Annotated in this window: 206 protein-coding genes and 3 tRNA genes (2 of these 209 cut by a window edge); 76 read left to right on the top strand and 133 right to left on the bottom strand. The window is 70.8% G+C overall.

Translation table 11 applies throughout. The features are described from left to right. The 3 genes in view from M3190_RS03455 to M3190_RS03445 are tightly spaced (each overlapping or abutting the next) and all read right to left on the bottom strand, a layout consistent with a single transcriptional unit that may run on beyond the window. Positions 1 to 2,804: the 5' portion of an ABC transporter permease gene (locus tag M3190_RS03455; protein WP_251578332.1), read on the bottom strand. Its footprint begins 46 nt before the window's first position; the window shows 2,804 of its 2,850 coding nt (coding positions 1-2,804); the start codon lies at positions 2,802 to 2,804; the stop codon falls past the left edge of the window. Continuing rightward, positions 2,801 to 3,520, bottom strand: a complete 720-nt coding sequence (locus M3190_RS03450; protein ID WP_251578331.1) for an ABC transporter ATP-binding protein — start codon at positions 3,518 to 3,520, stop codon at positions 2,801 to 2,803. The genes M3190_RS03455 and M3190_RS03450 overlap by 4 nt, the downstream gene beginning before the upstream one ends. Further along, entirely contained in the window at positions 3,517 to 4,134 is a 618-nt protein-coding gene (locus M3190_RS03445) for a PadR family transcriptional regulator (RefSeq protein ID WP_251578328.1), read from the bottom strand. Before M3190_RS03445 ends, M3190_RS03450 begins: the two co-directional genes overlap by 4 nt. A 111-nt stretch (positions 4,135 to 4,245) precedes the next feature. Between M3190_RS03445 and M3190_RS03440 the strand changes: the two genes are divergently transcribed. Continuing rightward, positions 4,246 to 4,809, top strand: a complete 564-nt coding sequence (locus tag M3190_RS03440) for a DUF1992 domain-containing protein (RefSeq protein ID WP_439958005.1) — start codon at positions 4,246 to 4,248, stop codon at positions 4,807 to 4,809. A 3-nt stretch (positions 4,810 to 4,812) separates the two neighbouring features. Here the strand turns inward: M3190_RS03440 and M3190_RS03435 are convergent, their stop codons facing one another. From M3190_RS03435 to M3190_RS03425, 3 genes are all read right to left on the bottom strand, one after another. Continuing rightward, complete coding sequence (locus tag M3190_RS03435; protein ID WP_251578325.1) at positions 4,813 to 5,796, bottom strand: Gfo/Idh/MocA family protein; 984 nt, start codon at positions 5,794 to 5,796, stop codon at positions 4,813 to 4,815. Positions 5,797 to 5,897: 101 nt separating this feature from the next. Continuing rightward, the gene (locus M3190_RS03430) at positions 5,898 to 7,055 is read right to left on the bottom strand and encodes a cystathionine gamma-synthase (RefSeq protein ID WP_251578323.1); all 1,158 of its coding nucleotides are present in this window, start codon (positions 7,053 to 7,055) and stop codon (positions 5,898 to 5,900) included. After that, a complete protein-coding gene (locus M3190_RS03425; RefSeq protein ID WP_251578322.1) occupies positions 7,052 to 8,041 on the bottom strand; it encodes a pyridoxal-phosphate dependent enzyme in 990 nt (329 codons plus the stop codon). Before M3190_RS03425 ends, M3190_RS03430 begins: the two co-directional genes overlap by 4 nt. Before the next feature lie 231 nt (positions 8,042 to 8,272). Here M3190_RS03425 and M3190_RS03420 point away from each other — a divergent pair, with 231 nt between their 5' ends. Then, the gene (locus tag M3190_RS03420) at positions 8,273 to 8,824 is read left to right on the top strand and encodes a flavin reductase family protein (protein WP_251578320.1); all 552 of its coding nucleotides are present in this window, start codon (positions 8,273 to 8,275) and stop codon (positions 8,822 to 8,824) included. 24 nt (positions 8,825 to 8,848) lie between these two features. Here M3190_RS03420 and M3190_RS03415 read toward each other — a convergent pair whose 3' ends face one another. Further along, a complete protein-coding gene (locus M3190_RS03415) occupies positions 8,849 to 9,355 on the bottom strand; it encodes a MarR family winged helix-turn-helix transcriptional regulator (RefSeq protein ID WP_251578318.1) in 507 nt (168 codons plus the stop codon). A gap of 33 nt (positions 9,356 to 9,388) precedes the next feature. Continuing rightward, the gene (locus M3190_RS03410) at positions 9,389 to 9,601 is read right to left on the bottom strand and encodes a hypothetical protein (RefSeq protein ID WP_251578316.1); all 213 of its coding nucleotides are present in this window, start codon (positions 9,599 to 9,601) and stop codon (positions 9,389 to 9,391) included. A gap of 122 nt (positions 9,602 to 9,723) precedes the next feature. Here M3190_RS03410 and M3190_RS03405 point away from each other — a divergent pair, with 122 nt between their 5' ends. Both M3190_RS03405 and M3190_RS03400 read left to right on the top strand, forming a co-directional pair. Next, entirely contained in the window at positions 9,724 to 9,879 is a 156-nt protein-coding gene (locus M3190_RS03405; RefSeq protein WP_251578314.1) for a hypothetical protein, read from the top strand. A 32-nt stretch (positions 9,880 to 9,911) separates the two neighbouring features. After that, positions 9,912 to 10,265, top strand: a complete 354-nt coding sequence (locus M3190_RS03400; RefSeq protein ID WP_251578312.1) for a DUF7882 family protein — start codon at positions 9,912 to 9,914, stop codon at positions 10,263 to 10,265. Between the two features lie 185 nt (positions 10,266 to 10,450). Here M3190_RS03400 and M3190_RS03395 read toward each other — a convergent pair whose 3' ends face one another. Together M3190_RS03395 and M3190_RS03390 are read right to left on the bottom strand one after the other, a co-directional pair. Next, positions 10,451 to 10,939 carry a CinA family protein gene (locus tag M3190_RS03395; protein WP_251578310.1) on the bottom strand — a complete coding sequence of 163 codons (489 nt, stop codon included), beginning with the start codon at positions 10,937 to 10,939 and terminating at the stop codon, positions 10,451 to 10,453. After that, a complete protein-coding gene (locus M3190_RS03390; RefSeq protein ID WP_251578308.1) occupies positions 10,917 to 11,240 on the bottom strand; it encodes a DUF7882 family protein in 324 nt (107 codons plus the stop codon). Before M3190_RS03390 ends, M3190_RS03395 begins: the two co-directional genes overlap by 23 nt. Before the next feature lie 60 nt (positions 11,241 to 11,300). Between M3190_RS03390 and M3190_RS03385 the strand changes: the two genes are divergently transcribed. After that, positions 11,301 to 11,630, top strand: coding sequence for a DUF7882 family protein (locus M3190_RS03385; protein ID WP_251578306.1), 330 nt, complete (start codon positions 11,301 to 11,303; stop codon positions 11,628 to 11,630). 33 nt (positions 11,631 to 11,663) lie between these two features. On the opposite strand, the gene M3190_RS03380 is transcribed toward M3190_RS03385, so the two are convergent. The 4 genes from M3190_RS03380 to M3190_RS03365 form a co-directional block, all read right to left on the bottom strand. Next, on the bottom strand, positions 11,664 to 12,221 hold the full coding sequence (locus M3190_RS03380; RefSeq protein ID WP_251578304.1) for a Dps family protein: 558 nt from the start codon (positions 12,219 to 12,221) through the stop codon (positions 11,664 to 11,666). Positions 12,222 to 12,326: 105 nt separating this feature from the next. After that, positions 12,327 to 12,557, bottom strand: a complete 231-nt coding sequence (locus M3190_RS03375) for a hypothetical protein (protein ID WP_251578302.1) — start codon at positions 12,555 to 12,557, stop codon at positions 12,327 to 12,329. Positions 12,558 to 12,625: 68 nt separating this feature from the next. Then, a complete protein-coding gene (locus M3190_RS03370) occupies positions 12,626 to 12,940 on the bottom strand; it encodes a hypothetical protein (RefSeq protein ID WP_251578300.1) in 315 nt (104 codons plus the stop codon). A 97-nt stretch (positions 12,941 to 13,037) separates the two neighbouring features. Further along, the gene (locus tag M3190_RS03365; protein ID WP_251578298.1) at positions 13,038 to 13,328 is read right to left on the bottom strand and encodes a hypothetical protein; all 291 of its coding nucleotides are present in this window, start codon (positions 13,326 to 13,328) and stop codon (positions 13,038 to 13,040) included. A gap of 387 nt (positions 13,329 to 13,715) precedes the next feature. Between M3190_RS03365 and M3190_RS03360 the strand changes: the two genes are divergently transcribed. Further along, the gene (locus tag M3190_RS03360; RefSeq protein ID WP_251578296.1) at positions 13,716 to 13,907 is read left to right on the top strand and encodes a hypothetical protein; all 192 of its coding nucleotides are present in this window, start codon (positions 13,716 to 13,718) and stop codon (positions 13,905 to 13,907) included. 37 nt (positions 13,908 to 13,944) lie between these two features. Here the strand turns inward: M3190_RS03360 and M3190_RS03355 are convergent, their stop codons facing one another. Further along, positions 13,945 to 14,751 (bottom strand): lytic transglycosylase domain-containing protein, encoded by an 807-nt coding sequence (locus tag M3190_RS03355; RefSeq protein ID WP_251578294.1) that lies wholly within the window; start codon positions 14,749 to 14,751, stop codon positions 13,945 to 13,947. 194 nt (positions 14,752 to 14,945) lie between these two features. Here M3190_RS03355 and M3190_RS03350 point away from each other — a divergent pair, with 194 nt between their 5' ends. Further along, a complete protein-coding gene (locus M3190_RS03350) occupies positions 14,946 to 15,821 on the top strand; it encodes a manganese catalase family protein (protein WP_251578292.1) in 876 nt (291 codons plus the stop codon). Between the two features lie 42 nt (positions 15,822 to 15,863). Here the strand turns inward: M3190_RS03350 and M3190_RS03345 are convergent, their stop codons facing one another. The 20 genes from M3190_RS03345 to M3190_RS03250 all read right to left on the bottom strand — a co-directional run bounded on the left by M3190_RS03345 (position 15,864) and on the right by M3190_RS03250 (position 34,907). After that, positions 15,864 to 16,193, bottom strand: coding sequence for a DUF7882 family protein (locus M3190_RS03345; RefSeq protein ID WP_251578290.1), 330 nt, complete (start codon positions 16,191 to 16,193; stop codon positions 15,864 to 15,866). A 190-nt stretch (positions 16,194 to 16,383) separates the two neighbouring features. After that, positions 16,384 to 16,959, bottom strand: a complete 576-nt coding sequence (locus tag M3190_RS03340) for a hypothetical protein (RefSeq protein ID WP_251578288.1) — start codon at positions 16,957 to 16,959, stop codon at positions 16,384 to 16,386. 20 nt (positions 16,960 to 16,979) lie between these two features. After that, positions 16,980 to 18,125: a zinc-dependent alcohol dehydrogenase gene (locus M3190_RS03335; RefSeq protein WP_251578286.1), complete on the bottom strand. Its 1,146-nt coding sequence runs from the start codon at positions 18,123 to 18,125 to the stop codon at positions 16,980 to 16,982. 79 nt (positions 18,126 to 18,204) lie between these two features. Further along, positions 18,205 to 18,906: a response regulator gene (locus tag M3190_RS03330; RefSeq protein WP_251578284.1), complete on the bottom strand. Its 702-nt coding sequence runs from the start codon at positions 18,904 to 18,906 to the stop codon at positions 18,205 to 18,207. Further along, entirely contained in the window at positions 18,903 to 21,386 is a 2,484-nt protein-coding gene (locus M3190_RS03325; protein WP_308222232.1) for a sensor histidine kinase, read from the bottom strand. The genes M3190_RS03330 and M3190_RS03325 overlap by 4 nt, the downstream gene beginning before the upstream one ends. 2 nt (positions 21,387 to 21,388) lie before the next feature. Continuing rightward, a complete protein-coding gene (kdpC, locus tag M3190_RS03320; RefSeq protein WP_251578282.1) occupies positions 21,389 to 22,021 on the bottom strand; it encodes a K(+)-transporting ATPase subunit C in 633 nt (210 codons plus the stop codon). Positions 22,022 to 22,039: 18 nt separating this feature from the next. Beyond that, positions 22,040 to 24,181: a potassium-transporting ATPase subunit KdpB gene (gene kdpB, locus M3190_RS03315; RefSeq protein WP_251578280.1), complete on the bottom strand. Its 2,142-nt coding sequence runs from the start codon at positions 24,179 to 24,181 to the stop codon at positions 22,040 to 22,042. Position 24,182: 1 nt separating this feature from the next. Further along, positions 24,183 to 25,856: a potassium-transporting ATPase subunit KdpA gene (gene kdpA, locus M3190_RS03310; RefSeq protein ID WP_251578277.1), complete on the bottom strand. Its 1,674-nt coding sequence runs from the start codon at positions 25,854 to 25,856 to the stop codon at positions 24,183 to 24,185. Beyond that, the gene (gene kdpF, locus M3190_RS03305; protein WP_251578275.1) at positions 25,856 to 25,945 is read right to left on the bottom strand and encodes a K(+)-transporting ATPase subunit F; all 90 of its coding nucleotides are present in this window, start codon (positions 25,943 to 25,945) and stop codon (positions 25,856 to 25,858) included. The genes kdpA and kdpF overlap by 1 nt, the downstream gene beginning before the upstream one ends. Beyond that, positions 25,942 to 26,088, bottom strand: a complete 147-nt coding sequence (locus tag M3190_RS03300; RefSeq protein ID WP_251578272.1) for a hypothetical protein — start codon at positions 26,086 to 26,088, stop codon at positions 25,942 to 25,944. Before M3190_RS03300 ends, kdpF begins: the two co-directional genes overlap by 4 nt. Before the next feature lie 109 nt (positions 26,089 to 26,197). Further along, positions 26,198 to 26,839 (bottom strand): ThuA domain-containing protein, encoded by a 642-nt coding sequence (locus M3190_RS03295; protein WP_251578270.1) that lies wholly within the window; start codon positions 26,837 to 26,839, stop codon positions 26,198 to 26,200. Between the two features lie 39 nt (positions 26,840 to 26,878). Continuing rightward, positions 26,879 to 27,802 carry an SDR family oxidoreductase gene (locus M3190_RS03290; protein ID WP_251578268.1) on the bottom strand — a complete coding sequence of 308 codons (924 nt, stop codon included), beginning with the start codon at positions 27,800 to 27,802 and terminating at the stop codon, positions 26,879 to 26,881. Positions 27,803 to 27,912: 110 nt separating this feature from the next. Then, positions 27,913 to 28,752 carry a helix-turn-helix transcriptional regulator gene (locus M3190_RS03285; protein WP_251578266.1) on the bottom strand — a complete coding sequence of 280 codons (840 nt, stop codon included), beginning with the start codon at positions 28,750 to 28,752 and terminating at the stop codon, positions 27,913 to 27,915. A 90-nt stretch (positions 28,753 to 28,842) separates the two neighbouring features. Continuing rightward, positions 28,843 to 29,442 carry a DUF1349 domain-containing protein gene (locus tag M3190_RS03280; protein WP_251578263.1) on the bottom strand — a complete coding sequence of 200 codons (600 nt, stop codon included), beginning with the start codon at positions 29,440 to 29,442 and terminating at the stop codon, positions 28,843 to 28,845. 21 nt (positions 29,443 to 29,463) lie between these two features. Further along, the gene (locus M3190_RS03275; protein ID WP_285875837.1) at positions 29,464 to 30,441 is read right to left on the bottom strand and encodes a Gfo/Idh/MocA family protein; all 978 of its coding nucleotides are present in this window, start codon (positions 30,439 to 30,441) and stop codon (positions 29,464 to 29,466) included. Continuing rightward, positions 30,438 to 30,824 (bottom strand): DUF1304 domain-containing protein, encoded by a 387-nt coding sequence (locus M3190_RS03270; protein WP_251578261.1) that lies wholly within the window; start codon positions 30,822 to 30,824, stop codon positions 30,438 to 30,440. Before M3190_RS03270 ends, M3190_RS03275 begins: the two co-directional genes overlap by 4 nt. Before the next feature lie 7 nt (positions 30,825 to 30,831). Then, the gene (locus M3190_RS03265) at positions 30,832 to 31,755 is read right to left on the bottom strand and encodes a glycoside hydrolase family 68 protein (RefSeq protein WP_251578259.1); all 924 of its coding nucleotides are present in this window, start codon (positions 31,753 to 31,755) and stop codon (positions 30,832 to 30,834) included. A 1-nt stretch (position 31,756) separates the two neighbouring features. After that, complete coding sequence (locus M3190_RS03260) at positions 31,757 to 32,581, bottom strand: carbohydrate ABC transporter permease (RefSeq protein ID WP_251578257.1); 825 nt, start codon at positions 32,579 to 32,581, stop codon at positions 31,757 to 31,759. After that, the gene (locus M3190_RS03255) at positions 32,578 to 33,540 is read right to left on the bottom strand and encodes a carbohydrate ABC transporter permease (RefSeq protein ID WP_251578254.1); all 963 of its coding nucleotides are present in this window, start codon (positions 33,538 to 33,540) and stop codon (positions 32,578 to 32,580) included. The genes M3190_RS03260 and M3190_RS03255 overlap by 4 nt, the downstream gene beginning before the upstream one ends. 2 nt (positions 33,541 to 33,542) lie before the next feature. Next, positions 33,543 to 34,907: an ABC transporter substrate-binding protein gene (locus M3190_RS03250; RefSeq protein WP_251578252.1), complete on the bottom strand. Its 1,365-nt coding sequence runs from the start codon at positions 34,905 to 34,907 to the stop codon at positions 33,543 to 33,545. A gap of 232 nt (positions 34,908 to 35,139) precedes the next feature. Between M3190_RS03250 and M3190_RS03245 the strand changes: the two genes are divergently transcribed. Further along, complete coding sequence (locus tag M3190_RS03245) at positions 35,140 to 36,171, top strand: LacI family DNA-binding transcriptional regulator (protein WP_439958004.1); 1,032 nt, start codon at positions 35,140 to 35,142, stop codon at positions 36,169 to 36,171. A gap of 69 nt (positions 36,172 to 36,240) precedes the next feature. Next, positions 36,241 to 37,227 (top strand): alpha/beta hydrolase, encoded by a 987-nt coding sequence (locus tag M3190_RS03240; RefSeq protein ID WP_251578248.1) that lies wholly within the window; start codon positions 36,241 to 36,243, stop codon positions 37,225 to 37,227. 28 nt (positions 37,228 to 37,255) lie between these two features. Here the strand turns inward: M3190_RS03240 and M3190_RS03235 are convergent, their stop codons facing one another. Together M3190_RS03235 and M3190_RS03230 are read right to left on the bottom strand one after the other, a co-directional pair. Then, a complete protein-coding gene (locus tag M3190_RS03235; RefSeq protein ID WP_251578246.1) occupies positions 37,256 to 37,852 on the bottom strand; it encodes a fasciclin domain-containing protein in 597 nt (198 codons plus the stop codon). Between the two features lie 107 nt (positions 37,853 to 37,959). Further along, positions 37,960 to 38,661: a TetR/AcrR family transcriptional regulator C-terminal domain-containing protein gene (locus tag M3190_RS03230; protein WP_251578245.1), complete on the bottom strand. Its 702-nt coding sequence runs from the start codon at positions 38,659 to 38,661 to the stop codon at positions 37,960 to 37,962. A gap of 69 nt (positions 38,662 to 38,730) precedes the next feature. On the opposite strand from M3190_RS03230, the gene M3190_RS03225 reads away from it, so the two are divergent. Then, positions 38,731 to 39,054, top strand: coding sequence for a DUF7882 family protein (locus M3190_RS03225; RefSeq protein ID WP_251578243.1), 324 nt, complete (start codon positions 38,731 to 38,733; stop codon positions 39,052 to 39,054). A gap of 10 nt (positions 39,055 to 39,064) precedes the next feature. Here M3190_RS03225 and M3190_RS03220 read toward each other — a convergent pair whose 3' ends face one another. The 7 genes from M3190_RS03220 to serS all read right to left on the bottom strand — a co-directional run bounded on the left by M3190_RS03220 (position 39,065) and on the right by serS (position 46,408). Then, positions 39,065 to 40,255 (bottom strand): MalY/PatB family protein, encoded by a 1,191-nt coding sequence (locus M3190_RS03220; protein ID WP_251578241.1) that lies wholly within the window; start codon positions 40,253 to 40,255, stop codon positions 39,065 to 39,067. Positions 40,256 to 40,304: 49 nt separating this feature from the next. Continuing rightward, positions 40,305 to 42,449 (bottom strand): glycoside hydrolase family 36 protein, encoded by a 2,145-nt coding sequence (locus M3190_RS03215; protein ID WP_251578239.1) that lies wholly within the window; start codon positions 42,447 to 42,449, stop codon positions 40,305 to 40,307. Positions 42,450 to 42,568: 119 nt separating this feature from the next. Next, positions 42,569 to 42,660 (bottom strand) — tRNA-Ser (locus M3190_RS03210). 74 nt (positions 42,661 to 42,734) lie between these two features. Continuing rightward, positions 42,735 to 44,036: an LCP family protein gene (locus M3190_RS03205; RefSeq protein ID WP_251578238.1), complete on the bottom strand. Its 1,302-nt coding sequence runs from the start codon at positions 44,034 to 44,036 to the stop codon at positions 42,735 to 42,737. A 20-nt stretch (positions 44,037 to 44,056) separates the two neighbouring features. Beyond that, positions 44,057 to 44,141: transfer RNA gene (locus M3190_RS03200), tRNA-Ser, on the bottom strand. A gap of 99 nt (positions 44,142 to 44,240) precedes the next feature. Then, positions 44,241 to 45,146, bottom strand: a complete 906-nt coding sequence (locus tag M3190_RS03195; RefSeq protein WP_251578236.1) for an HAD-IIB family hydrolase — start codon at positions 45,144 to 45,146, stop codon at positions 44,241 to 44,243. Further along, entirely contained in the window at positions 45,143 to 46,408 is a 1,266-nt protein-coding gene (gene serS, locus M3190_RS03190; protein ID WP_251578234.1) for a serine--tRNA ligase, read from the bottom strand. The genes M3190_RS03195 and serS overlap by 4 nt, the downstream gene beginning before the upstream one ends. A gap of 103 nt (positions 46,409 to 46,511) precedes the next feature. Between serS and M3190_RS03185 the strand changes: the two genes are divergently transcribed. Both M3190_RS03185 and M3190_RS03180 read left to right on the top strand, forming a co-directional pair. Further along, a complete protein-coding gene (locus tag M3190_RS03185; RefSeq protein WP_251578232.1) occupies positions 46,512 to 47,681 on the top strand; it encodes a diacylglycerol/lipid kinase family protein in 1,170 nt (389 codons plus the stop codon). Between the two features lie 61 nt (positions 47,682 to 47,742). Further along, on the top strand, positions 47,743 to 49,104 hold the full coding sequence (locus M3190_RS03180) for a cryptochrome/photolyase family protein (RefSeq protein ID WP_251578230.1): 1,362 nt from the start codon (positions 47,743 to 47,745) through the stop codon (positions 49,102 to 49,104). A gap of 120 nt (positions 49,105 to 49,224) precedes the next feature. Here M3190_RS03180 and M3190_RS03175 read toward each other — a convergent pair whose 3' ends face one another. The 4 genes from M3190_RS03175 to M3190_RS03160 form a co-directional block, all read right to left on the bottom strand. After that, a complete protein-coding gene (locus M3190_RS03175; RefSeq protein ID WP_251578228.1) occupies positions 49,225 to 50,565 on the bottom strand; it encodes an ABC transporter substrate-binding protein in 1,341 nt (446 codons plus the stop codon). A gap of 81 nt (positions 50,566 to 50,646) precedes the next feature. Continuing rightward, positions 50,647 to 51,546, bottom strand: a complete 900-nt coding sequence (locus tag M3190_RS03170; protein WP_251578226.1) for a carbohydrate ABC transporter permease — start codon at positions 51,544 to 51,546, stop codon at positions 50,647 to 50,649. Continuing rightward, complete coding sequence (locus M3190_RS03165; RefSeq protein WP_251578223.1) at positions 51,543 to 52,478, bottom strand: carbohydrate ABC transporter permease; 936 nt, start codon at positions 52,476 to 52,478, stop codon at positions 51,543 to 51,545. The genes M3190_RS03170 and M3190_RS03165 overlap by 4 nt, the downstream gene beginning before the upstream one ends. Continuing rightward, positions 52,475 to 54,490 carry a beta-galactosidase gene (locus M3190_RS03160; protein ID WP_251578221.1) on the bottom strand — a complete coding sequence of 672 codons (2,016 nt, stop codon included), beginning with the start codon at positions 54,488 to 54,490 and terminating at the stop codon, positions 52,475 to 52,477. Before M3190_RS03160 ends, M3190_RS03165 begins: the two co-directional genes overlap by 4 nt. A 157-nt stretch (positions 54,491 to 54,647) precedes the next feature. On the opposite strand from M3190_RS03160, the gene M3190_RS03155 reads away from it, so the two are divergent. Beyond that, positions 54,648 to 55,682 (top strand): LacI family DNA-binding transcriptional regulator, encoded by a 1,035-nt coding sequence (locus tag M3190_RS03155; RefSeq protein ID WP_251578219.1) that lies wholly within the window; start codon positions 54,648 to 54,650, stop codon positions 55,680 to 55,682. Between the two features lie 51 nt (positions 55,683 to 55,733). Beyond that, positions 55,734 to 56,777, top strand: a complete 1,044-nt coding sequence (locus M3190_RS03150; protein WP_251578217.1) for an LLM class flavin-dependent oxidoreductase — start codon at positions 55,734 to 55,736, stop codon at positions 56,775 to 56,777. Positions 56,778 to 56,890: 113 nt separating this feature from the next. On the opposite strand, the gene pheA is transcribed toward M3190_RS03150, so the two are convergent. Together pheA and M3190_RS03140 are read right to left on the bottom strand one after the other, a co-directional pair. Next, entirely contained in the window at positions 56,891 to 57,853 is a 963-nt protein-coding gene (pheA, locus tag M3190_RS03145) for a prephenate dehydratase (protein WP_251578215.1), read from the bottom strand. Continuing rightward, positions 57,850 to 58,770, bottom strand: a complete 921-nt coding sequence (locus M3190_RS03140; RefSeq protein ID WP_251578213.1) for an EamA family transporter — start codon at positions 58,768 to 58,770, stop codon at positions 57,850 to 57,852. The genes pheA and M3190_RS03140 overlap by 4 nt, the downstream gene beginning before the upstream one ends. 74 nt (positions 58,771 to 58,844) lie before the next feature. Between M3190_RS03140 and M3190_RS03135 the strand changes: the two genes are divergently transcribed. From M3190_RS03135 to galE, 3 genes are all read left to right on the top strand, one after another. Continuing rightward, on the top strand, positions 58,845 to 59,780 hold the full coding sequence (locus M3190_RS03135) for a LysR family transcriptional regulator (protein WP_251578211.1): 936 nt from the start codon (positions 58,845 to 58,847) through the stop codon (positions 59,778 to 59,780). A 62-nt stretch (positions 59,781 to 59,842) separates the two neighbouring features. Beyond that, complete coding sequence (gene pgm / locus M3190_RS03130; RefSeq protein WP_251578209.1) at positions 59,843 to 61,483, top strand: phosphoglucomutase (alpha-D-glucose-1,6-bisphosphate-dependent); 1,641 nt, start codon at positions 59,843 to 59,845, stop codon at positions 61,481 to 61,483. A 48-nt stretch (positions 61,484 to 61,531) separates the two neighbouring features. Beyond that, entirely contained in the window at positions 61,532 to 62,509 is a 978-nt protein-coding gene (galE, locus tag M3190_RS03125) for a UDP-glucose 4-epimerase GalE (protein WP_251578207.1), read from the top strand. Positions 62,510 to 62,524: 15 nt separating this feature from the next. Here galE and M3190_RS03120 read toward each other — a convergent pair whose 3' ends face one another. Continuing rightward, positions 62,525 to 63,463 carry a LacI family DNA-binding transcriptional regulator gene (locus tag M3190_RS03120; protein ID WP_251578993.1) on the bottom strand — a complete coding sequence of 313 codons (939 nt, stop codon included), beginning with the start codon at positions 63,461 to 63,463 and terminating at the stop codon, positions 62,525 to 62,527. Between the two features lie 103 nt (positions 63,464 to 63,566). Here M3190_RS03120 and galT point away from each other — a divergent pair, with 103 nt between their 5' ends. From galT to M3190_RS03105, 3 genes are all read left to right on the top strand, one after another. Then, positions 63,567 to 64,748, top strand: coding sequence for a galactose-1-phosphate uridylyltransferase (galT, locus tag M3190_RS03115; RefSeq protein ID WP_251578205.1), 1,182 nt, complete (start codon positions 63,567 to 63,569; stop codon positions 64,746 to 64,748). Next, positions 64,745 to 65,923, top strand: a complete 1,179-nt coding sequence (gene galK, locus M3190_RS03110; protein WP_251578203.1) for a galactokinase — start codon at positions 64,745 to 64,747, stop codon at positions 65,921 to 65,923. The genes galT and galK overlap by 4 nt, the downstream gene beginning before the upstream one ends. 71 nt (positions 65,924 to 65,994) lie before the next feature. Continuing rightward, a complete protein-coding gene (locus M3190_RS03105; protein WP_251578201.1) occupies positions 65,995 to 67,656 on the top strand; it encodes an ABC transporter ATP-binding protein in 1,662 nt (553 codons plus the stop codon). A 187-nt stretch (positions 67,657 to 67,843) separates the two neighbouring features. Here M3190_RS03105 and M3190_RS03100 read toward each other — a convergent pair whose 3' ends face one another. From M3190_RS03100 to M3190_RS03090, 3 genes are all read right to left on the bottom strand, one after another. Next, a complete protein-coding gene (locus tag M3190_RS03100; protein WP_251578200.1) occupies positions 67,844 to 68,803 on the bottom strand; it encodes an ABC transporter permease in 960 nt (319 codons plus the stop codon). Further along, a complete protein-coding gene (locus M3190_RS03095; protein WP_251578198.1) occupies positions 68,800 to 69,804 on the bottom strand; it encodes an ABC transporter permease in 1,005 nt (334 codons plus the stop codon). Before M3190_RS03095 ends, M3190_RS03100 begins: the two co-directional genes overlap by 4 nt. A gap of 85 nt (positions 69,805 to 69,889) precedes the next feature. After that, a complete protein-coding gene (locus M3190_RS03090; RefSeq protein ID WP_251578196.1) occupies positions 69,890 to 71,560 on the bottom strand; it encodes an ABC transporter substrate-binding protein in 1,671 nt (556 codons plus the stop codon). A gap of 149 nt (positions 71,561 to 71,709) precedes the next feature. Here M3190_RS03090 and M3190_RS03085 point away from each other — a divergent pair, with 149 nt between their 5' ends. The 3 genes from M3190_RS03085 (at position 71,710) to M3190_RS03075 (ending at position 73,721) form a co-directional block, all read left to right on the top strand. Then, positions 71,710 to 72,573 (top strand): spermidine synthase, encoded by an 864-nt coding sequence (locus tag M3190_RS03085; protein ID WP_251578194.1) that lies wholly within the window; start codon positions 71,710 to 71,712, stop codon positions 72,571 to 72,573. Between the two features lie 88 nt (positions 72,574 to 72,661). Then, a complete protein-coding gene (locus M3190_RS03080) occupies positions 72,662 to 73,189 on the top strand; it encodes a hypothetical protein (protein WP_251578192.1) in 528 nt (175 codons plus the stop codon). A gap of 43 nt (positions 73,190 to 73,232) precedes the next feature. Further along, a complete protein-coding gene (locus tag M3190_RS03075; protein ID WP_251578190.1) occupies positions 73,233 to 73,721 on the top strand; it encodes a SprT-like domain-containing protein in 489 nt (162 codons plus the stop codon). Here M3190_RS03075 and M3190_RS03070 read toward each other — a convergent pair. Both M3190_RS03070 and M3190_RS03065 read right to left on the bottom strand, forming a co-directional pair. Continuing rightward, a complete protein-coding gene (locus M3190_RS03070; RefSeq protein ID WP_251578188.1) occupies positions 73,708 to 74,367 on the bottom strand; it encodes a 2-phosphosulfolactate phosphatase in 660 nt (219 codons plus the stop codon). The two genes, M3190_RS03075 and M3190_RS03070, sit on opposite strands and share 14 nt — an antisense overlap. After that, positions 74,364 to 76,823 (bottom strand): beta-glucosidase, encoded by a 2,460-nt coding sequence (locus tag M3190_RS03065; RefSeq protein ID WP_251578186.1) that lies wholly within the window; start codon positions 76,821 to 76,823, stop codon positions 74,364 to 74,366. The genes M3190_RS03070 and M3190_RS03065 overlap by 4 nt, the downstream gene beginning before the upstream one ends. A gap of 89 nt (positions 76,824 to 76,912) precedes the next feature. On the opposite strand from M3190_RS03065, the gene M3190_RS03060 reads away from it, so the two are divergent. Then, positions 76,913 to 77,416 (top strand): hypothetical protein, encoded by a 504-nt coding sequence (locus M3190_RS03060; protein WP_251578184.1) that lies wholly within the window; start codon positions 76,913 to 76,915, stop codon positions 77,414 to 77,416. A gap of 57 nt (positions 77,417 to 77,473) precedes the next feature. Here M3190_RS03060 and M3190_RS03055 read toward each other — a convergent pair whose 3' ends face one another. From M3190_RS03055 to M3190_RS03030, 6 genes are all read right to left on the bottom strand, one after another. Beyond that, positions 77,474 to 78,943 (bottom strand): FtsX-like permease family protein, encoded by a 1,470-nt coding sequence (locus M3190_RS03055; RefSeq protein ID WP_439957998.1) that lies wholly within the window; start codon positions 78,941 to 78,943, stop codon positions 77,474 to 77,476. After that, complete coding sequence (locus tag M3190_RS03050; protein ID WP_251578182.1) at positions 78,940 to 79,701, bottom strand: ABC transporter ATP-binding protein; 762 nt, start codon at positions 79,699 to 79,701, stop codon at positions 78,940 to 78,942. The genes M3190_RS03055 and M3190_RS03050 overlap by 4 nt, the downstream gene beginning before the upstream one ends. 104 nt (positions 79,702 to 79,805) lie before the next feature. Continuing rightward, positions 79,806 to 80,447, bottom strand: coding sequence for a response regulator (locus M3190_RS03045; protein WP_251578180.1), 642 nt, complete (start codon positions 80,445 to 80,447; stop codon positions 79,806 to 79,808). Positions 80,448 to 80,466: 19 nt separating this feature from the next. Beyond that, positions 80,467 to 81,630: a sensor histidine kinase gene (locus M3190_RS03040; RefSeq protein ID WP_251578178.1), complete on the bottom strand. Its 1,164-nt coding sequence runs from the start codon at positions 81,628 to 81,630 to the stop codon at positions 80,467 to 80,469. Between the two features lie 59 nt (positions 81,631 to 81,689). After that, on the bottom strand, positions 81,690 to 82,637 hold the full coding sequence (locus tag M3190_RS03035; protein ID WP_251578176.1) for a diacylglycerol/lipid kinase family protein: 948 nt from the start codon (positions 82,635 to 82,637) through the stop codon (positions 81,690 to 81,692). Positions 82,638 to 82,704: 67 nt separating this feature from the next. Then, entirely contained in the window at positions 82,705 to 83,163 is a 459-nt protein-coding gene (locus M3190_RS03030; RefSeq protein ID WP_251578174.1) for an Lrp/AsnC family transcriptional regulator, read from the bottom strand. 117 nt (positions 83,164 to 83,280) lie between these two features. On the opposite strand from M3190_RS03030, the gene M3190_RS03025 reads away from it, so the two are divergent. Next, positions 83,281 to 84,690: a DUF6421 family protein gene (locus M3190_RS03025; RefSeq protein WP_251578172.1), complete on the top strand. Its 1,410-nt coding sequence runs from the start codon at positions 83,281 to 83,283 to the stop codon at positions 84,688 to 84,690. 42 nt (positions 84,691 to 84,732) lie between these two features. Here the strand turns inward: M3190_RS03025 and M3190_RS03020 are convergent, their stop codons facing one another. Both M3190_RS03020 and M3190_RS03015 read right to left on the bottom strand, forming a co-directional pair. Beyond that, on the bottom strand, positions 84,733 to 85,377 hold the full coding sequence (locus tag M3190_RS03020) for an Atu4866 domain-containing protein (RefSeq protein WP_251578170.1): 645 nt from the start codon (positions 85,375 to 85,377) through the stop codon (positions 84,733 to 84,735). A 75-nt stretch (positions 85,378 to 85,452) separates the two neighbouring features. Beyond that, entirely contained in the window at positions 85,453 to 86,868 is a 1,416-nt protein-coding gene (locus M3190_RS03015; protein WP_285875702.1) for an MFS transporter, read from the bottom strand. A 66-nt stretch (positions 86,869 to 86,934) separates the two neighbouring features. On the opposite strand from M3190_RS03015, the gene M3190_RS03010 reads away from it, so the two are divergent. Further along, entirely contained in the window at positions 86,935 to 88,002 is a 1,068-nt protein-coding gene (locus tag M3190_RS03010) for a threonine aldolase family protein (RefSeq protein ID WP_251578168.1), read from the top strand. 3 nt (positions 88,003 to 88,005) lie between these two features. Here the strand turns inward: M3190_RS03010 and M3190_RS03005 are convergent, their stop codons facing one another. Beyond that, positions 88,006 to 88,632, bottom strand: a complete 627-nt coding sequence (locus M3190_RS03005; protein WP_251578166.1) for an NUDIX hydrolase family protein — start codon at positions 88,630 to 88,632, stop codon at positions 88,006 to 88,008. 92 nt (positions 88,633 to 88,724) lie between these two features. On the opposite strand from M3190_RS03005, the gene M3190_RS03000 reads away from it, so the two are divergent. Continuing rightward, the gene (locus tag M3190_RS03000) at positions 88,725 to 89,381 is read left to right on the top strand and encodes an alpha/beta hydrolase (RefSeq protein ID WP_251578164.1); all 657 of its coding nucleotides are present in this window, start codon (positions 88,725 to 88,727) and stop codon (positions 89,379 to 89,381) included. A gap of 3 nt (positions 89,382 to 89,384) precedes the next feature. Here the strand turns inward: M3190_RS03000 and M3190_RS02995 are convergent, their stop codons facing one another. Further along, on the bottom strand, positions 89,385 to 90,470 hold the full coding sequence (locus M3190_RS02995) for a helix-turn-helix domain-containing protein (RefSeq protein WP_251578162.1): 1,086 nt from the start codon (positions 90,468 to 90,470) through the stop codon (positions 89,385 to 89,387). A 173-nt stretch (positions 90,471 to 90,643) separates the two neighbouring features. Here M3190_RS02995 and codB point away from each other — a divergent pair, with 173 nt between their 5' ends. The 5 genes from codB (at position 90,644) to M3190_RS02970 (ending at position 101,012) form a co-directional block, all read left to right on the top strand. Next, positions 90,644 to 91,975: a cytosine permease gene (gene codB / locus M3190_RS02990; protein ID WP_251578160.1), complete on the top strand. Its 1,332-nt coding sequence runs from the start codon at positions 90,644 to 90,646 to the stop codon at positions 91,973 to 91,975. Next, a complete protein-coding gene (locus tag M3190_RS02985; protein WP_251578158.1) occupies positions 91,972 to 93,507 on the top strand; it encodes an amidohydrolase family protein in 1,536 nt (511 codons plus the stop codon). The genes codB and M3190_RS02985 overlap by 4 nt, the downstream gene beginning before the upstream one ends. A gap of 326 nt (positions 93,508 to 93,833) precedes the next feature. Continuing rightward, positions 93,834 to 95,471, top strand: coding sequence for an ABC-F family ATP-binding cassette domain-containing protein (locus M3190_RS02980; RefSeq protein ID WP_251578156.1), 1,638 nt, complete (start codon positions 93,834 to 93,836; stop codon positions 95,469 to 95,471). A gap of 60 nt (positions 95,472 to 95,531) precedes the next feature. After that, positions 95,532 to 100,229: an ATP-dependent helicase gene (locus M3190_RS02975; protein ID WP_251578154.1), complete on the top strand. Its 4,698-nt coding sequence runs from the start codon at positions 95,532 to 95,534 to the stop codon at positions 100,227 to 100,229. Between the two features lie 9 nt (positions 100,230 to 100,238). After that, positions 100,239 to 101,012: a DNA-formamidopyrimidine glycosylase family protein gene (locus M3190_RS02970; RefSeq protein ID WP_251578153.1), complete on the top strand. Its 774-nt coding sequence runs from the start codon at positions 100,239 to 100,241 to the stop codon at positions 101,010 to 101,012. An 11-nt stretch (positions 101,013 to 101,023) separates the two neighbouring features. Here M3190_RS02970 and M3190_RS02965 read toward each other — a convergent pair whose 3' ends face one another. Together M3190_RS02965 and M3190_RS02960 are read right to left on the bottom strand one after the other, a co-directional pair. Further along, the gene (locus M3190_RS02965; RefSeq protein WP_251578152.1) at positions 101,024 to 101,323 is read right to left on the bottom strand and encodes a putative quinol monooxygenase; all 300 of its coding nucleotides are present in this window, start codon (positions 101,321 to 101,323) and stop codon (positions 101,024 to 101,026) included. Beyond that, complete coding sequence (locus M3190_RS02960) at positions 101,323 to 101,982, bottom strand: YitT family protein (protein WP_439958003.1); 660 nt, start codon at positions 101,980 to 101,982, stop codon at positions 101,323 to 101,325. Before M3190_RS02960 ends, M3190_RS02965 begins: the two co-directional genes overlap by 1 nt. Before the next feature lie 102 nt (positions 101,983 to 102,084). On the opposite strand from M3190_RS02960, the gene M3190_RS02955 reads away from it, so the two are divergent. The 4 genes from M3190_RS02955 (at position 102,085) to M3190_RS02940 (ending at position 104,560) form a co-directional block, all read left to right on the top strand. After that, complete coding sequence (locus M3190_RS02955; protein WP_251578148.1) at positions 102,085 to 102,492, top strand: transferase; 408 nt, start codon at positions 102,085 to 102,087, stop codon at positions 102,490 to 102,492. Between the two features lie 66 nt (positions 102,493 to 102,558). Then, the gene (locus tag M3190_RS02950) at positions 102,559 to 103,077 is read left to right on the top strand and encodes a thermonuclease family protein (protein ID WP_251578146.1); all 519 of its coding nucleotides are present in this window, start codon (positions 102,559 to 102,561) and stop codon (positions 103,075 to 103,077) included. 25 nt (positions 103,078 to 103,102) lie between these two features. Beyond that, positions 103,103 to 103,792, top strand: a complete 690-nt coding sequence (locus M3190_RS02945) for a LysR substrate-binding domain-containing protein (RefSeq protein WP_251578144.1) — start codon at positions 103,103 to 103,105, stop codon at positions 103,790 to 103,792. 42 nt (positions 103,793 to 103,834) lie between these two features. Continuing rightward, the gene (locus tag M3190_RS02940) at positions 103,835 to 104,560 is read left to right on the top strand and encodes a glutamine amidotransferase-related protein (RefSeq protein ID WP_251578142.1); all 726 of its coding nucleotides are present in this window, start codon (positions 103,835 to 103,837) and stop codon (positions 104,558 to 104,560) included. A gap of 90 nt (positions 104,561 to 104,650) precedes the next feature. On the opposite strand, the gene M3190_RS02935 is transcribed toward M3190_RS02940, so the two are convergent. From M3190_RS02935 to M3190_RS02905, 7 genes are all read right to left on the bottom strand, one after another. After that, positions 104,651 to 105,472 (bottom strand): tryptophan-rich sensory protein, encoded by an 822-nt coding sequence (locus M3190_RS02935; protein ID WP_251578140.1) that lies wholly within the window; start codon positions 105,470 to 105,472, stop codon positions 104,651 to 104,653. Positions 105,473 to 105,548: 76 nt separating this feature from the next. After that, on the bottom strand, positions 105,549 to 107,267 hold the full coding sequence (gene treZ, locus M3190_RS02930) for a malto-oligosyltrehalose trehalohydrolase (RefSeq protein WP_251578138.1): 1,719 nt from the start codon (positions 107,265 to 107,267) through the stop codon (positions 105,549 to 105,551). Further along, positions 107,264 to 109,612: a malto-oligosyltrehalose synthase gene (gene treY / locus M3190_RS02925; protein ID WP_251578136.1), complete on the bottom strand. Its 2,349-nt coding sequence runs from the start codon at positions 109,610 to 109,612 to the stop codon at positions 107,264 to 107,266. Before treY ends, treZ begins: the two co-directional genes overlap by 4 nt. After that, positions 109,612 to 111,822 (bottom strand): glycogen debranching protein GlgX, encoded by a 2,211-nt coding sequence (gene glgX / locus M3190_RS02920; protein ID WP_251578134.1) that lies wholly within the window; start codon positions 111,820 to 111,822, stop codon positions 109,612 to 109,614. Before glgX ends, treY begins: the two co-directional genes overlap by 1 nt. Before the next feature lie 69 nt (positions 111,823 to 111,891). Further along, positions 111,892 to 112,368 carry a glutaminase gene (locus M3190_RS02915; protein WP_251578132.1) on the bottom strand — a complete coding sequence of 159 codons (477 nt, stop codon included), beginning with the start codon at positions 112,366 to 112,368 and terminating at the stop codon, positions 111,892 to 111,894. A gap of 5 nt (positions 112,369 to 112,373) precedes the next feature. Then, entirely contained in the window at positions 112,374 to 113,057 is a 684-nt protein-coding gene (locus M3190_RS02910) for a GTP pyrophosphokinase (protein ID WP_251578130.1), read from the bottom strand. Positions 113,058 to 113,066: 9 nt separating this feature from the next. After that, positions 113,067 to 114,089 (bottom strand): LacI family DNA-binding transcriptional regulator, encoded by a 1,023-nt coding sequence (locus M3190_RS02905; RefSeq protein WP_251578129.1) that lies wholly within the window; start codon positions 114,087 to 114,089, stop codon positions 113,067 to 113,069. A gap of 151 nt (positions 114,090 to 114,240) precedes the next feature. Between M3190_RS02905 and M3190_RS02900 the strand changes: the two genes are divergently transcribed. From M3190_RS02900 to M3190_RS02885, 4 genes are read left to right on the top strand one after another with little or no spacing between them, the layout of a single operon-like run. Next, on the top strand, positions 114,241 to 115,530 hold the full coding sequence (locus tag M3190_RS02900) for an ABC transporter substrate-binding protein (protein WP_251578127.1): 1,290 nt from the start codon (positions 114,241 to 114,243) through the stop codon (positions 115,528 to 115,530). Between the two features lie 2 nt (positions 115,531 to 115,532). After that, on the top strand, positions 115,533 to 116,546 hold the full coding sequence (locus M3190_RS02895) for a carbohydrate ABC transporter permease (protein WP_251578125.1): 1,014 nt from the start codon (positions 115,533 to 115,535) through the stop codon (positions 116,544 to 116,546). An 8-nt stretch (positions 116,547 to 116,554) separates the two neighbouring features. Next, positions 116,555 to 117,430: a carbohydrate ABC transporter permease gene (locus M3190_RS02890; RefSeq protein WP_251578987.1), complete on the top strand. Its 876-nt coding sequence runs from the start codon at positions 116,555 to 116,557 to the stop codon at positions 117,428 to 117,430. Position 117,431: 1 nt separating this feature from the next. Further along, positions 117,432 to 119,723 (top strand): beta-glucosidase, encoded by a 2,292-nt coding sequence (locus M3190_RS02885; RefSeq protein WP_251578123.1) that lies wholly within the window; start codon positions 117,432 to 117,434, stop codon positions 119,721 to 119,723. A 55-nt stretch (positions 119,724 to 119,778) separates the two neighbouring features. On the opposite strand, the gene M3190_RS02880 is transcribed toward M3190_RS02885, so the two are convergent. The 10 genes from M3190_RS02880 to M3190_RS02835 form a co-directional block, all read right to left on the bottom strand. Then, a complete protein-coding gene (locus tag M3190_RS02880) occupies positions 119,779 to 122,523 on the bottom strand; it encodes an alpha/beta hydrolase-fold protein (RefSeq protein WP_251578121.1) in 2,745 nt (914 codons plus the stop codon). Positions 122,524 to 122,777: 254 nt separating this feature from the next. Then, on the bottom strand, positions 122,778 to 123,731 hold the full coding sequence (locus tag M3190_RS02875; protein ID WP_251578120.1) for a 3-hydroxyacyl-CoA dehydrogenase family protein: 954 nt from the start codon (positions 123,729 to 123,731) through the stop codon (positions 122,778 to 122,780). Beyond that, positions 123,728 to 124,198: a ribose-5-phosphate isomerase gene (locus M3190_RS02870; protein WP_251578118.1), complete on the bottom strand. Its 471-nt coding sequence runs from the start codon at positions 124,196 to 124,198 to the stop codon at positions 123,728 to 123,730. The genes M3190_RS02875 and M3190_RS02870 overlap by 4 nt, the downstream gene beginning before the upstream one ends. Next, positions 124,195 to 125,916, bottom strand: a complete 1,722-nt coding sequence (locus M3190_RS02865) for a dihydroxyacetone kinase family protein (protein ID WP_251578115.1) — start codon at positions 125,914 to 125,916, stop codon at positions 124,195 to 124,197. Before M3190_RS02865 ends, M3190_RS02870 begins: the two co-directional genes overlap by 4 nt. Then, positions 125,913 to 126,908: a sugar phosphate isomerase/epimerase family protein gene (locus tag M3190_RS02860; protein ID WP_251578113.1), complete on the bottom strand. Its 996-nt coding sequence runs from the start codon at positions 126,906 to 126,908 to the stop codon at positions 125,913 to 125,915. The genes M3190_RS02865 and M3190_RS02860 overlap by 4 nt, the downstream gene beginning before the upstream one ends. Beyond that, entirely contained in the window at positions 126,905 to 129,205 is a 2,301-nt protein-coding gene (locus tag M3190_RS02855) for a beta-glucosidase family protein (RefSeq protein WP_251578111.1), read from the bottom strand. Before M3190_RS02855 ends, M3190_RS02860 begins: the two co-directional genes overlap by 4 nt. Beyond that, on the bottom strand, positions 129,202 to 130,710 hold the full coding sequence (gene arfA, locus M3190_RS02850; protein ID WP_251578109.1) for an arabinosylfuranosidase ArfA: 1,509 nt from the start codon (positions 130,708 to 130,710) through the stop codon (positions 129,202 to 129,204). Before arfA ends, M3190_RS02855 begins: the two co-directional genes overlap by 4 nt. Before the next feature lie 46 nt (positions 130,711 to 130,756). Then, entirely contained in the window at positions 130,757 to 131,665 is a 909-nt protein-coding gene (locus M3190_RS02845) for a carbohydrate ABC transporter permease (protein WP_251578107.1), read from the bottom strand. Beyond that, on the bottom strand, positions 131,662 to 132,606 hold the full coding sequence (locus tag M3190_RS02840; RefSeq protein WP_251578105.1) for a carbohydrate ABC transporter permease: 945 nt from the start codon (positions 132,604 to 132,606) through the stop codon (positions 131,662 to 131,664). Before M3190_RS02840 ends, M3190_RS02845 begins: the two co-directional genes overlap by 4 nt. A gap of 73 nt (positions 132,607 to 132,679) precedes the next feature. Next, complete coding sequence (locus M3190_RS02835) at positions 132,680 to 134,041, bottom strand: ABC transporter substrate-binding protein (RefSeq protein WP_251578103.1); 1,362 nt, start codon at positions 134,039 to 134,041, stop codon at positions 132,680 to 132,682. A 184-nt stretch (positions 134,042 to 134,225) separates the two neighbouring features. Between M3190_RS02835 and M3190_RS02830 the strand changes: the two genes are divergently transcribed. Further along, positions 134,226 to 135,257: a LacI family DNA-binding transcriptional regulator gene (locus M3190_RS02830; protein ID WP_251578101.1), complete on the top strand. Its 1,032-nt coding sequence runs from the start codon at positions 134,226 to 134,228 to the stop codon at positions 135,255 to 135,257. Positions 135,258 to 135,272: 15 nt separating this feature from the next. On the opposite strand, the gene M3190_RS02825 is transcribed toward M3190_RS02830, so the two are convergent. Genes M3190_RS02825 through M3190_RS02815 form a run of 3 tightly spaced genes read right to left on the bottom strand, consistent with a single transcriptional unit; the run spans position 135,273 to position 142,050 of the window. After that, complete coding sequence (locus M3190_RS02825; protein ID WP_251578099.1) at positions 135,273 to 137,771, bottom strand: glycoside hydrolase family 3 C-terminal domain-containing protein; 2,499 nt, start codon at positions 137,769 to 137,771, stop codon at positions 135,273 to 135,275. Next, positions 137,768 to 140,044, bottom strand: a complete 2,277-nt coding sequence (gene yicI / locus M3190_RS02820; protein WP_251578097.1) for an alpha-xylosidase — start codon at positions 140,042 to 140,044, stop codon at positions 137,768 to 137,770. Before yicI ends, M3190_RS02825 begins: the two co-directional genes overlap by 4 nt. Continuing rightward, positions 140,041 to 142,050: a beta-galactosidase gene (locus tag M3190_RS02815; RefSeq protein ID WP_251578095.1), complete on the bottom strand. Its 2,010-nt coding sequence runs from the start codon at positions 142,048 to 142,050 to the stop codon at positions 140,041 to 140,043. Before M3190_RS02815 ends, yicI begins: the two co-directional genes overlap by 4 nt. A gap of 176 nt (positions 142,051 to 142,226) precedes the next feature. Here M3190_RS02815 and M3190_RS02810 point away from each other — a divergent pair, with 176 nt between their 5' ends. Further along, positions 142,227 to 143,204, top strand: a complete 978-nt coding sequence (locus M3190_RS02810; RefSeq protein ID WP_251578093.1) for a LacI family DNA-binding transcriptional regulator — start codon at positions 142,227 to 142,229, stop codon at positions 143,202 to 143,204. A 2-nt stretch (positions 143,205 to 143,206) separates the two neighbouring features. Next, positions 143,207 to 143,821, top strand: a complete 615-nt coding sequence (locus M3190_RS02805) for a YesL family protein (protein WP_251578092.1) — start codon at positions 143,207 to 143,209, stop codon at positions 143,819 to 143,821. 613 nt (positions 143,822 to 144,434) lie between these two features. On the opposite strand, the gene M3190_RS02800 is transcribed toward M3190_RS02805, so the two are convergent. The 7 genes from M3190_RS02800 to xylA all read right to left on the bottom strand — a co-directional run bounded on the left by M3190_RS02800 (position 144,435) and on the right by xylA (position 152,743). Beyond that, positions 144,435 to 146,186, bottom strand: a complete 1,752-nt coding sequence (locus tag M3190_RS02800) for an extracellular solute-binding protein (protein WP_251578090.1) — start codon at positions 146,184 to 146,186, stop codon at positions 144,435 to 144,437. A gap of 37 nt (positions 146,187 to 146,223) precedes the next feature. Next, a complete protein-coding gene (locus M3190_RS02795; RefSeq protein WP_251578088.1) occupies positions 146,224 to 147,156 on the bottom strand; it encodes a carbohydrate ABC transporter permease in 933 nt (310 codons plus the stop codon). A 17-nt stretch (positions 147,157 to 147,173) separates the two neighbouring features. After that, positions 147,174 to 148,157: an ABC transporter permease gene (locus tag M3190_RS02790; RefSeq protein ID WP_251578086.1), complete on the bottom strand. Its 984-nt coding sequence runs from the start codon at positions 148,155 to 148,157 to the stop codon at positions 147,174 to 147,176. Positions 148,158 to 148,373: 216 nt separating this feature from the next. After that, on the bottom strand, positions 148,374 to 149,477 hold the full coding sequence (locus M3190_RS02785) for a Gfo/Idh/MocA family protein (RefSeq protein WP_251578084.1): 1,104 nt from the start codon (positions 149,475 to 149,477) through the stop codon (positions 148,374 to 148,376). Next, complete coding sequence (locus M3190_RS02780; protein WP_251578082.1) at positions 149,456 to 150,157, bottom strand: ThuA domain-containing protein; 702 nt, start codon at positions 150,155 to 150,157, stop codon at positions 149,456 to 149,458. Before M3190_RS02780 ends, M3190_RS02785 begins: the two co-directional genes overlap by 22 nt. Further along, positions 150,154 to 151,554, bottom strand: a complete 1,401-nt coding sequence (xylB, locus tag M3190_RS02775; RefSeq protein WP_251578080.1) for a xylulokinase — start codon at positions 151,552 to 151,554, stop codon at positions 150,154 to 150,156. Before xylB ends, M3190_RS02780 begins: the two co-directional genes overlap by 4 nt. A 1-nt stretch (position 151,555) precedes the next feature. Continuing rightward, positions 151,556 to 152,743, bottom strand: coding sequence for a xylose isomerase (gene xylA / locus M3190_RS02770; protein ID WP_251578078.1), 1,188 nt, complete (start codon positions 152,741 to 152,743; stop codon positions 151,556 to 151,558). A 93-nt stretch (positions 152,744 to 152,836) separates the two neighbouring features. Here xylA and M3190_RS02765 point away from each other — a divergent pair, with 93 nt between their 5' ends. From M3190_RS02765 to M3190_RS02750, 4 genes are all read left to right on the top strand, one after another. After that, positions 152,837 to 154,009 (top strand): ROK family transcriptional regulator, encoded by a 1,173-nt coding sequence (locus M3190_RS02765; protein ID WP_251578076.1) that lies wholly within the window; start codon positions 152,837 to 152,839, stop codon positions 154,007 to 154,009. A 190-nt stretch (positions 154,010 to 154,199) separates the two neighbouring features. Next, the gene (locus tag M3190_RS02760; RefSeq protein WP_251578074.1) at positions 154,200 to 155,204 is read left to right on the top strand and encodes a tripartite tricarboxylate transporter substrate-binding protein; all 1,005 of its coding nucleotides are present in this window, start codon (positions 154,200 to 154,202) and stop codon (positions 155,202 to 155,204) included. 85 nt (positions 155,205 to 155,289) lie between these two features. After that, the gene (locus M3190_RS02755; RefSeq protein ID WP_251578072.1) at positions 155,290 to 155,865 is read left to right on the top strand and encodes a tripartite tricarboxylate transporter TctB family protein; all 576 of its coding nucleotides are present in this window, start codon (positions 155,290 to 155,292) and stop codon (positions 155,863 to 155,865) included. 1 nt (position 155,866) lies between these two features. Then, positions 155,867 to 157,375 (top strand): tripartite tricarboxylate transporter permease, encoded by a 1,509-nt coding sequence (locus M3190_RS02750; protein ID WP_251578070.1) that lies wholly within the window; start codon positions 155,867 to 155,869, stop codon positions 157,373 to 157,375. 51 nt (positions 157,376 to 157,426) lie between these two features. Here M3190_RS02750 and M3190_RS02745 read toward each other — a convergent pair whose 3' ends face one another. From M3190_RS02745 to M3190_RS02705, 9 genes are all read right to left on the bottom strand, one after another. Next, positions 157,427 to 158,116: a response regulator gene (locus tag M3190_RS02745; RefSeq protein ID WP_251578068.1), complete on the bottom strand. Its 690-nt coding sequence runs from the start codon at positions 158,114 to 158,116 to the stop codon at positions 157,427 to 157,429. Next, complete coding sequence (locus M3190_RS02740) at positions 158,113 to 159,693, bottom strand: sensor histidine kinase (RefSeq protein WP_251578985.1); 1,581 nt, start codon at positions 159,691 to 159,693, stop codon at positions 158,113 to 158,115. Before M3190_RS02740 ends, M3190_RS02745 begins: the two co-directional genes overlap by 4 nt. A gap of 198 nt (positions 159,694 to 159,891) precedes the next feature. Beyond that, entirely contained in the window at positions 159,892 to 160,587 is a 696-nt protein-coding gene (locus tag M3190_RS02735; protein ID WP_251578066.1) for an SDR family oxidoreductase, read from the bottom strand. Between the two features lie 27 nt (positions 160,588 to 160,614). Next, positions 160,615 to 161,190, bottom strand: coding sequence for a TetR/AcrR family transcriptional regulator (locus M3190_RS02730; RefSeq protein ID WP_251578064.1), 576 nt, complete (start codon positions 161,188 to 161,190; stop codon positions 160,615 to 160,617). Positions 161,191 to 161,194: 4 nt separating this feature from the next. Further along, positions 161,195 to 161,986 carry an HpcH/HpaI aldolase/citrate lyase family protein gene (locus M3190_RS02725; protein WP_251578062.1) on the bottom strand — a complete coding sequence of 264 codons (792 nt, stop codon included), beginning with the start codon at positions 161,984 to 161,986 and terminating at the stop codon, positions 161,195 to 161,197. Beyond that, complete coding sequence (locus tag M3190_RS02720; RefSeq protein WP_251578060.1) at positions 161,983 to 162,474, bottom strand: MaoC family dehydratase; 492 nt, start codon at positions 162,472 to 162,474, stop codon at positions 161,983 to 161,985. The genes M3190_RS02725 and M3190_RS02720 overlap by 4 nt, the downstream gene beginning before the upstream one ends. Further along, positions 162,471 to 164,435, bottom strand: a complete 1,965-nt coding sequence (locus M3190_RS02715) for an acetyl-CoA carboxylase biotin carboxylase subunit (RefSeq protein ID WP_251578059.1) — start codon at positions 164,433 to 164,435, stop codon at positions 162,471 to 162,473. The genes M3190_RS02720 and M3190_RS02715 overlap by 4 nt, the downstream gene beginning before the upstream one ends. Next, positions 164,435 to 165,997, bottom strand: coding sequence for a carboxyl transferase domain-containing protein (locus tag M3190_RS02710; protein ID WP_251578057.1), 1,563 nt, complete (start codon positions 165,995 to 165,997; stop codon positions 164,435 to 164,437). The genes M3190_RS02715 and M3190_RS02710 overlap by 1 nt, the downstream gene beginning before the upstream one ends. A gap of 87 nt (positions 165,998 to 166,084) precedes the next feature. Beyond that, on the bottom strand, positions 166,085 to 166,480 hold the full coding sequence (locus M3190_RS02705) for an SRPBCC family protein (protein WP_251578055.1): 396 nt from the start codon (positions 166,478 to 166,480) through the stop codon (positions 166,085 to 166,087). Between the two features lie 57 nt (positions 166,481 to 166,537). On the opposite strand from M3190_RS02705, the gene M3190_RS02700 reads away from it, so the two are divergent. After that, a complete protein-coding gene (locus tag M3190_RS02700) occupies positions 166,538 to 167,113 on the top strand; it encodes a nitroreductase family protein (protein ID WP_251578053.1) in 576 nt (191 codons plus the stop codon). Positions 167,114 to 167,116: 3 nt separating this feature from the next. On the opposite strand, the gene M3190_RS02695 is transcribed toward M3190_RS02700, so the two are convergent. The 4 genes from M3190_RS02695 to M3190_RS02680 form a co-directional block, all read right to left on the bottom strand. Then, positions 167,117 to 168,223 (bottom strand): fatty acid desaturase family protein, encoded by a 1,107-nt coding sequence (locus M3190_RS02695; RefSeq protein WP_439958002.1) that lies wholly within the window; start codon positions 168,221 to 168,223, stop codon positions 167,117 to 167,119. A gap of 157 nt (positions 168,224 to 168,380) precedes the next feature. Beyond that, entirely contained in the window at positions 168,381 to 169,361 is a 981-nt protein-coding gene (locus tag M3190_RS02690) for a cation transporter (protein WP_251578051.1), read from the bottom strand. Further along, on the bottom strand, positions 169,358 to 169,852 hold the full coding sequence (locus tag M3190_RS02685) for a transporter substrate-binding domain-containing protein (RefSeq protein WP_251578048.1): 495 nt from the start codon (positions 169,850 to 169,852) through the stop codon (positions 169,358 to 169,360). The genes M3190_RS02690 and M3190_RS02685 overlap by 4 nt, the downstream gene beginning before the upstream one ends. Before the next feature lie 76 nt (positions 169,853 to 169,928). Then, complete coding sequence (locus tag M3190_RS02680) at positions 169,929 to 170,468, bottom strand: YaeQ family protein (protein WP_251578046.1); 540 nt, start codon at positions 170,466 to 170,468, stop codon at positions 169,929 to 169,931. 88 nt (positions 170,469 to 170,556) lie between these two features. Between M3190_RS02680 and M3190_RS02675 the strand changes: the two genes are divergently transcribed. After that, a complete protein-coding gene (locus M3190_RS02675; protein ID WP_251578044.1) occupies positions 170,557 to 170,928 on the top strand; it encodes a hypothetical protein in 372 nt (123 codons plus the stop codon). Beyond that, on the top strand, positions 170,928 to 171,734 hold the full coding sequence (locus M3190_RS02670) for a hypothetical protein (RefSeq protein ID WP_251578042.1): 807 nt from the start codon (positions 170,928 to 170,930) through the stop codon (positions 171,732 to 171,734). Before M3190_RS02675 ends, M3190_RS02670 begins: the two co-directional genes overlap by 1 nt. A gap of 22 nt (positions 171,735 to 171,756) precedes the next feature. Here M3190_RS02670 and M3190_RS02665 read toward each other — a convergent pair whose 3' ends face one another. Continuing rightward, positions 171,757 to 172,059, bottom strand: a complete 303-nt coding sequence (locus M3190_RS02665; protein WP_064003688.1) for a DUF1540 domain-containing protein — start codon at positions 172,057 to 172,059, stop codon at positions 171,757 to 171,759. Positions 172,060 to 172,388: 329 nt separating this feature from the next. Here M3190_RS02665 and M3190_RS02660 point away from each other — a divergent pair, with 329 nt between their 5' ends. Next, positions 172,389 to 174,848 (top strand): helix-turn-helix transcriptional regulator, encoded by a 2,460-nt coding sequence (locus M3190_RS02660; RefSeq protein ID WP_251578040.1) that lies wholly within the window; start codon positions 172,389 to 172,391, stop codon positions 174,846 to 174,848. 235 nt (positions 174,849 to 175,083) lie between these two features. Here M3190_RS02660 and M3190_RS02655 read toward each other — a convergent pair whose 3' ends face one another. Both M3190_RS02655 and M3190_RS02650 read right to left on the bottom strand, forming a co-directional pair. After that, the gene (locus tag M3190_RS02655) at positions 175,084 to 176,832 is read right to left on the bottom strand and encodes a DUF4012 domain-containing protein (protein WP_251578038.1); all 1,749 of its coding nucleotides are present in this window, start codon (positions 176,830 to 176,832) and stop codon (positions 175,084 to 175,086) included. Further along, positions 176,829 to 177,482, bottom strand: coding sequence for an LPXTG cell wall anchor domain-containing protein (locus tag M3190_RS02650; protein ID WP_251578036.1), 654 nt, complete (start codon positions 177,480 to 177,482; stop codon positions 176,829 to 176,831). Before M3190_RS02650 ends, M3190_RS02655 begins: the two co-directional genes overlap by 4 nt. 719 nt (positions 177,483 to 178,201) lie before the next feature. Between M3190_RS02650 and M3190_RS02645 the strand changes: the two genes are divergently transcribed. Then, complete coding sequence (locus tag M3190_RS02645; RefSeq protein ID WP_251578034.1) at positions 178,202 to 178,768, top strand: WecB/TagA/CpsF family glycosyltransferase; 567 nt, start codon at positions 178,202 to 178,204, stop codon at positions 178,766 to 178,768. Between the two features lie 136 nt (positions 178,769 to 178,904). Here M3190_RS02645 and M3190_RS02640 read toward each other — a convergent pair whose 3' ends face one another. The 4 genes from M3190_RS02640 to M3190_RS02625 all read right to left on the bottom strand — a co-directional run bounded on the left by M3190_RS02640 (position 178,905) and on the right by M3190_RS02625 (position 183,883). After that, complete coding sequence (locus tag M3190_RS02640) at positions 178,905 to 180,029, bottom strand: DegT/DnrJ/EryC1/StrS family aminotransferase (RefSeq protein ID WP_285875814.1); 1,125 nt, start codon at positions 180,027 to 180,029, stop codon at positions 178,905 to 178,907. Positions 180,030 to 180,047: 18 nt separating this feature from the next. Then, on the bottom strand, positions 180,048 to 181,115 hold the full coding sequence (locus M3190_RS02635) for a Gfo/Idh/MocA family protein (RefSeq protein WP_251578030.1): 1,068 nt from the start codon (positions 181,113 to 181,115) through the stop codon (positions 180,048 to 180,050). Positions 181,116 to 181,592: 477 nt separating this feature from the next. Continuing rightward, positions 181,593 to 182,846 (bottom strand): glycosyltransferase, encoded by a 1,254-nt coding sequence (locus tag M3190_RS02630; RefSeq protein WP_251578028.1) that lies wholly within the window; start codon positions 182,844 to 182,846, stop codon positions 181,593 to 181,595. Then, the gene (locus M3190_RS02625; protein WP_251578027.1) at positions 182,846 to 183,883 is read right to left on the bottom strand and encodes a hypothetical protein; all 1,038 of its coding nucleotides are present in this window, start codon (positions 183,881 to 183,883) and stop codon (positions 182,846 to 182,848) included. Before M3190_RS02625 ends, M3190_RS02630 begins: the two co-directional genes overlap by 1 nt. A 127-nt stretch (positions 183,884 to 184,010) precedes the next feature. Here M3190_RS02625 and M3190_RS02620 point away from each other — a divergent pair, with 127 nt between their 5' ends. Genes M3190_RS02620 through M3190_RS02605 form a run of 4 tightly spaced genes read left to right on the top strand, consistent with a single transcriptional unit; the run spans position 184,011 to position 188,045 of the window. Then, entirely contained in the window at positions 184,011 to 185,132 is a 1,122-nt protein-coding gene (locus M3190_RS02620) for a glycosyltransferase (protein ID WP_251578025.1), read from the top strand. Beyond that, complete coding sequence (locus M3190_RS02615) at positions 185,129 to 186,235, top strand: glycosyltransferase (RefSeq protein ID WP_251578023.1); 1,107 nt, start codon at positions 185,129 to 185,131, stop codon at positions 186,233 to 186,235. The genes M3190_RS02620 and M3190_RS02615 overlap by 4 nt, the downstream gene beginning before the upstream one ends. Then, positions 186,232 to 187,227 (top strand): glycosyltransferase, encoded by a 996-nt coding sequence (locus M3190_RS02610; RefSeq protein ID WP_251578021.1) that lies wholly within the window; start codon positions 186,232 to 186,234, stop codon positions 187,225 to 187,227. The genes M3190_RS02615 and M3190_RS02610 overlap by 4 nt, the downstream gene beginning before the upstream one ends. Then, on the top strand, positions 187,224 to 188,045 hold the full coding sequence (locus tag M3190_RS02605) for a glycosyltransferase family 2 protein (RefSeq protein WP_251578019.1): 822 nt from the start codon (positions 187,224 to 187,226) through the stop codon (positions 188,043 to 188,045). The genes M3190_RS02610 and M3190_RS02605 overlap by 4 nt, the downstream gene beginning before the upstream one ends. Here M3190_RS02605 and M3190_RS02600 read toward each other — a convergent pair. The 5 genes from M3190_RS02600 to M3190_RS02580 form a co-directional block, all read right to left on the bottom strand. Continuing rightward, positions 188,038 to 188,271 carry a hypothetical protein gene (locus tag M3190_RS02600; protein ID WP_251578017.1) on the bottom strand — a complete coding sequence of 78 codons (234 nt, stop codon included), beginning with the start codon at positions 188,269 to 188,271 and terminating at the stop codon, positions 188,038 to 188,040. The genes M3190_RS02605 and M3190_RS02600 overlap by 8 nt on opposite strands. Before the next feature lie 56 nt (positions 188,272 to 188,327). After that, a complete protein-coding gene (locus M3190_RS02595; RefSeq protein WP_251578015.1) occupies positions 188,328 to 189,527 on the bottom strand; it encodes a glycosyltransferase family 4 protein in 1,200 nt (399 codons plus the stop codon). Beyond that, the gene (locus M3190_RS02590; protein ID WP_308222236.1) at positions 189,524 to 190,375 is read right to left on the bottom strand and encodes an ATP-grasp fold amidoligase family protein; all 852 of its coding nucleotides are present in this window, start codon (positions 190,373 to 190,375) and stop codon (positions 189,524 to 189,526) included. Before M3190_RS02590 ends, M3190_RS02595 begins: the two co-directional genes overlap by 4 nt. Positions 190,376 to 190,404: 29 nt before the next feature. Beyond that, positions 190,405 to 190,740, bottom strand: a complete 336-nt coding sequence (locus M3190_RS02585; RefSeq protein WP_251578012.1) for a hypothetical protein — start codon at positions 190,738 to 190,740, stop codon at positions 190,405 to 190,407. A 62-nt stretch (positions 190,741 to 190,802) separates the two neighbouring features. Continuing rightward, positions 190,803 to 191,261 (bottom strand): GNAT family N-acetyltransferase, encoded by a 459-nt coding sequence (locus M3190_RS02580; RefSeq protein WP_251578010.1) that lies wholly within the window; start codon positions 191,259 to 191,261, stop codon positions 190,803 to 190,805. Positions 191,262 to 191,350: 89 nt separating this feature from the next. On the opposite strand from M3190_RS02580, the gene M3190_RS02575 reads away from it, so the two are divergent. Continuing rightward, complete coding sequence (locus M3190_RS02575) at positions 191,351 to 191,554, top strand: hypothetical protein (RefSeq protein WP_251578008.1); 204 nt, start codon at positions 191,351 to 191,353, stop codon at positions 191,552 to 191,554. Positions 191,555 to 191,562: 8 nt separating this feature from the next. On the opposite strand, the gene M3190_RS02570 is transcribed toward M3190_RS02575, so the two are convergent. The 3 genes from M3190_RS02570 to M3190_RS02560 form a co-directional block, all read right to left on the bottom strand. Then, entirely contained in the window at positions 191,563 to 192,894 is a 1,332-nt protein-coding gene (locus tag M3190_RS02570; protein WP_251578006.1) for an APC family permease, read from the bottom strand. Continuing rightward, the gene (locus M3190_RS02565) at positions 192,891 to 193,955 is read right to left on the bottom strand and encodes a YihY/virulence factor BrkB family protein (RefSeq protein ID WP_251578004.1); all 1,065 of its coding nucleotides are present in this window, start codon (positions 193,953 to 193,955) and stop codon (positions 192,891 to 192,893) included. The genes M3190_RS02570 and M3190_RS02565 overlap by 4 nt, the downstream gene beginning before the upstream one ends. Positions 193,956 to 194,044: 89 nt before the next feature. Then, positions 194,045 to 195,427, bottom strand: coding sequence for a cytochrome P450 (locus M3190_RS02560; protein WP_251578002.1), 1,383 nt, complete (start codon positions 195,425 to 195,427; stop codon positions 194,045 to 194,047). 148 nt (positions 195,428 to 195,575) lie between these two features. Here M3190_RS02560 and M3190_RS02555 point away from each other — a divergent pair, with 148 nt between their 5' ends. The 8 genes from M3190_RS02555 to M3190_RS02520 all read left to right on the top strand — a co-directional run bounded on the left by M3190_RS02555 (position 195,576) and on the right by M3190_RS02520 (position 204,465). Beyond that, positions 195,576 to 196,529, top strand: coding sequence for a phosphodiester glycosidase family protein (locus M3190_RS02555; RefSeq protein WP_251578000.1), 954 nt, complete (start codon positions 195,576 to 195,578; stop codon positions 196,527 to 196,529). Positions 196,530 to 196,532: 3 nt separating this feature from the next. Then, positions 196,533 to 197,672 carry a GtrA family protein gene (locus M3190_RS15480; RefSeq protein WP_251577998.1) on the top strand — a complete coding sequence of 380 codons (1,140 nt, stop codon included), beginning with the start codon at positions 196,533 to 196,535 and terminating at the stop codon, positions 197,670 to 197,672. Beyond that, positions 197,669 to 198,292 (top strand): DUF4956 domain-containing protein, encoded by a 624-nt coding sequence (locus M3190_RS02545; RefSeq protein WP_251577996.1) that lies wholly within the window; start codon positions 197,669 to 197,671, stop codon positions 198,290 to 198,292. The genes M3190_RS15480 and M3190_RS02545 overlap by 4 nt, the downstream gene beginning before the upstream one ends. After that, on the top strand, positions 198,289 to 199,092 hold the full coding sequence (locus tag M3190_RS02540) for a polyphosphate polymerase domain-containing protein (protein ID WP_251577994.1): 804 nt from the start codon (positions 198,289 to 198,291) through the stop codon (positions 199,090 to 199,092). The genes M3190_RS02545 and M3190_RS02540 overlap by 4 nt, the downstream gene beginning before the upstream one ends. After that, positions 199,077 to 200,867 carry a carbohydrate-binding domain-containing protein gene (locus tag M3190_RS02535; RefSeq protein WP_251577993.1) on the top strand — a complete coding sequence of 597 codons (1,791 nt, stop codon included), beginning with the start codon at positions 199,077 to 199,079 and terminating at the stop codon, positions 200,865 to 200,867. The genes M3190_RS02540 and M3190_RS02535 overlap by 16 nt, the downstream gene beginning before the upstream one ends. Before the next feature lie 82 nt (positions 200,868 to 200,949). Then, positions 200,950 to 201,678: a response regulator transcription factor gene (locus M3190_RS02530; RefSeq protein WP_285875694.1), complete on the top strand. Its 729-nt coding sequence runs from the start codon at positions 200,950 to 200,952 to the stop codon at positions 201,676 to 201,678. Next, positions 201,675 to 203,141 (top strand): sensor histidine kinase, encoded by a 1,467-nt coding sequence (locus tag M3190_RS02525; RefSeq protein WP_251577991.1) that lies wholly within the window; start codon positions 201,675 to 201,677, stop codon positions 203,139 to 203,141. The genes M3190_RS02530 and M3190_RS02525 overlap by 4 nt, the downstream gene beginning before the upstream one ends. Before the next feature lie 82 nt (positions 203,142 to 203,223). Continuing rightward, a complete protein-coding gene (locus M3190_RS02520; protein ID WP_251577990.1) occupies positions 203,224 to 204,465 on the top strand; it encodes a maltokinase N-terminal cap-like domain-containing protein in 1,242 nt (413 codons plus the stop codon). A 25-nt stretch (positions 204,466 to 204,490) separates the two neighbouring features. Here the strand turns inward: M3190_RS02520 and M3190_RS02515 are convergent, their stop codons facing one another. The 5 genes from M3190_RS02515 to M3190_RS02495 all read right to left on the bottom strand — a co-directional run bounded on the left by M3190_RS02515 (position 204,491) and on the right by M3190_RS02495 (position 211,538). Then, positions 204,491 to 204,790: a DUF3072 domain-containing protein gene (locus M3190_RS02515; protein ID WP_251577988.1), complete on the bottom strand. Its 300-nt coding sequence runs from the start codon at positions 204,788 to 204,790 to the stop codon at positions 204,491 to 204,493. A 62-nt stretch (positions 204,791 to 204,852) separates the two neighbouring features. After that, positions 204,853 to 207,141 (bottom strand): maltose alpha-D-glucosyltransferase, encoded by a 2,289-nt coding sequence (gene treS, locus M3190_RS02510; protein ID WP_251577986.1) that lies wholly within the window; start codon positions 207,139 to 207,141, stop codon positions 204,853 to 204,855. 112 nt (positions 207,142 to 207,253) lie between these two features. Continuing rightward, positions 207,254 to 209,773 carry a polynucleotide kinase-phosphatase gene (locus M3190_RS02505; protein ID WP_251577984.1) on the bottom strand — a complete coding sequence of 840 codons (2,520 nt, stop codon included), beginning with the start codon at positions 209,771 to 209,773 and terminating at the stop codon, positions 207,254 to 207,256. Further along, positions 209,770 to 211,122 (bottom strand): 3' terminal RNA ribose 2'-O-methyltransferase Hen1, encoded by a 1,353-nt coding sequence (locus M3190_RS02500; protein ID WP_251577982.1) that lies wholly within the window; start codon positions 211,120 to 211,122, stop codon positions 209,770 to 209,772. Before M3190_RS02500 ends, M3190_RS02505 begins: the two co-directional genes overlap by 4 nt. Positions 211,123 to 211,181: 59 nt before the next feature. Next, positions 211,182 to 211,538, bottom strand: a complete 357-nt coding sequence (locus M3190_RS02495; protein ID WP_251577980.1) for an ArsR/SmtB family transcription factor — start codon at positions 211,536 to 211,538, stop codon at positions 211,182 to 211,184. 81 nt (positions 211,539 to 211,619) lie between these two features. Between M3190_RS02495 and M3190_RS02490 the strand changes: the two genes are divergently transcribed. From M3190_RS02490 to M3190_RS02475, 4 genes are all read left to right on the top strand, one after another. Continuing rightward, on the top strand, positions 211,620 to 212,921 hold the full coding sequence (locus M3190_RS02490; protein WP_251577978.1) for an FAD-dependent oxidoreductase: 1,302 nt from the start codon (positions 211,620 to 211,622) through the stop codon (positions 212,919 to 212,921). Continuing rightward, positions 212,921 to 213,439 (top strand): GNAT family N-acetyltransferase, encoded by a 519-nt coding sequence (locus M3190_RS02485; protein ID WP_251577976.1) that lies wholly within the window; start codon positions 212,921 to 212,923, stop codon positions 213,437 to 213,439. The genes M3190_RS02490 and M3190_RS02485 overlap by 1 nt, the downstream gene beginning before the upstream one ends. After that, positions 213,436 to 213,837: an arsenate reductase ArsC gene (locus tag M3190_RS02480; RefSeq protein WP_251577974.1), complete on the top strand. Its 402-nt coding sequence runs from the start codon at positions 213,436 to 213,438 to the stop codon at positions 213,835 to 213,837. The genes M3190_RS02485 and M3190_RS02480 overlap by 4 nt, the downstream gene beginning before the upstream one ends. Before the next feature lie 132 nt (positions 213,838 to 213,969). Further along, positions 213,970 to 215,058, top strand: coding sequence for a hypothetical protein (locus M3190_RS02475; RefSeq protein WP_251577972.1), 1,089 nt, complete (start codon positions 213,970 to 213,972; stop codon positions 215,056 to 215,058). An 81-nt stretch (positions 215,059 to 215,139) separates the two neighbouring features. Here the strand turns inward: M3190_RS02475 and M3190_RS02470 are convergent, their stop codons facing one another. Both M3190_RS02470 and M3190_RS02465 read right to left on the bottom strand, forming a co-directional pair. Continuing rightward, on the bottom strand, positions 215,140 to 217,014 hold the full coding sequence (locus tag M3190_RS02470) for an FAD-dependent monooxygenase (protein ID WP_251577970.1): 1,875 nt from the start codon (positions 217,012 to 217,014) through the stop codon (positions 215,140 to 215,142). Positions 217,015 to 217,052: 38 nt separating this feature from the next. Then, complete coding sequence (locus M3190_RS02465) at positions 217,053 to 218,435, bottom strand: MFS transporter (RefSeq protein ID WP_251577968.1); 1,383 nt, start codon at positions 218,433 to 218,435, stop codon at positions 217,053 to 217,055. A 112-nt stretch (positions 218,436 to 218,547) separates the two neighbouring features. Between M3190_RS02465 and M3190_RS02460 the strand changes: the two genes are divergently transcribed. Genes M3190_RS02460 through M3190_RS02435 form a run of 6 tightly spaced genes read left to right on the top strand, consistent with a single transcriptional unit; the run spans position 218,548 to position 225,017 of the window. Then, on the top strand, positions 218,548 to 220,047 hold the full coding sequence (locus M3190_RS02460) for a fumarylacetoacetate hydrolase family protein (RefSeq protein WP_251577966.1): 1,500 nt from the start codon (positions 218,548 to 218,550) through the stop codon (positions 220,045 to 220,047). Further along, positions 220,029 to 220,727, top strand: a complete 699-nt coding sequence (locus M3190_RS02455; RefSeq protein ID WP_251577964.1) for a GntR family transcriptional regulator — start codon at positions 220,029 to 220,031, stop codon at positions 220,725 to 220,727. The genes M3190_RS02460 and M3190_RS02455 overlap by 19 nt, the downstream gene beginning before the upstream one ends. 22 nt (positions 220,728 to 220,749) lie before the next feature. Then, complete coding sequence (gene hpaE / locus M3190_RS02450) at positions 220,750 to 222,261, top strand: 5-carboxymethyl-2-hydroxymuconate semialdehyde dehydrogenase (protein ID WP_251577962.1); 1,512 nt, start codon at positions 220,750 to 220,752, stop codon at positions 222,259 to 222,261. 24 nt (positions 222,262 to 222,285) lie between these two features. Continuing rightward, positions 222,286 to 223,434 carry a 3,4-dihydroxyphenylacetate 2,3-dioxygenase gene (gene hpaD / locus M3190_RS02445; RefSeq protein WP_251577960.1) on the top strand — a complete coding sequence of 383 codons (1,149 nt, stop codon included), beginning with the start codon at positions 222,286 to 222,288 and terminating at the stop codon, positions 223,432 to 223,434. 12 nt (positions 223,435 to 223,446) lie between these two features. Further along, entirely contained in the window at positions 223,447 to 224,232 is a 786-nt protein-coding gene (locus M3190_RS02440) for a 2-keto-4-pentenoate hydratase (protein WP_251577958.1), read from the top strand. After that, positions 224,217 to 225,017, top strand: a complete 801-nt coding sequence (locus M3190_RS02435; RefSeq protein ID WP_251577956.1) for an HpcH/HpaI aldolase family protein — start codon at positions 224,217 to 224,219, stop codon at positions 225,015 to 225,017. The genes M3190_RS02440 and M3190_RS02435 overlap by 16 nt, the downstream gene beginning before the upstream one ends. 4 nt (positions 225,018 to 225,021) lie before the next feature. Here the strand turns inward: M3190_RS02435 and M3190_RS02430 are convergent, their stop codons facing one another. From M3190_RS02430 to M3190_RS02420, 3 genes are all read right to left on the bottom strand, one after another. Then, on the bottom strand, positions 225,022 to 225,741 hold the full coding sequence (locus M3190_RS02430; RefSeq protein ID WP_251578979.1) for an ABC transporter ATP-binding protein: 720 nt from the start codon (positions 225,739 to 225,741) through the stop codon (positions 225,022 to 225,024). A 50-nt stretch (positions 225,742 to 225,791) separates the two neighbouring features. After that, complete coding sequence (locus tag M3190_RS02425) at positions 225,792 to 227,273, bottom strand: ABC transporter permease (RefSeq protein WP_251577954.1); 1,482 nt, start codon at positions 227,271 to 227,273, stop codon at positions 225,792 to 225,794. Positions 227,274 to 227,421: 148 nt separating this feature from the next. Then, positions 227,422 to 227,512 (bottom strand) — tRNA-Ser (locus tag M3190_RS02420). Between the two features lie 150 nt (positions 227,513 to 227,662). Here M3190_RS02420 and M3190_RS02415 point away from each other — a divergent pair. Further along, positions 227,663 to 228,307: the 5' portion of a DUF429 domain-containing protein gene (locus tag M3190_RS02415; protein WP_251577952.1), read on the top strand. It continues 126 nt past the right edge of the window; the window shows 645 of its 771 coding nt (coding positions 1-645); the start codon lies at positions 227,663 to 227,665; its stop codon lies beyond the right edge, outside the window.

Here is a 228,307-nt window from a genome sequence, read left to right as displayed (position 1 = left end):
ACGAGCCAGTTCACCGCGGCGATGCCCAGCGGCAGCGCGACGGCGAGCGCCCCCAACAACCACCATGGGATGTCTGCGAGGTTCATGGGCTCGTAGGCGGTCTGCGACTGCAGCCAGAACCCGATGGGAGGAAGGATGCCCGCGGCGGCGCCCGCGAATGTGCCGAAGCCGGCGATCACGAGACCCTGCCACAGTCCGATGCGGCGCCGCAGTCCCGGCGTGCCCCCGACGGCCGCGAGCGTCGCGTCGTCGGGTCGACGCTCGAAGCGCGCGAGGCCGAGAGCGACGGCGCTCGCGCCGAGGACGAGGACCGCGACGGCAGCGAGGAGGGGGACGAGCCAGGAGGACGGATCCGCGGGGCCGTTCTCCCGATAGATCCAGACGCCGTACGACTCGGTCGTCAGCGACTCCGACAGCGCGTTCAGCCGGTCGCCGGTCGCAACCTCCGCACCCTCCGGGAACACGGCGTACACGCCGCTGCCGACCACCTGGAGTCCCCACTCGGCCGCCGTCTCAGGAGTGATCGCGACGGCGATCCCCTGCTCTCGAGCATCGACCCCGATGGCCCGAGCCTGCCGCTCCCAGGACGGCTCCTCGACGTCCTGCCCGGGGGTAGGACGGTAATGGTTGTCGGGTGCGCGGCCGAACTGCCAGGCTCGCTCCGGCCAGGCGGCGATGTCGATCACGCCGTCGACGATCAGACGGTCGTCCGCGACGACGGCCGCACCGTTCTCGTACGCGGCGCGATCGGATGCCGAGAGGGTCGTGCCCATGATGGTCGCGAGGTCGCCTGGTTCGATCACGTGGATGTTGTTCGTCTGATCCCCGAAGTGACTCCAGCCACCCTGGGGGTCGTTCTGGTCGATGAGGAAGGAATCCGGCGTGAGGGCGACGGCACGCTCAGCCTCCGCGGGTATATCCGCCTCGTCCTCCGCCCACGTCGGCTGCTGCCGCTGCACGACCGCGGTCGACGTCGCGCCGGCGCTGTGGAGCGCATCGGCGACCTCTGCGGTCGCTGTAGAGGCGACCTGGGGCGAGAGCGGCTCCACGTCGTTCGAGTAGACCTCGGCGTACGCCGTCCCGAGCGGGGCGGCATAGGTGTACGTTCGCTCCGATTGACCCGCTGACATCATGCCGAGACCCACGGCGAAGATGCCGACGAACACGGTCGCACCGATGGCGGCGAAGGCGGGAACCGTGCGCGCTCCGTTGGCGACGGCATCACGCGCGGCGATACGAGCGGCGATGCCCAACCGGGACAACAGCCGCGACGCCAGCCACAGCAGCCACCGGCCGGAGATGAGTATGCCGATCTGTGCGAGGACGGGGCCGGCGATGATGCCGACGATCGGCAGCCATCGAAGCGGCGAATCCCAGGCGAGGTCGATGTCGGTCGCCACGGCAGCCGCGGCGAGACCGCACAGGACCGTCACGGTCGCTCCGACCCCGATGAGGAGCGATCCCCAGAGAGGGCGGGAAGCCCGCACCCGCTGGGGTCTACGCGCGCCGCGAAGAGCGCTGATCGTGTCGGAACGTCCGACCGAGCGGGCCGGGACGAAGGCCGACGCGGTCCCCACCACCGTCGCGAACAGGAGTATGGCGATCAGCAGAACCCATGGGACGTGGAAGCCCCAGAACTGGGTCGCCGAGCCGTTGTCGGTCAGGGCGATGACGAGTGCCGCGAGCCCGATTCCGGCGACGAGCCCCACGGTGCCTCCGACGAGGCCCAAGAAGGTGCCCTGAAGGAGGACCACCCGCTGGAGATCGGTTGGCTCGGCCCCGACGCTGGCGGCGATGGCGAGGGCCCGTTGCTGACGCCGCGCGCTCACGGCGAAAGCTGCCCCGGCAAGCATGACGACCATGTACGCCGCGGCGAGTCCGCCGGCTCCGAGCGCTGCGGTCAGTGAGAGGTACTGCTGCGCCTCGGCGGTCGCAGCGGTGTACGGCTCGGTCCCATCGGGGTAGGTGAACGACGGCGGGTCGAGCACGACCTCGCGCGAGTAGGCGGCGATGCCGACCTCGTTGAGCTCTTGGACCTGAGGCCACGACAGGGGCGTCTCCGGCAGGTACCACTTCGCCTCGTCGTACCGGTCGGGGTCCGCGAAGGCGAGGGCGCTGTCGACGTCGGGAAGCGTGTTGTCGTCGAACGTCCCCACGATGGTGACCGCATCGCCACCGTCCACGAGCGTGAGCGTGCCGCCGACCCGTGCGCCGACGCGGTCCAACGTCGCGGGGGTGACCATCACCTCTCCGGCACCGGTCGGCGCCCTCCCGGAGAGCATCTCGAAGCGCGGCGAGAACCGAGGATCGCCGACCGCGCCTCCCCAGGCCGACACGGCAGCGATGCCCGCCGTCGTCTCGATGCGCTCGCGACCGTTCGAGACCTCGAGGGTCTCGGTGCCCGCGGGCAGCACGGAAACGGGGTCGACGGCTGTGACCTCTTCGTTCCCGCTCCCCCATCCGTCGCCGTAGCCTGACGTGTAGGGGTCGGTCGGTACCTGCCAGAACCCGGCGTCCGCGGCTCCCAGGGGCGCGACCCACGCCTCCATCTGTCCGAGGTCGGCCGAGAGTCGCTCGTCGACCGTCGGCATCATGCTCGCGACGAACACCGCGACCCCCGCCATCCCGGCGATCGGCAGGGCGATGAGCGACATGATCAACAGCGACGACACCCACGTCCGGCGCACCTGACGACGTGCGATGCGCGCCGAGACACGCAGGCGGGCTGTGCGCGACGGCTTGGGTCGCTCCGCGCGACGGCGCGCCCCGGCATCCGCTCGGGGCCGGTCCTGCACGGCGGTCATCGCGCGTCCGAGAGCAGTGCGTCGGCGCCGCGGCGCTGCGACTCGTCGACGATGCGGCCGTCGCGCAGGAAGACGATGCGGTCCGCCCACGCCGCGTGCCGCGGTTCATGGGTGACGAGGATGCCGGCGGCCCCCTGGTCGACGCGGCTGCGGATCATCTTCATGACCGCCTCCCCCGTGACCGAGTCGAGCGCACCGGTCGGCTCGTCAGCGAGGATCAACCGGCGGCCGCCGACGACCGCACGGGCGATCGCGACGCGCTGCTGCTGCCCTCCCGACAGGTCGTCGGGATAGGAATCGAGCTTGTCCTCGAGACCGACCGAGGCAAGGGCATCCCGACCCGCACGGCGCGCCACCCGGGCCCGGAAGCCGTCGAGCTCCAGCGGCAGCGTCACGTTCTCGACCGCCGTGAGGGTCGGGATGAGATTGAAGTCCTGGAAGACGAACCCCAGGGAGCGCCGCCGGAGCTGCGCGAGATCGCGACGTGTCGCCGTCGAGAGGTACGTCCCCTCGACGACGACTTCGCCGCTGGTGGGCTTCTGCAACCCGCCTGCGATCGACAGAAGCGTGGATTTGCCCGAACCGGACGCTCCCATGATCGCGACGAGCTCCCCCTTGTCGACCGTCAGATCGACGCCCGACAATGCCGAGACGCTCGTCTCGCCCTCGCCGTACTGCTGCGTGACCCCCACCAGCTGCAGGACGGCGGCGCTCATCGAATGACCGCCTCGGCTGTGCCCGCCTCGGATTTGGCAGGCCTTCCCCGCTTGGGTGTCTCGGTGGACAGCTCCAGCCCCATCGTGCGGTGAGGATGCCGCGCGAGCCGTTGCTCGGTGTGGTCGAGCCATCGCACCTCGGCCTCGGCGGAGAAGATCATCGAATCGACGACGAGGGACCACGCGAGCTCCTCGGGTCCGTCGGGGTTCGCGCCGGCGTACTTGGCGCGATTCAGCTCCTGCAGCTGCAGGAGCGACGCAGACCGTTGACGCTGGATCACGGTGGAGAGATCGACGCCCGGCAGCGTCGCGGCGACGGCGAGCTTGATCGCCAGTTCGTCGCGCGTCCCCTGGGATCGCTCCACGGGAGCGTCGAGCCACTCCCGGACCTCGGCGGATCCGGCGTCCGTGATCTGCCAGTACACGTGGCCCTGCTCGTCGACGTCGCCCTTCTCGACCAGCCCGTCGCGCTCGAGGCGGTCGAGGGTGTTGTAGATCTGGCCGACATTGAGGGGCCAGGTCGACCCGGTGCGGCGATCGAACTCCGCACGCAGCTGGTAGCCGTAACAGGGACCCTGATCCAGGATCGCCAAGAGGCTCGAACGTACCGACATCGGAACTCCTCGCTGCATACCGGGTATGTGTTTTCTGAGTATATGCATACCCGGCAACGCCGATGCAAGAGCAGCGCGCCGTACCCTGGGTGAATGGCCGATGACCACGGCATGGATGAGGACCCCCGCCTTCGTGCGGCGCGATACCGGGTCGATCGGGCCGCGCGCGAGCACGGCGACGAGGTGCCCGCCGAACCGGAACGGCACGCGGGCACGCCCACGGGGACCGAACGTGCGATGTACGTCGAGACCGCCATCCAGCAGGCGATTCGCCGCGGCGACTTCGACGATCTGCCCGGCGCCGGCAAGCCGCTCGAGGGGCTCGGCGGGTCTCACGACCCCGACTGGTGGATCAAGCGCAAGATCCAGACCGAACAGCTGTCCGGCCTCGGCCCGCCCGCCCTCCGTCTGCGCATCGAGCACGCCGAGTTCGAGGATCGGGTCGACGCCTTCCACCGCGAGGAGGATGTCCGCGAGTACACCGAGGACTTCTCCCGACGCGTCGTCGAGGCGCGCCGGCAGTTGCTCGGCGGGCCGCCGGTCGTCACCCCGACGCGCGACCCCGACGCGGAGGTCGCCGCGTGGCGCGCCCGGCGCGAGGCTCGCGCCGCGGCATCCGCTCCCCCGGCGGGATCCGAGCGGCCCGCGCGCCGGTGGTGGCGGCGCGGGCGCTGAGGGTCACTCGATGCCGTCGCGCCACTGCGCGAGCAGGCGCGCGATCGCCTGGGTCTCGGCCCAGGGGATCTCGGGCGCCTCGACCCGCCCCTCGCGGAGGGCGCGGATCGTGGCATCCGCCTCGGCAGCCATCGGCTGCACGGTCGGCACCTCGATCTCCTCGCGGGTGCCGTCGGTCCGGATGAGGGTGGCCGCCGCGGTGCTGTCGGTCCGGCTTCCCCACACGTTGGGGATCTCCAGGCTCGCCTCTCGCCCGACGATGCGCGTCAGCCGCGGCAGGTCGTGCACGATCGCGGTGCGGATGTTCGCCGAGGCGCCGCCGAGGTCGACGGATGCCGCGGCGCTCTCGTCGACGCCGGTCTCGCCGATCGTGCCGGCCACCGCCTGCACGGCCAGTTCGTCCAGGTCGTGCCCCGCCCAGGCGGCCACGCCGACGACGAGCGATATCGGATAGCAGCCGACGTCGAGGATCGCGCCCCCCGCGGTCGCGGGATCGAACAGGCGCCCCGTCCGATCCCCGGCGGCGAAGCCGAGGGAGGACTCGATCTCGACCAGATCACCGAGGGCGCCCCCCGCGACGAGCTCGCGCAGCCGGTCGGCGAACGGACCGAAGCGGTACTTGAAGGCCTCGACGAGGGGCAGTCCGGCGCGGCGAGCTGCGGCGACGGCGGCATCCGTCTCGGCGGGATCGACCCCGAGCGGCTTCTCGCACAGCACCGCCTTGCCGGCGTCCAGCGCCCGCTGCACGAGCTCCGTGTGCGTGGTGTGCACTGTGCCGACGTACACCGCGTCGATGTCGTCGCGCTCGAGGATCTCGTCGTACGTCCCCACGACGGTCGCGCCGTGCGCGGCGGCGAACTCCTCCGCCCGCGAGACGTCTCGCGCGCCGACCGCGTACAGTCTGCCGAGATCGGAGTCGGGCAGGGCGTGGGCGAAGTCGCCGCTGATCGCGCCGGCACCGAGGATGGCCCATCGTGCGTGTGTCATCCGGCCACGCTATCGCCGAGCGAGAACCTCACCGCGGCTGAACAACGGAGATTCGTGCCGACACGCCGTCGCGCGGGCGGGTCGGACGCCGGCCGGCCGGGTCAGGCCTGCAGGGCCTGCTCGATGTCGGCGAGCAGGTCGGCGGAGTCCTCGATCCCCACCGACAGGCGCACGACCTCGACGGGGACAGCCGCCTCCGTGCCGCGAACGGAGGCGTGCGTCATCGCGTCGGGGTAGTTCACGAGCGACTCGACGCCTCCGAGCGACTCCGCGAGCGTGAACAGACGCAGCGACTCCGCGAATCGTCGTGCGGCCTCGCCCGACTCGAGCGCGAGCGAGACGATGCCGCCGAAGCCGGTCATCTGCCGCGACGCGAGCTCGTGCCCGGGGTGCGACGACAGGCCGGGGTAGTACACCCGCGCGACCCGATCGTGTCCGTCGAGGAAGGATGCCACGGCCATGCCGTTCTCGCTGTGCTGGCGCATGCGCACGGCGAGCGTCTTGATGCCGCGCGTCGTGAGCCACGCGTCCAGGGGTCCGGACACGGCGCCGACCGCGAACTGGAGGAAGCCGATCTTCTCAGCCAGCTCCTCGTCGTTCAGCACGAGCGCGCCCCCGACGACGTCGGAGTGGCCGCCGAGGTACTTGGTCGTGGAGTGCACGACGACGTCCGCGCCGAACGACAGCGGGCGCTGCAATGCGGGGGTGGCGAAGGTGTTGTCGACGACGACGAGCGCACCGACACCGTGCCCGATCTCGGCGAGGCCCGCGATGTCGGTGATGCGCAGCAGCGGGTTCGACGGCGTCTCGACCCAGAGGATGCGCGGCGCTCGCTCAGCGACCGCCGCCCGGACGGCCTCGGGGTCGCTCATGTCGACGACGCGCAGCTTCACGCCCCAGTCGCCGAGCACACGCGAGATCAGGCGGAACGTGCCGCCGTAGACGTCGTTGCCCAGCAGCACCTCGTCGCCGGGACGGAGGACGGCACGGAGAAGGGCGTCCTCGGCCGCGAGCCCCGAGGCGAACGACAGCGCGTGCGCGCCGCCCTCGATCGCGGCCAGCTGCGTCTGCAGCGCGGTGCGGGTCGGGTTGCCGCTGCGGCCGTACTCGTACCCGCCGCGCAGACCGCCGATGCCGTCCTGCGCGAAGGTGGTCGAGAAGTGAACCGGCGGGATGACCGCGCCGGTCGTCTGGTCAGGCTCCTGACCGGCGTGGACGGCGAGGCTCGCGAAGCCGCGAGCAGAGGACTGTGCACTCATGCGAGGCTCCCGGTGGTCTTGGGTTCGGTGGCGACGGAGAAGCCGTGATCGGTCATCCAGCCGTCGTCGTAGATCTTGCTGAGGTAGCCGCGACCGTGGTCGGGCAGAAGGACGACCATGACGGCATCCCCAGGCAGATCGCGCGCGACACGCAGCGCGGCGACGACCGCCATCCCCGACGAGCCGCCGACGAGCAGCCCCTCCTCACGGGCGAGGCGGCGGGTCATCGAGAAGGATTCGGCATCGCCCACCCGCTCGTAGCGGTCGACGACGGTCGGGTCGAAGGTCGCGGGCATGAAGTCCTCACCGACGCCCTCGACGAGGTATCCGTGGATGTCCCCGCCGGAGTAGATGGACCCTTCGGGGTCGGCGCCGACCACCGTGACCGCGCCGGAGCTCGCCTCCTTGAGGAAGCGGCCCGTACCGCTGATCGTCCCGCCCGTGCCGACACCGGCGACGAAGTGGGTCACACGCCCGTCCGTGTCGCGCCAGATTTCGGGGCCTGTGGTCTCGTAGTGACCGCGGGGCCCGTTGAGGTTCGCGAACTGGTTCGGCTTGAACGCCCCCGGGATATCCGCGGCGAGCCGGTCGGAGACGCTGTAGTAGGAGTCGGGATGTTCGGGCGGGACGCTCGTCGGCGTCATCACGATCTCGGCGCCGTACGCCTTGAGGACGGCGACCTTCTCGCCCGCGAACTTGTCGGGCACGACGAAGATCATGCGGTAGCCGCGCTGCAGGGCGACGAGGGCGAGCCCGACCCCGGTGTTGCCACTCGTGGGCTCGACGATCGTCCCCCCGGGCTTCAGGTGCCCGTCGCGTTCCGCGGCGTCGATGATGTTTCGCGCGATGCGATCCTTGGCCGAACTGCCCGGGTTGAAGTACTCCACCTTGGCGAGGACGGTCGCGGAGACGCCCTCGGTGACGGAGTTCAGCCGGACGAGGGGGGTGTTGCCGACGAGGTCGGCGATGGAGCTGGCGTAGCGCACGGGTTCTTCCTGACGGGATGCCGCGCTCGCAGAGGCGCGGAAGCTGATGGGGTCGCGGGAGTCGCCGGGTAACCGGCGGTCAGCGACGACAACAGCAAAGGGTCAGCACCCCATCAGCGTACCGGACACCCGGCATCCGCGCCCGGGTCGTCTCCTCGTCATCTGACGCAACAGGAGGAAAGGTTCGGACACACGACCCGCGTGCCCGCCGCGCGACCGTAGGTTCGATGTATGACCTCCCCCGCACATGCCACGCCGGGTGATCGCGAGCACGCCGCCTCCGGACTGGGTGAGTCGCTCTCGCCCGAGGAGTTCAAGGCCGTCTTCCGCGGGCATCCAGGCGGTGTCGCCGTCATCACCGCGGATGCCGGGGACGGCCCCGTCGCGCTCACCGCGACCTCTGTGTCGTCCGTCAGCGCCGACCCGCCACTCCTCATCTTCTCGGTGTCGGCGCAGTCCTCGGCGGCCCCGGTCCTCGCCAAGGCCGAGACGCTCGTCGTCCATCTCCTGGACGCGGACGACCTGCGCCTCGCCGAGATCGGAGCGACGAGTGGAATCGACCGCTTCGCGGAGGTCCCCTGGTCCCGCCTCGTGACGGGTGAGGCGGTGTACCACGGCGTTCGCGCATGGGTGCGATGCGCCGTGATCGATCGGATGGATGCCGGCGGATCGACAGTCATCGCCGCGCACGCGCTCCAGGCGAACATCGCGCGGGAATCGGCGTCACCGCTGGTGTACCACAACCGCACGTGGCACCGGCTGGGGCCGGATTCGGTGATCTGACGCCGGCGGTACCGCCGCGGCTGATCAGCCGCGGCGGGCGAGGTCGTCGAGCGCAGCGGCGATGCGGCGGATGGTCTCCGCCGTCACGCTGGCGGCGTTCTCATCGAGGTTGTCGATGACCGACACGACGGCACCGTGATGAGCGCCGTACACCTCGTCGACCAGGTTCGCTGCGGACTCGGTGGGAACGAGGTAGTGCGCACGCCGGTCGGAGGGGTGCTGCTCGCGGATGACGTAGCCCTTGCCGACGAGTCGTTCGATCACGTTCGTGACCGTGGCGCTCGAGGTCCCGAGCATGACGATGAGGTCCTTCGGGCTGACCTCGCGCTCCTCGCGCTGCGCCTGGACGAGGTAGCGGAGCGCGGCAAGATCGATGCCGCCCAATCCGGAGATGCGCTGCGACCGGTCCGCTTGGACCTGCTCGGCGTGGCGGAGCTCGAGGATGGCACTGCTGAGCTGCCGCCCCGCCTCTGTCCGGGGCTGAGCGGCGTAAAGGTGGGTGTGCTCGTGACGCACGATCGACTGAGGCATGTCAACTCCTCGGCTCGTGACGACTGACCGACATCATCCGATTGCCGCCCGAGCCTCAGCCGCATCCGGATACTTCCCTACGAACCCTCCGATGTGATCGCGTGCGATCCAACCGGTTGAGCTTCTCTCGACGGTCCCGAGGAACGCGCCGTGGGTGTTGCCGACCCAGAAGCCCGCCTCGACCTCATGCCACGTCGCGACCGTGTCGCGGACGTCCACAGAGTCGTACGAGTCGAGCACCTCCATCGACTTCACCACCTTACATGTCCGAATCTGTGACAGTTTCTGTCCTTCTCGGATTCAATGATAGACAAGAGATGTGAAATCTACTAGATGTATTGTTTAGCTAGTAATTCAGGAACGGAACGATGACTCCCACACCCTCACACCCCATCCCGGCGCCCTTCACCGCGCTCGGGGTCGCTCTCATCCCCGAGCAGCGCACGGGGTGGAGGGCGCTCATCCTCGATTCGCTCGCACGACAGCGGCCCCACCGGACCACGGCCCGGCCGGCCCACCACTGACCCCTCACCACGACCCACAACAGGAGAACGTCATGGGAAGCCTCTACTACGGGAACCTCGACTCCCCCATCGTCATGCCGGACCGCATCCTCGCCCACCTCGCTGCGGTTGCGACCACCAAGCTGCGTCGTAGCGAGAGTTTCGTCGTCTCCTGGAAGGGAACCGGCGAGGAGGGTGAGGGTCGCACGACCCTCTGGTTCCAGCCGGCCATCCCGCTCCGCTTCGTCTACGACCAGGCGGCGGCGATCGCCCTCAACCCCGGCACACTTCGGGAGATGGCGGACCAGGCCACGTCGAACGGCGGACTCGTCCTCGATGCCGACCTCGACATCCCGGAGATCTCGTCTGCGCGACCCGAGACACGTCGCCCGGTGGCCGCTGCATGAATCACTCCGACTTGACCGACGACGCGGACGCCTACGAGGACGCCCTCGCCGCCGACTTCACCGAACGCTTCGGGAGCCCGCCTCTTCTGGTGTGACCCCAGCCCACCCCCACAGTGCCGCCCCGCTCGCCGATCCCCCCACGGCGCGGGGCGGCATCTTCGTGTGCGAGGCGGAGGGCCGTGTCGTCAGCCGCCCGGGCGCGTGTCGTCGAGGGTGCTCAGCAGGAGGTTCAGTGCCGCCTCGACGGCCTGATCGATGACCTCGACAGGCTCACCGTCGAACCGCAGGAGCTGGTGACCGGCGGCATCCGCCGTCGCCCAGCCGAGATAGACGGTTCCCGGCGCATGCCCGTCTTGGGGGTCCGGCCCGCCGACTCCCGTCGTCGAGACCGCGACGTCTGCACGCAGGAGGGCCCGTACCCCGCGTGCGAGCTGCTCCGCGCACTCGGGTGAGCATGGGTCGGTCCCGGGCGCGAGGCCCAGGACGTCCTCTTTGACGCGCACCTGATAGGCGACGACGCCGCCGGCGAACCAGTCCTGCGCCGATGGACCCCGCCCCACCTGCGCTGCGAGCCGTCCGCTCGTCAGGGACTCGGCGACCGCGCAGACTGCGCCGACGCGGTCGGCCGCGTCGGCGATGCGCTCGACGAGGTCAGCCAGCGCTCTCGGCCTCACCGGAATCAGCGGGCTCGGGGACGAGGTGGAGGCCCGCCGGCGAGTTCGCCGCATACATGAGCGCCTCGGACCAGGCGCGGTTGATGCGCGACTGGCGACTGCCGTAGTACTTGAACACGAGCGACGCGTGCGGGTGCAGCCAGACCGAGGTGCGTCCCTCGCCGATGCTCTTGTCATCGCGCCACGTGAAGTGGAACGACTCGCCGCGACGCAGCTTGTTGCCGATGACCTGCTGCAGATGAGCCAGGGTACGGTCCTCGAAGTCCACCTTGATGGAATCCTCGTAGATGAACTTGCCCACTGCGCCCCCTCGTCGTGTCGTCGCGGAGTCGCGACGGCTACCTCCCATTATGGTGGCCCCATGGGTGTGATCTACTACGGCAGCTCGGCGACCCCGATCCGGATCGCAGATCGTGCTCTCGCTCACCTGAAGATCGTGATCGCGACCAAGCTCCGCCGCTCCGAGGCGTTCACCCTCTCGTGGCGGCACCCCGACGGCGACCCCCGCGGCCGGACCACGATCTGGCTACACCCCGCGATCCCCCTGCGTTTCGTCTTCGACGAGCCCGAGCCGCCGACGCTCAACCGGGAGTGGATCGAGGAGCTGGCAGCGTCGGCCAACTCTTCGGGCGGCATCCAGCTCCTGCCCGAGATGTTCGACGACGAGCACGAGGGCCGCATCACGGAGTGATGCGGCCCTCGGCGGACGTCGTGCTCGTCGGGATCAGCGGGGAGTGCGGTTCTCCGCGCTGATCATCCAGGCGAACTGCTCGAGGCTCTCGAGGATGCCGTGCAGGATGTCGGCACTCGTCGGGTCCTCGTCGTCGACCTCGTCGTGCACCTCGCGGCACGTCGAGATGGTCGCCTCGAGGCGCTCGGTGACGAGATCGATGACATCGGAGGTCAGGACCTCGCCGTGGGGGAACTCGGGGAGCGTCGTGGTCTCGGCCACCGTGTCGCTCCGGCCGTCCGGGACGGCGTGGAGCGCGCGCATGCGCTCGGCCACGGTGTCGCTGAACTCGCGGGCGGCATCGATGATCTCATCGAGCTGCAGGTGGGTGTCACGGAAGTTCTTGCCGACCACGTTCCAGTGGGCCTGCTTGCCCTGGATGGAGAGCTCGAGGAGGTCGACCAGGACCGCCTGCAGGTTGTCGCTGAGCTTCTGCGACGCGGTGAAACCGCGCTCCGCGTTCTGCTCCTCCGTCAGCTGAGCACCCGACTTCGCGGGGCGACGCTTGTTGCGGGTCGCCGAGGTCGCGGACTTCGTCTCTGTCGTCGTCATGACACATCCTTCTTTTTCGAACGGGGTCGGCACCACGCTACGTCGGCACCTGGCAGGGTGACATCGGGTTGCGCCATCGACGGCGCCGGTGATAGCCCGGATGCCTCAGACGCCGAGGCGCGCGAGCGCGGCGGTCATCTGCTCGTCGGAGAGCGTGATGCCGGCATCCTTCAGCCGACGCTCCAGGAGAAGGCGAGGGTCGAGGCCGTCCTGACCCGCCAGATCCGCCTGGCACTGCACGAGGATCCCCTCGAGTCTCTGCCCGTCGTCGGCGGGGTTCTGAGACATCGAAGGGCCGGACTGCACGCCGTCGCGGGCATGATTCGCGTCGCTCATGACCCGAGTCTGCGGCCATACCCCTGAGGGCGCCACCCCTTGACCGTCACCGGAAGCAGGGTTAAACCTCAGCGTCGCTGTCGGTCGGGGTGGATGCGGGGACCGCGCCAGGCGGGCGGCATCCCGTCGGTATCGGGATCGTCGAAGGCGGGAGCCTGGCTGTCGGCCGGAGGGTCCTGCGGTTCCGGAACGGGGATGACCGCGATCGGCACCCCGGGCGTGAGGAACAGATAGGCGGGGCGCGGGCTGCCCTCGCCGTCGTTGACGGCGAGCCAGTGCTGCCCGGCAGCCATGCCCTCCTGGATCTCCTGGTGCACCTCCTCCACCGAGCGATTCCCGATGCTGTACCACTGTCCGCCGTACGAGATGTCGATGCGGTTCATCGGTGCTCCTCGATCGTGGACGGACATCAAGCATCCAGGATGCGACTGATTTCCGGCCGAGTCACGATCTTGACAGCGGTCCGGGGGCGGATTACCGCTACAGGGCAGCGAGGGGCGGGCGGTGCGCAATCGGCTTCGGCTTTCCTCGGCGGGGCGCAGCCGCCGCGAGGTGTCGAAGCGCACCGCGCAGGAGCTCATCGACCGTCGGATACCACGCGGTACCGCGCGCGCAGTAGACCCACGTGACGTCGTACCCGCCGTCGTCGGCGGCCTCGACGTAAGCCAGCAGATGCGCGGCATCGGATGCCGCAGCCGACGAGTCGCAGAGCCGCCACGCCGAGGGGGACAGCGGCTCGAGAGTCAATCTTCCGATGGGATCGTCACTCACGGTCGCACCTCCGGATGTAGCGTGTTCGCAGATCTTCGTCGACCTGCAGCGAGCGGACCTCCCCGCGAGAGACACCATCTCTCTGTTCGCACCCCGGACCGAGGGGCTTGACACCGCCTGGGACGCGGGTTACCGAAGGGCCCAGCTAGCAGATGGCCGGGCACGGCGTCAATGCCCCCGAGACCTCGCATCCGCTCGCCTAGCGTTGTCGGTGCAAGGTACGTAGGCGGACGGTCGAGACGAGAGGTGTTCGGGTCACCGATTTTTTCTCCCGCGCTTACAACGGGCCCCGGCGATCGGGCTTATCGCCGGGGCCCCACCTGTGCAAGCCCCTCCGTCGCTCCCCCGGGGCCACGTAGCGTCGACACCCCGACGAGAGGAGCAGTCATGGACGATGCCGGACACCGAGCCGAGTCGGACGGATCCCTGCCGGGCGGTTCGCTGCCCGACGAGGACCCGATCGAGGCGGTCCGCGATGCGGTGCAGAAGGACGACGCGGTGCCGATCGAAGGAGTGGAGCCCGGGGTCGACCCCGACTCCGCCGACTCGAGCAGCTCGCTGAAACGCACCGACCGCTGATACCCGGAGGCCGCACCGGCGTGCGGCCTCCGTCACGTCACCCCACCGGTGCGCGCTGAGCGTATTCGTTCGCTCTCACGGCCACATCGTCGATGTACCGCGTCAAAGGGTTGTACGTGAACACGGCGTCTCTCCAGGCGCCCTCCGACGCCATCGACCCGGAGCGACAGAGGTAGCGAGCTGCCGCCAGGGCGGCGTCGTCGATGTTGCTCGGGTCGCGGGTGCCGTCGGCGTCGCCGTCGGCGCCCCAGCGCCGCCACGTCTCGGGGATGAACTGCAGGGGCCCGACCGCACGGTCCCACTGCTCGTCGCCGTCGAGGGCACCGCCGTCGGTGTCCGGGATCGCCGCCACCCCGTCGCCGTCCAGTCGGGGACCCCGTATGCGGGGAGTCACCAGGCCGCTCTCGTCGAGGCGAGAGCCTCCGTACGACCCGTGCCGCGACTCCACCCACCCGATCCCCGCGAGCGTGTTCCAGCCGATCTCGCAGGAGGGCTGCTCGTGGGCGACGGTGAGGTCGGCCGCGGCGTAGGCGACGACGGCACGACGAGGGATGCCCGTGGCCTCTGCGACACGCGCTGCCCAGTCGGCATCGACGAGCGTCACTGCGGGAGCCGAGGAGGGATCCGCTCCCGCCACGGCGAGCGCCGGCGGGGGCGTATCAGCCCACCGCGACGACACGGGTGGGAGGGGGTCCCCTTCCGGTTCGGCCCGCTGCAGGGCGGTCGGCAGACATGCAGCGAGCGCCATGACGACGACGGCGGGCGCAACACCCATCCCGACGGCGAGTGCGGCGCGCCGGCCGCGACCGCCGCGCGTCGACGACGGTCTCCGGCGTCCCGCCATGTGCCTCTCCCCCGATTTGCTGCCCGCACCACGCTAACCCGTCCGCGTGAGGATCCGCCGTGCACGCGTCGCACGCCGCCGTCAGCTCGTCAAGGCCCCTCTCCGCCTCGGAGATCGCGGCCTACGGTCCCCGGACGCGACGACGATGCATCCCGCATCCCTCCCCTCGCCGCCCCAACCGGACAGGAGACACGATGTTCTTCCATCGACAGGAACTGCAGTTCACCGCCACCCCCGACAAACCCGACGCGATCTTCGCGCGACGCATGCAGGAGGTCCTGGGCGGGCAGTACGGCGAGATCACCGTCGCCATGCAGTACGGGTTCCAGGCGTGGAACGCCCACATCCCAGGCAAGTACCGCGACCTGCTCTACGGCATCGGGGCTGAGGAGTTCGGGCACGTGGAGATGCTCGCGATCATGATCGCCCAGCTGCTCGAGAAGGCCCCGGTCGAGCAGAGCGAAGCGGCTGCGGCATCCGACCCGGTCCTCGGCGCCGTCATCGGCGGAATGGACGTTCAGGCGGCCATCGTGGCGGGTGCGGGTGTGCGTCCCGTGGACAGCAACGGCAACCCCTGGCAGGGCTCGTACGTGACGGCCAGCGGCAACATGCTCGCCGACTTCACCGCGAACGCGAACGCCGAGATGCAGGGACGCCTGCAGGTCGCCCGCATCTACAACATGACCGACGACCACGGTGTGCGCGAGATGCTCTCGTTCCTCCTGGCGCGCGACACGATGCACCAGAACCAGTGGATCCGTGCCGCCCAGGAGCTGCGAGAGGAGGGCGTCGAGGACCTTCCGGTGCCTCTCAACTTCCCCCTGTCGAACGAGGCACGCGACCACTCGTACAAGTACATCAACTTCTCCGACGGGCAAGCCGCTGCCGAAGGATCGTGGGCCAGCGGCCCCACCCCCGACGGCAAGGGCGAGTTCACGTACCTCGACGGTCCGGACACCTCGGTGCCGATGCCGCCCCCCACGCAGCCCGATCCGCGCTTCTACGGCACCGACCCGAAGCCGAACCTGATCGACAAGGCCGAGGGCGTCATCAAGGACAAGCTCTCCTGAGAACGGGCGGATGCCGGGCGACGGGCGCCCGGCATCCGGTCCTCAGATCGCCTCGATGGTTCCTGTGCCGGGCTCGTCGGGCGGCTCGGACATCACGAACAAGCCGCTCGTCGAGTTCGCCGCGTAGGCGAGCTTCTCGAGCCAGGTGCGGTTCATCGCCGGCGCGCGCGACCCGTAGTACTTGAAGTCGAGGTCGGCCGACGGATGAATCCACACCGACCGTCGTCCGTCCCCGACACTCACGTCGTCCCGCCACGTGAAGAAGAAGGATTCTCCGCGGCGCAGCTTGTTGCCCATCACGACCTGCAGGTGCGCGAGCGCCCTGTCCTCCACCTCGGTCTTGACCTGGCTGCTGTAACTGAATCGGCCCATGGGGCGGCCCTCCCGCCGAGAAGTGCGCTCGACTGCGGACACACCGCGAATCACGGTGCTGCGGATCCGCAGGGCGCAGATCTCCGTCGTCGTGCCACGTTCCTCTCGCCGGGGCCAGCGCGCAACCCCGGGCGCGCAGGACCTCCACCCCGGATGTCAGCCCGGGCGTGTCGCCGCGCGCCTCACGCCGTCAGCGACGGCCCCCGCGCGCGAACGCCACTCGGCCGATTCTCGTCACGGCGACCGCCGCGAGCACCCATGGTCCGACGACGAGAAGGGGATCCAGCCACATGTGCCGCACGTCGACGCGGCCCCGGCCGAACCGGGAGGCGATCGGGTGGCGGCTGCGCTCACCGAGCACCCCGGACTGCGTCACCGGGTCGTCGGGGCGACGCGAGAACAGCGAGCGCACATGCGCGCCCGTCGACTCGACCCGGTCGCCCAGGATCAGCAGCATCCAGTGGGGCGTCTGCCCCTCACTGAACCGTGCGTACGCGATCCGCCGGATGAGTCCGGAGACGCCGTGCAGGGGCTGGGCGGTGCCGAAGACCGGTGTGAGGCGGTTGTGCTCGATCGAGCGTTCGCGGCCGGCGCCGTGCGGCTGCTGCTCGGGTATGTCCCAGTGGGCGCCGGTGTGGATCCCCGGCTGCTCACGAGGGAAGGCGGGGCGGTCCGAGGGATCGAGATCGGCACCCCACCCGGGGATCCGACGACGGAGCTCGTCGGGGTCGGGGATGGCCCCCGGCTTGTCTGCGGTGTACGGCATGGTCCCTCCTTGTGTCGGGGTCAGCCGGCGACGGTGATGACGGGCTTGATGATGCCGTCGAGCTTCGACGAGAAGACGTGATAGCCCTCGGCGATGTCGTCGAGCTCGAAGCGATGGGTGATGAGCTCCCGCGGGGAGACGTGTCCGGCGCGGATGTGCTCGAACAGACGCGGCCACTGCCTCTTCACCGGGGCCTGATTCGTGCGGATGGTGAGGCCCTTGTTCATGGCGTCGCCGAACTTGACCGCGCTGAAGAGGGGTCCGTACGCGCCCATGACCGAGATCGTGCCGCCCTTGCGGACGGCGTCGATCGCCCAGTTGAGTGCGATGGGCGATCCGCCCTGGAGTTTCAGCTTGGCCGCGGTGACGTGCTGCAGGAAGTGGCCGTCCGCCTCGGCGCCGACGGCATCGATGACGGCATCCGCCCCGAGCGCGTCGGTCATCTTCTTGAGGGTCACCACGACGTCGTCGACCTCGCCGAAGTGGACCGTTTCGGCGAAGGCGAATTCGCGCGCCTTCTGCAGCCGATAGTCGAGGTGGTCGACGACGATCACCCGACCGGCTCCCATCAGCCAGCACGATCGCGCCGCCGCGAGCCCGACGGGTCCGGCGCCGAGGACCACCACGGTGTCTCCCGCTGCGATGTCCGCCAGCTGAGATCCGAAGTAGCCCGTGGAGAAGGCGTCGGTGAGGAGCAGAGCGTCCTCGGACTGGATGTCGTCGGGGATGACCTGCGGACCGACGTCGGCGAGGGGCACCCGCACCAGTTCCGCCTGGCCGCCGTCGTACCCGCCGGTGGTGTGCGAGTACCCGTAGATGCCACCCACCGCCGTCGCGTTCGCGTTGACGTTGTGGCAGTTGGAGAACAGACCCCGCGCGCAGAAGAAGCAGGAGCCGCAGTAGATGTTGAACGGCACCATCACCCGGTCACCGGGCGTGAGATTCTGCACCGACGAGCCGACCTCTTCCACGCGACCGATGAACTCGTGCCCGAACGTGTGACCGACGCGGGTGTCAGGCATCATGCCGTGATAGAGGTGCAGGTCGGATCCGCAGATGGCTGCCAGTTCCACCCGGACGATCGCGTCACCCGGATGCTCGATCACCGGGTCGCGCTTGCTGTCGACGCGGACCTTGTACGGCCCGCGGTACGTCATCGCCTTCATGAGTCCTCCTCGGTTTCCGCGCGAGCCTGATCGCCGGGCTCGTGGGCAGGGAGGGGGTTGCGCATCGGGGTGCGACGTGTCAGTCGGAGGACGACGCTCCGAGCTCGAAGCGATATCCCATGCCCGCCTCGGTGAGGATGTGCCGTGGTTGCGCCGGGTCGTCCTCGAGCTTGCGGCGAAGCTGCGAGACGTACAGCCGCAGGTAGCCGGTGTCCGTCACATGCTCGCTCCCCCAGATCGCGCTGAGGATCGTCTGTCGGGTGACGAGCTTGCCGGGGTTGCGCAAGAGGATCTCCAGCAGCTGCCACTCGGTCGGAGTGAGCCGCACCCGCTCGGTGTGGCCCGCCGTCGTCTTCGTGACGCTCCGCGCGGCCAGGTCCACCGAGATGGACCCGAACTCGGTCACCGGGTCGGGTTCCTGCTGCGGCGCCCGCCGCGTCAGGGCGCGGATGCGCGCGAGCAGCTCGTCGATCGAGAACGGTTTCGTCACGTAGTCGTCGGCGCCGGCGTCCAGGGCGTCGACCTTGTCGGCGGCTCCGGTGCGTCCCGACACGACGAGGATCGGGGCCGCTGACCAGCCGCGGATCGCGTGGATGACCTCGATCCCGTCGAGCTGGGGCATCCCGAGATCGAGCAGGAAGATGTCGGGGTGGTGATCGACCGCGGCGGCGATCGCCTGCGCTCCGTCGATCGCGGTGAACACCTCGTACCCACGTGCCGAGAGGGTGATCCGGAGTGCCCGCACGATCTGCGGGTCGTCGTCGGCGATGAGGATCCTCACACGCCCTCCTTCTCACGGGCCAGCGGCAGGGAGACGACCATCGTCAGCCCTCCGCCCGGGGTGTCCTCGGGGGTGAGCGTACCCCCCATCCCCTCGACGAAGCCCTTCGAGAGGGCGAGGCCGAGGCCGAGGCCGGTGCTGTTGTCCGTGTCGCCGAGACGCTGGAACGGCACGAAGACGTCGTCGCGACGCTCCGCGGGAATGCCGGGGCCGTGATCGATGATGCGGATCTCGGCGGAGGAACCGAAGCGGCTGGTCGCGATGCGGACCTTCTGCCCCTCCGGCGAGAAACGCAGCGCGTTGGCGAGCAGGTTCACGATCACGCGCTGCAACAGCACGGGGTCGGCCCGGACGACCGCATCCCCGTCGAGATCGATGTCGACGGATGCCGGTCCCGCACCCAGTTCCTCGAGGGCCGGGAGGACCGCATCGGCCGGGTCGACCGCCTGCAGGGAGACGGCGAGGGCGCCCGCCTGCAGGCGGCTCACGTCGAGGAGGTCGGTGACGAGGGTCGCGAGCATGCCGAGTGACTCGTCGGCCGTCTGCAGCAGCTCCAGGCGGTCGCGGTCACTGTAGGTCCCACTGCGGAGCCCGCCGACGGCCGCGGTCGCCGCCGCGAGCGGGCGACGCAGATCATGGCTGAGCGCCGACAGCAGGGCGCTCCGCACCCGGTCCGACGCCTCGAGGGGGGCCAGCCCGCTGGCGACCTCCGCCAGGTCGGCGCGCTGCAGCGCGGCGTCCAGCTGCGCGACGATCGCGGACAGCAGCCGGCGCTCCGACGCCTGCAGGTCATGCCCGTGCAGTTCGAGCACGGCGCGCTCACCCACGGGGAGGGCGGTGTGCCGCCCGTCGCGCAGCGGTTCACCGCTCGAGGCGAGGGTCACCTCTCCCGACACGAGCCGCACGCCGGCGAGTCGGAACGCCTCGCGGGTCCACTCGACGAGCGCCTCCACCGCCCCGCCGCCCCGGAGGACGCTGCCCGCCACCGTCTGAAGCAGTTCCGCCTCGGCAGCCGCGCGGCGGGCCACGCGGGTGGTGCGTGCGGCGCGGTCGACGACGACGCTGACGAGCACGGCGATGACGACGTAGAGCAGCAGGGCGAGGATCTCGCGCGGCGACTTGATCTGCAGGGTGTAGAGCGGATCGACGAAGAAGAAGTTGAGGGTCACCCCGCTCAGGACGGCCGCCCACAGCGCGGGCCAGATGCCACCGATGAGGGCGACCACGACGACGAGGAGCTGGTAGCTGAGGACGTCGCTCGTGATCGATTCCGCGGAGTGGAACGACACAAGGAGCCAGGTGAGCAGCGGCCCCCCGAGGAAGGCGAGGAAGAAGCCCGCGACGCGTCGGCGCATCGACAGCGCGCCGCCCCATCTCGGCAGCGCGAAGCGCCCGCCCGCGGCGGAGTGGGTGACTATGTGGACGTCGATGTCGCCGGACTCGCGGATGACGGTGGCACCGATCCCGGGACCGGTGACGAGCGCGGCCAGGCGGCTGCGGCGGCTGACGCCGAGAACGAGCTGCGTCGCATTGACGGAACGCGCGAATTCGACGAGAGCGGTCGGGATGTCCTCTCCCACGACCTGGTGGAAGGTCCCCCCGAGCTTCTCGACCAAGGCGCGCTGCTCGGCGAGGGCGCCGGGGTCGCCGCCGCGGAGCCCGTCGTTGCTCGTCACGTGCACCGCCAGCAGCTGCCCGCCCGCCGACCGCGCGGCGATCCGCGCGCCGCGGCGCAGCAGGGTCTCGCCCTCCGGCCCGCCGGTGAGGGTCACGACGACGCGCTCGCGCGCCTCCCACCGGCTGTCGATGCCGTGCTCCGCACGGTAGGAGGTGAGCGCCTGATCAACCTCGTCGGCCAGCCACAGCAGCGCGAGCTCGCGCAGCGCCGTGAGGTTGCCGAGACGGAAGTAGTTCGACAGGGCGGCATCCACCCGCTCGGCGGGGTAGACGAGCCCGCCGGCGAGCCGGTCGCGCAGCGCCTGAGGAGCGAGATCGACCACCTCGACCTGGTCGGCGGCGCGCAGCACCTGGTCGGGGACGGTCTCGCGCTGCGGTGCACCGGTGATCTGCTGGACGACGTCGTTGAGCGACTCGATGTGCTGGATGTTGACCGTCGAGATGACCGAGACCCCGGCATCCAGCAGCTGCTGGACGTCCTGCCAGCGCTTCTCGTTCGCCGAGCCGGGCGCGTTGGTGTGCGCGAGCTCGTCGACGAGGGCGACGTCCGGGCGTCGCGCGATCACACCGTCGAGGTCCATCTCGGTCAGCGTCACCCCGCGGTGGGTCACGTCGCGGCGAGGCACCTGCTCCAGCCCGTCCGTCATGCGCTGGGTCGCCGCGCGTCCGTGGGTCTCGACGACGGCGATGACGACGTCCTTGCCCTCCGCGGCGAGGCGACGCCCCTCTTCGAGCATCGTGTACGTCTTGCCGACGCCGGGGGCGGCGCCCAGCAGCACGCGCAGCCGTCCGCGTCCCCCCACTGTCAGCCTCCGAGCCCGTCTCGTCCGCTGAGTCCGTCGAGGGCGAGATTGAGTTCCACCACGTTCACGGTCGATCCACCGAGGTACCCGAGGTCGGGTCCCTGCGTGTGCTCGGCGACGAGTCGTCGGACCTCCGACACGGGCAGACCCCGGGCCTCGGCGACGCGGTCGACCTGGATCGAAGCGTACGCGGGGCTGATGTGCGGGTCGAGTCCGGATGCCGAGGCGGTGACCGCATCGGCGGGCACGGCCGCCTCGGGCACACCCTCGCGCTCGGCGATCGCGGCCTTCCGATCGCGGATCGCGGCGACGAGGTCGTCGTTCTCGGGCCCGAGGTTCGAGCCCGACGACGCCCCGCCGTCGTACCCGTCGCCCGCCGCCGAGGGGCGGGACTGGAAGTACTGCGGGAGCGCGGCACCGTCGGCATCCGTGAAGGACTGACCGAGCAGCGAGGAGCCCACCACCTCGCCGGCGTCGTTCCGGAGGAGGGAGCCGCCCGCCTGCGCCGGCAGGACGAGCTGACCGAACAGGGTGACGACGCCGGTGTAGCCGACGCCGAGCAGGAGCGTGAAGACGATCATCGCGCGGACGGCGACGGCGACGGTCCGGCCGGTGGTGCGGGACGTGGTGTTCATGAGGAGGTGTCCTTCGGGTCAGAAGCCGGGGAGGAGGCGGACGAGCAGGTCGATCAGCCAGATCCCGATGAATGGGGCGACGACTCCGCCCAGGCCGTAGACGGCGAGGTTGCGGCCGAGGATCGACGACGCTCCGCCGGGGCGGTACCGCACACCGCGCAGGGCCAACGGGATGAGAGCGATGATGACGAGCGCGTTGAAGATGATCGCCGAGAGCACCGCGGATGCCGGCGAGTGCAGCCCCATGATGTTCAGGGCGCCGAGCTGGGGGAACACCCCCATGAACATCGCCGGGATGATCGCGAAGTACTTGGCGATGTCGTTCGCGATCGAGAACGTCGTCAGCGCGCCGCGGGTGATGAGCAGCTGCTTGCCGATGCGGACGATGTCGATGAGCTTCGTCGGGTCGGAGTCCAGGTCGACCATGTTGCCGGCCTCCTTCGCCGCCGACGTGCCCGAGTTCATCGCGACACCCACGTCCGCCTGCGCCAGAGCCGGGGCGTCGTTGGTGCCGTCACCCGTCATCGCGACGAGGTTGCCACCCTCCTGTTCCTTGCGGATGTAGGCGAGCTTGTCCTCGGGGGCGGCCTCGGCGAGGAAGTCGTCGACGCCCGCCTCCTTCGCGATGGCCGCCGCGGTCAGCGGGTTGTCACCGGTGATCATGACGGTGCGGATGCCCATCGACCGCAGCTCGGCGAACCGCTCGCTGAGCCCGTCCTTGACGACGTCCTTGAGATGGACGACCCCGAGCACACGCCCCGCGCCGGCGGCATCCTTCGTCGCGACGACAAGCGGAGTACCGCCGGACTGCGAGATCTCCTCGGTGCGTGCGGAGAGGTCGGCGCGGACACCCTCGGACAGCGGCGTGCCACCCTGCTCGAGCCAGCCGACGATCGCGGAGCCGGCGCCCTTGCGGATCGCCGACCCGTCCGGCAGGTCGAGCCCGCTCATGCGGGTCTGCGCCGTGAACGGGACGATGACGCCACCCGCGTCGCCGGTCACGTCGACGCCGCGGCGGGTGGCGAGGTCGACGATCGAGCTCCCCTCCGGCGTGGGGTCGGCCAGCGACGACAGGGCCGCGGCACGCGTGAGCTCCTGCTGCGCCTGACCGGCGAGCGGGACGAACTCGGCCGCCTGCCGGTTGCCGTAGGTGATGGTGCCGGTCTTGTCGAGGAGGAGCGTCGTCACGTCGCCTGCGGCCTCGACGGCGCGCCCGGACATCGCGAGGACGTTGCGCTGCACGAGCCGGTCCATGCCGGCGATGCCGATCGCCGACAGGAGCGCGCCGATCGTGGTGGGGATGAGGCACACCAGCAGCGCGACGAGCACCGGGATGCTGACGGGCGCCGCAGCGTATGAGGCGACCGGGTTCAGGATCAGCGCGACCACGACGAAGATGATCGACAGACTCGCGAGCAGGATGTTCAGCGCGATCTCGTTCGGGGTCTTCTGCCGCGCGGCACCCTCGACGAGGGCGATCATCCGGTCGACGAACGTCTCCCCCGGCTTGGACGTGATGCGCACGACGATGCGGTCCGAGAGCACACGGGTGCCGCCCGTGACGGCGCTGCGGTCGCCGCCGGATTCCCGGATGACCGGAGCCGACTCCCCGGTGATGGCGGACTCGTCGACCGACGCGATCCCGTGGACGACGTCGCCGTCCCCGGGGACGAGGTCGCCCGCCGCGACCACGACGACGTCCCCCAGGGTGAGGTCGGCCGACGAGACGTCATCGATCGTGACGCGTTCGGCCGCGGCATCCGTCTGCTCGTCGTACCCGGTGACGCGGTGGGCCACCGTGCTCGTCCGGGTCTTGCGGAGTGTCTCGGCCTGCGCCTTGCCGCGGCCTTCGGCGACGGACTCGGCGACGTTCGCGAACACGACCGTCAGCCAGAGCCACACAGCGATGATCGCCGTGAAGGGGGCGGGCACCGGGGTGCCGCCGGATTCGCCCGGACCGCCCAGGAAGGGCTCCGCGACGGCGAGCACGGTCGTCAGCACCGCGCCGACCCAGACGATGAACATCACGGGGTTGCGCCACTGGGCCCGGGGGTCGAGCTTGCGCAGCGCGCCCGGCAGGGCAGCCACGATGGCGGCGCCGTCGATGCCCCGGCGCGAAGCGGGAGCGGGAGCGACCGGTTCGAGGGTGGTCGTGGACATGTCAGATCAGTCCTTCTGCGAGGGGACCCAGCGCGAGCACCGGGAAGTAGGTGAGGGCGGTGACGATGACGATGACGCCGACGAGGAGGCCCACGAACAGCGGGCGGTGCGTCGGCAGCGTGCCCGCGGTGGCGGGGACCTTGTCCTGCGCGGCGAACGAGCCGGCGAGGGCGAGGACCAGCACGATCGGCAGGAACCGGCCGAGCAGCATCGCGACACCGAGGGCGGTGTTGAGCCACGGAGTGTTCGCCGTGAGCCCCGCGAAAGCGGAGCCGTTGTTGTTCGCGGCCGAGGTGAAGGCGTAGAGCACTTCGCTGAAGCCGTGGATGCCGGGGTTCCAGATCGACGTCGTCGTGACGTCCTCGCGCACGGCGGGGATCGCGAAGCTGAGCGCCGTGCCGACGAGCACGAGGATCGGGGTCACGAGGATGTAGATGCTCGCGAGTTTGATCTCGCGCGGGCCGATCTTCTTGCCGAGGTACTCGGGGGTCCGCCCGACGAGAAGGCCGGCGATGAACACCGCCAGGACGGCCATCACGAGCATGCCGTAGAGCCCTGATCCCACGCCGCCGGGAGCGAGCTCGCCGAGCATCATGTTCAGCATCGGCATCATGCCGCCGAGCGCCGTGAACGAGTCGTGCATCGCGTCGACCGCGCCCGTCGAGGTGAGCGTGCTCGTCGAGCCGAAGATCGTCGACCCGACGATGCCGAAGCGCACCTCCTTGCCCTCGAGCGCGGCGCCGGCGAGCTCGGGAGCGGTACCGCGACCGGCGAGCTCGAAGGCCGTGAGCGCGAGCGTCGAGACGAGGAAGAGGACACCCATCGCGCCGAGGATCGCGTAGCCCTGCCGCTTGTCCCCGAGCATCGTGCCGAACGTGCGCGGCAGCGAGAACGGGATGACGAGCATGAGGACGATCTCGAAGAGGTTCGTCCAGCCCGTCGGGTTCTCGAACGGGTGCGCGGAGTTGGCATTGAAGAAGCCGCCGCCGTTCGTGCCGAGGAGCTTGATGGCCTCCTGCGAGGCGACCGGACCGCCGGGGATGCTCTGCGCCGCCCCGGCGACGGTGGTGACGTCGCTGAAGCCGGCGAGATTCTGCACGACGCCGCCCGCCAGCAGCACGATCGCCGCGACGAGGGACAGCGGCAGGAGCAGACGCACGGTACCGCGGGTGAGGTCGACCCAGAAGTTCCCGATCGTGCCGCTGCGGCGGTAGGCGAGGCCGCGCACCAGGGCGACGGCGACGGCCAGGCCGACCGCCGCCGACACGAAGTTCTGCACGGCGAGCGCGGCGAACTGCACGGTGTATCCGAGGGTCAGTTCAGGCGAGTACGACTGCCAATTCGTGTTGGTCACGAACGAGACGGCCGTGTTGAACGAGAGCGCCTCGCTCGGCGCGGTCAGTCCCAGCGACCACGGCAACCACTGCTGGACGCGCTGCAACAGGTAGACCACGAGCACGCCGATGACGGAGAACGCGAGCACGCTGCGGACGTAGGCCTGCCACGTCTGGGCGGATGCCGCGTCGACACCGATCAGTCGGTAGAGACCGCGCTCGGCGCGAGCGTCCTTCGGTGAGGTGTACACCCAGGCCATGTAGTCACCGAGAGGCCGGTAGGCGACCGCGAGGACGAGGGCGAGCGTGGCGAGGGTGAGGATTGCGGACAGCCACGCCATCAGAACTTCTCCGGCTTCACGAGCGCGACGAAGAGGTAGACCACCGCGGCGACGCCGAGCACCGCGGCGACGATGTCGAACACGTTCATACCCGATCCACCGCCTTGGCGAACAGGCCGATGATCACGAACAGGACGATGACGCCCAGCACGTAGACGATGTCGAGCACGAGAGACGCTCCGTTTCGAGGGACCGCGCGCCTCGGACAGGCGCGCACGCCGGTGTGGCGCATCCCCGATGGAACACCTCGCCGAGAGCCGCCCCCGCGGTCCTCACGGAATCCATACGGCCGTGGAGCCCGTCCTCACGGGATCCTCACGACCGCTCGCCGGCCCCCGCGATCAGCTCGTCGCCGCGGCCCAGGTCGCCAGTTCCGCCACGAGGGCGGCGTGCCCCGGCGCATCGTAGGACCGCGCGTCGTGACCGAGCACGTCGACCGCGACCCGGGAGCGGCCGACGGTGCGTCGCCAGGCGGTCGGCTCGCGGTGCCCGCCATCCCCCTCGTGCCAGGCGACGACCCGCCGGTCGCCGGTGGCCTGCAGCGCGCAGTAGCGTTCGTCCTCGACCGTGAACGGCACGGCGCCCTCGACATCGACCACGACCCGCCCGAACGGCGGGTGGAACGACAGCGTCGGCAACCAGACCGCGCCGGTCATGCCCGCCCAGCGCGGATAATCGCGCAGCGAGGCGACCGCGCAGTGCAGGGCGAGGACGCCGACACCGCGGTCCAGAGCCGCGTCGAACGCGGCGACAGCTGCGGCATCCACTCCGCGCTCCCCGCCCCGCCACGAGTCGCCCGCGTTGACGACGACGAGATCAGCGTCCGCCAGCGAGGCCATCGCGGCATCGACGTCCTCACGGACGGTCACGTCGTGACCGATCCCCCGCAGGATCGCCGCGACGCAGGCGGAGGTCTCGGCGAAGGGATGCCACGGGTCGGCGTACCGCTCGGTGCCCGACAGGATCACGGTGCGCACTGTCATGCCGGGAGGTTATCGCTCGGCGGGCTCGCAGGCGACGGGCTACACCGCGAAGCGGGTGCCGATGGCCTGCAGCGTCTCGTCCCAGATGCGCGCGGCCTCGGCGTCGTCGCTCAACGGCGGCCACAGCGGGATGCGTGCGGGCGGGCCGCCGATGAGCCGCTTCGGCCCGTAGAACTCCCCGCCGACGGCACTCGGATCGGTCGCCGCGAGCACCGCGGGCAGGGCTGCGCTGGCCACGGTGCCCGTCACGCCGACACGGGAGAGGAATCGGATGACGCGACGAGCGCCCGTCTCGCGCTCACGCCCCAACCCCGGTTGCGCGGCGAGCAGGTTGGTGGGCGAGACGCCGGGGTGTGCGAGCGTGCTCGTGAGTCCCCAGTCGGAGGCCCTGCTGCGGCGGTGGAGTTCGCGGCCGAAATGCGCGACGGCGATCTTCGACGAGCGATACGCCGCCATCGCGTCGTATCCCTCGAGGGTGGTCACGGCGGCGCGGTCGATGCCGCCCGATCGCGCGGCGATGCTCGTCTGGTGCACGACGCGCGCGCCTCCCTCCCGCAGCACGGGCAGCAGACCGAGCGTCAGCGCAGCGTGGCCCAGGTGATTGGTGCCCCACTGCAGTTCGAACCCGTCAGCGGTCTCCTGGCGCGTGGGCGGCGTCATGACGCCGGCGTTGTTGACGAGGACGTGCACCGGGCGGCCCTCCGCGCGAAGCGTCGCAGTGAGATCCGCCACGGAATCGAGCGACGACAGGTCGAGCGGGCGCGTCGCGACACGGGCGCCGGCGACCCGTTCCCGGATCGCGTTCGCGGCCGACTCGCCCTTCGCGGCGTTGCGGACGGGGAGGATCAGCTCGGCGCCGGCGCGGGCGAGCTGCGTCGCGATCTCGACACCGATGCCGTCGCTGGCGCCGGTGACGACGGCGACGCGGCCCGTCAGGTCGGGGGTGGGGAGGATGGTCGGCATGCGTGCTCCTGGCTGTCGATGCGGTCTGGCGATGTGCTCCGATCCTGCGGCCGATGCACGCTGTCTGCCAGGGCCGCCCCAGCCGTGGATCGGGGATCCACCCCTCCTCGTCAGGAGAGACGCTGCGTCCCGATCACACCGAGCAATCGCAGACGTTCGGCGCTGTCACTGCCCGGCACGGCGGTGTAGACGAGCAGACGGTGCGACTGCTCGGGGTCGAGGAGGGTCTGGCACGACAGCTCCAGCAGGCCGACCTCGGGGTGCAGGAAGCGCTTGAGCGCAGGGGGCGCGAGCCCCACCTCCTGTCGCTCCCACAGCGCGTCGAACTCGGCGCTGCGCCGACGCAGCTCCGCCGCCATCTCCGCCGCCGCGGACTCGGGACCGCGCAGCGCGACGATCTCGCGAAGCCCGCTCGCGTACACGCGCGACAGCCGCTCCTGCTCGTCGGCGGGGTAGGCCGCACGGGCATCGGGCTCGGTGAACCAGCGGAACCCGATGCTGCGGGCATGTCCCGTCCGTTCGGCGGCCGGCCCCAGAAGGGCGACGGCCGGCGGCGTCTGCCGCAGCGTCTCGCCCAGCTCGGTCACGATCTCGGCCGGGGTGTCCTCGAGCCGGTCGAGGATGCGGAGCATCCCCGGCCCCACGTGCGCGCTCGACGCTCCACGTGCCGGCGCCGTGTGACCGGCGAGCCGGAACAGATGGTCCCGTTCGCCGAGGCTGAGGTGCAGGCCCTGGGCGATCGCGGCGATCATCTGCTCGGACGGATGCGGACCGGTGCCGCGTTCGAGCCGGGCGTAGTAGTCGGTCGACATGTGGGCGAGGGCGGCGACCTCCTCACGTCGCAGTCCCCCCGTCCGCCGTCGAGGGCCACGCGCGAGCCCGACATCCTCGGGCTGAAGCGATTCGCGGCGATGGCGCAGGAACCTCGCGAGTCCGTCACGGTCGATCATCGGCATCCTCCCCCCGGGCGGCGGTCCTGTCGTTCCTATCGCGGACGGGTGCCGCGTGCCACGCCCCGTCGATCCACCCCTCGGATGCGATCAGTGCAGGGCGGCGTCCGCGGGACCCCGTTGCCATGAGGCGAACGGCACCGTCAACCCGGCGCGGGTCGGTGCGCAGACGAAGGGCCCGGCCGCGGCCTCGAGGCCGGCGGCGAAGGGGATCACTCGGACCAGGCGCAGGGGGTCGCCCGCCGCGCCCGCCCGCATCGTGAGCGCGTTGCCGGAGCGGCTGACACGGACCGTGATGCGACGCCCGAGCCACTCCGGGACGGGGGCGAGCGACCAGTCCGACATCCCGTCCGTGACGACGGCGCCCAGCTGGAGGTCGCCGTCGGAGAACTCGACGCCGGCTTTGACCCAGCGGGCGTCGTCCACCCGGACGAACAGGCCGGCCTGGTCGAACTGCGCCTCGAACGCCGCGTCGAACTCCACCTCCATCGCGGTGCCGTCAGGCATCGGTGCGAGCAGCGCGTGCTCACTGTCGTGCACGAAGCCGTAGGAGGTGAGCCGCCACGCGTCGCTGCCCTCCGCCGCGGTGACCAGCAGCCTGCCGTCGCGCTCGGCCGCGGCCGGCGGCGGCGTCGTCCACGTGCCCTCGGACCACGCGACGGGCTGGGGGGCGCGGGCGATGGTGCTCATCCGGCCAGGCTAGCGGGCCGCTCAGCCCAGGCGGATGCCGGCGGAGTCGAGCGCGCGCACGGCGACGTCGAGCACGGCCGCGCTGTGGTCGAGGCGGCGATCGCGCTCGACGAGGTCGCGGTCGGCGATCATCCGCACGAAGGCGCGGAACTCCGCGGTCATGCGGTGCGGGTCGTGGTCCAGCGCCACCCGCTCGATAGTCCCGTCGCGCAGCCGGAGCTCGACGGCGGAGATCTCGTTGGGCGGTCCGTCGACGAGCATGACGCCCTCGGTGCCCTGGATCTTCGTGCGCGAGGGACCGGGGGAATCCTTCGCGCCGATGCACACGGCGGTCAGGTCGGGGTAGCCGAGGACCGTGACCCCCGAGGTGTCGCTGCCTCGCTCGATCCGCGGCGTGTAGACGACGGTCTCGGGGGTGCCCATGAGACCGACGACGAGGTGGAGGGCGTAGATGCCGATGTCCATGAGCGCGCCGCCACCCGCCGCCGGGTCGAAGGCCGGCAGGACGGCGCCCTCCCGGAACGCGTCGTAGCGCGAGGAGTACTGCGAGTACTCGCACTGCACGAGCCGCAGGTCACCGAGCCGGCCGAGATTCTGCCGCATCCACTCGACGTTCGCGAGGTACTGGGTGCTGATGGCCTCGACGAGGATCAGCTCCCGCTCCTCGGCGAGCCCCCGGAGCTCGGCGAGGTCCTCGGCGCGCAGCACGAAGGGCTTCTCGCAGATGACGTGCATGCCCGCCCGCAGCGCGCGGCGGGCGACATCCGTGTGCAGCACGTTCGGCACCGCGACCCAGACGGTGTCCACGTCCGCTTCGGCGAGACACACGTCGACGTCGGTGTAGGCGTGCGGGATCCCGTGGGCTGCCGCCGTCTGCTCGAGCGCCGCCCGGCTGCGCTCGGTGCCGACGATCGCCTCGACGGTGAGTCCAGGGATCCGCTGGGCGTGGGGCAGGAACTCGGCGACGATCTTGCCGGCGCCGACGACGGCGAGTTTCAGAGCGCCACTCCGATCGCGAGCAGGACGATGCCGATGAGGGGCGCCGTCAGCTGGATCATCGCCGCGCGAGCCTTGGACCGGTCGGAGAGCAGCAGCACGAGGCCGGCAGCCACCATGGACCCGGCGCCCACGAAGACCAGGGTCGCTCCGATCGCCGTCGAGCCGGTCGCGACGAAGACGATGCCGAGGAAGACCGCGATCGCGAGGAAGAGATTGTAGAAGCCCTGGTTGAACGCGAACGACGTGGTGACGTGGACCGTGTCATCCGTCGTGCCGAAGGTGCGGCGCGCCGCGGCACCCGTCCAGGCGATCGACTCCAGATAGAAGATGTAGACGTGGATGGCGGCGCCCAGCGCCGCGAACACCAACCCGGCGATGACCATGCCGTCATCATCGCAGACGCGACGCCCGGCGCCAGAGCTCGTCGACCGCGATCGGATCGGCGACGCCGAGCGGGGCACCCGCGGCATCCCGAGCGAACGCCAGGAGGACGGGGGTGCCGCCCCGATCCCGCACCACCCTGCCCGCATACGCCGGGGCCGGCGCGATCAGCCGGGCGTCGTCGGGACGCGCCTGAACGGGGACAGGGCCGGTCGGCATCGCCCAGACACCGTCGACGCCATCCGCGCGGGTGGCGCAGAACAGCGTGAGATGCCCGTCCCCCACCTCGACGGTCTGCAGGACCTCGAGGTGCGGGAACCTCGCGGCCACCGACCCGAGAGGGGGCTGGGCCGTCCAGGTGTCGAGGTCGGGCGACCAGGCATGCCCGACGACGCCGCCCGAGGACCCGCCCGCCCCCTTCGCGCGCGCGGTGATGAGCATGTGCCAGCCGTTGCCCTGCGGGTCGCGGAAGACCCACGGGTCCCGCCACGCTTCGTCGGTCCAGTCGCTGTCGCCGAGCTTCTCGTACAGCTCCCCCGCAGCCGTCAGGACGAACCCGTCACGTTTGCTCCAGACGGCGAGATCCGGCGACGTCGCCATGAGGATCGACTCCACGTTGCGGTTCGATGCGGGCTCGAGGAACACGGTGCCGGTGTAGAACATCCGCCACAGACCGTCGTCGCCGCGGACGACGCATCCCGTCCAGGTCGCGCTCCCGTCCGCGCTGCCGGGCGCGCCCGGTCCGAGGACGACCCCGTGGTCGGTCCACTCTCGCAGGTCACGCGAGGTCGCGTGGCCTATCCGGGCGTGACGGTGACGCAGATCGGGATCGCCGAGACTCTTCGGCGCCCGGAGGTGGAACAGGTGGAAGGTCTTGCCGTCGTCGGCGATCCAGAAGTCCCACACCCACTCGGACTCCAGCTGGAACGCCATCTCAGCCCTTGAGCGAGCCCTGCAGCAGCGCCGAGACGAAGTGCCGCTGGAAGATCAGGAAGATGATCAGCGTCGGCGTGAGGATCAGGAGTGATCCCGCGCACAGGAGCGGGATGTCGGTGCCGTAGCGCCCTTGGAAGGCGCCGAGCGCACCGGCCATCGTCCGCTGTTCGGGGTCGTTGACGAGGACGATCGCGAGGAGGAACTGGTTCCACGTCCACAGGAACAGCAGGATCGCGAGCGAGGACAGCGCAGGAACCGACAGCGGGATGTGGATGCGCCAGAAGAGCTGCCAGGTGGTCGCGCCGTCCATGCGCGCCGCCTCGGAGAGGTCGGCCGGCATCGTCACGAAGTGCGCCCGCATCCACATGACGGCGAACGGCATGAACAGACCGATCAGCGGCAGGATGATCGCCCATCGGGTGTTCAGCAGCCCCAGCTCGCGCACCTGAAAGTACAGCGGCGTGATGATGCCCTCGAACGGCAGGGTGAGCCCGAGGATGAACGCGATGAACACGATGCGGCCGCCGCGCGGCTGCAGGTGGCCGAGCGCGAAGCCGGCGAGGGTCGCCAGGAGGACGGCGACCGGGACCACGGCGATCTCGATGAAGAAGCTGGACTGCAGGAGCGCCCACATGTTGGCCGACTCGAAGGCGGTGACGAAGTTGTCCCAGCGCGGGTTGTCGGGCCATTCCAGCCCGCGGGGGTACGTGCCCGGTTCGTGCAGCGCCGTGACGAACAGGCTGAGGAACGGCATCACCGTCACGAGCATGAGGACGACCAGCAGGATGCGGCCGATCCATTTCTCCTGGGGGCGGACGATCACGATTCTTTCCCTCGGAGGATCCGCTGCAGCGGGAGGACGATCAGGAGGACGAGGGCCATGAGGACGAGGGCGAACGCCGACGCGGTGCCGATCTCGCGCTCGTAGAAGGCCAGGTAGAAGATCTGGAGACCGGGGACGAGCGTGCTGTCCCCGGGTCCGCCCTGCGTGGCGATGTAGACGATGTCGAAGCTCGCGAGCGCCGCGATCACCGTCACGGTGACGCAGACCGCGACTTCCTGGCGGACGCCCGGCAGGGTCACGGAGAAGAACTCGCGGACGGGACCGGCGCCGTCCAAGCGTGCCGCCTCGTAGAGGGCGGGGTCGACCTTCGTCATCCCGGCGAGGATGAGCACGAGGCACAGCCCGACCTGGACCCACGCGCCGATGACGCCGACCGCCGGCAGCGCGGTGGAGAAGTCGCCGAGCCACGCCTTCGTCACACCGCCGAGACCGATGAGGCCGAGCAGCTGGTTCACGAGGCCGTTGGTCGACAGCTGCCAGCTCCACATGATGCCCGCCGCCACGAGCGGGATCACCTGCGGCAGGAACAGCACCGTCCGGGCGACGCCGGCGAGTCGACTGGCGGCGATGGCACGGATCATGTTCGCGGCCACGAGGGCGATCGCGACGGGAATGAGGCTGAAGTAGATGATCAGCTCGAACGCGTTGAGGATCGCGCCGATGAGCTTCGGGTTGCTGAAGACCTCGACGTAGTTGGCGAAGCCGACCCACGTGGCCGGACCGATCCCGTTCCACTCGTAGAACGAGTACTGGGCCGACAGGGTGATCGGACGCAGCACGAAGAAGATGTAGAAGGCCGCCGCCGGAAGCACCAGGAGGTAGGCGGCAACGCTCGCGCGGAAGCGCCGCCGACGGCGGCGCTTCCGGAGTCCGGTGTCGTCGAGCGCTGCTGCGCCGGTGGCGACCACCGGCGCAGCAGCGGCGGGAGCGGAGGTCATGCTCAGCCCTCGACCTGGCTCTCATAGTCGGCCTGGACCGAGCTCAGCAGACCCTCGGGCGTCTGCTCGCCGGCCACCAGACGCTGCAGGTTCGGCGTCCAGCTCTGGGCGTAGATCGCGCCGGTCGCGTTGGCGATGAAGTCCATCGCACCGTTCGCCTCGCTGAGCTGGGCGCCGGCGGCGAGAGTCGCCGCCGTCGTCGAGTCGGGGTCCACCTCGGGCATGAAGGCGTCGGCCGGACCCATCGGGTGCGAGCCGCCGACCTCGACGCTGATCGTGCGTGCCTGCTCGTTGGTCGCCGTCCAGTTGAGGAAGAACGCAGCGCAATCGGGGTGCTCGGCTGTCGCCGCGACGCCGAAGGTGAGCGGCGCCGACATGGCGCCGATCTGGCCGCCCTCCTCACGCGGAGGCATGAGGAAGAAGCCCGCCTCACCGGGCATCTGGGTGTCGAGGTTGCCCGACTCCCAGTCGCCGTCGAAGATGAACAGCGACTCGCCGCCGATGAAGCGGCTCATCATCTGCGCGTAGTCGAGCGAGTTCACGTCGTCGGCGAAGTAGCCCGACTCGATCCACCGCGCGAGGTGCTGGGCGGCTTCGAGGTTCTCCGGTGTGTCGATGGTCGCGTCCGGCTGCTGGAAGATCCAGTCGTTGATGGCGGCCGGGTCGCCGTACGAGGCCATCAGCGCCTGGAGCGGGAACGCGAGCCCACCGGTGGCACCACCGTTGAACTGGGCGATCGGGGTGATGCCGGCATCCTTCGCGGCCTGCAGCGCCGCGTCGAACTCGTCGAGCGTCTTCGGGGCTTCGGTCATCCCGATCTGCTCGGCGAGGGTCTTGTTGTAGAAGACCCCGGTCATCGAATAGTTGAGGCCGAGCGCGTACAGCGGACCGTTGCCGCGACGCCCCTCGTCGTCCACGCGCAGCTGCTGCAGCTGGGAGTCGGGCCACTCGGTCCACCCGAACGCCTCGGCGTACGGGTCGAGGTCCAGGAGCAGTCCATCGGTCGCGAGCTCGGACATCTGCGGCAGACGCATGAGGTCCGGCGGCGAGTCCTGCAGGACGCGCGGCGCGTTCTGGGTGATGACGGCGAACTGGTCCTCCCGGATGTCGAACGTCACGTTGGGGAACTGCTTGGTGAATTCCTCGGTGAGGGCCGTCGGCAGCGGGAAGCCCGTTTCGAAGTAGCCGCTGAGGACGACGTCCTCGTCGCCGCAGGTCGGTCCTTCGGCGCCGAAGTCGGACGTCGAGGAGGCCTGCGGAGCCGCGGTACCGCCGGGAGGGGCGCACGCCGTCACGCCGAGCGCGACGGTCGTGAACAGCCCGGCCAGGATCAGCGGGCGGAGGGGGTGCTGTGAGGATCGAGACATCGATGTCTCCTTTCGGGGAACCACATCGTTCGGGTGATCGCGGAGGGTGCGCCTGCGTGCTAAATCGCGTTAGCAAGGTCATCTTGCGCCAATCGGCCGATCGCTGTCAATGGGGCGCCGCCTCGCGTGATGCACCTGTGACCCGTCGCTCCAGCGATCCCCTCTCGACCGGGCCGCATCGGCCCACCCCGTTAGGATCACGGGACAGGAGGATGCCGTGAGCAAGAACCGCGTGACTCTGGCCGACGTCGCCCGCGCGGCCGGCATGTCGCGCACGACCGCATCCCTCGTCCTCTCCGGACGCGGCGACGAGATGCGCATCGCGGAGGCATCGCAGGAGCGGATCCGTCTGGTGGCGGCAGAGCTCGGATACCGCCCGAACATGATCTCGGCGGGCCTGCGCAGCGGCACGAGCCGGACCATCGGATTCATCTCCGACACCGTCGCGACCTCACAGCTCGCGGGCGACATGATCAAGGGAGCCCTCGAGGGTGCCCGCCGCCACGGGCACCTGCTGTTCATCGGAGAATACGAAGGCGACGAATCGGAGCGCGAGCGCCTCATCGACGCGATGCTCGATCGTCAGGTCGACGGCGTCATCATGGCGTCGATGTTCACCCGGGAGCGGCGCGTGCCTCGAGCGCTCGCAAGCCGGAACGTGGTGCTGCTCAACACCCTGCCCGACGGCGGCGGAACCGACGTGCGGGCGATCCTCCCCGACGAACTCGACGCGGGTCGGCGGGCGGCGAGACTCCTGCTCGATCAGGGGCATCGCCGCATCCATCTGATCGGGGCGGGACCGACCGCCTCAGACGTCCCGCGCGACACCGTCGCCGGTCGCGAGCGACTTGGGGGCATCCTCGGCGCACTGTCGGATGCCGGGCTCTCGCCGGCGTCCGGTCGCGAACTCAGCATCTGGCTCCCCGTCGACGGCTGGAAGGCCACGTCGGACCTGATCGCCTCGGGAGTGCGGTCGGGCGCGATCATCGCCTTCAACGACCGCATCGCGTTCGGCGCGTACCAGGCGATCGCCGAGGCGGGGCTGCGCGTGCCGCAGGACTTCTCGATCGTCTCGTTCGACGACCATCAGCTGGCCGGGTGGGTGCACCCCGGCCTGACGACCTTCGCGATCCCCCACTTCGACCTCGGACTGCAGGCGGTCGAGCTCCTGCTCGACCCCGACGCCGCGGGCGCGACCGGTGTGCACCGCATCCCCTTGCCCCTGCGCAATCGCGGATCGGTCACTGCGTCGCAGGACACCTGAGGCGCACCCGGATCCGATCCGCTATCCTCCGAGCTAACGCGATTTAGCATCGGAGAAGGGATGCCGGCGGTGCAACGGAGCCCCCACGGGACCAGGGTCGACGACGTTGTCGCGCGCCCGCCCTTCGATCCCGACGTTCTCATCGCGCTCGGGGCGGCGGATGACCTGGTGGTCTCGCTCAGCCCCGACGAGATTCCCCAGCTCCGCGCCCGCGCCGTGGTTCCCGCTCCGGCCGAGTACACCCTGGGGGGCCGGCTGCTCGTCCAGGAGCATGTCGCGCGGAGCGCCGACGGGACGCCCCTGCGGCTGGTGGCGCTGCGGCCGCGGGATCGGAGCGATCCGCTGCCGGTGATCTACCACGTCCACGGCGGCGGCATGGTGGTCGGAACGCCGTTCGACGTGCTCCCGATGCTCGCCGAGGTCGCCCTCGATCTGGGCGCGGCGATCGTGTCGGTCGACTACCGTCTCGCCCCGGAGCACGCCTACCCCGCCCCGCTCGACGACGTCTACGCGGGGCTCGTGTGGGTCTCGGAGCACGCGGAGGGCCTGCGGCTCGATCCCGACCGCATCATCCTGCAGGGGGTCAGCGCCGGCGGCGGCCTCGCCGCGGGCGCAGCTCTCGCGTCCCGCGACCGGGGAGGCCCGGCGCTCCTGGGACAGATGCTCGTCTACCCCATGCTCGACCACCGCAACGACTCGGCATCCGCTCATCAGATGGCGGGGGCGGGTACGTGGGACCGGACGGCGAACGCCACGGGCTGGGCGGCGTACCTCGGCGAGCTCCCCGGTGACGAGGTACCCGCATACGCCTCACCCGCCGTGGCCGACGATCTGAGCGGACTGCCTCCGACGTTCATCGAGGTGGGATCGGCGGAGACCTTCCGCGACGAGGACGTCGACTACGCCCGCCGGATCTGGGCCGCCGGCGGCGACGCCGAGCTCCATGTGTGGCCCGGTGGCGCGCACGCGTTCGACGCTCTGGCGCCGGACGCGCCCCTCTCCCACGACGCCCGCCTGGCGAGGATGCGCTGGCTGCACCGTCTGCTCTCGCGCTGACGGGCGTCGTCGGAGCGCCGGAGACCGATCAGGATGCGGGGACCAGCACCCGGTCGATCGTGTGGATGACGCCGTTCGAGGCCGGGATGTCGATGGCGCGGAGCACGAGCTTGGGGTTCTTCAGCTCCGGCGTCTCGTCGCGCAAAACGATGCCGCGCGGCTCGATCGTGCCGCCGTTCGCCATCTCGATCGAGCGCGAGAAGAGCACCTTCACGGGCGACAGCTTCTTACCCGCGACCACGTGGTACAGCAGGATGTCGGCGATCTGCTCGGCCGTGAAGGTCGACGTGATCGCCTCGAGCGCAGCGGCCTCGGATGCCGGCGCCTCACCCGTCAGGTCTGCCACCAGGCGGAGGAAGGCACGGTCGTTGGGCGCGAACACGGTGTACGTCGTGTCATCGTCGGAGAGGGTGTCGTCGAGTCCCGTCGCGACCAGCGCCTGCACCAGGATGTCGTAGTCCGACCCGTTCGCGTCGGGCGTGCCGCCGCCGGACGCCGCGACGGCGACGTCCACGACGGTGCCGGCGGGCTTCGTCGCCTGGTGGGCCGACGCGGGTGATGCGGTGAGTGCCAGCGCGCCCGCGACCACCGTGGCCAGGGCGATTCCGATCTTCTTGTTCATCATGTTGCTCCTTCGATGAGAAGAGTCGCGCCCGGCGGACGTCGGGCACCACTGTGTATTCCCGTCGAGGGGGTCCCGCGGATGCAGCGCGGCGCAGAAAGAACGAAGCGCTACTGCGACAGCTCGGTCTCGAGCCGATCGAGGAGGATCTCGAGGGCGGTCTCGAACTCCTCCTTGCTGTGGTCCTCGCTGAGCAGCGCACGCAGCCTGCGCACCTCCGGGGCGTCGTCGAGAGACTCATCACCCTCGCCGGAGAACGAGGGGTCGCCGTTGCCGGATGCCGGACCGGCGCCCCCGACGTCGGCACCGCGGACGGCGGCCTCGAGGAGCAGCTGACCCAGCAGGAAGCTGCTGAAGCCGCGGTAGGCGCGGACCGCCTGCTCGTCCGAGAACCCGTGGGCCAGCAGGACGCGCAGGAGGATGTCCACCGCCTCGATGCTGCGCAGCGGGGGGCGCAGCCACGGTGCGGCGGGATGCCGGGTGGCGATCAGCGGGAAGGCGAGGGGGTGCGAGATCGCGATGTCCCGCACGGCGTGCGCGACGTTCTGCAGGAACGTCTGCCAGTGTTCGTCGGCCTCCCGCTCCATGACAGCGGTGAGCTCGGAGGTCAGTGCGTCGACGACCCCCTCGAGGAGGTCTTCCTTGCCGTGCACATGCCGGTAGAGGGACATCGCTTCGACTCCCAGCTCACTGCCGAGGGCGCGCATCGACAGGCCCGCGGGACCTGAGCGATCGACGAGTGCGAGCGCCGCGTCGATGATCCCTTCGCGGCTCAGTCTCGGTGCCGCCGCCCGATCGGTCTGTCTGCTCATGAGGAGCCTCCACCCCGATCCTCCCCCTTTCCCACCGAAAGCGCATGCTTACAGCGTAAGCTTGCGCTGATGGGACGTTTGGCATTCGGCGCCGAGACGGTCACGCTCGATGACCGCCTGCTGGCGCACCTCGAAGTCGTGATGGTGACGAAGCTGCGGCGACGCGAGCCGTTCATCCTCACGTGGACGGTCGACCCGAGCCTCGGCAGCGGGCGCGTCTCGCGATGGGTCGGCGTGTCCACGAGTTGGGACGTGCGCTACCACAGCCGCTCGACGGGCCCTCTGAATCCGGCGTGGATCGAGAGCCTCATGGCGACGGCGAACTCCCCGAGTGGCCTCCGCATCGTGCCCGAGCCGGAGCCCGACGAGGACGAGCAGGTCGCCGGTCTCTGACGCGCGGTGATCACACCCGCGTGAGGCGACGGACGGCATCCCCCATCTCGCGGACCGCGTCCACGAGCACGGGCCGCGGGGTGGCGAACACGATGCGCGCGAAGTCCTCGTATCCCCGGCCCAGCAGAGCCCCGTCGGTGAGGACGACGCCGGCCTCTTCGCGGAAGAACATCGCCGGCGAGGCGGGCAGGTCGAGCGCGGACGCGTCGATCCACCCGATGTAGGTGGCCTCCGGTGCGGCGTACCGGGCGCCCGGAAGGTGCTCGGCGAGCAGGCCGGCGAGCTCGTGCCGCTCCGCATCCAGGTACGCGATCACATCGTCGAGCCAGGGTCGGCCGTCCCGGTAGGCGGCGATGGCCGCCACGACGCCGACGGTGGCGGCCCCGTGCTGCACCGCGAATCCGAAGCGGCGGTAGGCGGCCTGGTCGGCATCGTTCGAGGTGATCAGCTGGGCGGTCTTCACGCCTGCGAGGTTCCATGCCTTCGATGCACTCGTGCCGGTGATCGTGTGGGCGGCCGTCGCGTCGGACAGGGAGGCGTACGGCACGTGGGCCACGCCGTCGTACCGCAGCGGGGCGTGGATCTCATCAGCGAACACCCGACCCCCGTGCCGCTCGACGACCTCGGCGAGAGCGGTCAGCTCCGCCCGGGTCAGGACCGTGCCGGTGGGGTTGTGCGGATTGCACAGCACCAGCGTCCGCGCGCCCGCGGCGAAGGCTGCGTCGATGCCGTCCAGGTCGTGCTGCCAGCGCCCGTCCACGACGACCCCCGGCACCTCCACGACGGGGTGGCCGATCGTCGGGAGGTAGGTGAGGAACGGCATGTAGGCCGGGGTGGGGACGATGACGGCGGATCCCGGCGGCGCGTACTCGGTGACGGCGACTCCGAGCGCGGCCATGACGTCCGACACGGGATGGACCCGCTCAGGATCGATGACCCAGCCGTACTCCGCCCGCATCCAGTCCGCCGTCGCGTGCCCGAGGTCTGCAGCCAGCGGCGGGGACAGATAACCGAGGATGCCGTCCGTCACCGCCCGTTGGAGCGCGTCTGACACCGGGGGTGCGATCCCGAAGTCCATCTCCGCCACCCACGCGCCGACGGCGCCGGGGTGCAGACTCCATTTGCGGCTCTCGGGACGATCGAACCGCGCACGGTCGAGCCGGTCGAACGGGTGGGAACCGATCGGGGCGACAGGGCTCATCCCCCGACGATGCTGCCTGACCGACGGCCGTGCAAGTCGCGGCGTAACACTACTGCGGAGTCAGTCGCAGCACGCGAGCGGCGAGGCAGGGCTCCCCGGCGGTCACCTCGAGGACCCCGCCTTCAGGCGACCATGCGATCTCCCACGCCGGAGCGCTGGCCGGGAAGAGGACCTCGACGTCGACGTCGCGCCCCCGAAGGGACGGGAGGGGTACCCGCACGTCCGTCGCCGCACCGTCCTGATGCCAGAGGGTCAGGACAGTCTGCGTCTCATCGCGCAGGGCCAGTGCCTGCCACGGCTCGTCGCGCTGCTCGAGTCCGAGCGGCCACGAGGGGGTCGCGGTTCGGATGAAAGGGCGCAGATCCTTGTGCACGCGGACCGCCTCGGCCACGAGTTCCTTCTGGTCGGCGCTGAGCAGGTGCAGGAAGCCGGAGAGGTACAGACGACCCAGCACACCGTTGGCGAGGGTGAACGCCGTCTTCTCCGGCGACATGTCGGCGGCGGGGTACGCCCAGTTGGCCGCCTGCTCGGGGAGCATGGCGAACGGCGCGGCGGCGGCGATCGGGGCCGAGAACTCCGCCTCCTCCTGGTCGCTGGTCGATTGCAGCTGTGAGACCGAGAGCATCGCCCAGTCCGCCCGCATGGCACCGGAACCGCAGTTCTCGAGGGTGACATCGGGGTGGCGGTCGAGGATGCCGGCGAGCCAGTCGATGTGGGCGCGGTTGTATGCGAGCAGGCCCGCACCGGCGCTGTCGGCGTCGTGATCGGTGCCACGGGCGACGGTGACGTTGTAGTCGAACTTGAAGTAGCGGATGCCGAACTCCGCCACCAGACGGTCGATCACCGCGTCGAGATGGGCGCGCGCCGCGGGGTGGCGCAGATCGAGGTGCAGCCGCTCGCTCTCGACGACCGGGACCCCGCGGGAGAGGAAGAACGCCTCCCTGGGCAGTCGCTTCGCGGCCTCGGCGTCGACCCCGACGACCTCGGGCTCCAGCCAGATCCCCGGGCGCATGCCGCGCTCCCGGATGCGGTCGAAGACGAGCCCCATGCCGCCGGGGAAGCGGACGGTCGAGGGGATCCAGTCCCCGACGGTCGACCACCAGTCGTCGGTGTCGGAGTACCACCCGGCATCCATCACGAAGTAGTCGGCCCCGGCGTCGGCAGCGGCGTCGATCAGCGGCAGCAGCTTCTCGGTCGTCGGGTCGCCCATGAGGGTGTTCATGTAGTCGTTGTAGACGACCGGCAGCTCTTCGTTGTCGGGGTGCGCCCGACGGCTGAGCCGTCGGAGGCCCGTCATCGCGGCGGCGGCCGCATCGAGGTCGTCGCCGAAGGCGAGAGAGGCAGGCACGGTCGTGAAGCTCTGACCGGGGGCGAGGACGGCGAGCCAGCGGTGGTCGTCCTCGGTGGGCCCGCTGAGCGCGAGCGAGGTGCCCTCGGCGTTCTCGGCGATGTCGAAGCGCCAGCCACCGTTGTTCTCCACCTGCCAGACGACGGCCGCACCATCGGCCGTGTTCCACAGGGCACCGCACGGGAGGTGACCCCCGGTGGACCACGTGCCGCGCGAGGCGACGCTCACGTGTCCGCGACTTCCGACGGTGCGCTCGCCCAGGCCGAGCTCCTCGAGGCCCGAGGAGCGCAGCGGCGCCACGCGCCAGCGGGACTCGCCGATCCAGTCGTTGCGCGCCGTGGCGAGGGTGAGCGCGTCCGGGGCCGAATCGGCGTCGTGCCCGAGCGCGACGTGCAGTGCCGCGCTCGCGACGGAGGTCAGGGTGCGCGGTTCCGGGGCATCCGCGGCGTTGGTGACGGTGACCTCGGAGCGCAGGGCGCAGCCCGTCGGCGGTACGGTGACGCGCACGACGGCCTCGAGGCCGAGCCCTGTGACGGTCCCCAGCCGATGCGCCGGACCGGGCTGCGTCTCCCTCGTGGTGAGGGTGAGCTCGGTCCAACCGCCCGGCAGGTCCGTGACGGCATGGTCGACGTAGCGGAGTCGACTGCTCAGCTCGCCGTAGGTGATCCTCGACGACGACGGCGCGTGCCCGGAGTCACCCGTGACGATCTCGATGAGCGGCTGGCCGGCGGGCAGGTCCGCGGCCCAGGAAGGAGGGCCGCATCGGAGCAGTCGCGGCGGTGCACCGTCATCCGCGACCACGACGATCTCGAGGTCACGGTTGCCGACTTCGATGCGAACGGACATGCGTCACTTCCTGGAGAAGAGCGGGGGCACCAGCCTATGGGAAAGCGCCTTCCCAGTGTGACCGCGCGCCGACGGCTCGCTCCGAAACGCCGGAAGCCCCGGCGAACCGGGGCTTCTCATGGCGGAGACGGAGGGATTTGAACCCTCGGTCCCCTAAAGGGGACTCCACCTTAGCAGGGTGGTGCACTAGGCCTGACTATGCGACGTCTCCAGGCATCCGGCCGCGGACGGCGCGGATGCACCACGCAAGCATAACCGCTCGCGGGCGCCGCGCCGAACCGAGCGTCAGCGCTGCGCGACGGTGCAGGTGACCTCGTTGGCCGACTGGCCCGTGATCTCCCCGGGCAGGTCGACGGTGCCGTCCGCGGTCGCCGGCGGCGTCGCAGTGGAGTCGGGGTCTGCTGTCCCCGTCGGCGTGCCGGTCGGGTCGGGCGTGGCGTTCGGGTCGCCCGCCTCGCCGACGACCTCGACGCCGTTCCCGCCGCTCGCCGCACCCGTGACGCGGATCGGCTTGTTCTCGGACAGCGCCGTGAACAGCACGTCGGCAGCCGACGTCACCGGCAGCACACGAGCTCCGCCCGGTGCGTACACGGTGGGGTACTGCACGAAGACGATGTCCTTGTAGGGCACGTCCGCGACGGCCATCGCGATCTGGACCATCCGCTGCGGGTTGGTGAGCGACTCGCTGAGGATCAGCTGCTTCTCGTTGACCTGGCGCAGGGCGGTGTTCGCGAGGTTCAGAAGGGCCGGGTAATTCGAGAGCACCTCGCCCGACTGCAGCTTGCGCACGAGCGAGCTCATGAACTGCTGCTGGTTCGAGATGCGCCCGAGGTCGGATCCGTCGCCGATGCCGTGACGGATGCGGAGGAACTGCAGCGCCTCCGCACCGACGAGGGTGTGCTCACCGGCCGCGAGGTCGAGCCCGGTGTGGCTGTCCTTGATGTCACCGCTGAGGCATACGTCGACGCCGCCGATCGCGTCGGACATGTTGATCACGCCGGTCCACCGGATGGCACCGGCGAACTGGATGTCGACACCCGTCAGCTCCTCGACGGTCGCCACCGAGCAGCTGAGCCCGCCGTAGCTGTAGGAGGTGTTGATCATCTGCGCGCTCAACGCGGGGTACGAGCCGCCGTCGGGGTTCTCGCACGCCGGGATCGGCACGATCATGTCGCGCGGGAACGACACCACGGTCACACGGCGGGGCGCGTCGCTGATGTGCACGAGCATCGTGACGTCGTTACGCTCCCCGCCGTCATCGTGGGCGCAGCGCGGGAAGAGCTTGAGGTCCTGCCCCTCGCATGAGTCGGTTCCGACGATCAGCATGTTGACGCCGCCCTCGATCTCGCCGATGTGGGGCGGAAGCGGGGCGTCGTCGCCGATCGTCACGCCGTTCTCGTCCAGGCTGCGCGCGGCATCCCATACGTAGAATCCGCCGATCGCGACGGTGCTGACCAGGGCGACGGCGACGATCGCGGCGAGGATCGTGAAGACCTGTCGCAGCGGATGCGGCGACGTGAGCGCTCCGTGACGGGCGACGGGCTGACGGCGGAACTTCGTCGCCTTCGCGTCATGCCTTGCGCTCACGGATCACCTTTCGGACAGTGCGGAGGGTGTGGGATTCGAACCCACGGGACATTGCTGCCCACCGGTTTTCAAGACCGGATCCTTCGGCCGCTCGGACAACCCTCCCGACCGCGCAGATGGCCTCGGTCGAACAGGCCGAGTCTAGCCGACCCCAGAACCCGTCTATTCTCGCGGGCGCGCCTGGATGCGGCCTGAACGGGCCGGTCAGAGGGCCTTCAGCACCGCGGTGACGCCGCCCTCGGTGACGGATGCCGTGAGCTCCGACGCCTCCGAGGTCACCTCGTCAGGCCCCTGACCCATCGCGATCGCGCGTCCGCCGTGGGCCCGCGCCCACCGGAACATCCCGATGTCGTTGCGGCCGTCGCCGATGACGACGACGTTCGACGGCGCGACGCCGAGCCAACGGCGCACCATCTCGAGCCCCGTCGCCTTGTCGACGCCCTGCGGGGCGATGTCGAGCCACGCCGACCACCCGACGGCGTACGAGACCTCGTTCAGGCCGATCCGCGACACGAGGTCGAGGAAGTCCTGGTCGGTGCCCTTCTCGGACACCACGACGACGCGCGAGACGGGGTGCGCCGAGAGCTCCTCGAACGGGACCCGGTCGGCGCGCGAGACGTTCCACTCGTCCATCCGGTCGGTGTAGAGCCGACGACCGTCGGGCAGCTCGACCATGTAGCGGGCGGTCGGCAGATGGTCGCGCAGCAGGGTCAGGACCTCGGTCGCGTCGAACTCCTCGGTGTGGAACCGCTCGTAGGCCGTGCTCCCGGCGGGGCCGGTGCGTCGCAGGATGACGGCGCCGTTGGAGCACACGACGTACTCGGGCGTCAGCGCCAGCCCCTCCAGGACGTGACGGGTGCCCTCCCACGAGCGTCCCGTCGCGAGCATGACCTCGTGCCCGGCCCGCTGCGCATCGGCGACCGCGTCGATCACGCCCGGGCTGTAGGTCTCGTCCTCGAGCAGGATCGTCCCGTCCACGTCGAGCGCGATGAGCAGTCGCTCGCGCGGAGACTCGGCGGCATCCGTCGCGATCTCCTCGACGACGTCGGCGGCCTCGTCCGCAGAGACCGCGCGCAGCTCGCCGGTGGCAGGGGCGTCCTCGGGACTCACGCGATCGGCTCCGCCACCTCGAGGCCACCCAGGTAGGGGCGCAGGACCTCGGGGATGACGACCGAGCCGTCCTCGCGCTGGTGCGTCTCGAGCAGGGCGACGATCCACCGGGTCGTCGCGAGGGTGCCGTTGAGGGTCGCGACCGGCGCGGTGCGACCGCCCTCGGGGCGGTAGCGGATGTCGAGGCGACGGGCCTGGTACGTCGTGCAGTTCGACGTCGACGTGAGCTCGCGGTAGGCGCCCTGCGTCGGGACCCACGCCTCGACGTCGTACTTGCGGGCGGCGGAGGAGCCGAGGTCGCCGGCGGCGACGTCGATCACGCGGTAGGCGAGCCCGAGGTCCTGCAGCATCCGCTCCTGCATCTCGACGAGGCGCAGGTGCTCGGCCTCGGCGTCGTCGGGCGTCGTGTAGACGAACATCTCCAGCTTGTTGAACTGGTGCAGGCGAATGATGCCGCGCGTGTCCTTGCCGTACGAGCCCGCCTCGCGGCGGTAGCACGTCGACCAGCCCGCGTATCGCTTCGCGCCCGCCTCGAGGTCGAGGATCTCGTCCATGTGGTAGCCGGCGAGAGGGACCTCGCTCGTGCCGACGAGGTACAGGTCGTCGTCGTCGAGGTGGTAGACCTCGTCCGCGTGCTGACCGAGGAAGCCGGTGCCGCGCATGACCTCCGCTCGCACGAGCGTCGGGGGGATCATCGGGATGAAGCCGGCCTCGAGTGCGCGCTGCAGGCCGAGATTCATGAGGGCGAGCTCGAGTCGCGCCCCGATGCCGGTGAGGAAGGTGAATCGCGCCCCCGAGACCTTCGCGCCGCGCTCGGTGTCGATCGCGCCGAGCATCTCGCCGAGGGCGAGGTGGTCGCGCGGTTCGAAGTCGAATGCCGCCGGCTCCCCGTGGGTGCGCAGTGTGATGAAGTCGTCCTCGCCCCCGGCGGGCACGCCGTCGACGACGATGTTCTCGATGCGCGAGAGAGCGGCCGAGGCGGCCTCCTCGGCGGTGGTGACCGCCTGCTGCGCGGCCTTCACTCGCTCACTGAGGTCCTTCGCCTCGGCGACGAGCGCCGCCTTCTCGTCCTTCGGCGCCTTCGCGACGCGTTTGCCGTGCGCGTTCTGTTCGGCGCGGAGCTCCTCGAAGGCGGTGATCGCCGCGCGCCGCTCCCGGTCGGCGGCGAGGGCGGCGTCGACGGTGTCGGGCGACTCGCCGCGCGCTTCCTGCGAGCGCTTCACGAGGTCCGGGTCGTCACGGAGGAGAGCGAGATCGATCACCCGACGAGTCTAGTCGCGGGCCTCCCGGCGCCCTCCCCTGGTGCGGATCGCACGGGCGCGCAAGGGGCCCCGAGAGACGGATGCCGGGCCCTATCCTGTACGCATGACGACCGATCCCGGCACGACGCACGGCTCCGACGACGCGCACGACCCGGCTTCCGCGGCAGAACCGGACGGTGTCATCCGCGAACCCGACGACATCTCGGCGGACACGCACGACGGCGAGACCGGCGAGGCTCGTCGCGTCGACCGCAGCGGCTCCACCGAGCCGATGCCCGACGAGGAGGGCCGCCCGAGCCCCAAGGCCGCGCTCGTCTACAACCCGATCAAGGTCGACGGCGACGCCCTGCGCGAGCAGGTGGCGCAGTCAGCGAAGGATGCCGGCTGGTCCGAACCCCTCTTCTACGAGACCACGGTCGACGACCTCGGCGACGACGTCGCCCGCCAGGCGCTGAAGGAGGGCGTGAACGCGATCCTCGTCGCCGGTGGCGACGGCACGGTCCGCGCCGTGAGCGAGGCGATGACCGGATCCTCCGTGCCCCTCACGATTGTCCCCAGCGGGACCGGCAATCTCCTCGCCCGGAATCTCCGCCTCCCCCTCGACGAACCCGCCGCGATGATCGCCGCCACCTTCGACGGCGACACCCTCGCCATCGACGTCGGCCTCGCGCAGCTGCGCCGACCCGACGGCGAGACCACCGAGCACGCCTTCGTCGTCATGGGCGGCATGGGCCTCGACGCTGCGATGATCGCGAACACCAACAGCGACCTGAAGAAGAAGGTCGGCTGGGTCGCCTACGTCGACGGCGCCGCGCGGTCGATCGCGCAGGCCAAGCCCTTCCCCGTGGTCTACCAGGTGCCCGGCCACCGGATCCATCGCGCCGACGTACAGAGCGTGCTCTTCGCCAACTGCGGGTCGCTGCAGGCGGGGCTCGAACTCATCCCCGAGGCATCCATCACCGACGGTGAGCTCGACGTCGCGATCCTGCAGCCGCGCTCCGCGTTCGGCTGGCTGCTCGTGTGGCGTCGCCTCGCGTGGGACAACAGCGTGCTCCGCAAGTTCCGCACCGGCCGCAAGATCCTCTCCCTTCGCACCGCCGACAACTCGGTGCGGTACTCGCGAGGCAAGGGCATCGACCTGGCCGCCGAGGAAGCCCACCCGGTGCAGCTCGACGGCGACGAGTTCGGTGAGGCCACCCGGATCGCGGTGCGCGTGATCCCCGGCGGACTGACCCTCGCGATCCCGCGCGGGCACTCCGTCGAGGCCGTCTGAGGCATTCCGCGCCGGATTGCAAGGGGCGGCGCCGGCCGCAGGCGATGACCAGGATGAGGTCATGCCGTCCCCCTCGATCGTCTGGTTCCGCGACGACCTCCGCCTCGCCGACCATCCCGCCCTCCGCGCGGCACTCGACCGCGGCGAGCCCGTCATCGGCCTGTACGTCCTCGACGAGGAGTCCGACGGCATCCGTCCCCTCGGCGGGGCGGCCCGCTGGTGGCTGCACCACTCGCTCGCGTCGCTGGCGGAGCGTCTGGCCGAGCGCGGCTCCCGGCTGATCCTGCGTCGCGGGCCGGCCGATCGCGTCGTGAGCGAGCTCGTCGACGAGACGGGAGCGGGCGCCGTCTTCTGGAACCGCCGATACGGCGGACCCGAGCGCGAGGTCGATGCGGGGCTGAAATCCGCCCTGCGGGACGACGGCACCGAGGTCGCGTCGTTCGCGGCATCCGTCCTGTTCGAGCCCTGGACCATCCAGACCGGAGCGGGCCGCCACTTCTCGGTCTACAGCCCCTTCTGGCGGGCGTGCCTCGCGCAGCCCGCCCCGCGCGCCCCCCTGCCGGAGGCGCGCGAGGTGCCCGGCCCGTCCCGCCCTCCCGCCTCGGACGACCTCGACGACTGGCAGCTGCTGCCGACCGCGCCGGACTGGGCGCAGGGTTTGCGCGACACGTGGGAGCCGGGCGAACCGGCGGCACGACGCCGACTGCGGGAGTTCCTCGACGAGGACCTCGGCCACTACGGTGCCGCGCGGGACCGCCCCGCTGCGGGGGCGACGTCGATGCTGTCGCCCCGACTGCGCTGGGGGGAGCTCAGCCCTCACACCGTCTGGCACGAAGCCGTCGAGACAACGGGCTCGTCGCAATTCCTGTCCGAGATCGGATGGCGCGAGTTCGCCTGGCACACGCTGTACCACTTCCCCGACCTCGCGACGAAGAACCTCCGGCGGGAGTTCGACGCCTTCCCCTGGCCGCGCCTGAAGCCCTCCGCCTTGGAGGCCTGGCAGAAGGGCCGGACCGGCTACGCGATGGTGGATGCCGGCATGCGAGAGCTGTGGGAGACGGGCTACATGCACAACCGCGTGCGCATGGTCACGGCATCCTTCCTCATCAAGAACCTGATGATCGACTGGCGCCGCGGCGAGGAGTGGTTCTGGGACTGCCTGGTCGATGCCGACGGGGCGAGCAACCCGTTCAACTGGCAGTGGGTCGCGGGGTCGGGCGCCGACGCGGCACCCTACTTCCGTGTCTTCAACCCCGAGCTGCAGGCCGACAAGTTCGACAAGAAGCGCGAGTACATCGGGGAGTGGGCTCCGGAATACCGGGATGCCGACGGGCAGCCGCCGCAGCCGATCGTCGATCTGAAGGCGACACGTCAGAACGCGCTCGACGCCTACGAGAAGGTGAAGGAGGCCGCACGCGAGTGATCGCCCGAACGCGACCGCGCCGCGGATCGGAGCCCTGGGGCCCGACCCGCGGCGCGGATGCGTGGTGTCAGTGGATCCGTGTCAGTGGATCCGTGTCACTGAACCGGTGTCAGCGAGTGGTCACTCGGAGACGGGGATGGACTGCGCCTTGAGCGCGTCGACCGTCTTGGTCTGCGCAGCCTCGAGCGCCTCGAACAGCGTGCCCTGACCGGTGGCGGCCTTCTGGAAGCCGTCCGACACGTCGGCGTAGGTCTGCGTCATGGTCGGGCCCCACACGAAGTCGGGGTTGACCTGAGCCGCGGCCTCGGCGAAGACGTCGTAGATCTTCTGCCCGCCGTAGAACTCGACACCCTCCTGCAGCGACGGGAGGGTCAGCCCCTTCGTCGTGGCGGGATAGATGTTCGCCGACTCGTTGAGGGCGGTGAGGGCCTCGTCGGAGGTGTTCAGCCACAGCGCGAACTTCGCAGCCTCGTACGGGTGCTCGGTGCCCTTGAAGACGGCGATCGACGATCCGCCCCAGTTGCCGGCGGCCTTCTCGCCCGCCTCCCACTGCGGCGACGGGGCGACCGACCACTTGCCGGCGGTGTCGGGAGCGCCGGACGAGATGGAGTTGGCACCCCACACGGCCGAGTTCCAGGTCCAGACCTCGCCCGAGTTGTAGGCGTTGTTCCACTCCTCGGTCCAGGCCGGGTAGGTCGAGACGAGGTCCTCGTCGATGAGCTCCTGCCAGTAGTCGGCGACGGTCTTGGACTGGTCGCCGGCCAGGTTGACCTTCCACGAGCTGCCGTCGTTGGAGAACAAGTCACCACCGGTCTGCCAGACGAAGCCGGCGAACTGGTTGATGTCGGCGGTCGAGAAGTTGGTGATGTAGCCGCCGGCCTCCCGTACCTTCTTGGCGGCCTCCTTGTACTCGTCCCACGTGGTGGGGACCTCGATGCCGTTCTGCTCGAAGAGGTCGGAGCGGTAGAACAGCGCCATGGGGCCGGAGTCCTGGGGGATGCCGTAGACGCCGTCGGTGCCGAGGGTGACCTGGTTCCAGGTCCACGGGATGAACTCGTCCTCCGCCGCAGCGACGTCCTCGCACGCGGAGAGGTCCTCGAGGCCGTCCTGCACGCGGAAGCTCGAGAGCGCGTCGTACTCGATCTGACCGAGGTCGGGGGCGTTGCCGGCCTCGAGCTGGCTGAAGAAGCTCGAGTACGTGCCCGAGTTGCCGTTGGGGCCCGTCTGGACCTTGACCTGGATGTCGGGGTTCTCGTCGTTCCACATCTTCACGACGTCCTCGATGCCGGGGATCCACGAGGTGAAGTCGAGGGTGACCTCGCCGTCCGACGGGGCGCAGGCTGCGGGATCGGCTGCGCCGCCGCCGTTGCCTGCGCCACCGCTGCCGCCGGCGCAGCCGGCCAGGGTGAACGCCGTGAGCAGTGCGACGCCGGCGACGACTGCCTTCTTGGTGTGCTGCATGGGATTTCCAATCTGATCGTTGATCGGGTCTGACAGGACAGGTACTGCAGGGATGCCGCGGGTGCCGCCCGCGGCGGGGACTCACTTCACGGAACCGGTGCCCAGCCCGTTGCGCCAGAAGCGCTGAAGCAAGAGGAAGGCGATGATGAGCGGCACGATCGACAGGAACGCGCCGACCAGGACGTAGGTGCGCAGCTCGGGGATCTGGTTGAGCTGCGTGTTCCACGTGTAGAGGCCGTAGGTGACCGGGAACAGCTCCTGACTGCGCAGCATGATCAGCGGCAGGAAGAAGTTGTTCCAGATCGAGACGAACTGGAAGAGGAAGATCGTCACGAGCGCCGGCGCCATGAGGCGCGACGACACGGTGAAGAACGTCCGCACCTCGCCCGAGCCGTCCAGGCGCGCCGCCTCGATGAGTTCGTCGGGCACCGACGACGATGCGTAGATGCGAGCGAGGTAGACACCGAACGGGCTGACGATGCTGGGGAGCAGGACCGACCAGAAGGTGTTGGTCAGGTTCACCTGGCTGAACAGCAGGAACAGCGGCAGGGCGAGGGCGGTCGCGGGAACCAGGACGCCGCCGAGCACGATGTTGAAGAACGCCTCACGGCCGCGGAAGTTGTACTTGCCGAGGGCGTACCCGGCCATTCCGGCGAAGACGGTGGCGAGCAGCGCCCCGAGGCCGGCGTAGGCGAGGCTGTTGAGCAGCCAGCGGAAGTAGATGCCGTCGTTGTACGAGACGAGGTCGCCGATGTTGGCGAACAGGTTCCAGTCGGCGAACCACAGGGCGTTCGTGGTCAGCAGCTGACCGCGGTCCTTCGTCGAGGCGATGAACAGCCACCAGATCGGCACCAGGAAGTACAGCGTGAACACGCCCATGACCAGCAGGGCGGCGGTGCGCGACAGGACGCTCTCGCGCGGTCCCCGGCTCTTCGGCGGGTCGACGGCCAGGGCGCCGTCGGTACGGGTGAGGAGGCTCATTGCTCGGCCTTCCGCTGGGTGAGCTTCAAGAACGCGAACGACAGGACGCAGGTGGCCAGCGCCAGCACGACCGAGAAGGCCGCCGCGAGGTAGGGGTTCGGCACGGCGCTGGTCGCGTAGATCGTCATGTTCGGGGTGTACGTCGACGAGACCGCCGAGCTGAACGAGCGGAACACCTGGGGCTCGGCGAGCAGCTGCAGGGTGCCGATGATCGAGAACACCGCCGTGAGGATGATCGCGGGAGCGACCATCGGGATCTTGATCGACCAGGCGATGCGGATCTGGCCGGCACCGTCGAGACGCGCCGCCTCGTACACTTCGGCGGGGATCGCCAGCAGCGCCGAGTAGATGATCAGCATGTTGTAGCCGACGAAGACCCAGGTCACGACGTTCGCGATCGACCACAGGACCATCTCGGGAGAGAGGAAGTCGACGGCGCGGGTGACGTCGGTGAACGGCGACAGGTTCGGCGAGTAGAGGAAACCCCACATGATCGCGGCGATGACGCCGGGGACGGCGTAGGGGGCGAAGAAGGCGAGGCGGAAGAACCGCTTGCCCTTCAGGACCGGGGAATCGAGCAGCAGCGCGAACAGCAGCGCGAGGCCGAGCATGACCGGGACCTGCACGACGCCGAACAGCAGCACGCGGCCGACCGACTCCCAGAACGGCGCGTTCTGGAACACCTGGATGTACTGCGTCAGCCCGCCGAACACCTCGGTGGGCTCGCCGTAGAGTCCGTCGCGCTGGACGACCAGGAGCGACTGCCAGATCGCGTACCCGATCGGGATCAGGTAGAAGAGCAGGAAGAGGATGCCGAATGGTCCGGTGAAGACCGCGATCGCCCCCTTGTGCGGGGTCTTCGCCCGCGGGGTCCGCTTCGCGCGCGACGGCTTCGCCGACGAACGCGTCACGAGGAGTTCCGTGGCGGTCATGCGGCCGCCTCCTCTCTGATGATGCGCACCGCACCCGCAGGCACGGTGATGCCGCCGGCGACCTCTGCGCCGGTCACGAGGTCCAGGCCGTCGGAGTCGACCCGGACGTCGGTCTCGCCGTGGTTGATCACGAAGAGATAGGACGCGCCCTCCCCGCGGCGCCGGACGATCTCGAGATCGCCGGCGGCCGGCCGGATGGGAGCGGCGGGCGCCACGCCGGCTTCGGCGGAGAGACGCGCCACCAGGTCACGGTAATCGGCGTCGCTGAGAAGCGTCGCGAGGTAGTGCGCGGTCCCGTCACCCCAGATGTTGCGGGTGAGCGCCGGCATCCCTTCGGCAGGGCCGTCGGTGAAGGATGCCGCGACCTCGGCGGTCGTCGTGCGGGAGCGCTCCGACCAGAGCCGTGCGGTGGATCCGTCGGTCAGGGTGAGGGCGAGACCGGGCGCGACCGGGGCGAACTCCTCGATGTGCAGGCCCAGCGCCTCACGGAGCGGGCCTGCGTAGCCGCCGGTGTAGACGCGGTCGTTCTCGTCGACGATGGCGGTCGAGAACGTGATCAGGGCGGTACCTCCGGCGGCGATCCACGCGGTGAGGACCGCGGCATCCGCTTCGGTCATGAGGTGCAGGCCCGGGACGACGACCAAGCGGTACGCGGACAGGTCGGCGCCGGGGGCGACCACGTCGACGGTCAGCCCGTTCGCGTGGAGGGCGCGGTAGGAGGCGTGCACCTGGTCGAGGTAGCCGAGGGACTGGCTGGGGCGGGTCTCGCTCTGGCTCGCCCACCAGGACTCCCACGAGAAGAGCAGGGCGACGTCGCTCTCGACGCGCGAGCCCGCGATCTCGCCGATGCGGTCGACGATGCCGCCGAGCTCGACGACCTCGCGCCAGACGGCGGAGTCGGTGCCGGCGTGCGGCAGCATCGCGGAGTGGAACTTCTCGCTGCCCTGCACCGAGGCACGCCACTGGAAGAAGCAGACGCCGTCGGCGCCGCGTGCGACGTGGGTGAGGGAGTTGCGGATCATCTCGCCCGGGGCCTTGGGCGTGTTCAGCGGCTGCCAGTTGACGGCACCCGTCGAGTGCTCCATGAGGATCCACGGAGCGCCCTGACCGAGCCCGCGGGAGAGATCGGCGGCGAAGGCGAGCTCGGATCGGGGGTCGCCCAGGCGGTGGTCCAGGTAGTGGTCGTTCGCGACGATGTCCATGTCGCCTGCCCAGGACCAGTAGTCCAGGTTCTCGATGTGCGCCGTGACCATGAAGTTGGTCGTGATCGGGACCTCGCTGCGGGCGCGGATGACCTCGGCCTCGGCGCGGTAGTGCTCGAGCAGCGCGTCGCTGCTGAACCGGTGGAAGTCGAGGACGTGGCCGGGGTTTCGGCTTGAGAGGGTGGCCCGCGGGGTGAGGATCTCGTCCCACTCGTAGTACGTCTGACTCCAGAACGCGGTCCCCCACGCGCGGTTCACCTCGGCGACCGTGCCGTACCGCGCCCGCAGCCATTCGCGGAACGCGCCGGCGCTCTCGTCGCAGTGGCACAGCGCGTTGTGGCATCCGAGTTCGTTCGAGACGTGCCACAGCGCGATCGCCGGGTGCGAGCCGTAGCGCGCGGCGACAGCGTCGACGAGGGCGAGGGCGGCCTCGCGGTAGACCGGTGAGCTCGGGCACCATGCCTGACGGCCCCCGGGGTAGCGGCGGGTGCCGTCCTCGACGACCGGGAGGATCTCGGGGTGCGCGGTGGTCAGCCACGCAGGCGTCGACGCGGTGCCGGTACCGAGGTTGATGCGGATGCCGGCGGTGTGCAGCCGCTCGACGATGTCGTCCAGGCGGGAGAAGTCGTACTCCCCCGCGCGCGGCTCGATGTGCGCCCAGCCGAAGATGTTGATCGCGACGAGATCGACGCCGGCGTCGCGCATGAGCGCGATGTCCTCGTCCCAGACGTCCGGCGTCCACTGTTCGGGGTTGTAGTCGCAACCGAACGCGATGCCGTCGTGCTCGAAGGGGCGGGCGGGGACCGACATGTTCTCCTCTGGATCCTGTGAACGTGCACAGGTCCGAACGGTGTTTCTCCGCGTTGAGGCTCTGTGAACGTGTACAGGGTAGATCGGGTGAAGATGTGTGTCAAACACGGCGGCGCAGGCACCCGTGCGGTTGTGTGCGTGCACATACGATGAACGCGTGAGCATCGATCGCACAGAGACCGTGGGTCGACGCCGCCGCGCAACGGTCAAGGACGTGGCGATCGAGGCGGGCGTCTCGCGCGGAACGGTCAGCCGGGTCCTGAACGGGCAGCCCTACGTCTCGGACGAAGCACGCGAAGCCATCGAAGCGGCCATTGCGAAGGTCGGGTTCGTCCCGAATCGTGCCGCGCGGAGCCTCGTGATGCAGAGCTCGCAGGCCATCGGCCTCATCGTGCACGAGCCGCATTCGCTCTTCGTCGAGGACCCCAACATCGGCTCGATCCTGCTCGGCGCGAATGCCGCCCTCTCGGAGGCGGACTACCAGCTGTCGTTCATGATCGCCGACACCACCCGCGACATCGAGCGACTCGCGCGCTATCTGAGCGGCGGGCTGATCGACGGCGTCATCATCGTCTCGGCGCGCGTCGGCGACCCGATCACCCGCGCTATCGCCGACCTCGGCCTGCCGGCCGCCTTCGTCGGCCACCCGCGCGACATCGGCGACGCCGCCTACGTCGCGATCGACAACCGCGGCGCCGCGCGCGAGATCACGACACGCCTGGCAGCCACCGGCCGGAAGCGCATCGGCATGATCGCCTCCGCGCTCGACCGCGACTCGGGCTCGGATCGTCTCGCCGGCTTCGTCGACGCCCTCGGGTCCCGGTTCGAACCGAGCCTCGTCGAATCCGTGCCGCTCTACTCGTACTCCGACGGGCAGGCCGGGATGCGGGCGCTCCTCGAGCGCGCGCCTGACATCGACGGCGTCTTCGCCTCGAGCGACGCCGTCGCCGCCGGGGCGATGGACGTCCTCCAGGCCGCGGGTCGGCGCATCCCCGAGGACATCGGCATCGTCGGCTTCGACGACAGCTCGTGGGCGCTGCGCTGCGATCCGCCCCTGTCGACCGTGCACCAGCCCGCCGATGAGCTCGGCCGCGCCGCCGCCGAGTCGGTCCTCCGTCAACTCCGCGGCGAGGATCCCGATGCCGGCGGCACGGTCCTCCCCTGCCCCGTCGTCTGGCGCGACTCGGCCTGATCGGCCTCGGCACGGAATGCCGGGGGACCCGCGCCGGTTGCAGCCCAGGATATGAGCACTGCGACCCCGGCCCTCTCCGTCCTCGACCTCGTCCCCGTCCGCACCGGGCAGACCAGCAGCCAGGCCATCGCCGCCTCGCTCGCCCTCGCCCAGCGCGCGGACGACCTCGGCTATCGCCGCTACTGGTTCGCGGAGCATCACAACATGCCGGCCGTCGCCTCGACCACTCCGCCCGTGCTGATCGCTGCGGCCGCGACCCGCACCCGCCGCATCCGTGTCGGATCGGGCGGCGTCATGCTGCCGAACCACTCCCCGCTCGTGGTCGCCGAGCAGTTCGCCGCCCTCGAGGCGCTCGCCCCCGGCCGCATCGACCTCGGCATCGGGCGCGCGCCCGGGTCGGATCCCGTCATCACGCAGCTGCTGCGGCAGTCGGGCACGACGAGCGACGTCGAGCGGTTCCCGAACCACATCACCGACATCCGCTCGCTCGTCTCCGCCGAGGGAGCGACACTGCGGTTCACCTCCGGCGGCACCTACGACGTGCGCGCGACGCCGGCGTCGACGGGGTCCCCCGAAGTCTGGCTGCTGGGCTCGAGCGACTACTCGGCGCAGCTGGCGGCCGGGATGGGACTGCCCTACGTCTTCGCGAATCACTTCTCGGGTGAGGGCCTCGAGCGGGCGCTCGACCTGTACCGCGGGCAGTTCCAGCCCTCCGAGACCCTCGCGGAGCCGCGCACCTTCGTCACGGCGAACGCGGTCGTCGCCGACACCGACGAGCAGGCGCGCGCCGCGGCGCTGCCCCAGGCGCGGATGATGGCGCGGCTGCGCGGCGGGAAGCCCCTCACCGCGCTCGAGACCGTCGAGCACGCCGCCTCGGCCGAGGCCTCCGACGGCCTGGCCGCACCGGTATTCGACGCGATGATGTCGCGGTGGTTCGTGGGGACCGGTCCCGAGGTCCGCGCCCGGCTCGCGGAGTTCGCCGCCCGCCACGGCGTGGACGAGGTCATGGTCTCGCCGGTGGCCGCGGCGACCGAGGGCGAGCCGATGGATGCCGCGCCCTCCCGCATCCGCACGCTCGAGCTGCTGGCGGCCTGACTCACGCCCACGTCGGACGGCGGCCTCGGAGATTCCGCGCGCAGGCGCCGCGGTCACCGGTTCCGCAGCCCGCGTGGCGCCGGACCTCGAAGGTGTCGCCGGCGAGGCGCGGGTCAGGCCTCGGGCTCGCCCGACACCAGACCCCGAAGCCAGTCACGGGCCTCGACGAAGATCTCGTCGGAGTAGCGCTGCGGGTAGCGGACGATGGCCCGGTCGGCGCGCGGGTACGAGCCGAGGTAGAGGACGCGCGGCGAGAAGCGCCGCAGCCCCAGGAGGGCGTCGGCCATCCGCTCGTCCTCGATGTGCCCGTCGGCGTCGATGACGAAGCGGTAACGGCCCAGCTCGTCACCGATCGGGCGCGAAGCGAGCAGCGACAGGTTGATGCCGCGCGTGGCGAACTGCTCGAGCAGTTCGAGGAGGGCGCCAGGGTGGTCCTCGGGCAGCTCGACGATGAGCGAGGTCTTGTCGGCGCCGGTCGGGGCGGGCGGCGGAGCAGTCCGGCTGACGAGCACGAAGCGGGTCACGGCGTGCGGGTTGTCGCCGATCTTCTCGGCGAGCAGCTCGAGGTCGTGGAGCTTCAGGATGCCGGGCGGGGCGATCGCGGCATCCGCGGTGATCCCGCCGTCGACGAGGCCGACCGCGGCGGCGACGTTGCTCGAGGCCGGGATGTGCGAGTGCTCGGGCAGCGTCTGCGTGAGCCACGTCAGGCACTGTGCGTAGGCGACCGGGTGGGCGGCTATGAGTGAGACGTCCTCGAGCCGCACGCCCGGCTTGGCGACCAGCACGAACTCGACGGGGACGAGGTACTCCCCGACGATGCGCAAGCCGGGCACCGTCGCGAGCGCGTCCTGGGTGGTGGAGACGCCGCCGTCGACCGAGTTCTCGATCGCGATCATCGCGGCATCCGATCGCCCCTCGACGACATCGGCGAGCGCCTCACCGACGTTGCGGACGGGGCGCCAGTTCTGGTCGCGGGCTTCGGGAACCTGGGCGAGGGCGGCCTCGGTGAAGGTTCCGGCGGGGCCCAGGAAGCTGTACGTGCGACGGGAGGGGGCGGCCGGGGGCTCGGGGGTCACGCCGACAGCCTAATGGGCGCCTCCACAGCCTCTTCCGCCGGACGGACGGGACGACGACGGATGCCGGTGACCAGAACCCCCGCCACGAGCACCGCTCCGCCGACCACCTCGCCGACGCTCGGCGTCTCGCCCCGCAGCAGCGCGGCGGAGACCATCGCGACGACGGGGGCGAGCAGGATCCACGGCACGACGGCCGCCGAGGGGTTGCGTCCGAGCAGTCCGTTGAAGACGGCGTACGCGAACAGGGTGCACAGCCCCGCCGTGTAGGCCGTCGACACGATGGCGGCAGGACCGATGGCGGAGAGGCCCGCACCGATCGCGACCGGACCGTCGATCACCATCGAGAGCGCGACGGCGGGGACGGGCACGACGAGGGACGACCAGACGGTGAGCGAGAGCGTTCCCCCGCGTCCGACTCCGGTCACGACACCGGCACGTCGCGAGATGACGTTGCCGACCGCCCACGACAGCGCCGCCGCCAGCGCGAAACACACGGCGACGACGGGCGCGTCGCCACCGCGGAAGACCGCGACGATCGCGAGGCCGATGACCCCGAGGGTGACACCGATCGCCTGTGGCACGGTGGGCCGTTCCCGCAGCGCGGCGGCCGCCAGCACGATCGTGAACACCGCCTGCGCCTGCAGCAGGAGCGCGGCGAGTCCGGGGCTGAGTCCGAGGGCGAGCGCCGAGTAGAGCAGCGCGAACTGCCCGAGGCTCATGAACAGTCCGACGCCGACGATCACGCGCCACCCCGTCGTGGGGCGCGGCACCACGACGGCGGCGAGTCCCACGACGGCGAAGCGGATCGCGACGAAGAGCAGCGGTGGGATGCCGCTCATCCCCCAGTCGATGACGACGAAGTTCAGGCCCCAGAGCGAGGCGACGAGGGCGGCGAGGAGCATGTCACGTCGGGTCACGCTGATCAGTCCACCCCGGCAGCATCCGGAAGGACAAGCGATGATTTCGCACGGTGAATCGGTAGCATCGCTTCATGATCGATCTCGAGGCCGTCGTCTCTCTGCGCAGCATCGCGACGGAGGGCAGTGTCGCCGCCGCCGCGAACGCCCTCGGGTTCACTCCGTCGGCGGTGTCGCAGCAGATCAAGCGCCTCGAACGCGACACCGGTGTCGCTCTGCTCGAGCGGGTCGGACGCGGCGTCGTGCTGACCGAGGCGGCGACACGCCTGGTCGTCTCGGCGACGCCGATCCTCGCCGACCTGGAACGCGTGCGGGCCGATCTGCACGGCGGCGGAGAACCCGACCGGATCTCGGGTGAGATCCGCATCGCGGCGTTCTCGACCGTCGTGCGCGGGATGATGGTCCCGGTGCTCGCCGACCTCGGCCGCCGGCATCCGGATCTGCGACTGCCCCTGCGCGAGAGCGAACCGTGGGAGACGGTGGCCCTCGTCGCGTCGGGTCAGCGGGACGTCGGGCTCGCGCACCGCTGGGGCAATGTCGCGCTCGCGATCCCGGACCACCTCGTCGAGGAGCCGCTGTTCACCGACGTCGCCGACGTGATCCTGCACCGCGACCACCCGCTCGCGGATCGCTCGGAGCTCCGGCCGGAGGACATCGGCGGCGAGCCGTGGGTCGCGACGTTCGAGTCGACGATCTGCCGGCAGTGGCTGCGGCGGTTGTTCGACGGTGTCGGCGGTGCGCCCCGCATCGTGCACGAGTCGATGGAGTTCGAGAACCACCTCGAGATCGCTCGCGCGGGCATCGCCGTCGCCCTCGTGCCGCGTCTGGGCCGCCCGCCGCTCGGCCCCGACCTCGTCGCCGTCCCGACCGTCTCGCCCGAATCGACGCGCGCGGTGTCGGCGATCCACCGCCGCACCATGTCGGACTCGCCCGGCCTCCGTGCGGTGCTCGACGCGCTCGGCGAGCACGCGAGCCGCATGGCCGCGGGCGACGGACGACTGCCGGCCTGATCGATCGTGCAGATCGGCGACACGCAGGCGCCGACGCCCGCGTTCCCTGGCAGACTGGGCGGATGAGCCGCGCAGGACAGCCAGCCGAAGCCTCTGACCTCGTCGATGTGGACGCCCTCATCGGCGCGTACTACGACCTGAAGCCCGACCCCGCGGTCGCCGCGCAGCGGGTCGCCTTCGGGACGAGCGGCCATCGCGGCTCGTCCCTGTCGCGGAGCTTCAACGAAGACCACATCCTCGCCACGACGCAGGCGATCGTCGACTATCGCGCGGCGCAGGGCATCACCGGCCCGCTCTTCCTCGGCCGGGACACCCACGGACTGTCGCTGCCCGCGGAGCACACCGCGATCGAGGTCCTCGTCGCGAACGGCGTCGACGTGCGCGTCGACAGCCGCGACTCGTGGGTGCCGACCCCTGCCCTCAGCCACGCGATCCTCACCTACAACAAGGGGCGTGGCGAGGCGGATGCCGGTCGTGCCGACGGCATCGTCGTCACCCCGTCGCACAACCCGCCCCGCGACGGCGGCTTCAAGTACAACCCGCCGCACGGCGGCCCTGCCGACACCGACGCGACGGGCTGGATCGCCGACCGGGCGAACCAGCTGATCGAGGCCGGACTCGAGGGCGTCACGCGGGTCCGTCACGCCGACATCGACGACGCGACGCTCGGCCAGTACGACTTCCGTGAGGGATACGTCGCCGACCTCGCCTCGATCATCGACGTCGAGGCGATCGCGCGCTCGGGCGTGCGGATCGGAGCCGACCCGCTCGGCGGCGCCTCGGTGGAGTACTGGGCCCTGATCGGCGAGCGCTACGGGCTCGATCTCACGGTGGTGAATCCCGAGGTCGACCCGACCTGGAGGTTCATGACGCTCGACTGGGACGAGAAGATCCGCATGGACCCCTCCTCCCCCTCGGCCATGGCCGCCCTCGTCGCCCGGCGCGACGAGTTCGACATCCTCACCGGCAACGACGCCGACGCCGACCGCCACGGCATCGTGACCCCCGATGCGGGCCTCATGAACCCGAACCACTTCCTCGCCGTCGCGATCGACTACCTCTACCGCCACCGCGAGGGCTGGCCGCAGGATGCTGCGATCGGCAAGACCCTCGTGTCGTCGATGATCATCGACCGGGTCGCCGCCTCGCTCGGTCGCACGCTGCTCGAGGTCCCCGTGGGCTTCAAGTGGTTCGTGCCGGGTCTGCTCGACGGTTCCGTCGCCTTCGGCGGCGAAGAGTCCGCCGGCGCGTCGTTCCTCCGCAAGGACGGCACGGTCTGGACGACGGATAAGGACGGCATCCTCCTCTGCCTGCTGGCGGCGGAGATCCTGGCCGTCACCGGCAAGACCCCGTCGCAGCGCTACGCCGAGCTCGAGGCCGAGTTCGGCGCATCCGCCTATCAGCGCGTCGACGCCCCCGCCTCGCCCGAGCAGAAGGCCGCTCTCTCCAAGCTGTCGGGCGACGCCGTCTCGGCGAGCGAGCTGGCCGGCGACCCCGTGACGGCGAAGCTGTCGCACGCACCCGGCAACGGGGCGGCGATAGGCGGACTCAAGGTGCAGACCGAGTACGCCTGGTTCGCCGCACGCCCGTCCGGCACCGAGGACGTCTACAAGCTGTACGCCGAGAGCCTCAAGGGACCCGAGCACCTCGCACAGGTGCAGGAGGAGGCCCGGACGGTCGTCGCGGCGGCGCTGGGTTCCTAGGGCTGCGCGCGTCGGGAGCGTCCGTCCCGCGCCAGTAGGCTCGGCACCATGAGTTGGCTCGTCACCGGAGGCGCTGGGTACATCGGCGCGCACATCGTCCGCGCTCTCGCCGAGGCGGGTCTCGACCCAGTGGTCCTCGACGACCTGTCAAGCGGGCACGCGTCGTTCGTGCCCGAGGGGGTCCCCTTCGTCCAGGGCACGATCCTCGACCAGGCGCTCGTCGCGGACACCCTCCGGAACCACGGCGTCGAGGGCGTCATCCACGTCGCAGGTTTCAAATACGCGGGCGTCTCGGTGCAGCGCCCCCTGCACACCTACGAGCAGAACGTCGAGGGCACCCGTGTCGTCCTCGCGGCGATGGCGGATGCCGGGGTCACGAACATCGTGTTCTCGTCGAGCGCGGCCGTCTACGGCACGCCCGACGTCCCGCTCGTCACGGAGGACCTGCCGAAGCGTCCCGCCTCGCCGTACGGCGAATCGAAGCTCATCGGCGAGTGGCTCATCGCCGCGCAGGGCGTCGCGACCGCGGCATCCGATACACCCCTTCGCCACACCTCGCTGCGGTACTTCAACGTCGTCGGCTCGGGCGACCCGTCCGTCTACGACACGAGCCCCCACAACCTCTTCCCGATCGTCTTCGAGATGCTGCTGAAGGGTGAGACCCCGCGCATCAACGGCGACGACTACGACACCCCCGACGGCACGAACGTGCGCGACTACGTCCACGTCGCCGACATCGCGGCCGCACACGTCGTTGCCGCCCAGCGCCTGCGCGCGGGCGAACCGGTCGAGCCGGCCTACAACCTGGGTTCGCAGAACGGCCTGTCGGTGCGCGAGATCATGGATGCCGTCGCCCGCGTCACCGGCATCGCCTTCACCCCCGAGATCGCACCGCGCCGGGCCGGCGATCCCGACCGCATCGTCGCCACCGGCGAGCTCGCCGCCCGCGACCTCGACTGGAAGATGCGCTACACCGTCGACGAGATGGTGCGCACGGGCTGGGACGCGCGCCGCAACGCGGGCTGAGCGTCGCCGACCGCGTCAGCCCGACCCGCGGGCGATGAGCCTCGTCGGGACGACCGTGCGCGTCGGCGCCTCGCCGTCGAGCGTCGCGGCGAGAGCGGCGACGGCGGCCTCGCCGAGCGCGGCGAAGTCCTGGCGGACGGTCGTCAGGGGTGGGCGGTAGTCCGCGGCATCCGCCACATCGTCGAACCCGATGACGGCGACGTCGTCGCGTCCCGCTTCGGCGAGCGCGCGCAGGACACCGAGCGCCATCTGGTCGTTCGCGGCGAACACGGCGTCCACGCCGGGGTCCGCGGCGAGGACGACACCCGCCGCGTGTCCGGATGCCGCGCCCCAGTCCCCGCGCAGCGGCTCTCGCGGCGTCAGCCCCTCGAGCGCGCTTCGCCAGCCGCGCTCGCGCTCCGCGGCGGCGAACGAACCGGTCGGACCGGCGACGTGCGCGATCGTGCGGCGGCCGGCATTTTTCAACCGGCGTGTGGCCGCCTCGGCTCCGCCCGCGTGGTCGGACTGGACGGTCGCGAACCCACCGCCGGGCGAATCGACGGCGACGAGCGCGAGCCCCGTCGGCGGGCTGACGCCCTCGGCGATCGCGGTCGCCTCGTTGAGGACGATCGCGCCGTCCACCCCGAGGTCGTGCAGCCGGTCGAACGCGTCGGCGATCTCCGCGCGTTCGGCCAGGGAGACGAGCGTGACCGCCAGGTCGCGCCGGGCGGCGGCGGACGCTACGCCCTCGAGCATCCGGGAGTTCCCGACGGTCGCCAGGGTCGCGACGATCACGCCGATCGTGCCGGAGCGCCCGGTGCGCAGCGCCCGGGCGGCGCGATGCGGGCGGTAGCCGAGGTCGGCCATCGCCGCCTCGATACGGGCCCGGGTCTCGGGATCGACCCGCGGGCTGCCGTTGACGACCCGCGAGACGGTCTGTCCCGAGACGCCCGCAGCTGCGGCCACGTCGGCCATCGAGACGCGTCGCTGCACGGCATCCTCCCGGTGCGGCCCCGGCACCGACTCCGGAGATCCGCGTGATGTTGACGATAACACGACCCTCGGCTACCGTGTTGACGTGAACACGACGGAGTTCGAGCCCACCCCCGCCGAGACGACCGAGCTCGGCGCCGGCGTCGTCAAGCGCAGCACCCGACTCGCCGACGGCCGCGAGCTGATCTACTTCGACGACCCCGGCACGGCCCTCGGCCCCGAGCGCGCCGTCGACGCCCGCGACCTCGGCGCGCGGCCGGAGACCGCCACGATGCGCCAGGACGTCCTCACCGGGGACTGGGTGTCGGTGGCGGCCAACCGGCAGAACCGCGCGTTCCTGCCGCCCGCCGAGCTCGACCCTCTGGCACCGCAGTCGGACACGAACCCGTCCGAGATCCCGTCGGTGTACGACGTCGCCGTCTTCGAGAACAAGTCGCCGTCGTTCGGCCCCGCCCTCGCGGAAGCGACCGATGACGTGCCCGCGGCGACCGACCCACCGCGCGGGCTCGACGACCTGGCCCACCTCGGGCTCGGCCGCACCCGCACGAGCGTCGGCCGCACCGAGGTCGTCTGCTTCTCCCCCGCGCGCACCGGCTCGTTCGGTACGCAGACCGTCACCCGCGCCCGCACCGTGATCGAGGCCTGGGCCGACCGCACCGCCGCCCTGTCGGCCCTTCCCGGCATCGAGCAGGTCTTCCCCTTCGAGAACCGCGGCGAGGCGATCGGGGTGACGCTGCAGCATCCGCACGGTCAGATCTACGCCTACCCGTACGTCACCCCGCGCACGACCCGCCTGCTGGATTCGATCGACCGGACCGCTCCCGACCTCTTCCAGCGCATCCTCGAGTTCGAGCAGGCCGGTCCCCGCGTCCTGCTGCGCGGCGAGCACTGGACGGCTTTCGTGCCCTTCGCCGCGCGCTGGCCGCTGGAGATCCACATGCTCCCGCACCGTCACGTCGCCGACTTCGCGGCGCTCTCGGAGCCCGAGAAGGACGAGCTCGCGCCGCTGTACCTGCGCCTGCTGCGCGGCGTCGACGCGCTCTACGACTCCGAGACCCCCTACATCGCCGCCTGGCACCAGGCGCCGGTCCACGTCGGCCGCGACACCGTGCGACTGAGCCTGCAGCTCACGAGCCCCCGTCGCGCCGCCGACAAGCTCAAGTTCCTCGCCGGATCCGAGGCCGCCATGGGCGCCTGGATCGGCGACGTCCCCCCGGAGGACGCCGCCGCGCGCCTCCGCACCGCCATCGAAGGGATCACCCTGTGACCGCTGCCGGCGAGGCCCACGGCCTCTTCTCGACCCTCACCGGCAGCGAGCCGGTCGGCCTCTGGTCGGCGCCCGGGCGCGTCAACCTGATCGGCGAGCACACCGACTACAACGACGGGTTCGTCTTCCCGTTCGCGACGCCCCACCGCACGCACGTCGCGCTCGGCCGTCGCTCGGACGGCCGCATCCGCGTCGTCTCCACCTTCGACACCGAGCCCGTCGAGGTGGCCCTCGCCGACCTCGACGCGCTGTTCCCCGGCCGCCGCGACGAGGTCGTCGAGTGGGCCCGGTACCCGCTCGGTGTCGCGTGGGCGCTGCTGCAGGCGACCGGGACGGATGCCGCATCCGTCACCGGCGTCGACCTGGCCTTCGCGTCGGACGTCCCCGTCGGCGCCGGTCTGTCGTCGTCGGCGGCCATCGAGGGAGCGACCGGATCCGCCCTCAACGACGTGTGGGGGCTCGGCCTCGACCGCGTCGCTCTCGCGCAAGCCGGACGCCGCGCCGAGAACGAGGCGGTCGGCGCCCCGACCGGGATCATGGACCAGATGGCGTCGATGCTCGGTGAGACGGATGCCGGCACCTTCCTCGACTGCCGAAGCCTCGACGCCCAGGTGGTCGCCCTCGGCTTCGACGCCGCGGGGCTGGAGCTCATGGTCATCGACACGCGCGTCGCGCACGCGCACTCGACGGGCGGTTACCGCGAGCGGCGGGAGGCCTGCGAGCGCGGCGCGGCGGCGATGGGTGTTCCCGCACTGCGCGACGTGAGGGTCGATGAGCTGCCCCGGGTCGAAGAGCTCGTGGACGAGGTCACCTACCGCCGCGTGCGTCACGTCGTCACGGAGGACCAGCGTGTGCTCGACACCGTCCGCACCCTCCGTGAGCAGGGCCCCCGCGCGATCGGCGAGCTGCTGTATGCGTCGCACGCCTCGATGCGCGACGACTTCGAGATCTCGGTGCCCGAGCTCGACCTCGCCGTCGAGACGGCGCGCGAGAACGGCGCGATCGGCGCACGGATGACCGGCGGCGGCTTCGGCGGCTCCGCGATCGCACTCGTCGAGCGTGCCGCCGTCCCGGCTGTGCGCGACGCGGTGCTCGCTGCTTTCGCCGCGGCCGGGTACACCGAACCGCACGTATTCACCGTGCGACCGTCCGAAGGCGCCCGCCGCGACGGCTGACCGGCGTTACGGCTCGGTAAAGCCGGCGATCCACCCGTGCGCCGTCGGCGGGTGGAGGGCAGGATGGACCCATGCCCTTCGCCACCACCCCCGCCGCCGGCACGCCCCTCCTCCAGGTGCGCGACCTCGCGGTCGAGTTCCAGACCATCGACGGAGCGGTGCGCGCCGTGGAGGGTGTCGACCTCGACCTGGCCGCCGGTGAGACGGTCGCCATCGTCGGCGAGTCGGGCTCGGGCAAGTCGACGACCGCGATGGCGGTGATCGGCCTGCTGGCCGGCAACGGCAAGGTCGCGCAGGGCAGCATCCGCCTCGACGGGCAGGAGCTCGTCGGAGCGTCGGAGGCGACGATGCGCGGCATCCGCGGAGCCCAGATCGGACTCGTGCCGCAGGACCCGATGTCGAACCTCAACCCGACCTCGAAGATCGGCACGCAGGTCGCCGAGACCCTCCTCGCGCACGGGCTGGCGACGAAGAAAGACGTCGACCGGAAGGTCGTCGAGACCCTCGCGGCAGCAGGGCTCCCGAACGCCGAGGAGCGCGCGAAGCAGTACCCGCACGAGTTCTCGGGCGGCATGCGCCAGCGCGCGCTCATCGCCATCGGGCTCGCCTGCAACCCCCGTCTGCTCATCGCGGACGAGCCCACGAGCGCGCTCGACGTGACGGTGCAGAAGACGATCCTCGACCAGCTCGGTCGCATGACCACCGAGCTCGGCACCTCGGTCCTGCTCATCACGCACGACCTCGGGCTCGCCGCCGAGCGCGCCGCCCGTGTCGTCGTCATGCACCGCGGGCGCATCGTCGAGCAGGGCCCCGCCCGGCAGATCCTCGAAGAGCCGCAGCATCCGTATACCCAGTCCCTCGTGAAGGCGGCCCCATCCGTCGCGGTCGCGCGTCTGCGGCCCGAGGCATTCACCGCGCCGACCCCGGATGCCGCGCCGAAGCCGGTCGACAACATCGTCGAGGTCGAGGGGCTCACCAAGCTCTACAACGTTCGTGGCCAGAAGGAGGACTTCGCGGCCGTCAAGGACGTGTCCTTCTCGATCCCCCGCGGCGAGACCGTCGCGATCGTCGGCGAGTCCGGCTCGGGCAAGACGACGACGGCGCGGATGCTGCTGAAGGTCGTCGACCCGACGGAGGGGACGATCCGCTTCGACGGCACGGATGTGGCATCCTTCAGGGGACGTCAGCTGCGGGAGTTCCGCCAGAAGGTGCAGCCGATCTTCCAGGACCCGTATTCGTCGCTGAATCCGATGTTCACGATCGAGCGCATCGTCCAGGAGCCCCTCGACTTCTACAGCCGCGGCTCCGCGAAGGACCGTGCCGCTCGGGTGCGGAAGCTGCTCGACGATGTCGCGCTGCCCGAGTCGGCGCTGCGTCGCTACCCGTCGGAGCTCTCGGGCGGCCAGCGCCAGCGCGTCGCCATCGCGCGCGCCCTGGCTCTCTCCCCCGAGCTCATCGTCTGCGACGAGCCCGTGTCGGCGCTGGACGTGCTCGTGCAGGACCAGATCCTCTCGCTGCTGCGCGACCTGCAGACCGAGTACGGCCTGAGCTACCTGTTCATCTCGCACGACCTCGCCGTCGTGCGCCTCATCAGCGACTACGTGTGCGTCATGAAGGACGGCGCACTCGTCGAAGCCGCCTCGAGCGAAGAGATCTTCACCAACCCGCGCGATCCGTACACCCGCAACCTGCTCGCCTCGATCCCCGGCAACGAGCTCGACATCGCCGTCTGACCCGCGCGGACCGAACTCGGAACCGCCCCGGAGGGTGGCCGGCGAAGCGATCCCCCGCAGCGGCTACCCCTCGCTGATCAAGGAACCGCCGAGTTGCCCAGTCCGCCCGAGAGGTGGGCCGCGACGAGACCGGAGACCACGACGACGAGCAGCGCGATCACGACGATCAGCCGCCGTCGGCTCATGCTCAGCGCCCGCGGGTGCGGGGGTCCATGGCCTCGCGGAGCGCCTCGCCGAACAGGGTGAACCCGAGGGCGGTGATGGCGATGCAGATGCCGGGGAGGAACGCGAGCCACGGCGCGATGGCGAGCTCGGCTTGCGCGTAGGTGAGCATGCGCCCCCATTCCGCCGTTTCGGGGCGGCCGCCGCCGAGGCCGAGGAACGACAGAGCGGCGGCGTCGATGACGGCCGTCGCCAGCGAGAGCGTGCCCTGCACGATGACCGGGCCGACCGCGTTGGGCAGCACGTGCGTCATGGTGATGCGCCCGCGACCGAGGCCGAGGGTCTGCGCCGAGAGGACGTAGTCGGCCGAGCGCTGCTGCAGCATCGAGGCGCGCAGCAGGCGCGCGAAGATCGGGACCTGTGCGACACCGATGGCGATCATGACCGAGTTCTGGTTCTGCCCGAGGATCGCCGCGATCGAGACGGCGAGGAGCAGGCTCGGCACCGAGAGCAGGATGTCGACGAGTCGCATGATCAGGTTGTCGACCCAGCCGCCGAACGTACCGGCGATGAGCCCCAGCAGCATCCCGCCGATGAGGCCGTAGGCCGTGGAGACGACACCGATGACGAGGGACGCCCGGGCGCCCCAGATGAGCTTCGACAGGACGTCGCCGCCGAACCGGTCGAGGCCGAGCGGGAACGACGCGATCTCGCCGGGTCCGGGGATGAAGGTCGGGGTGATCTCGCGTGCGCCGGGCAGGGCCGTCTCGGGATACGGCGCGAGCAGCGGCGCGAGGAGGGCCACGAGGACGAACAGCAGCACGATGGCGAGACCCGCCCAGGCGGTGGGGCTGCGGCGCAGGCGCCGGAACACGTCGTGCCAGAAGCCGCCACGCGGCGCGCCGCCGCTGCCGGCCTTGAGGTCGACGGCGGTCGCGTCCTCAGCGGGGCTGCCGCCGGCTGCGGGGGGAAGGACGGTGCTCATGAGACCCTCACTCTCGGGTCGATCAGGCTGTACGAGACGTCGACGAGCAGGTTGATGAGCGCGTAGACGACCGCGATGAAGATGATGAAGCCCTGGAGGACCGGGAAGTCGCGGTTGAAGATCGCCCCCGCGAGGAACGACCCGATGCCGGGGAACGCGAAGACGGTCTCGGTGAGGATCGCCCCCGACAGGAGCAGACCCGCCTGCAGGCCGATCGTCGTGATCACCGGCAGCATCGCGTTGCGGAGGATGAACCGGTTGCGCAGCAGCGCCCCCGGCACGCCCTTCGCCTTGCCGGTGCGCACGTAATCGGCGTTCTGGACTTCGAGGACGGATGCCCGGGTGATGCGCACGATGATGGCGAGGGGGATCGTGCCGAGCGCCAGCGCGGGCAGGATCAGGTGCAGGACGGCATCCCAGGCCGCGTCGAACTCCCCGGTGATGAGACCGTCGAACACGTAGAAGTTCGTGTAGTGGGTCGCGTCGATGCGGGGGCTCTGACGCCCGTCGGAGGGCAGCCAGCCCAGCTGGACGGCGAAGACGTACTTGAGGATGAAGGCCAGGAAGAAGACCGGCACGACGATGCCGAGCAGGCTGAACACGACCGCGGCGCTGTCGGCCGCCTTGCCGTGGCGGCGGGCCGCCCAGTACCCGAGGGGCACACCGACGCCGACGGCGATGACCAGCGCGGCGATCGAGAGCTCGATCGTCGCGGGGAAGCGGCGGAGGAACTCCTCGAGCACCGGCCGACTGGTCTGCAGCGAGCTGCCGAAGTCGCCGGAGAGGAGCCTGCCGATCCACGTGAAGTACTGCTCGAGGAGCGGCCGGTCGAAGCCGTAGAGCTCGTTGATGCGGGCGACCGCTTCGGGGGTCGACTTCTCGCCGAGCAGGGCCTGGGCGGGCCCTCCGGGGAGGGTCCGCACCCACCAGAACAGGAGGATGCTCAGGCCGAGGAGGGTGGGGATCAGCAGCAGGAGTCTTTTGCCGATGGTTCGCAGCACGGGTGTCGCTTTCGTGGAGGGCGGTGCGGGGCGGGAGGATCTCCCGCCCCGCACCGGTCAGGCGGCCGAAGCCACCCCGATCGGCTTACTTCGTGAGGACGATCTCGCTGAACACCTCATCGTTCACCGGGCTCGCCGGGTAGCTCTCGACGCGCGGGTCGAAGGCCAGGGTGGGAGCCGGGTGGGCGAGCGGGACACCGGGGATGAACTCGGCGACCTGCTCGTTGATGTCTGAGTAGACCTGCGTCTGCTCGTCGAGGTCCGCGATCCCGCGGGCGTCGGTGAGAGCCTCGAACAGCTCGGGGTTGTCGAAGCCCCACTCCGCTGACTTCTGGCCGAAGAAGACGCCCAGGAAGTTGTCGGTGTCGTTGTAGTCGCCCGTCCAGCCGAGCAGGTGGATGCCGTGGTCCGTGCCGCCGGTGATGAGGTCGAGGTATTCGCCCCACTCGTTCGACTGCGGCGTGGTCTCGACGCCGACCTCGTTCAGCTGCGACGAGAGGACGGTGAAGATCTGCTCGGGGTCCGGCATGTACGGACGCGAGACGTTGACCGGGTAGTTGAAGGTCAGCGTGAGCGGATTGGACTCGTCGTAGCCGGCCTCGGCGAGCAGCTGCTTCGCCTTCTCGGGGTCGTAGTCGTACGTCGTGACGTCGGCGTTCCAGCCGTTCACGGTCGGCGGCATGAACTGCGTCGCCTTCTCGGTGCCCTCGGGGAGGACCTGCGAGATGAGCGCATCCTTGTCGACCGCGTAGGAGAGCGCCTCACGGACCTTCGGGTCCTGCAGCTCGGGGACCGCCTGGTTGAAGGCGAGGTACAGGATCGTGAACGGCGGACGCGACACCATGGTGTAGCCGTCCTCTTCGAGAGCGGCCGTGTCGGCGGGGCCGACGAGGTCGTAACCGTCGATCGAGCCGGACTCGAGCGCCTGGCGGCGTGCGGTCGGGTCGTCGATCACGCGGAAGATGATCTCGTCGATCTGGCCGGCGTCGCCCCAGTAGTCCTCGTAGGAGCTCAGCGTCAGCTGCTCGCCCGGCGACCATTCGTCGAACTTGTAGGGGCCGGTGCCCACGGGGTGGCCCATCGCGTACTCGCTGAGCGTCGGAGCCTCGGCGGTGCCGCCGACCTCATCCGCGCTGTACTCCTCGAGAGCGGTCGGCGACTGCATCCCGAAGGCGGGGAGCGAGAGCGCCGCGACGAAGCCGGCGAACGGCTTCTTCAGGGCGATGGTGACCGATGTGTCTCCATCCGGGGTGCAGGAGTCGTAGACGGCGGTGTCGGGGCTCGACGCGTAGCCCTTGAAGAGCTTGTTGTAGTAGTAGCCGAGCGCCTCGCTGGCGGCCAGGCCCTCCCAGTTGTACCAGCGGTCGAAGTTGAAGCAGACGGCCTCCGCGTTGAACGGGGTGCCGTCGTGGAAGGTGACGCCTTCCTTGAGCGCGAAGGTGTAGCTCAGCGAGTCGTCCGAGGTCTCCCACGACTCCGCGAGCAGCGGCGCCGGGTCGGCCGTGCCGGGCTCGGTGCCGACGAGGCCCTCGAAGATCTGACGCGAGACGCGGAAGGTCTCGCCGTCCTGGGCGAACGCGGGGTCGAGGCTGGCCGGGTCGGCCGACGCGCCGAAGACGAACGTGCCGTCGACGTCGGCCGCGCCTTCGCCCTCGCCGCTCTCGCCGCGCTGACTGGCGCACGCGCTGAGCGCGAGCGCACCGATGACGAGGGCCGCGGCGCCCACGACCACCCGCTTCCTGGAAATGGGGAGCATTGCTGTGCACCTTCCGATGAGGCTCGTCGGCAACGCGCCGGGTGGGCGGCGCTGCCGAAGGGATGCCGCTGACGCTACCTGCCGCACTGCGGGCAAGCGGTTACATCTGCATCTCGATCGTGTTTCTTCCTGCGGGCTACCGTAGACGAATGGCCCGCTCCCGCGACCCGATCGACCCGCCTGTCGCGAGACTGTCCGACGGGCGGCAGGCGCGCATCGTGCCCGGCCGCTTCGCCGGCGGCTGGGAACTCATCGTCGACACGACGCCGCAGTCGCACGTCGACCTCGACGATCCGTCGCACCTGCACTTCGAGTACGTCGCCCGCATGGGCGCCGTGATCGACCAGATCGGGATGCCGGGCGAACCCCTCACTGCCGTGCACCTCGGCGCCGGTGCCATGACCCTCCCCCGGTACGTCGAGCACACGCGTCCGGGGTCGCGTCAGCAGGTCATCGAGCTCGAGCAGGCGCTCATCGACCTGGTCCGCGAGCATCTGCCGCTCCCGCGCACGGGGCAGCTCCGGGTACGCATCGGCGACGCGCGCGACGTCGCGGCACGCCTGCCGGCGGGCGTCGTGGGCAACGCCGACCTCGTCGTCTCGGACGTCTTCGCCGGTGCGCAGACACCCGCGCACATCACGAGCGTGGAGTATTACCGCATCCTCGCGGGGCTCCTCGCCCCCACCGGCATCCTGCTGGTGAACATCGCCGACGGCAGCGGGCTGGCCTTCGCGCGGCGCCAGGTCGCGACGGTGCGGTCGGTGCTCGAGCACGTCGTGCTGCTGGCCGAGGTGCGCACCCTCAAGAGCGGCCGATTCGGCAACATCGTCATCGCCGCGTCGCCGGCGCCGCTGCCGATGGACTGGCTGCCCCGGCTCATGGCGGCGGGGCCGCACCCGGCGAAGGTCGCCCACGGCGCCGAGCTCGAGGCGTTCGCGCGCGGTGCGCGGATCATGACGGATGCCGACGCCACCGCGTCGCCGAAGCCCGCGGCATCCGTCTTCGACCGCTGAGGCCACGACGCGCGGCGCGCCCTCAGCCGATTCCGGGCACCGCCCGGCGACACTGGAGGCACACGTCGCTGGGTGGGAAGGAATGGCCGTGGGCTTCATCAAGGGATACGACCCGGAGACACTCCGAGAGATCGTCGACCTCGACGAATGCCAGGCTCGGCTCGTCGAGCTCGGCGAGCAGCGCAGCCTCGCGGCGATGCTCGAGAAGGTCTGGCTCCTCAAGGTCACCGGGCGTCTCGACGACGCTCTCGTCGTCTCGGAGGAGTCCGTCCGCCTCGCGCGGATGGCCGGCACGCGCAAGGACCTGCTGCGGGCCCGCATGCTGCGCGCCACCGTCCAGCAGTTCCGCGGCGCGTACGCGGCGGCGATCCACGAGCTCAACACGTGCGTCGAGGAGGCCGAGGGCCAGGGCTGGGCCGCGGTCGCCGCGTTCGGCTGCCAGCACCGCGGCAAGGTGCACTTCGACGCGGGAGACGACGCCTCAGCGCGGGCGGACTTCAAGAAGGCGCTCTTCCTGCGCCAGGAGGCCGGTGCCCCCGAGGAGCAGCTGGAGTCCACGCTCCTCGCGATCGACGCCGTGGACCGGCGCCGCAACCGTTCCACGGTCGCGAGCTGAGCCGTTACGGGCGAGTGTCGTACATCCGTTCTATCGTGCTGGCATGAGCGATCTCATCGACGTCCGCCGCGAGGCGGAGTCCCTGCTGGGGCAGCTGCTCGACGACTCGTGGAGCTTCGCCTTCGACAACGCGAAGCGACGCGCGGGCGCGTGCGACTACCTGCGCAAACGCATCACGCTCTCGCGCTACCTGGCCGTGCGGTACGACGCGGAGACCAACCGGCAGACGATCCTGCACGAGATCGCCCACGCGATCGCCGGCGCCGCTGCGGGCCACGGCGCGGATTGGAAGCGCGTCGCACGCTCACTCGGCTACACCGGCGGGGTGACGCACCGCGGTGAGACGGCGACGGAGCTCGCCCCCTGGGTCGGGGTGTGCCCCGCCGGTCACGTCGCGTACCGGCATCGCAAGGCGACGCGCGCGACCTCGTGCGCGCGCTGCGCACCGACCTTCGACCCGCGTCACCTCATCACGTGGCGACGCCGGGAGATCACCGCCGAGACCCGACGCGCGGCCCTCACTCCGCGCTGACCGCCTCGTACGCGCGCCACACGCCGTCCCGCAGGACCGGCACCGCGTCGTCGGCGTCGTGGACTGCGGCGGCGAGCACCTCGGCGCGCCGGTCGACCTCGAGGAGCTCCTGCCCCGATCCGCTCGCCGTCAGCAGGTGTCGGACGGCGGAGCGCAGGCCGCGGAACGACTCGGACGCCGCGGCCGCCTCCGGCGAGGAATGGTCGAGCCCGAGCGCCTCGAGGGCGGCGAAGACCGCGCCGGCCCCGAGCTGGTCCTCGACGGAGAATCGGAGCATCGCAGCATCCTTCGGTCCGGAGAGCTCCCCCGCGGCGATCACGTTGACGCTCGTCCGCGCAGCGCGGCGGTTCTGTTCGGCCAGCACCGCACGGGCGACCGCCGTCGCATTGCGAAGGCACCCCAGGAAGACGACCGCACCGGCGTCGGCAGCCGCGGAGGCGACGGCGGCACCGTTGCGGGAGACGGCGTGCGCGGTGTCGTCGTGCGGTACCGCCTCGCCGCCGGCGACCTGCGCCGACACGGTCGACGAGAAGCGCAGCACGTCGACGACCACGACGACGTCGGCGGGGGCGAGCCGGCGGAGGCCCTCCTGCCCCCAGTCGAAGCGCAGCTGGTAGCGGGACTGGTCGAACGGGCTCGCGGTCATCCCTCCAGCGTACGAGCGTCGACGACCGGCTTCAGCGCCACAGCGAGCCGCAGCACATTCCGCGCCGTGCGCTGCAGCTCACCGCGGGTGATCCCCTCCGCCCGGGCGAGGGAGTCGAGGATCGTCGTGTCCGCGTACGCCTGCGGCGCACCGTCCTTCTTCACGCCGCCCGGCATGAGGACGTCCACCTGCGCGCGGACCCGGTACGCGTTGTCCTCGAGGGCGGGGAAGTCGGGGTCGACGGACTCCTCGATCCACCAGTCGGTGATGACGGTGCCCTCATAGCCCCACTCCTCGCGGAGGACGACCGTCACGAGGTCGTGGTGATAGTGCGCCCACACGCCGTTGATCTGGTTGTAAGAGGTCATGATCAGGCGGGGCGCGGCCTCGCGGACGCAGATCTCGAAGCCGCGCAGGTAGATCTCCCGAAGGGCCCGCTCGGAGACCCGCGAATCGTTGCGGGTGCGATTGGTCTCCTGGTTGTTGGCGGCGAAGTGCTTCGGGCAGGCCGCGAGCCCGGCACTCTGCACACCTCGCACGACGGCCGCGGCGATGCGTCCCGAGACGACCGGGTCCTCGCTGAAGTACTCGAAGTTCCGGCCGCACAGCGGGTCCCGGTGGATGTTCATGCCGGGGCTCAGCAGGACGTCCGAGCCCTTGCGCAGCATCTCCTGCCCGTGCAGGGCGGCGAGCTCCTCGATGAGGGCGACGTTCCAGGTCGAGGCGAACGCCGTCCCCGACGGCAGCAGCGAGGCGTACGCGGACAGCCGGATGCCGCTCGGACCGTCGGTCGTGGTGATCGGCGGCACCCCCTTGGCGCGCAGCGACTCGGACACCCCGCCCAGCACTCCGGCGTTGCCGGCGGCTCCCAGCGGGCTGTCCATCGTGACGTCGCCGCGGGCGAGCAGTGAGAGCTCCTCGTCGCTGAGCTGCGCGACGAAGTCATCGAGGGACGCGCCGCCGCGCGCGACGTCGGAGAGATCGATACCCCGGTCCCCCGTCGGCGGGATCTCGGCGGGCAGAGCGGAGAGGATCCGCTCTGCCCGTGAGACCGTGCGCCGGGGCACGGTCTCACGGGCGATGACGGCGGAGCCGTCGGCGGCACGGGCGAGCGTGAGGCGCTCGAAGGCGTGGACGGGGGCGGCGACCTCGGCGGCGGTGCGCACCACCCGGGTCTCGGGCACCTCGAACCCGGCGACGCGCGAGGCCGAGCGCACGTCGGTCCCCACGAACACGGGGTACGCGCCCGCCTCGAGGACCCACGCGTTCCGGGTGCCGGTCGCACCGCTGTCGTCGTACGACGCGAGGTCGTCGAGACGCACTCCGAGGCGGATCGTCTCGCTCTGCCCCGGCGCGAGCAGCCCCGTCTTGGCGAACGCCGCCAGCTGACGGGCGGGCTTGCCGAGGGCTCCATCGGGGGCACCGGTGTAGACCTGCACGACCTCCTTGCCGGCGCGCTCCCCGGTGTTGGTGACGACGACATCGAGGGTCAGGGTGCCGGCGTCCGTGGTCGACGTCGCCGACAGGTCGAAGGTCGTGTACGACAGACCGTGTCCGAAGGGGAACAGCACGCGGTCGGGCGCGAACGTCTCGAAGTAGCGGTAACCGACGAAGACGTCCTCCGCGTAGACATTGACGTCGAGGCCGCCGAAGTTCGAGGAGCTCGGGTAGTCCTCGTAGCTGCGCGCGATGGTGTCGGTGAGCTTGCCGCTGGGCGTCGATTCGCCCGCCAGCACACCCGCGACCGCGCGGGCGCCCTCCATGCCGCCCTGCCAGGCGAACAGGACGGCGCTGATCCGGTCGCCGTAGTCGACGATCCACGAGAGGTCCATCACGTTCCCCGCGTCGATGACGACGACGACGCGGTCGAAGTGAGTGGTGACGGCGTCGAGGAGGGTGCGCTCCGCCGAGGTCAGGTAGTAGCTCCCGGCCTCGAGGATGCTGTCGCGCGCCTCGCCGGCCGCGCGACCGATGGCGACGACCGCGGTATCGGCGCGAGAGGCGGCGGCTGCGACGTCGACGTCGTCGATCGGCATCTCCGGGAAGTGGTGCGGCCACTGGCCCCAGTTGGCGGTGAACACCGGACGGTTCTCGGCGCACCAGGTCGAGTAGACGGTCGCGAGTCCGTCGTCGACGCGGACGCCCGCGTCGCGGAGCCCCGCGAGCAGGTTCCAGATGTAGGGCACCTTCACGTCGCCGCCCGAGCCGTACCCGACGGCGAACCAGTCGACCTGGACCCGGCCGAACACGGCGACGGCGCGCTCGCCCAGCGGCAGGGTGCCGTCGTTGGTCAGGAGTACGACCCCCTCGGCCGCGGCCGTGCGCGCGATCTCGGCGAGCGCCGGGTCGAGGGTCGGGTCGGTGTCGAGCAGCATCGACGAGATCTGCGCGACGGACTCGACGGGGGCGAGGGTGTGCGAGCGGTCGCCGGATTCGATGGCGGGTTCGAGAGGCATGGGGGTCTTTCGCGGAGTCGCCGGAGCGAGGAGGGCCTGAGAGCGCTCCCAACGTATCCGGTACCACGGAGGAATGCGAGAGTGGACGCATGCGGATCCTCCTCAAGCTCGAGCTCGACTGCACCGCCGACGCCGCCTGGCGCGCCCTGCACTCCCCGCGCGCGGTGACCGAGCTGTACGGGCCGCTGCTCGACATGGGTCCCATGGCCGCGGCGCTTCCGACCTCGTTCGAGCCTGGAGCCGACGTGCCGGTCGAGATCCGCGCACTCGGCCTCATCCCGGTCGGTCAGCAGCTCATCCACGCGAGCGACCGGTACACCGAGGACACGAACGGTCCGGTGCGGATCTTCCGCGACAGCGGCATCCCCCTCACCGGTCCCCTCGCAGCCCTCGACGTCTGGGACCACCAGATGGCGGTGAGCCCTCTGCCGGGCGATCCGTCGAAGACGCTGTGGCGCGACCGCCTCACGATCGGCGGCCCTGCGGCGCTGCCCCTCTGGCCGCTGCTGTGGGCGGCGTGGCAGTACCGCGGCATCCGCCTGCGTGCGCTCGCGCCCACGTGGTCCTACGACCCGCCCGCTGCCGAGGCCTGACGAACGGATGCCGCCCCTCCCCGTGACCCGGACAGATCACGCGGAGGGGCGACGGTCTCACTCCGACAACGCCTCGACGGGAGCGGTGCGCGTCGCGATCCGCGTGGGGGCGACCGCGGCCGCCAGGGTCAGCGCGGCCGTCGCCACGACGACGATCGCCACGGGAAGCCAGGGGACGGCCGGCGCGACGAACGTCGGCGACATCCACAGCGGCGGGACGGCGACCGACCCGAGGAGCGACTGCGCCGCGACCCAGCCGTAGAGGACACCCATGGTCAGGCCGAACAGCAGCGCCGTGACGGTGACGTGGGCAGCCTCGATGAGCACCATCCGACGGATCTGCGCCGACGTCAGCCCGAGCGCGCGCAGCAGACCGAGCTCGCGCTTGCGCTGGACGACACCGATCGTGAGGAGGTTCACGAGGCCGACGGCGGCGATGACCGCGCTGACGGCGACCAGGCACATCATGACCGTCGAGAACACGTCCATCATCTCGTTGAAGGACGGGTCCGGCTCGCCGCCGCCCGAGGCCGTGACGAGGGCCTTGGCGGATTCGGCGGCGACCGCGAACATCACGACGAGCGCGACACCCATGACGACGCCGATGGCCATGCGGCTCGAGCGCTCCGGGTAGCGGACGGCGTTCTCCGCCGCCAGCCGCGCGGTGACGGACCTCCCGAACAGGCGCCCGGTCGCTCGCAGGAGCGGAGGCATGATCGAGACCGCGCTGATCGCGACGGCCGTGAAGCTGAACAGACCGCCGAAGAAGGCGACGAGCACACCGACGGGGCTGAGGAGACCGAGCAGCAGCCCCCCGCCGAGGAGGAGGGCGCCCAGCGCACCCAGCACGATGGCCGTGGTCTTGCGACCCCGACCCTCGGCGATCTCCTCGCGGGAGCGCTCGACGGACCCGCCGAGGGCCTCCAGGGGCGTGACGGTGAGCACGCGTCGCGACCCGGACCAGGCAGCGACCCACGTCGTCAGGGCGACGGCGATCGTCGGGAGGAGGAGCACCGGCTGCACGGGCGACCAGTCCGACGTGACCCCGAGGGCCCGATCGAGGAAGGGAACCGCGGGAAGCATCGCGAGGGTCGTCGCACCGAGCCCGAGGAGGGCGCCGATCGCGCCGACGGTCAGTCCCTGCCGCGCGACCTCGCTCCGCTGCGACCGGGCGGTCGCGCCGATCAGCCGCAGGAGGGCGATGCGCCGGGTGCGGCCGGCGATGATGGTCGAGAACGTGTTGGCCGTCACGATGGCGGCGACGTAGACGGCCACGGCGAGCAGGATGCCGCTCAGCAGAGCCAGCACGACGATCATCGTGTCGGATGAGCCGTACATCGGGTTGGCCCTGAGCACCGCGGAGATGTACCCGGTCGCGGACAGCAGGACGACACCGAAGGCCGTCGAGATGGCCGAGACGAGGATCGTCGCGCCCATCCCCCGCTCCCGCAGCCATGCGAGACGGGACGAGCGGGCAGCGCCGGGCACGGTGGCGACGGCGGCGGCCGGAGCGGTGAGGGTGGTCACGCCGTCACCTCCGTGCTGAGCATGTGGGCCGAGATCTGCTCGGCGCTCTGACGCGGCTTGTCGGCGACGATGCGCCCGTCGCCGAGGAAGAGCACGCGGTCGGCGTACGACGCCGCGACCGGGTCATGGGTGACCATTGCGATGGACTGACCGTGCTCGGCGCTGGCCGCAGCCAGCAGCGAGAGGACCTCGCGTCCGCTGCGGGAGTCGAGGTTGCCGGTCGGCTCGTCGGCGAACACCAGGTCGGGAGCGGTCGCGAGGGCGCGGGCGATCGCGACGCGCTGCTGCTGACCGCCCGAGAGCTGGTGCGGGCGGTGTCGCAGGCGGGGCCCGAGGCCCAGGGTCTCGACGAGACCGTCGATGCGCGTGCGCTCCTGCGAGGTCGGCCGGCGGCCGTCGAGGTCGAAGGGCAGCAGGATGTTGCCGATCGCGTCGAGGGCCGGGACGAGGTTGAAGGACTGGAAGACGAAGCCCACCCGGCGCCGGCGCAGGATCGTCAGCTCGACGTCGGAGAGGCCCGTGATGTCGGTGTCGCCGATCCAGACGCGGCCGGACGCCGGGGCATCCAGTCCGGCCATGATGTGCATGAGGGTGGACTTGCCCGAGCCCGAGGGCCCCATGATCGCGGTGAACTCCCCGCGGCGGATGCCGACGGTCACGTCATCGAGCGCGCGGACGATCGACTCGCCCCCGCCGTAGGTCTTGGTCAGGTGCTGGACGCGGGCGGCGAGGCCCAGGTCGGTGGTCGTGATCTCCATGCCTCCGACGCTACGGAGCAGGCCATCCGCGCCGCGTCGGCCTGACGGCGCCTCCGCATACATCGCGAGGATGATCCGGCATCCGCCATCGGGGCGGCCGCGCGTCAGGCCAGACCGTGCTCGAACGCGAAGACGACGAGCTGCACGCGGTCGCGCAGGCTGAGCTTGGCGAGGATGCGACTGACATGGGTCTTCACGGTGGCCTCGGAGAGGAACTCCCGCGCCGCGATCTCGGCGTTGGACAGCCCCCGCGCCGCGAGCTGGAAGATCTCGCGCTCGCGGTCGGTGAGGGAGCCGAAGGACGGCGGGACCGGTCGGGTCTGCTCGCCGAGCGACGCGAACAGGTCGCGGGTCGCTGCGGCGGCGATGACGGACGACCCGGCGTGGACGGTGCGGATCGCCGCGAGCAGGAACTCGGGATCGGCGTCCTTCAGCAGGAACCCGCTCGCCCCGCGCTGGATGGCGCGTGCGGCCGCCTCGTCGAGGTCGAAGGTCGTCAGCATGACGACCTTGGGCGGATCCGGGTCGGCGAGCAGCGCCTCGGTCGCGGCGAGGCCGTCCATCACCGGCATCCGGATGTCCATCATGACGACGTCGGGGCGGGTCGCGCGGACGACCTCGATGGCCTGCGCGCCGTCGGAGGCCTCGCCGACGACCTCGAGGTCGGGCTGCGAGGCGACGACCATGCGGATGCCGGCGCGGAAGAGGGCCTGGTCGTCGACGAGGACGACGCGGATCGGGGTCATGCGGGGTCTCCAGAGGGGATCATGCGGCGGGCGCGCCGATCGGCAGCGACCCCGACACGAGGAAGGACGAGCCGGCCGGCGCGGCGTCCAGACGGCCGCCGATCAGCTGCGCCCGCTCGCGCATGCCGATGAGCCCGTGCCCGGGGGCGCGCTTCTCGCCCGCCGGCGCGGCGACGAGGTCGTTGCGCACCGAGAGATCGACGCGGTCGGGATGCCACGCGAGCGCGACGTCGACCCCGCCGTCGCCGCCGTGGCGGATCGCGTTGGTCAGGGCCTCCTGCAGGATCCGGTACACGGCGAGCTGCACCGACGCCGGAACCTCGGCCGTGGGAGCGGGGTCGACGTCGACGCGCAGCGGCGTGCCCGCCGCCCGCACCTGCGCATACAGCTGCTCGAGGTCGGCGAGCGTCGGCTGCGGCCCTTCGGCCTGCGAATGGCGCATCTGAGTGAGCAGCAGCCGCACGTCCGACAGCGCCGCGCGCGCCGTCGACGAGATGGTGCCGAGGGCGTCGGACTGCGCCGCCGGATCGGATGCCGCGGCGTACCGCGCACCATCGGACTGCGCGATGATGACGGCCAGTGAGTGCGCGACGATGTCGTGCATGTCGCGGGCGATGCGCGTGCGCTCCTGCTCGGCGGCCGTCTCGGCCTCGGCGCGCGACTGCGCCGCACGATTCGCCCGGGCGCGGAGCGCCGTGCGGGCGAGGGCGCCCGCGGTCCAGGAGAGACCGAGCGCGAAGAGGGCGGCCAGCAGGACGAAGATCAGGGTCGGGATGTCGGACAGCGAGCCCGTGCCGAGGAACGCCCACCGGAAGAGGTAGGCCGTGATCGTCCCGGCGCCGAGGACGACGGAGGAGAGCCCCAGCCAGAAGACGCGGCGGGATCCATAGGCCGCCGTCGCGTACAGGACGGCGAAGATAGCGATGTCGGCGAAGCTCGGACCGCGGCCGAACCCCATCTGCACCACGGCGCCGACCCAGGCGACGGCGAGGGCGAAACCGGGCGAGAACCGTCGCAGGCCGAGGGCGCCGGCCATGAGGAAGACGACCGGGATCGCCGACCACCCGCCGACGGGTGACGACATCGTCCCGGTGTTCAACTCGTACGGCAGCGCCACCAGCGCGAACAGCACCGCGACGGCCGCATCGACGGCGGCCTGATAGGGGCGGAGCTTGCGGAACACTCCCCCGACGCTACGCGGTCGGGCCCGTGGCGGCATCCGCCCCCGGATGTATCCCGTGGTCAGTCGCGCTCGGCGGGGAGGTAGACCCGCAGCCCGTCGGGCACCGCGCGCACCCGCATCCGGAACCCGTCGGCGCCCACCTTCTCGAGCTCGCCGTCGTGCACCCAGATGTCCGGGGCGCTTCCGGCGCCCACCTCGAGGATGAAGTCGTCGTCGAGGATGCGTTCCAGATCGGATGCCGGGGGCATCACCCGGAGTGCGCGGAGGACCTTGACGGTGTTCTTCCCGAAGGCGAGCGACGCGACGGCCCGCAGCCGTGAGCCGCGCGCGTGATGCACACGGACGTCGATGACGGCGTCGTGCAGCGTCGCCCGCTGCATCGTCGCGATCCGCTCGGGGTCGTTGCGGCCCACCCCGGCGAACACCGACCACACCCGGGCCCGCTTGCCGCCGCGCGCGACGTCGACAGGGTGCGCGCCGTGGACCTCGCGCCAGGCGGCCACGGCGCCGCCCCACCACTTGCCGAGACTCGTGCGGCGCTCGCGCTCGGCGAGGAACTCGGGGTAAGCGCCGAGCGAGACAGCGTTGAGGACCGTGATCGGCTCGCCGCCGTCGACCGACACCTCGGCGACCGCGACGGGACGCACGTGTCCCGCCGCATACGCGTCGAGGCCGGCGTCGACATCCTCGATGCCGGCCGATCGTGCGAAGTGGTTGAACGTGCCGTTCGGGAGGACGAGCAGGGTGAGGTCGTGGCGACGGGCGAGGTGCGCGGCGCGCGAGACCGATCCGTCGCCGCCGAGGATCGCGAGGACCTGGGGCGCGTGATCACCGGCCACGGCCGCTGCGACGACCTCGTCGAGAGTCTCGTCCTCATTCAGACGGTGCACGGTGGCACCCGGCATCCGCCGCTGCACATCGGGGACGCGGTCGGGCCGCCCCAGCGAGGCACCCGACCGAGCGTTGGCGACGACGAGGACCTCGGAACCGATGGGGGTGTCGCTCATCCCGCCACGCTAGGGGGCGCCCTGCGCCCCGCGCCTCCCCTTGACACCCCGGCGGGCGGCGACAGCGTCAGGCCGGGGACAGGGGGCGGTGCTCGAAGAAGGTCTGCAGGACGACGGTCGTGCGCGTGTTGACCGAGGCGGCGGAGCGGATGTCGCGGATCAGCCGCTCGAGGTCGCGCGGGGTGGCCACGCGCACGAACAGCATGTAGGCCGCGTCGCCGGCGATGGAGTGGCATGCCTCGATCTCGTCGAGGTGCGCGATGAGTTCGGGCGCGTTGTCGGGCTGGCCGGGATCGAGCGGGGTGATCTCGACGAACGCCGCGAGCGGCTTGCCCGCGACCTCGGGGTCGATGACCGCGCGGTAGCCCGCGATGAGGCCGCGCGCCTCGAGGCGGCGGACCCGCGCCTGCGTCGCGGAGACCGAGAGTCCGGCGACCGCGGAGAGGTCGGCGAGCGTCGCCCGGGCGTTGGCCGACAGGGCCGCGATGATGGCGGTGTCGGCGGTGTCGGTCTCGTCTGCGGCCACGCTCCGACGGTACCGCAGACGACATCGCATGGGATCCTTCCGGTCAAAGTCTCGAAGTGCAGGAAATATTCTCGTAGTATCGTCAGGAAACCGTGAGGAACCGATAGGAGGTCCGCCATGAGCACCGTCATCACGTCGACGATCATCGGAATGCCCGAGGTCGTCGAGGACGCCCGTCAGGCGGAGACCTCCGCGGCCTGGACGATGCTGCGGGATGCCGCGACCGCCCTCCAGGACCTGCAGATCGCCGACGGCTCGGTGCCCGAGGCCGTCGACCACGACGCCGCCCGCGGTCACGTCGAGGCGATCACCGCCGGCATCCGCTCGCTCGCCCCCGCCTTCCCGCATGATGCGGACTACCTCGAGGCGAGCGTCCGGGACTTCGAGCGCTGGGTGTCCGAGGGCTTCGGCGTGCCCGACTTCCTCGACTCGCTCGTCGCCTTCCAGCCGCAGGAGCACCGCATCGACGGGCTCCGCCACCTCGTCGTGTTCCCGATGTACACGCAGAACGGCACCCGCGACCGCAAGGTCGAGGCCGTGCTCGTCGAGACGATCTGGCCGGAGTTCATCGCCGAGCTCGAGCAGACCTACACGAACCGGCTGTTCGTCTCGTTCCGTCTGCTCGACTTCACCCCCGGGTACGACACCAACTCGGCGGTCCTCTTCCCCGAGACCGTCGCCATGCGCGAGATCCCGACGTTCACGTGGGGTGCGATCTTCCAGGACCGCGAGGCGGCGCGCTACCGCCGCGTCGTGCGGGCGGCATCCGAGATCACCCGCCTGGAGCTGCCCGAAGCCGCCGCCCGGCTGCTCGACGATCAGCGGCTGGCGGAGAAGACCTTCGTGATGTGGGACCTCATCCACGACCGCACCCACATGCGGGGCGACCTGCCGTTCGACCCGTTCATGATCAAGCAGCGGATGCCGTTCTTCCTGTACTCGCTGGAGGAGCTGCGGTGCGACCTGACCGCGTTCCGCGAGTGCGTCGCCATCGAGAAGGACCTGTCGGCGAAGGCGCAGCTGACGGATGCCGAAGCCGAGATGCTCGAGCACGCGGGCCTCGTGCAGTACGCCGTCCTCTTCGATCGCATCTTCCGCTTCGCGATCACCGGCACCCGCGTCCGCAACTACGACGGCCTCGGCGGTCAGCTGCTGTTCGCCTGGCTGCACCAGCGCGGCGTCCTGCACTGGACCGACACGTCGCTCGCGTTCGAGTGGGACCGCGTCGCCGACGCCGTGATCGCGCTGAGCGACGCGATCGACCGCCTCTACTGGGAGTCGATCGACCGCCCCAAGGTCGCCCACTGGCTCGCCGCCTACGACCTCGTCCGCCAGACGGTCACCCCCCACCCCGCCTCGCAGTGGGCGCGCGGCCTCTCTGACGAGATCCTCGCGGGATCCCCGAAGGGCTACACCGACGCCGTGATGGACGACGAGTTCCCGCTGTCGATGTTCTTCGAGGCCCTCGAGAAGAAGATGCGTCCCGTCATCGCCGGCGTCGCCGGCATCCGGGCCACCGACGCCTGATCCGCCGGCGGCCGGCTCCGGGGGGATGCCGGCCGCCGCGGATCAGTGCACCGGGCGGAGGACGAAGCCGGCGTGATGGAGGACGTCGCCGTGGAACTGGCCGAAAGCCCAGAATCCGGTGTCGTCGAGATAGGTGACCCGATCCCCGTCGATCCAGTAGCGGCCCGTGTAGGCGTCACGACGGCCGCCGCGCGTCTCCGTGTACCGTCCGTTCGACAGCAGGTGCTGCGTCATATCGCGGATGGTGTCGCGGTAGGCGCCCAGCCTCCCGTCCGCGGAGACACCCGAGCCCTCATCCTCAGGCCGCACCGGCACGCCGTCTCGGACCAAGACCGCACCGTCGACGACCACGGCACGAAGCTGCCGTGGGTGGACGACGAGCTGATGGCGGATGCTGCTCGCCGAGACGGAGCCGGCGACGAGGGCGAACGAGGCCGGGTTGCCCGGAACGAGGTCGAAGGCATCGGATGCCGGTGGTTCCGCCTCGTCGAACACCGTGTCGACCAGGAGCGGAACGACCGACGCCCCCGAGCCGTCGATGCGTATCGGGTCCGGTGCGGCCCGGGCGACGATCCGCCCGCCCTCGGTGGCCAGATCTCCCGTCCTGACGTGTTCAGGGCTGACATGGACGCGCGCATCCGTGATCACCAGGGCGGGGATCGCGGTGTCGGTCGCGGTGTTCGTCATACTCCCAGTCTCGCCGAAGGGCGCCTCCGCAGAAGGCCGCGTCACGGCCACCTATGACGCGCGCACTTCGCGGGCTCAGTCCGCGGCGACGCCGCCCGCGGCTTCGCGGGACGAGGACGGGATGCCGGGACCCCCGGCATCCGCTTCGGTCGTCTCGGGCGCCTCGCGGTACTCCGCGGACAGGGTCCGATACGAGCGGGTCAGGAACGCGGCGAGCGCCGCGGCCACCATGATCAGCCCGCCGACGAGGAAGATCAGCGCGATCCCGCGCATCTCCCCCTCGCCGAGCAGCCACGACCACGTGCGCCGCCCCTCGTCGGTGCGCAGGTAGGGGATGACCCAGAACTCGGCGATCGGTGCGATCGCGAACGACGTGATCGGCCCGGTCGACACCTCCAGGGCCGTCGCGGCGCCGAACACCCGGCCCTGCCGCTCGAACGGGACGACCTTCTGGATCACCGTCTGCTCAGCGGACTCGATCACGGGGATGAGGGTCATGTACGCCCAGATTCCCAGCGCGTACAGCCACCACCACTCGCGCAGCGTGAACACCGCACCGAGGAGCCCCATGACGGCGACCGCCAGCAGGAGCGTGCGGATCGGGTTCTTGCCGAGGCCCTTCGCCGCGATGATGCCGCCGCCGATGAGGAAGCCGGTCGCCGTCACGGCCAGCACGGCACCCCAGATCCTGACGTCGAACAGCTCGAGTCCGTAGGGGTCCATCAGCGCCATGTAGAGGCCGCCGATGAGGTTGTTGAACGTCGAGAAGAGGATGAGCGCGAACAGTCCCGGGACGGCACGGATGGCCGCGGCCGCTCCTCGGATGTCGAGGATCTTCGACCCCGGATCGGGCGTCGGTCGATCCTCGGGGATGCGGACGAACAGCAGGTGGACGAGCGGCACCGCCGTGAAGGCGATCGCGACGGCGAGCGTCCATCCCATGCCGACCAGGCCGATCGCGAGGCCCGACAGCGCGCTCGTCACGATGAAGGCGATGCCCTGCACGGTGCCGACGAGCCCGTTGGCGTTCGCATGGCGTTCGGTGGGCACGAGGAGGGTCACCGTGGTGGACAGGGCGATGTTGCGGAGGTTCTCCACCACCGCGCCGATGAGGATGATGCTCGAGAACAGCCAGAACCAGGGGCCGCCGAGGTCGAGGATCGCGGACTCGGGCTGCGCGAGGTAGATGGCCCCGGCGGCGAGGAAGGCGGCCAGCGTGAACACGCCGGAGAACACCATCACGGCGTGCTTGCGGAACCGGTCGACGAGCGTGCCGAACACCATGCCGAAGATCGCGAGCAGCAGCATGTACGCGCCGCCGATGATGCCCGTCGCGAGCACCGACTCCGTCTCGAGGTAGACCCAGAAGGTCAGCGCGAACCAGAGGAAGCTCGTGGTGACGTTCGCGACGGCCGTGTTCACGAGCACGTGCAGGAAGGTGCGCATACCGCCCGGCGGAACCGTGCGCGTCGGAGTCGTCGCGTCGCTCATGCGGTGAGGGTAGCGCCGGGCGCCGACACGGGGAAGACAGAGGCCGCGGCGACCTAGGCTGGAGGGGTGACGACGCTCCACGACCCGACGATCCGTTCCTTCGCCAGCGACAACTACTCGGGCGTGCACCCCGAGGTCCTCGCCGCCCTCGCCGCCGCCAACGACGGGCACCAGATCGCCTACGGCGAGGACGTCTACACGGAGCGTCTGCAGCAGGTCTTCGCGCGTCACTTCGGCGAGGAGGCGCAGGCGTTCCCGGTCTTCAACGGCACCGGAGCGAACGTCACCGGCCTTCAGTCGATGCTGCCGCGGTGGGGAGCCGTGGTCGCGGCATCCACCGCCCACATCAACGTCGACGAAGGCGGCGCTCCCGAGAAGGTCGCCGGCATCAAGATCCTCAACGTGCCCACCGACGACGGCAAGCTCACCCCCGAGCTCGTCGACCGCGAGGCGTGGGGCTGGGGCGACGAGCACCGCGCGCAGCCGCTCGTCGTGTCGATCACCCAGTCGACCGAACTGGGCACTCTCTACACCCCCGACGAGATCCGCGCCCTCGCCGACCACGCGCACGCGCGCGGCATGCGGCTGCACCTCGACGGCGCGCGCCTGTCGAACGCCGCCGCAGCCCTCGACCTGCCGATCCGGGCCTTCACGCGCGACGCGGGAGTCGACGTCGTGAGCGCCGGCGGAACGAAGAACGGCGCCCTCGCTGCGGAGGCGATCGTCGTGCTCGACTCCGCGGCATCCGCAGGTCTCCCCTTCCTGCGCAAGCTCAACATGCAGCTCTCATCGAAGATGCGCTTCGTGTCTGCACAGCTGATCGCGCTCTACGAGGACGACCTCTATCTGCGCAACGCACGTCACGCGAACGGGATGGCGGCACGCCTGCGCTCCGCGGTCGAGGCGGGTCTCGCGGACGGGTCGATCGCCGGGGTGCGCTTCAGCCAGCCGACGCAGGCCAATGGCGTCTTCGCGATCCTGCCCGACGGCGTGGCCGACCGGCTGCGCGAGTCGTTCCGCTTCTACGACTGGGACGCCTCGAAGAACGAGGTGCGCTGGATGTGCTCGTTCGACACGACCGAGTCCGACGTCGACGCGTTCGTCGCCGAGCTCTCCCGCCTGACGCGCGGCTGACGCCTACCGAAGCGCGCCGACCGAGGCGAGCGCCTGGCGCACGAGCGTCGAGCGACCGCCCTCCATCTCGGCGGCGAGGGCGTCGGATGCGGCTTCCTCGGGCGACATCCAGGTGACCTCGAGCGCGTCCTGGCGCGGTTCGCACGTTCCCGTCACCGGCACGACGAAGGCGAGCGACACCGCGTGCTGCCGGTCGTCGTGGAACGCGCTCACGCCGGGGATCGGGAAGTACTCGGCGACCGTGAACGGCGCCGGCTGCGGCGGCAGCAGCGGGAAGGCCATCGGGCCGAGGTCGTTCTCGAGGTGGCGGAACAGCGCGTCGCGCACGGTCTCGCCGTAGCGCACGCGGCCCGACACGATGGTGCGCGAGATCTCGCCCATGGGCGTCGCGCGCAGCAGGATGCCGACCTCGGTCACCGCTCCCATGCCGTCCAGCCGCACCGGCACGGCCTCGACGTAGAGCATCGGCAGACGACGGCGGGCCTCCGCGAGCTCGACGTCGCTCAGCCATGCGGGGTTGCCGGCGGAGCCCGGGCGGCCCATCGAGGAGCCGAGCCCCCGCAGCGGATCGCGCGCGGATCCCTCGTCGTCGCGCTCGTTCGGGTCGGGGTCGGGAGTGCGGACGGCCATGCCTCCATGTATACCCGAGCGGATGCCGCGCCGCCCCGCACGGGCCCCCGGCAGCCCGCCCGGGTGTCGGCAGCCTGGTGCAGGATGGACGCATGGTCGCCGCTCCGCTCGATCCCGACGCCGTCCTGTGGTCCGCGCCCGCCGAGGACCGGGGCGAGCGGCCGCTGCTCGTCCTGCTGCACGGGTACGGCTCGCACGAGGGCGACCTGTTCGGGCTCGTGCCGCATCTGCCCGCGGAGTTCGTGGCGGCGGCGGTGCGCGCGCCGCTCGCGCCGCGCTTCCCGATGCCCGGGTACTCCTGGTTCACGATCGACGGCGTGGAGAGCCGCGACCGCGACGAGGTCATCGCGTCGACCGAGACCGTCTGGGACTGGGTCGACGCCGTGCGGGGGGACGCGGCATCCGTCGGTCTCCTCGGCTTCTCGCAGGGCGGCGTCATCGCGCTGCAGATGCTGCGGATGCGGCCGCGCGATGCGGCGTTCGCGGTGAACCTGGCGGGTTACGCGTTCCCCGAGCCGTCGGCCGGCGACACGGAGCTGGCCCAGGTGCGCCCACCGGTCTTCTGGGGGCGCGGCGCCCGCGACGAGGTCATCCCGCCCCGGTTCGTCGACCACACCGCGCAGTGGCTGCCCGGGCACGTCGACCTCAGCGGGCGCGTCTACCCGGACCTCGCGCACAGCGTCTCGGCCGAGGAGCTCGCCGACGTGCGCGTGTTCCTCGAGAAGCAGGTCGCGAAGCGCGCGGGCTGAGCGTCACCCCGCCGCGGCGAGCGCGACCAGGAACGCGGCACGGCCCCGCGTCTCGAGCGGGCTGAGTCCGGTGAGCGCCTCGATGCGACCGACGCGCTTGCGAACGGTGTTGACGTGGACGAACAGCTCCTCGGCGGCCGCCTGCACCGAACCGTCGAGGCGGCAGAGGTGTTCCAGCGTCTCGACGAGCGCCGTGCGATGACGGGCGTCGTAGTCTGCGACCGGGGCGAGGAGCCGGTCGCGGAAGGGGGCGAGCTGCTCCGGAGTGAGGCGCTCGATCAACCCGTCCCACGTGGCGAGATCCCGCGGACCGCGCGACGCACCATGACGAGACGCGAGGGATGCCGCGGCCACCGCCTCCCGAAGCGCACCGGCGAGCGCGCCGGGGTCGGCGGGACCGCTCCAGCCGACGTCCGCACCGAGCAGATCATCCGGCGGCGGACCGGGCCGGGTCGCGGGCACGATCGCGATCGAGTGACCGCCGGTCGTGCCGACGAGCGAGCGACCTCCGGGCCGCAGGACTCGCCCCCGAGCGGCGAGCACCCAGACGCCGGGCACGGCGCCGAGGGCCGCGTCGAGCTGTTCGCGGAGAACGACGGGACTGGCGAGACCTCGGCGGACCATGTCGAGGATCGCCCCCACCGATTCGCGCGCGAGCTCCTCGGCGTCATGGCGCTGCTGCTCGTGGGCGATCCGTCGCGTGATCTCGAGGAACGGGACGTCGGGCGGGACCGACAGGACGGCGATCCCCGCCGCATTCGCCGCCGCGATGAGCGGTCGAGGAACGGCCGAATCCACGACGCCGAGGGCGTAGCCGATGGCAGCGGGACGGGTGCGGAGGACACTGGCGACGAAGGCGCGCTGCGATGGGGCATCCCGCATCGAGATCCCCGAGGTCAGCACGAGTTCACCGCCCCGCAGATAGGGGGAGGGATCGAGGAGGTCGGTCGGCAGCCCCCACCGCACCGTGCGATCGAGGCCGACGGGAGCCCCGACCAGATCGACCCGCGGCTGCCCCCAGTGGATGAGATCCGAGACGCGGAGGACATCGACATCCGCGTCGCCGAGGCTCGGAACGACGGAGGTCATGCCGCCCACGGTACGACCGGGCCGTTTCCCGTCGATGACGCGCCCGTTTCCGGCGGGTGGAGATCCGCACACCGCGCACACCGACGACCTGTCACCCGATCCACTCTTCGACCTCGCGCAACGGAGCCGAAACACAGCGCCGGTGTGATGTGACCACTCGGAAAGGAGTGCTCATGACCTCGACCACAGCCGCACCCGCCGCACCGGAGCGCGTCGACCGCGACTACCCGCTCGGTCGCGTCCCCCGCAGCGCCCGTCAGGGGTGGTTCGCCATCCTCGTCGTCGTCGCCGGCTTCATCTTCTTCACGCCCACCATGGTCACCGGGGGCCAGGTCGCGGGCGCGTTCGGCTTCGCCGCCTTCGTCGGCCTGGCCGCGATCGCCTCGGTCGTCCTCGCGCTCTACATCGCGACACTCGGCGCGACGAGCGCCGCGACCGGCCTGTCGACGGTCCTGCTCGCACGCCTCTCCCTCGGCCGCGTCGGCGGCAAGTGGGCCTCGATCGTCCTCGGCGGCACGCAGGTCGGCTGGTACGGCATCACCGTCGGCATCTTCGCCGACCTGCTCGCCTCCGCGATCGGCTGGGAGGTCTCGTGGCCGCTCGCGATCTTCGGCGGGCTGCTGATGGCGACGACCGCCTACTGGGGCTTCAAGGGCATCGAGATCCTGTCCTGGGTCTCGGTCCCCCTCATGTTCGCGCTCTGCATCTGGATCACCGTGGTCTCGGTCGACGAGGTCGGCGGCTGGGGTGCGATGTTCGCGACGACGGGAGACGGTTCGCTCTCGCCGGGTCTGGCCCTCACGATGATGATCGGCACGTTCATCTCCGGCGGAACGCAGGTCGGCAACTGGACGCGATTCGCGAAGAGTCCCCGCACGGCATTCCTCATCTGCCTCGGTGTCCTCCTCGTCATCGAGACCGCCATGCTCGTCTTCGGCGGCATCGGCGCGATCGCGTTCGGCGAGCCCGACTTCACCGCCCTGCTGTTCACGATGGGGCTCGCGCTCATGGGCGTCCTCCTGCTGACCTTCAACCTCTGGACCACGAACGACAACACGGCCTACGCCTTCGGCGTCGCCGGTGCCGAGCTCGCGAACCGCAACGACAAGCGCCCCTTCATCGTCATCGGCGTCATCGTCGGCATCGCCCTCGCGGTCACCGGTGTCGCGAACGCCCTGACCGGATTCCTCGTGACCCTCGGCACCGTCATCCCGCCGCTCGGCGGGGTCATCATCGGCACGTACCTCTTCGTGTGGCGGCGACGCGACCCGGGCACCGACGTCACCCGCGTGGGCGCGTTCGTCTGGCCGGGCATCATCGCGTACCTGCTGGGCACGGCGGCCGCCGCGTTCGGCGCCTTCACCGGCATCGGCAGCCCCGCCGTCCAGGGGATCATCGTGGCCATCCTCGCCGCACCGCTCTGCCACGCGGCGGCGCGCCGCATCACGGGCGCCCCGACGGCCGATGCGGGATCCGAGCCCGTCGAGACGGAGGCCCGCGCATGACCGGGACCTTCATCCGGGGCGCCCAGGTGATCACGATGGACGCCGCCACAGCGTCGTCACCCGTGCCGCGGGACCTCCGCATCGAGGACGGCGTCTTCGTCGAGATCGGCACGGAACTCACCCCGCATCCGGGTGACCAGGTCATCGAGGGGGCGGGCACGCTCATCACACCCGGCTTCGTCAACGCGCACACCCACTCGTGGGAGTACCTCTACAAGGGCCGCTACGACAACATGCCGCTCGAACTGTGGATGCTGTACTCCTATCCGATCCTGGGCGGCACCCCGACGCACCCCGACATCGTGCGGCTGCGGACGCTCATGTTCGCGATGGAGTCGATGAAGAACGGCGTCACGACCCTCGTCGACGACGTCCTCGAGACCCCCGGTCAGGACCTCGACCAGCTCGCGGCCGTCGCAGGTGCGTACGAGAGCATCGGCATCCGGGCGAACGTCTCGGGCCACGTCATCAACCGGCCCTTCGTCGACACATTGCCCTTCGTGACCGACTGGCTCCCCGACGAACTCGTCGAGCAGGTGCGGGCGCAGCCGGTGCTGACGGCCGACGAGTACCTCGATTACTCTCGCACCGCCTTCGAGCGCCACCACGGAACCGCCGGCGGGCGCCTCCGGTACATGCTCGCGCCGTCCGGGCCGCAGCGGTGCACCGACGATCTTCTCGTCGGCGCGACCGAGCTCGCGGCCGAGTACGACGCCGAGGTGCACATCCACGTGCTCGAGACGAAGACGCAGGCGGTCACCGGTGACGAGCTGTACGGCGGGCAGACCCTCGTCGAGCACCTCGACACCATCGGCGCGATGAGCCGTCGGACGACCTTCGCGCACGGCATCTGGGTCACCGACGAGGACATCGAGCGCATCGCTCGACGCGGGACGTCCGTATCGCACAACACGATCTCGAACCTGAAGCTCGGCTCCGGCGTGCTGCCATGGCGGCGCTACCACGATGCGGGCGTCAACCTGGGCCTCGGCACCGACGGCTGCTCGTCGAGCGACACCCCTCGTCTGATGGAGGTCATGAAGACGGCCGCGCTGCTGCACAAGGTGTCCGAGCCCGATCCGGCCCGGTGGTCCACGGTCGACGAGGTGCTGACCGCCGCGACCATCGGCGGTGCGCGGAGCGCGGTCCTCGACCGCACCGTCGGGTCGATCGAGGTGGGCAAGCGCGCCGACCTCGTCATGTTCGACACCGGGACGCTCGCCTTCCTCCCGACGAACAGACTCGAGAACCACCTGGTCTACAGCGAGAACGGCTCGTCCATCGTCCGTGTCATGGTCGACGGCGTGACGACCGTCGAGGACGGACGCCTCACTCTCATCGACGAGGACGCCGTCATCGCCGCCTTCCGCGCCGAGATGCCCGCCATCCGCGCGGAGCAGGATCGGCTGGACAGCGTGAACGACGCATTCGCGCCGGCGTTCTCGCGCATGTACGAGCTCGCGTCGGGCCGGCCGGCCGCGGTCAATCGTTGGACCGGCGACGAACGCGCCTGGGTGCACGAGCGGGTCTGATGCCGAGCGGATGCCGGGGCTCGCCGCCGTGGAGATCATGGCGGCCCCTGGCATCCGCTCGTCGTGGTGGCTACCATGGACGAGTCCCTGTCCCGAGTGTGAGGAAGAGCCGTTGAAGGCTGTCGACGCGATCGCGCTGTGATCCCGCGCTGACCCGTCGACCCTCCTCGAGGACGATTCCGACGGTCCGCCCGGTGATCGATTCACCGACCGGCGCGGACCGTCCTCCTTCGACCGCAGCACCCTCCCGCTGCACGGATGCATGAAGCGCTGCACCCGGATCGTCGACGCAGGCGTCCGCGCACCCCCATCGCAGGGAGGCGCTCATGCCCACCACTCTCACCTCCGCGGTCATCCTCGACCGCATCACCTACACCTGGCCCGACGGGACCGTCGCACTGAGCGATGTGTCCGGCGCCTTCGGCGATGGCCGGACCGGCCTCGTCGGTCGGAACGGCAGCGGCAAGTCGACGCTGCTCAGGCTCATCGCGGGAACCCTCACCCCGGCATCCGGGTCGATCTCGACCGCCGGCCGTGTCGACCTGCTGCCGCAGCAGCTCACGCTCGACACCGGCCGCCGCGTCGCCGAGCTGCTGGGCATCGCACCCGTGCTCGACGCCGTCCGGGCGATCGAACGCGGCGACGTCGACGAGCGGCACTTCGACACGGTCGGCGACGACTGGGACGTCGAGGCGCGCGCGACGGCCGCCCTCGCCGAGGTCGGCCTGCCGGACGGAGCGCTCGACCGCCGCGTGGGCGAACTGTCCGGCGGCGAGGCGGTGCTCGCCGCGCTCGTCGGCGTCCGTCTGCGCGGGGCGGAGATCGCCCTGCTCGACGAGCCGACGAACAACCTCGACCGGGATGCCCGGGCCCGCGTGCACGAGCTCGTGCGCGGATGGCGGGGCACTCTGATCGTGGTCAGCCACGACGTCACGCTGCTCGAGGAGCTCGACGACACCGCCGAGCTCTACGAGCACGAGCTGTCGGTGTTCGGCGGGCCCTACTCGGCCTGGCGCACCTGGCTCGACAGCGAGCAGGCGGCTGCCGTGCAGGCGGAGACAGCCGCGCGGCAGCTGCTCCGGCGCGAGAAGCGCGATCGACAGCAGGTCGAGTCGGCGATCGCCATGCGGAACGCGCACGGCAAGAAGCTCGCCGCGAAGAAGGCTGCGCCGAAGATCGTGCTGGGCGCGATGAAACGGTCGGCCGAGGTCACCGCCGGCAAACTGCGTGTCGAGGCGAACGAGAAGGTCGAGGCCGCCCGGACCGCCGTCGACACCGCCGGCAGGCGCGTGCGCGACGACGACACGGTGCACATCGACCTGCCCGACCCCGGCGTCGGCACCGGCCGCCGCATCGCGACGATCGGCGACGGCGAGCGGTCCTGGACCATCCAGGGACCCGAGCGCGTGGCGCTCGTCGGACCGAACGGCGCGGGGAAGACGACCCTGCTCGAGCGGCTCGTCGCCTCGGGGGCGCCCGATGCTGGCGGTGCACGGGCGCGGGCGGGGCAGGACGCGGAAGACCGGGGTCCGGGACGCGCCGAGGCGCACACCGACCGGCTCGGGTACCTGTCGCAGCGGGTCGACGGCCTCGACGAGGCAGCGTCGGTGCTGGCGAACGTCCGCGCCGGAGCGCCCGGGGTCGGGGACGTCGAACTGCGGAACCGGCTCGCCCGATTCCTCATCCGCGGCGACGCCGTGCTGCGGCCGGTGTCGGCGCTGTCGGGCGGCGAGCGGTTCCGCGTCGCGCTCGCCCGGCTGCTGCTCGCCGACCCGGCGCCGCACCTGCTGGTGCTGGACGAGCCGACGAACAACCTCGACCTCGACACGGTCGACCAGCTCGTCGACGCGATCTCGGCCTATCGCGGCGCCGTGCTCGTGGTCAGCCACGACGACGCGTTCTTGGAGCGGGTCGGTCCGGACCTGACGCTGGAGCTGCGGGACCGGCGGATGACGGAGCTCTGACGCATCGGGCCGGGGCGCAAGCCCCGGCCCGATGTCGGTGGTCCGCGTGATGATAGGAGGATGGCGGACGTCCTCGAACGGTTCAGCCCTGCGACGCAGGACTGGTTCCGAGGCGCCTTCCACGCCCCGACCGCTGCGCAGGCCGGCGCCTGGCAGGCGATCTCGGCGGGCAAGCACGCCCTCGTGGTCGCCCCCACCGGTTCAGGCAAGACACTGTCGGCCTTCCTCTGGGCGCTCGACCGGATCTTCCGCGACCGCGTCGCCGAGGCCCCGCCTGCCCGTGACGAGAAGCCGAAGAAGAAACGAGCGGATGCCGCATCCCCCCGCACCCGCGTCCTGTACGTCTCCCCCCTCAAGGCCCTCGGCGTCGACGTCGAGCGCAACCTCCGTTCACCGCTGGTGGGCATCGGCCAGTCGGCGCGCCGCCTGGGGATACCGGCACCGGACGTCACCGTCGGCGTCCGCTCGGGCGACACACCCTCCGCCGACCGTCGCCGCCTCCTCGCGGATCCGCCGGACATCCTCATCACGACACCCGAGTCGCTGTATCTGATGCTGACCTCCCAGGCGGCTGAGACGCTGCGCGGCATCCACACGGTCATCGTCGACGAGGTCCACGCCGTCGCCGCGACCAAGCGGGGCGCCCACCTCGCCGTCAGCCTCGAACGGCTCGACGCGCTGCTCGACACCCCCGCACAGCGGATCGGACTGTCGGCGACGGTGCGTCCGATCGACGAGGTGGCCCGCTTCCTCGGCGGTGCGGCCCCGGTCGACATCGTCGCCCCGAAGGCGAGCAAGGCCTTCGACCTGTCGGTCGTCGTGCCGATCGACGACCTCACGAACCCGCCTCCCCCGCCCGGTGCCCCTGAAGAGGAGGAGCCCGTCGCGGCCGACGACGATGACGGCGACGGCGACGGCGCCAACTGGTACACGCCGCCGCAGTCGTCGGAGATGACCGGGTCGGTGTGGCCGCACGTCGAGGAGGCGATCGTCGACCGCATCCTCGCGCACCGCTCGACGATCGTGTTCTCGAACTCCCGCCGGCTCGCGGAGCGGCTGACCGGCCGTTTGAACGAGATCTACGCGGAGCGCGTCGGCATCGACGTGCCCGAGCAGACCGTTCCCGCAGCGATGATGGCCCAGGCGGGCTCGTCGGCGGGTGTCGAGGCGATCCTCGCGAAGGCGCACCACGGTTCGGTGTCGAAGGAGCAGCGCGCGCAGGTCGAGGACGAGCTGAAGTCCGGCGCCCTCCGCTGCGTCGTGGCGACGAGCAGCCTCGAGCTCGGCATCGACATGGGCGCCGTCGACCTCGTGATCCAGGTCGAGGCGCCGCCCTCGGCGGCATCCGGTCTGCAGCGCGTCGGACGCGCGGGGCACCAGGTCGGCGAGGTGAGCCGCGCCGCGCTCTTCCCGAAGCACCGCGGCGACGTCCTGCACACGGCGGTCGTGACCGAGCGGATGCTGGCGGGACAGATCGAGGCGATCGCGGTCCCGCAGAACCCGCTCGACATCCTCGCGCAGCAGACGATCGCGGCCTCCGCCGTGGCCGTCCTCGACGTCGAGGGGTGGTTCGAGACCGTCAAGCGGTCGGCCCCTTTCCGCTCTCTGCCCCGTTCGGCGTACGAGGCGACGCTGGACCTGCTCGCGGGACGCTATCCCTCCGACGCGTTCGCAGAGCTGCGCCCGCGTGTCGTCTGGGATCGGGATGCCGGAACGATCACCGGCCGACCGGGAGCGCAGCGGATCGCGGTCACCAGCGGCGGCACGATCCCCGACCGCGGGCTGTTCGGGGTGTTCATCTCGGGCGAGAGCCGCAACGCGCGTGTCGGCGAGCTCGACGAGGAGATGGTCTACGAGTCCCGTGTCGGCGACGTCTTCACGCTGGGCACGACCAGTTGGCGGATCGTCGAGATCACCCACGACCGCGTCAACGTCCTGCCGGCCTACGGACAGCCCGGCAAGCTGCCGTTCTGGCACGGCGACGGCCTCGGCCGCCCCGCCGAGCTCGGCGAGGCACTCGGGAAGTTCTCCCGCGAGCTGTCGACGGCGAAGCCCGAGAGGGCGACGGAACGCCTGCGCGAGTCGGGCCTCGACGACAACGCGATCGGGAACCTGCTGGCCTACATCGGCGAGCAGCGCGAGGCGACCGGCAGCCTTCCGACCGACAGGACACTGACCGTCGAGCGCTCACGGGACGAGGTCGGCGACTGGCGCGTCATCCTCCATTCCCCGTACGGCATGCACGTGCACGCGCCGTGGGCGCTTGCGGTCAACGCGCGCATCCGGGAGCGACTGGGCGTGGAGGGGGCGGCGGTCGCGAGCGACGACGGCATCATCGCGCGCGTGCCCGACACCGATGCCGAGCCACCGGGCGCCGAGCTCTTCGTCTTCGACGCGGACGAGCTCGAACAGCTCGTGACCTCGGAGGTCGGCGGTTCCGCGCTGTTCGCCTCGCGCTTCCGCGAGTGCGCCGCGCGGGCGCTGCTCCTGCCGCGCCTGAACCCGAACAAGCGATCGCCGCTCTGGCAGCAGCGCCAGCGCTCCGCGCAGCTGCTCGAGGTCGCCAAGGAGCACCCGACCTTCCCGATCATCCTCGAGACCCTCCGCGAGGTGCTGCAGGACGTCTACGACCTGCCCGCGCTGCTGCGCATCGCACGGAGCATCGCGGACCGCCGCATCCGCCTCGTCGAGACGACGACGAGCTCACCGTCGCCGTATGCGCGCGATCTGCTCTTCGGATATGTCGGCGCGTTCATGTACGAGGGCGATTCCCCCCTCGCCGAGCGCCGGGCGGCCGCCCTGTCGGTCGATCCGGCGCTGCTGAGCGAGCTGCTCGGCAAGATCGAGATGCGCGAGCTGCTCGATCCCGGCGTCATCGAGCAGTACGAGCGCGAACTGCAGCGACTCGATCCGACGCGACGGGTCCGGGGCGTGGAGGGGGTCGCCGACCTGCTGCGCCTTCTCGGTCCGCTCTCCCCGCCCGAGGTGGCCGAGCGGCTCGAGGGCGCATCCACCGACCCCGATGCGCCCGCACCCGCAGCAGCCGAGGCGGATGCCGCGGCGCTGCTGGACGAGCTCGTCGAGGCACGCCGCGCCATCCGGGTCACCTTCGGCGGCGTGGCCCGTGTCGCCGGCATCGAGGACGCGGGGCGCCTGCGCGACGCTCTGGGCGCGGCGCTGCCCGTCGGCATCCCCACCGCTTTCCTCGAACCCGTCGCCGATCCGCTCGCCGACCTCGTGGCGCGATACGCCCGCACCCATGGACCGTTCCGCACGTCGGACGTCGCAGGACGACTCGGGGTCGGCGCCGCGGTCGCCCGGCAGACGCTGCAGCGGCTCGAAGCGCAGGGACGCCTCGCGAGCGGGTTCTTCCTGCCCGCGGACTCCGCCCACACCGACGACCTCGAATGGTGCGACAGCGAAGTCTTGCGTCGGATCCGGATGCGGTCGCTCGCCGCGATCCGCGGGAGCGTCGAGCCGGTCCCACCCGAGGCACTGGGCCGATTCCTGCCGGTCTGGCAGCACCTGACACGACCGCTCGAGGGTGTCGACGGCGTCCTCGCCGTCGTCGAGCAGCTCGCGGGTGTGCCGCTCCCGGCCAGCGCCTGGGAGTCGCTCATCCTGCCCTCGCGCGTCCGCGATTACTCCCCCGCGCTGCTCGATGAGCTCACGGCGACCGGGGAGGTCCTGTGGTCGGGTCACGGCTCGCTCCCCGGTCGGGACGGCTGGATCGCCCTGCACCCGGCGGACATGGCCTCCCTCACCCTCCCCGCCCCGGAGGACGAACCGACACCGTTCGAGCAGTCGATCCTCGACGCGCTCGGCGCCGGCGGCGCCTACTTCGCGTCGCAGCTCGCCGGGATGGTCGCGGCGCCGAACGAGCAGTCCGTCATCGACGCGCTGTGGAATCTCACCTGGTCGGGGCGAGTCACGAACGATACGTTCGCCCCGGTCCGCGGCCTGCTCGGAGGCGGGTCACAGGCTCACCGCGTGACCCGACGCACGCCGCGCACGCGCATGTTCCGCGGCACACCGATCGCGGCAGCTGCACGACCCGCACCGCAGCGGCCCGCGATGGTGGGGGGTCGGTGGTCGCTGCTGCCGGCGCCTGACACAGACGCGACGCTGCGGGCGACGGCGACGGCGGGCCTGCTGCTGGAACGCTACGGCGTCGTCACGCGCGGCTCGGTCCAATCCGAGGGTGTGCCCGGCGGGTTCGCGCAGGCGTACCGCATCCTCGCCGGCTTCGAGGATGCCGGGCACTGCCGCCGCGGCTACTTCGTCGAGAAGCTGGGCGCCGCGCAGTTCGCCACCTCCGCCACCGTCGACCGGCTGCGGGAGTTCGCCTCCGTCCCCGAGCCGGCCCCGCTCACCGCCCGCACCCTCGCGGCCACCGACCCGGCCAATCCGTACGGGGCCGCGCTGAACTGGCCGGCACTCGACGGGGTGAACCACCGTCCCGGCCGCAAGGCGGGCGGACTCGTCGTCCTCGTCGACGGGGCGCTCGTCCTCTACCTCGAGCGCGGCGGGCGCACAGCGCTCGCCTTCACCGACGACGAGGACGTGCTCGCCGCAGCCGCCCGCAGCCTCGTCGAGACGTCCCGGGCGCGCAAGCTCGACACCCTCACGATCGAGCAGGTGAGCGGCGCCTTCGTCTACACGACCGCCGCCGGCCGGGCGCTGCGCGACGCCGGCTTCGTCGAGTCCCCGAAGGGCCTCACGCTGCGGCGCGGCGCCCGCGAGCCGCAGCGGGCGTAGGGAGGCCGAATGCCCGAGGGCGACACCGTCTTCCGCGCCGCGCGAAAGCTCCACGAGGCACTCGCGGGTCACGAGGTGACCCGTTTCGAGGTGCGCGTCCCGCGCAGTGCCACCGTGGACCTGCGCGGCGAGACGGTGCGCGAGGTCGTCCCCCGCGGCAAGCACCTGCTCATGCGCATCGGCGGGCAGACCCTGCACTCGCATCTCAAGATGGAGGGCCGCTGGCACGTCTACCGCCCGGGACAGAAGTGGCGCGCGCCCGCCTTCCAGGCGCGCGCAATCGTCGGCACGAGGCCCGCGGATGCCGTCGGCTTCGAGCTCGCCATGGTCGAGGTCCTGCCGACCGCCGATGAAGGCCGCGTGGTCGGTCATCTCGGGCCGGACCCGCTCGCCGCGGACTGGGATGCCGCCGAGGCGGTCCGCCGGGTCTCGGCCGACGAGCGCGCCATCCACGTCGCGCTCCTCGACCAGCGGAACGTCGCCGGGTTCGGGAACGAGTACGCCAACGAGCTGCTGTTCGTGCGCGGGATCCGTCCCACCGCCCTCGCCCGCGACGTGGACGTGGCAGGAATCATCGACACCGGGGTGCGGATGATCCGCGCCAACCGCGACCGGCAGGGGCGGACCTTCACGGGTGACAACCGCCCCGGCAAGCAGACGTGGGTCTACGGGCGCGGCGGCAAGCCGTGCCGTCGGTGCGGCACCCTCATCCAGGGCTCCGAGCTCGGCGCCCGTGCGACCAGCGAGCGGGTCGTCTTCTGGTGTCCCGTCTGCCAGCCGTGACGCGGTGAGGCTCACTCCTCGGGCGGCAGCCCCTCGATGCGGTAGCGCCGTTCGATGCCCGCCGTCGCGCGACCCCACTCGCTCTCGACCGTGCGGCGTTGATGCTCCCGGAACGCCTGCGCGTCGGTGAAGAGCTCCTCGACCGACCAGGCGCGACCTCCGCCGAGCGGCGTGATCTCGAAGAGCAGGCACCCGGGTTCGGCCCGCGTGCGCTCGATGTGCGCGTCGAGGTGGCGACGCACGGCATCCGCCTCTTCCTGCGTGTGACAGATCATCCGGCCGGACAGGCGGACTCCTCCGATGTCGACCATCAGTGACCGATGTACCGGCCGGGCCGGTGGTTGAGGGCGAGCACGAGATTCAGCACGACGGCCCCCGCAGCGCTGAGCAGGACGTTCTGCCACGGGACGACGAGGAGGGCGAGCAGGATGACGAGGACATCGAAGACCATCATGGTCCACCCGACGCGGATGCCGGTCGCATCCTGGATGATCAGCGCCACGACGTTGACGCCGCCGAGGCTGGCGCCGTGGCGGAAGACGATGAGCAGCCCGATGCCGGCGAGCAGGTTCCCGGCGACGGTGCCGAAGATCGGGTCGATGCGCTCGACGACGAAGAAGTGCTCGATGAGCACCGAGAACCCCGAGACGGCGCCGATGCAGACCAGGGTGCGGAGCGCGAAGTCCCAGCCGCGCTTCCAGACGGCGAGGACGCCGAAGGGCAGGTTGACCACCGCGAACAAGGCCCAGAAGGGCCACGAGACCGCATAGTTCAGCAAGAGCGAGAGGCCCGCGGTTCCGCCGGTGACCGCGGTGCTGAGGTGCAGCAGGAACAGGCCGAGCGAGACGGTGAAAGTGCCCGTCGCCAACCCCACGACGTCGTCGAGCCATGAATGCGGGGCGGCCTTCTGCTCGAACACGAGCGACGGACCTGTCTCGGGGGCGTCGGAGTCGATCGGGTCTGCGGGCACGGTCACCGAATCAGGTTACCCAGCGGAGGTCAACCCCATGATTTCGGCGCTGTCGGGGGAATGAAATGCCTTGTGGGACGTTGTATCCGTCAAGGAGGACCCGTGGGCAAGAATTACATCGACATCGAGAACGACCGAGGCGAGACGCTGCGCTACCGCAAGCACGCCAACGGCCGTGGCTTGATCGCGAACGGAGCCAAGGTGCACCCGAGCGCGGTCGTCGAAACGGGCGCCTACGTCGAACCCGGAGCGCAGATCGCTGCGGGGGCGCGGATCGGACGCGGCGTCTGGATCGAACCCGACGCCATGATCGGCCCGAATGCCGAGATCGCCCCTCACGCGCACATCGGCCCGGGAGCCGCGATCGGCGCAGGCGCGAAGATCGGCGTGCGCTGCTTCGTCGGAGCCGGCGCTCGAGTGGCGAGCGAATCGCTGATCGGCGACGACGAGAGCATCGGCGACGGCGAACGAGTGGCCACCGACCGTCGCGGACTGCGTCTGGCAGCCTGACATGATCGCACGACCCGACCCTCACCGGTCGGGTCGTCTGTCGTCGGGTGCGGTTAGCCTCGGCGGGTGAGTGTTCGCCGTCCCCGTCGCCTTCTCCCCGCGGTGGTGGTCGTCGTTCTGCTGATCCTGGGGTTCTGGGTCGCGTCGTCCGCCCTCCCCGCCGAGGACCCTGCCGGCGTTCCCGAGGGTGCCGTCTCCTACACCGTCGAGCGGATCGTCGACGGCGACACGATCGTCGTGCGGGACGGCGGAGCCTCGGTCCGCGTCCGCCTGATCGGCATCGACACCCCCGAGGCCCGGCCCGAGCCGGAGTGCGGAGCGGATGCCGCGACCACCCGGCTGCGCGAGCTCGCTCCCGACGGGAGCCGGCTCTGGATGACCGCGGATCGTGAACCCGTCGATCGGTACGACCGGGAGCTGCGCTACCTGTGGACTGCCGACGGCGTCTTCGTGAACGAGGCGCTCGTCGCGGAGGGGCACGCCGAGACCCTGCGCATCCCCCCGAACACGCGGTACGCGACGGTGTTCGCCGACGCCGAGCGGACGGCGAAGGCGGAGCGGCTCGGCCGGTGGGGATCGTGCTGAGGCCCGCGCGGCTACGCTGACAGGCATGGCGACACGCGGAGGACCCCAGCGCAGGGGCGCCCGTCCCGCACCGTCGCGGCAGCGCCCGAAGCCCCAGCCCGCTCCTGCACCGCCGCCGCCCCCGGCGGGCCCGTTCCGGCTGGGAGCCGTCGCCGGCGCGACACCCGGCAAGTGGATCGACGTGTGGAAGACGCGGATGCCGCGCACGCCGCTCGAGCTCGTCCCCCTGCTCGGGGCGGAGCAGCGCGCCGCGTTCGTGCGCGGCGAGGTCGACGCCGCGATCGTGCGCCTGCCGATCGATCGGGACGGGCTGCATGTGATCCCGCTCTACGAGGAGACGACCGTCGTCGTGTGCGCGGTCGACTCCCACCTGACCGCGGCGGACGAGCTCACCTCCGAAGACCTCGCCGGCGAGGTGCGGATCGTCCCGCTCGACGATGTGCTGGCCTTCGACGTGCCGGGCACCGAGGCGCCGCGTTTCGCGCCGCCCGAGACGACGGGTCAGGCGATCGAGACCGTCGCCACCGGCGTCGGGATCGTGGTCGTGCCCATGTCGCTCGCGCGCCTGCATCACCGCAAGGACGTGACGTTCCGGCCGCTCGCCGGAGCCCCGGCATCCGCTGTCGCCCTCGCCTGGCCCGCCGACGCGACGACCGAGCTCGTCGACGTGTTCGTGGGCATCGTCCGGGGCCGCACCGCGAACTCCTCGCGCTGACACACGACGTTCCGCCTCCGACCGGGCATTTAGACTGGGGGGATGGCTCCGCTCGTCTACCTCTGCGTGCGCCCGCAGGTGGATGCCGCGGACGGCGAGTACGCGTCGTTCCAGCACGCGATGGGCGTCGACGACGCGGGCCTCGAGCGCTGGAACCTGGTCGAGGACGCTCTTCCCGACGACGCCTTCGATCGCTGGCGCGGCTTCGTCGTCGGCGGGAGCCCGTTCAACACGACGGACGCCGACGACACCAAACCCGTCGAGCAGCGGCGGATCGAGACGGGACTCGGCGCCGTCGCTCGGGCGGCTGCGTCCGGCCGGACGACCGCGCTCTTCACCTGTTTCGGGATCGGCGTCGCGTCGCGCGCGCTGGGCGGCGAGGTGACGCGGGACTACCCGGAGAGGACGGGGCCCACCGGCATCCGCCTCACCGAGGAGGGGCGACGCGATCCGCTGTTCGGCGACCTGGCCGCGGAGTTCAGCGCGCTGACGGCGCACAAGGAGGGCATCTCGCGGTTGCCCGAGGGAGCCGTGCTGCTGGCGACGAACCACGACTGCCCCGTGCAGGCATACCGGCTCGGTCATCGGCTCTACGCGACGCAGTTCCACCCGGAGCCGACCGGCGTCGCCTTCACCGAGCGCATGACGATCTACCGCAACCACGGCTACTTCGACGCGAACGACTTCGACGCCGTCGCCGCACGCGTTCTCGCCGCAGACCTCGACGAGCCGCAGCGCCTGCTCCGCCGCTTCGCCGCGTCGTTCTGACCGGGTCGCGCGACGTCCGCACGACGGCTGGTGCCGGTGCGCACCCGCGAGCCGCGTGAGACGACACCGGCCCCGCCGGTCGTGCGGACGTCAGGCGCGGGCGAGGGCGAGTTCGCCGCGTCGTCCGCGGATCCAGAGTGCGATCGGGACGAGCACGACGACGGCGGCCGCGACGAAGGCCGCGATGGCGATCGGGGTGGACTGCGGCTCGCTCGCGGTGCGGGCGACGCCGATCCAGAGCAGCCCCCACGCCGAGGCGAGAGCCGGTGCGAGGCGGCCGCCGGTGCCGATCGCGCTGGCCGCGGCGACGAGGGCGACGACGATCAGGACGGCGACCCCCCACGCATTCGCGGCCTGACCCCACGACTCGGGGGCGACCTCTGCCGCCAGCCAGGCCGTCATGTTGGCGACCGTCGCGACCGTGACCCACCCGAGGTGGAGCCCGACGGTGACGTCGGTGAAGAACGTCTCGGCCACCGTCCGCGGCGGGCTCAGGACGAGCAGACGCATGGTCCAGCCGAGCGCGGCGAGAAGCGCGGCGATCGTGACGACGGTGAGCAGGAGCGTGGTGTACTGCGCCGCGAGCAGCCACAGACCGTTGAGGACGGCGGTCAGCGCGATCGGGTAGCCGACGCGACGCTGGCGCTCGCTGCCGCGCTGCGAGGGCAGCGCCTGCCACACCGTGTACGCGATCATGAAGGTGTAGATGACGCTCCAGATCGAGAACGCCGAGCTCGCCGGCGCGAGCACGGTCGAGGTCGCGGAGAGCGCACCGCCCTGCAGATCCTGCACCGGGGTGCCGCCGAAGACGCCCGAGCCGAACAGCGCGGCGATGATCATGAAGGTCACCGCCGAGATGACGACGACCTGGCGCGTGAGGTCGGAGGAGCGGGTTGCGGTGGAGCTCGTCATGGCGTCACGGTACGTCGCGACGACGCGGCGCAGCGAGCTCTTGACAGTCGGATGCCGGGGCGCAGGCGCCGCAGCATCACTCCCCGATGACGACGGCCGAATCCGGCGCGACGACCAGCCGGTCGCCCTCGTGCCCCGGCTCCGCGGAGGCGATCCAGACCTCGCCTCCGGGGACATCCCACGGCTCCGACGACAGGTTCACGACGACGCGGGCCCCGCCTCGCCGCAGCACGTAGCGGTGACCCGACGCGGTCGGGAGCACCTCGGCGTCCCGCCCACCCGGACCCGGGTGCGTCAGCTCCGGTCGTGAGCGCCGCAGATCGGCCAACCGCCGGTACAGATCCAGCAGGCGCGCGTGGTCACCGACCTCGGCCTCCGACCAGTCCAGCTTCGACCGCTCGAAGGTCGCGGGGTCGTTCGGATGCGGCACGACGGATTCGTCCCAGCCCATCTTCACGAACTCCTCGATGCGTCCCTTCGCGGTCGCCTCGGCGAGTTCGGGTTCAGGGTGCGACGTGAAGAACTGCCACGGCGTGGACGCGCCCCACTCCTCCCCCATGAAGAGCATCGGCGTCCCCGGCGCCGTCAGCGTCAGCACCGCCGCCACCGCCAGACGATCCGTCGACAGCGTCGCCGTCAGGCGATCTCCGGCCGCGCGGTTGCCGATCTGATCGTGATCCTGGGCGTAGGTGACGAGCCGCCAGGATGCCGACTGCTCGGGCACCGGCTTGCCGTGGTCGCGCTCGCGGAACGACGAGTACGTCCCATCGTGGAAGAAGCCCTTCGTCCACACCTTCGGCAGAGCCTGCGGGTCGGCGAAGTCCTCGTAGTATCCGACCGCCTCGCCCGTCAGCGCGACGTGCACCGCGTGATGCCAGTCGTCCGACCACTGCGCGGTGAGGCCGTACCCGTCCGCCTCTCGCGGCAGGAACATCACCGGATCGTTCATGTCGCTCTCGGCGATGAGCGTCAACGGCCGCCCGACGTGCGCGCTCAGCGCGTCCGTCCGCTCGGCGATCTCCTGCAGGATGTGCGTCGGCTGCGCGCCCGACTCGTGCAGGGCGTGCACGGCATCCAGCCGCAGACCGTCGACGTGGAAGTCCCGCATCCACATCAGTGCGTTGTCGACGATGAAGGAGCGCACCGCCGCCTCGTCGAGGTTGAGGCTGTCGCCCCACGTGTTCCGCGACCCGTCACGCAGGTACGGGCCGTACTCGGGCAGGTAGTTGCCGCTCGGGCCCAGGTGGTTGTAGACGACGTCCTGGATCACCGCGAGGCCCGCGGCATGTGCGGCATCCACGAAGCGCTGATACGCGGCGGGGCCCCCGTAGGTCTCCTGCACGGCGTACCAGAGCACGCCGTCATAGCCCCAGTTGTGCGTGCCGTTGAAGGCGTTCACCGGGAGCAGCTCGATGTGCGTGACGCCGATGTCGATCAGGTGGTCGAAGCGATCGATCGCGGCATCCAACGTCCCCTCGGGGGTGAAGGTCCCGAGGTGGAGCTCGTAGATCAGCCCGCCGGCGAGCTGCCTCCCGGTCCACGCCTGATCCGTCCACGAGAAGGATCCCGCGTCGAACCACGCCGACGCCTCGTGCACCCCGCGAGGCTGCCGACGCGACCGCGGATCCGGCCGCAGGTCGTCGCCGTCACCGAGGACGAAGCCGTACTCGTCGCCGTCCGCGAGCGCGACGTCGGCCCGCCACCATCCGTCGCCCGCCGCCGTCAGCGCGACGTCTTGCGCTCCGGGACGGCGCAGCCGCACCCGCTCGACGCGCGGAGCCCAGACCTCGATCACGATGCATTCCCCTCGATGTCGTCCGCCGGCGCCAGCAGCGCGACGGGGTAGGTGTCCAGCAGATCCGCGAGGCGCACACGCCCGCCCTCGATGCGCCGGCCGGTGAGCACGTCGACCAGCCCTTCAGCACGGGTCAGCAGTTCGGTGTCACCCCAGCCACCCCGGCGAGCCAGTCCCGCGGGTAGGCGGGTCGCCACGGCGACGACGCCGCCGCGGTCGAACGCGACAGCGTGCTCGGCCGCCTCCCCCGCCGCCGCCATCGGCGTGTAGCGGGTGAACAGCTCGGGATGATCGCGCTTCAGCCGCAGCGCACGGGAGACGACCAGGAGCTTCGCCGCACCGGAGCCGTCGATCGGCGGCATCCATCCCTCATCGAGCCGCGCCAGCAGCCGGCGCCGCTCGGCGAAGTCCACCTCCCGACGGTTGTCGGGGTCGACGAGCGAGTGGTCCCACAGCTCGGTGCCCTGGTAGACGTCCGGAACGCCCGGGCCTGCCAGCTGCAGCAGCTTGAGCGACAGCGAGTTCGACCGGCCGAACTGCGCGATCTCGTCGACGAACCCGTCCACGATCGGCCGGGCGTCGCCGAAGGCGGCGTCGACGAGGTCGTGCATCTTCTCCTCGAACGCCTCGTCGGGCTCCGACCAGGTCGTGCTGACCCCGGCTTCACGCGACGCCTTCTCGGCGTAGGCGTGCAGTCGCTCCCGCGAGGCGGGCCAGGCACCGACGATCGCCTGCCACAGCAGGTTGTCGAACGGACCGTCGCCGGTCGACGAGATCTCGCGCAGCGCGCCCAGCACCTGGGTCCACCGCTCCGGCATCTCGGCCAGCACCGACAACCGCGCACGCACGTCCTCGCTGCGCTTTGTGTCGTGCGTCGAGAGCGAGGTCATCGCCGCCGGCCACGCCGCCTGACGGTGAGCGGATGCCGCATGGAACCCGCCGGCGTCGACCGCCCACTCGGTCGGGTCGCCGCCCACCTCGGTGAGCGTGCCCAGCCGGGTGAAGCGGTAGAAGGTCGTGTCCTCGACGCCCTTCGCCATCACCGGACCGGTCGTCTGCATGAACCGGCGCGTGAACTCCGCCTCCGGCGCCGCGACGAGCCGGGCGGAGATCGCCTCGAACGCCTCCGCCAGCTCGGGTCGTCGCGACGACGCGAGCGCGACCGCGGCGTCGACCTCCTCGGCCCCAGCCGGAAGGTAGGCGCGGTACACCGGGAACGCCGCCAGCAGCTCGGCGAGTGCGTCGAGCCACTGCTCGTCGTTCGCGCCGCCGCGCTCCTCCGTGGGGACGAGCGCCGCGAGTCGCAGCACCTCGGCGTGCAGCCCGTCGGTCGCCCAGGCGAGCTTCGCCTCGTGCATCATGTCCGCGTAGTCGACGGCCTTCCCGTCCCGCAGCCGGGTGTCGAGGGCGGTCAGCCCCTCCTCCCCGGCGGGGTCGATCAGCACGCGGTCGAGGACCGCCATCGCGTCATACCCCGTCGTGCCCTCCGTCGCCCACCAGGCGGGCAGCTCCTCACCGTGCTCGAGGATCTTCTCCACGAGCACGTAGGCGCCGCCTGTGGCGTCCGCGAGCAGGTCGAGGTACCCGCCCGGGTCGGACAGGCCGTCCGGGTGGTCGACGCGCAGGCCGTCGGCGAGGCCGTCGGTGATCCACCGCACGATCTCGACGTGAGAGGCGTCGAAGACCGCCGGGTCCTCGACGCGCACCCCGGCGAGCGTCGTGACGGCGAAGAAGCGCCGGTAGTTCAGCTCCGCGTCGCCGCGCCGCCAGAACAGCAGCTCGTAGTGCTGCTGTTCGAGGACGTCGCGCACGTCGCCGGCGCCGGTCCCCTCCGCGAGCGGGAACTCGTGGTCGAAGTAGCGCACGACCCCCGCCGCGGCGTCGATCTCGATCTCGCCGTCGTCGATCGCCTGATCGAGTTCGCGCCCCAGGATGGGCAGCCGCACTCGTCCGCCGAGCGCCCAGTTGACGTCGAACGCGGCAGCGTGCGGCGACTCCTGACCACGGCGGAGCACGTCCCACCACCACGGGTTCTCGCGGGGATCGGAGACGCCTTGGTGGTTGGGCACGATGTCGATGAGGATGCCGAGGCCCGCCGCGCGGGCCGCCTCCGCGAACCGCTGCAGACCGTCCGGTCCGCCCCGCTCCGGGTCCACGACGGTCGGGTCGGTCACGTCGTACCCGTGGTCCGAGCCGCTCGTCGCCTGCAGGAGCGGCGACAGGTACGCCCAGTCGACGCCGAGGTCGCGCAGGTAGTCGGTGATCTCGGCCGCGGCATCCAGGTCGAATGCCTTGCGGATCTGCAGCCGGTACGTGGACCGGGGTGCGTTCTCGCGCCCGGGCATCAGTGGGGCAGCTCGATCTGCGGCGCCTCGGCCGGGATCACATCGACGGCGCCGGTCAGGGCGGCGAGCGAGGCGGCGACAGAGGGATCGGGTTCGACCGTCTCCTCCTCGTGGTCGCGCAGCACCACAAGCGCGCGCCCCCCGACCGAGACGGTCCCGCCCGGATCGACGATCGGCGCGTCCGCCGCACCGCCGGCGGTGTCGACGATGATCTCCCACCGCGGGCTCGCCGACGCCGTCGGCACCGTGAAATCGATCGCCTCATCGCCCGCGTTGAAGAACACGAAGAAGTGCCGGTCGTGGATCTCCTCACCGCGGCGGTCCCGCTCGCGGATGCCGTCGCCGTTGAGGAACACGCCGACCGCACGGCCGAAGCCGCTGTCCCAGTCCTCGGGCTGCATCTCGGAGCCGTCGGGGCGGATCCACGCGATGTCGGGGAGCGGTGCCCCCTCCTCGCGGCGCACCGGACGGCCGTCGAAGAAGCGGCGACGACGGAACGTCGGGTGATCCCGGCGCAGGCGTGCGAGCACCGAGGTGAACTCGATGAGCGGCTGGTCGATCGAGGTCCAGTCGATCCAGGTCAGCTCGTTGTCCTGCGCGTACCCGTTGTTGTTGCCGTTCTGCGTGCGGCCGAGCTCATCGCCGTGCGAGATCATCGGCACGCCCTGGCTCAGAAGCATCGTCGCGAGGAAGTTCCGCTGCTGACGCGCCCGCACGCGCAGGATGTCGGGGTCGTCGGTCGGGCCTTCGACGCCGTGGTTGTACGAGCGGTTGTGCGATTCGCCGTCGTTGTTGTCCTCGCCGTTGGCCTCGTTGTGCTTCTCGTTGTACGAGACGAGGTCGCGCAGGGTGAACCCGTCGTGCGCGGTGACGAAGTTGATGGATGCCACCGGCCACCGGCCGTCCTGCTCGTACAGGTCCGCCGAGCCCGTGAGGCGCAGCGCGAACTCGCCGAGAGTCGACGGCTCACCGCGCCAGAAGTCGCGGACGGTGTCGCGGTACTTTCCGTTCCACTCCGTCCACTGCGGCGGGAAGTTGCCGACCTGGTAGCCGCCGGGGCCGATGTCCCACGGCTCGGCGATCAGCTTGACCTGGCTGACCACCGGATCCTGCTGCACGAGCTCGAAGAACGCCGACAGGCGATCGACGTCGTAGAACTCGCGGGCGAGGGTCGAGGCGAGGTCGAAGCGGAACCCGTCGACGTGCATCTCGAGCACCCAGTAGCGAAGCGAATCCATGATGAGCTGCAGCGTGTGCGGGTTGCCGACGTTGAGGCTGTTGCCCGTGCCGGTGTAATCCGTGTAGTACCGCTTGTCGTCGTCCTCGAGCCGGTAGTAGGCGAGGTTGTCGATGCCGCGCATCGAGAGGGTGGGGCCCATGTGGTTGCCCTCGGCGGTGTGGTTGTAGACGACGTCGAGGATGACCTCGATGCCCGCGGCGTGCAGCGCGCGCACCATCGCCTTGAACTCCTGCACCTGCTGGCCGACGCCGCCGGCAGCCGAGTACGTGTTCTGCGGTGCGAAGAAGGCGATCGTGTTGTAGCCCCAGTAGTTGGAGAGGTCCTTCTCCTGCAGCGTCGAGTCGTTCACGAACTGGTGCACCGGCATGAGCTCGAGAGCCGTGACGCCGATCTTCTTGAGGTGCTCGATGACGACCGGGTGCGCGATCGCGCTGTACGTGCCGCGGATGTCTTCGGGGATGTCGGGGTGCGTCATCGTGAGCCCCTTGACGTGGGCTTCGTAGATGACGCTCTCGGCGTACGGCGTCTTCGGCTGGCGGTCGCCCTGCCAGTCGAAGTAGGGGTTCACGACGACGCCCTTCATCATGGCGGCGGCGGAGTCGTCGTCGTTCGTCGAGTCGGGGTCGCCGAACGTGTAGCTGAAGACCGACTGGTCCCATTCGATCTGGCCGTCGACGGCCTTCGCGTACGGGTCGAGCAGCAGCTTGTTCGGGTTGAACCGCTGACCGTTCTCGGGGTCGTACGGGCCGTGGACGCGATAGCCGTAGCGCTGCCCCGGCTGCACGGACGGCAGGTAGGCGTGCCAGACGAAGGCATCCACGTCGATGAGCTCGACGCGGGTCTCCTCGCCGCTCTCGTCGAACAGGCAGAGCTCGACCTTCTCAGCGCACTCGCTGAACAGGGCGAAGTTCGTCCCATTGCCGTCGAAGGTCGCTCCCAGGGGGTAAGCGGAACCGGGCCAAACCTGCATGCGTACTCCCGTGTTAGGTGGAAGGCCACAGTACCCAGGCGAGGTTTTCGGCTCGGGGCCCTTGACAGGTCAGCGCAGCGACAGCATGTCGTCGAGATAGTCCGCGAGCGGCCGCGGCGGCCCCGTCGTGCTCCACGCGACGTGGGGCACGCCGTCCACGCGCGACAGGATGCCGGAGCTCTCCCCGCGGTCGACGGCTGCGGCATCCATCTCCGTCCACCCCAGGTGCAGCACCTCGCCCTCGGCGAAACCGCCGCGGAAGGCCGCCGCCGCCCGCTCCGACCGCGCTCGCTGCGCCTCGGCGGTGTACCCGCGGACCGCGTCGTGCCGGGCCCGCAGCACCTCGCCGGTCGCGAACACGCGGTCGTCTCCGATCAGCAGGACGCCGACGTGCCACGCCTCGGTCACCGGGAGGATGCGCGGGGCACGACCGAGTCCGAGGATGCGGCGGTTCGCCGCCCAGTCGCCGAGTCGCTCCCGCGGCGAGCCGGCGAGCCGCGCGCGCGCCGCATCGAGCAGGCCGACCGTGGTCACGGCATCCGTCACCGTCGTCAGACGAGGCGGGTCGCCGTCGACGCGGCGCCGCCGCGGATCTGCTGGTGCAGCCGCGCCATGCGCGCGTCGAGCTCGGCGGCCGCGTCGGCGGCGTCCTTCAGCTGACCCAGGAGGTGCTCCGGCACCTGTCGCTCGTACTTGTAGTAGATCTTGTGCTCGAGGCTCGCCCAGAAGTCCATCGCGATGGTGCGGAACTGCACTTCGACCGGCACGTCCACGCGCCCGGTCGACAGGTACACGGGCACCTCGAGGATCGTGTGCAGGCTCTTGTAGCCGTTGCCCTTGGGGGTCGCGATGTAGTCCTCGACCTCGCGCACCGTGATGTCGTCCTGAGCCGTGAGCAGGTCGAACAGCCGATAGACGTCGCTGACGAAGCTGCAGGTGATGCGGATGCCGGCGATGTCGGTGATGTGCGCGCGCACGGAGTCGAAATCGGGCTCGATGCCCCGACGCTGGATCTTCTCGACGATGCTGTCGGGCGACTTCACCCGACTCGAGACGTGCTCGATCGGGTTGTAGTCGTGCATCTCATGGAACTCCTCGCGGAGGATCGAGATCTTCGTCTCGATCTCCTGCAGCCCGAACCGGTACTCCATGAGGAACCGCTGGAACTCGTCGCGCATCGCTCGGAGGGAGGACGCCGACACCGTGATCTGCTGCTCGTCGAGCGGAGTGGACATGCTGCGACGCTATCGGGAACCACTCTGAGCGTGCTGTGAGGGCGGCGCCGTCGTCGCGCGCGGCACGAGCGCCGTCGGCAGCCGCAGGTGCGTCGCCGCCGGGGTGGCCCCGCCCATGAGCTCGAGCAGCATCGTGACCGCTTCCGCACCGAGGCGCTGCATGGGCTGGCGCACCGTGGTGAGCGCCGGCTCCGACTGCGACGCGTCGGGGACGTCGTCGAAGCCGATGACCGAGAGGTCGTCCGGCACCGACAGGCCGTGTTCGTGCGCGACGCGGATGACGGTCAGCGCCGACACGTCGTTGGCGGCAAACACCGCGGTCGGCCGGTCGGCGCGACGCAGGAGGCGTGTCGCGGCTTCGCGCGAGATGTCCTCCACGTACTCCCCGACCCCCACCAGGGTCGGATCGAAGGGGATGCGGGCGTCCTCGAGCGCGCGGCGGTACCCGCCCTCGCGCAGCATCGACGACCGCAGGTCCGGGCGGCCCGCGACGAACCCGATGCGCCGATGGCCGAGAGAGAGGAGGTAGGCGACCGCGTGACGGGCGCCCGCGAAGCTGTCGGATTCGACGGTGGGGAGGTCGGCAGGTCCGGTGTGGGGGTCGATCGCCACCACCGGCACCTCCGCGCTCACGTTGACGACGGTCGGCGTCACCATGATCACGCCGTCGACGAGCGTCCCGCTCAGCCGGCTGAGCGATCGCCGTTCCCACCCCTGGCTCGACACCTGCCGCGACCCGCTGTACGCGAGCAGGTCGAGACGCGAATCGCGCAGCGCCGCCCCGACGCCCTTCAGAACCTCCGCCGAGAAGGGCTCGAAGTCCGCGACGAGCACGCCGACGACCCCCGTCCGACGTGCGCGCATGCTGCTCGCCACGAGGCTCGACTCATAGCCGAGCTCCTCGACGGCACCCAGCACGCGCTGCACCGTCGCCGGCGCGACACCGTAGCGACCGTTGACGGCTTTCGAGACCGTGGCGACCGACACACCGGCCGCCGCGGCGACATCGTGGATGGTGGTGCGCCTGCGCATGCCTCGAAGCGTAGCCCCATGGAAAACATTTTCGAAAACGTTTGACGCCGACCACAACAATTCCGACACTGGAGCAAGCCCGGCACGCACCGCCGGGACCACCCGCACCTCGACGACCGAGCGTGCACTCAATGAGGAGATTGGTGATCACATGAGGACCAGACGGTTCGCAGTGGGACTCGCGGCCTTCGCGGCGGCGACCCTCGCGCTCAGCGCGTGTTCGGCAGGAGGCGGCGGCGCCGGCGGGGGCGGCGACGTCGAGATGACGCTGTGGCAGAACTCGACCACCGGCCCGGGGCAGCAGTTCTGGAAGGACGCGATCGCCGCCTTCGAGGCCGAGAACGAGGGCGTCACGATCACGATGCAGTCCGTCCAGAACGAGGACATGGACGGCAAGCTCCAGACCGCGCTGAACGCGGGCGACCCGCCCGACATCTTCCTGCAGCGCGGCGGCGGCAAGATGACCGCGATGGTGAACGCCGGCCAGCTGATGGACCTCACCGACCTCATCTCGGACGACGTCCGCAGCGAGGTGTCGGAGGGCTCCTTCGCCGCGGAGACCTATCAGGACAAGGTGTGGGCGATGCCCCTCTCGGTCCTGCCGGGCGGCTTCTTCTACAGCCAGGACGCCTTCGACGCGGCCGGCATCGCCGAGAACCCCAGCACCATCGACGACCTCAAGACCGCAGTGGAGGACCTGAAGGGCACCGGGATCGCCCCGATCGCCCTCGGCGCCAAGGATGCCTGGCCCGCCGCCCACTGGTACTACTTCTTCGCCCTGCGCGAGTGCAGCCCGCAGGTGATCGAGGAGACCGGCGACTCGAAAGACTTCAGCGACGAGTGCTGGACGCGCGCCGCCCAGGACCTCACGGACTTCGCCGCCATCCAGCCGTTCAACGAGGGCTTCCTCACCACCCCCGCCCAGCAGGGCGCCGGCAGCTCGGCGGGCCTCATCGCCAACCGCAAGGCCGCGATGGAGCTCATGGGCGCGTGGGACCCGGGCGTGATCGCATCGCTCACCCCGGACGAGAAGCCCCTCCCCGACCTCGCCTGGTTCCCCTTCCCCGAGATCTCGGGCGGTGACGGCGAGCCCGGCTCGATGATGGGCGGCGTCGACGGCTACTCGTGCGCCGCGCAGGCGCCGAAGGAGTGCGCCGACTTCCTCAACTTCATCGCCGGCTCCGAGCAGCAGACGAAGTACTACGAGGCCTTCCAGTCGCCGCCGGTCAACTCGGTCGCGCAGGAGGCGGTCGAGGAGCCGTACCTGCAGCAGATCCTCGAGGCGTACAACAGCGCCCCGTTCGTCTCGCAGTGGCTCGACACGGTGCTCGGCCAGAACGTGGGCAACGCGCTGAACGTCGCGGTCGTCGACATGCTCGCGGGCAACAGCGACCCCGAGAAGTTCATCGCCGCCGTCAACGCCGCAGGCGCCCAGGGCTGAGCATGACCGTTCGCGAGATGTCCGTCTCGGACACCCCTGCTCTCGCGGCGCACGCCGGGGGCGGCGACTCGTCGCCCCCGGCACGGCCGCGGTCCCGCCGCCGGCGGGGCCTCGGCTGGTCGGGGCGCCTCGAGGTGCTCCTGCTCGCCGGGCCCGCCGTCGTCTTCTTCGTCGGGTTCGTGATCCTGCCGGTGCTGATGGCCGCGTACTACGGCTTCTTCCGCTGGTCCGGGTTCGGGCCCGCCACCGAGTTCGTCGGGCTGGAGAACTACATCACGATCTTCAGCGACCCGAACTTCCAGAGCGCGCTGCTGCACAACGCCTTCATCGTCGTCATGTCGATCGTCCTGCAGGGCCCGATCGCGATCCTGCTGGCGCTGCTCCTCAACCGCAAGATGCGGGGACAGTCCGTCATCCGGGTCCTCATCTTCGTGCCGTACGTCATCGCCGAGGTCGTCGTCGGCGCCGGGTTCAGCCTGCTGCTGTCGACCAACGGCGCCGCCAACGGGATGCTCGAGAAGCTCGGGCTCGGCGGGCTCGCGCAGGACTGGCTCGCCGACCCGGCGATCGCCATCTGGACCCTCATGGCGATCCTCACGTGGAAGTACGTCGGCTTCGCCGTCATCCTCTTCCTCGCCGGGCTCCAGGGCATCCCCGAGGAGCTCTACGAGGCGGCCGCGATCGACGGCGCGTCGTACTGGCAGATCCAGCGCCGCATCGCGCTGCCGCTGCTGGCGCCGACGCTACGCATCTGGGCGTTCCTGTCGGTCATCGGTGCCCTGCAGCTGTTCGACCTCGTGTACATCATCTGGGGGCAGTACGTCTCGTCCGTCGCCGGCACCAACACGATGGCGATCTACATGGTCGTCACCGGCCGCAACGCCGGGAACTTCGGCTACGGCAACGCGGTCGCCGTCGTGATCTTCGTCATCTCGCTCATCGTCGCGCTCTTCTATCAGCGCTTCGTGCTCCGCCGCGACACGGCAGGGGCGATCACAGAGAGGGGTGTGCAGTGAGCGCCACCATGACCCTCGTCACGGCACCGCCCGTCGACACCCGCCCGCGGCGCGCGCCGAAGAAGGCACTGCCGTGGGGCTCCCCCGTCGTCTACTTCGTCGCCCTCGTCGTCATCGCCCTCATGCTCGGGCCGGTGATCTACATCATCCTGGGCGGCTTCCGATCGAACTCCGCGATCACGGTCGACCCGGCGGGCTTCCCCGACCCGTGGAACGTCGAGAACTACGTCGGCGTGATCACGAGCGGTCAGTTCTGGGGCCAGGTCGGCAACTCGACCACGGTCGCCCTGGCCACGACGATCGGCGCGGTCGCGCTCGGGCTCGCCGCGAGCTACGTCATCGCGCGCTACAGCTTCCGCGGCCGCGGCGCGCTCTACGCGCTGTTCGCCTCGGGGCTCATGTTCCCCATCACGGTCGCGATCACCCCGCTGTACATCGTGATCCGATCGCTCGGGCTCATGAACTCGTTGCCGGGGATCATCCTCCCGCAGATCGCGTTCGCGCTCCCGACGACGATCATCATCCTGGTGCCGTTCCTGCGTGCGATCCCCGACGAGATCCAGGAGGCGGCGTCGATCGACGGATGCAGCCGACTCGGGTTCTTCTGGCGGATGGTGCTGCCGTTGGCCGTCCCGGGCGTGATCACCGTCGGCATCCTCGCCTTCATCGGCAGCTGGAACGCGTATCTGCTGCCGCTGTTCATCCTCAACAACGAGGCCTCGTTCACGCTCCCGCTGGGCGTGCAGGCGTTCTCGTCGCAGTACTCCGTCGACACGGCGCGCGTGCTGGCGTTCACCTCGCTCTCGATGCTCCCGGCACTGCTGTTCTTCAGCCTGTTCGAGCGGCGCATCGTCGGCGGCCTCACCGGAGCCGTGAAGGGCTGACATGACGGACACGACCGGGCGCGCTTCGGCGCGCGTGCGCGAGCTGCTGGCGCAGATGACCCTCGAGGAGAAGGCGGCGCAGCTCGTCGGCTACTGGGTCGACCAGGGCGGCGAGGTCGTCGCCCCGTTGGCCGACGAGATGGTGACGACGACCAGGTACGCGGATGCCACGACCCACGGCCTCGGCCACCTCACCCGGGTCTACGGCACGCGCCCCGTCGATCCGGTCGAGCGGGCCGCGTGGCTGTGGCGGGAGCAGCGGCGCCTGCAGACCGAGACACGTCTCGGCATCCCCGCGATCGTCCACGAGGAGTGCCTGACCGGCCTTGCGGCATGGCAGGCGGCGACCTACCCCACCCCGCTGGCGTGGGGAGCCTCGTTCGACCCCGATCTCGTGGCCGACATGGCCGTCGCGATCGGCGAGTCGATGCGGGAGCTCGGCGTGCACCAGGGCCTCGCCCCCGTCCTCGACGTCATCCGCGACCCCCGGTGGGGACGTGTCGACGAGTGCATCGGCGAGGATCCGTACCTCGTGGGCTCGATCGGGACGGCGTACGTCCGCGGACTGCAGTCGACCGGGGTGGATGCCACGCTGAAGCACTTCGTCGGGTACTCGGGCTCGCAGTCCGGCCGCAATCACGCGCCGGTCCACGCGGGCCCCCGTGAGATCGCGGACGTCTTCCTGCCGCCGTTCGAGATGGCGCTGCGCGACGGCGGCGCGCGGTCGGTGATGAACAGCTACGCCGAGATCGACGGCGTCCCGGTGGGGGCGAACCCGCACTACCTGGACGAGGTCCTGCGCGGCCGACTGGGCTTCGAGGGGCCGGTCGTGGCGGACTACTTCTCGGTCGCCTTCCTCCACTCGACGCACGGCGTCGCCGCCGACCTCGGAGAGGCGGCCGAACTCGCGCTGCGGGCGGGCATCGACGTCGAGCTGCCGACCCTCGACGCCTTCGCCGGTCCGCTGCTCGAGCGGATCCGCTCGGGGGTCGCCCCGGAGGGGATCCTGGACCGCGCCGTGCTTCGCGTGCTCGCGCAGAAGGAACGACTCGGCCTGCTGGACGAGGACTTCACACAGCCGCCCACGAGCATCGACCTCGACGACCTCCGGCACCGCGACCTCGCACGGCGACTCGCCGCCGAGTCCGCGGTCCTCCTCTCCAACGACGGCACCCTCCCGGCCACGGCGCCCGCGCGGATCGCGGTCCTCGGCCCGAACGCCGACTCGTCCGAGGCGCTGATGGGCTGCTATTCGTTCGTCAACCACGTCCTCGCCCACCACCCGGGAACGCCCGCGGGCATCGAGATCCCGACCGTTCTCGATGCCCTGCGCGCCGAGTATCCGGCCGCCGAGATCGAGGCGGTCCGTGGCTGCGACGTCGAGGGCGACGACGAGACCGGCATCGCGGAGGCCGTGGCCGCGGCATCCCGCGCCGACCTCGCGATCGTGGTGGTCGGCGACCGCGCGGGCCTGTTCGGCCGCGGCACCGTGGGCGAGGGCAACGACGTCGACGACCTGGAACTGCCCGGCGTGCAGCGCCGCCTCGTGGAGGAGGTCGTGGAATCGGGCACGCCGGTCGTCGTGCTCATCCTGTCGGGGCGTCCGTACGCGATCGGGTGGGCGCTGGACGGCGCCGGGCGCCCGGCATCCGTCGTGCAGTCCTTCTTCCCGGGCGAAGAGGGAGCGGACGCGCTCGCGGGAATCGTCTCGGGCCGCATCACCCCCTCGGGCCGGCTGCCCGTCTCGCTCCCCCGCTCGGCCGGTGCGCAGCCGTTCACCTACCTGCACCCGCGGCTCGGCGGGGCGAGCGACATCACCAGCGCGGACCCGACGCCGGTGCGACCGTTCGGCTTCGGCCTGACCTACACGACGTTCGCGTACGAGGACCTGCGCGTCGCCTCGCACGCCGGAACCGGCGACGGCGTCACGGCGACCGTGACGGTGCGCAACACCGGAGCGGTCGCAGCGACCGACGTCGTGCAGCTGTACGGCCACGACGTCGTGGGGACGACGACGCGCCCGGTGGCGCAGCTTCTCGCGTACCAGCGTGTGCCGCTGGGGCCGGGCGAGACGGCGATCGTGGAGTTCCGCGTGCCGCCGACGCGACTCGCCTACACCGGCCGGGACGGCGTCCGCGCGGTGGAACCGGGCCGAGTGGACCTGTGGGTCGGGACCTCCAGCGCCGAACGCCAGGCAACCGCATCGGTCGAGTTCACCGGCGAGGCGTACGCGGTCGGACCGGACGACGCACGACTCGCGACGGCATCCGTCCTCGAGGCCGCCACGCTCTGATCCGCACGCGCGACGACGCCCTCCCCGAGAATCGAGGAGGGCGTCGTCGTGTGCGTCAGTTGAGGACGAACGTGTACGAGGCGGTGTTGCCCGCCACGTCGTGCACGATCATCTCGTTCTCACCGGCGACGGCCCCGAACTGTCCAGGACGGATGCCGTTGACGTCGGACCAGCGGTTGTTCGTCAGGTCCTTCGTGACGCCGTTGATGACCACCTTGTCGACTCCCACCGCGTCGTACAGCTTGTAGCTGACGAGGTCCCACGTGTCGCCGGCACCCGCGACCGAGTCCGGTTTGACGGTGGCCGTCGGCGCGTCGACGTCGACGGTGAACGCGAACGTCCCGGTCTTCGAGACGTTCCCGGCGGTGTCGCGCGCGTTGTACTTGACGGTGTAGTCACCCGAGGCGAGCTCGACCGTGGCGGTGTGGGTGCCGCGCTCGGCGCCGCCCACAGCGGTCTGCGTGCTCTTCACGAGCGTCGAGCCGCGGTACACGTTCGCCACGATCCGGTCGAGTCCGCCGACGTCGGCGGCGTCGACCCGCAGCTCCACCTGGCGGAACGGTCCGGCCCCCGTCGGCGACACCAGGGTCGCCTCGGGGCGGACGGTGTCGGCCGGCAGCGACTGGAACAGGCGCGGGGCGAAGTCGATCAGGTTCTGCTGCCACACATCCCAGCCGTGCGGACCGACCGTGACGCCGTTGAACTCGTAGTCGATACCGAGTTCGTCGAGCACCGGCAGCGAGTTCACGACGGCACCATAGGTGAAGTCCGTGATGTCGCCGGTGTAGAGGCGGTACAGCTCCGTGCCCTCGTTGATCGCGTCGACGTCGACCCCGGCGGTGCCGCCGAAGCCGGCGGCGAAGGTGCCGATCCACGCGAACTCGCCCGGGTGCGCCTTCAACATCCCGACGGTGCGGGCACCGCCGGCAGAGAGCCCGGCGAGCGCACGCTTGTCGGGATTGGCGCTGACGTTGTACGCGTCCTCGACGGCGGGGACGACGTTCTCGCGGATCTCCCGGTTGTAGTCGCTCACGTTGCCGTTGGGCATGACCACGACCATGTCCTCGAGGTCACCGTCCCGTGACAGGTTGTCGAGGATCTGGCGCGCGCGCCCCATCTCGACCCAGTCGGTCCAGCTCTGCCCACCACCGTGGTTGAGGACGAACATCGGGTACGGCTCGGCGCGGTCGGCGTCGTAGCCCGCCGGCGTCCAGACGTAGGCGCTCCGCTCCTGGTTCGCCACCGCGCTCGGGTAGGTGAGCACGTCGAGGTCGCCGCCCTCCCCCGCGGGCACATCGGCCAGCAGTCGAGACCCCTCGCCGGGGACGAGGAAGGTGCTCCACGCCGGCTCCGAGGTGACCTTGGTCGGGTTGGAGGCGTCTTTCACCGACTGCCGGTCGACGATGAACCGGTAGTGGTAGAACTTCTCCTCCAGCGGCCCGACGGTCGCCCGCCAGCGGTCGCCGACCTTGTTCATCTCGACGCGCAGCCAGCTGCCGCCGGGAGCCCAGTTGGCCCACACCGACACGTAGTCGGCATCGGCGAACTCCGTCGTCGTCTCGAAGGTCACGAAACCCTCGTCGTCCTGGAAGGGCGTCGGGGTCGTGCCCGCTGCGGGCGACTCGAAGCGCTCGGTGAGGGCGGTGTGACCCTCACTCATCCCAGCGTCCCCGCCGGCGCCGCCGAACAGCCGCGGTGCGAAGTCGCGGAGGTTCTCCTGCCAGGCGTTCCAGTTGTGCCCCGCGTCGGGGTTGACGCCGTCGAACTGATAGTCGAGGCCCAGCTCGTCGAAGGCCTTCAGCGAGTCGTGCACGTCGTTGTAGGCGATGTCCGTCTTGTTCCCGACGTAGACGCGGAACAGGTCCGTCCGGTTGTTCATCTTCTTCACCGGGATGTCGTCGAGCTCGCCGAATCGTCCGGCTCCGAAGGTACCGATCGCGGAGAACTCGCCCGGGTGCTCGCTGAACACCTCGAACGCCTGACCGCCTCCCATCGAGAGGCCCGCCAGCGCGCGCTTCTTGGCACTCGGCGACACGTTGTAGGCGTCCTCGACGGCCGGCACGATGTTCTCGAGCAGCTCCTCGGAGAAGTCGGAGACGTTGCCGTCGCCCATGACGACGAGCATGTCCGCGAGATCGCCCTCCAGCCAGAGGTTGTCGAGGATCTGCTCGGCGCGACCCACTTCGACCCAGTCCCGGTCGCCCTGTCCGCCGCCGTGCTGCAGGTACAGGACCGGAAGCTTCTTGCCCTTCGCCTTGTACGTCGGGGGCACCCAGACCAGGGCCTCGCGCTCCTCGTCGGCAACGGCGCTCTCATAGGTCAGCGTCTCGATCGTGCCGGCCTCCTCGGCAGGCTCCGCCAGCCACTCGGCTGACTCGCCGGGGATGAAGAAGGTGCTCCACTCGGGCTCGGACGTGACCGCGGTCGGATTGGAGCCGTCCTTGAACACCTTCGAGTCGTCGCCGGTCACCTGGTAGTAGTACAGACCCGGTTCGAACGGACCGTAGGTGGCGGTCCAGTTGGCACCGCTGCGCTGCAGCCCGATCTGCGCCCAGTTGTGGCTGGGGCCGAAGTTGCCCTCGACCACCACCTGGGACACAGCGCCGATCTCCTGCTGCACGGCGGCGTCGGGGACGGCGATGCGCAGATAGCCGTCGTCCTGGACCGTGATCCAGGCGTCGGCGGCGACCGCCGGTGACGCAGCGACGACGCCGGTCAGCGCCAACGCACCGCCGGCGACCATCGCCGTGATGCGTCCTCCGAGCCGGCGCGATCGCCGACTCCGGGATGTGATCTCCATCGATACTCCATCTCATCGTGGTGGCCGCGCGCGTCCGACACCTGGGGAGTGGCAGCGCGGAGGACGGCCCTGGGGATGCGGATCCACGGCGTCAGGTCAAAATTTACAACGTCGTAAATCTCGTTCGCGGACACTCTCCCAGTCGATCGCCCGGGGGTCAAGAGGCAATGTACAACGTTGATAATCGCGTCGTGGCCATTGGGCGCGCCGACCGCCCGAGCGGCCTTTCGCGGCTCGGGCGGTCCGTGGAACGATCACCGGGGGTCGTCGAAGGGAGAAGGCCCCAGCTCCTCGAGCAGCCTCGCCATGAGGACGTACGCCCTGTTCCGATAGGCGATCAGCTCATCGGTGCGCGCGGCGTCGATCGCGCGGAAGCCTCCGCCGCTCTTGGTGCCGAGCTGCCCTGCGGCGATCCGCTCGCTCAGCATCGCGGGCGTCGGGAAACGGTCGGGCAAGCCCTGCTGCAGCGAGGCGTAGCAGAACGCGTACACGTCGAGCCCCGCCATGTCCGCGATCGCGAACGGGCCGAAGAACGGCATGCGGAATCCGAACGTCGATCTCACGATCGTGTCGATGTCGGCTACCGATGCGACCCCCTCCTCGACGAGCTGCGTCGCCTCGTGGAAGAGCGCGTACTGCAGCCTGTTGAGGACGAAACCGGTGACGTCCCGCACACGCGCCGGGAGCTTCCCGACACTGCGGACGAACACCTCGGCGGTCGCGATGGCCCCCTCGGAGGTGCCGTCGTGCGGGATGATCTCGACACCCGGGATGAAGGGCGCCGGGTTGGAGAAGTGCACCCCGAGGAAGCGATGCGGGTTCTCGACCGGAGGCGCCAGGTCCCCGAGTGCGATCGTCGAGGTGTTGCTGCCGATCACCGCGTCCGGATTCGCGCGCGAGATCCGCGCCAACGTCCCGCGCTTCAGCTCCAGGCGCTCGGGGACGGCCTCCTCGACGAGGTCCGCACCGACCACAGCGCTCTCGACATCGTCCGCCGCGGAGATGCCGTGCCGGACGGCCGCCGCGGCACCATCGGGGAACAACCCCTGCGCCTCGAAAGCCTCTGCTTCGGCGTTGATGCGGTCGAGGTTGGCGCGCGCGATCTCGGGCGTCGCATCGGTGATGACGACCTCGTGACCGGCGATGGCTGCGACCTGCGCGATACCGCCTCCCATGTAGCCGCTCCCGACGACGGCGATGCGACTCATCGGTCCCCTCCCGCTTCGTACTCGGCGATCGCAGCGACCTTCGCTGCTGACGGCGACGATGTGTCGAACCGATATCCCAGCCACTCGGTCACGAGGCGCTTGGCGAGTTCCAATCCGATCACGCGCTGACCCAGTGCGAGCACCTGGGCGTCGTTGCTCAGCACCGCGCGTTCGACCGAATACGAGTCGTGGGCCGTCACGGCGCGCACGCCCGGCACCTTGTTCGCCGAGATGGCGACTCCGAGTCCCGTCCCGCAGATCAGCAGCGCCCGGTCGGCGGCGCCGGCCGCGACGCGCTCAGCGGCGGCGACCGCGACGAGGGGGTAGGCGGTGTGCTCGTCTCCCCCGACGCCGACATCGACCACGTCGGCGACCCGGTCATCCGCCTCCAGAAGCGCCCGCAGGGCCGTCTTGTACTCGTAGCCGGCGTCATCGCTGCCGATGACGATCCGCCATCCCTCTGTCATGGGTTCTGCTCCAGGTGTCGGGCCACGGCGGTGGCGATGAGGGCGAACGACGTCGCGCCCGGGTCGGGGTGGCCGAGACTTCGCTCGGCGAGAGGTCGCGCCCGCCCCTTCGAGGGGCGAAGAGCGGCGGTGGCCTCCGCCGCCGCGGTCGCCGCGCGAGCGGCGTCCGCGAGGAGGGACCGGATGTCGACTTCCGCGGTGGCACCTGCGCGCAGCGCGTCGGCGTAGGGACGCATCGCGTCGAGCATCGTCTTGTCGCCGACCACCGCTCCCCCGCGCTCGGCGACCGCGTCGACCGCTGCGCCCACCGCGGATGCCAGCTCCCCGGGCGTGAGCGCGGACCGCCCGCCGGAAGCGGGGAGTTCGGCAGCGAGCCGGCGCAGCGCCGTCGCCCACAGGGCACCCGAGGTGCCGCCGGCACGCTCACTCCACGCATCGGCCGCCGTCGTGAGCGCGCGCTGGAGCCCGGCCTCTGGGTCGAACGCCGCGACGGCGGCGTCGACACCGGCGCGCATCCCGACACCGTGGTCGCCGTCTCCGGCGACGGCGTCGAGCGCCCCGAGATCCGCCGCCGCGACTGCTATCGCCTCCTGCGCCGCCCGCAGCAGACCCCGTGCGTGTTCGGCCCGTCGGCGGTCATCGGGGGCCGCGAGGGGACGCCGCGGCGCCTCGGGCTCCGACGCGATCGAGGCCGCCACGGCGCGGCTCGACGCCGTCCGGACCGCGGCCCCCTTGCGATAGGCGGGAGTGTCGGCGGCAGCGGCCCACAGCGGCTCGAGCTCGTCGTCGAGCCAGACGAGGGTCACCGATGCGCCGGCCATGTCGAGGCTCGTGACGAGGTCGCCCACCTCGGGCTGGACCACCGCCACGCCCGCAGCACCGAGCTCTGCGGACACGTCGCGGAAGAGGACGAACAGCTCCTCGTGCGAGACCGACCCGAGGCCGTTGACGATGACCGCCGCGCGGTCGCCGCGCGATTCCGGGACGTCGTGCAGCAGATCGCCCACCAGCATGTGAGCGAGCTCTCTCGACGACGTGCGCGGGACGTCGCGGATGCCGGGCTCGCCGTGGATGCCGAGACCGATCGACATCATGCCCTCGGGGACGGTGAACAGCGGCGCGTCCGCGCCGGGGAACGTGCAGCCCCCGAAGGCGACGCCGAGTGTGCGGGTTCGCTCGTTGGCGTGCCGCGCCAGGCGCTCGACCTCATCGATGTCGTCGCCGCGCTCGGCCGCCGCTCCCGCGATCTTGAAGACGACGAAGTCGCCGGCGATACCGCGTCGCCGGGCTCGTTCGGCGAGCGGCGCGCTGGCGATGTCGTCGGTCACGAGCACCGTCCGCGCATCCACACCTTCGGCACGCAGGCGGTCCTGCGCGTCGCCGAAGTGCAGGACGTCCCCGGCGTAGTTGCCGAAGAGGAAAAGCACCCCGCCCCCGGCGTCGGCGGCGCGGGCGACCCGATACGCCTGTCCCGCGGAGGGCGAGGTGAAGATGTTGCCGCAGACGGCGCCGGCCGCCATGCCGGGGCCGACGACACCGGCGAACGCCGGATAGTGGCCGGACCCGCCACCCACGACGACGGCCACCGAGCCGAGCGCGAGCGGCGTCGCCCGCACCACCCCGCCGTCCACGCGGCGCACCGCCTCGGCGTGCGCGGCGGCGAAGCCCTCGAGGGCGTCGTCGACGAAGGAGGCGGGATCGTTCGCGATGCGGGTCATCGTTCGGGTCCTGTCTGAGGCCGGGCCTCACCGAGCTGACGCACGCGGCTCGTCCCGAGCTGCGTGGACGTTCGGCGCGGCAGCACGTGGCGTCGGAGATAGTCGCGGTTCTCGGCGCAGACGCTGAGACCGTCGCCGCCGTAGTTCTCGACGCAGATGACGCCCTGGAATCCGTTCGCGAGGGCGATCCGCATCGCGCGCCGGTAATCGATGACCCCCGCGACCATCGGCGACGGTGCCGCGGTGTAGAAGTCGCGCGCGATGTCCTCGTCGCGGGTGTAGTTCTTCACGTGCCAGAAGTTCGCGTACGGGAGGGTCTGCTCGCACAGCTCCAGCCAGGACTCGACTGGCCGGTGGAGCCGGATGAGGTTGCCGATGTCGGGATTGAGCCCCACCCCGGAAAGACCGATCTTCTCTATGAGGCGCACGGCGGATGATGCCGTTCCGAGGAAGGTGTCCTCGTACATCTCGAGTGACATGAGGACGCCGAGCTCCTCCGCATGGCGGCCGAGCTCGCGCAGCCGCGTGACCGCGAGGTCCCAGTCCGCGGGGTCGTCCTTCGGCCCGTCCACCGTCCAGAACCAGAGCTGCGCAGACTGCTCGGCGGTGAGGGGACGGTGCAGCCCGAACGACACGGTGCCGATGCCGACGGATGCCGCGGCCTCGAGCACGCGGTGGCTGTAGGCGAGGTTCGCGTCGCCGTCGCGCGGGTCGACGACGCTGCGTCGGATCGCGGAGAGCGAGAGGGGCCGCACCCCCGTCTCACGTGCCACCGCGAGGAAGTCCGCACGACCCGCGGCATCCAAGTCCGCCAGCCGGAGCCACGAATCGGTGACATCGAGGGCGTCGAAGCCGGCGTCCGCGATCTCGGCGAGCGTGACCGCCCATTCGTCGGGTCCCGCCTCGGTCACCGACCGACCGTCGGGGAGCGTGCCGGAGAAGGGCAGCGCTGCGGCGGCGATCGGCCAGTCGTCGGCCGTCCACGCGCTCATGCGTCGACCCCCTCGACACGGGTCGGGGTGTCGAGAACCGCGTGCTCGACGCGTCTCGTGGGGCCCGCGAGGCGGAGGAGCACCTCGGCCGAGCGGTCACCGACCGAGCGACCGCTCGAGAGGAGGATGTCGCCGGGCTCGACGACGCGCCGTCCCTCGAGACCGACGAACGAGAACCGATCGGCGTGCACATCGAAGTGCACCCGCGCAGCGGCACCGGAGTCGAGCTCGACCCGCGCATAGCCGAGGAGCTGAACGACGGGCCGCGTGACCTGCGCCACCGGGTCGGAGGCGTACAGCTGCACGACCGTCGCGCCCCTCCGGCCGCCGGTGTTGCGGACCGGCACCGAGACCGAGGTGCGGCCGTCGGTGGGCAGGTCGCTCGCCGCGGGCTCGGGCGCGCCGACCTCGAACGACGTGTACGACAGCCCGTGACCGAAGGGGAAGGCCGCGGCGATCGACAGGCTGCTGATGCGATCGCCGTCCTGACCGAGGGGCGGGGCGAGGTAGGTGTGCGGGAGGGCATCCGCGTGACACGGGATCTGGACGGGCAGGTGACCCGACGGTGCGGTGTCCCCCGCCAGGATGCCGGCGATCGCCGCCGGTCCCTCGACGCCGGGGAAGAAGGCCTGGACGATCGCAGCGGCCCTGCCGACATAGCGTCCCAGCGCGTACGGACGCCCCGAGACGACGAGGAGGATGACGGGCGTTCCCGTCGCGAGCACCGCGTCCGCAAGGCGACCCTGATGCCCGGGAAGGTCGAGCCCCGGCGCATCGGAACCCTCGCCCGACGTGCCCGTGCCGAACATGCCGGCCCGATCGCCGACGACCACGATCGCGACATCTGCCTCGGCGGCCGCGTCGACGGCACGCTCGATCTCACCATCCGCCGGCGGCTCGACGAGCGGGACCCCCGGAACGACCGAGACCTCCGCCTCGCCGAAGCGGCGGCGGACGGCAGCCGCGATCGAGTCCGCGTCGATGCCGAGCCCCAGCTCCGGGTGCCGCGGAAGGACGTGGATCGGGTACGAGTAGGCCCCCATGAGGACGCGGGGGTCGTCGGCGCCGGGCCCGACGACGGCGATCCGCGCCGGCGGGAGGGTGAGCGGCAGCAGCCCGCGCGGGTTGTCGAGGAGGACGACGGATCGCTCGGCGAGGCGACGGGCGATGCTGCGGTTGCGCTCGCTGTCGAGATCGACGTCGGCCGGTTCCGGCGGCTGCCAGCCGTCGTCGAGCAGACCGAGCGCGAGCTTTTGGCGGAGGACGCGACGCACGGCCTCGTCCACCTCGGACGCGGTGCGCTCCGGGTCGGGGTCGTCGACGGCGAGCGCCGCGAACGCGGCGGTGTCGGGGAGTTCCACGTCCATCCCGGCGTGCAGGGCGAGCCGACCGGCATCCGCCACCGTCGCCGCGACGCGGTGCTTCGCCTTCAGGAAGGCGACCGCCCAGTAGTCCGAGACCACGGTGCCCTCGAAGCCCCACTCCCCGCGCAGGATGTCGGTGAGCAGCCGCCGGTCGGCGGCGGCCGGCACGCGGTCGGTCTCGGTGTACGAGTTCATGACGCTGCCGGCGCCGCCGGTCCGCACCGCCATCTCGAAGGGCGGCAGGACGAGGTCGCGGAGATCCCGCTCGCCCATCGCGACCGGAGCGTGATTGCGCCCGCCCCGCGACGACGCATGGCCGGCGAAATGCTTGAGGGTCGCGATCACTCCGGCCGACTGCAGCCCCCGTACGTAGGCGGTGCCCAGGGTGGCGACGACGAAGGGATCCTCGCCGAGGGTCTCCTCGACGCGTCCCCACCGGTAGTCGGTGGTCACGTCGAGGACGGGCGCGAGCCCCTGATGCACCCCGAGCGCACGCATGTCGGCGCCGATCGCGGCCGCCATCTCGTGGACCAGCTCACGGTCGAAGGTCGCCGCCCACGCGAGCGGCGTCGGATACACCGTGGCGCCGAGCGTCGTGAGACCGGTGAGGCACTCCTCGTGGAGGATCGCCGGGATGCCGGGGCGCGTCGAGTCCCGCAGGAACAGCTGATCCTCGCGCGCGGCGATCATCCCGTCGCGCGGTCGCACCGGCGTGGTTCCGAACCGGCGGGTGAGATGCCCCATGCCGTGGCGGGCCGCGGCGGCGAAGTCGAGGCGCCCCGCGCCCATGACGTCCTGCATCGGCGCGATGATCTCGCCGCCCGTCCGCCGGTCGTTCCAGTGACTGCCGAGCTGGGCCAGCTTCTCCTCCCACGTCATCCGGGACAGGAGCTCCTCGATCCGCTCCGTCGTCGTCTGGGTGTCGACGCTCATCGGATCTCGACCACGACCCACGAGACGGCCGGGAGGGTCAGGGTGGCGACCTCACCGTCGCGGTCGACCGCGACCTCGCGCAGCGTCACCCGTTCGGGATCCTCGAGTGTGTTGCGGGCGTGGATGTCGGCGTCGGAGAGCAGGCGCGCGGAGAGCGATGCCGACGCATCCAGTCGGGACACGTCGACCTCGAGGACGACCTCCTCCTCGAGACTGCGGTTGACGGCGAACACCGTGGTCGCCCCACTGTCGGCGTCGTGCGTCGCGACGGCGTCGACGAGCGGCACACGCCCGAAACGCGCGGTCTCGTAGTCGGGCGCGTCGACCGCGACGTCGAGGGTCACGCCGCGGGCGTGGCGGGACGTCTCGGCGAACGGGAAGAAGGTGGTCTGCCGCCAGGCGGGACCGCCGGGCTCGGTCATGATGGGCGCGATCACGTTCACCAGCTGCGCGAGGCTCGCGGACTTGACCCGGTCGGCGTGACGCAGCAGCGAGATGAGCAGGTTGCCGACGACGACGGCATCCATCACGGAGTAGCCGTCCTCGAGCAGCCGCGGCGCGACCGGCCAGTCGTCGATGTCGGTGATCTTGTCGACCTCGTGGAAGCGGCTCTGGTACCAGACGTTCCACTCGTCGAACGAGATCGCGATCTCCCTGTCGCTCCGGCGAGCCGCCTTCACGGCATCGGCCGTTGCGACGACGCTCTCGATGAAGCGATCCATGTCGGTCGCAGAGGCGAGGAAGCTGCCCAGGTCGCCGTCCTTGGGTTCGTAGTACGCGTGACACGAGATGAAGTCGACGTCCTCGTACGACCGCTCGAGCACCACCCGCTCCCATCGGCCGAACGTCGGCATCTGCGAACTCGAACTGCCGCAGACGACCAGCTCCAGCGCGGGGTCCACCTGCCGCATCGCGCTCGCGGTCTTCGCGGCGATCTCCGCGTACTCCTCGGGTGTGCTGGCCCCGAGCTGCCAGGGACCGTCCATCTCGTTGCCGAGGCACCACATCCGTATGCCGTGGGGCTCGGGCGTCCCGTTCGCGACCCGACGGTCGGCGAGGGTCGTCCCGGGGCGACCGTTCGCGTATTCGAGCACGTCGAGCGCGTCGAGCACACCGCGCGTGCCGAGGTTGACGGCGTACATCAGTTCACTGCCGGCCTTGCGCGCCCAGGAGGCGAACTCGTCCAGCCCGATCTCGTTGGTCTCGGTGGAATGCCAGGCGAGGTCGCGCCGGCGCGGGCGGTCCTCGCGAGGCCCGATGCCGTCCTCCCACCGGTACCCCGACACGAAGTTCCCGCCGGGATAGCGCACCGTGCTGACGCCGAGCTCGCGGACGAGGTCGAGCACGTCGGCGCGGAACCCGTCGTCGTCGGCGGCGGGGTGGGACGGCTCGTAGATGCCGTCGTACACGCAGCGTCCCAGGTGCTCGACGAACGAGCCGAAGAGGCGGCGGTCGATGGCGCCCACGGTCGCGCGCGGATCGAGGGTCAGACGTGCCGTGGGCATGAGGGGACTCCGAGGGTAGAGAGCGGGAGCAGGCGGGTGCGGCAGGTCATTTGAGGCTGCCGATCGACAACCCGCCCTGCCAGTACCGCTGCAGGGTGAGGAAGGCGATGATCAGCGGGATGACGGAGACGAGCGAACCGAGGATGATGATGCTCCACAGCGACGTCCCGCCCGCGTTGTTCGCCGACGCGAGGCCCTGCCAGAGACCGATCCCGACGGTGACGGGGAACAGACGGTTGTCGGAGAGCATCGCGAGCGGCAGGAAGTAGTTGTTCCATGACGCGACGACCGACAGCAGGAGCACCGTCACGATCGCGGGGCGCAGCATCGGGAGCGCGAGCTGCACGAAGATGCGGAAGTCACCCGCCCCGTCGACGCGTCCGGCGTCGAGGAGCTCGTCGGGAACGGCATCGCGCGCGTAGACGTGCATGAGGTAGACCCCGAACGGGTTGAGCAGGGTCGGCAGGATGACCGCCCAGATGGTGTTCGTGAGGCCCAGCTCGGAGAACAGGATGAAGGTCGGGATGACGAGCGCCGTCGCCGGCACCATCACCGATCCGAGCAGGATCGAGAAGCTCAATCGACGCCCGACGAAACGGTACTTCGCGAAGCCGTACCCCGCCGCGACGGCCAGGACCGTCGCCCCGACCCCGCCGACGAGGGCGTACAGCGCCGAGTTGCCGAGCCACCGCAGGTAGATGCCGTCCTGGAAGGTGAAGAGCTGAGTGAAATTCGCGATGTAGTCGATGTCGTCGGCGAACCAGAGCGAGCTGCCGCCGCCGAACAGCCCGCCCGCGTTCTTCGAGCTGTTGACGATGACCCACCAGAACGGGATCAGGAAGTAGATGACGAGGAAGCCGAGCAGCACCTGCAGCGGCAGGTACCGGCGGGGCGACGTTCGGCGTCGCGTGTCGACCGGAACGGGACGACGGGGCGTGTCGGCGGTGGCGGTCATGACAGGAAGCTCCCCCGCTTGCGCGTGATGAACATGAAGAGATAGACGCAGATGAACACGACGGCGCCGAGCGCGAACGAGATCGCGGAGCCGTAGTTGTAGTTCGCCAGCGCGAACGCCTGCTGGTAGGCGTACATGTTGGGTGTGAAGTCCGCGGGGATCGCTCCCGCGGCGAGGTAGCGCAGGATCTGCGGCTCGTTGAAGAACTGCAGTGTCCCGATCAGGGCGAACACCAGGATCAGGACGAGCGCCGGCGCGATGAGCGGGATCTTGATCCGGAAGATGATCTGCCACTGGTTCGCGCCGTCGATGCGCGCCGCCTCGTACAGCGTCGGGTCGATCCCCTGCAGAGCGGCGTAGAGGATGATCATGTAGTAGCCGGCCCACTGCCAGATGACGATGTTCAGCAGTCCGACGAAGATGAGGTTGCGACTCAGGAAGTCGGGGCCCACGAGTCCGAACATCCCGAAGATCTCCGCGAGCGGGCCGAAGCTCTTGCTGTAGAGGAATCCCCACATCAGCGCGCCGATCACGGCGGGGATGGCGTAGGGCAGGAACACCATCAGGCGGGAGAACCGCGAGAAGGCGCCGGTGAGGACGTCGAGCATGAGCGCGACGGCGAGCGACACCGCCATCTGCAGCGGGATGAGCACGACGGAGAAGCGCACGACGAACCAGACGCCGTTCAGGAAGCTGTCGTCCGTGAACGCCTTCACGTAGTTGTCGAAGAGGACGAACCGCTCGCCGCCGATGAGCTGGTTCTGGAACAGGCTCAGGTACAGCGCGAAGAGCAGCGGGGCGACGAGCAGGGCGAGGAAGACGATCGCGAAGGGCGCGACGAATCCCCAGCCGATGAGGCTCTGGCGCCCGCGGCGGCGACGCCGCCGGGCGGTGGGGGCGGATGCGGGGGTGACGGCGCTCTGCGCCAGGTCGACGGTCATGGCGACTCCGGGTTCTCGGGTGGGGGCGCGACGCGTGGGCCGGTCCGGAGGACGGACCGGCCCACGAGCAGGGTCACTGGACCGTGAATCCCTGTTCTTCGGCGTATGCGACGACGTCCTCCTGGAGGGCGTCGGCTGCCTCCGACCCGGTCACGGAGCCCTCGTTGATCGCCGCGAGCTGCGACGTGAAGGCGTCGTAGTAGTACTGACCGAACGGGGTGTAGGTCATGCCGCCGTAGGCGTTGGCCGCCGGGACGTAGACCTCCTCGTTGGCCCGCTGACCGCCGAAGAACGGCACCTCGTAGTCGACGAACTCGTCGGAGTTCAGCGCCGTGAGGTTCAGCGGGAAGATGACCTGGTTCTGCCAGCCGTCGGTCAGCGAGGCGTCGTCGGCGTAGACGCCGAAGGCGGCTTTCGCGGCGAGCTCGGGGTCAGCGGCCTGCGACGTCACCGAGAAGGCCGATCCTCCCCAGTTGACCGACACCGGGTTCGCGGCATCCCACTGCGGGAGCGGCGCGGTGCGCCAGACCCCGGCATCCTCGCCCTCACCGACACCGGCGCCCGTCAGATAGCCGGGAGCCCACGCGGCCGAGATGTAGGTCGCGTAGTCGCCGCCGATCACACCGGCGATGTACTCGGGCGTGAACTGGTCCTGCGTGCCGACGAGACCCTTCTCGACGAGGCCCGCCCAGTAGTCGAGCACCTCCTTGGAGGCGTCGTCGTTGAGCGAGATGCCGATCTGCTCGGGCGTCGCCGAGTCGTACTCGAACGGCTGCGCGCCGTTCTGATACTGCAGGGCCATCATGACGGCGGGCACGTTCGCTCCGAGGTCGCCGAAGAGCGGGCCGCCGGCATCCTTCATCTTCTGTGCTGCGGCCTCGTACTCCTCCCACGTCGTGGGCGGCGCGATGTCGTACTCCTCGAAGAGGTCGGCGCGGTAGATCATGCCCATCGGCCCGCCGTCGACCGGCACGCCGTAGACGCCCTCGCCGACCGACACGTCCTTCCACGCGCCGTCGCTGTAGTCGTCCCGGACCTCGTCGAGGCCGTAGTCGGAGATGTCGACGATGGCTTCCTGGATTTGGAAGGTCGGGATGCGGTCCGCCTCGATCATGATGACGTCGGGCGCGCCCGTTCCCGCGGTGATGGCGGTCTGGAACTTGTCGTATTCGTCACCGCCCTGACCGACGTTCGTCCAGCAGACCTGGACCTCGTCGTTCTCCTCATTGAAGTTGTCGATGACGGTCTCCATGTTGGGGTACCAGGCCCACATGGTGACGACGGGCAGGTCGTCCTTCGGGATGTCGTTGGTGCAGTTGGTGGCGTCGTTGCCGCCGCCGCCTCCCCCGTTGCCGCCGCCGCCACCGCTGCAGGCAGCGAAGGCGAGGGTGAGGCCGAGGGCGGCGGAGGTAGCGAGGACAGTCTTCGTCTTCACTGTGATTCCTTTCGGATGCTGGGACTTCTTCGTCGGCGCGATCACGATGCGGAGCGGGATTCGCAACGCAGGACTACAACGTTGTAGATCAACGTTGTAGATGAACCTAGAGTCGGGATGCGGAGGTGTCAAGATCCTCCGTGGGACGCCCTAGAGTGAGGGGGTCCTCGAGGGAGGGAGCAGCATGGGTGCGACGATGCACGATGTCGCCCGGGTCGCCGGAGTCAGCATCAAGACCGTCTCGAACGTGGTCAACGACTACCCGTACGTCCGCGACGACACCCGCCGGCGGGTGCAGGACGCGATCGTCGCGCTCTCGTACCGGCCGAACGTGTCGGCGCGCGGTCTGCGCTCGGGACGCACGGGCGTCATCGCCCTCGCGGTGCCGGCGTTGCGCGAGAACTACTTCGCCGAACTCGCGGACCACATCATCCGCCTCGCCGACACCCGCGGCGTGGGCGTCGTCGTCGAGCAGACCGGCGGTCATCGTGAGGCAGAGATCCTCGCCATCAGCGGAGGCCGACGCCGCTTCACGGACGGCCTGCTGCTGAGCCCGGTGAACCTCGGGCAGCTCGACGTGGACGTCCTCGCCGTCGACTATCCGCTCGTCCTCCTCGGCGACCGCATCTTCAACGGCCCCACCGACCACGTGGCGATCCACAACACCGCCGCCGCCCGTGCCGGCGTCGAGCACCTGCTCTCACTGGGTCGCCGCCGGATCGCGATCCTCGGCGGCAGCGACGACGACCCCGCGCAGCCGAGCTCGGCGAGCCTGCGCCTCGCGGGTTATCGCGAGGCGCTCGCCGCCGCGGGCGTGCCGGAGGACCCCGCACTCATCCGACCCCTCCTGCACTGGACGCGGGACGCGGGATCGGAGGCGGTCCATGCACTCGTCGCCGAAGGCGTCGCCTTCGACGGGCTCTTCGCCCTCAATGACACGCTCGCCCTGGGAGCGCTGCGCGGTCTCGCCCGCGAGCGCGTGACGGTGCCCGACGACGTCGCGGTCCTCGGTTTCGACAACATCGACGAGGCGCGGTTCTCCGTGCCCTCTCTCTCGAGCGTCGATGCGGGGAAGGAGCAGATCGCCGAGACGGCACTCGATCTGCTGCTCGAGCGCATCTCGGAGAAGGGACCGCGCAAGGATCCGCGCACCGTCCAGCCGGCCTTCTCCGTGGTCGCGCGCGAGTCCACCGGATTCGGCGGCGGAGACGTCTGAGCCGATCCGGTCGGGTCAGCCGCGGACGACGAGGGTCGCGTCGACGACGAGCCGATCCGCCGAGGGACCGGCGGCGATCCGGTACTCCCCCGGCTGCACCCGCAACGCCCCTTCGTGCAGCCAGTCCTCCGGCGCACCGTCGATCCGGATCGCGTCATCCCACACCGCGAGACGCTCGATCGCGAAGGGCACCTGCACCGTGCGGGTCGTTCCCGGCTGCACGCGCACGCGGGCGTACCCGAGCAGCAGACGTCGCGGCGCGGCGATGGGCAGCTCCGGAGCGACGGCGTACACCTGCACGAGCTCCTCGACGACCCGCACCGACGGGTTCGCGACCGTGACCGTGGCGACGACGACCTTCTCGTCGATCCGAGGGTCGAGAGCAGGATGCCGGTGGCTCGGCGCCGGCACCGTCACCTCCGCGGCATCCACCGTCACCGCCGTGTAGGCGACCTCGCCGTAGCCCAGCCCGTGGCCGAACGCGAAGGCGTAGGGACCGGGTTGATGGCGGTAGGTCGCCTGCTGCCGCTGCGTGTCGTAGTCGAACAGGTCACCCGCCTGCTCGGGACGCGCCGGCCACGACTGCGCGAGGCGCCCCGTCGGTTCCACGTCACCGCTCAGGACGTCGAGCAGACCGTGACCGAGCTCCTGCCCGGCGTGGCTCGACCACACGACCGTCTCGGCGTCGGCGGCGTCTGCGAGGACGTAGGGGAAGCTGGAGACGATCGTGAGGATGCTGCGCGGATTCGCCGCGCGGGCGGTGCGCCAGATCTCGGTCGACGCTGCCGGGAGCAGGAGGTGCGGCCGGTCCGCGGTCTCCCGTCCCGACAGGTGCGGGTCGTTCCCGACGGCGACGATGACGACGTCCGCTGCCGCGGCCGCCCGCGCGACCTCGTCAGTGCCCGAGACGATGGTCTCGGCCTCGAAGCGCGCCGCGTCGTTGACGGTGACGGCCTCGGCCGCGAGCTGGCCGATGTCGCGGACGACGCGCACCCAGCGACCCGAGCCCAGGTGCAGAAGCGACCACGTACCGTCCTCGTGGACGTGGCGACGGAAGCTCTCCTGCACGACCCAGCCGCCCACCCGTGCGGCGTCCGCGCGCATGGGCCAGCCGGCACCCGTGAGGAGCCGACCGCTCCCGTGCGAGCGCAGGGTGAGGACCCCGTCGCCCCAGTCCGTGACGTCGAACAGCGTCGCCGGGGTACGGGTCTCGGTGGTCGCGTCGACGATCGCACCGTCGGCCGTCGCGGCGACGTAACCCGACGGTGCGCGCAGCGCGACGGTGTCGGCGCCGGTGACCGCCTCGACCTGCGCAGCCGGGTAGCGGTCGCGCACACCCTGCGCGATCCCGATCTCGTAGGGAGGCGTGCCCGAGTACCAGTCGGTGAGGACGAGGTCGGCCATCGGACCGACGACGGCCACCGCGGACGGCGACACGAGTGGGAGGACGCCGGCGTCGTTGCGCAGCACCACGACCTGGCGCCCCGCGGCGACCCGGGCGAGCTCGCGCGCGGCGGGGGTGTCGATCTCCTCGGATGCGATTCCCGCGTAGGGGTCGCCGTCGCCGTCGAACTCGCCGGTGCGCACCCGCATCTCCAGCAGGCGCAGGACAGCGGTGTCCACGTCCGCCTCGGTGAGCAGCCCCGCCGCGAGCGCGCCGCGGAGCGCTTCGAGGGTGGGCCCCGGGTCCGGGCCGTCGTCGGTGAAGGAGTCCATCCCGCTCGTCACGAGTGCGGCGGCGCCGTGGACCTTGTCGGGCTGCGCCCGTTGGATCGAGACGAGGAAGGTGGGAGCCCCGGCATCCGATACGACGGCGATCGACTCGTCGCTCCAGCGGCGCGCCTCGGCGACGAGCTCGGGCTGCGTGTGCGCGGGCACGCCGTTGACCCGGTTGTAGGCGAGCATCATGCCGCCCGCGACCTTCCGCTCGATCGCGGGGCGGAACGCCGGCAGCTCCTCCTCGTGGAGGGCGCGCAGCGACATCTCCGACGAGGTGGCAGACCGATCGGTCTCGTTGCTGTAGGCGAGGAAGTGCTTGAGCGACGGCACCGTCTTCCACACACGCGGGTGGTCGCCGCGCAGCCCACGGCTGTAGGCCGCACCGAACTGCCCGGTCAGGTGCGGATCCTCTGAGTACCCCTCCTCGTTGCGGCCCCACGCGGGGTGGCGCAGCGTGTTCACGACGGGCGCCCACACGTTGAGGTCGACATCGGCGCCCGAGGCGCGCTTGGCGCGCACCTCGGTCGCGACCAGATCGCCGATCCGCTCGATCAGCTCGGTGTCCCACGTCGCGGCGAGACCGACCGGCTGCGGGAACACCGTCGCCACCCCAACCCAGGCCAGCCCGTGCAGGGCCTCGCACCCCGTGTGGAAGGGACGGATGCCGAGGCGCTCGACGGCCGGCATCGCCTGGTGCAGCATCGCGAGCCGCTCGTCCGGGCTCAGGCGGTCGAGCAGGTCGCGGGCACGGTCGGCGAGGGGCAGGTCGACCCGGCGGAACACGTCGGAGCTCACCCCGCCGTCTCCACACTGATGCTGCCCGCGCCGGTCGCCGACGCCGTCCGCTCGCCGACCTGCAGGCTCCACGGCGCGCGGGCGTCACGGGACTCGGCCACGATGCGACCGCCCTCGCGGCGCACGCGGAAGACCGTCGCGGGCGCCCCGTCGTGTCCGGGAACGACCGTCTCGGCGTCGTAGCCGTCCGGCAGCTCGAAGCAGCGCAGCGTGACCCCGTCGGCCCAGTCGTAGTCGGGTCGGTCCTCGCGGGCACCCCACGGCAGCACCGTGCCCGGGCGCACCCGCAGCGGGACGGAGTCGTAGCCGTGGCGCTCCGCGTGCCACCGGCGACCGTCGGCGACGTCACCGGTCAGGAGGGAGGTCCACCGCCCGTCGGGCAGGTAGTACTCCACACCGCCGTCCTCGGCGAACACCGGCGCGACCATGAGGGCGTCGCCCAACAGGTACTGCACGTCGGCGTCGTGCGTCGTGCGGTCGCCGGGGAACTCGAGCACGAGCGGGCGCATCATCGGGATGCCGTCCGTGTGCGCCTCCTCCGCGATCCGCGCGAGGTACGGCATGAGGCGCAGCTTCAGCCGCGTGAACAGGCGCGTGACCTCGACGGCCTCCTCGTCGAACGCCCAGGGCACACGCACACTGCCCGAACCGTGCAGCCGCGAGTGCGACGACAGCAGGCCGAACGCCAGCCAGCGCTTGAACACACCGGCATCCGGTGTCCCCTCGAAGCCGCCGATGTCGTGACTCCAGTAGCCGAACCCGCTCATGGCCAGCGACAGGCCGCCCCGCAGCGTCTCAGCCATCGACAGCAGCGTCGAGTCGTTGTCGCCGCCCCAGTGCACCGGGAACTGCTGCCCACCGGCGGTCGCGGAGCGCGCGTACAGTACCGCCTCGCCGACGCCCCGCTCCTCCTCGAGAACCCGGAACACGAGCGCGTTGTAGAGCTGCGGGTAGTAGTTGTGCATGCGGCGCGGGTCGGACCCGTCGTGCCAGGCGACCCCCTCGGTGGGGATCCGTTCGCCGAAGTCCGTCTTGAAGCTGTCCGCCCCCTGCCGCACGAGTCGGCGGAGGTGCTCGGCGAACCACTCGGATGCCTCGGGGTTGGTGAAGTCGACGATCGCCATGCCGGCCTGCCACATGTCCCACTGCCAGACGTCGCCGTCGGTGGTCTTCAGCAGGTACCCCTTCTCGGCCGCCTCCGCGAACAGCGCCGAGCGCTGGGCGATGTAGGGGTTGATCCAGAGCGATACCTTGAGCCCCCGCTCCCGCAGGCGCGCCAGCTGGCCGTCGGGGTCGGGGAACATGCGCGGGTCCCACGTGAAGTCGGTCCACTGGAACTCCCGCATCCAGAAGCAGTCGAAGTGGAAGACCGACAGCGGCAGCTCGCGCTCCCGCATCCCGTCGACGAACTCGGTGACACTCGCCTCGTCGTAGGCGGCCGTGAACGACGTCGTCAGCCACAGGCCGAACGACCAGGCGGGTACACGCGCGGGCCGACCGGTGAGCGCCGTGTACCGGCGGAGCACGTCCTTCGGCTCGGGGCCGGCGATCACGTAGTAGTCGAGCGTCTCGCCGGGGACGGAGAACTGGACGCGCGAGTTGATCTCGGAGCCCACCTCGAACGACACCGCGTCGGGGCTGTCGACGAAGACGCCGTAGCCGCGACTCGTCAGATAGAACGGCACCGACTTGTACGCCTGCTCGCTCGAGGTGCCGCCGTCGGCGTTCCACGTGTCGATGGACTGCCCGTTCTTCGTGAACGCGCCGAACCGCTCGCCGAAGCCGTAGACGCGCTCGCCCGGCTCGATCGACAGCTGCTGGTGGACGAAGGTGCCGTCGGGTCCGCTCATGTGGCCGATCGACCGTGGCAGCGAGGTCGTGAGCACGCGGTCGCCCTGCTCGAAGGCCACCCGCCACGCCCCCTCGCGCGACACGCGGACGCGGAGGTCACCGGCATCCAGCACCGCTTCGGTGTCGTCGGCGGTGACCTCCGGCACATAGCCCTCCTGCGCCGTCAGCGCGAAGTCGGGCCCGCGGTGCCGTGTGCCGGCGTGCCGCTGCACCCGCACCCGGATGACGCCGGGCGCCGGCGCGGACAACGTCGTCGTGATCAGCGGCCGGTTGAGCGTGTCGCCGCGGTGACGGATCTGCGCGGTGGGGGCGTAGACCGTGAGCGTCCCCGCCTCCGCGTCGGCGCGGATGTCGTCCACGCTGCTCGCGTACAGGCCGGTCACCCCCGGCCGCATGAGCCAGTAGCCGTCGGTGAACTTCATGTCCTGCGCCTTTCCGTCACGACCCGCGCGTCCCCACTCGGGACCCTCACGTGCTCGTCCATCTCTTCATCCGTCAGCAGATCGGTCCATGCGCCCGGGAGGGGGATCGTCGCATCCTCGGGTCCCCGGTTCAGCAGGAACAGCGCCTCACCGCGTCGCACCGCCTCCACGCCCGGCACCGAGCCCGTCACCGCGCCGGTGACCCCCGCCGCCGCGAGCACGTCGCCCAGGATCGCGTCGAGCAGGTCGTCGGCGACGACCGCGGCGACGTACCAGGTGCCGCCGTGGCGCGTCACGACCGGCCGACCGGCGAGGTCTCCCTCGGCGAACGCGACCAGCGTCTCGGCGCCGTCCGAGCGCAGCTTCTCGGCCAGGACGGAGGCGACGGATGCTGGGCGTCGCCCGTCCGTCGCCGCGACGGCGACCCCGTCGTCGGGAAGGCCGACCCACTCCTCGCCGCTCGCGCCGATGTGCTCCCGAAGGAGCGCCGGCGAGCGGCCGGTCAGGATGTGGCCGCGCTCGTCGGCCACGCCGCTGAAGGGCCCGACGACGACCTGGGCTCCGGCCGCCGCGGCGGCCGCGAGACGGTCGGCGTCACCCGGACGCAGCACATAGCCGTGCGGCAGGACGACGACGTCGTAACCGGTGAGGTCCGCGTCGAACCGCACGACGTCGACGGGCACGTTCCGCCGCCAGAGCACGCGGTACCACCGGTGCACCTGCTCGAGACTGTCGAAGCGGGTCGTGGGGCGGGCGGGCTCGTCCGCAGCCCACCACGACGACCAGTCGAACAGGAGCGCGGTCCGCGCCGGGACGCGGGACCCGGCCACCGGGCTCAGCCGCTGCAGGTCGGCGCCCTGCCGACGGACGCCCGCGAACACCTCCGTGTCGGCGCCGGCGTGAGGGAGCATCGCGGAGTGGAACCGTTCGGCGCCGGCGGTCGACTGGCGCCACTGGAAGAAGCAGACACCGTCCGCGCCGCGCGCGACGGCCTGCAGCGAATCGAGCCGCGCACGCGCGGGCGTCTTGGGCAGGTTGTGCGGCCGCCACTGCACGGCGCTGATCGCCTGCTCCATGAGCAGCCATGGCGACCCGCCGCCGAGCCCGCGCATGAGATCCTGCGCGAACGCGATGCCGGCGGGGCTGTCGGGGTCGGCGGGGTCGGGGTACTGATCGTCGCTCACGACGTCGATGTCGTGGGCCCACGACCAGTAGTCCACGTGCGCGAACGGCCCCATGAAGTTGGTCGTGATGGGTTGCGTCGCCCCCGCCGCGCGGATGGTGTCGCGCAGTTCCCGGTAGCAGTCGCGCAGCTCGTCGGAGGTGAACCGCCGGAAGTCGAGGGACTGCGTCGGGTTGATGAGGTACGGCGCGCGACGTGGCGGCAGGATCTCGCCCACGTCCGCGTACCGCTGCGCCCAGAAGGCGGTGCCCCACGCCTCATTGATGCCCTCGATCGATCCGTACCGGCGCAGCAGCCACGCGCGGAACGCCCGCGCCGCCTCGTCTCCATGGTCGATCTGGCCGTACTCGTTGCCGACGTGCCACATCCGAACGGCGGGATGCTGTGCGTACCGCGCCGCCAGGTCCGCCGTGATCGCGCGCGCCGCGTCGCGGTAGACGCGCGAGGAGGGCGCGAACTGGTTGCGGGAACCGGCGACCAGGCGCACGCCGTCGCGGTCGACCGGGAGCGTCTCGGGATGCCGCACGCCGAGCCAGGGCGGCGGCGAGGCCGTCGGCGTGGCGAGGTCCACCGCGATGCCGCCCGCGTGCAGCAGGTCGAGCACCTCGTCGAGCCAGCCGAACTCGCGCGCACCGGGAAAGGGCTCGATCTCCGCCCAGCTGAAGACTCCCACGGTGACGAGGTTCACACCGGCGCGCTGCATGAGTTCGACGTCCTCGCGCCAGACCTCGCGGGGCCACTGCTCGGGGTTGTAGTCGCCTCCGAAGAGGATGCCGAGACCCTCCGTCAGGTCCGCGAGGGACGCGGCGGCGGCAGAGGTCATGACCGGGGCCTTTCAGCGATGTGGACGACTTTGTCGAAGCGCTTCAACGATCTCAACTTATACTAGCGATCACGGCCGTGTCCATCGGCCGCCGGGCCTGCGTTCCCCGCTCATGACGAGCCGATACGCTCGATCCACCCGGGTGTCGAGGCCGACTCCCTGGAGAAGGAGTGTCCATGACCACGATCGCGGACGTGGCCCAGGCCGCGGGGGTCTCGATCTCGACGGTGTCCTATGTGATGAGCGGCAAGCGCACCATCTCGCAGGAGACGCGGGACCGCGTCGAGCGGGCGATGGCGGACCTGTCCTACAGCCCTCAGGCCAGCGCGCGATCGCTCGCCTCGCGATCGACGAGCGTCCTCGGTCTGCAGGCCCCCATCCGCGCCGGTGTCGACGTGCACGTCGTCATGCAGATCGTCGCCGGCGCGCTCAAGGAGGCACGCGCGCATCATCACGACATCCTCCTGCTGACCAGCGACGACGCCGCGGGCGTCGAGCGGGCGGCCCGGGCGGGCATGGTCGACGGCGTGCTGATCCTCGACGTCGAGACCAGCGATCCGCGTGTGGGCGCGCTGGCGGAGCTGAGCATCCCGGCCGTGCTGATCGGGTTGCCGGATGCCGCGGACGACCTGGTCTGCGTCGACTTCGACTTCGAGGCCGCCGGTCGTCTGGCGGCCCAGCGGCTCGCCGAGCGCGGCCACCGGGCCGTCGCCCTGCTGGGGGCTCCGCCGCAGGTGCAGGCTCGGCACACCTCGTACTCCGACCGGCTCATGCGGGGGTTCCTCGCCGCGAGCGAGGCGGCCGGCCTCACCGCGCGGGCACTCCCCTGTCCGTCGGGACCCGGGGCGACCCGGGTCGTCGATCAGGTGCTGGCGGAGTCGCCCGACACGACGGCCCTGTTCGTGCACAACGAAGCGGCCCTCCCCTTCATCGCCGCGCGGCTCATGGGCGCGGCCGACGGCGGCCCCGTCGAGATCCTCGCGCTGAGCCCCGCCGAACTCGCCCTGCACGTGCCGGGCGTCTCGGACGTCATCGACCTGCCCGCCGAGACCCTCGGCGCGCGGGGCGCGCGGGCGTTGCTCGACGCCATCGGAGGCACCCGCGGGCCGGGGGCGGAACTGATCGCGCCGCGCTTCGCCGACCCGGCGAGCTGATCGTGCGGATCGACCCCGAGAACCGCGCCGTCCAGGGGCTGAGCACCTTCCTGGAGTTCGTGGTCCTCAACATCCTGTTCCTGCTGTGCTGCATCCCGATCGTGACGATCGGCGCCGCGACGAGCGCGCTGTTCGAGGTCACGCGACGCTTCTCCGACGAGGAGAGCGGAAGGCCGGTGCGCGACTTCCTCCCCGCATTCGCGCGGAACTTCCTCCCCGCGACCGGGCTCAGCCTGATCCTGCTGACGGCGGCCGTCGCGGTCGCCTTCAGCGGACTCTTCTGGCTCTCGTCGCCCGAGCCGCTGTTCACCGGGCTCGCGGTGCTCGGATTCGCCGCCGCCGCCTACGCCGTCGCGGCGTTCCTGCACGCGATGGGACTCGTCGCGGCCTACCGCGCATCGTTCCGCCAGACCTTGAAGAACGCCCTGCTGCTCCCCGCCGCGGAGCCCCTGCGCACCCTCGTGCTGCTCGTCATCCCGGTCACCGTGCTGTGCCTCGTGATCGTCTTCCCGCCGACGATCTTCCTCGTCGCGACGATCGGCTTCTCCGTGGGCGCCTACGGCTGCGCGTTCCTCTTCCGCAGCGTCCACCGGCGCCGCTCCGGCACCGCCGCCTGACGCCGCATCGCGCACGGGAGTGACGGCAGAAAGACCGCCCGTGCCTTCGCGCCCTGCTCGCAACGCATCGAAGTGAGGATGAATGCTAAGACCCCTCGCGGTCCCCTCTGGAGTCAGGTTCGGGATCGCTGCCTCGCGGTTCGCCGCCCGTGCCGCGAGGCCGAGGATCATCTGACCCCGCGTTGGCGGCAATGACCTCATCGATCTCCCTGTTCTCGACGGATCGACGTGTCCAGGCAACAGCTGCAACCGCGCCCACGATCGCGATTCCCGCAGGTATCCACCACCCGAGCGCGGAGAAGATGGTCACCGCGACCCCGAGCGGCATGAGGACGGTGACCTGAATCGGTAGGCCCTTGTTCATCTGTCTCCCTGAAGCACGGGTGCGGGGGCTCTCGTTCTCGACTCTGTAACCTCAGTCAAGCAGCCTCCAACGGCTTGCGCTTGTTCTCCCAGGGCGTCGGGTACGGAGTCTTGCGCCACGGCCGATGGCACGGAGATCGCGAGAGACGTCCGATCGACCTGACCGTGTCCTCGGGAGAGGTCTAGACCCGCACACGGAAGGGCCCCGCCGGATCATCCGACGGAGCCCTTCTCACGATCCGGACCGGGGTCAGCCGCCGAACTCCGCAGCGACCGCCTTGCGCGCGGCATCCTGCTCTTCGGCCCTGCTCATGTCGACCTCGAGGACCTTGTCGTAGCCGAGGCCCGCCGCCGTCTCCTGCAGCGAGGCGAACAGCGAGTCGAACTGCGCGTCGTTCTCGGCGAACACCATCTGCCACGAGGTCTGCACGATCGCCGCCTTGGCCTGGTTGCGCAGGGTCTCGATCTCGGACGAATCAGCCTCGGGGGTGTAGCTCGCGCCGGGTCCGACGAGGAGCTGGTCGTTCTCGCGCAGGTAGTCCATGGTCGTCGTCGCGCCCATCTTCGCCGACCAGTCGTCGGTCACCGGGTTGCTCGTCTCGGCCTGGTACGTCGGCCACAGCTTGTAGCTGTAGGGGAAGCCGGTGTTCGGGTCCGTGTCGATCGGGAGGACCGCGCTGATGTTCAGCTGTGAGGCACCGTCGATGTAGCTGCCGCCGCCCCATTCGGCCGGGACCTCGGCGTCGCCCTCGAAGAAGACCTTGTGGCCGAGCTCGTTCAGCTCGGGCTCACCGTCGGCGTTGACCTCCCACGTGAGACCCTCGGGACCCGCCGCACCCTGCGTCTGGCTGTTGTTGGACAGGGCACCCTCGGGCGAGAACAGCCAGTCGATGAAGGCCGCGATGCGCTCGGGATCCTCGGCCTTGGAGCCGATCGCGAACACCTGCTTGCCGCCGTAGGCCTCGGCCCCGTACGAGAAGATGCTCATGTCGTCCATCGGCGCCATCATGAAGCCGCGCCCCTCGTCGACGTTCGCATCCGTGTTGTAGGCGGCCTGCCCCAGCCACGGCCAGAACGAGAACAGCACCTGACCGTTCTGGTACTTCGTCCAGAGCGTGTCGTAGTTCTGCGTCGTGGAGTCGGGGTCGAGGATGCCGAGCTGGTTCGCCTCGTAGAAGAAGCGGAGCGCGCGGACGTACTGACCGTCGTCGTCGAGGATGCCCTGGTACTCCGAGCCGTCGCCCTTCGCGAGGGCGAAGCCGACCTCGTCGAAGCCGTAGTACGTGGTGGGCTGCTTCGCGTTGTTCAGCATGTTGCCGTCCCAATCCTTGAACAGCGAGACCGCGTAGGTCTTCTGCCCGTTGGGAGCAGTGGGCTCGGCATCCTGCATCTCCTTGAGGACCGGCAGGAGGTCCTCGAGCGTGCCGATCTCGGGGTAGCCGACCTCTTTGTACAGGTCCCAGCGCACGTAGGGTCCGAAGGTCGGGTCGAGGCCTTCGGAGGGCTCGGTCGGCTTCAGCGACGAGACCTGCGAGGGGAACGCGTAGGTCGCGCCGAGGTCCTCGTTGATGCGGTCGACGGCGGCGTCGAAGCGACCGACGTTCTTCATGGCCGGGTAGAAGCTCTCCGAGTCCAGGAGCAGGCCGCCCTCGGCGAGTTCCTCAAGGCGCTGGCCCTTGTCGGTGATGATCAGGTCGCCGAGGTCGCCCGCCGTCACCCGCGTGTTGAAGAGCGTGTCGCCGCCGCCCGCCACGTTGGGGGCGATGATGTTGAGCTTCATGTTGAACTTGTCCTCGACGAGCTTGCCGAACCATCCCTCCTGCATCCCCATGTAGTTGGCGAGGCCGTCGAACACGTCGATGGTGATGGGCTCATCCCACTTCTCCGGGAACGAGGAGATGGTCTCTCGTTCCTGATTCGTGGCGGGGCCGGTGCAGGCGCTCAGCAGCCCGACCGTGGCCAGAGCGGCGACGGCGCCGATGGCCTTGCGTGATAGCTTCATTGCTTTCCTCTCGGTGGTGTGACCGGGATCGGTCGATTCAGCCCTTGACCGCGCCGAGCATGATGCCCTTGACGAAGAAGCGCTGGAACAGCGGGTAGACGAAGATGATCGGCAGGATGACGATCACCGAGATCGTCATGCGGATCGACGTCGGGGTCTGGCTCGTGGCCGCGTCGACGATCGAGGTGAGGTTGCCGCCGTTCTGCATGGCCAGGGCCAGGCTGTTCGCCTGGTTGATGAACATGTAGAGCAGGTACTGCAGGGTGTAGAGGCTCTGGTCGGTGATGTAGATGAGGGTGTCCTGGAAGCTGTTCCACTGCGCCACCGCCGAGAAGATGGCGACGGTCGCGAGGATCGGCGTCATATTGGGCAGGTAGATGCGGAAGAAGATCTGGAGGATGTTGGCGCCGTCCATCTCTGCCGCCTCCTGCAGCTCGGTCGGCATCGCCTCGACGTACGTCTTCACGAGGATGATGAAGAACGGCTGCACCACGAACGGCAGGACGTAGACCCAGAAGTTGTTCGTCAGCCCGAGGTTGCGGACGACGATGAACACCGGGATGAGGCCCGCGCTGAAGTACATCGTGACGATCACGAAGCGGTACCAGAACTGGCGGCCCCACATGCGGGTCTGGGTGAACATGAAGCCGAGGAACGCCGAGGCGAGGACGGCGGCGACGGTGCCGATGACGGTGCGCCCGACCGAGACGATCGCGGCCTGCGTGAGCCCGCCGAGCTGGAACACCTGCTCGTAGTTCGAGAAGTGGATGCCGGTGGGCAGCCACCGGACCTGCCCGAGGGCGGCGAGATCGTTCGAGCTGATCGAGTTGATGATCAGGTAGTAGAACGGGTACGCGCAGACGAAGGCGAGCGCGAGGAACACGCCGTAGTTGACGATCGAGAAGACCACGCGGCCCGACAGGTCGGTGCTGCGGCGGATCTCGCGACGCGTGGGAGTCGTGGTGACCATGACGGTGCGCTCCTGACTCATACGATGGATTCGCCGCGCACGCGCTTGGCGATCCCGTTGACGGTGAACAGGAGGATGACGGAGATGAGGCTCTTCAGCATGCCGATCGCCGTCGCCATCGACAGGTTGTTGCCCGTCATGCCGATGTTGTAGACGTACAGGTCGAGCACCTGGATGTAGTCCTTGTTGAAGGCGTTCTGGAACACGAAGTACTGCTCCATGCCGTTGTTGAGCAGGTTCGCGATCGACAGCAGCAGGAGCACGAGGTAGGTCGGCATGAGCTGCGGAACGGTGATGAACCACATCTTCTGGAAGCGCCCGGCGCCGTCGATCTCCGCCGACTCGTAGAGCGACTGGTCGATGCCGGCGATCGCCGCGAGGTAGATGATCGCGCCCCAGCCGAGCCCCTTCCAGATCGACCAGAGGGTCATCGTGAGCCACACGTTCTGATCGGTGTCGAGGAACTTCACCGGGGTGGTGATGAGCCCGGCGTCGGAGAGGATGCCGTTCACGAGGCCCGAGCTCGAGAAGAGCGAGAAGGCGATCATGTAGACGAGCACCCACGAGATGAAGTTGGGCAGTGTCGTCAGCGTCTGCACCGAGTTGCGGAACCAGGGCGCCCTGATCTCGTTGAGGAAGATCGCGAACGCGAGCGGCAGGATCGACGTCGCGATGCCGAGGAAGCTGATGGCCAGCGTGTTGAGGACGACCTGCCCGACCTGGGCCACCTGCGTCGGTGAGCCGACGAGGAGCTGGAACCACTGCAGGCCGACGAAGTCGCTGCCGGCGAGGCCGAGGGCGGGCCGGTAGTCGTACAGCGAGTAGATCCACCCGTAGAGCGGGAAGTAAGAGAAGAGGAAGACGAGCACGAGGAACGGGACGATGCAGAGGAACATCCGGAACGATCGCCGGTTCTTCGACACCCGCTGCTCGGACCGGTGCGGCGCCTTCTCCTCGATCGTCGCGGCCGCAGCCTCGGTGACGATCGCCTGCTGCGTCATCGGTCGTGCCGAATCGCGCGCTCGGACATGTGGCGGGTCATCTCACTCCTTTGTGATCGAAGCGCTTCTCCGGGTTACCTGCGAACAGGAGTCGAACCGCTTCGATACGAAGATAACGCCCGAGGGCGACAGCGTCAAACATCTCGTTTCGGTCGCACGAAGACGCCGCTCCGCCGGAGGGGCGGAGCGGCGTTCTGCGCGCGGGGGAAGGTCGGGTCAGGTCAGGGATCGAGACCATTCGGACGCGGCCGTCAGCGGCACGAGAGGAGGCCGCTCGGCGACGGTGTGGATGCTGAGCCGCCGACCCTCCGCGGATGATCGCAGCAGGCTCTCCATGACATCGAGCACGTGGAGGGCGAGCGAGCCGCCGGCGCGTCCGGGGCCCTGACCCGCGACGGCATCGATCAGCCCGATTCCGCGACCCGAGTCTGCGTACCCCGCGGATGCCGCGACGGAGCGCCAGCCCCCACGGCCGAGCTCGGCCAGACGGACCTCGCCGTCGAACATGTTCGGGTCGGGCACGATGAGCGACCCGCGATCGCCGTGCACCTCGATCGGCGGCGACGTCGACGCGACGGCGTCGAAGCTCGTGACGATCGTCGAGACCGCCCCGCCGGCGTGCTCGAGCAGGCCGCTCACGTGCGTGTCGACCTCGACCTCGATCTGCTCCCCGGCGTGCGGCCCGGTCGCGATCGTCCGCTGCGACCGCGCGCGGCGAGCGGCGCCGGTGACCGCGACGATCGGCCCCAACAGGTGCACGAGGCTGGTCAGGTAGTACGGACCCATGTCGAACAGCGGGCCGCCGCCGGGCGCGTAGTAGAAGCCGGGTGCCGGATGCCACAGCTCGTGCCCCGGCGAGACCCACGTGGCACTCGCCGACATCGGCGTGCCGATGGCCCCATCGTCGACGAGTCGCCGGGCCGTCTGGATGCCGGTGCCCAGGACGGTGTCGGGTGCGGACGTGACCCGCACGCCCGCAGCGGTCGCCGCCTCCAGGATTCCCCGCCCTTCCGTGACGGTGAGGGCGAGCGGCTTCTCGCCGTGGACCGACTTGCCCGCTGAGACGGCCGCGTGGGCGACCTCCGCGTGCGCAGCCGGCACGGTGAGGTTCAGCACGGTCTGCACGTCCTGGTCGGCCATCAGCTCCGCGACCGTGAGGGCCCGGGCGTCGGGAAGGGCCGCCGCCACGTCGGCCGCCCGCTCCGCGTTCAGGTCGGCGACCGCGGCCACGCGGATGGACGGACTCGTCGCGAACAGATCGAGGTACTGGCGGGAGATGACGCCGAGGCCGACGATGCCTACGGCGTGCGGGCTGCCCACAGCAGTCCCCTCTCGACGATGGTGCGGACGTGGGGCTCGGCGAGGACCTCAGGGGTGTGGCCCGGTGTCGCGACGAAGACGCGCCCCCGCCCCCAGAGCCGGGTCCACACGGCGGGACTGACGATCGGACGGTGCCACGGATGGTAGTCCTGCGTCGGATGCGTCGTCGTGGCGAGGACGTCGATGAGGTCGTCGTGCAGCACCCAGTACTGCTCGGTGTGCAGGACGAAGTCCTCGATCCCGGCCGTGATCTCGTGACGCCGCCCCAGGTCGGTGATCTCGACCGTGTAGTCGAGGTAGTTGTCTCGCTCGTCGCCGGGGCGGTCGTCGGGATGCCGGCCCGGATGGGTGGCGAACTGACCCCCGACCAGCTGCAGGTAGTCCGAGCTCCCGCGGTACGAATCGGCGATGCCGCCGTGCCAGCCGGCGAGACCCGTTCCCGACTCGACGGCGGCGCGGAGCCCTTTCACCGCGGCATCCGAGATCGACGACATCGTGACCGCCTGGACGATGAGATCGGTCTCGGCCATCGCGGCGGCGTCGGCGTACACCTCGTTCGTCTCCTCGACGCGCACGTCGAATCCCTGCGCGTCGAGGAACGGGCGGAACATGTCGGTGGCGGCGACGGGGTGGTGCCCGTCCCAGCCGCCGCGGACGATGAGCGCGCGGCGGCGGGTCATCGCAGCTCCGCCGCTCGTCGCGCGGCGACGCGATCGTACCGTTCGCGCACCTCGGGACGGGGGTCGGATGCCGCGTCGCGGTCCATCGCGACCGGCCACTCCGGCCACGATCCGCCGAGTACGGCCGCCGCCTGGCGCGCCGCGCCCAGCGCGACATACTCCCCCGGCGACGGAACGGCCACCGGCACGTCGAAGACCTGGGCGGCGACCGCGGCCACGGCGGTATTGCGGGCCGCTCCGCCGACGAGCAGCACACGCTCGGTGTCGACGCCCAGGGAGCGGATCGCCTCGAGGCCGGTCGCCAGCCCGGCCAGCATGCCCTCGACCGCGGCGCGCGCGAGATTCTCGCGCGTCGTGTTCTCGAGCGAGAGCCCGTCGAGCGAGGCGCGCGCGGTCGGGAGGTTCGGCGTGCGTTCGCCCTCGAACCACGGCACGAGGACGACACCGCCCGCCCCCGGTTCGGCTGCCGTCGCCAGCTCGGTCAGACCCTCGTGGTCGACGCCCAGCAGGCGTGCGATCGCGTCGAGCACGCGCGCCGCGTTGAGCGTCGCGACGAGCGGCAGGAACCGGCCCGTCGCATCGGCGAAACCGGCCGCCGTCCCGCTCGGGTCGATCGTCCGGGTGTCGCTGACGGCGAAGACGGTGCCGGAGGTGCCGATCGACACGACGACGTCACCCGCCGTCGCCCCGACGCCCAGGGCGGCGCCGGCGTTGTCGCCCGCGCCGGGCCCGACGCGGCGGCCGTCGCTGTCCGTCACCCACTCGAGCGGCCCGAGGACCCGCGGCAGCACGGCGTCGTGACCGAGTGCCGCCGCGAGCAGCTCGCGGTCGTAGCCACCCGACTCGGGGTCCCAGTAGCCGGTGCCCGACGCGTCGGAGCGATCGGTGACGAGCTCGTCGAGCGCGGGGTTCTCGGGTCCGTAGCCCCGCAGGCGCCACGTCAGCCAGTCGTGCGGCAGCGCGACCGCCGCGACGCGGGCCGCGTGGGCCGGTTCCGCATCCCTGAGCCAGCGCAGCTTCGTGATCGTGAATGACGCGACGGGCACGAGACCCGTGCGCTGCGCGAGGGTCTCGGCGCCGAACTCCGCTGTGAGATCGGATGCCGCCGGACCCGACCGCGTGTCGTTCCACAGCAGCGCGTCACGCACCACGGAACCGCCCGAGTCCAGCGCGACCATGCCGTGCTGCTGACCCCCGATCGACCACGCCTCGACGCCGTCCAGACCCCCGGCATCCGCGATCGCGCTCTGCAGCGCGACCCACCACGCCTCGGGATCGACCGATGTGCCGTCCGGGTGCGACGCGCGACCGGAGCGGACGACCGCCCCGGTCGCGGCGTCGACGATGACGACCTTGCAGGACTGCGTCGACGAGTCGACGCCCATGACGAGGGTCACGTCAGCGTGCGCCCAGCAGGTGCTCGGTCGCCAGCTGCTGCAGGCGCACGAAGCCGCCGCCCTTGCCGCCGAGGTAGACGCTCGGGTCGAAGTCCTCGTACGCGGAGCGGTCGGCGAGGAAGTCCTCGTACGTCTCGCCCGGGTTCAGGGTCGGCGTCGAGAGCTCGTCGACCTTGGCGGCGGCGAGCGCCTCCTGCACCTCGGGGTCGGCGCGGAACGCCTGCGCCCGCTCCTTGAGCAGCAGGTAGGTGCGCATGTTCGCGGCTGCGGACTCCCAGACGCCGGTCTCGTCCTCGGTGCGGCTCGGCTTGTAGTCGAAGTGACGCGGGCCCTCGTAGGCGGGGACGCCGCCGGGGCCGCCGTTCTCGAGCAGGTCGACGAGCGCGAATGCGTTGTGCAGGTCGCCGTGGCCGAACACGAGGTCCTGGTCGTACTTGATGCCGCGCTGCCCGTTGAGGTCGATGTGGAAGAGCTTGCCGTGGTACAGCGCCTGGGCGATGCCGGCGGCGAAGTTCAGGCCCGCCATCTGCTCGTGACCGACCTCGGGGTTCAGGCCCACGAGCTCGGGCCGCTCGAGCGAGTCGATGAAGGCGATCGCGTGGCCGAGCGTCGGCAGCAGGATGTCGCCACGCGGCTCGTTCGGCTTCGGCTCGATCGCGAAGCGGATGTCGTAGCCCTTGTCCACGACGTACTGGCCGAGGAGGTTCACGGCCTCGCGGTAGCGCTCGAGCGCCTGGCGGATGTCCTTCGCGGAGTCGTACTCGGCGCCCTCGCGGCCGCCCCACATGACGAAGGTCTTCGCGCCGAGCTCGGCGCCGAGGTCGAGCTGGCGGAACACCTTGCGCAGTGCGAAGCGCCGGACGCCGCGGTCGTTGGCCGTGAAGCCGCCGTCCTTGAACACGGGTGCGCTGAAGAGGTTCGTCGTCACCATCGGGATGATCATGCCCGTGGACTCGAGCGCGCCCTTCAGGCGGTCGATCTCGCGCTGACGCTCGGCGTCGCTCGAGCCGAAGGCGAAGAGGTCGTCGTCGTGGAAGGTGAGGCCGTACGCGCCGAGCTCGGAGAGCTTCTCGACCGCGTGGACAGTGTCGAGCGGCGGTCGCGTCGGTCCGCCGAAGGGGTCGGTGCCGTTGTAGCCGACGGTCCACAGGCCGAAGCTGAACTTGTCTGCGGGGGTGGGGGTGACCATGTCGCTCCTTCGCGAACCAGATAATTGTTGTTGGCAACAACGTATACCAGGCGCGTCGCCGCGACAAACCCCTTTGGTGACTATGGTGGGTCCGTGACCGAGCAAGGGCGAACCGTCGAATCCGTCCGGCGGGCCAACCTCGGCAGCATCCTCGGCATCGTTCACCGCGAGGGCCCGCAGTCCCGGTCCGCCCTGACCGAGTCGACCGGGCTGAACCGCTCCACCGTCGCCGATCTCGTGGCGACGCTCGCGTCCTTCGGCCTGGTCACCGAGCGGGCCCCCGATCCGTCGCACCGCGTCGGTCGCCCCTCCCCCGTCGTCTGCGTCGACCCCGCCGTCGTCGCGATCGCCGTCAACCCCGAGGTCGACGCGCTCGAGATCGCCGCGGTCGGCCTCGACCGCGACATCCGCGCGGTGGTCGTCCTGCCGCAGGATCGGCTGCTCACTCCCACGGCCACCGCCGAGCTCGTCGCGGCGCAGATCGCCTCCTGGCGCCGGGCGGAGCTGGCGGGCGCCCGCATCCTCGGCGTCGGACTCGCCGTCCCGGGGCTCGTCCGGGTCGAGGACGGCCTGGTGCGCGACGCGCCCCACCTCGGCTGGGTCGACGCGCCTCTGCGCGACGTCGTCGCGGCGGCCACCGGCATCCCCGTCGTCGTCGGAAACGATGCGACGCTCGGCACCGTCGCCGAGCACCTCTTCGGCGCCGCGAGCGGCATCGACCACGCCGTCTACCTCAACGGCGGTGCGAGCGGCATCGGCGGCGGCATCATCGTGAACGGGATGCCGGTGCTCGGCGCCGGCGGCTACGCCGGGGAGTTCGGGCAGAACCGCCCCGGCATCGCGACCCTCGCCGACCGGCGGGCGCGCGACGGCGTGCTCGAGGACGAGGTCAGCCGAGCCCGGCTGCTGTCGGTCGTGGGGCTGAACCGCGGCGACGACCGCGAGCTCGGCGAGGCGCTCGCGGCGCAGCTCGACACGCCGTCGGTCGCCGGGGAGGTCGAGCGGCAGCGCCGCATCCTCGCCACGGCGCTCGCCAACGCCGTCAACGTCCTGAACCCGTCCGCTGTCGTGCTCGGCGGGTTCCTCTCCGTGCTGGCGGGGCTCGACGTCGCCGCGCTCGAGACAGCCGTCCGCGCGCAGGCGATGCCCGCCTGCGGCGAGGAACTGCGCATCCTCCCGGCCGGGCTCGCGGAACACCGTCTGCTGATCGGCGCGGCGGAGGCCGTCTTCGAAGGCCTCCTCGCGAACCCGAAGCCCGTCACCTGAGACGCCGGCTCCGCCCGCCGGAGCGGACTTGCGTTCACAGTGTTCACCGCGATCCTGCGGCGGTTCGGTTTGTGTTCACAGTGGTCACGCGCCGCGCCTTGTCGGGCGCTCATCGGCGTTCCCATCATGAGTCGTCGCGGCGAAGACGCCCGGCATCCACCCGACATCGACGACGATCGAAGGACACAGCATGCGACTCATCCGACCTCTCTCCACCCTCGCCGTGGGCGCCACCCTCTGCCTGGCCCTCGCGGCCTGCAGCTCGTCCGGATCGGGAGGAGGGGGCGGCGAAGGCGGCGCGAACTTCCCCGATGACACGATCGACGTCATCGTGCCGTTCGCCGCCGGCGGCCCCACCGACACCGTCACCCGCATCCTGGCCGAGCCGCTCGGCGAGGAACTCGGCGTTCAGGTCGTCGTCGACAACGTCGAGGGCGCGGGCGGCACCGTCGGCGCCGGCGAGGCCTCCACCGCAGACCCCGACGGGTACACACTCCTGCTCCACCACATCGGCATGTCCACCGCACCGGCCCTCTACCCCGACCTCAACTTCGACCCGGTCGAGGACTTCGAGCCGATCGGTCTCGTCACCGAGGTCCCTATGGCGATCCTGTCGCGGTCAGGACTCGGCCCCGCAGACCTCGACGAGCTCGTCTCCTACATCGAGGACAACCAGGGCTCGGTCACCCTCGCCCACGCCGGCGTCGGTTCGGCCTCGCACCTGTGCGGCACGCTTCTGCAGGACGCCCTCGGTGTCGAACTGACCGAAGTCCCCTACGACGGCACCGGCCCCGCCATGGCCGACCTGCTCGGCGGGCAGGTCGACCTGCTGTGCGACCAGACCACCAACTCCGCCAGCCAGATCCTCGCCGGATCCGTCGAGGCCTACGCGGTCACCGTCCCCGAGCGGGTGGCCGTGCTCCCCGAGATCCCGACGACCGCCGAAGCAGGGCTCCCGGACGTCGAGGTCAGCATCTGGCACGGACTCTACGCGCCCGCGGGGACGCCCGAGGAGGTCGTCACGATCCTCAACGAGGCGCTCATCACCGCGCTCGGCAACGAAGAGGTCGGCACGCAGTTCGAGGAGCTCGGCACCTCGCCGGTGACCGCCGAGCAGGCCTCGCCCGCCACGCTCGCGACGCAGCTCGACGACCAGATCGCCCTGTGGGGCGGCCTCCTCGGACAGGAGGGCTGACATCGTCGAGGACACCCCGGGGAGCGGGCACCGCCCGTTCCCCGGGGGCTTCCCCTTCTCCTCCGCCGACCTCGTGGGAGGTCTCGTGTTCGCGGGCATCGGTGCGGCCTTCGCCGTCTCGTCGTTCGCCTACGACATCGGAACCCCGCTCGCGATGGGTCCCGCCGCCTTCCCGCTCGGGGTCGCCGTCCTGCTCATCATGCTGGGCGTCGCCGTCATCGTCCGCGCCGTCGTCGCCCCCAGCCGTGAGGAGACCTTCGTCGAGGAGCCGGCGACGGAGGAGCAGCTGGCCGAGGACTCGACACTCGACAAGCTCGCCGCAGCGAAGGCGTCGCAGGCGGAGGGCGTTCCCTTCGTCACCCGTCCGGTGCCCGTCGTCGGCGACGTCGAGCAGGGCCCGCCGCTCGGGTTCGGCCGCATCCCGTGGCGTCCGCTGCTGATCGTGACGGCGACCATCCTCTTCTTCACCATCTGCGTGGAGGGGCTCGGACTCGTGCTGACCTCGTTCATCGCCGTCGTCGGTGTCTCCTTCGCGCGCGTCGAGACGACCTGGAAGCAGGCACTGCTCACGGGTGTCGTCATGGCGGCGCTCAGCTGGGTGGTCTTCATCCTGCTGCTGCGCCTGAACGTCGACGCCATCGGACCCTGGATCGGAGGCTGAGATGGAGATCCTGGACAACCTCGCCCTCGGCCTGTCGACCGCGCTGCAGTGGGAGAACCTGCTGTTCTGCCTGCTCGGCGTCGCCCTCGGGACAGCGGTGGGCGTGCTGCCGGGCATCGGCCCGACGGCGACCGTCGCGATGCTCCTGCCGCTGACCTTCGCCTTCGGCGAGCCTGTCACGGCGATCATCATGCTCGCGGGCATCTACTACGGCGCCCAATACGGCGGATCGACGACGGCCATCCTCATCAACCTGCCAGGCGAATCGTCCTCTGCGGTGACCGCGATCGACGGCCACAAGCTCGCAAGGATGGGAAAGGCGGGCACCGCCCTCGCGGTCGCCGCGCTGTCGTCGTTCGCGGCGGGGACGGTGGCCACCGTCATCCTCGCCCTCGCCGCCCCGCCCCTCGCGCAGGTCGCCCTGAGCTTCGGCGCGTTCGAGTACTTCGCGCTCGTCGTGCTCGGGCTCATCGCGTCGATCTCCCTGGCGAGCGGCTCGACGCTGAAGGCACTCGGGATGATCGTGCTCGGTATCCTGCTGTCGACCGTCGGGCAGGACAGCTTCACGGGTGACGCCCGATTCACCTTCGGCATCCGTGAACTGGACGGCGGACTGGACTTCGTCTCGCTCGCCGTCGGCATCTTCGGCATCGCCGAGATCCTGCGCAACCTCGCCAACCCCGAATCGCGCAACCCGGTGCTCGCCAAGCTGTCGCGCCTGTGGCCGAACCGGGAGGACCGGCGGGCGATGATCGGCCCGACGATCCGCGGCACCGCGCTCGGATCGGGGCTCGGCGTCCTCCCCGGCGGCGGTCACATCCTCGCCTCGTTCGCGTCGTACGCGCTGGAGAAGAAGATCTCTCGCAAGCCGTGGACCTTCGGCAGGGGCGCCATCGCGGGGGTCGCGGGGCCGGAGTCGGCCAACAACGCAGCGGCACAGACCTCGTTCATCCCGCTGCTGACCCTCGGCATCCCCGCTCACCCGGTCATGGCCCTCATCCTGGCGGCCTTCATCATCCAGGGCATCCAGCCGGGTCCTACCGTGATGCAGACCGAGCCGGTGCTGTTCTGGGGCCTCATCGCCTCGATGTGGGTAGGCAACCTGCTGCTCGTGGCGCTGAACCTGCCGCTCATCGGGATCTGGGTGCGGATGCTGCGGGTGCCGTACTGGGCGCTGTTCCCGGCGATCGTGCTGTTCGCCGCCATCGGGACGTTCTCGCTCAGCGGCAACCCGTACGACGTGCTCATGGTCGCGGTGTTCGGCCTGCTCGGCTTCGTCCTGCTGCAGGCGGGCTGCGAGCCGGCGCCGCTGCTGCTGGGCTTCGTGCTCGGCCCGCTGCTGGAGCGCAACTTCCGGCGGGCGATAATCCTCGCCCAGGGCGACGTCACCGAGTTCGTCACGCGACCGATCTCGGGGTCGCTGCTGGCGGTGACCGTCGTCATCCTGATCGTCGCGGCGTTGCCGAAGATGCGCAAGCGTCGTCAGGTGATCTTCGCCGACGCCGAGTGACACGGACGGATACGGCCCCGCCGCCCCCTCTCGGGGCGGCGGGGCCGTATGTCATCCGCTCCAGGCGTAGTCGATCTCGGGTCGGCCGCGTCCCGCCGGTCGCTGCATCCGGACGCAGAGGCCGAGGTCGGCGAGGTATTCGAGATACCGGCGGGCGGTCACCCGCGACACCGCGCACGCCTCGCCGACCTCCGCAGCCGACATGGGGCGGCCGGCCCGCCGCACCTGCTCGACGATGACGCCGTACGTGGTGCGGGTGAGCCCTTTCGGCAGCACCGAGGTGCGCACCTGACGCAGCGACAGCAGCGAGTCGATCTCGTCCTGCGTCGACGCGCGCTCGTCGATCGCGACGCTCCCCCGCCGATAGCGGAGGTAGGCGTCCATCCGGTCGTGGAAGGTGCGGAAGCCGAAGGGCTTGATGAGGTACTGGACGGCGCCGAGAGCCAGGCACCGACGCACCGCGTCGACGCTGCGATCACCCGTGACGGCGATGAAGTCGACGTCGATCTCGCGGGAGCGCAGGAAGCGTGTGACATCCGTCCCGTGCCCGTCGGGGAGCGTCAGATCCAGCAGCACGAGATCGACGCCCGCTCCGGCGTCGTGATGAGCCGTGATCGTCTCCCGTGCCGAGGTGACCGAGTCGGCGACGGCGACCACCTCGAACTCCTCGAGACGCTCGAGGTAGCCGGTGTGCGTCGCGAGGGCGCGGGGGTCGTCGTCGACCACCACCGTCCGGATCACGACCGGACCGCCGCATCGACCCCGGGGAGGCGCACGTACGCCGTTGCGGGCGCCCCCGGCAGGAACCCGACCTCGCCGCCTCGACCGTCGACGATGGAGCGCACCAGCGCGAGCCCGATGCCGCGGCCCGGTCCGGGCTTGGTCGAGACGCCGAGCTTGAACACCTCGTCGCTGTGCGGCCCCGGTCCGCTGTCGCTGACGAGGATCTCGGCGGTGTCGCCGACGATGCGGCAGGTCACCGAGACCCACGGGTCCTCGCCCTCGCGGGCGGCCTCGAACGCGTTGTCCACGAGATTGCCGACGATCGAGACGAGTTCGGTGGGGGTGAGCGGGAGGACGAGGCTGTCGGGCATGGACACCGAGAACTCGATGCCGAGCTCGTGGGCGGTCGCGGACTTCCCGAGCAGCAACGCGGAGAGGACCGGCTCTCCCTGGGCGCCGACGATCTGATCCGTCAGGTCCTGGCTCGCCTGGCTGGACTCCTCGATGAAGTCGATCGCCTCGTCGACCCGGCCCGCTTCGAGCAGACCCACGATCGTGTGCAGGACGTTCGAGTGCTCATGGGTGCGGGAGCGCAGCGCGTCGCTCATCGTCCGCACGGCGTCGAGCTCGCCTGTCAGCTCGGTCAGCACACTCTGGTCGCGGAGCGTCATGACGGCGCCGGGAGCGGCCGGGTCCCCCGTCTTCTCCTGGTTCACCAGCAGGACGCGATCGACGCCCACGTGCACCTCCTCGACGGCGCGTTCACCGGTGGCCAGCAGCCGGGCGATCTCCGGCGGGACGCCGGCGTCCGCGGCATCCAATCCCTCTGCCAATCCCTCGCCGGTCGACGGCGGCAGGCCGAGCAGATCCGCGGCTTCGTCGTTGTACAGCACGATGCGCCCGCGGCCGTCGGTGAGGACGACGCCCTCCCGCACGGAGTGCAGGACCGATTCGTAGAAAGACACCATGCTCTTCACGCGCTCCGGCGCGAGGTCGCCCGCGACCCGGCGGACGACCCGGCGGGTGAGGGCCGCCGCGACCGTCCCGATGGCGACGAAGACGAGGGCGAGCAGGAGAATCGCGGGCATCCGCGGCAGGACCGCGTCCGAGATCTGGCGGGTGGTCACACCGGCCGACACGATCCCGATGAGCTCGCCGTCGGCGGTCACCGGGACGACGGCGCGCACCGACGGCCCGAGCGTCCCCGTGAAGGTCTCGGTGATCGTCTCGCCGCGCCGCGCGGCGCTGATCGTGCCGAGGAAGGTGCCGCCGATGCGCTCCGGGTCGGGGTGGGTGAAGCGGATGCCGTCGGGCGACATGATCGTGACGAAGTCGACACCCGAGGCATCCATCGTCGACAGGGCGATGGGCTGCAGGACGGCGGTCGGATCCTCGTCGCGCAGCCCCGCGGTCACGGACGGGTAGGTCGCCAGCATCCGGCTGACGGCGAGGCTCCGGTCGCGCGCCTCGGTCTCGGCATCCCACTGCGCTTCGAAGGCGAGCACCGTGACCAGGAGTCCGAGCGCGCACAGCACGGCGCCCATCTGGATGCCGAAGATGCGACCGGCGATACTCCACGACCGTCGCGGCTTCATCGTCACTCCCGTTCCTCGGCGAACGTCAGCGGTGCCCGGCCGGGTGTGCCGGGCACTTCATCCTCGCCGACGGCCGCGCGCGACGGGATTTGCGGTCGTAGTGTTCACGGCGCTGTTCCCCATCCCCGGTCGCGGTCGCCCGGCAGGCGGGACTGAGGACGGTACGCCGGGTCAGGAGGCCGGGGCGCGAGGTGACGGTCAGCGGGGCCCGGGCTTGACGGACAGGTCGGTGATGGCGGCGTCGCGGGGCAGGTCGAGAGCGGTGAGTACGGCGGTGACGACGGATGCCGGCTGGATCCAGGCATCCGCGTCGTACGGAGCACCCTCCTGCGCGTGCACCTGGGCCTGCATCGGCGTCGCGGTACGGCCGGGGTAGACGGTGGTGACGCGGATACCGCGTGCGGCTTCCTCTCCGCGCAGCGCGTCCGCGAGGGCCTTCAGGCCGTGCTTCGAGGCGGCGTACGCGGCCCACTGCGGGTGGGCGGTGAGGCCGGCGCCGGAGTTGACGAACAGCACCTGCCCGCGCGCGGCGCGCACCCGCGGCAGCAGCAGCCGCGTGAGCTCGGCGGGGGCGACGAGGTTCACTGCGAGCTGGTCCTGCCAGGACGACACCGTGAGGTCTGCCACGTGCCCGAGGTCCACGATCCCCGCGGCGTGCACGATCGCATCGATCTCGTCGGGCAGATCGGATGCCGCGACCGCCGCCGCGAGCGATTCCGGGTGCGCGAGGTCGGCGACGATCGTCGCCGCTCCCGCGTGCTCGGCGGCGAGATCCTCGGCTCGCGAGGCGTCGCGTGCGACGAGGACCAGGCGGTCACCGCGCTCGCTCAGGCGCTGGGCGAGGAGCTGCCCGATGCCCGATCCGGCACCGGTGAGGACGATGGTGTGCGGCATCCCCTCATCCTGTCACCGCCACCGCGGTCAGTCCTCCAGCAGCGCGCGTCGCGCCATGCCGGCCAGGATGCCACCGGCCCGGTCCCCGCTGGGAGCGGCCGAATGGGGGGTCGAGTTCAGGAGGCCGAAGGCGGCGAGCAGGCGCGTCTCGCGCTCGGGTGCGCTCAGGTCGGGCCGGAGGGCGGCGAGCGGCCGATCCCACTCCTGCACGTACTCGCGCTGCAGGCGCCGCACGCGCTGGTTCACGTCGGCGGGGAGGTTGGCGAGCTCCCGGTCCTGCACCCTGATGACGTCGGCGTCGGCCGTGGCGAACTCGAGGTGGAACGCGATGAGCGCCTCGAAGACCTCACGTGCGTCCTCGCCGGAAGCGGTCAGCGCACGCCCGCCCTCGAGCAGCCGCTCGCTCGCGTCGAGCAGGAGATCGCACAGGAGGGCCTCCTTGCTCGCGAAGTGACGGTACAGGGCCGGTCCGCTCATCCCGACGGCATCGCCGAGGTCGGCGGTCGAGACGGCGGCGAACCCTCGCTCGGCGAACAGCCGTGCCGCCGAGGCCATCAGCTCGGCGCGGCGGTTCGCCTTCTGCGTCGCGCGCCACGTCGTCACGGTCTCACCGTCCGAGGGTGCGGCGCGCCTGGCGGAGCACCGGTTCATCGATCATCCGGCCCCGGAACCGGAACACCCCGGGCTGCCGCGTCGCCTCGTCGAGCACGGCGTCGGCCCACTCACGCTCCTCCGACGTCGGGGCGTACGCCCGGCGGATGACCTCGACTTGGGACGGGTGGATGCAGGCGGTCGCCGCGAATCCGGATGCCGCGGCATCCCTGGCCTCGTCCTCGAGCCCTGCCGCGTCGGCGATGTCGAGGTGGACGGCGTCGATCGCGTCGACCCCGGCCGCCGCGGCGGCGATCAGCACCCGCGACCGCGCGTACCGCGCGACGTCGCGGTAGCGTCCGTCGGCCGCCCGGCTCGAGCGTCCGCCGATCCCGGCGACGAGGTCCTCGGCGCCCCACATGAGTCCGGCGACGAGCGGATGCCGCGCGAGCGCACCCGCGTTCTCGACGCCCCGCGGCGTCTCGCACAGCGCGATGACCCGGTGCCCGTCGAGCCGGTCGACCTCCTCGGCCTCCTCGGCCTTCGCCAGCATCAGCCTGCGGAATCCGGTACCCCGGAGCGCCTCGAGGTCACGGTCGAGCTCATCGCTCGATGCCGGGTTCACCCGCACGATGACGCGCTCGAGATCGACCTCCGCGGCCGTGAGCGCCGTGCGCGCGCCGGCTTTGTCAGCGGGTGCGACGGCGTCCTCGAGATCGAGGATCACCGTGTCGGCCGCGGCGAGAGCCTTCGCGTACCGCTCGGGGCGGTCGGCGGGACAGAACAGGATCGCGGGTCCGATGCTCACGCCGACGCCTCCGGTGACATCCGCATGAGCGTCGAGCGACGTGCGGTCGCGACGACCTGATCGTGCTGGTTGCGCATCGTGTGCACGAATTCGACGATCCCCTGCCCGGGCCGCGAGCGCGACTGCCGCTTGGCGGCGACGACGGTCTCTGCGTAGAGCGTGTCGCCGTGGCGCACCGGAGCGGGGAAGGTCACCTCCGAGAACCCGAGGTTGGCGACGATCGTGCCCTGCGTCAGCTGTGCGACCGACAGTCCGACGAGGGTCGACAGGGTGAACATGCTGTTGACGAGCCGGTCGCCGAACTCGGTCTGCTCGGACCAGGCGGCATCCAGGTGCAGCGACTGCGTGTTCATCGTCAGCGTCGTGAACAGCACGTTGTCGGCCTCGGTCACGGTGCGGCCGGGACTGTGCACGTAGACGGTGCCCTCGTCGAGCTCGTCGAAATACAGTCCGCGCTGCACGATCCGGCGCGGCGTGGTGTCGCTCATGCGTCCTCCTCGACTGCGGGGGTCACGACGGCGAGCGTCTGCCCGCGGCCGACGCTGTCACCCGTCGACACCCGCAGCGCCACCGTACCGGCGACCTCCGCCCTCACGACATGCTCCATCTTCATCGCTTCCACGACCACGACCGCGTCTCCGGCCGACACCGTCGCTCCGTCCGCGACGGAGGTCATCACCACGACACCCGGCATCGGCGAGACGAGCTCGGGCACGGCCGAGGTGTCCGCGTCCCGGCGGTGGTCGAGCCGCACGCGGCGCACCTCGCGGGCACGGCCGTCCACGGCGATCCACACACCGTCACCGTGGACGACCGCGACCGTCGACACGCTGCGATCTCCGACCCGCACCGCGAACCGGTCGCCGACGGGACGGACGGATGCCGGCACCACCGCACCGTCCACGGTCACCCCGTCGCCGACGAGCTCGACCGTACGCTCGTGCGCTCCGGAGGCCAGCCGGTACCGCCGCGGAGCGGGCGGGCCCATCCGCCACGCGTCCGCGCGGCGCCACGGATCGGCACCGCGAGGCACAGCGGCATCGAGAAGCAGTGCGGCCTCGGCGAACACGTCGGCCGTGTCCTCCGCCGCGACGAGCCCGTCGAGCTCGCGTGCGATGAGCCCCGTGTCGAGGTCGCCGGCCGCCACGGCGGGCAGCTCGAGCAGGGCCCGCAGGAACGGCACGTTCGTCTCGAAGCCGAGCACCGCCGTCTCGCCGAGCGCGGCGACGAGACGGCGCCGCGCCTCGTCTCGGGTCGCGCCGGTCGCGATGACCTTCGCGAGCATCGGGTCGTAGTCGAGTGAGACCTCCAGCCCGTCGGCGAGGGCGCTGTCCACACGGATGCCGGGCCCGGCCGGGTGCGCGACACGCAGCACGCGCCCACCCGTCGGCAGGAAGCCCGAGGCCGGGTCCTCGGCGTACACACGCGCCTCGATACTGTGGCCCGTCAGTCGCACATCGTCCTGGGCGAACCAGAGCTGCTCCCCCGCCGCGATCCGCAGCTGCGCCGCCACGAGGTCGACCCCCGTCACCTCTTCCGTCACCGGGTGCTCGACCTGCAGGCGGGTGTTCATCTCCATGAAGAAGAACTCGTCGGGGCGATCGGCAGCCACGATGAACTCGACGGTCCCGGCGCCGCGGTAGTCGACGCTCCGCGCCGTCTCGCACGCGGCCTGCCCGATGCGCGCGCGGGTCGCGTCGTCGAGCAGCGGCGACGGCGCCTCCTCGATCACCTTCTGGTGCCGGCGCTGCAGCGAGCACTCCCGCTCGCCGAGATGCACGACGTTCCCGTGCGCATCCGCGAGCACCTGCACCTCGATGTGCCGCGGCGTGTCCACGTAGCGCTCGAGGAACAGCGTGTCGTCACCGAAGCTCGCACCCGCCTCGCGCCGCGCAGCGGCGAGCGCGACCGGCAGGTCCGCAGCATCCGTCACGACATGCATGCCCTTGCCGCCGCCGCCCGCGGAGGGCTTGATGAGCAGGGGGTATCCGACCTCGGGCGCCGCCGCCCTGAGCTCCTCGTCGGACATGCCCGCACGGGCGACCCCGGGCACCGTCGGAACGCCGCGCGCCTCGACGGCGTGCTTGGCGGCGATCTTGTCGCCCATCGTGCGGATCGCCGCGGCACTCGGCCCGACGAAGACGATGCCCGCCTGCTCGCAGGCGGCCGCGAAGGCGGTGTTCTCCGAGAGGAATCCGTACCCGGGATGGATCGCCTGCGCCCCGGTGGAGCGCGCCGCGGCGATGACCGCGTCGATGTTCAGGTAGCTCTGCGCGGCGGGCGCCGGGCCGAGGCGCACGGCCTCGTCGGCGAGCGCGACGTGGCGGGCACCGGCATCCGCGTCGCTGTAGACGGCGATCGAGCGGATGCCGAGCTCGTGCAGCGTGCGGATGACGCGGCAGGCGATCTCGCCGCGGTTCGCGACCAGGACGGTGGAGAACATGCGCATCACATCCGGAAGACGCCGTAACCCGGCGCGTCGAAGGGAGCCCGCAGGCAGACGTCGAGGGCGAGACCCAGCGCGTCGCGGGTCTCGGCGGGAGCGAGGATGCCGTCGTCCCAGAGGCGCGCCGTCGAGTAGTAGGGGCTGCCCTGCTCCTCGTACTGCGCGCGGATGGGCGCCTGGAAGGCGGCCTCCTCCTCGGGGGACCATTCCTCCCCGCCCGCCTCGATCTGCTCGCGGCGCACGGTGGAGAGGACGGATGCCGCCTGCGGCCCGCCCATGACGGAGACCCGCGCCCCGGGCCAGAGCCAGAGGAAGCGCGGCGAGTAGGCCCGCCCGCACATCGAGTAGGTCCCGGCGCCGAACGATCCGCCGACGACGACGGTGAGTTTGGGCACCGACGCGCAGGCGACGGCGTTGACCATCTTCGCGCCGTGCTTCGCGATGCCGCTCGACTCGTACTCGCGCCCGACCATGAACCCGGTGATGTTCTGCAGGAACAGGAGGGGGATGCCGCGCTGGTCGCACAGTTCGATGAAGTGCGCACCCTTGAGGGCCGACTCCCCGAACAGCACGCCGTTGTTCGCGACGACGCCGACGCGGTGCCCGTGGAGCCTCGCGAAGCCGGTGACGAGGGTGTCGCCGTAGTCGCGTTTGAACTCGTGCCACGTGCCGCCGTCGACGATCCGGTCGATGATCTCGCGGGCGTCGTAGGGGGTCGTCAGCTCGACGGGGACGACGTCGACGAGGGTCGCCGGGTCTGCGATCGGCGGGGTCACCGGTTGGGGCTGCTCCCGCAGCGGCGCGGGCGCAGGGAGCGTCGCGACGATGTCGCGGACGATCTGCAGCGCGTGCTCGTCGCTCTCGGCGAGGTGGTCGGTGACGCCCGAGACCCTCGTATGCAGATCGCCGCCCCCCAGGTCCTCGGCCGAGACGACCTCGCCCGTGGCCGCTTTCACGAGGGGCGGGCCGCCGAGGAAGATCGTCCCCTGGTTCCGGACGATGACCGTCTCGTCACTCATCGCCGGGACATAGGCGCCGCCGGCGGTCGACGACCCGAGGACGGCCGCGATCTGCGGGATGCCGTCCCGCGACATCCGTGCCTGGTTGTAGAAGATGCGACCGAAGTGGTCGCGGTCGGGGAAGACCTCGTCCTGCATCGGCAGGAAAGCACCGCCCGAGTCGACGAGGTAGACGCAAGCAAGACGGTTCTCGGCGGCGATCTCCTGCGCCCGAAGATGCTTCTTCACCGTGATCGGGTAGTACGTGCCGCCCTTCACGGTCGCGTCGTTCGCGACGACCATGACGTGCCGGCCGTGGATCAGCCCGACACCGGCCACCACCCCGCCGGCGGGGCAGTCGTCGTCGTAGAGGTCGAGTCCCGCGAGCGCGCCGACCTCCAGGAACGGGCTGCCGACGTCGAGGAGCGCGTCGATGCGGTCCCGCGCGAGCAGTTTGCCGCGCGCGATGTGGCGTTCGCGCGCACGTTCGGGGCCACCGCGGGCGATGTGGGCACGCCGGCGCTCGAGTTCGGCGACCAGATCGGGATACGTCGTGGGGGCTGTCATCGTCGACGGCACCTCCGAGGAGAATGCTTCAGTTAACGTTCGCTAACCGAACATCACGATAACACCGCGATCGCCGCTCCGGAAGGATCAGGTCTCCAGGATCCTGCGGAGGGATTCCAGGTCGGCTTCGACGGCCGCCGCATCCTCGGCGAACTCCGCGTCGGTCACCCCGTCGCGCCGGTAGAGCGTGAAGACGACCTCGCTGCCGTCGTCGTTGCGCAGGACGCGCAGCGGGTTGTGGACCACGGTGCCGTCCGGCAGGGTGACGTCGTGATCGAGGATGCCCGCCTCGGTCGGCCCAAAGAAGGCGACCTCGATGTCGCCCATCGGGGAGTCGGCGAGCCAGCGCCCGCCGTCGCGGCGGATGCCGGTGCTCAGGCCGGCCGCCCAACGGGGCAGGTTCGCGGGGTCACCGGCGAAGGCGATCACCTCGCGAGGGGAGCGCTCGATCGAGCGCGAGAGATGGAGCGCGGGCCAGGTCATGCCCGGAGGTTATCGCGCGCCGGCGACACCGGCACCGGGAGCGGCCAGGATGGAAGGATGGCGACCTTCGACGACCCGGTGCTGCAGGCGATGGCGACGCGGAGGTCGCTCGCGAAAGTGGGGCCGGGCGCACCCGACGACGAGGAGCTCCGTACGCTGCTCGCCGCCGTCACGCCGGTCGCGGACCACAAGGCCCTGCGCCCGTGGCGGCTGATCGCGCTGCGCGGCGACGACCGCGCGCGTCTCGGCGAGGCGCTCGACGCCGCCGCCGGAGTGGAACGCGAACCGGGTGACCGCAACGGCAAGCCCTTCCGCGCCGACCTCCTCATCGCGGTCGTCGCGAGCCCGAAGCCGCATCCTGCCGTGCCGGTCTGGGAGCAGCACGCGACCGCCGCCGGAGCGGCTCACCTCCTCGAGCTCGCGCTGTGGCGGACGGGGTGGGGTGTCATGTGGCGCACGGGAGTGCTCGTGAACTCCCCCGAGGTCCGCGCGCTGCACGGTCTCGCCGACGACGAGCTGCTGATGGGGTGGCTGTACGTCGGCAGCGTCGATGCGGAGCTGCGTGCCCGGATCGACGAAGCGCCGAGGAAGACGCTCGATCCCGAGCCCTTCCTCGGCGGGCTGCCGGGCTGACCCTCAGCCGCGACGCAGAGTCGCGGTGACCGGGCAGTCGAACGGATCGCGGGCCGCGAGGCCCACCCGGTTCAGGTAGTCGATGACGATCGCGTACGACCTGCCGAGGCTCGTCTCCGTGTACGGGACGTCGAGGGTGGCGCAGTGCTCCCGCACGATGTCCCGCGCCTTCGACAGGTGCGGACGCGGCATGTTGGGGAACAGATGGTGCTCCACCTGATAGTTCAGACCGCCCATGAGCCACGTCGCCCACCAGCCCCCGCGGATGTTGCGGGACGTGCGCACCTGCTTGCTGAAGAAGTCGAGCTTCGCGTCGGCCGCGATGACCGGCATCCCCTTGTGGTTAGGCGCGAAGGACGCCCCCATGTAGACGCCGAACACGGCGAGCTGCACGCCGATGAAGGCGAACGCCATCCCGAGCGGCAGCAGCAGGAAGACCGGGACGGCGACGACGGCCAGCCGTACGACGATCATGCCGATCTCCAGCCAGCGCGCCTTGACGTCCTTCTCGGTGAAGAGGTACTTCAGGCCCAGATGATGCAGGTTGAGCCCCTCCAGGGTCAGGAGCGGGAAGAAGAGCCATCCCTGCCGCTTCGTGATGGCGCGGCGGATCCCGCGGGCCGATGCGGCATCGGCATCGAGGAACGAGATCGTGTCGATCTCGATGTCGGGATCCTTGCCGACGCGGTTCGGGTTCGCGTGATGACGCGTGTGCTTGCCGGTCCACCACGCGTAGCTGATCCCGACGACCCCGGCGGCGAGGATGCGTGCGAGGCGGTCGTTGGCGGGGCCGGAGGTCAATATCTGACGATGCGCCGCCTCGTGGGCGAGGAACGCGACCTGCGTGAAGATGATGCCGAGAGCGCCGGCCATCAACAGCTGGTACCAGGTGTCGCCGAGCAGGATGAAGCCGGTGACCGCGCCGCCGAAGGCGAGCAGCAGGGCGACGCCGACGGCGAGGTAGAAGATCGGCGTCCGGCGCAGCAGCCCGGTCTCGCGGACGATGCGCGAGACGTCGGTGAACGCCTTCGCCATGGGAGGGAACTGATCGGTTCCGGCGTACGTCTGACGGACGGGACCGAGACGCGAGTCGGCGACGGATGAAGCGATGGGGCACCTGCTTGGAATCGGGTGTCCGCTGCGGGCGGAGACGAAAGCAACAGACGGATGCCGATCGCTGAGGGCCACGTTACGGCGAGGTTCATCGCCGGCGCGGAATGCAGTGACGTTCCCCACGGGACTGCCAGGCCCCGCCCAGACTCGGGGGTCAGCTCTCCCCCGAGCGCGCGGACGCGGTCTCGGGGAAGGTGCGCACCGGCACGATGACGACGTCGTGCATCTTCCAGTCCAGTCCACGGCACTCGGCCTGCGCCTGCTCGATCTCCGTGAGCCGCGGCATCCGACCCTTCCGCGGCCGGACGAAGGCCTCGACGTGGAAGAACTGGCCCTGATCGCGGGTGCGCGTGCGGACCTCATCGACCCAGCGCAAGGAGGACAGGTGATCGTGGATCCGGTCGATGTCGGGATGCGGCTTCGCGTCGTCGAACGTCGTCGCCCGCGTGTCCATGAGGTCGGTGATGGCACCCTTGGTGTTCTTCACGCCGTCCCACAGGATGCTGCCGGAGATGAAGATGGCCGCGGCGGCGTCCGCCCACCAGATCCCCAGGCCGATGCCGCCGACCCCCACGATCGATCCCACCGCCGTCATCCAGTCGGCCTTGTTCATGTCCGCGTCGGCATAGAGGACCTTGTTGTGCAGTTGCCGCGCCAGCCGCATCTTCACCCGCCCGAACCAGATCGGCAACGGGATGGTGGCCGCCATGACGGCCATCATGAACCACCCCAGCCACACGGACTGACCGAACACCTCCACCGAGCCGATCGGCGGGCGCTCCCCTCGCACGAGGGTGAGAGCGGAGTCGACCAGGAGGAACGACCCCATCGTGAACAGCGCGACGCCCGCCACGAGGTGCGCGACGCCCACGGAACGGAAATAGCCATAGGGGTACCGCGGATTCGCAGGGCGCGACATCACCCGCACGGCGACGAGGAACGCGAACGGCGGTGCCAGTGAGAGCATGTCCTCGACCCAGGCCGCGCGCATCGCCTGCGAACTGCCGGTGACGATCCCGACGACGGGGATGGCGACGGCCAGGAAAGCGATCGTCGCCCATTCCATCCGTATGGCGTGACGCAGCGCGACGCGGCCGTCGTCTCCGAGGCCGTCCCGCAGGGCGTTGCGCCTCATCGACCGGCCTCCTCGCGCAAGAAGACCTCGAGCTCCATCAGGAAGCCGTTCTCGCCGGCCCGTGTCAGCATGACGTGCTTCTCGGTCTCACCCGTGGGGCTCGTGGTCTCGCGGTAGACATCCGTCACCGCCGCGTCGTCCTTCCAGGGGGTCCCGTCAGTGAGGCCGCCGACCACGACGTCCAGGCTCCCGGCGTGCAGGGCGTCGACCAGCACCTCCTCCGTCCCGGTGCGCCACCGGACCGTGGCACCGCGCTCAGCCGCGAACTCCTCGACGAGGTCGACCTCGCTGCCCGTCGGTTCGCCGTTCGAGGGCTCGCCGCCCCCGATCGACGTCCACGGCGGATTCTCGCTCACGCCCGCTCGCAAGACCCCTTCCGAGGTCACGCGCTCCAGCGTGCCGTCGGCGTCGGCGGGGCGCACACCGCACCCGGCCAGACCGAACCCGACGACGAGGATCGCGGCCACGGCCGCTCGTGATCGACGCGACATCCGAACCTCCTCCGGCGCCACCCTAGGGATGCCGTGCCGCCACCCCCAGCGGGGTTGACAGGGTCATCGCCGACGGTCAGCCGACGGGCTGCTCCGTGATGGCCGACGCGGATGATCGGCCGTTCACGTCGAGGTAGAGCTGGCGCTCCGTCACGGAGACCGTGAGCGTGTTCCGTCGCTCGAGAGCGGATGCCGCATCCTCCGCGAACCCCTTGTCGAAGCTGTACAGCGGGATGTCGGCCGCCCGATGGATCGTCTTGCCCGCCCACGCCTGGGCCAGACGGCTCGGCTCACGGTGCGTGTAGACGGCAACGCGGTCCGCCGCCTTGCTGCCGGCGTGCAGCCGGCCGGCATCCGGAGCACCTACCTCGATCCAGGCGGTCAGCCGGCCCGTGGCGTCGCGGACGAGGACGGCGGGCTCGTCCGTCGCGGAGATGCCCTCGCTGAAGGCGATTCCCTCCTCGTACTCGAGGGCGTAGGCGAGGACGCGCAACAGGACGTTCGTCGCGGTCTCGGACGGATGCCGCGCAAGGCGCAGCGAGAGGTCCTCGTAGACGCCGCGGTCGACGTCGGCGAGCTGCACGGTGAAGGTGTGCATCGTGGATCCGATGGCCATTCGTCGAGCCTAGGCGGGATGCTTCCGCGGGACCGTCCGGGTCATAATGGTCGGAGCGACCCGGCGACCGGATCAGGGAGATCTACGCATGCCGTTCCACAGCAAGGAGATGCTCGAGCAGTGGCTCGAGGAGTTCGCCGCGCTGGGCTATTCCCTCAGTGAGAGGGTGCGGGTGATCCCGCAGGACGGCACCGACGGCCTGGACACCGGTCTCATCGCGCTGAACCTCCTCGACTCGATGACGCTGACGTATCTGCAGCCCGAGCCGCTGGGGTCGATCCACTGGGGCATCACCTTCGAGGCCCGTGACATCGACCTGAAGATGAATGCGGGCCGCACCCTCGAGCTGTCGGCCGAACTCGCCATGGTCTCGATCCTCTGCACGTTCCTGCAGACGAAATCGCTCGCGGAGGTCGAGGCGGAAGCCGGCGCCGTCGAGCCCGAGACACTCGGTCTCTGATGGACGACGCCCTGCAGTCCGAGCTCCGCGCGCTGCAGGCACGGGCCTACGGTCCCGGTGACGGGCTCGCGGTCGACGACGCCGCTCGGCACCGACTGGCCGAACTCGAAGAGCGAGCCCGGCGGGAACGGGAGCGCCCGCCCCTGGTCGAGCGCGCACCGGACCGGGGACCCACCCGACCTGCCGCACCCGACGTTCCGCCGCTCCCGCCGGTCTCGCCGACGGACGCCGCCCGCGCCTTCGCCACGGCGTCGAGCGAGCCACCCGAGGCGCTGCAGAGGCGGCGGCGTCGTCTCACCGGTCTCGCCTGGGCCGGTTCCCTCGCCATGGCGGCGACGGTGGCGGTCGGGGTGACGGCGGCGGTGACGAGCCGCTCGGTGTGGACGGCGGCATCCGTCCCCCCGGGGACCGCGATCGCACATGTGGCGACACTGACCCCCGACGCCGACCGCGGATGGCCCGAGACGTACGGCGACCGCCCTCAGGACGGCGCGATCTTCGAGTCGCTCGGGAGCGTCACGCCGATCGTGGGGTCGATGCCGACCGGCGACGGGCTGACCCGATGTCTGCAACTGCTCCCGCCCGAGGCGTGGGAGTCCACGCCCGACGAGGGCTGGGCATGGGGTGGGTACGGCGGATGCAGCGTCGAGCCCTTCTCCGCCACCGCCACCTTCGTGGTCGGACCGACCTCGCCGTCGGATCTGCGGCAGCGATTCGCCGATGGGGTCCGTCTGCAGTTCGTGGCGGGGGACGGCGTCGTCGACGTGTTCTCGGCGGACGCGCCGGTGGCTGAGGCGAGGCGCTGACCGCCTCAGCCGACCGGAGTCGTCAGGCCGCCTGGTAGGTGAGGCAGTCGGCAGATTCCGCCCCGGGACCGACGCGGACAGCGGATGCCGTGCACTCCAGCGACGAGTTGAAGACGCATTCCGAGCGCTGACAGGCGCCGACATGACTGACGACCTTGTCGAGGCCGCCCTTCGTGCCGAGCGGGATGAACGTCGCGCACTCTGCATCACCGGGTGCGCCTCCGATGGTCACCGCGGCGGCGTGGCAATGGGAATGATCGTTGTAGGAGCAGCCGAGGGCGTTGCACTCGGACACGCGGGGCAGGTCGTCGAGAGTCATGCTCATGGGAGCCTCCAAGGGTCGTGGTGGCTCGAGGCTACGCCGCCGCCCTCGAGGGTTGTACAGCCTTACTCGCGAACTTTCCCCCAGATCATCGTGGCTTTCTGAGTTAGGTGAGCCTCACCTCTGCGGAGCGGGGGTCGGGTGCTACCACAATCGCTTCGCTCGTGTCATCAGGGCCACGGGGACGCTCCGCGGTGATAGATTCCCACCATCCCGCATCAGCGGGAAACCCCGGGTCGGACCCAATTCCTGCCCGGGCGCGGGGATCGGCGCACCGCGCGTCGCGCGAGGCAGCGACGTGCTCGCCCCAGCGAAGGGGAGAGGAGTACGAGATGGCATTCGCCACATCGTCCGCCGGCACTCCGCCCGCCCTGGAGCTGTGGCCGCATCTCGCCCTCACTCACCTCGAGGCGGCCCTCGCCACGGACGACCGGCCGCTGCGTCTCGCCGTGATCGGTCCCGCCGGGTCGGACAAATCGCTCCTGCTCGCCCAGATCGCCCACAATCTCCCCGACACCGGGGACATCCGGGTGGTCGACGACGGACATCTTCTGCCGGACGACGAGGTCCATGCCCTCCTGGCCCATCTCGACGATCCGCAGGCGGGACTCGTCCTCGGGTGCCGGCCGTGGCCCTGGAGCCCGGCGCTGGCGGCGTTGATCCGCCGACTGGAGCAGGCGCACCCTGTCATCGCGCTCGGACAGGTGGACGCCGAGGACGTCATCCGCGCCGTCGAGGATGCGGGCCGCTCCGTGGACGCCGGCTGCATCCATGCCATCGTCGAGATGACGGCCTCCGTCACCTGGCTCGTCAAGCAGGCGCTCGCCGCGCACGGTGACGGGTTCTGCCGAGACCCCTCCCACGAACGCGTCGTCCACGCCATCGAGGAGGTCATCTCCCTGCGCCTCGACACCCTCGACCCCGTCAGCGCCACGATCATCCGACGCGCGAGCCTCGGAGACGACGAGCTGACACCGGCGATCGACGCTGCGGCGAGTGACCCCCTCGCCCTCGGCCACGCGGAGGGTCTGCTCCTGCGCGGCGGGCGACCCGTGCCGATCGTGCGGACGACGGTCACGCGGACGACACCGGTGGCACAGCTCATCGATGTGCTCACCTCGTCGCCGTCGCCCCCACTCGATCCCGGGGTCGCGACCGCTCTCGGTGGGCATCTGGACGCCCGGCTGGCCCTGGTCCTGCGCGCGCACGCGGACGACGCGGCAACCTTCGACCCGACGCGCGCATCAGAGCTCTACGACGCCGCGCTCGCGGCCGGCGACGACCCCGCCCTGATCGCGGTCCGCAAGGCGCGCATGGCGTGGCATCGCGGAGACGTCGACGAGGCGGCGTCACTGGTCGACGCCGTCGTCCGCGACGCGACCGGAGCCGAGCGCGATGAAGCACTGCGCATCCTCGGCTCGGCCTGGAGCGCTCGCGGCCTCCTGCGCGCGAGTGCGGCCACCTACCGAGCCGAGCCGAACGACGACTTCGTGCTGCGCGCACAGGGAGCCGTCTCGGCTTTCGGCACCGGGGACAGCGGACCGCTGCTGGACGCGCTCCGCTTCGTGGACCGCGGAGTGAGCGGGGTCCCGATCACGCTGCACGTCGCCTACGTGAAGCTCATGCGCGGACTCGCGGCATCCCTCACGTCTCCTACGGGCAACGTCTTCGACGATCTCCTGCGCGCCAGCTCGACGTACGGCGACTCCAACGAGCACGGTCCTGTACCGGAACTCCCCGCCGTCGTCGCGGCGATCGGCGCCGTCAACATCGGTGAACTGGACACCGCGGCGAACATCCTCAGTGACGCACTCATGGAGGAACACGGTGGGCCATGGGCGCGCTCGCGGCTGCTGCTGTGGGCCGCCTGGATCGGCGTGCACCGACAGCACCCCGAGGAGTCGGCCGCCCGCCTGGCGGACGTCGACGCCTCCGTCCTGCCGCTGAGCAGCCGAGAGGTGCTCGTCCGCGACTCCGTCATGCTCGCTCACGTCCGCCGCTACGGCTCCCTCGAGGAGCTGCGGGCCCTCTGGGAGCGCGTGCGTGACGATGTACGCCACGTCGAACCCGATCTGTACCTCCTGCACCCGCTGCGCGAGTTCATCGAGACGGCTCCGCTGTTCGACGACGGAGATCGGATCCTTCCCACCCTGGACGCGCTCGCCGCCATCCTGCGCAGTCTCGGGGATCCCACGGTGTGGTCCACCCCCCTCCTGTGGTCCGCGTTCCATCGCGCACTCCTGGACCGCGACGCGCACGGTCAGGCGCAGGCGGCGAGGGCGCTCTCAGCGGCCGCCCGAGGATCCCGCCTCGCCGCGACGATGTCGGCGGCCGTCGGCGAGTGGTCCCGCAGCCGGATCGACGACGGGGACATCGATCGCATCGAGCAGGTGGCGACACGCCTGGCCGACCTGGGCCTGGCGTGGGAGGGAGCCCGACTGGCGGTCTCGCTCTCAGAACGGTCGCGGGATCGGCGCGCGGGCACACGACTGGCCGCCTTCGCGAGGGCACTGCACCCGAACGCGGCGCCCGGGGCCTCGGGGAACGACGTCGCCCTCGCCGACAGCGGCCTGCTGAGCGCGCGGGAACGAGAGGTCGCCGCGCTCGTGCTCAGCGGTATGACGTACGCGGAGATCGGCGAGGCGATCTTCATCTCGCCTCGGACTGCCGAGCACCACATCGCGCGCATCCGCCGCCGACTCGGCGCGACCTCGCGCACCGATCTCATCGACAAGCTGAAGTCCATCGTCGGCGCCGACGACAGCGGCACCGACAGCAACGGACACCGCTGACAGGAACGCACCCGGAAAGGGCGGACCCCCTCCGGGCCAGTTCAGTGGGGACTGCGGCGGGAGGGGGTCCGCGAAACCATCCAGGTCGCCAGAGACGCACAAGTTTGGGGACAGTGCGCGTCGAGACCGCTTGGGGAACGGCCCGGTGACCGATGGGGGATGGCCCTCTCATGCTAGAGGAAAGCGCACCGCCGGAACAGGCATCACCGCGGATCTTGAGGCGAGCAGTCCGGAATCAAGCGGCCGGACACCCGATGCGGCCCGAGCGCACCTCGACCGGAGCGAGCAACGGGGTGTGCAGCAACTGCGGCCCGACGGCATCCGTCGACACCATCGGGCCGGCGACGAATCGGAAGGTCAGCACCTGGGAGGCGCCGGGCGCGAGATCCACGCGATAGGTGACGGACAGGCGGTCGTCGTCCTCCGCGTCGACGGACGCCACGGCTGATCCGTCGAGGGTGACTCCGCCGGCGTACCACCCCCGCGGCGTGACGACCGTCACCGTGGGAGCGATGTTCCCCGCCTTCACGCCGTAATGGCCGCCTCCCGTGACGCTCAGCGGCAGCGTCTCGGCATCCTCCTTCGTCAGCCTGTTGCCGAGATCCACCTCGACGTCGACCTCGCGCAGCCCGTCGGCGCGACACACCCCCGAGCGGGTCTCGAGCCCCACAGTCAGATAGGGCGTGACCTTGCCGCCGGTGGCGTCATTGAAGTACACGGCGAAGGCCTCGGGACCGGCGGCCTCCTGTCGGGCGAGCGGTCCTGCGAACACCGTGCCCGCGAGGATCTCCTGCTGCTCCGGATCGCGACTCCAGATGGAGACCCGGCCCTCGTCCACGACACCCGCCAGCGCGGACACCAGCGCGACCGGACGCGCGCGCTCGGTGACGGCGGTGAAGACGGCGGCGGCGGCATCCGCGAAGTAGCGGCCCTGTCCGTCCTGATCGAGCGTGCGATAGGGCTCGACGAGCAGCCGGTGGATCGCGTTCGATTGGTCGAGCTCACCCGAGGGCGTGTCGACGGGTCCGACCGCGCCGAGGAGCGCTGTCAGGACGACGGGGTCCATCGACACGACGACATCCGGCTGCGATCCGCCCGATCGCTCCCACCACGCCGAGGCGAGTTGCGCGGTCACGCGGAAGTCCGCCGTCATCGACGTGTTCTGGACGTAGCGTCCGATGCCGTCGCCGAGCGCCCGGACCTCCGCGGCGGACACGGCGGCGAGGGGCTCCTCTGCGGGCGCGAAGTCCGACGAGTCGCGTTGGGCTTCGAGCGAGAGGACGCCGTCGCGCGCGCGGAGTTCCAGGAACGTCCCGGTGATCCCTCCTCCCGTGCGGAGCTCAGCGGTGTTCTGGAGAGTCACGAGGATCCTGCGGTCACCGTCCGCCCCGAGCATCGCGGGAACCAACTCAGCCGCCTGCGCGGCGCCGTCGGTCGCCGTGCGCAGGTCGTCGGCGGCGTCGACGACGCGCCCGACGCCATCGGCGAGTGAGGCGATGAGCGCCGTCCGGTCGATGTCGGCGAGGTCGCGCGCGATGTCATCCTGCGTCGAGGCGGCACGGCGCAACGCAGGAGCCGCTTCGCGCAGCGTTCGCACCGCCGCGGGGGCGTCTGCGTCGGACAGGGCCCGCATCGTGGAGAACATCGTCGGTGCGACATCGTCACCCACCCGCACGATCGCCGCCGCTGTGCGACGGGCGGCCGAGAGGTTCGCACCGAGTCCCGGAATCGCCTCCGCAGCGTGCCAGAGCGGATCGTCGGGAACGGCGGGAGCGATCTCGGCGACGAGGTCGGATGCCGCACGCTCAGCCCTCTCGAGATCGCCCGCGCCGACGGCTTCCGTCGCGAGAGCGGCGTCGGCGGTCGCGGTCTCCAGCGCCTGCTGGAGGTCGAGAGCGGAGCGACCGACGTGGCCGGCGGCAGCCGCGGTGCCGATGAGGAGGAGTGCGCCGGCGACCCACACGAGTCGACGGCGCCTCGTCACTGCTCGACCCGGCGTCGGCGACGGGCGATCAGGAACGCACCGGCTGCCACGGCGACGGTACCGCCCACCGCAGCCGCGATGGGAAGCTGTCCGCCCGTGAACGCCAGGGTCCCCGGGGTGCCGTTCGACGCGACACCTGTCGGCGTGGCGCAGTCGCCGGAGTACCCGGGGTAGGCGAGGGGGACGGCCAGACTGTCGTCGCCCACGTGGAGGGTGGCCGTGACGTCACCCGTCGTCCACGCGGCGGCGTCGTCGCGCGGCTCCCATCGATCCCCCGAGCGCACCCATCCCGGCAGTGCTTCGACGGTCCCATCGGCGGCGACCTCGACGCCGGGCCACAGCACGGACCCGTGTCCTTCACCGGCGTCGTCGACCGCGAGAGGCACCGTGATCCGGTGGCCGTCACCGCTGATCACGAGTTCGGCGCTCGACGACGCGGTACGTGCAGCCGCAGACCCACCCACGCGGACGATCGAGTAACCGATCGCCGGTGCCTCGTCGGTGCACTGCGACTGCACGACCGACCCGTCCAGTCCCGAACCTCCGGGAGTGGACGGGACGTACGACCCGTCCGCCGCGAATGCCGGCGCCGCACCGGCACCGGCGATGACAGCGCCCACGATCGTGGCGCGCCACAACTTCCCCCACATGTCAGCCTCCCCAATGGCTTCGAGCCCGCGCCGTCGAATGCGTGCGCGCTCGGTGTTCAGCGGTCACGTTACCTTCGATGCCGCCGGCGGACCTCCCGTGTTCTCGACCGGGTCCCCTAATGCCACCCCCTAAATGTCCCCCATTTGGGGGACACGAGATTAGGTTTGTCCCCCTATTGGTGGACGCCGTGCGACGCCGGTAGCGTTCCGATATCGCCGCCGCGAAGGCTTTGGGGAGTCGACACGGCAACAGGCGGCTGCAGAGGAAATGGGGGCGAGCTTTGGGGGCCGGACCCGCATCTGCCTGGGCTCTTCGTGCGTCATCGTTCGCGCAGCGATCTCGTACGAAGAGCCCTCACTCCGCGCGTCGTATGGGGCGGTGCGCGGGTAGCTGAGGGGGAGAAAGACGGCGCGCCGAGGGGTCGGCGCGCCGAACGGAAATCGCTGGGGGCGAGGACCGAGGGGGAACGCGGATCGGATCCGCATGTCGGGGGGCGCAGGGCCACACCTGCGTCGATGTTTTCGGGGGATGGATCGTTCATGGGGACAGAACGGAACACGGGTGTGCGCCCGCACGGCTCGCACGTCGATCCGGCGACGGAGCCGAAGCCCGACGTCCTGCGTCGCCTCCGCGACCGCCGTCGGGGCCGTGGGCGTACCACGCGCCCCGATGGCGTCGCAGCCGACGCGAAGGGGAATCGATGATGCATACACGTTCGATGACGTCCGCTCACGCCGTCCTCGATCCCCGCCCGACGCCGCCGGTCATCGCTCGCGCGCACCTTCCTGCTCGCGACACCGTGCGGGACGTGCTGTCCCGAGCGAGCAACGAACACTGGCGCGTGGCGGTGGTGGGCGGCTCACCCGCACAGCTCGAGCCACTCCATCGGCGGTTCATCGCCGAGTGGCCAGGTCTCGCTCTGGTCGGCCACTGGACGCCGATGCGAGCCGCACTCTCCTCGCCGCTGGTCTCCCATGACATCGCGGCGCAGATCCGGCACACGGATGCCGACCTTGTGATCGTCTGCCTGGGTGCGCCCCGGCAGCGGGAATGGATCGACAGCTACGGTGACGCGACGGGCGCGGGCGCCGTCCTCGCCGTCGATGCGATCGATGACCTACTGACAGCTCGAGCCGGTCGTGCCCACACCGAGAGTGTGCGCCCGCGGCTCGACAGGATGTGGCGGCTCATGCTCGAGCCGAAGCGATCAGCGAAGCGGTGCCTCGTCGAGGAACCCCCGGCCCACCCGGCCGTCCGCCGATCCTCGGCTCGTCCCGATGCGTGAACCGTCACCCGCACGCGGGCACGGCCGGACCTCCCCCCCGTCCGTCCGTGCCCGCCTGGTGGATCAGCCGGCGTCGCCCGAGCGCCGGCTCTTCCGCATGCAGTGAGGGCGTTGCCCCCGCGACGGATGCGGGAGGTCAGTGGCCGGAGGCGATCGCCGTCTCGGAGCCTGTCCGCACGGACTGGTCGGGATGCAGGAGAGCGATGATCCGATCCTGATCGTGCGCGCTCAGCGTGCGCGACACGGGCAGAGTGAGGGTGCGGTCGGCGAATCGCTCGGTGCCGGGCAGACCGCCGGGCGGCGTCCAGGCGCGATAGGGAGCCTGCCGGTGGATCGCTGTGCCGCCCCGCGTGGACGCGATACCCGCTGCCGTCAGGTCGCCCAACAGGCGGTTGCGATCCAGCCGATACGCCTCGTCGACCTCGAGCCAGAAGGAGACCGCGTTGCCCGTTCCCCACGCGGGGTCGTCGGCGGGTCGCAGACCCGGCACGCCGACCAACGCGGCGCGGTAGCGATCAGCCACGCGCCGACGCTGCTGCACGATCTCGGGCAGACGACCGAGCTGGACGAGCCCGACCGCGGCGTGCAGGTCGGTCAGGCGGAACTTCCCCTCGATCCCACGGTACCCGCGGGCCCGTGCCGCCCAACCCGCATGGCTCGTGGTGAGCATCCCACCGTCGCCCATGGCGAGGGGTTCCCGGGAGTCGAAGGACCATGTGGCGATCTCGGCCGCCCCGCCGGTCGGGCGCCCGAGGCGGGTCGCACCGACGCCGCATCCGACGTCTTCGATCACGACGATGCCGAGCGGATCCGCGACGTCACGGATGCTCTGCAGGTCGACGGGGATGCCGGCATGATCCGCGACGATGATCGCCGTCGTCCTGGGGGTCACGGCCTGCTCGACCGTCGCCGCGGTCACGTTGCCCGTGAGCGGGTCGACGTCCGTCAGAACGGGCATGGCCGCGACGGAGCGCACGGCGTTCGCGGCCCCGATCGCCGACAGTGACGGGACGACGACGTCGTCCCCCGGCCGCACTCCCGCGACGAGGAGGGCGAGGTGGATGGCGGCGTCACCGGTGGTCGTCGCGACGGCGTACGGCGCCTCGACGAGCCCGGCGAACTCGTGTTCGAACCGTGCGACCCTCGGCCCCTGACCCACCCAGCCGCTCGCGATCACCTCGGCGAGCGCATCGAGTTCCTCTTGGCCGAACCAGGGCGTGTCGGCGCCGACACCGTCCTCAGAGACGCAGCGCCCGAGCAGCGATGGCGAGCGCCCGTGTCATGCGGCCACTCCCGCGGTCGATCGGACGTGCGGCAACGGGTGCGGGGCGCCGAATGCCGCCAGGCTGCCTGCTGCCGCGTCGAGGACCGAGAGGACCCGCAGCCCCGCCTCTCCGCTCGTGCGCGACGCGCGACTCTCGCGGATGGCCGCGGCGAACTCACTCACGACCGCACCGAGCGCCTCGCGCTCCTCGAGCGCCGGCGCACGGGTCTGACCCGGACGGTACGAGACGGCGACCTCGCGTCGCTCCTTCGCGGTGGCACGCGAGATCGACGCGACGTCGGCGCCCCGGTCGTACATCGTGAGCCGCTGCTGCGGGTTCACGTCGTCCCACACCAGCGTGTGCCGGGTTCCGCCGATCACCATGCGACGGGTCCGCGTGGGGCTCAGCCAATTGACGTGCACATGCGCCATGGCTCCACCGGCGAGCGGCATGGCGAGATGGCCGATACACGATTTCCCGGTGTTCAACGGGTCTGACCCATGGGCCGAGACGGAGGTGGCCTGCAGCCCGCCCGGCAGGATGAAGTCGATGATCGACAGGTCGTGCGGCGCGAGATCCCGGAAGACGTCGACATCTGGCTGCACGAGGCCGAAATTGATGCGGACGCTGTCGATGAAGAGGATGTCGCCGAGCTCGCCGCCCGCGATGAGCTCCCGCATCTTGAGCACCGCCGGCGTGTAGCAGGACGTGTGGTCCGCCATGAGGACGAGTCCCCGCTCGGACGCGCGACGCACCATGTCTTCGCCGTGCTGCTGTGTATCGGCGAGCGGCTTCTCCACGAGGACGTGCTTCCCCGCCTCCATCGCGGCCATGGCAATGGCGTGGTGCGTCGACGCGGGCGTCGCGATCGCGATCGCGTCGATCTGCGGATCCTCCAGCAGAGCCCGCAGCTCGGGGACGACGGGCGCGCCCCCGACCGCATCCGCCGCGCGACGCGCCCGATCGATGTCGAGATCGCAGATGGCCGCCAGGCTCCACTCGCGGCTCGCGCGCAGCGTTCGCGCCAACGTCGGTCCCCAGTACCCCGCGCCGACCACGGCGACGTTCAGTCGTCTCTTCACTTCGTCCCCCGGATTCCCCAAACGGGTCACGCCCCCCACGAGCGCCCCCCGGCGGCTCGCGCCGCCTTCCGGGCGGGGCGCGTCGCGCCCCCGCACCGGTGTCGTGCTCCGACGGTGATTCGGGTACCGTCTGCGCACGCGTGCGCGCATCCCCCTGTCGACGCGCGACGGGAGTGGCGCAGGGATGGTTCGGAGCGGCCCGCGGATCGGATGGGTGCGGCCGGTCGGTCTCCGGGCGCGTGGACGCACCTCGGACCGGCTCGGCGTACGCCGGCTGTCCCCGTTGTCCCCATGCTCTTCCCCCTGACGCACACACGCGGAGCAGGCGATGTGTGCGGTAGACCGGTGCCGTCGACGATCCCACTCGTCGCCGTTGCGCTCGCCTCCCCAGGCGTGCACGACCGGTGTCCCCGACGCCATGAAACCAGACAAGCGCTGCCAGCACAACACGCCCGGGCCGACGAATCCCCTGAGAGCTCAGCCCCAGCCGCCGAGATACGCCGAGACGTCCGGCTCGCTCGAGAGTTCTCCGACCCCCTCGTTGCGCTCGACCGCGCGGGGGAACAGGTCGTCACGGTGCCACCGGGCCTCGCGCGCCGCGGCGCGCATCGACCGGATGCGCAGCAGCGGCCGCCCGTCATCCGCTGTGACGGTCGTGACCCCCACGCCCTCACGGGCGACGCTCTCCACCAGGGCCGCGAGCCCGGCACCGGCGCGCACCGGCCGCACGATCTCGATGTGCAGGCGCACCCGGTCGAGGGCACCGGCCGCCGCCGCGAGGTCGGCGTCGTCGACGACGACAGCGCCGGGCACCGCCGCCGCGACGGAGTCGACGCTCACGAACCGAGCCGCGTCGGAGGCGTCCCGCGGTCCGGTCACGGCCACGTCGACCCGCGGCGTCGGCAGGCCATGCGGCCGAGAGCCGGGCACGGGGATGAGCCCCGACAGCAGCATGGCCTCGGCGTTGCGGTGTGCGAGCCCGACGCCGTCCCGTGCTCCCGCGTCCGGGCCGTCATGCCACGCCACAGCGGATGCCGCGTGGGCGAGCACGGCGCCCTGGAGCCAGGCCCGGTAGGTCCACTCCCAGTCCTCACCGCCGTAGGAACGGAACGTCTCGTCGAAGCCACCGGCGGCGTCGAACATGATCCGCGAGCAGGCGAGGACGGCGCCGATGACGTGCCGGTAGCTTCGATCGTCCGCGTCGAGCAGGTCACGCGAGCGACGGTAGGCGTCGGCGAGCCAGCCGGGCTCGGGAAGCTCCCGTCCCCCGACCACCTCTCGGACGTCCGCGACCGCGGGGGCGTCGGACAGATCGGCGTGCCGCCGCCGACCGACCGCCACCACGTCGGGCGCGAGACCCGGCATCCGACTCAGCTCCCGGATGAACCCGGGTTCGGGGACGGTGTCGGCGTCGAGGAACACCAGCACCTCGCCCGTCGCGTGCGCCGCGCCGAGGTTCCGCACGGCCGCCAGCCGGAAGCCCTCATCCGCCTGTCGCAGCAATCGCACCCCGCTGGGGACGCGCGGCGCCTCGGCGGATCCGTCGTCGGCGACGATCACCTCGAGCCGGTCGGCCGGATGGTCCTGCCCGGCGAGGGCGGCGAGGCAGCGCGCGAGCTGCGCGGGCTGCTCGTAGTGCGCGACGACGACCGAGACGCGAGGGGGATCGCCCGGGGTCCGGCCGTCGAGCAGGTCCCAGCGGTTGCCGGGGAGGGCGATGCCCTCCGGCATCAGGCCGCCCACCAGGCCAGATAGGAGGCCGCGACGTCGTCCAGGGTGGGCGCCAGTGATGCCCCAGGGGCGAGCCGGGTCGAGGAAGGGTCGCGCCACGCGGCTGCGAGGCGCGCCGCGAGTTCGGCGCCGTCGTAGCGGGCGAGGGTGCCGGGGCGGAGGTCATCCATCTCGGCGGCGTAGCGGGAGTCGACGACGAGCGGTCGGCGCCCCGCCTCCACCCAGTCGAGCATCGACCGCGAGGCGGACACGTGCTCGTGCGCAGCCAGGGGGATGCCGGGGGCCACCAGTTCCGCCGCGAACTCGGCGTCGTCGAGGAACCCCGTCACCTCGAAGGCGACGCCGAGCTCGGCCGCCTCCTCCCGGAGCCTGACGACGTCGGCCTCGTGACCCCGGGACGGCGCACCGATCGCGCGAACGGCGACGCCCGCGACGACCTCGCCCTCTGCCCGGAGCGCGTGCGCCGCCCGGGCCGCGGCGGCCACGGCGGGTCGATGCCCTTTCCCGGGGTACACGAACCCGGCGATGAGCACTCGCAGATCGGACGGCCGGCCGACACCCGGATCGACCGGACGGATGCCGGTGCGCGCCCCCAACGCGATGGCGTGGGCGCGGGCCGCGTCCGGCAGGAACTCGTCCATGAGCAGCTGCTCGTGGACGCTGTTGACGGTGACCCGTTCGACGGCGGCGACCATGCGGGTGTAGGCGGCGCGGCGGCGCGCGAACATCGTGCCGTCGGAAGGTTGCGGCACGTCGTGGAGCGTGAGGGTCAGCCGCACCGTGCGGGCCCACCGTTCGACGACCTCGGCGGCATCCTCGGGCCCGCTGCCGAAGAGACGGTCGGTGGCGTGTAGGTGCACCCGCGCTCCCGGTCCGGCCTCGGCGAGCGCGCGCTCGCCCGCGGGGACGTCCGCCACGTGCACCACCCGGGTCGAGGGGTCGACGAGGCGCACGGCGGATGCCACGTCCTCGCCGTAGCGCGTGACACCGTGCCCGGCGGGACCGAGGACGAGCAGGAGGGGAGGCGCGGAGGTCACCCGGCATGGTTATCCGCCGACGAGGGCGAGGTCAAGCCCCCTACGTCGGGGGGGCTTGAGCGTCTACGGTCGGGGCGTTCAGGCGCACCCACTTCTCAGTCGGCGCGACGTCGTCGAAAGGAGATCTGTGGCTACGAGCACGCGCACCGTCGCCCCACCGGGTGCGGAGTCGACAGGATCGATCACGATCGTGTCGATCCCTGCAAGCCACCCCTACGTCCGTCAGACGACGTCGGATCCGCGAGTCACGGTCCTCCCGGATCCCGTGGCGCCGGGGGGCGACCCGGCCGTGTGGTGGCCGCCCGCCGCCCTCGACCCTGACTGGATCCGGGCCCACGCCGACGAGGCGTCGCTGCTGCACATCCACTTCGGCACGGAGTCGTTCCCGGCGGGGCACCTCACCGCCTGCGTGGCGGCCGCGCACGCGGTCGGCTGGCCGGTCGTCTACACGCTGCACGACCTCGAGCACCCCCAGCTGGGCGACAGCACCGCCTACCTCGCCCAGCTCGATGAGGTCGTCACCGGCGCCGACGTCGTCACGACCCTGACGGTGGGCGCGGCGCGCGCCGTCCGGGAACGCTGGGGACGTCATGCGACCGTGATCCCCCACCCGTCGGTCCTGCCCCGGGACGCTGCGATCGAGCCGGCTGTCGGTGCGGGCCGCATCGTCGGCTTGCACCTCAAGGACCTGCGCCCGAGCGTGGACGGCCCGGGAAGCGTCCGGACGCTGGACGCGGCACTCCGTGCGCTTCGCGACGCCGGCCATGATGTGCGCGGCGAGGTGCGGCTGCATCATCGGGTCCGTGACGCGGATGCCGCAGCCGAGGTCCGCGCGCTGTGCGCGGCATCCGCTGTCCTCGACCTCGTCGAGCACGAGCGACTCGCCGACGCCGACCTGTTCGCCGCGCTGGCACGTCTCGACGCGTGCGTGCTGCCCTATCGGCACGGCACGCACTCGGGATGGCTCGAACTCTGCTGGGATCTCGGGGTCCCCGTCGCGGCACCGCGGGTCGGCTTCCTCGCCGAGCAGCACGCCGACGGCACCGTGGGGTCGTTCGCACCGGGCGACGCGGGGGAGCTCGCCGCGGTCCTGTCGGATCTGTGGGTCGCGCCGTCGTCCCGCCCGGCGAGCCCCGCGCGCGACGCCCTGGTCGACGAGCGCCGCGCGTCACGCACGGTCACCGACGCCGCCATCGCCCAGCGTCACGCCGACCTCTACCTGCACCTGCTCGAGAGTCGCACGGCGTGAGCGCCCGTCCGCTCCGCATCGTCGTCATCGCTCCGCTGCGCTTCCCGATCTCGCGGCCGCACGCAGGCGGTCTGGAATCGGCCGTATGGGCCGAGGTCGACGCGCTCCGTCGTCGCGGTCACGAGGTGACGTTCATCGCTCCCGAGGGTTCCGACTTCCTCCCCGACGCCCACGTGTTCCGACTGCCGCCCGTCGTGTGGCCGGACGGCGCGGCGCCGACCGACAAGACGTGGCCGGCGAGCTACCACCTCGAGAGCGCACCGGCGCTCGACCGTGCGCTCTCGGAGCTCGCGCGGCACCCGGAGCGCTACGACGTGATCTCCAACCACTGCCTCGACCCGCTCCCGTTGCGTCGAGCCGACTCCCTCGGCGTCCCCATGGTCACGACCCTGCACACTCCGGTCGATGCGGGCGCCGTGGCGGCGCACGTGTCCGCCGGAGGAGCCGGGTCGAAGTTCCTCGCGGTGAGCGCGCACACGAAGGCCCAATGGGATGCCGCCGGTGTGCCGTCGCAGCTGCTGCCGAACGGCGTCGACCCGTCGTCGTGGCCGCTCGGCCCGGGCGGCGACGACCTGGTGTGGTTCGGGCGGATCGTGCCCGAGAAGGCCCCGCATGTCGCCGTGGACGTCGCCCGCCGGCTCGGCCGTCGCCTGATCATCGCGGGGCGGATCGGCGACGAGGAGTACGCCCGCGACGTCCTCCTCCCCCTCGTCGGCGGGGGGATCGACTACGTGGGCGAGCTTTCGCCCGGCCCCCTGGCCGAGCTCGTGGGTCGCAGCGGGCTCGCGTTGGCGACCCCGGCGTGGGCCGAGCCGTTCGGGCTCGTGGGGCCCGAAGCCCTCATGTGCGGCACGCCGGTGGTGGGCTTCGCGGTCGGCGGCGTGCCCGAGGTCGCCGCTGCGACGATGGGCATGCAGCTCGTAGCCGCCGGTGACGTAGCGGCCATGACGGAGCGTGCGGGCGCGATGCTGCCGAGCGGAAGGGATGCCGCCTTCCGCGAGGTCGTGCGCGAGACGGCGAGGCGCCGCTTCTCGCTCGACGCGCGCATCGACGCGCTCGAGACGATCTTCGCGGCAATGATGGCCAGGGAGACCGCAGCGTGACGGACAGGCGCCCCCGGCTCGGCTGGTACGTGCATCACCACGGGCGAGGACACCTCACCCGGCTGCTCGCGATCGCGCCTCATCTCGACGCAGAGGTCGACTGCCTCAGCACGCTCGCCGCGCCCTCCGGCCTGCCGTCCGGCTGGACATGGACGGTGCTCGACCGTGACGACGACGGCGGGTCGCCGATCGATCCGACGGTGGCGGGAATGCTGCACTGGGCTCCCATCGGTCACTCGGGTCATCGCTCGCGGGTGTCGGTCATCGCTGCAGCGGCCGTGGACGGCCGCTGGGACGGGATGGTCGTGGACACCTCCGTCGAGATCACTCTGCTCGCGCGGCTGCTGGGGCTGCGCACCGTGGTCGTGACGCAGCCGGGGCACCGCGTCGACGGGCCCCACATGCTGGGGTTCGCCGCCGCCGACACCGTGCTCGCGCCGTGGGCCCGCGGCATCCTCTCGCCGCCGCACCTCGAAGCGCTGGGTGAGAAGGTCGTGCACACCGGCGGGATCAGCCGGTTCGCGGGTCGCAGCGCCACGCGCGCACGCTCCGACGAGGTCGTCCTGCTCGGGGGCGGCGGAGATGCGGTCGTGGGGCCGGCGGCGATCCGGGATGCCGAGAAGGCGACCGGACGCCCCTGGCGGGTCCTCGGCGGCGGCGCCTGGGCGGACGACCCGTGGTCGGCGCTGGTGTCCGCCGGGGTGGTGGTCTCGTGGGCGGGTCAGAACGCGATCGCGGACCTCGCCGCAACGGAGGCGCCCGCGGTCGTGGTGCCTCAGGACCGACCGTTCGACGAGCAGCGCGAGACGGGTCGCGCCCTGCACCGCGCCGGTCTCGCGCAGGTGCGGGAGGAGTGGCCGACGGCGGCGCAGTGGCCGGAACTCATCGACCGGGCCGCGTCGGCCCGGCCCGAGTGGGAGCGCTGGGAGGTCGCCGGGGCACCTAGTCGAGCCGCCACGGCGATCGTCGACACGATGCGGGGACGGCGATGACCCTCGCGGTCGTGAGCCTCTGCTCGACCCCTCGTGTGACGCACCTGCACGCGCAGCTGCGGGCCCTCGGCGGGGTGCCCGATCTGCAGCGCATCGTGGTCTGGATCGGCGACGACCATCCCCCTGCGCTGGACGCCGACACCGTGCTGCGCGTCCCGCCCGGGCCGGCCGGTCTGCGCTTGGCCGCCGCTCGCAACGCGGGTGCGGCCGCTGCGGCCGGAGCCGACCTGCTGATCTTCCTCGATGCCGACTGCGTGCCCGGCCCCGAGCTCATCCGGCGCTACCGCGCGGCCGCCGAGCGGCACCCCGAGGCGGTGCTGTGCGGACCGGTGACCTATCTGGCCGAGGGGGTGTCGGCATCCGACCCGGCGGACCTGGTCGCGCTCACCTCGCCGCATGCGGCGCGGCCGATGCCCCCCGACGATGCGGAGCGCACCGCCGCCGCCGACGAATACGCCCTGTTCTGGTCGCTCTCCTTCGCCCTGACCCCCGAGACGTGGCGCCGGATCGGCGGGTTCGACGAGGCCTACGAGGGATACGGCGGCGAGGACACCGACTTCGCCTTCCGCATGCGGGCCCGCGCTGTTCCGCTGGTGTGGACCGGGGGCGCCCACGCGTACCACCAGTACCATCCGACGAGTTCGCCGCCCTGGCAGCACCTCGACGACATCCTGCGCAACGGAGCATTGTTCGCGGACCGCTGGGGCGAGTGGCCCATGACCGGCTGGCTGACCGCCTTCGAGCAGGGCGGCGCGGTGAGGAAGGACGCCGACGGCTGGCGGCGCGCGACGGTCTCGGCCGACGGGGTCGTCAGGTGAATCGACGCCGCTGATCCGCCGGCTGCGCGGTCACGGCGAGGACTCCCTGCTCGGTCTTCTCGGCGAGCCGCGTGCGTGCTCGCGGATGCAGCCAGACGTCCGCGTCGGGGTGGAGTCGGAGCACGCGGAAGATGAGTCGACGTGTGCCGGCGGGCATCCGGACCGTCCAGTCCGTGCCGCCCCAGATGCTCCCGGAGGTCGTCCGGGATGCGGACGGTGTACTCATCCCCGTCACGGACGACGCGCGCGGTGCGTTCCAGCCTTGGGCGCGAGTCGACTCGATCACGCCGCGACGACCGCGCGGGACAGGAGTCGGTCCACCGCCGCGCGGAGGTCGTCGGCGACCGGCGCGGGAGCGAACCGGTCGACGGCTGCCTGGGCTCGCCCCGCTCGCCTGTGGGCGGCGTGCGGGTCCGCGATCACGTGGGACAGGGCGACGGCCAGCGCGTCGGGGTCGGCGGGAGGGACGACCAGGCAGTCGTCCCCGTCGGTGCAGAAGTCGTCGAACCCGCTGCCACCGGTCACGATGAGCGGTGTCCCGGCCGCCTTGACCTCGACGGCGACGTTGCCGAAGCCCTCCCATCGCGACGGACACATCACCACGTCGGCAGCCGCGATCGCGCCGAACAGCTCGTCCCCCGCGACGTGGCCGAGGAAGGTCACCCGGTCGCGTGCAGCCGCGGGCACGCGATCGAGCAGGGCCGACCGCGACGGCTCGAACCGGTCGTCACCTCCGGCACCCGCGAGCACCAGTCGCGCGGTGGGATGCCGCAGCGCGACGCGCCCGAACGCGTCGACGCCCTCGAGCACGCCCTTCCGCCGTTCGGTGCGCCCCAGGAACAGGACGGTCGGCCCGCCGGCCCCGGGCCAGTTCGCCGGCGGCCTGCTGCCGGCCGCCGCGCGGCGGACCGCGGCGACGTCGACGCAGTTGCGGACCACCTCGATCGGCGGCATCCCGTTCCAGATCTGCGCGGCACGGGCGGCCATCGCGTGCGAGATGGCCACGATCCCCTCAGAACGCCGCACCTGCCGTGCCTCGAGGAGGGCCTGGAGCACGACCGCCGGCCGGCTCGGTGCAGGCAGGTCCGCGAGCCGCAATCCCGAGATCTCGTGCGCGAGACGGACGCCCGTCGCGAGGTTCGTCACCAGCGGGGCATCCGGCGGAAGGAACGCCCCCAGTCCCATCCACTCCGGCAGGAACGCACTGTCGTATGTCCCCGCGCGGAAGATCCGGCGCACCGTTCGGGCGCGGTGGACCAGGGCGGCAGCGGGCGGCATCCCTTCGGTCGGGACGATGACCAGCCGGCGGATGCCGGGCGCCACCCGAGCCTCGACGGGAGCGTCCGAGAAGACCACGAGATCGATCTCGATCCCCTGGGCCGCGAGCGCCGGCAACAGGGCGGCGTAATGACGGCCTATCCCGCCGGTGTAGGACGACACCCCGGCATACTCGGTCGCGGCGACCAGCCAGCGCTCGGTCACCGGTACCGCCTGGGCACGGTCCAGTGGCGACCGAGATCGGTGTTGAACGACTCGGGGTGGAACGGACTGTCACCGCCGGCGGGGAAGCTCGTCAGCTCGCCGAACACGATGCGACCCTCGACGTCGTACAGGTCGACGCGGACGAAGTCGGTGCCCTCGGCGAGCGCCTCCGCGACGCGGATCATCTCGGCGAGAGCCGTCGGCCGCGGCGGTGTCGGGTCTGCCCACGGCGGTCCGCCGCTGAGCGGCAGATGGGTCCAGCCCCGGTCGAAGAAGTCTTGCGTGCGACCGGCGAAGCGCCCGGCGTCGACCTGGATGTACTCCACCCGCCCGTGGAAGGCGAAGAGCTTGATGTCGTCAGGGATGCGGTCCGCCTCACCGCCCAGCATCTCCTCGACGATGATCCGTCGCGGTACCCGCCCGTAGACCCATTCGCGGTTGGGGCCCTGCCCGTACAGCTGGGCGAGCCAGTCCTTCGCGATGCGCAGGAGGTGCTCGCGCGCGGCGTGCTCGGGCCGGACGTGACGATAGACCCAGCCGCCGTCCTCGGGCAGCCGCGCGTCCACCGGTGCCGAGGGTGAGACGATGATCGCCGCCCCGCTGCCGTGCGTCGGCTTCAGCACGAACGCGTCGGGCAGCTCGAGCGACAGCAGGTCGTCCGCGCTCTCCAGGACCGTCGCTGCGGGAAGGTGGTGGGCACCGACGCGCTCGGCGACGTATGCGCGCACCGCCGCCTTGTCGGCGAATGTGACGACCAGGGGCCGGTGGTCCCGGAGCATCTTGTAGCGGACCTTCTCGCGGAAGGTGACCGGCCGCCTCGTCCGCCAGAGGCGCCATGCCCGGACGATGCGGCTGCGCTCCCGCCAGCGTGCGCGTCTCAGAAGGACTCCTCGTACCAGGGGTCGTCCTCTTCGTACGGGTACTCCCCGATGGTCTCGGGCGGGTGCACCAGACGGTCGTTGCGACTGAGGAGATCCATGACGGATGCCTCGTCCTCGATCGGCGCGGCTGGGCCGTCGTGGGGCGTCGTGTAGAGCTGACTCGCGGGCCCGATGAGCATCGACGAGACAGCGGGGCCCTCGGGGGTCGAGATGGGGAAGGTGACGAGATCGGAGGCCTTCTGCTCGGCGAGGGTCTTCGCGTAGCGCATCACCGCGTCCGCGATGGCGCCCGTCGTGACGATGTAACCGTCGGAGTAGTGCAGCTCGAGCATTGCTCGATGGTGCTCCCCGGGGGTCTCGGATCGATGGGGGTCGCGCCCCCGGCATCCGTCTCTTACACTGCGCCGTCGGCGGCGCGGGTCATCGGAACGTGCGGGATCCGGTCCTCGATGTAGGACGGGCCCGAGGTGACGAAGCCGAAGCGCCCGTACCAGTCCGCGAGGTGCTCCTGCGCGTCGAGGACGAACGGGCGCGCCGGGTCGAGACCCGCTGCATGCTCGATGGCGCGCCGCATGAGGTCTGCGCCGACGCCCCTCCCTCGGGCCGCGGAGCTCGTGACGACGCGGCCGATCCGCCACCGTTCCCGCTCGTCGAGCAGCCGCAGGGTCCCGAGGATCTCACCGTCCTCCTCCGCCCATCCGATGAGGGCGCCCGGCTCGACGTCGCGGCCGTCGAGCTCGGGGTACGCCGCCTGCTGCTCGACGACGAACACGCTCACGCGCAGCCAGAGGATCCGGTAGAGGGTCGTCGCCGGGATCTCGGCGAGCGGGGACAGATGGATGCCGACGGTCACCGCTTCACGTTACGCGAGGCGGGCACCACACCCGCCCGCCGCTCGCAAGCCCCTGCCGCGACCGTCGTCGTCGGCGGAGCGTGAGGGGCATGAGCGAATCCGACGACATCCGACAGCCACTCGACCACCTGCCGAAGAAGGAGGACCGCGACCGCGCGATCGAGATCGAGGAGCCCTCCTACCCGGGAACGGACTCCCCGCACGGCGGCTCCGCGGCCTCGCCCGCGACGGCCGCCGAACCGGACGAGCCGAACCGTCACGGCGTCGCGAAGCTGCCGCCCACCGGCCGCTGAGCCGGCGTTCAGCGGGTCGAACTCTTCCGCGCCCTTCCCGCCCGTGACCGGAACCATCGCGTCACAGCGAACAGCAGCGTCCCCACCGCCAGCAGGATCGCGCCGAAGAGCCACACCGTGCCGGACTGCTGCGTCAGCAGGAGGACGCACGACGCGACACCGAGGATCGGGACCGCGGTCCAGACGCGGAAGTGGTCGTGCTCCACGCGGTCGCGGCGTAGCACCAGTACCGAGACGTTGGCGCTGAGGAAGACGAACAGCAGCAGGAGCACGACCGTCTCGGCGAGCAGGCTCAGGTCTCCGATCAGGGTCAGCAGCATCGCGACGAGGGTCGTGGCGAGGATGGCCACCCAGGGCGTGCGCCGTTTCGGGAGGACCCGCCCGAGAACCCCGGGCAGAAGACCCTGTTCGGACATCCCGTAGGCGAGTCGGCTGGCCATGATCATCGTGAGCAGAGCTCCGTTCGCAACGGCGACGAGCGCGATCAGGCTGAACAGCCACGGCGGCACGCCGACCCCGGCGGCGGCGACGACGTCGAGCAGCGGACCGCTCGAGTCGACGAGGTCGCCGGGTGGGAGCGCGATCGCGCTGGCGAGGCCGACCAGGACGTAGACGACGCCCGCGGTGACGAGGGACGCGAACAGCGCGCGCGGGTAGGACCTCCGCGGGTCCCGCACCTCTTCGATGACGTTCGCCGAGGTCTCGAAACCCACGAACGAGTAGTAGGCGACGATGGCTCCGCCGAGCACGGCCGTGGGCAGCGCAGCATCCGTCGGCAACTCGAACACGCGCCCGGGATCTCCGCCCCCGCCCGCGACGAGGATGGCGACCACGACGATCACGATCACGAGACCGCTGAGTTCGACGAGTGTCATGACGAGGTTCGCGCCCATCGATTCCCGGATGCCGCGGGCGTTGAGCGCCCCGACGACGGCCAGGAAGACGACGGCGACGAGCGGTGCCGGCAGGTCGATGAAGGTCGAGAAGTAGTCACCGGCGAAGGCGATTGCGAGCCCCGCGGCACTGACCACGCCGGCGGCGAGCATGCAGAAGCCGACGAGGAACGACACGAGGGGACTGCGGAACGCCCGCTCGGCGAAGACCGCCGCACCGCCCGCGCGGGGATATTTCGTGACGAGCTCCGCGTACGAGCCGGCCGTGAGCAGCGCGAGCAGCAGCGCCACCAGGAGCGGGGCCCACAGCATCCCGCCCACCTCCGCCGCGAGGACGCCCATCAGCGCGTAGATCCCCGCGCCGAGGACGTCCCCGAGGATGAAGGCGAACAGCAGGGGCCCGGTGACCCCCCGCTTCAGACGGGTGGGGGTGTCGACATCCGTCATCGGTTCTCGTCCTCGCCATGGGCGAGGCGGATGCGTCGGCCTTCTTCGATGTCCTTCTGCTCCTTGGCGGCCTGCTTGTCGGACTTCCGCGTGTCGCGGGCCGGCAGCTGGATGTCCTCCTCGGCGGCGATGCCGCCCTGCAACTGGCGGCCGCGCTCGAGTTCGGCGTCGAACTCCGCGCCGAACAGGAGCACGTTGTTGGCGATCCACAGCCAGAGCAGGAACACGATGACACCCGCCAGCGAGCCGTACGTCCGGTCGTAGTTCGAGAAGTTGGCGACGTAGAACGCGAAACCCGCGGTGGCGAGGATCATCACGACGATCGCGATCAGCGCGCCGATGCTGATCCAGCGGAACTTCGGCTGCTTCGCGTTGGGTGTCGCGTAGTACAGGATCGCGACCAGGAGCACGACGATGAACAGCATCACCGGCCACTTCGCGATGTTCCAGGCGAGCAGGACGCCGTCACCGAGACCGATGGCCTCGCCGAGCGATCGGGCCACGTCGCCCGAGAGGACGAGGCCCAGCGCGACCAGCGCGAGCGAGACGACCGCGACGAGCGTCACGAGCAGCTGCATCGGGCGCAGCTTCCAGAACGGACGCCCCTCCTCGATCTCGTAGATCCGGTTCATCGCCCGTGAGAAGGCCCCCACGTACCCGGACGCCGACCAGAGGGCCACGAGGATGCCGACGACGAGGGCGACGCCCGCTCCGGGGGACGATGCGACCTGCTGGATCGGCCCCTCCAGCGCGCTGGCCGTGTCGGAGGGGGCGACGTCGCGCACGATTCCGAGGACGGCGTCGGCGGTCGCCTGCCCCTGGCCCACGACGCCGAGCAGCGAGAAGATCGCGATGAGCGCCGGGAAGAGCGCGAGCACCCCGTAGTACGTGAGGCCTGCCGCGGCATCCGTGCATTGGTCCGCGCTGAACTCACGGATCGTCTTGCCCAGCACGTACTTCCACGACCGCTTCTTCACGTCGGTCACGGAGTCGGGTTTGCGGGATGCCTCGGGGTCGGGGGCGTCCGTGCGTGTCGTCTGGCGGGTGTTCTGTTCTGCCATGGTGTGCCTCCTGGTCGGAGGTCACCCTGCTGCCGCGACCTCGCAGTTCAGAGGGGGTTGCGTGGCCTGGGCGATCGTGGCATCGGACCTCAGCGGTGGAACGGGCAGCGCGCTCCGTCGGACGACCCCGCGGCCCGCACGCGCCCGCCCGAGCGGGGCTTCGTCGGCATCCGTCGCTCGTTCACCTCGAGCCCCGCGGGGAGGACGGTGAGGCGGGGGTCGCTGAGGGCGCTGATGGATGCCGCGAGTCCCGCGATCGCGAGCTTCTCGCCCGGACAGCGATGACCCGTCGCGACGTCCGCGCCCCCGTGCGGGATGAAGGCGGCGATCGCCTCGTAGTCGTCGACGCCGACGAAGCGCTCCGGGTCGAACACGTCGGGACGTTCCCAGGATCGCTCGTCCGTGTCGGTGCCGAGGATGTCGAGCACGATGCGACCGCCCGCGCGCACCGTGCGACCGTCGACCTCGATGTCCTGCGTGGCGAACGCCGGCAGCATCGGGACGAAGGGCGACAGGCGGCGGATCTCCTGGGCGAACGCGGTGGCGAGCGGACCGTCGACGAGCGATGCTCGCTCGCTGACCTCCGCGGCGATGCGCTCCCGCCACTCCGGGTGCTCCTGCAGCCGCTTCGCGGCGAAGGCGCTGAAGCGGGCGACGGCGATCATCGGACGGAAGCTGTTCTGCAGTTCGACCCCCGCGAGACGCGCGCTGAGCAGTCGGCCGTCCCGGTCGCGGTGCCACGCCCAGGCTGCCAGCGCGGTGTCCGGGTGAGCATCGAGCCGCCCCGCGCGGACAGCGCGGATCAGCCGCTCGGCGTGACGGTCAGACCAGCGCCGATTCAGCGCGGACAGCACGTACTCGGGCGAGTAGGGCACGCCGAACCCGTCGACGATCTGCGCCTGCCGCCGCGCCCACCGCGTCTTCGCCTCGCCGGTGCCGGGGAGCCCTGCCCACCGCATGATCGCGCGGCCCAGGGCTCCGACGGCGGCGTCGTACGCCGACCGCGTTCCGCCGGCGATCCACTCGTCGACCTCGTGCCGCCACTCCCGCTCGAGATGCGGTCGCAGCCGGGCGACCTGCTCGTCCTCGTAGAGCGCCGAGACGAAGGTGGCTTTCCGGTGCCGGTGGTCCTCGCCGTCGAGGCTGTGGACGGACTCGTGCCCGAAGAGGGTCTCCTGGATGAACGGCGGCATGGCCCCGTGGCGCGCGACGCGCTGATCGTCGTAGAACGCCGCGACCCCCTCCGCGCCGCGGACGAGGAGCGCGTCCGAGAAGAGCAGGCGCATCGGCGCGGACCGCGCGCCACCCGGAACGCGGCGCCAGATGTGCTCGCCGAAACGGTAGCCGCGGGTCAGCAGCGAGGCGGAGTCGTCGCGCCACGCGGCGCGCGACACGACACCGAGCGTCGGGTCCGCGGCGCGCTCTGCACGGGTCTGCGGTGTGGGCGTCGAAGTCTCATCGGTGGTCGCCATGCTCCGACGCTCGCAGCCGGCCGCCGTGCCCGACAGGGGCCTGCGTATGCGGATGGCGTGTGGTAGTCGGCATCCCGGACGGCATCGTTAATCCCGCTCTCAGCATCGGTCAACGTCGGCCCGACATTGCGTCCGTACTCCTGGAGGCATGCCTCACACCGTCAGACCGCGCCGCCGCCTCCGCACCGCCCTCATCGCCGGCGGCCTCACCGTCGCCCTCGCCGTCGGAGGGGCGACGGCGTGGGCCGCCGATCGCTTCCTCATCGAGCACGTCGAGATCGCCGACGTCTCGGCGTACGAGGCCGAGAACTCCGCCGTCGAGCCGACGACATCGGCAACGGATGCGGCGGGTGCCGTCGACGGAGACACCTACTCCGACGGCGAGACAAGCATCACCGTGTCTCAGGTCGTCACCGGTTCGGGCGACGACACCCTCACGTACTACGTCGCCGATGTGGTCCTTTCGGACGCCACCCGGCTGCGCTCCGCGTTCGCGAAGGATCAGTTCGGCGAGAACATCACCGAGACCACGAGCGGCATCGCCGAGGACAACGACGCCGTGTTCGCGATCAACGGGGATTACTACGGCTTCCGCGACACCGGCATCGTGATCCGCAACGGCGTCGTCTACCGGGACTCCCCCGCGCGCACCGGCTTGGCCTTCTACACCGACGGAACGGTGCAGGTCTACGACGAGACGGCCACGAGCGCCGACCAGCTGCTCGCCGACGGGGTCTGGAACACCCTCAGCTTCGGCCCCGCACTCGTCGAGGACGGAGCTGCCGTGGCCGGAATCGACAGCGTCGAAGTCGACACCAACGTCGGCAACCATTCGATCCAGGGCGAGCAGCCCCGCACCGCCGTCGGCGTGATCGACGACGACCACCTCGTCTTCGTCGTCGTCGACGGCCGCAGCGAGGGCTACAGCCGCGGCGCGACCCTCACCGAGCTCGCCCAGATCATGATCGACCTCGGCGCCGTTACCGCCTACAACCTCGACGGCGGCGGGTCGTCGACGATGTTCTTCGACGGCGAGGTCGTGAACCAGCCCTCCAACGGCGGCGAGCGCGGCACGAGCGACATCCTCTACATCGAGGAGTGAGCCGTGATCATCCTCATCCCCGCCTACGAACCCGGCGCGACCCTGACGGACCTCGTCGGTGAGCTGACGACCTCCGCCCCCGGCATCTCGATCGTCGTCGTCGACGACGGCAGCGGACCGCACCATGCGGCCGTCTTCGACGACGTCGCCGCACTCGGGGCGACGGTGCTCGGACACGTGCGGAACCGGGGGAAGGGCGCAGCGCTGCGCACCGGATTCCAGCACGCGATGACCGCTTTCCCCGGGCGTGCGGTGATCACAGCCGACGCGGACGGTCAGCACGTGGTGCGGGACATCCTGAACGTGGGAGCGGCCACCGTCGCCGCGATGGACGCGGGCACGCCCGCGATGGTGCTCGGATGCCGCGACACCGGCCGACGCGGCAATCCGACGCGCAGCAGGCTCGGCAACGGCGCGGCGCGGGTGACGTTCCGCCTCGCGGCCGGGTGGAGCCTCTCCGACACCCAGACGGGGCTGCGCGGCATCCCGCCCGTCATGCTGCCCTGGATGCTCGACCAGCGCGGAGACCGCTTCGAGTACGAGCAGAACGTGCTCCTGCGCTGTCACCGCGACGGGTGGGCGGCGAGCGAGGTCCCGATCGAGACGGTCTACCTGGCGGGGAACACCTCGAGCCACTTCCGGCCACTGACCGACACCCTGCGGGTCGGGCTGCCGCTCGCGCTGTTCGCCGCCTCGTCGCTGCTGGCCTTCGCGGTCGACACCCTGCTGCTTTTCGTCCTGACCGCGTCGACGGGAGCCTTGATCCCCTCGATCGTCGCCTCGCGGCTCGTGAGCGCGACCGTGAACTTCGTCGTCAACCGGCACGTCGTCTTCCGACGCGACGGCGCAGGTGCTCTGCGCCGCGAGGCGACACGGTACGCCCTGCTCGCCGGTGCCCTGCTGGCCTCGAACGTCGCCTGGATGACGATGCTCACCGCAGCTGGGCTGCCGCTCCTGGCCGCCAAGCTCCTGACCGAGGCAGCGCTGTTCGCGCTCGGCTACCTCATCCAGCGAAGCGTCGTGTTCGGCCGGACCCCGCGCGCGCCACGCCTCGAATCGGCGGTCAATGCGGCTCTTAGGAACGGTGAAGGTGCCGTCGCTCAGATGGACATCGTCACCACTCACCCACGGAGGAACCCATGACCATCGCCTCGATCTCGCTCATCGCGATCGACCTCGCCGCCGCCCTCATCCTGAGCCTGGGCCTGTACTACCGGCGTCACCGTCGTCGTGACCTGGTCGTCGCCTTCCTCGGGGTCAACGTCGGGGTGATGGCCGTCGCGACGGTCCTCGGCACGGCGGAGGTCGCACTCGGCCTCGGCCTCGGCCTGTTCGGCGTGCTCTCGATCATCCGGCTCCGTTCCTCGGAGATCTCGCAGCGCGAGGTCGCCTACTACTTCGCCGCTCTGGCCACGGGCCTGATGGCCGGCCTTCCGACCACCGACATCCTGCCCGTCACCGGACTCATCGCACTGATCCTCGTCGTGATGTGGGCAGCAGACCACCCGCGCCTGCTCTCCCGCAGCCGCCATCAGGTGGTGCGACTCGACCGTGCCGAGGCCGACGAGGCCGCGCTCCGCGCCCTCGTCGGGCAGCGGCTCGGCGGTGAGGTCACCTCGCTGACCGTGCAGGAGCTCGACCTCGTCAACGACACGACAACCGTCGATGTGCGCTACCGCATCTCGGATCAAAGCAGCATCTCGGCGGACCCGGCGACATCGCAGCGGATCGAGGGCCGTCTCACGGCCGGAGCAGTCCGATGAGTCCCGACGGCCTCGCCCGCTTCGCCGGGGTGAGCCTCGAGGACATGGTGGCCGAGGCGGCGCTCCTGGCCCGCGTCGACCGCAAGTACGTCGTGCCCCAGTCCGCACTGGGAGGCCTGCTCTCACAGGTCGACGAGCGCACCCGCGTCCTCGAGATCGACGGCGCCCGCCGGTTCGCGTACGAGTCCGTCTACTTCGACACCCCGGACCTGCTCAGCTTCCACATGGCCGCGCAGCCCCGCCGCCGGCGGTTCAAGCTCCGTACCCGCACCTACGTCGACACGCACGCCGCCTACCTCGAGATCAAGACCCGCGGCGCTCGTGGGACGACGGTCAAGGAACGGTCGGAGTACGACATCGCCCAGCGCGCCGTGCTCACCCCAGAGGCCCAGGAAGAGGTCGCCGCGGCATTCGCGGCGATCGGCGTCGACACCGATCGCGTCGACGAGCTGGATGCCACGCTCGTCACCCGGTACGCACGGGCGACGCTCCTCGCCCCCGACCAGTCGTCGCGGGCGACCATCGACACCGACCTGCGCTGGGACCGCCCGGACGGCACCGGCTTCTCCCTCCCCGACCTCGCGATCGTCGAGACGAAGTCGCCGTCGTCGGCATCCGCTCTCGACCGACTGCTGTGGCGCGCCGGGCACCGTCCCGTCTCGGTCAGCAAATACGCGACCGGGCTCGCCGCGCTGAGCCCCGACCTCCCCCGCAACCGCTGGGGACGCCTCCTGCGCGGCCCCTTCTCCCCCTCATCCGCCGACATCCACACAGAGGAGCTGCCATGCGCCGCCGCCTGATCCTTCCCGCCGTCCCTCTCACCCTCGCCGGGCTCGTGCTCGCGGGGTGCGCCGTGACCGGCGTCGCCTCGACCGGCACGAGCGGGACCTCGTCCACGACGAACGACTCCTCCACCGTCGCCGTCGCCGAGATCGACTCCGATCTCGATTCGACGGCCGTCCTCGCCGCGAACGAGGACGCCACGGTCGTTGCCGACGACGAGTGGTCGGGGGACGACGCGGTCGACGTCACGCTCGAGGGCTCGACGGCGACGACGTCGGGGAACGGAGTGACCGTCGACGGGGCGACGGTCACCGTCACCGCCGGCGGCGTCTACCGCCTGACCGGGGATCTGACCGGGTCGGTCGTCGTCGCCGCGCCCGACGACGCGCAGGTCGTGCTCATCCTCGATGGCGTCGACATCACGAACGCCGACGGTGCGGCGATCAGCGCCATCACCGCCGACGACGTCGTGATCTCCCTCGCGGCGGGCAGTGAGAACACGGTCTCGGACGCCGCGAGCTACGACGACAGCGCCGAGGCGAACGCCGCGATCCACGCCGACGCCGACCTCACCGTCAGCGGAAGCGGATCACTCGTCGTCGCCGGCAACGGCAACGACGGCATCGCCAGCACCGACGACCTCGCGATCATCGGCGGGACGATCACGGTGGATGCCGCCGACGACGCCCTCCGCGGCAAGGACGCCCTCGTCATCTCGGGCGGAACCCTCGAGGTCGCTGCCGGCGGCGACGCGCTCAAAAGCGACGACGACGAGGACGCCACACGCGGGTACGTCTGGATCTCAGGCGGTGACATCAGCGCCACCAGCGGCGACGACGGCATCGCCGCGACGACGGATGCCGTGATCACGGGCGGCACGGTCTCGATCAGCGCCGACGGCGCGGCGGACGCCGGCTCGAAGGGCATCAGCGCGGGCGTCGTCATCGCGATCGGCGACGGCGCGATCGACGTGTCGGCCACGGACGACGGCCTGCACTCCGACGGCTCGATCGGGATCTTCGGCGGCACGGTCGCGGTCACCGCCGGAGACGACGGCGCGCACGCCGAGGCGGCGCTGGAGATCGGCGGCGGCACGGTGACCGTCGAGCAGTCGAACGAGGGCCTCGAAGCGACCGACATCGCCATCAGCGGCGGGGACGTCGCGGTGACGGCGTCCGACGACGGGCTCAACGGCAGCGGCGATGCCGCATCGGACAGCGGGGCCCAGGGCGCCGAGGGGGGCATGGGCGGCGGCATGGCCGACACCGGCGAGACGATCACGATCTCGGGAGGCACCCTGACCGTGAATGCCGGCGGCGACGGCATCGACTCGAACGGCTCCGTGACCGTGACCGGCGGCGACATCGTCGTCTGGGGCCCGACCTCGGCCGGCAACGGTGCGCTCGACAGCAACGGCGGATTCGACATCTCCGGCGGCACCCTCCTCGCCGTGGGCAGCTCGGGGATGGCCGAGTCCCCCGACAGCGGCACAGCGCAGGCCTGGGTCGCCGCGACCGTCAGCGGATCCGCGGGAGACGAGATCCAGATCACAGATGCCGACGGCTCAGTCGTCTTCTCCATCACGGCGGAGAAGGAGTTCCAGACCGTGGTGTTCTCCTCCTCCGGCATCGACGCTGACGGCACCTACACGGTGTCTGCGGGCGGCTCGTCGGTAGCGGTGGCGGCGGGTGAAGCCGTCGCCGGCGGAATGGGCGGCGGCCCCGGCGGGATGGGCGGCGCTGGCGGAGGCACCGCACCCGGCGGTGTCCCCGGCGCCGGCGAACACTCCTGATCCCGCGCGGCCGTGCGGCGCGCCTCCTCCCCCCGGCCGCCGCACGGTCGCATTCCCCTCCTCGACACGGAAAGCTGATGCCATGAACTCTCCCCGCCCCGCCCCGCTGACCCGCCTCGACGGCTCCCCGATCCGCGTGCTGGTCGTCGATGACGAGGCGAACCTCAGCGACCTGCTCCGCATGGCGCTGCAGAACGAAGGCTGGGACGCTCGCACCGCCTCGAACGGCCAGGAGGCCCTCACGCTGGTGCGCGAGTTCGCCCCGGATCTCGTCGTGCTCGACATCATGATGCCGGGGATCGACGGCATGGAGGTGCTGCGCCGCCTGCGGTCGGCGGGCAACGACGTGCCGGTCCTGTTCCTCACCGCGAAGGACGCCGTCGAGGATCGCATCGCCGGCATCAGCGCGGGCGGCGACGACTACCTGACCAAGCCGTTCAACCTCGAGGAGGTCGTCGTCCGGCTGCGCGCGATGGCGCGTCGTCATGTGGCGGCGGCCGCCGCGGTCGAGACGCGTCTGCGGGTCGGTGACCTGACCCTCGACGAGGAGACGTACGAGGTGGAGCGCGGCGGCATCCCGATCAAACTGACGGCGAAGGAGTTCGAGCTGCTCCGCTACCTCATGCAGAACCCGCGGCGGGTCCTGTCCCGCGCGCAGATCCTCGACCAGGTCTGGAGCTACGACTTCGGCGGCACCTCGAGCGTCGTCGAGATCTATATCTCCTACCTCCGGAAGAAGATCGACACCCTCGGCGAACCGCTCATCCACACGGTGCGCGGCGTCGGGTACACGATCAAAGCAGCCTCATGAGCGCATCCGACCGCACCGGGCGGCGGCGCTGGACGCTCCGGCGCACCCTCGTCGTCGGCACCGGCACCCTCGTCGCGATCGCGCTGCTCGTCACCGGCCTCGCGACCTCGCTCGCCCTGCGCACCTTCGTGTACGACCGGCTCGACGGCCAAGTGCTCGAGACGCTGCAGATCATCCGCGTCGGAGGGGGGATGCCGGGCGGCTCCTTCCCATCCGACGGTGCCTCCGGGGACCGCGAAGGCCCCGCACCGCGCATCGGGTCGCTGCACGCCGTCTTCGCATCCGACGGGTCCGTGGTCTCCTCGAGCTACACGGGCGACGACGGCCAGGTGACCGCTCTCGACGAGAGTCAGCTCGACGCGATCAAGCGGGCCGCCCTCCCGTCGCGCACCCCCGAGACGGTCGACCTCGGCGACGGCCTCGGCGAGTTCCGCCTGGCGGCTCGGCAGGACGACGGGATGCAGGTGGTCGCCGGCATCTCGCTCGACGAGGTGACCGCCACGACATCCGCCCTCACCGTTATCCAGGTCGCCGTGGCCGGGAGTGCGTTGCTGCTCGTCCTCATCGGCCTCTCGCTCGTCGTCCGCCGGACGCTGCGTCCGCTCGACCGTGTCGCCGCCGTCGCGGACCGCGTCGCCGCGCGCCCGCTCGCCATCGGCGAGGTCGAGATCCCCGAGCGCGTCCCCGACGGCGACACCGACCCCGCGACCGAGGTCGGCCGCGTCGGACAGTCGCTGAACGTGCTGCTGGCGCACATCGAAGCGGCACTGACGTCCCGCCAGCACAGCGAGGACCAGCTCCGGCGTTTCATCGCCGATGCGAGCCACGAGCTCCGCACCCCACTGGCGTCGATCCGCGGGTATGCACAGCTGTCGCTCGGCGAGAACGCGCCGATGACGCCCACGCAGCAGCGCGCGTTCGACCGGATCGCCTCGGAGTCCACGCGCATGGCGGACCTCGTCGAGGACCTTCTGCTGCTCGCCCGGCTCGACGCCGGTCAGCAGCTGCGCCGCGAGAGCGTGGACCTCACGATGCTCGCGATCGACGCGATCAGCGACGCGCACGCCGCCGACCCCACACGGACGTGGCTGCTCGACCTGCACGAGGACGACACGATCGAGGTCACCGGCGACGAGAACCGGTTGCGTCAGGTGGTGGCGAACCTCCTGCGCAACGCGCGCACCCACACGCCGACGGGGACGCGCGTCGTGCTCGCCCTCCGCCGGGACGGCGGGGACGCCGTGCTGGACGTCGCCGACGACGGTCCCGGGATCGCACCCGACGTCCGCGACCGGCTGTTCGAACGGTTCGCGCGCGGCGACGTCTCGCGCAATCGGGATGCCGGGAGCACCGGCCTCGGCCTGTCGATCGCCGAAGCGATCGTCGCCGCCCACGCCGGTTCCCTCGCCGTCGCGAGCGCACCGGGTCGCACCGTGTTCACCGTGCGGCTGCCCGCGGACTGAGCCGCGGCATCCGCCCATATCCGCGGAACGGATCCCCGTCCACCCCTTCCGCGGTGCCGCTCCGCCGGTCCAGGCTGGGCGTGTGGAATTCGACGACGACCTCGGTGCCTGGGTGGCACGGCAGCGCTGGTATGCGGGCAAGAGTCACGATCCGCGGTTCCGCGTGCTCGACGCGCAGCCCATGGACGGTGCGACCCGCTACCTCCTCATGGACGACGCGGGCGCTGTCCCCACGCTCTACAACGTGCCGCTCGCCGAGGTGACGGATCCTGCCGGCGACGAGGTCGTCACCACGACCGCGGAGGGCCGTTCGGTGGTGGATGCCACGCGTCATCCTGCCTTCACGGTCGGACTCCTCGCGGACATGGGCGTCGACACGAGCCGTGTGACGGGATCGCGCGTCCTGACCGGGGAACAGTCCAACACCTCGATCGTCTACGACGTCGACGGGTCGCCCACGATCATCCTCAAACTCTTCCGCACCCTGCACCACGGCGAGAACCCCGACGTCACCGTCCAGCGCGTGCTCAGCGACGCCGGGTCGCCGTACGTGCCGCGCTTCTACGGCAGCGCCGATGCCGAGTGGCCCGACGTCGGCCGCGAGAGCGGCACGGCGCGCGGCACCCTCGGGTTCGCGCAGGAGTTCCTGCCGGGGGTGCGGGACGGGTGGGCCATCGCGCTCGACGCCGCCCGCGAGGGCCGCGACTTCACCGACGCGGCCCGCGACCTCGGTGTCGCCGTCGCGGGGGTCCACGGCGACCTCAGCAACGCGCTCGAGTCGACCGCGGCCTCCCCCGAACAGCTCGACGCGGTGGGCCGCGCCTGGCGCCGGCGTCTTGCCATCGCGTCGGCCGAGGTCCCCGCCGTCGCGGACCGGCTCACGGCGATCGACGCCGTCTACGCCGCCGCGCTCGAACGCCCCTGGCCGCGGCTGCAGCGCATCCATGGCGACCTGCACCTGGGCCAGGTGCTCGCCGTGCCGCACGGAGGCTGGCGGATCGTCGACTTCGAAGGCGAGCCGCTGCGTCCGATGGCCGAGCGGGCGATCCCCGACCTTCCCCCGCGCGACGTGGCCGGCATGCTGCGCTCCTTCGACTACGCGGGTGCCGTCGGGGCGGGCCAGGATGCCGCGGCCTGGGCGGAGGCGTGCCGCGTGGCCTTCCTCGCCGCTTACACCGCGGCACCGGGCGCGATCGCTCTCGACCCCGTGCTGCTGCGGGCGCTGGTGCTCGACAAGGCGGTGTACGAGTCGATCTACGAGGCGCGCAACCGTCCGGACTGGCTGCCCGTCCCGCTCGCCGGCATCGACGCCGCGCTCGCCTGACGGGCGGGCGCGACGTCGTCGCCGCTCACTCGGACGCGCCGCGTCCCGTCGCCTGCTGCAGGCGGTCGATGTGCTCGGACGCCTGCGCCTTGGTGAGGTCGGCGGGGATCTGCTCGCCCGCCTCGCGCGCAAGGGTGTCGAGGTAGCTGCGCTGCGCGCCGGTCATCGGCTCGTCGCCGGTGACCCACTCCTCGGGGTCCTTGATCGCGGTGTCTCCGCTCGGCCCGCCGAGCATCTCACCCGACTGCCCGGTCTCGGGCGGAAGGGAATGGCCCTCGGCGGGGGCGGTCGTGTCGTTTTCGGAAGGGATGCTCTGGTCGCTCATGGGACGACGCTACGCAGCGCCCCCGACATCACGGGAGGGCTTGCGCACCGGCGTCCGAGCGGTCACTCCTCGTGGGGCTGGGCCTCGAGCAGCAGGAACAGGGCGCCATACGCAGGCAGCGACACCGAGAAGCTCTGCAGGTCGTCGACGCGGCCGATGACCTCATCGGCTGCGGCGTCGCGCACCTCGCTCTGCGGGGTCAGGTGCTCGGACCGCACGGTGCCCTCGATGGGCTCCGCCGAGAAGTTCAGCACCGTCACCTGCACGGGGGCGTCGGCATCCGGCACCCCCTCGTCGAGTCGGTGGACCAGCACCAGCATGCCGGCGTGCGCCACCTCGGGGATGTCCACCTGGGTCGCCGTCGCGACGCCGTGCGCACGGCGGAGGTCGATGATCGCCGACAGGCGCGACGCGAACGACTCCGGGTCCTCGAGCTGCGCCGGCAGCGGACCGTAGAGCGCGCGCCCGCGCGGCATTCCCGAGGTGGACCGGGTCGCACCCGGGTCCACATCGAGCAGATCGTGCGCGCCCCGCTCGATCCAACGGGTGTCGCCGGCGCCGATGAGGTCGCCCACCTCGTCTCCGGGCAGCGTCAGCATGCCGACGAGGTCCCAGCCCGAGAGCCCGAAGACCCCGGGCTGCCAGGCGTTGTAGGCGCACAGCAGCAGGTGGGCGTCGCGGATCGCGGGGACATCGTCCTCGGTGATCTCGTCCAGGGACGGGATGCCGCGGGTCGCCGCGATGAGCGACGTCGACGTGCAGGCGATGCCGTTCTGCGTGAACACGCGGTTGTAGTCACCGGCATCCACCAGCTTCTCGGTCAGCTCGGCACGCACCACCTCGGCGAGCTCGCCGCCGGTGATGACGTCGCCGCGGAAGGCGTACTCCTCGTCGGCGTGGCGGGTGGCCCAGTGGACGAGCTCGTAGGTGAGCTCGTCGTGGTTCTGCAGACCGTGGACGAGCTGCACAGGGGCGACGCCGAGCTCGAGCGACGAGGTGAGCGCGAGACGCAGGAACTCGGTCTGACCGGTGGCGAGGGCGTGGTGGTAACCCGGCCGTCCGATGAAGTCGTACGACAGGTCGGCGCCGACCGCGCCGGTGTCGCGGATGTCCTCCATCGTGAGGTTCAGCTCTTGGAACGTGAATCCGCCGACCTTGCGGACCATGCCCGCGATGATGTGGTTCGCCGCGTGCGAGAGCGGATGCCCCTCCGACCACGCGGGCAGCCCCTCGGCGCTCTTCTCCACGCCGAGGAAGCCGTTCGCGTCGAGACGGAGCGCGCTCGTGCCGAGCTCGCCGAGCGAGTGCAGGGCGTCGCCGATCACGAGGCGCATGCCGGCGAAGGTCGGGTCGAGCCAGTTGATCGAGGGCTGGCCCTGCTTGAAGTAGTGCAGGTACACCCATCGGCGGGTGACGCCGTCGGGCCCGATCGCCGGAGCCGTCGCGCTCCAGTTCGTCTCCTTCACACCGGGCGTGTAGAAGATGACGCGCTGCAGCGCCCCGATGATGTACCCGTGCTCGGCCAGCGTGTGCTCGGTCGCCGGGTCGAGGTTGACGCTGTCGTAGCCCTCGGGCACGTCGGGCAGCAGGTGCCAGTCCTCCGGCGGGATCGCGACCATGTGGTAGATCCCCGGGTAGTCCTTGAACCCCATCTCGGCGAGGCGGAAGTCCGCCCCCTTGCCGGTGTGACCGGGGACGATGTCGTCGATGATGCTGCCGCCGTGCGAGTCGGCGACGTCGCAGAGGGCGCGGAACTCGTCCTCCGTCCCGAACGCGGGGTCGATCGCCGTGCTGATGCGGTCGAAGTGGCCGTCGACGCTGGGGGTCTCGCCCCAGCCCTCGATGCCGCCGGCGCGCTTGACGGGCCCGGTGTGGATGGCCGTGATGCCGATCCGCTCGAACACCGACCAGAGCTCGTCGTCGCCGAGGGCCGACAGGAACGACTGGCCGGGACGCGTGATGAGCGAGATCGGGTAGGCGGTGAACCACACGTCGCTGGTCGCGATCGCGCGCCGCGCGTCCGGGCGCGCGTACGCGTTGCGCCACATCGTGGGCTGTCCCGACAGCTGACGGGCGAGCACGTCGGCATCCTTCAGCATCGACTGACGCACCAGCCACTCGACGTACGACGGGTTCGTGCCGTTCGCGGTGCGCGGGTCGGTGCGGATGCGGCGAACACTGCTGCCGCGCAGGTTGTCGCGCGGGCGGAGACGACGCGGACGGGCGGGGTAGCGCTGCTCGTCGTAGCTGATCTCAGGCATCTCGAGATCGCCGTCCTCGGCGGCGGCGAGCGCCGACAGGTCGATGGGTCCGGTGTAGAGATCCTCGGGTCGATCGTCCTCATGCGCCATGGCTCCACGCTACGAACTCCGGCCGGTCGCCCGGAAGGGGTGGTGCGGAGTTTCTCGCCGCGATATGGCGCCCGCCGGCGGCGTTCGCGTCGGGTCGGCGCGGGGGCGGGGGTCAGAGTCGGGGGTCGATGGGGTCGGACTCGAGGGCGAGCACCGCGAAGACGGCCTGATGGACCCGCCACAGCGGCTCGCCGGCGGTGAAGCGGTGCAGGGCCTCGATCCCGAGGGCGTACTCGCGCGCGGCGAGCGAGCGCTTGTGTCCGACGTTGCGGTCGCGCAGGCGCGCCAGGTTCGCCGGGTCTGTGTAGTCCGGCCCGTAGATGATGCGCAGGTACTCACGCCCTCGCACCTTGATGCCGGGCTGCACGAGGCCCCTCTCCGAGCGCGTGAGGTTGGCGAACGGCTTCACGACCATCCCCTCCCCGCCGGCGCCGGTGAGCTCCTCCCACCAGTCGATCGCGGCGGTGACGGATGCCGCATCCTCGAGGTCGATCCGTCGTCGTCGCGTCGGCAAGACCAGGTCGGGCGCGGCCTCGACGAGGCGGTCGGCGACTCCGAGGTGCCAGCCGTGATCTCGCGTCTCGAACGTCGTCTCCCCCGCAGCCAGCACCTGGAACGGCGCGATGCGCACCTCCCCCTGCTCGCCGACGTACCGGCGGTATGCAGCACGGAAGCCCGCGGCGCCCTCGGTGCGTGCCCGGTTGCGTTCGGCGAGAGCGCCGACGTCGATGCCGGATGCCGCGGCCCGCGCGAGCACCGCAGACGCAGCGCGCGTGGCGGTCTCGGCCGCAGAGGCCACCGACGCGTAGAGGTCGCGGATGAGGTCGCCCGCCTTGATCGACCACGGGAGGATCTCGGCGTCGAGGAGGATCCACGAGGCATTCAGTTCTTCCCACAGCCCGGCGCGCTCGAGCGCCGCGTCGAGGCGGCCGAGCAGGTCGGCTTCGACCTCGGGCAAGAAGAACGGACGGCCGGTCCGGGTGTGGATCGCGCCGCGCCACCTGTCGGGTGCCGAGAAGCGTCCAGGGTCGCGCGAGACGAGCACCAGAGCGCGCGAGCCCATGTGCTTCTCCTCGGCGATGAGGTCCGTCACGCCGCTCGTCCGGTAGGTCGCGAACGCCTCGTCGGGGTGCTCGAGGTACCCCTCTCGCGGCGACGAGTTCGGGGGCGACATCGTCGGGGGCAGGTGGATGAGCCAGCGCGGATCCGTCGCCCACCGGCTGATGGTCTCCAGTCCGCCGGCGGACTGCTCCTCCTTGATGCCGACCCGGCCATGGAGGCTCGTCTCGACGATGACCTTGCCCTGCACGTCGGCGAGATCGAGGACGCCGGGGGCCCGTGTCGGTGCGGCGGGAGCGAGAGGCCGGATCGGGTCGTACCAGACCTGCTCGGCGGGCACCGAGACGACCTCGCGCTCGGGGTAGCGCATCGCCGACAGCGCACCGCCGAAGACGCATCCGGTGTCGAGGCACGCGGTGTTGTTCACCCATTCCACCGTCGGCACGGGTGTGTGCCCGTACAGGACGACGGCCTTCCCGCGGTAGTCCTGCGCCCACGGATGCCGCACCGGCAGACCGAATTCGTCGGTCTCCCCCGTGGTCTCGCCGTAGAGCGCGAAGGCCCGGACCCGGCCCGACGCGCGACCGTGGTACTGCTCCTTGAGGCCCGCGTGGGCCACGACGAGGCGCCCCTCGTCGAGGATGAGGTGCGACACGAGGTCGTAGCAGAACGCCGCGACCTGCTCGCGGAACTCCTCGCTCTCGCCCGCCAACTGCGCGAGCGTCTCCTCGAGTCCGTGCGAGAGGGTGACCTTCGCCCCGCGAAGCGCCCGGACGAGCTTCGCCTCGTGGTTGCCGGGGACGGCGAGCGCGGTGCCCGACGCGACCATCCCCATCGCCAGGCGCAGCACACCGACGACGTCGGGCCCGCGGTCGACGAGGTCTCCGAGGAACACGACACGACGCTGCTCGGGATGCCGCGCGTCGACCGCCCGGCCCTGCTCGTCGCGCACGAGCTCATAGCCGAGGCGCCCGAGCAGGGTCTCGAGCTCGCTGCGGCATCCGTGCACGTCGCCGATGACGTCGAACGGACCGCGCTCATCGGTGCGGTCGGTGAGCAGGCGGGTCCGCTCGATCGTGGCGGCGGCGACCTCCTCGGGCGAGCGGAGCACGTGCACCTTGCGGAAACCTTCGCGGCCGAGGTGGCGGAGCCCGCGGCGCAGCTGGTCGTTCTGCCGCTTCACGACCCCGACGGGGATGTGACGATCGGTGCGCGCTGCGTTCCGCTCGACGGCGACGGACTCAGGGACGTCGAACACGATCGCGACCGGCAGCACATCGTGCGCCTTCGCGAGCTCGACGAGCTTGCGGCGGGCCTCGGGCTGCACACTCGTCGCGTCGACGACGGTGAGCAGGCCCGCATCCAGACGCTTGCCGGCGACGTACTGCAGAGCGTCGAAGGCGGCAGCGGTCACGGACTGGTCGGACTCGTCGTTACCGACCATGCCGCGGAAGGTGTCGCTCGAGAGCGTCTCGTACGCACCGAAGTGCTCCCGCGCGAAGGTCGACTTGCCCGAACCGGATGCCCCGACGAGGACGACGAGCGACAGGGCGGGGATGTCGAGGACGCTCATGCGCCGGCCTCCTTCCGGAACAGGGCGAGCTGGGTGGGAGCGCCGCGGTCGGCATCCGCCTCACCCACCGGACGGAACTCCACCGCGTAGCCGTGCCGGCCGGCGACCGCCTCGGCCCACGCCCGGAACTCGGCACGGGTCCACTCGAACCGGTGGTCGTCGTGACGGAACGCGCCGGGCGCGAGGTCGGGATACAGGGTGTTGTACTCGCCGTTGGGTGTCGTGACGATGACGGCGCCGGGAGCAGCCGACGCGAAGACCGCATCCTCGAGCGCGCCGAGTCGCGAGGGGTCGACGTGCTCGACGACCTCCATGAGGACCATCGCATCGAAGCCGCGCAGGCGCTCGTCGCGGTAGACGACGGAGCCGTGGAGGAGCTCGAGGCGTTCACGTTCCCCGTCGGATGCCTCGGCGAGCCGCAGCATCCGCGCCGCCAGCTCGAGCGACCGAGCCGACACGTCGACTCCGACGATCTTCGTGAACGATCGGTCCCTCGCCAGACTTGCGAGGAGCGCGCCCGGACCGCATCCCATGTCGACGACGCGGCGGGCACCGACGTCGGCGAGCGCGGCGAGGACGGCACCCGCCCGGTGCTGCCGCAACGGGGCCGGTCGCTCCGCCGACGCGGCGGGATCCTCGAGCAGCGCGCGCTGATGCAGCAGGTAGCGGCGGGTGATGAGATCGCGCTCGGGGTGGTCTGTCAGCCAGCCCTCCCCCGCACGCTCGAGCTTGCCGATCTCGTCGTCGCCCACCCAGTAGTGCTTGCTGTCATCGAGGACGGGCAGCAGCACGTAGAGCTGGCGAAGCGCCTCGGCCAACCGGACGTCGCCCGTGAGCACGACGGAGCTGTAGCGGGAGTCCCCCCACTCCGGGTGCGCATCGTCGAGGGGGATCCGTTCCTGCGCGACAGACCAGCCGCAGGGCTCCAACAGCCGTCGGACGAGATCCTCGTCCCCACGGGTCGATACGACCGGGATCTCGATCTGCAACGGCAGAGCGGATGCAGCCAGCTCCGGGTACGTGTCGCTGCGCCCCGTCATCGCGGTGCGGAAGACGGTCCCGATCGCGACGGCGAGCATGCTCGATGCGACGTACGGGCGGTCGTTGACGTAGTGGCCCAGGGCCTCGGCATCCCCTAGAAATCGCTTGTTCCGGACGAGCGCGATCGGATCGACCTCGAGCAGCACCGCGACGGTGCAGCGCTCCACGGTCGCCTCCGGGTAGAAGACGTGGATGTCGCCGACGGGCGCTGAGAACGTCTGCACCTTCGCGGGGTGCTTGTGCACCAGGTAGCCGAGAGCGGTCGCATCCTGACCGTCCACGGGCGCATACGTCACCGTCACGAGCATCGTCGCCTCCCCCGTCGTGGCATCCGCCCCACTCTAGGGGCGCCCGGGGGGGCGGGGGGTCAGGCGGTCAGGAAGTCCGCGATGCCGGTGAGTGCCTCGGGCTGAAGCCGGTAGTACGCCCACGTGCCGCGCTTGGAGCGGGAGAGGAAGCCCGCTTCGGTCAGCACCCTGAGATGGTGCGACACCGTGGGCTGCGACAGGCCGACCGGCTCGATCAGGTCGCACACGCACGCCTCCTGACCGGCGGACGAGGCGACGATCGACAGCAGGCGCAGGCGCGCAGGGTCGGCGAGCGCCTTCATCGTCACAGCCAGGCGCTCCGCCTCCACCTGTCCGATCGGCTCCTTCACGAGCGGAGCACAGCACGCAGCCGCGTCGACCGCAGGGCTCGGGATCACGGGAAGCATCGTCACCATGTATCGATGATAATCGATATTGACAGTCATCGATATAGCGGCGCATACTTTCGATCGACATCCAGCGATACGGAGGACAGGATGACGCTGCTCGACCTCACGCCCCGCGCGACCGCCACCTCGCGGCTCGCCACACTCCCGGTGGTCGTCATCGGCGCGGGACCCGTCGGCCTCGCCGCCGCGGCGCACCTCCTCGAGCGCGGCGTCGACGTCATCGTGCTCGAAGCGGGTGACGGACCCGCCGCCGCCGTCCGGCGATGGGGGCACATCCGCCTCTTCTCGCCGTGGCGCCACCTCGTCGACCCGGCATCCCGCCGTCTCCTCGAGGCCTCGGGCTGGGTCGCACCCGAGCCGGATGCCGCGCCCACCGGGCGCGAGCTGGTGGAGTCCTACGCGACGCCCCTCGCCGAGCTCGAGGCGATGCGCCCCCGCATCCGCTACGGGTCGCGCGTGATCGCCGTCGCCCGAGAGGGCATGGACCGCACCCGCAGCACCGGGCGCGAGACGACGCCGTTCGTCATCCGGTACGTCACGACCGACGGGATCGGCGAGCTGACGGCCCGCGCCGTGATCGACGCCTCCGGCACCTACGACTCCCCCAATCCGCTCGGCTCCACCGGTCTCGACCTGCTCGGCACCGCCGGCCTCGGCGACCGGCTCGTGCACCCCCTGCCCGACGTTCTCGGGCGAGACCGGACGCGCTTCGCCGGGCGCCACACGACCGTCGTGGGCGCCGGCCACTCCGCCGCGAACACCCTCCTGGCCCTCGCGACCCTCGCCGAGTCCGAGCCCGGCACCCGCATCACCTGGCTGATCCGCAATCCGACAGCGGTGCGCGTGTCCTCCTCCACCGAGGACGAGCTCGGCGACCGCGCCGCGCTCGGGTCGCGCCTGGACGCTCTCGTCGACAGCGGACGGATCGAGAAGGTCGACTCGTTCGAGATCGGTTCGGTCGAGCGTCGCGGCGACGGTGCCCGACTGATCGGGATGCGGCGAGGCGCGGCATCCGTCCACGACACGGATCTCGTCGTCGGCGCGACGGGTTTTCGGCCCGATCTGTCGATGCTGCGCGAGATCCGGCTCGGGCTCGACGACATCGTCGAGGCGCCCGTCCGGCTCGCGCCGCTCATCGACCCCAACGTGCACTCGTGCGGCACCGTCGAGCCGCACGGCTTCGACGAGCTGCGGCATCCCGAGCACGGCTTCTTCATCGTCGGCATGAAGTCCTACGGCCGCGCACCGACGTTCCTGCTCGCGACCGGCTACGAGCAGGTGCGCTCGGTCGTGGCGTGGATCGACGGCGACATGCGCGCCGCGACGCAGGTCCGGCTGACGCTTCCGGCGACCGGCGTGTGCTCCACCGACCTGGGCGGGTGCTGCTGATGACACGGACACGGCCGATGGCGTCGCTCGACTGGCCTGACGTCGAGCGCATCTTCGCCGCGGGGATCGCCGGGGGCGAGGCGACGTTCGAGACGACAACCCCGACATGGGAGGCGTTCGATGCCGGCAAGGTGCCAGACGCGCGCCTCGTCGCCGTCGACGCCGATGACCGCGCCGTCGGGTGGGTCGCGGCATCCCGCGTCTCCACCCGCGAGGTCTACCGCGGCGTGATCGAGCACTCCGTCTACGTCGACCCGGCGCACACCGGCCGAGGCGTGGGACGCGCCCTGCTCGACGCGTTCATCGACGCCGCCGAGTCGGCGGGCTACTGGACGATCCAGTCGAGCGTCTTCCCCGAGAATGAGGTGAGCCTGCGGCTGCACGAGAACGCCGGCTTCCGAATCGTCGGGCGGCGCGAACGCATCGGCCGGTCGATGCTCGGTCCTCACGCCGGACAGTGGCGCGACACGCTCCTCATCGAACGCCGATCCACCCGAAACGGACACGACACCCCATGACCACCACCCCCACCGTCCTGTTCGTCTGCGTCCACAACGCGGGACGCTCCCAGATGGCCGCCGGGTACCTGCAGCATCTGGCGGGCGACCGCGTCGAGGTGCTGTCTGCCGGCTCCGAGCCGAAGGATCGCATCAATCCGGTCGCCGTCGACGCCATGGCCGAGGAGGGCATCGACATCGCCGCGAACGCACCGAAGCTGCTGACCGTCGACGCAGTCCGCGAGTCGGACGTCGTGATCACGATGGGGTGCGGCGACGCCTGCCCGATCTTCCCCGGCAAGCGCTACGAGGACTGGCAGCTCGACGACCCCGCCGGGCAGGGCATCGAGGACGTCCGTCGCATCCGCGACGACATCCGCGCCCGCGTCGAGGCGCTCATCACCGACCTGACCGCCTGAGGCGCGACAACCACTCGCACCGGAGTGTCCGGATTCGTCCGGATAGCCTCCGACCACCCGTCCCCCGGATGAGAACTCCCTAATGTGATGCCGCGTGCGCCCGCACGCCCAGTCCCTTGCAGGAGGAAACGCATGACATTCCGGTTCACAAAGATCGCGACCACGGTGGGGGTGGCGACCGCGCTCGTGCTCTCATCGCTCGTCGCCGCGGCGCCGGCGAACGCGGCGATCGTCAACGCCTGCACGGTGACACTCACCGCGCCGAAGAAGATCTCCGCGGCTTCGCACGAGCAGATCTTCTACGTGGATGTCGCGAAGTCCGATGCCGGGCAGGCGCCCGACTGCCTCGAGAGCGTGACCATCGCCCTCATCCGCAAGAAGGACAACCGCAAGCTCGATTCGTGGCGGATCAGCACGTCGCGGATCGACTACCAGAACGGCCGGGTCCAGCTCGAGCTCCCCGCCTACCCCGACTTCGCCATCGCCGGGTCGTACACCGCCACCGTCCAGGACGCGAGCCTGAGCTACTCCTGGGCGTCGGCCAACGACGCCGACTACTGGACGGACAGCCCGCGGGTCGTGTTCGCGAACGCGGCCATCGATCTGCGCCATGCCGCCGACGCCACGATGCGCCTCACCCGACGCGTCGACGGCGTGGCGTTCTCGGGGACTGTGTCACGGTTCGACCCGTCGTGCTGCTCTCCTGCCTTCGTGCCGCAGTCGGGCTCACGCGTCGCACTGCAGAAGAAGAGCGGGTCGACCTGGATCACGAAGAAGACCGTCACGAGCAACAGCAAGGGTGCCTACTCGGCCGTCATCCGTGACGACGCCAAGGGCACGTGGCGCGCCGTGGTGCAGGCCGCACCGACGCACTGGTCGGATGCCAGCGGGGCGAAGACCATCGCGAAGAAGACGACGGGCAAGGCCGCCGGAAAGGTCGGCATCTCGTCCGAGGCGACCTACTCCTGGGGTACGGTCGTCGCGACGTCGTACACCGCATCGGTCTCCTTCGACGCCGGGGCGGGGTTCACCGCGGCGCCGAAGGACACAACGGTGAAGGTGCAGAAGCGCTCGTCGAAGGGCTGGAAGACGATCGCCACCCGGAAGACGAACGCCTCGGGCAAGGCTGCCTACACTGCGTCGTCGAAGGGCACCTACCGCTTCGTGGTGCCCGAGACGAAGCTCACCAAGGCCGCGACCTCCGCCGCTCGCAGCTGGTAGGGCGCGGCTCACTCGCGACCCGACGCGATCTGCTGTCTCCGCCGCTCGGTGGCAGCAGATCGCGTCGGATCGAGCGCGCGGTCAGCGCTCGAACGCGCCGGAGAGGAAGGCGTCGAGCTCGGTGGTGGCCTCGAGCGGCAGCACCGCCGCGACGTACTGATCGGGGCGGACCACCACGACGGCGCCGCGGGGGTCGATCCCCCGCTCGGCGAAGATGTCGACGGAGTTCCACGCCCCCGGTCCCGCCGCGTAGACCTTCTCCCAATCCATGAGCCCCAGCGGCCCCGTCTCCGGCCGGAAGATCTGCGGCACCGCGAGCAGGTCGACCTCGTCGTAGCGCTGCGGATAGACGACCTTGACGTCGAACACCGCGTCGACGTCGGCTCCGGCGGGTGTGAACCGCACGAGCGGTGATGCAGGGGACGCCGCCCACTCCGCCCACGCGCCCAAGGCTGCGGCGTCCGTGTCGGCGAAGGCGTAGACACGCCAGCGGCCATCGGCGCGGGCGTGGTGGCCGAGGTGCACGACGTTGCCGTCGCTCACCCGCGTGACCGGGACCGACGCGAAGCGCTTGCCCACGGTGTACCCGTCTGCAAGCGCCTGGTGGCGGTCGTCGCCGACGATCGCCGACGCGTCGTAACGCGTCATGAAGCCCGAGGGGAACTCGGCGGTCGCCAGGTAGTAGTTCGCGAGGTCGTCGGGGTCGGAGATCTCGTGGGGTTTGCGGGCCATGAGCGACGACCACTCCCGGTCGAAGTCGATGAGCTGCTGCGCGACGGGCTGGCGTTCCTCTGAGTAGGTCGACAGGAGGGATGCCGGGGCGAGCCCGGTGAGCACGTGACCGAGCTTCCAGCCGAGGTTGAACCCGTCCTGCATCGACACGTTCATGCCCTGCCCGGCCTTCGCGCTGTGCGTGTGGCAGGCGTCGCCGGTGAGGAACACCCGCGGGGTGCGGCCGTCGCCGTCCTCGACGTCGTCGAACCGGTCGGTGACGCGGTGGCCGACCTCGTACACGCTGTGCCAGGCGACCTCCTTCACGTCGATCGAGTACGGGTGCAGGATCTCGTTCGCCCGGCGGATGATCTCCTCGATCGGCGTGCTGCGCACCGCGCGGTTGTCGGTGTCGGCGACCTCGCCGAGGTCGATGTACATCCGCGAGAGGTACCCGCCCTCCCGCGGGATGTGCAGGATGTTGCCCGCCTCGGAGTTGATCGCGCACTTGATGCGCCAATCGGGGAAGTCCGTGTTCACCAGCACGTCCATGACGCCCCACGCGTGCGCCGCGAACGCCCCGACGTGGCGCCGGCCGATCGCCTCGCGCACACCGCTGCGCGCACCGTCGCAGCCCACGACGTACTTCGCCCGGATCGTGCGCTCCTCACCCGCCCGGTCGCCCTCGACGTGGCGCACCCGCACTGCGAGCGGATACGCGTCCGCGTCGTCGCGGCTGAGTCCGCGGAACTCGACACCGTAGTCCGGACGGATGCGGCCGGGCCCGAGCGCCGCCGCCTCGGCGAAGTAGTCGAGCACCCGCGCCTGATTGACGATGAGGTGCGGGAACTCGCTGATCTTGAGGCCGTAGTCCTCCGTGCGGTTGGTGCGGTGGATGCGCGACGGATTCTCGGGGTCGGGCCCCCAGAAGTTCATGTACCCGATGTTGTACGCCTCGGCGATGATCCGCCCGGCGAACCCGAATGCCTGGAAGGTCTCGACGCTGCGGGGTTGGATGCCGTCGGCCTGCCCCAGCGGCAGCCGGCCGCCGCGGCGCTCGATGATGCGGGTCGAGACGGTCGGGAACTGCGCCATCTGGGCGGCCAGCAGCATCCCGGCCGGCCCCGATCCCACGATGAGCACATCGGTCTCGTCGGGGAGGTCGTCCGGCCGCTCGATGCCGGTCCCGGCGGCGTCCTGGACGCGCGGGTCCCCCGAGACGTAGCCGTGGTGGTGGAACTGCATGGTGCTCGCTTTCGAGAAGACGACCGGATGCCGCGGGTTCAGGCCCGGGCCACCCCGTAGATCGGGCTCTTCGCCTGCTCCTCCTCGTGATCGGGCCCGAGGGGGATGCCGGTCCGGTCGCGCAGCAGCAGCGTTGCGAGCAGGCCCAGCACGGTCATCCCGGCCAGGTAGAAGGCGACCGACCACGTCGTCCCGGTGGCCTGGACGAGTGCCGTCGCGATCGTGGGGGCGAACGCACCGCCGAGGATCGCGCCGATCGCGTAGGAGATCGAGACCCCCGAGAAGCGGATCGAGGCGGGGAAGAGCTCGGCGTAGTACGCGGACTGCTGACCGTAGGTGAACCCCAGACCGATCGCGAGGATCGCGAGGGCGGTGAACAGGAGCCCGAGGTCGCCGGTGTTCACGAGCGGGAACAGGGTGAACACGCCGATCAGCTGCAGGATCCACCCGCCGATGTAGGTGGCGCGGCGCCCGATGCGGTCGCTGATCCAGCCGGCGGTCCAGGTGGAGGCGAGCCAGAACAGGGCCGAGCCGGTGACGGCCAGGAGGACACCGCTGCGGTCCATCGCCAGCGGACCCTCGGGGTTGGTCGCGTAGTTCTGGATGTAGCCGCCCGTGGTCATGTACCCCGCGGCGTTGTTGCCGGCGAACACGAGCGCCGCGATGACGACGAGGAGGGCGTGCTTGCGGAACAGCTGCACGATCGGCGTGCGTGTGCGCTCCTTGCGCTCGGCGAGTTCGAGGAAGACGGGGCTCTCCTCGACGCGACGACGGATGTAGTAGCCGACGAGGATCAGCACGATCGAGAAGAGGAACGGCACACGCCAGCCCCATTCGAGGAAGGCGTCGCCCGGTGCCAGGACCGACATCAGCGCCATCATCCCGGAGGCGAGGAGGAGACCGATCGGCACACCGATCTGCGGCGAGGCGCCGAACAGCCCGCGCTTCTGCTTGGGGGCGTGCTCGACGGCCATGAGCACCGCACCGCCCCACTCGCCGCCGGCGGAGATGCCCTGCAGGATGCGCAGGAAGATCAGGAGGATCGGGGCGGCGAGGCCGATGACGGTCCAGGTCGGCAGGAGACCCACGAGGGTCGTGGCGACACCCATGAGGATGAGGGTCACGACCAGCACCACGCGGCGCCCGTACTTGTCGCCGAAGTGGCCGGCCAGGAACGCGCCGAGCGGGCGGAACAGGAAGCTGATGCCGACCGTGAGGAACGAGAGGATCGTCGCCGTGCTCTCACCGAGCGGCGCGAAGAAGAGCTGCGCGAAGACGAGACCGGCCGCCTGCGCGTAGATGAAGAAGTCGTACCACTCCACGGTGGTGCCGACGACGGTCGCGAAGACGACGCGTCGGCGGTCGGTGGGGCTGCTGATCGTTCCGGTGGGGGTGAACCCCGTGCGCGAGGATTCGCTCATCTTCGTTGACTCCTGAGTGACGTCGTTGTCGGGTGCGCAGTGGTCCGTCATGGTTGCTGCGGATGCGTCGATAATATACGATTTGGGATATGCCGCAAGAGCGAGGGAGCTCATGACCCACGACATCGAACCGACGACCCCCGTCGATCCGCGCTTCGCGGCCCTTCCTCAACGCCCGGGCAAGGTCCTCGCTGTCCACCTCAGCTACGCGTCGCGTGCCGACCAGCGCGGGCGTCGCCCGTCGGCGCCGTCCTACTTCCTGAAGCCGTCGAGCTCGCTCGCGGCGTCGGGCGATGAGATCGAACGCCCCGCCGGCACCGAACTCCTCGCCTTCGAGGCCGAGGTCGCCCTCGTGATCGGCTCGGACGCCCGTCACGTCGGCGCCGCAGATGCCTGGGCTCACGTCGGGTGGGTCACCGCCTCCAACGACTTCGGCCTCTACGACCTCCGCGCGAACGACCGCGGCTCGAACGTCCGATCCAAGGGTCGAGACGGCTACACGCCTGTCGGGCCCGGCCTCATCGATGCACGGCAGATCGATCCGGCCCGCCTCCGGGTGCGCGCATGGGTCAACGGCGAGCTCGCGCAGGACGACACGACCGCCGACCTGATCTTCCCCTTCGCGCAGATCGTCGCCGACCTCTCGCAGCACATGACCCTCGAGCGCGGCGACGTCATCCTCACCGGCACCCCGGCCGGGTCGTCGGTGGTCGTCCCCGGCGACGTCGTCGAGGTGGAGGTGGATGCACCGGGTACCGCGGGGGCGCCGACGTCGGGGCGCCTGCGCACGACGGTCGTCCAGGGCGCGCAGGGATTCGACCCCGAGCTCGGGTCGCTCCCCGCCGTCGACGACCTGCAGCGCGCCGAGGCATGGGGCTCCCGCGAGGCCGCAGGGCTTGCCGTCGAAGCCGCGCCCGGCCTCGACCCCGCGCTGCGCGAGAAGCTCCACCGCGCACCCGTCGCCGGACTCTCGCAGCAGCTGCGCAAACGCGGCCTCGACAACGTCACGATCGACGGGGTCCGGCCGCTGCACCCCGGCGTCAAGCTCGTCGGCACCGCCCGGACGCTCCGCTTCGTCCCGAACCGCGAGGACCTCTTCGACAGCCACGGCGGTGGCTACAACGCGCAGAAGCGCGCGTTCGACGCGGTCGGCGAGGGCGAGGTCATCGTGATCGAGGCCCGCGGCGAATCCGGGTCCGGCACCCTCGGCGACATCCTCGCGATCCGCGCGCACGCCCGCGGGGCCGCGGGCATCGTGACCGACGGCGGTGTCCGCGACGTCGAGGCCGTCACGGCCGTCGGCATCCCGGTCTACACGGCCGGAGCGCACCCCGCGGTCCTCGGCCGTCGTCACGTCCCGTGGGACGTCGACGTGACCGTCGCCTGCGGCGGGACCACCGTCCAACCCGGCGACATCCTCGTCGGCGACGCCGACGGCGTCATCGTGATTCCCCCGACGCTGGCCGCCGAGGTCGCCGACGCCGCCCTGGAGCAGGAGATCGAGGACGGCTGGATCGCCGATCAGGTCGCCCACGGGCATCCCGTCGACGGACTGTTCCCCCTTTCGGGCGAGTGGAAGGACCGGTACCGCGCATGGCGGGCGACGATCTGACGACGGCACCCGACCTCAGCAAGTCGCAGCGCGCGTACCACTGGGTGAAGGAGCGCATCGCGTCGCAGGAGTTCACGCCGGGGTACCGCCTGGTGCTCGGCGCGATCGCCGGGGAGCTCGGGATGAGCGTCGTGCCGGTGCGCGAGGCGATCCGCCAGCTCGAGGCTGAAGGGCTCGTCACGTTCGAGCGCAACGTGGGCGCCCGCGTCTCGATGGTCGACGACACGCAGTACCGCTTCAGCATGCAGGCGCTGTCGATCCTGGAGGGGACCGCGACGGCTCTGGCCGCGCGCCGCCTCACCGCGGACGACTTGCGGCACGCACGCCTCACGAACGAGCGGATGATCCAATCGCTCAGCGACTTCGACCCGCACTCCTTCACCCGCCTCAACCAGGAGTTCCACGCGACCCTCTACGGCAAGTGCGCGAACCCGCGGATGCTGGAGCTCGTCGAGTCGGAGTGGGCACGTCTCGGCCACCTCCGCGATTCCACCTTCAGCTTCGTGCCGGGCCGCGCGCAGGAGTCGGTGCGCGAGCACGAGCAGATCGTGGCGCTCATCGAGCGCGGCGCTCCCCTCGGCGACATCGAGCAGGCGGCCCGACGCCACCGGTCCGCGACCCTGGACGCCTACATGATCCACGAACACCCGGACGAGGCCCTCGGCCTCCCGAACTTCTGACCCTCGAGCAAGGACGCACGACATGACGGACCCCACCCTCGCGGCCCCGCACACGCCCGCGGACCTCCCGACCCGCATCCGGCACTACATCGACGGCGCCTTCGTCGACTCGCAGGACGGCGAGACCTTCGACGTGCTCGACCCGGTGACGAACCGCGTGTACCTGCAGGCCGCGGCGGGCAAGAAGGCCGACGTGGATGCCGCCGTCGCCGCGGCGCGGCGTGCGTTCACCGAGGGTCCGTGGCCGCGGATGCTGCCGCGCGAGCGCTCGCGCGTGCTGCACCGCATCGCCGACCTCGTCGAGTCGCGCGATGCCCGGCTCGCGGAGCTCGAGTCCTTCGACTCCGGGCTGCCGATCACGCAGGCGCTCGGGCAGGCCCGCCGTGCCGCCGAGAACTTCCGCTTCTTCGCGGACCTGATCGTCGCCCAGTCCGACGACACGTTCAAGGTGCCGGGGCGCCAGATCAACTACGTCAACCGCAAGCCGATCGGCGTCGCGGGGCTCATCACCCCCTGGAACACGCCCTTCATGCTCGAGTCGTGGAAGCTCGGCCCGGCACTCGCGACCGGCAACACGGTCGTGCTGAAGCCCGCCGAGTTCACGCCGCTGTCGGCATCCCTCTGGGCCGGCATCTTCGAGGAAGCAGGGCTCCCGCAGGGTGTGTTCAACCTCGTCAACGGCCTCGGCGAGGACGCCGGTGATGCCCTCGTCAAGCACCCCGACGTGCCGCTCATCTCGTTCACGGGCGAGAGCTCCACGGGCCAGCTGATCTTCGCGAACGCGGCACCGTGGCTGAAGGGCCTGTCGATGGAGCTCGGCGGCAAGAGCCCCGCCGTCGTCTTCGCCGATGCGGACCTGGATGCCGCGATCGACGCGACGATCTTCGGGGTGTTCTCGCTCAACGGCGAGCGCTGCACGGCAGGCAGCCGCATCCTCGTCCAGCGCGAGGTGTACGACGAGTTCGTGGAGCGCTACGCCGCGCAGGCGCAGCGCGTGACGGTCGGCTACCCGCACGACCCGGCCACCGAGGTCGGCGCCCTCGTGCACCCCGAGCACTACGACAAGGTCATGTCCTACGTCGAGCTCGGCAAGACCGAGGGCCGGCTCGTCGCGGGCGGCGGCCGCCCCGACGGCTTCGAGAACGGCAACTTCGTCGCGCCGACCGTCTTCGCCGACGTCCCGCCGACCGCGCGCATCTTCCAGGAGGAGATCTTCGGCCCCGTCGTCGCGATCACCCCGTTCGACACCGACGACGAGGCGCTCGCCCTCGCCAACGACACGAAGTACGGGCTCGCCGCCTACATCTGGACGAACGATCTGAAGCGCGCGCACAACTTCTCGCAGGCCGTCGAGGCCGGCATGGTCTGGCTCAACTCGAACAACGTGCGCGACCTCCGCACCCCGTTCGGCGGGGTGAAGGCCTCGGGCCTCGGGCACGAGGGCGGCTACCGCTCGATCGACTTCTACACGGACCAGCAGGCCGTGCACATCACCCTCGGCAAGGTGCACAACCCGACCTTCGGCAAGAACTGACCTCACTCACGCAAGGACGCTGACATGAGCCACCGCGACGACATGACCCTGACCTCCTCCGGCTTCTGGGTGAGCCAGGAGGCGCCGATCCGATCGGCGAACCCGATCCCGACCCCGTCCTCCCCCGCCCCCGACGTGCTGCGGTGCGCGTACATGGAACTGGTCGTGACCGACCTCGCGGCATCCCGCGTCTTCTATGTCGACATCCTCGGGCTGCACGTCACCGAGGAAGACGACGAGGCGATCTACCTGCGCTCGACCGAGGAGTTCATCCACCACAACCTCGTCCTGCGTCAGGGTCCGGTCGCCGCGGTCGCGGTCTTCTCCTACCGGGTGCGCTCCGCGGAGGACCTCGACAAGGCCGTCGCCTTCTACTCCGAGCTCGGCTGCGACGTGCGGCGTGAGCCGAACGGCTTCACGAAGGGCATCGGCGACTCGGTGCGTGTGGTCGACCCCCTCGGCTTCCCGTACGAGTTCTTCTTCGCGACGGAGCACGTCGAGCGCCTGTCGTGGCGGTACGACCTCTACAGCCCGGGCGAGCTCGTGCGCCTGGACCACTTCAACCAGGTGACCCCCGACGTGCCGCGCGCGGTCAACTTCATGCAGTCTCTCGGGTTCCGCGTGACGGAGGACATCCAGGACGAGGAGGGCACCGTCTACGCGGCCTGGATGCGGCGCAAGCCCACCGTCCACGACACCGCCATGACCGGCGGCGACGGTCCCCGCATGCACCACGTCTGCTTCGCGACCCACGAGAAGCACAACATCCTCGCGATCTGCGACAAGCTCGGCGCTCTGCGACGCTCGGACGCCATCGAGCGCGGCCCGGGCCGGCACGGCGTCTCGAACGCGTTCTACCTGTACCTGCGCGACCCCGACGGCCACCGCGTCGAGGTCTACACGCAGGACTACTACACGGGCGACCCCGACAACCCGGTCGTCACGTGGGACGTGCACGACAACCAGCGTCGCGACTGGTGGGGCAACCCCGTCGTCCCGAGTTGGTACACCGACGCCTCGCTCGTGCTCGACCTCGACGGCGACCCGCAGCCCGTCGTCGCCCGCACCGACTCGTCCGAGATGGCCGTCACGATCGGCGCCGACGGGTTCTCGTACACCCGCGCCCCCGAGTCGACGGGCGACGGCGAGTTCAAGCTCGGCAACCAGCTCTGAGGAGGAGATCGGATGCTGCCTCCCGAGACCATCGCCGACATCGCGGCCGAGCTGGCCGAGGCCGAGCGGACGAACGGCGTCATCCCGCGCATCACGGCGCGGTACCCCGATGCCACCGTCGAGGACTCCTATGCGATCCAGGGCGTCTGGCGCGACCGCAACATCGCCGCGGGGCGCCGGCTCGTGGGGCGCAAGATCGGCCTCACGAGCAAGGCGATGCAGCAGGCGACGGGTATCACCGAACCGGACTACGGCGTGATGTTCGACGACACGGTCTACCGCTCCGGCGACGAGATCGACGCCTCCCGGTTCTCGAACGTGCGCGTCGAGGTCGAGCTCGCGTTCGTGCTGCGCGAGTCCCTCGAAGGGCGGGGCTGCACGCTCGAGGACGCATTGGCCGCTATCGACTACGCGGTCCCGGCGCTCGAGGTGCTCAACTCGCACATCGAGCTCGAGGGCCGCACGATCGTCGACACGATCTCGGACAACGCGGCCTACGGCGCGATGGTCCTGGGCGACGTGCACAAGCGTCCCGACGAGATCGACCTGCGCTGGGTGCCCGGCGTGCTCTCGCGCAACGGCGAGATCGAGGAGACCGGCGTCGCCGCGGGCGTCCTGGGCCATCCTGCGACGGGCGTCGCGTGGCTCGCCAACAAATTCGCCCAGCACGGCGCCCGCCTGGAGGCCGGCGAGATCATCCTGGCGGGCTCCTTCACCCGTCCGATGTGGGTGTCCGCGGGCGACGAGGTACGGTGCGAGTACGGCCCGATGGGGGAGATCACATGCCGCTTCGTCTGACCCCGACCCTCCGCGCCGCGCTCGCAGAGGCCGACCGTCCGCTGGCGGGGATGTGGGTGTGCACCGGCTCGCCGCTCGTCGCCGAGATCTGCGCCGGTGCCGGCCTGGACTGGGTGCTCATCGACATGGAGCACGCCCCGAACGGCCTCGAATCCGTGCTCGCGCAGCTGCAGGCGGTCGCCGCGTACCCTGTGACGCCGGTCGTCCGGGTGCCGTCCGACGACGCGGTCGTCATCAAGCAGGTGCTCGACCTCGGCGCCCAGAACCTGCTCGTGCCGATGGTGTCTTCGGCCGCGCAGGCGCAGGCGGTGGTCGAAGCGGTGCGCTACCCGCCGCGCGGCCACCGGGGCGTCGGATCGGCCCTCGGCCGGTCGGCTCGCTGGAACCGGGTCGACGGATACCTCGCCGACGCCGACGACCACGTGTCGCTGTTCGTCCAGGTCGAGACGGCCGAGGGCGTCGACGCCGCCGGGGCGATCGCCACGGTGGACGGCGTGGACGGCGTCTTCGTGGGACCGAGCGACCTCGCGGCATCCCTCGGCCTGCTCGGCCAGCAGACGCATCCCGATGTCACCGCCGCCGTGCTGCGCGCGTTCGCCGCGGTGAAGGATGCCGGCGTCCCCGTCGGCGTGAACGCGTTCGATCCCGATGCGGCACAGGCATACATCGACGCGGGCGCCGACTTCATCCTCTTGGGCGCCGACGTCGCGATGCTCGCGCGGGGATCCGAGGCGCTGGCCGCACGGTGGTCGCAGGCTGCCGGCGAGGACCGCGCGGGCTACTGAGGCGTCAGCGCGTGACGTCGGTGACCGTCCCCTTGGCGAGGCGCAGTCGCCGCTGAGCCCGCGCCGCGACCGCCGAGTCGTGCGTCACGACGACCAGCGTCAGACCGGCGGCGTGAAGACCTCCGAGCACCTCGAGGATCTCGTCACGCATCGACTCGTCGAGGTTGCCGGTCGGCTCGTCCGCCAGCAGGACCCGCGGACGCTTGACGATGGCACGCGCGATCGCGACGCGCTGCTGCTGTCCGCCCGAGAGCTCTCCCGGGCGGTGATCGGCGCGCTCCGCGAGGCCGACCCGTTCGAGCGCGTCCGCGACGCGCACGGCCCGATCCGGCTTCGCGATCCCGAGCGGCTCGAGCCCCATGTCGACGTTCTCGGCGGCCGTCAGTGTCGGGATGAGGTTGAACCCCTGGAACACGAAGCCGATCTCCTTCGCACGCACCGCACCGAGCGCTGCGTTCGACGCCGTGGCCAGATCCGTGTCCCCGAGCTGGACGCTTCCGGCCGTCGGCTTGTCGAGTGCTCCCAGCAGCTGCAGGAGCGTCGACTTGCCTCCGCCGGTCGGTCCTTGGATGGTGACGAACTCCCCGGCCGCGATCGCGAGATCGACGCCGGCGAGCGCGCGCACCTTCTGCCCGTTGCGGGTGTAGTCCTTCGTCACACCGGTCAGCCGGTACGAGGCCGCCGTCGAGGTGGAACTGATCTCGGGGATGAGGGTGTCGGTCATGTGATCTCCCAGGAGGTGCGTGGATGCGGTGTCGGTGGTGCGGTCGCGGCTCATGCGACGGCCCTCAGCGCCTCGGCGGGACGCAGCCGCGAGGCGCGCCAGCCGCCGAACACACCGGCGACGAGACCGCCGGCCAGGGCGAGTCCGAGCGCGAGCAGGATGATGGTCGGCGCGAGGGGTGCCGAGAGAGTCAACTCGGATGCCGCTGTCGTCACCGGATCGGCCATCCCGCCGGGGCCTCCGCCCATGCCTCCGGGGCCTGCGCCCATTCCGCCCTGGGGTGCGCTGGCTTCGGCGGCGACCGAGACGGTCGGCGAGATGAGGTTGATCGCGAGGACTCCCAACAGACCGATCGCCACACCGATGACGCCTCCGATGGCGGCCTGCACCACGGACTCGCCGGCCACCTGACCGACCACGCGACGGTCGGACCAGCCGATGGCCTTGAGAGTGCCGATCTCCCGCGTCCGCCGCGAGACACCCGAGATGGTGAAGAGCACGGCGAGCGCGACCGCGACGATCAGCAGGATGACCGAGACCCACGTCCCCAGCCCCGAGATGAGCGCACTGGCGCTCGACAGCGACGACGAGACGGACGAGGCCAGGTCGGACTGAGAGCTCACGGTCGCGTCGGGCAGCTCGGCTTCGAGCGACGACTGCACGGTGCCGATCGCGTCCGCCGAGGCGGCCTGCACGTAGATCGTCGAGACGACGTCGCCGGCTCCCGAGATCTCCTGAGCCGTGTCGAGGGGCAGGTAGACGTTCGCGGCGGTGTCGGCATCCGCCGAGGTGGATGCCACGATGCCGACGACCTCGACGTCGGTGCCGCCGACGTCGATCGTGTCGCCGACGGCGAGCTCCTCGGAGGCCGCATAGGTGGCGTCGACGACCGCGACCTTCGCCCCGGCATCCGCTGCTTCGAGGGCCCGGCCGTCGGTCACCTCGACGGCGGAGAGCGGACCGACCCCGGTGGTGTCGGTCGAGACGCCGAGCACCGTGAACGAGTCGACGTCGAACGAGCCGCCGCCGAATCCTCCGCCGCCCTCGCCCGGTGCCGGGCGTGCGTCTCCGCCGGTCGTGCCCGACTCGGCCCCGTCGCCCGACGGCGCCTGGGGCAGCTCGCCGTCGAAGGTCGTGTTGGTGAGGCTCAGTGCACCGACAGCCGCCGAGACACCGTCGACGTCGGCGACCGTACCGACGGTGGAGCCGTCGAGCGTGCCACGGCGGAAGTCGGTCATCAGCCGGGACTGGCTCAGCGTCGTCGAGCCGTCCTCCCCCGTCTGCGCGCCGTCCTCGTCGAAGTCGAACCGCGGGCCGCCTCCCTGTCCGGGCTCGGCCTGGGCCCCGGTCACGGTCAGATCGGTGCCGACGCCGTAGACCGACGCCAGCGCAGAGGTCTGCGCGTCGCGCACTCCCGCCGCCAGCGAGTTGACGATGATCACGAGTGCGATCGCGAGGGCGAGCCCCGCTGCGACGATGGCCGTCTGCTTCTTGCGCCCCGACAACTCGCGCCGCAGATAGGTCAGGTACATGTCTCTCCTCCTCGGCGCCGAGAGCGCCACGGAGGCGACGGTAGGAACGGTGCACTAACCGCTCATTCACCGATCTGAGGAAAATCCTATGTGCGGTGCGGGCACTCGCCCTGGAAATGGAAAAACCCCCGACTCGCGGGGGTTTTTCTGGCGGTGACGGTGGGATTTGAACCCACGGTAGGGGGTTACCCTACACAACTTTTCGAGAGTTGCACCTTCGGCCGCTCGGACACGTCACCGTCGTCCAGCTTACGACACGCGAGCGGATGCCGCGAACCGGCGCCTTCTCCTCCTGCCGAGGCGTCGCAGATCGTCGCTCAGAGCACGCGTCGACAGCCGTCTGCGGCCACGCGATGCGCGTCGGCGAACGACCGGCGTAGCGTCGGCGTGTGATCACCACGGGAGTCGACCTCGCGGCGCAGCCGGGCCGCACGGCGGTCGCCGTCCTCGCATGGCACGCGGAGGGCGCGGAGCTCCGCGAGCTCCGGCTCGGTGCGGACGATGCCGACGTCGTGCGCCTGGCGCGGGATTCCGCGACGGTCGGCATTGATTGCGCCTTCGGATGGCCGGACGAGTTCGTCGCATACGTCGCCGCGCACGCGCGCGGCGACGCCCCGCATCCGGACCTCCGCGGCATCGCAGGACGCCGGCGTCTCGCCTACCGCGAGACCGACCGCGTGATCCAGACCCTCACCGGGCGACTGCCGCTCAGCGTCTCGACCGATCGACTCGGCCTCACCGCGATGCGCTGCGCCGACCTCCTCGCCTGCTTCGCCGACGCCGGCGACTCCGTCGACCGATCCGGCGCCTCAGGACGGCTCGTCGAGGTCTATCCCGCCGCCGCCCTCCGCACCTGGCGCATCGACGTGACCGGCTACAAGGGGGATGCCGCGGCCCGCGTCGCCGCGACCGCGAACCTCCTCGCCGCGGCGCCGTGGCTCACCGTCTCTGCCGAGCAGCGCGGGCTGATGGAGGCATCGGACGACCCGTTCGACGCCGTGGTCGCCGCGCTCATCGCCCGGGCGCACGCGCTT

The organism is Microbacterium oleivorans, from assembly GCF_023715745.1.
Taxonomy (GTDB): Bacteria; Actinomycetota; Actinomycetes; order Actinomycetales; family Microbacteriaceae; genus Microbacterium; species Microbacterium oleivorans_D.
Note: the sequence above shows the minus strand (reverse complement) of the source record. Positions and strands in the feature narration are given on the sequence as shown.

Excerpts from the sequence above, each read along its gene's own strand:
- M3190_RS03450 (WP_251578331.1), bottom strand. The coding sequence starts at position 3,520 with ATGAGCGCCGCCGTCCTGCAGCTGGTGGGGGTCACGCAGCAGTACGGC.
- M3190_RS03445 (WP_251578328.1), bottom strand. The coding sequence starts at position 4,134 with ATGTCGGTACGTTCGAGCCTCTTGGCGATCCTGGATCAGGGTCCCTGT.
- M3190_RS03440 (WP_439958005.1), top strand. The coding sequence starts at position 4,246 with ATGGATGAGGACCCCCGCCTTCGTGCGGCGCGATACCGGGTCGATCGG.
- M3190_RS03435 (WP_251578325.1), bottom strand. The coding sequence starts at position 5,796 with ATGACACACGCACGATGGGCCATCCTCGGTGCCGGCGCGATCAGCGGC.
- M3190_RS03430 (WP_251578323.1), bottom strand. The coding sequence starts at position 7,055 with ATGAGTGCACAGTCCTCTGCTCGCGGCTTCGCGAGCCTCGCCGTCCAC.
- M3190_RS03420 (WP_251578320.1), top strand. The coding sequence starts at position 8,273 with ATGACCTCCCCCGCACATGCCACGCCGGGTGATCGCGAGCACGCCGCC.
- M3190_RS03415 (WP_251578318.1), bottom strand. The coding sequence starts at position 9,355 with ATGCCTCAGTCGATCGTGCGTCACGAGCACACCCACCTTTACGCCGCT.
- M3190_RS03410 (WP_251578316.1), bottom strand. The coding sequence starts at position 9,601 with ATGGAGGTGCTCGACTCGTACGACTCTGTGGACGTCCGCGACACGGTC.
- M3190_RS03405 (WP_251578314.1), top strand. The coding sequence starts at position 9,724 with ATGACTCCCACACCCTCACACCCCATCCCGGCGCCCTTCACCGCGCTC.
- M3190_RS03400 (WP_251578312.1), top strand. The coding sequence starts at position 9,912 with ATGGGAAGCCTCTACTACGGGAACCTCGACTCCCCCATCGTCATGCCG.
- M3190_RS03385 (WP_251578306.1), top strand. The coding sequence starts at position 11,301 with ATGGGTGTGATCTACTACGGCAGCTCGGCGACCCCGATCCGGATCGCA.
- M3190_RS03380 (WP_251578304.1), bottom strand. The coding sequence starts at position 12,221 with ATGACGACGACAGAGACGAAGTCCGCGACCTCGGCGACCCGCAACAAG.
- M3190_RS03375 (WP_251578302.1), bottom strand. The coding sequence starts at position 12,557 with ATGAGCGACGCGAATCATGCCCGCGACGGCGTGCAGTCCGGCCCTTCG.
- M3190_RS03370 (WP_251578300.1), bottom strand. The coding sequence starts at position 12,940 with ATGAACCGCATCGACATCTCGTACGGCGGACAGTGGTACAGCATCGGG.
- M3190_RS03360 (WP_251578296.1), top strand. The coding sequence starts at position 13,716 with ATGGACGATGCCGGACACCGAGCCGAGTCGGACGGATCCCTGCCGGGC.
- M3190_RS03355 (WP_251578294.1), bottom strand. The coding sequence starts at position 14,751 with ATGGCGGGACGCCGGAGACCGTCGTCGACGCGCGGCGGTCGCGGCCGG.
- M3190_RS03350 (WP_251578292.1), top strand. The coding sequence starts at position 14,946 with ATGTTCTTCCATCGACAGGAACTGCAGTTCACCGCCACCCCCGACAAA.
- M3190_RS03345 (WP_251578290.1), bottom strand. The coding sequence starts at position 16,193 with ATGGGCCGATTCAGTTACAGCAGCCAGGTCAAGACCGAGGTGGAGGAC.
- M3190_RS03340 (WP_251578288.1), bottom strand. The coding sequence starts at position 16,959 with ATGCCGTACACCGCAGACAAGCCGGGGGCCATCCCCGACCCCGACGAG.
- M3190_RS03335 (WP_251578286.1), bottom strand. The coding sequence starts at position 18,125 with ATGAAGGCGATGACGTACCGCGGGCCGTACAAGGTCCGCGTCGACAGC.
- kdpC (WP_251578282.1), bottom strand. The coding sequence starts at position 22,021 with ATGAACACCACGTCCCGCACCACCGGCCGGACCGTCGCCGTCGCCGTC.
- kdpB (WP_251578280.1), bottom strand. The coding sequence starts at position 24,181 with ATGTCCACGACCACCCTCGAACCGGTCGCTCCCGCTCCCGCTTCGCGC.
- kdpA (WP_251578277.1), bottom strand. The coding sequence starts at position 25,856 with ATGGCGTGGCTGTCCGCAATCCTCACCCTCGCCACGCTCGCCCTCGTC.
- kdpF (WP_251578275.1), bottom strand. The coding sequence starts at position 25,945 with ATGAACGTGTTCGACATCGTCGCCGCGGTGCTCGGCGTCGCCGCGGTG.
- M3190_RS03300 (WP_251578272.1), bottom strand. The coding sequence starts at position 26,088 with ATGCGCCACACCGGCGTGCGCGCCTGTCCGAGGCGCGCGGTCCCTCGA.
- M3190_RS03295 (WP_251578270.1), bottom strand. The coding sequence starts at position 26,839 with ATGACAGTGCGCACCGTGATCCTGTCGGGCACCGAGCGGTACGCCGAC.
- M3190_RS03290 (WP_251578268.1), bottom strand. The coding sequence starts at position 27,802 with ATGCCGACCATCCTCCCCACCCCCGACCTGACGGGCCGCGTCGCCGTC.
- M3190_RS03285 (WP_251578266.1), bottom strand. The coding sequence starts at position 28,752 with ATGATCGACCGTGACGGACTCGCGAGGTTCCTGCGCCATCGCCGCGAA.
- M3190_RS03280 (WP_251578263.1), bottom strand. The coding sequence starts at position 29,442 with ATGAGCACCATCGCCCGCGCCCCCCAGCCCGTCGCGTGGTCCGAGGGC.
- M3190_RS03270 (WP_251578261.1), bottom strand. The coding sequence starts at position 30,824 with ATGGTCATCGCCGGGTTGGTGTTCGCGGCGCTGGGCGCCGCCATCCAC.
- M3190_RS03265 (WP_251578259.1), bottom strand. The coding sequence starts at position 31,755 with ATGGCGTTCCAGCTGGAGTCCGAGTGGGTGTGGGACTTCTGGATCGCC.
- M3190_RS03255 (WP_251578254.1), bottom strand. The coding sequence starts at position 33,540 with ATGACCTCCGCTCCCGCCGCTGCTGCGCCGGTGGTCGCCACCGGCGCA.
- M3190_RS03250 (WP_251578252.1), bottom strand. The coding sequence starts at position 34,907 with ATGTCTCGATCCTCACAGCACCCCCTCCGCCCGCTGATCCTGGCCGGG.
- M3190_RS03235 (WP_251578246.1), bottom strand. The coding sequence starts at position 37,852 with ATGATGAACAAGAAGATCGGAATCGCCCTGGCCACGGTGGTCGCGGGC.
- M3190_RS03230 (WP_251578245.1), bottom strand. The coding sequence starts at position 38,661 with ATGAGCAGACAGACCGATCGGGCGGCGGCACCGAGACTGAGCCGCGAA.
- M3190_RS03225 (WP_251578243.1), top strand. The coding sequence starts at position 38,731 with ATGGGACGTTTGGCATTCGGCGCCGAGACGGTCACGCTCGATGACCGC.
- M3190_RS03220 (WP_251578241.1), bottom strand. The coding sequence starts at position 40,255 with ATGAGCCCTGTCGCCCCGATCGGTTCCCACCCGTTCGACCGGCTCGAC.
- M3190_RS03215 (WP_251578239.1), bottom strand. The coding sequence starts at position 42,449 with ATGTCCGTTCGCATCGAAGTCGGCAACCGTGACCTCGAGATCGTCGTG.
- M3190_RS03185 (WP_251578232.1), top strand. The coding sequence starts at position 46,512 with ATGACGACCGATCCCGGCACGACGCACGGCTCCGACGACGCGCACGAC.
- M3190_RS03180 (WP_251578230.1), top strand. The coding sequence starts at position 47,743 with ATGCCGTCCCCCTCGATCGTCTGGTTCCGCGACGACCTCCGCCTCGCC.
- M3190_RS03175 (WP_251578228.1), bottom strand. The coding sequence starts at position 50,565 with ATGCAGCACACCAAGAAGGCAGTCGTCGCCGGCGTCGCACTGCTCACG.
- M3190_RS03170 (WP_251578226.1), bottom strand. The coding sequence starts at position 51,546 with ATGAGCCTCCTCACCCGTACCGACGGCGCCCTGGCCGTCGACCCGCCG.
- M3190_RS03165 (WP_251578223.1), bottom strand. The coding sequence starts at position 52,478 with ATGACCGCCACGGAACTCCTCGTGACGCGTTCGTCGGCGAAGCCGTCG.
- M3190_RS03160 (WP_251578221.1), bottom strand. The coding sequence starts at position 54,490 with ATGTCGGTCCCCGCCCGCCCCTTCGAGCACGACGGCATCGCGTTCGGT.
- M3190_RS03150 (WP_251578217.1), top strand. The coding sequence starts at position 55,734 with ATGAGCACTGCGACCCCGGCCCTCTCCGTCCTCGACCTCGTCCCCGTC.
- M3190_RS03135 (WP_251578211.1), top strand. The coding sequence starts at position 58,845 with ATGATCGATCTCGAGGCCGTCGTCTCTCTGCGCAGCATCGCGACGGAG.
- pgm (WP_251578209.1), top strand. The coding sequence starts at position 59,843 with ATGAGCCGCGCAGGACAGCCAGCCGAAGCCTCTGACCTCGTCGATGTG.
- galE (WP_251578207.1), top strand. The coding sequence starts at position 61,532 with ATGAGTTGGCTCGTCACCGGAGGCGCTGGGTACATCGGCGCGCACATC.
- M3190_RS03120 (WP_251578993.1), bottom strand. The coding sequence starts at position 63,463 with ATGGCCGACGTGGCCGCAGCTGCGGGCGTCTCGGGACAGACCGTCTCG.
- M3190_RS03105 (WP_251578201.1), top strand. The coding sequence starts at position 65,995 with ATGCCCTTCGCCACCACCCCCGCCGCCGGCACGCCCCTCCTCCAGGTG.
- M3190_RS03100 (WP_251578200.1), bottom strand. The coding sequence starts at position 68,803 with ATGAGCACCGTCCTTCCCCCCGCAGCCGGCGGCAGCCCCGCTGAGGAC.
- M3190_RS03090 (WP_251578196.1), bottom strand. The coding sequence starts at position 71,560 with ATGCTCCCCATTTCCAGGAAGCGGGTGGTCGTGGGCGCCGCGGCCCTC.
- M3190_RS03085 (WP_251578194.1), top strand. The coding sequence starts at position 71,710 with ATGGCCCGCTCCCGCGACCCGATCGACCCGCCTGTCGCGAGACTGTCC.
- M3190_RS03075 (WP_251578190.1), top strand. The coding sequence starts at position 73,233 with ATGAGCGATCTCATCGACGTCCGCCGCGAGGCGGAGTCCCTGCTGGGG.
- M3190_RS03070 (WP_251578188.1), bottom strand. The coding sequence starts at position 74,367 with ATGACCGCGAGCCCGTTCGACCAGTCCCGCTACCAGCTGCGCTTCGAC.
- M3190_RS03065 (WP_251578186.1), bottom strand. The coding sequence starts at position 76,823 with ATGCCTCTCGAACCCGCCATCGAATCCGGCGACCGCTCGCACACCCTC.
- M3190_RS03060 (WP_251578184.1), top strand. The coding sequence starts at position 76,913 with ATGCGGATCCTCCTCAAGCTCGAGCTCGACTGCACCGCCGACGCCGCC.
- M3190_RS03050 (WP_251578182.1), bottom strand. The coding sequence starts at position 79,701 with ATGGAGATCACGACCACCGACCTGGGCCTCGCCGCCCGCGTCCAGCAC.
- M3190_RS03045 (WP_251578180.1), bottom strand. The coding sequence starts at position 80,447 with ATGACCCCGATCCGCGTCGTCCTCGTCGACGACCAGGCCCTCTTCCGC.
- M3190_RS03035 (WP_251578176.1), bottom strand. The coding sequence starts at position 82,637 with ATGAGCGACACCCCCATCGGTTCCGAGGTCCTCGTCGTCGCCAACGCT.
- M3190_RS03025 (WP_251578172.1), top strand. The coding sequence starts at position 83,281 with ATGAGCACCGTCATCACGTCGACGATCATCGGAATGCCCGAGGTCGTC.
- M3190_RS03020 (WP_251578170.1), bottom strand. The coding sequence starts at position 85,377 with ATGACGAACACCGCGACCGACACCGCGATCCCCGCCCTGGTGATCACG.
- M3190_RS03015 (WP_285875702.1), bottom strand. The coding sequence starts at position 86,868 with ATGAGCGACGCGACGACTCCGACGCGCACGGTTCCGCCGGGCGGTATG.
- M3190_RS03005 (WP_251578166.1), bottom strand. The coding sequence starts at position 88,632 with ATGGCCGTCCGCACTCCCGACCCCGACCCGAACGAGCGCGACGACGAG.
- M3190_RS03000 (WP_251578164.1), top strand. The coding sequence starts at position 88,725 with ATGGTCGCCGCTCCGCTCGATCCCGACGCCGTCCTGTGGTCCGCGCCC.
- M3190_RS02995 (WP_251578162.1), bottom strand. The coding sequence starts at position 90,470 with ATGACCTCCGTCGTTCCGAGCCTCGGCGACGCGGATGTCGATGTCCTC.
- codB (WP_251578160.1), top strand. The coding sequence starts at position 90,644 with ATGACCTCGACCACAGCCGCACCCGCCGCACCGGAGCGCGTCGACCGC.
- M3190_RS02985 (WP_251578158.1), top strand. The coding sequence starts at position 91,972 with ATGACCGGGACCTTCATCCGGGGCGCCCAGGTGATCACGATGGACGCC.
- M3190_RS02980 (WP_251578156.1), top strand. The coding sequence starts at position 93,834 with ATGCCCACCACTCTCACCTCCGCGGTCATCCTCGACCGCATCACCTAC.
- M3190_RS02975 (WP_251578154.1), top strand. The coding sequence starts at position 95,532 with ATGGCGGACGTCCTCGAACGGTTCAGCCCTGCGACGCAGGACTGGTTC.
- M3190_RS02970 (WP_251578153.1), top strand. The coding sequence starts at position 100,239 with ATGCCCGAGGGCGACACCGTCTTCCGCGCCGCGCGAAAGCTCCACGAG.
- M3190_RS02965 (WP_251578152.1), bottom strand. The coding sequence starts at position 101,323 with ATGGTCGACATCGGAGGAGTCCGCCTGTCCGGCCGGATGATCTGTCAC.
- M3190_RS02945 (WP_251578144.1), top strand. The coding sequence starts at position 103,103 with ATGGCGACACGCGGAGGACCCCAGCGCAGGGGCGCCCGTCCCGCACCG.
- M3190_RS02940 (WP_251578142.1), top strand. The coding sequence starts at position 103,835 with ATGGCTCCGCTCGTCTACCTCTGCGTGCGCCCGCAGGTGGATGCCGCG.
- M3190_RS02935 (WP_251578140.1), bottom strand. The coding sequence starts at position 105,472 with ATGACGAGCTCCACCGCAACCCGCTCCTCCGACCTCACGCGCCAGGTC.
- treY (WP_251578136.1), bottom strand. The coding sequence starts at position 109,612 with ATGCCCGGGCGCGAGAACGCACCCCGGTCCACGTACCGGCTGCAGATC.
- glgX (WP_251578134.1), bottom strand. The coding sequence starts at position 111,822 with ATGCAGGTTTGGCCCGGTTCCGCTTACCCCCTGGGAGCGACCTTCGAC.
- M3190_RS02910 (WP_251578130.1), bottom strand. The coding sequence starts at position 113,057 with ATGTCCACTCCGCTCGACGAGCAGCAGATCACGGTGTCGGCGTCCTCC.
- M3190_RS02905 (WP_251578129.1), bottom strand. The coding sequence starts at position 114,089 with ATGCGCAGGCGCACCACCATCCACGATGTCGCCGCGGCGGCCGGTGTG.
- M3190_RS02900 (WP_251578127.1), top strand. The coding sequence starts at position 114,241 with ATGAGGACCAGACGGTTCGCAGTGGGACTCGCGGCCTTCGCGGCGGCG.
- M3190_RS02895 (WP_251578125.1), top strand. The coding sequence starts at position 115,533 with ATGACCGTTCGCGAGATGTCCGTCTCGGACACCCCTGCTCTCGCGGCG.
- M3190_RS02890 (WP_251578987.1), top strand. The coding sequence starts at position 116,555 with ATGACCCTCGTCACGGCACCGCCCGTCGACACCCGCCCGCGGCGCGCG.
- M3190_RS02885 (WP_251578123.1), top strand. The coding sequence starts at position 117,432 with ATGACGGACACGACCGGGCGCGCTTCGGCGCGCGTGCGCGAGCTGCTG.
- M3190_RS02880 (WP_251578121.1), bottom strand. The coding sequence starts at position 122,523 with ATGGAGATCACATCCCGGAGTCGGCGATCGCGCCGGCTCGGAGGACGC.
- M3190_RS02875 (WP_251578120.1), bottom strand. The coding sequence starts at position 123,731 with ATGAGTCGCATCGCCGTCGTCGGGAGCGGCTACATGGGAGGCGGTATC.
- M3190_RS02870 (WP_251578118.1), bottom strand. The coding sequence starts at position 124,198 with ATGACAGAGGGATGGCGGATCGTCATCGGCAGCGATGACGCCGGCTAC.
- M3190_RS02865 (WP_251578115.1), bottom strand. The coding sequence starts at position 125,916 with ATGACCCGCATCGCGAACGATCCCGCCTCCTTCGTCGACGACGCCCTC.
- M3190_RS02860 (WP_251578113.1), bottom strand. The coding sequence starts at position 126,908 with ATGAGCGCGTGGACGGCCGACGACTGGCCGATCGCCGCCGCAGCGCTG.
- M3190_RS02855 (WP_251578111.1), bottom strand. The coding sequence starts at position 129,205 with ATGAGCGTCGACACCCAGACGACGACGGAGCGGATCGAGGAGCTCCTG.
- arfA (WP_251578109.1), bottom strand. The coding sequence starts at position 130,710 with ATGCCCACGGCACGTCTGACCCTCGATCCGCGCGCGACCGTGGGCGCC.
- M3190_RS02845 (WP_251578107.1), bottom strand. The coding sequence starts at position 131,665 with ATGACCGCCACCGCCGACACGCCCCGTCGTCCCGTTCCGGTCGACACG.
- M3190_RS02840 (WP_251578105.1), bottom strand. The coding sequence starts at position 132,606 with ATGACCGTCGACCTGGCGCAGAGCGCCGTCACCCCCGCATCCGCCCCC.
- M3190_RS02830 (WP_251578101.1), top strand. The coding sequence starts at position 134,226 with ATGGGTGCGACGATGCACGATGTCGCCCGGGTCGCCGGAGTCAGCATC.
- yicI (WP_251578097.1), bottom strand. The coding sequence starts at position 140,044 with ATGAAGTTCACCGACGGCTACTGGCTCATGCGGCCGGGGGTGACCGGC.
- M3190_RS02815 (WP_251578095.1), bottom strand. The coding sequence starts at position 142,050 with ATGACCTCTGCCGCCGCCGCGTCCCTCGCGGACCTGACGGAGGGTCTC.
- M3190_RS02810 (WP_251578093.1), top strand. The coding sequence starts at position 142,227 with ATGACCACGATCGCGGACGTGGCCCAGGCCGCGGGGGTCTCGATCTCG.
- M3190_RS02800 (WP_251578090.1), bottom strand. The coding sequence starts at position 146,186 with ATGAAGCTATCACGCAAGGCCATCGGCGCCGTCGCCGCTCTGGCCACG.
- M3190_RS02795 (WP_251578088.1), bottom strand. The coding sequence starts at position 147,156 with ATGGTCACCACGACTCCCACGCGTCGCGAGATCCGCCGCAGCACCGAC.
- M3190_RS02790 (WP_251578086.1), bottom strand. The coding sequence starts at position 148,157 with ATGACGCAGCAGGCGATCGTCACCGAGGCTGCGGCCGCGACGATCGAG.
- M3190_RS02780 (WP_251578082.1), bottom strand. The coding sequence starts at position 150,157 with ATGACCCGCCGCCGCGCGCTCATCGTCCGCGGCGGCTGGGACGGGCAC.
- xylA (WP_251578078.1), bottom strand. The coding sequence starts at position 152,743 with ATGGTCACCCCCACCCCCGCAGACAAGTTCAGCTTCGGCCTGTGGACC.
- M3190_RS02760 (WP_251578074.1), top strand. The coding sequence starts at position 154,200 with ATGCGACTCATCCGACCTCTCTCCACCCTCGCCGTGGGCGCCACCCTC.
- M3190_RS02750 (WP_251578070.1), top strand. The coding sequence starts at position 155,867 with ATGGAGATCCTGGACAACCTCGCCCTCGGCCTGTCGACCGCGCTGCAG.
- M3190_RS02740 (WP_251578985.1), bottom strand. The coding sequence starts at position 159,693 with ATGAAGCCGCGACGGTCGTGGAGTATCGCCGGTCGCATCTTCGGCATC.
- M3190_RS02735 (WP_251578066.1), bottom strand. The coding sequence starts at position 160,587 with ATGCCGCACACCATCGTCCTCACCGGTGCCGGATCGGGCATCGGGCAG.
- M3190_RS02720 (WP_251578060.1), bottom strand. The coding sequence starts at position 162,474 with ATGAGCGACACCACGCCGCGCCGGATCGTGCAGCGCGGACTGTATTTC.
- M3190_RS02715 (WP_251578059.1), bottom strand. The coding sequence starts at position 164,435 with ATGCGCATGTTCTCCACCGTCCTGGTCGCGAACCGCGGCGAGATCGCC.
- M3190_RS02710 (WP_251578057.1), bottom strand. The coding sequence starts at position 165,997 with ATGACAGCCCCCACGACGTATCCCGATCTGGTCGCCGAACTCGAGCGC.
- M3190_RS02705 (WP_251578055.1), bottom strand. The coding sequence starts at position 166,480 with ATGACCTGGCCCGCGCTCCATCTCTCGCGCTCGATCGAGCGCTCCCCT.
- M3190_RS02700 (WP_251578053.1), top strand. The coding sequence starts at position 166,538 with ATGGCGACCTTCGACGACCCGGTGCTGCAGGCGATGGCGACGCGGAGG.
- M3190_RS02690 (WP_251578051.1), bottom strand. The coding sequence starts at position 169,361 with ATGAGGCGCAACGCCCTGCGGGACGGCCTCGGAGACGACGGCCGCGTC.
- M3190_RS02685 (WP_251578048.1), bottom strand. The coding sequence starts at position 169,852 with ATGTCGCGTCGATCACGAGCGGCCGTGGCCGCGATCCTCGTCGTCGGG.
- M3190_RS02680 (WP_251578046.1), bottom strand. The coding sequence starts at position 170,468 with ATGGCCATCGGATCCACGATGCACACCTTCACCGTGCAGCTCGCCGAC.
- M3190_RS02675 (WP_251578044.1), top strand. The coding sequence starts at position 170,557 with ATGCCGTTCCACAGCAAGGAGATGCTCGAGCAGTGGCTCGAGGAGTTC.
- M3190_RS02670 (WP_251578042.1), top strand. The coding sequence starts at position 170,928 with ATGGACGACGCCCTGCAGTCCGAGCTCCGCGCGCTGCAGGCACGGGCC.
- M3190_RS02665 (WP_064003688.1), bottom strand. The coding sequence starts at position 172,059 with ATGAGCATGACTCTCGACGACCTGCCCCGCGTGTCCGAGTGCAACGCC.
- M3190_RS02660 (WP_251578040.1), top strand. The coding sequence starts at position 172,389 with ATGGCATTCGCCACATCGTCCGCCGGCACTCCGCCCGCCCTGGAGCTG.
- M3190_RS02650 (WP_251578036.1), bottom strand. The coding sequence starts at position 177,482 with ATGTGGGGGAAGTTGTGGCGCGCCACGATCGTGGGCGCTGTCATCGCC.
- M3190_RS02645 (WP_251578034.1), top strand. The coding sequence starts at position 178,202 with ATGACGTCCGCTCACGCCGTCCTCGATCCCCGCCCGACGCCGCCGGTC.
- M3190_RS02630 (WP_251578028.1), bottom strand. The coding sequence starts at position 182,846 with ATGCCGGAGGGCATCGCCCTCCCCGGCAACCGCTGGGACCTGCTCGAC.
- M3190_RS02605 (WP_251578019.1), top strand. The coding sequence starts at position 187,224 with ATGACCCTCGCGGTCGTGAGCCTCTGCTCGACCCCTCGTGTGACGCAC.
- M3190_RS02600 (WP_251578017.1), bottom strand. The coding sequence starts at position 188,271 with ATGAGTACACCGTCCGCATCCCGGACGACCTCCGGGAGCATCTGGGGC.
- M3190_RS02585 (WP_251578012.1), bottom strand. The coding sequence starts at position 190,740 with ATGCTCGAGCTGCACTACTCCGACGGTTACATCGTCACGACGGGCGCC.
- M3190_RS02575 (WP_251578008.1), top strand. The coding sequence starts at position 191,351 with ATGAGCGAATCCGACGACATCCGACAGCCACTCGACCACCTGCCGAAG.
- M3190_RS02570 (WP_251578006.1), bottom strand. The coding sequence starts at position 192,894 with ATGACGGATGTCGACACCCCCACCCGTCTGAAGCGGGGGGTCACCGGG.
- M3190_RS02565 (WP_251578004.1), bottom strand. The coding sequence starts at position 193,955 with ATGGCAGAACAGAACACCCGCCAGACGACACGCACGGACGCCCCCGAC.
- M3190_RS02560 (WP_251578002.1), bottom strand. The coding sequence starts at position 195,427 with ATGGCGACCACCGATGAGACTTCGACGCCCACACCGCAGACCCGTGCA.
- M3190_RS02555 (WP_251578000.1), top strand. The coding sequence starts at position 195,576 with ATGCCTCACACCGTCAGACCGCGCCGCCGCCTCCGCACCGCCCTCATC.
- M3190_RS02545 (WP_251577996.1), top strand. The coding sequence starts at position 197,669 with ATGACCATCGCCTCGATCTCGCTCATCGCGATCGACCTCGCCGCCGCC.
- M3190_RS02540 (WP_251577994.1), top strand. The coding sequence starts at position 198,289 with ATGAGTCCCGACGGCCTCGCCCGCTTCGCCGGGGTGAGCCTCGAGGAC.
- M3190_RS02535 (WP_251577993.1), top strand. The coding sequence starts at position 199,077 with ATGCGCCGCCGCCTGATCCTTCCCGCCGTCCCTCTCACCCTCGCCGGG.
- M3190_RS02530 (WP_285875694.1), top strand. The coding sequence starts at position 200,950 with ATGAACTCTCCCCGCCCCGCCCCGCTGACCCGCCTCGACGGCTCCCCG.
- M3190_RS02525 (WP_251577991.1), top strand. The coding sequence starts at position 201,675 with ATGAGCGCATCCGACCGCACCGGGCGGCGGCGCTGGACGCTCCGGCGC.
- M3190_RS02515 (WP_251577988.1), bottom strand. The coding sequence starts at position 204,790 with ATGAGCGACCAGAGCATCCCTTCCGAAAACGACACGACCGCCCCCGCC.
- treS (WP_251577986.1), bottom strand. The coding sequence starts at position 207,141 with ATGGCGCATGAGGACGATCGACCCGAGGATCTCTACACCGGACCCATC.
- M3190_RS02505 (WP_251577984.1), bottom strand. The coding sequence starts at position 209,773 with ATGAGCGTCCTCGACATCCCCGCCCTGTCGCTCGTCGTCCTCGTCGGG.
- M3190_RS02500 (WP_251577982.1), bottom strand. The coding sequence starts at position 211,122 with ATGCTCGTGACGGTGACGTATGCGCCCGTGGACGGTCAGGATGCGACC.
- M3190_RS02495 (WP_251577980.1), bottom strand. The coding sequence starts at position 211,538 with ATGGTGACGATGCTTCCCGTGATCCCGAGCCCTGCGGTCGACGCGGCT.
- M3190_RS02490 (WP_251577978.1), top strand. The coding sequence starts at position 211,620 with ATGACGCTGCTCGACCTCACGCCCCGCGCGACCGCCACCTCGCGGCTC.
- M3190_RS02485 (WP_251577976.1), top strand. The coding sequence starts at position 212,921 with ATGACACGGACACGGCCGATGGCGTCGCTCGACTGGCCTGACGTCGAG.
- M3190_RS02480 (WP_251577974.1), top strand. The coding sequence starts at position 213,436 with ATGACCACCACCCCCACCGTCCTGTTCGTCTGCGTCCACAACGCGGGA.
- M3190_RS02475 (WP_251577972.1), top strand. The coding sequence starts at position 213,970 with ATGACATTCCGGTTCACAAAGATCGCGACCACGGTGGGGGTGGCGACC.
- M3190_RS02470 (WP_251577970.1), bottom strand. The coding sequence starts at position 217,014 with ATGCAGTTCCACCACCACGGCTACGTCTCGGGGGACCCGCGCGTCCAG.
- M3190_RS02465 (WP_251577968.1), bottom strand. The coding sequence starts at position 218,435 with ATGAGCGAATCCTCGCGCACGGGGTTCACCCCCACCGGAACGATCAGC.
- M3190_RS02460 (WP_251577966.1), top strand. The coding sequence starts at position 218,548 with ATGACCCACGACATCGAACCGACGACCCCCGTCGATCCGCGCTTCGCG.
- M3190_RS02455 (WP_251577964.1), top strand. The coding sequence starts at position 220,029 with ATGGCGGGCGACGATCTGACGACGGCACCCGACCTCAGCAAGTCGCAG.
- hpaE (WP_251577962.1), top strand. The coding sequence starts at position 220,750 with ATGACGGACCCCACCCTCGCGGCCCCGCACACGCCCGCGGACCTCCCG.
- hpaD (WP_251577960.1), top strand. The coding sequence starts at position 222,286 with ATGAGCCACCGCGACGACATGACCCTGACCTCCTCCGGCTTCTGGGTG.
- M3190_RS02440 (WP_251577958.1), top strand. The coding sequence starts at position 223,447 with ATGCTGCCTCCCGAGACCATCGCCGACATCGCGGCCGAGCTGGCCGAG.
- M3190_RS02435 (WP_251577956.1), top strand. The coding sequence starts at position 224,217 with ATGCCGCTTCGTCTGACCCCGACCCTCCGCGCCGCGCTCGCAGAGGCC.
- M3190_RS02430 (WP_251578979.1), bottom strand. The coding sequence starts at position 225,741 with ATGACCGACACCCTCATCCCCGAGATCAGTTCCACCTCGACGGCGGCC.
- M3190_RS02425 (WP_251577954.1), bottom strand. The coding sequence starts at position 227,273 with ATGTACCTGACCTATCTGCGGCGCGAGTTGTCGGGGCGCAAGAAGCAG.